Source organism: Agromyces zhanjiangensis (assembly GCF_040496055.1).
GTDB lineage: Bacteria > Actinomycetota > Actinomycetes > Actinomycetales > Microbacteriaceae > Agromyces > Agromyces zhanjiangensis.
This window is the reverse complement of record NZ_JBEPKB010000003.1, coordinates 1-226267: the sequence shown is the minus strand read 5'-3', so window position 1 is coordinate 226267 and position 226267 is coordinate 1. Positions and strand designations below refer to the sequence as shown.

Here is a 226267-nt window from a genome sequence, read left to right as displayed (position 1 = left end):
GGCAGTACCGCAACCTCGGCATCCCGATCCTGACCTCCACGAAGGTCGAGACGGTCACCGACCAGGGCACGCAGGTCACGGTGACCTACACGGGTGCCGACGGCCAGCCAGGCTCGCTCGTCGTCGACAGGGTGCTCATGGCGGTGGGCTTCGCACCGAACGTCGAGGGCTTCGGCCTCGACGCCACGGGCGTGCAGCTCACCGAGCACGGCGCCATCGCGATCGACGGGCGCATGCGCACCAACGTGCCGCACATCTACGCCATCGGCGACGCGACCGCGAAGCTCATGCTCGCGCACGTCGCCGAGGCGCAGGGCGTCGTCGCGGCCGAGACCATCGCCGACGCCGAGACGATGGAGCTCGGCGACTACCGGATGATGCCCCGCGCCACGTTCTGCTCGCCGCAGGTCGCCTCGTTCGGCCTCACCGAGCAGCAGGCGCGCGACGAGGGCTACGACGTGATCACCGCCAAGTTCCCGTTCACCGCGAACGGCAAGGCGAACGGCCTCGGCGACCCGGTCGGCTTCGTGAAGCTCGTGGCCGACAAGACCCACTACGAGCTGCTCGGCGGCCACCTCATCGGCCCCGACGCCTCGGAGCTGCTGCCCGAGCTCACGCTCGCGCAGAAGTGGGACCTCGGCGCGCTCGAGCTCGCCCGCAACGTGCACACCCACCCGACGCTCTCGGAGGCGCTCCAGGAGGCGTTCCACGGGCTCACGGGGCACATGATCAACATGTAGACGGAGGGCCGCGCGCCCTGCGGCAGCACGCTCGCGGCCGCGCGCTCGCACGTACGGGAGGAGTTTCCGGGCGACACGCCGCCCGAGCGGATGGCGCGGGCGGCGTGTCGCCCGGATCCTCCTCCCATACCGTGCTCGAGTGGGGATCGGGTGCCCCGCACCCCGTGGAAAGGACCGTCTGATGAACCTGCTCCTGATCGTCGTCGGCGCCGTGCTCGCCCTCGCGGGCACCGTCTGGACCCTCCAGGGCGTCGGGATCCTTCCCGGCTCGGTGATGTCCGGGGTCACGATGTGGGCCGTGATCGGCCCGATCATCGCGATCGGCGGGCTCGCGCTGCTCTGGGTCGGCTTCGCACGTCGTCGCCGCTCGCGCTGAGCGCCGCGGGCACCTGCTGCGCTCGCTCGGGAGGAACTTCCCGCCGACACGCCGACAACTCCGGGTGCAGAGCCCGCGTGGCACCGACCTCGGCGGCCGGCGGTCGGCGGCGGCCGGCGCCGGTGGCGTCGGCGCAGCGCAACGGGGGCGGATGCCGGGCGCTGGGCCCGAGGCATCCGCCCCCGTCGTGCCGGCGACGAGGTCGTGGGCAGGCGGTCCCACCCCGTCGCAGTCGTGTCCGGCGGCCGCCCGCACCCCATCCCGGAGCGGCCGCCGGAGTCTCTAGTGGCTCACCGCCTTCTCGGCGCCGAGCCCGGTGAGCGATCGGACCTCCATCTCGGCCTGCTTCTCCGCGCTCTCGACCGTCTTGTCGAACTTGCTCACGATCCATCCGAGGAGGAAGGCGAGCGGGATCGAGACGATGCCCGGGTTCGACAGCGGGAAGATCGCGAAGTCGATCGCCTCGGTCTTCAGCATCGACGTCTCGGAGCCCGAGACCACCGGCGAGAAGACGATGAGCACGATCGCCGAGATCAGGCCGCCGTACATGCTCCAGAGGGCGCCCTTGGTGGTGAACCCCTTCCAGAACAGCGAGTAGACGATCGTCGGCAGGTTCGCCGACGCGGCCACCGCGAACGCGAGCGCCACGAGGAACGCGACGTTCTGGCCGTTCGCCCCGATGCCGCCGATGATCGCGACGACGCCGATGATGACGACCGTGCGGCGCGCCACCTTCACCTCGGCGCCCGGCTCGGGCTTGCCCTTCTTCACGACCGACGCGTAGATGTCGTGCGCGAACGAGGCCGCCGCGGTGATCGTGAGGCCGGCGACGACCGCGAGGATCGTCGCGAACGCGATCGCGGAGATCAGGCCGAGGAGGACCGGACCGCCGAGCGCGAACGCGAGCAGCGGGGCCGCCGAGTTCGGGCCACCGGGAGCCGCCGCGATGACCGACGGGCCGACGAGGGCCGCCGCACCGTAGCCGAGGACGAGCGTGAACACGTAGAAGATGCCGATGAGCCAGATCGCCCAGACGACCGACTTGCGCGCCTCCTTCGCGGTCGGGACCGTGTAGAAGCGCATGAGCACGTGCGGGAGGGCCGCGGTGCCGAGCACCAGCGCGAGGCCGAGCGAGATGAAGTCGATCTTGCTGAGCTCCGAGACGCCGTACTTCAGGCCCGGGTCGAGGATCGCCGGGTTCTCCGCCACGGCCACCGCCTTGTCGAGGAGCGCCGAGAAGTCGAAGCCGTTGAGCGCGAGCACCCAGACCGTCATGACGCCGGCGCCCGCGATGAGCAGCACGGCCTTGATGATCTGGACCCAGGTGGTGCCCTTCATGCCGCCGACGAGCACGTAGAGGATCATGAGCGCGCCGACGACGGTGATGACGACGGCCTGGCCGACCTGGTCGCCCACGCCGAGCAGCAGCGACACGAGCCCGCCGGCGCCCGCCATCTGCGCGAGCAGGTAGAAGAAGCACACCACGAGGGTCGTCGTCGCCGCCGCGATTCGGACGGGCCGCTGCTTCAGGCGGAAGGAGAGCACGTCGGCCATCGTGAACTTGCCCGTGTTGCGGAGGAGCTCCGCGACGAGCAGGAGCGCGACGAGCCAGGCGACGAGGAAGCCGATCGAGTACAGGAATCCGTCGTACCCGTTCAGGGCGATCGCGCCGACGATGCCGAGGAACGATGCCGCCGAGAGGTAGTCGCCCGCGATGGCCGAGCCGTTCTGGCCGCCCGTGAACGAACGGCCTGCCGCGTAGTAGTCGGCCGCGGTCTTGTTGTTCCGGCTGGCGCGGAACACGATGACCATCGTCACCGCGACGAACGCACCGAAGATGCCGATGTTGAGCCAGGGGTTGCCGGGCGAGCTCGTCGCCGCTTCGAACGCGAACATCAGCGCACCGCCCCCTCGGTCTCGAAGTCACCGGACTCGATCTCGGTGCGGATCTTCTCGGACTGCGGGTCGAGCCGCTTGTTCGCGTAGTGGACGTACCACATCGTCACGGCGAAGGTGGTGACCACCTGCGCGAGGCCCAGGACCATCGCGACGTTCACGCTGCCGACGACGCGCGTCGACATGAAGTCGACCGCGTAGACGGCGAGGAGCACGTACGCGAAGTACCAGACGAGGCACGCCGAGAGGACGGGGAAGACGAAACTGCGGTGGGTCTTGCGGAGCTCCTGGAACTCCGCGGATTGCTGCACGGCGGGGTAGTCGACGTGACTCAGGTCGACATCCGCTCTCAGGGCCTCATTGCCCATGGCGTCTCTCCTTCGAGGGGGTGCGGCCGGGGCAGGCCCCGCGCCGCTGCGGTCGCAATGCGTCCATGCTGAACCTGCGGATACCGCGCCGGGGGGTCCGACCGCTCGTCGTCGGTGAACGGCGCCGACCGTGCGACGAACGGCGCGAGGCGGCGACGAACGACGGCTACAGTCACATGCATGCCCGAGTCGATGCTGCTCGCCACCGCTGCCGGCGTCGTCGCGGGCGCGCTCGCCGTGGGCGTCGTGGTGCTGCTGCGGCGCCTCGCGGTGCAGTCGAAGGACCTGGGCACCGACGCCGAGCGGGCCACCTACGAGACCCTCCACCTGGCGTCGCGGGCGGCGAAGCACCTGCGCGGCGACATGACCGAGACGGATGCCGCGCGCGCGGCGCGGCACCTCAAGGCGATGCTCGGCGCCGACACGCTCGCGCTCGTGATGACGGGCGGCCCCGTCGCGGTCGACGGCGACGAGACGCTCGTCTCCGCCGCGGAGCGGCTGGCCGAGGAGGCCGTCGGCACCGGGCGGCCGCAGGTCGATCGGCGGGTCCCGACCCCGTCGGGCGAGACGGATGCCGCGGCCGCGCCGATCCTCGCCGACGGCGTCCCCGTTGGCGCGGTCGTCGCCTTCGCGGGGCGGGTCCGCGCCGGGCTCGTGCGCGCGACGGGCGAGGTCGCCGAGTGGGTGGCCGCCCAGGTCGAGCTCGGCGAGCTCGACGCGTCGCGCGCGGCGCTCGCGGAGCTCGAGGTGCGCGCGCTGCGCGCGCAGATCAGCCCGCACTTCATCTACAACTCGCTGAACGCGATCGCGTCGTTCATCAACACCGACCCCGCGAAGGCCCGTGAGCTCGTGCTCGAGTTCGCCGACTTCACGCGCTACTCGTTCCGCCGCCACGGCGACTTCACGACCGTCGCCGAGGAACTGCGATCGATCGACTCCTACCTGAAGCTCGAGCGCGCGCGCTTCGGCGACCGCCTCCGGGTGACGCTGCAGGTCGCGCCCGAGGTGCTCTCGACCGTCATCCCGTTCCTGTCGATGCAGCCGCTCGTCGAGAACGCCGTGCGGCACGGCCTCGAGGCGAAGGAGGGCGGCGGGCGCATCACGATCACCGCGGAGGATCGCGGCGCGTTCGCCGAGATCACGGTGGAGGACGACGGCGTCGGCATCGACCCGGAGGTCGCCGCGCAGGTGCTCGCCGGGGGCACGCCGGGCGAGCACGTGGGCCTCCGCAACGTCGACGCGCGCCTGCGGCAGGTCTACGGCGACGAGCACGGCCTCGTCGTCGAGACGAACGTCGGCGCGGGCACGCTGGTGCGGATGCGCGTGCCGAAGTCGCAGCCCGGTCGCTCCGCGGCATCCGTCGACGCCCCGGCGGGCCGGCCCGCCGAGCCGGATGGGAGACTGGTGCCGTGATCTCGGTCCTCATCGCCGACGACGAGCAGCCCGCCGTGGACGAGCTCGCGTTCCTGCTCGGCCAGGACCCGCGGATCGGCACGATCCACCGCGCCACGTCCGGCGCGGAGGCGATCCGGATCCTCACGCGCGAGCCCGTCGACGCGGCGTTCCTCGATATCCACATGCCCGGCCTGTCGGGCTTCGACCTCGCGCGGGCCCTGCAGCGGTTCGAGCACAGGCCGGCGTTCGTCTTCGTCACCGCTGACGAGGAGGGCGCCCTCGAGGCCTTCGACCTGGCCGCCGTCGACTACCTGCTGAAGCCCGTCCGCACCGAGCGGCTGCACCGGTCGATCACCCGCGTCGTCGAGTCGATGGGGCAGGGGCAGGCGACGGATGCCGCGGCCGCACGCCACGAGATGATCGCCGTGACCCTCGGCGGCACGACCCGCATGATCCGTCGGGACGACGTGCGGTACGTGCAGGCGCAGGGCGACTACGCGCGACTGCACACCGACGAGGCGAGCTACCTCGTGCGCGTGCCCATGTCCGACCTCGAGCGGCAGTGGGCGGACGCGGGCTTCGTCCGCGTGCACCGGTCCTACCTCGTCGCGCTCCCCCACGTGACGCGGGTCCGGCTGGGCGGCGACCGTCCGACGATCGTGGTCGGGCAGGCCGAGCTGCCGGTGAGCCGGCGGCTGCTGCCGGGCCTCCGCGAACGACTCGAGGCGGCGACGCCGCGGGCGAGGCCGTGAGCGGGGGCGCGCCGGGCGGCGACGAGCACGGACCGACGGCACCGCCGCCCAGGGTTCGGGTGACCGCTCCGCGGAACGGCGGCCCCGCGGCATCCGACCGCCGACCCGCGGCGCGCGTGCGCAGGCCCGGGACAGACACGGGCCCCACCGACATCCACTCGGTCTACGTGCGCTCGCTGATCCGGTCGCAGCTCCGCCTCGCGCTGATCTGCGCCGGCGGGTTCGTGCTCGCCACCGTCGTGTTCGTCCTCGCCGTCGTCGCACCCGCGCTCGACGGCGTGTTCGTCGCGGGCGTGCCCGTCTCGTGGCTGCTCCTCGGCTTCGGCGTGTACCCGCTCGCGATCACCGTCGCGGCGCTGTACGTGCGGGTCGCGTCCCGCAACGAGGCCCGGTACCGCTCCCTCGCGGAGGAGGAGTGAGCCCCGCGGTGGGCTACACGGCGATCGCCGCCGTGGCCCTCGTGTCGGTGCTCATCGGCTTCTACGGGCTGCGGATCTCGCGCACGACGAGCGACTTCTACGTCGCGAGCCGCACCGTGCGGCCGTGGTGGAACGCGTCCGCGATCGGCGGCGAGTACCTGTCGGCGGCGTCGTTCCTCGGCATCGCGGGGCTGATACTGCTGACCGGCGCCGGCGGCATGTGGTTCCCGATCGGCTACACGGCCGGGTACCTGATGCTGCTGCTCTTCGTCGCCGCGCCGCTCCGGCGGTCGGGCGCGTACACGATCCCCGACTTCACGGAGGCCCGGCTCGAATCCGTCGCCGTGCGGCGGGTCACGAGCCTGCTCGTCGTCGTGATCGGGTGGCTCTACATCGTGCCGCAGCTCCAGGGCGCCGCGCTCACGGTGCGGATCACCACCGGCCTACCGAGCTGGGTCGGCTCGGTCGCGGTGGCGGCGCTCGTCGCGATCGTCGTCGCATCGGGCGGCATGCGGTCGATCACGTTCGTCCAGGCGTTCCAGTTCTGGCTGAAGCTCGCGGCGATCGCGGTGCCCGTCATCGCGCTGCTCATCGTCACGGGCGCCGTCGACCCCGAGCTCGCGCCGGCGGAGGCCTTCCCCGCCGCCGCCGGCCCGGGCGCCCTCGACGTCTACCGCACGGTGTCGCTCATGGTCGCGCTACTGCTCGGCACCCTCGGACTCCCCCACGTGCTCGTGCGGTTCTACACGAACCCCGACGGGCCCGCGGCACGCCGTACCACCGTCATCGTGCTCGTGCTGCTCTCGGTGTTCTACGCCTTCCCGACCCTCTTCGGGCTGCTCGGCCGGGCGTTCGCGCCCGACCTCGCGACGCCGGGCGAGGCCGACGCCCTCGTGCTCGTGCTGCCCGACCGCCTGCTGCCGGGCGTGTGGGGCGACCTGCTGACCGCGCTCGTCATCGGCGGCGCGTTCGCCGCATTCCTCTCGACGTCGTCGGGCCTCGTCGTCTCGGTCGCGGGTGTCATCTCGCAGGACCTCCTCGGCGGCAGCGTGCGGGGCTTCCGGATCGCCGCGTTCGCCTCCACGGCGGTGCCGCTCGTCGTCGCCTTCGCCACCGAACCCGCGGGGCTCGCGGGCAGCGTCGGGCTCGTGTTCGCCTTCACCGCGTCGACGCTCTGCCCGGTGCTGATCCTCGGCATCTGGTGGCGCGGGCTGACCGCGCGCGGGGCCATCGCGGGCATGGCGACCGGTGCGACGCTCTCGGGCGCGGCGATCCTCGGCGGCGCCGTCCTCGCGGCCGCGGCGCCCGCCATCCGCCCCCTCATCGAGCAGCCGGCCGCCTGGACCGTGCCGCTCGCGGTGCTCGTGACCGTGCTCGTCTCGCGGGGCGACCGGCGACGGATGCCGAGCGGCGCCGACGCGTTCCTCGCCCGGCTGCACCTCCCGGAGCGGGATCGAGGCTGAGCCGCCGACCACGCCGGACGTGCGGACGACCGGGCACGTTCCTGCCCGGTGGCATGCCTCGGCCCCGCACCACCACGGGCGCGGGGCCGGGCACCCCGTCTACTTGTGGACCGTGATGTTGCCCTTGAGCAGGTCGACCGCCGGGTCGAGGCCCCAGACGACCGCACCCGTGTCATCGGTGATGACGATCGAGACGGTGTCGGGCGCGCCCTTCTTGGCGGAGTTGCCGTTGCGGTTGTCGACGACCGTCACCTCGAACGAGTAGCCGTCCTCGCCGTTGAGGCGCCCGTCACCCGACCAGGTCGCCTCGTTGCCGCTCTGCGAGAACGCGAGTACGTCGTAGCCGTGGAACCGGTCGCCCGTGCGGTGGTCGTTGACCTGCAGGTTGCCGCGGAGCCCCTGCTCGTCGCGGATCACCGTGGTGCCGAACGTCACCGCGCCGTCGGCGAGGTCGACGCGACCGCCGCCCGTGACCTTGCCACTGCCGGCCGGTGGCGTGATCGAGAGCGAACCGGCCTCGATGAAGACCGCACTGTCGAGGTTCGGGTCGCTGGCGTCGGCGATCGCGAGCTTCATGTGGTTCGTGATGTTCGGGTCGACCGGGGCCATGCACGTGAGCGGGATCGTGAGCCCGTCGAGTTCGGTCGGCAACGGGTTCGGGCTCGCCGTGTTGTCCCGGTACAAGGCCGGGTTCGTCGGCGTCGGATCGCCGAAGGGATTGCCGTTGTTGACCGAGTTCACCGTCACCGGGAGGGTGCCTCCCGGGATCGCGGGATCCGGCACGACCGCGCAGTTCACGCCGTTCACGTAGAACGCGAACGTGTCGTTGAACCTGGTATTGACGTACTCGTTGTACTCCTCGGAGCCGAAGGCGTACTGGAAGTAGATCGTGGTCGCCCCTGCGGGAACGGTGAAGTCGAACTCCATCACGGCTGCGTCCAACGTCGGGAAGCCTGAGAGCGCCGTGAGGTCCGCGTCGCCGGCGGTGCCGACGGCGGTCGTCGTCGCCGGATCGTCGTTCGTCGGCCCGACGGTGTCGGCGATGTCGCCGCTGCCGAGCGTCACCCCGGCGTCGAACCCGACCGATGCCGCACCGCCGCTGAACGACCCCGCGCTGACCGGGTCGCCGACGTAGGTGACGTTCGAGATGCCCACGCCGGGCCCGACGAGCGTCTGCGCGAGCGCCGCCGGGTCGACGGGGTCGATGTACGTGGTCGCTCCGATCGCGACCGCGGGCGTCGCGCTCCCGACGAGCGCGGCGAGCGAGATGCCGGCGACCGCGATGGCCGCCGCTCGGGTCCGTTGCATGTTCGTGCCCTTTCGACGTCGAACGGGCGTGCGGATGCCGTCGGCATCCCCACCGCGGGCGTTCCCCCGAGCGCCCGCTCCCCGTGTCCGATGCCAGAGAGTCCCCCCTGACACGGTCTGTGTACTCCGGGCGCTGAGGGGCGGCAAGCCGGGAACGGAGCATTTCCCCCGTTCTGGGGGCGCATGCCGAATGGCAGCGTGCGACGGATGACGGCGCATGCCGCGTCGCCGGACGCCGTCAGTCGGCCAGCGTCACGGGCCGATCACCCCACGCCGCGAGTCGCGCCAGGAGCCCGTCTCGCACGGCGGGCCAGTCGTCGACGAGGATCGCGTAGACCGCCGTGTCGCGCCACGTGCCGTCGGGCCGGCGCATCGCGCGCCGATGGACGCCCTCGAAGCTCGCGCCGAGCTTCGCGATCGCGGCGCGGGAGCGCGCGTTGACGGCATCCGCCTGCAGCTTCACCCGGCCGAAGCCGTGATCGAACGCGAGGCCGAGCATGAGCAGCTTCACCTCGGGGTTCACGGCCGTACCCCACACGCGCGGGTCGAAGCCCGTCCAGCCGATGTGGGCGGACTCGTTCGGCAGGTCGAGGTCGCCGAGCTTCGTCGCCCCGACGAGCGCGCCGTCGTCGGGGCCGCCGCGGAGGCGCACGGCGAACGGGATCGCGTCGAGCGCGGGCGTGTACGAGGCGTGCGCGAATGCCGCGAACGCCGCGTCGTCCGACGGCAGCGCGGACGGCCCACCCGCGAAGCCGCCGGCGAACACCTCGGGTCGCCCGATCGCCTCCCGCAGCGCCGGGAAGTCGCCCTCGACGAGTGGCGTCAGCGCGACGCGACGACCTTCGAGCGTGTGGATGAGCGGACGACTGGCGGGCACTCGGCAAGTCTGGCACGCGCCGCGGCGCGGACCCTCACGTGCGTCGGGAGGGGGAACTCCCCGACGCGCCGCCGCGAACGGATGCCGCGCCGGCGTGTCGTGCGGAAGTTCCTCCCGTGCGGGCGGCCAGGCGAGCCGGTCGAGCCAGGCGAGCGCGTCGCGCTAGTCGAGCAGGTCGTTCAGCTGCACGATCTCGTCGCGGCCGGGGCCGACGCCGATCGCCGAGAAGCGGGCGCCCGACATCGCCTCGAGTTCGCGCACGTAGCTCTGCGCGTTCGCCGGCAGGTCGTCGAACGAGCGCGCACCCGAGATGTCCTCGGTCCAGCCGGGGAACTCCTCGTAGACGGGCTTCGCATGGTGGAAGTCGGACTGCGAGACCGGGACCTCCTCCATGATCACGCCGTCGACGTCGTACGCGACCGCGACCGGGATGCGGTCGATGCCGGTGAGCACGTCGAGCTTCGTGAGCACGAAGTCGGTCACGCCGTTCACCCGGGCGGTGTACCGCGCGATGGGCGCGTCGTACCATCCGGTGCGGCGACGACGACCCGTGGTGGTGCCGAACTCGTGGCCCTTCTCGGCGAGGAACTCGCCCCAGTCGTCGAAGAGCTCCGTCGGGAACGGGCCCGAGCCGACCCGGGTCGTGTACGCCTTCACGATGCCGATGACGCGATCGATGCGGTTGGGGGCGATGCCCGAGCCCGTGACCGCGCCGCCCGACGTCGCGTTCGACGACGTGACGAACGGGTACGTGCCGTGGTCGACGTCGAGCATGGTGGCCTGTCCGCCCTCGAAGAGCACCGTCTCGCCGGCCTCGAGCGCGCGGTGCAGCAGCAGCGACGTGTCGGTGACCATCGGGCGGAGCCGGTCGACGTAGCCGAGCAGGTCGTCGACGATCTCGTCGACCTCGATCGCGCGGCGGTTGTAGACCTTCAGCAGCAGGTGGTTCTTCTGGTCGAGCGCGCCCTCGACCTTCTGCCGCAGGATGTTCTCGTCGAAGAGGTCCTGCATCCGGATGCCGACCCGGTTGATCTTGTCCGCGTACGCCGGTCCGATGCCACGGCCGGTCGTGCCGATCTGGCGCTTGCCGAGGAATCGCTCGGTGACCTTGTCGAGCGTGCGGTGGTACTGCGTGATCACGTGCGCGTTCGCCGAGATCTTCAGCTGCGACGTGTCGACGCCGCGCGACTCGAGCCCCTCGATCTCCTCGAAGAGCACCTCGATGTCGACCACCACGCCGTTCGCGATCACGGGCGTGACGCCGGGCGTGAGGATGCCGGAGGGCAGCAGGTGCAGGGCGTACTTCTCGTCGCCGACGACGACCGTGTGCCCGGCGTTGTTGCCGCCGTTGAACTTCACGACGTAGTCCAGGCGCGAGGAGAGCAGGTCGGTCGCCTTGCCCTTGCCCTCGTCGCCCCACTGTGCTCCGATCAGCACGACCGCGGGCATGTCAGTCCTCTCGTGCCGCACCCGGCGCGGCGGATTCGTCGGACGGGTCGCCGTCCGTCGCCTCGGGCGACGGCAGGGGCGGCAGGGGATCCGTGATGACGCTGATGACCTGCGTGGGCGTGAACTCGGAGGCGATGCGCGCGGGCGCCTCGGCGTCGGCGGCCTCGAGGTCGGATGCGGCGCGCGCGGCGCGCTCGTCGAGCCCGAGCCGAGCGGCCGCCCGGCGCTCCGCGTCGAGCGCGCGAAGGTAGGCCCGGTTCGACTCCTCCGACCACGGCACCGGGGCACCGGGCTCCCAGCCCGATGCCTCGAGGGAGCGACGCGAGAGGTCGACGGCCACGACGGCGTACGCGAACGCGTCGATCGCGCGACCCTCGGAGTCGGCGAGGTCGGCGAGCCCGACCCAGGCGAGGGGCGACGACGGGTGGTCGGCGACGACTCCGGCGACCGACGACCGTCCGGCTTCGCGCAGCGCACGCCTGACCTCGGGTTCGTCGGCGAGCACCGCCTCGGCCTCCGGTGGGGTCTGTTCCTGAGTCACACTCAACCGTAACCTATGGGGTTCCGGCGGCTACGGAGGGCGCCGTCGGGTTCACGGCAGGTCGTGCCGCGATCCACCCGTCACGACCGGCCGGAGCCCCGCGAGCGCCGGACCGAGCCCCAGGTCGACGAGCACGATGCGACCGGCGAACTCGACCGCAGGGCCGAACAGGAGCCCGACCTTCACTGCGCCCATCGTCACGGTCACGTCGGCCGGCAGCACCGTCGGGTCGGGCACGCTCCCGTCGTCCGGCGAGATCCCGCTCGGCAGGTCCACGGCGACGACGAGCGGATGCCGCGTGCCGCGCCCCGCGCGAGCGACCCAGTCGGGCCCGAGCACCGCGCGCACGCGCGACACGACCTCGCGCGCCGTGCCCCGCAATGCGGGGCTCGCGGCCGCGCCGATGCCGAGGATCCCGTCGACCAGCACGTCGGCGGCCCGGATCGCGTCGTCGAACGCGCTCGAATCGACGCCGTGCCCGAGGTCGAGGTCGCGTGCCCCCGCGGCGCGCGCCGCGTCCGCACCGGCCTCGTGCAGGTGCGAGCCCACCGCGACGATCCGCACGTCGGCGCCGCGCGCAGCGAGGTGTGCGCCCGCGAAGAGCGCGTCGCCGCCGTTGTCGCCCGAGCCGGCGAGCACGAGGACGAGCGGTCGGCCCGCGGCATCCGTCGCCTCATCACCCGCGTGCGGGGCGCGCTCGGCGAGCAGCCGCGACACCTCGTCGGCGAGCGCCGACGCAGCCCGCTGCATGAGCGGTTCGCCCGCCGCGAGGAGCGGGCGCTCGGCCGCGCGGACCTGCTCGGCCGTGTAGCCGTCGCGTGGTGACGGCACGGCGGGCCGGGCGGTGGCGTGCATGTGCCGAGCCTACGCCGCGGCATCCGCGCCGGCACCGGCGCCCGGGACCGGTTCCGGAACGATCCGCGGGGACACGCGAGAGGGGCCGGGCCCGAAGGCCCGACCCCTCGGGATCGATCGTTCAGCGCGTCACTGGACGACGTTGAGCGCGTTGACGTTGCCGGCTCCGTAGAAGCCGTTGCGCTCGCCACCGGTGCACGTCGCGGGGTACCCCGGACGCGGCTCGTAGACGCCCTCCGGGCACTCCAGCGCGGTCGCCGTGCGCTCGAGGAACGACGCCAGCTGCCCCACCTTCATGTCGGGGTGCGCCGACAGCGCGAGCGCCGCGACGCCGGCCGCGTGCGGGCCCGCCATCGAGGTGCCCTGCGACCAGCCCCAGCCGCCCGGGACGGTCGAGAGCACGGCGTCGGTGATGGTCGACGACGCGCCGCCGGTGCGGAAGCGCGTGTCGCCGCCGGGAGCCGTGACGTCGACGACGCCCTGGCCGTAGGAGGAGTAGTAGCTCTTCTGCTCGGTCGGCCCGACGGCCGAGACCGTCACGACGCCCGGCGCCTCCGCGGGCAGGTCACGGCACGCGCCGTTGATCTCGCGCGTCTCGACCTCGCCGCTGCCGTCGTTCGGGCTCCCGTCGTCGATGAACTTGTGCTGCAGGTCGACGTTGCTGTTGCCGGCCGACGCGATGGTCAGCGTGCCCTTCGACTGCGAGTAGTTCAGCGCGCGCTGCACGGCCTGCCAGACCGGACGCTGGCGCGGGTCGTTCACGCAGTTGAACTCCCACGGGTCGATGTAGTAGCTGTTGTTCGTGATCGGCATGCCGTGGTCGGCGGCCCAGAGGTAGGCGCAGATCGCGGCCTCGGGGTAGATGAAGCCCTCGTCGCTCACGACCTTGACCGAAGCCACCTTCACCCCGGGCGCGACGCCCGCGATGCCCACGCCGTTGATCGCCGCGGCGATCGTGCCGGCGACGTGCGTGCCGTGCGAGGAGGTCGTGTTCTTCCACGCGGCCGGGTCGGTCTCGACGACGCCGCCGAGGCACGAGGCGCTCTGGTCGAACGCGACCTGCGACGCGAGGTCGGGGTGGGTGTAGTCGATGCCCGAGTCGAGCACGCCGACGACGACCGACGGATCGCCCGTCGTGATGGCGTGGGCCTCGGGAACGTCGATCTGCTCCATGTCCCACTGGTAGCTCCAGTAGGGCTCGGCCGTGGGGTCGCCGGTCGCCTCGAGGGCGGACTCGTCGAGCACCTCGATGGTCTCGTCGTCGATCAGCGTCGTGCCGAGACCGTCGGTCGTCGCGACGGACTGCACGCCGGCGCCGACGACCTTGCTCTCGAACGTGGTGCTCGTCGACGTCGCGACGAGCACGCCGATCTGGTCGTAGCTGGCGACGACCGTGCCGCCGGCGGCCGCGACGCGCTTGGTCGCGGCCTTCGTGCTCGCGCCCTGCGGCGCGAGCACGAGGTAGGTGCTCTCCGGGCCGACCGCGGCGGCGGGGACGGCGGCTGCCGTCCCGACCAGGCCCACGGCCAGGGCGACGGCGGATGCCGCGCCGATCACCTTGTGGTTCCTCATCCTGTCTCCGTTCGATGTGCGTGGAGTGGTGCACCGACGGCAGCATGGGCCGTCGGACCGGCGTGTCCAGTGGATGCGACGATCGGCGGCGTCGGTGTAGGGCCGCGCGGCCGGTCCGGCGAGCCTATCGGCGACCCCCGTCCGGGGGATAGCCCTTGCCCGATCGGCGCGTCGCCCGCGACGGCGGCGCCTCGCCGGGGCGTCGTCTCGCGCGCACGCGCGCAAGTAGGCTTGTCGGCATGTCGAAAGTCCTCTCGAGCCTTCCCGTCGGCGAGCGCGTCGGCATCGCCTTCTCCGGGGGTCTCGACACCTCCGTGGCGGTCGCCTGGATGCGCGAGAAGGGTGCCGTGCCGTGCACCTACACGGCCGACCTCGGCCAGCCCGACGAGCCCGACGTCGAGGCCGTGCCCGGCCGTGCCGTCGAGTACGGCGCCGAGATCAGCCGACTCGTCGACGTGAAGACGGCGCTCGTCGAGGAGGGCCTCGTCGCCCTCCAGTGCGGCGCGTTCCACATCCGCTCCGGCGGGAAGACGTACTTCAACACCACGCCGCTCGGCCGCGCGGTCACGGGCACGATGCTCGTGCGCGCGATGATGGAGGACGGCGTCGACATCTGGGGCGACGGCTCGACCTACAAGGGCAACGACATCGAGCGGTTCTACCGCTACGGCCTCATGGCCAACCCGCGCCTGCGCATCTACAAGCCGTGGCTCGACAGCGCGTTCGTCACCGAGCTCGGTGGTCGCAAGGAGATGAGCGAGTGGATGCAGGCGCGCGACCTGCCCTACCGCGCCAGCGTCGAGAAGGCGTACTCGACCGATGCGAACATCTGGGGCGCGACGCACGAGGCCAAGAAGCTCGAGGACCTCGACGCGGGCGTCACGATCGTCGAGCCGATCATGGGCGTCCGGTTCTGGGACGAGTCGGTGGCGATCGCCGCCGAGGACGTCTCGGTGCGCTACGACCGGGGCCGCCCCGTGGCCCTCAACGGCGTCGAGTTCGACGATCCGGTCGAGCTGGTGCTCGAGGCGAACCGCATCGGCGGACGGCACGGCCTCGGCATGAGCGACCAGATCGAGAACCGCATCATCGAGGCGAAGTCTCGCGGCATCTACGAGGCGCCGGGCATGGCGCTCCTGCACATCACGTACGAGCGGCTCCTCAACGCCGTCCACAACGAGGACACCGTCGCGAACTACCACAACGAGGGTCGCCGCCTCGGGCGCCTGATGTACGAGGGCCGCTGGCTCGACCCGCAGTCCCTCATGCTGCGCGAGTCCATCCAGCGCTGGGTCGGCTCGGCGGTGACCGGCGAGGTGACGCTGCGCCTCCGCCGCGGCGACGACTACACGATCCTGAACACCGAGGGCCCCGCGCTCAGCTACCACCCCGACAAGCTCTCGATGGAGCGCGTGGGCGACCAGGCGTTCGGTCCCGAGGACCGCATCGGGCAGCTCACGATGCGCAACCTCGACATCGCCGACTCGCGGGCGCGCCTCGAGCAGTACGCCTCCCTCGGCATCGTCGGCGGCGCGACCGCGCAGCTCGTGGGGGAGATCGCGTCGGGCCAGGCCGCGCAGATCGCGGCCGGAGAGGCCGAGACCGCGCTCGACGCCGCGACGGATGCCGCGAACGAGGCGGCCGCGTTCGACCTCGGCACCGACTGACCCGTCGCGCACGACGACTCCCGCACCGTTCCACGATGCGGGAGTCGCGTCGTTCCGGCCGCGCCCGACGCCGTCACGGCGTGCCCTCCGCCTCTCGCGCGCGTGACCGGGTCGGTGCCATACTCTGCGACATCCGCGCGCCGCGTGTCGCTGCGCGCCTCGCGACCGCTCGGGGAGGCTGCGATGGACGAACGATTCGACCGACGGGGTGGGCGGGCGTGAGCGGCGGGGAGTGGTCCGCGCTCATCGGCGGCATCGTGATCGCCGCCGACTGGGCGATCCGCATCGCCGCCCTCATCATCATCCCCAGGGAGCGGAAGCCGACGGCTGCGATGGCGTGGCTGCTCGCGATCTTCCTCATTCCGTTCGTGGGCATCCTGCTCTACCTGCTCATCGGCAACATCCGGCTGCCGAAGCGGCGGATGGCACGGCAGGATGAGGCCGACCGGATGATCGCGGAGCGGACCGCCGGGGTCGACCTGGTCGCCGACCATGACTCCTGGCCCGCGTGGTTCGACTCGGCCGTCGCGCAGAACACGCGGTTGACGGGCCTGCCCGCCACGAGCGGCAACCGCGCGACCCTCATCGACGACTACCGGGGGTCGATCGACGCGATGGCGGCGGACATCGCGACCGCTGAGCGCTTCGTGCACGTCGAGTTCTTCATCGTCGCGCTCGACGACACGACGCGGGGCTTCTTCGCGGCGATGGAGGACGCGGTCGGCCGAGGCGTGCACGTCCGGCTGCTGATGGACCACATCGCGTCGTCGAAGGTCCCGGTCCACAAGGCCACGGTCGAGGAGCTCGACCGGATCGGGGTCGAGTGGCACTACCTGCTCCCCGTGCGACCGCTGAAGGGCGAGTGGCAGCGACCCGACCTGCGCAACCACCGCAAGATCGTGGTCGTCGACGGCCTGGTCGGGCACATGGGGTCGCAGAACCTCATCGACCGCAGCTACGACTCGCCGAAGAACCTCAAGCGCGGCCTCAAGTGGCAGGAGCTGGTCGCGCGGGTCACCGGTCCGGCCGTGGTCGAGCTCAACGCGGTGTTCCGCTCCGACTGGTTCGCCGAGACGGGCGTGGCGCTCGGCGACGAGGCGACCACCCCGGTGGGCGAGGTGCCGATCGACACGTCGGCCGAGGCGCTCGACTGCCAGGTCGTGCCGAGCGGCCCGGCGTTCGAGAGCGAGAACAACCTCCGCCAGTTCCTCACGCTGGTCAACTCGGCCCAGGAGCGGGTCATCATCACGAGCCCGTACTTCGTCCCGGACGAGGCGATGGTCTACGCGATCACGTCGGCCAAGCTCCGCGGACTCGACGTGCAGCTCTTCGTCTCCGAGATCGGCGACCAGGGCGGCGTCTGGCACGCCCAGCGCTCGTACTATCGCGCGCTCCTGACGGCGGGCGTGCGGATCTGGCTCTACCCGGGCCCGTACATCCTGCACGCCAAGCACCTCTCGATCGACGACGACGTCGCGGTGATCGGCTCGAGCAACATGGACATCCGCTCCTTCGCGCTGAACTTCGAGGTCACGATGCTCGTGCGGGGCGCCTCCTTCGTGGCGGACATGCGCGCGGTCGAGGCGAAGTACCGGGAACTCGGGCGCGAGCTGACCCTGGAGGAGTGGAACCGGGAGCCGGCGTCGGCGACGTTCCTCGACGGCATCGCGCGGCTCACGTCGGCGCTGCAGTAGACGACGGATGCCGCGTGCGCGGGTCGCACGCGGCATCATCCAGCAGCCTCGGCAGCGGCTCGGCTGGGCGTTCGCTGCGCATCCGCACTAACTTGCACACCGGTGTGCAGTTTCGTCGTAGACTGGCCGCATGCCGTCCGACACCGACGCGGGCCGTCGCACTCCCCGTCGGGACGCGACGGAGAACCGCGAAGCCCTCCTGAACGCCGCCGTCGCGACCCTCGCGACCGACCCGGAGGCCTCGCTCGAGGCCATCGCGGCCGCCGCGGGCCTCAGCCGCCGCGCCCTCTACGGCCACTTCGCCGGCCGCGACGAGCTCATCGTGGCGCTCATCGAGCGCGGGTCCGAGCGCCTCGTCGCCGCCGCCTCGACCATCGACCACCCCGACGCGACCGTCGCGATCGCGCTGCTCGGCGCCCGCCTCTGGGACGCGGTCGAGCACGTGCGCCTGCTCGCGCAGGTCGCCCTGCGGCAGCCGTACGTCGAACGCTCCGCCTCGGCGCTCGCGCCCGTGCGCGAGCGCCTCGCCGCGCTCGTCGAGCGCGGGGTCGCCGACGGCACCGTGCGCACCGACATCCGCCCTGCCGTGCTCGCGCGCCTCGTCGAGGAGTCGGCGCTCGCCGTGCTCGCCGAGGCCGCGCGCGTCGGCCTCCCCCACTCCGAGGGCCGGCGGCTCGTCATGCTCTCCGCGCTGGGCACCGCCGGGCTCTCGTGGCGCGAGGCGGGCGCGCTCATCACCGACACTCCGGAACTGACCGAGGAACCATGAGGATCGACCTCCACGGCGTCGCCAAGGGACGCCAGGGCCGGGCGCTGCCCGCCACCACCATCGGCTACGAGTCGGGGCGCGCCACGCTCGCGCGCGCCGAGACCGAGCAGCGACCGACCGTCCTCGGACTGCTCGCGTCCGGTCGCATGCGACCCGACGCCGGCACCGTCACCATCGACGGCCGAGCGGATGCCGCGAGCATCCGCCGCCGGATCGCCCTGGTCGACGCCCCCGACGTCTCCGACCCCGCACCGAACGTGACCGTCGCCGGCGTCGCCGCCGAGGAGCTCATGTTCGCCGGCATCCCGTCGAACCCCGTCTCCGTCTCGCGGTGGCTCGCCGACCTCGGCCTCGACGGGCTCGCGCGCACCCCGATCGCGAACGTCGACCCGCTCGACCGCCTGCGGCTGCTCACCGAGCTCGCGCTGCTGCGCGACGGCGTCGAGGGCCTCGTGCTCGTCTCGCCCGACCGACACGGCGGCGACCCCGCCGAGTGGTGGTCGCTCGCGCGCCGCCTGGCCGACCGCGGCTACGCGGTGCTCGTGATCGCGGGCGACGCGGCCGCGGCCGCCATCGCCGCCGCCGACCTGCTCGGGCGCCTGCACGGTGCCGACGAGGGCGACGACGAGTTCGCCCTCGCCGAAGGGGGGCTCGCGTGAAGGTCCCCCAGATGATCGCCGCCGAGCTGCGGCGGCTGACCTCGACCCGCATGTCGGTGCTGGCGCTCCTCGCGCTCGTCGCCGTGCCCGTGCTCTACGGCGGGCTCTACCTGTGGGCGAACCAGGACCCGTACGCGAGGTTCCCCGACGTGCCGGTCGCGCTCGTCGTCGAGGACGAGGGCGCGCCCGCCACCGACGACGCGCCCGCGCGCAACGTGGGCGACGAGGTCGCCGACGAGCTCATCGCCGACGGCGCGTTCGACTGGCACCGCGTCCCGGCCGAGGAGGCCGCGACGGGACTCGACGACTCCACGTACGACTTCGCGATCACCCTGCCCGCCGACTTCTCCGACGCGCTCGCCTCGCTCGGCACCGACGAGCCCCGGCAGGCCGAGATCCGGCTCTCCACGAACGACGCCAACAGCTACCTGGCCGGGACCATCGGCGCGCAGGCGGTCGAGCGGATCCGCGCGGCCGTCGCCGAGCAGGTCGGGCAGGAGGCCGCGTCGCTGCTGCTCGACTCCATCGCCGACATCCGCACCGGCATCGTCGACGCCGCAGACGGGGCGGCGCAGCTGGCGGACGGCGCCGGCACCGCGGTGGACGGCGCGGAGCAGCTCGGCGCCGGGGCTTCGCAGCTGGCCGACGGCGCGGCCCGGGCCGCCGACGGCTCGGCGCAGCTCGCCGACGGCACCGCCCGGCTCGCCGACGGGTCGGCCGAGCTCGCGAGCGGTGCGGCGCAGGTCGCCGACGGCAACGCGCAGCTCGCGGCATCCGCCGACCGGGTCGGCAGCACCGTCGGCGAGGCCGCCTCGGCCGTCCCCGAGGCGCGACAGGCGATCGCCGACGAGCTCGCCGCACGCGGCGTGGACCAGGCCACCATCGATGCCGCGCTCGCGAAGCTCGACCCCGTGGGCGACCGCATCGCGACCGGCAACGAGCGCGTGCAGGGTGTCGTCGCCGACATCGACCGCCTCGCCGAGGGCAGCCGGCAGGTCGCCGATGGCAGCGCGCAGCTCGCCGCGGGCGCGAGCGACGCCGCCTCCGGCGCCGCGCAGCTCGCCGACGGCACGGCGCAGCTGGCGGACGGCTCCGCCCAGCTGTCGGACGGGCTCGGTGCGCTCGAGGACGGGCTCGGCGAGCTCGCCTCCGGCGCGGGGACGCTCCGCGACGGACTCGACGACGGCGCGGCCGAGATCCCCGACACCGACCAGGCCACGCGCGACGCGCAGGCCGAGACGATCGCCGACCCCATCGCGCTCGAGACCGACTCGGTCACGCACGCCGAGAACTACGGCGCCGGGCTCGCCCCGTTCTTCGCGGCGCTCGCGGGCTGGATCGGCATCTACGCGCTGTTCCTCATCGTCAAGCCGATCTCGCGTCGCGCCGTGACCGCCCTCCACTCGCCGGTGCGGATCACGCTCGCGGGCTGGCTGACGCCCGGGCTGCTCGGGGCGGTGCAGATGGCGGCGCTCTACCTCGTGCTCGCGTTCACGCTCGGCTTCCCGATGAGCAACCCGGTCGGCACGCTCGGCGTGATGGTGCTCGCGTCGGCGACCTACGCGGCGATCATCCTCGCGTTGAACGTCTGGCTCGGCTCCGTCGGGCAGTTCCTGGGCCTCGTGCTCATGGTGCTCCAGCTCGTGACGGCGGGCGGCACGTTCCCGTGGCAGACGCTCCCCGCACCGCTCGCGGCGCTGCACCAGGTGCTGCCGATGGGCTACGTCGTCGACGCCATGCGCCAGGCCATGTACGGAGGCGACCTCGCCCGGGCGGGCGCCGACGCGCTCGTGCTGGCGGCGTGGCTCGTCGGGGCGTTCGTGCTCGCCGCGATCGGCGTGACGCGGATGACGCACTTCCGCACGCTCCGCGACCTGCAGCCGAGCCTGATCGGCTGAGGCGCGGAGTCGGAGCCGCTAGGCCGGCGTCTGCTGGTGCGCGGCCACGTGCCACGCACCGTCGTCGTAGAGGTACGTGGTCGACATCCGCAGGTCGGCGACGTCGTCGCCGCGCCGCGCGACCGCGCGGTACGCGAGGATCCCGGCCCGGTCCCCGAGCCTGACGATGGCCGGCTCGTGGATCTCGTACGCGTCCCACGGCGGAGCGGAGCGGAAGGCCGCGATCACGTCGTCACGGCCGAGCACGGCCCCCTCGACGATCATGACCGCGTCGCGGGTCATCGCGCGGGCGTAGTGCTCGCCTCCGTGTCCGTCGAGGATGGCGCGCCATCCGGCGTGCTCCTCGTGCAGGAGCCGGGCGGGAAGATCGTCGGTGATCTCGGTCATGCGGACACGCTACGCCACCATCGGACGCGGTGCTCGGGAATCGCGGGCTCGCGGCGGCGACGGCACGATCGGCCGACGGGCTCGACGCCCGATCAGTGCGTGACGGCCCAGCGGCTGCGCTCGGGCGTGGCGCGCGAACGGACGAGCACGCCGGGCTCGAGCCCGAGCCGCGCCTCGGCCGTGCGGAACGCGATCCGGTCGGCCTCCGCCTCGTCGATGAGGCCGAGGGCATGGTGCTGCACGGCGACGCCGTCGATCAGCGCGGTGAGCGTGCGCGCGTCGGCCGCGGGGTCGGCGCTCGTGCCGTCGCCCGCGTCGACGATGCGGCGGATGATGCCGGCGAGGCGGGCGTCGGACTCGCGGTGGTGGCGCGTGAGCGAAGCGTGCAGCTCCGGGTTGCGCGGCGCCTCGCTCCACGCGTCGATCCAGACGAAGTAGTGATCGCGCGGCGTGGTCGAGAGCCAGTCGGCGAGCGCGGGAATGGGTTCCAGCCGCGTCGCGAGTTCCTCGTCCTCCTTCGCCTCAGCGAGCACGGCCGCGTCGAACGCGGCGGCGACGAGCTGCTCGCGGGTGGCGAAGTAGTGACGGATCAGGCCGTGGACGACGCCCACCTCGGCGGCGACGTCGCGCAGCGTGACGCGCGCGAAGCCGTCGCGGGCGACGAGGCGCAGCGTCGCGGCGATGATCTGCTCGCGTCGCTCGGCGGGGTCCAGTCGGGTGGCCATCCTCCGATGGTAGGCCGCTCTTGTCCGCGCGGCCAACCGGTTTCGCGTCAGGGCCGCCTCAGGTTCGGGCGTGCCGCCGCGCCCACTCGTGCATGACGATCGCCGCCGCCGCGCTGGCGTTGATCGAGCGGGTCGAGCCGTACTGCGTGATCTCGACCACCCGGTCGGCGGCTGCCAGCGCCTCGGCACTCAGGCCGGGCCCCTCCTGCCCGAACAGCAGCACGCACCGCTCGGGCAGCTCGACGAGGTCGACGGGCCGCGAGCCCTCGACGTTGTCGACGGCGACGACCGGGAGTTCCTGGCCCGCCGCCCAAGCGGTGAAGTCGGAGACGTCGGGATGGTGCATGAGGTGCTGGTAGCGGTCGGTGACCATCGCGCCACGGCGATTCCACCGGCGCCGGCCGATGATGTGCACCGTCTCGGCGGCGAAGGCGTTCGCGGTGCGCACGATGGAGCCGATGTTGAGGTCGTGCTGCCAGTTCTCGATCGCGACGTGGAACGGATGCCGCCGCGTGTCGAGGTCGGCGACGATCGCCTCGAGCGACCAGTAGCGGTAGCGGTCCACGACGTTCCGGCGATCTCCGTGCTCGAGCAGGTCGGGGTCGAACCGCGGATCGTCGGGCCACTCCGCCCGGCCGCCCGGCCATGGCCCGACGCCGTGGAGCGGGAGCTGGGGCTCGCCTCGCTCGTCGCCATCGGCGGTCGGCTCCTGCGCGGAGCCGCGGCCGGCATCCGTTCGATCGTCGCTCACCCGACCACGCTAGCCCCGGTCGCGCACGAGGGGCCCGGCGTCCGGCCGGGCCCCTCGTGGTCGTGTCGGATCGCTCACTCCTCGAACGAGGCGTTGCCGCGACAGGCGATGCCGGGGCTCGGGACGTGGGGATCGCCCTTCAGGCCGGCGCGGACGTACATGCCGTAGCTCTGCACGTGGCCCCCGGTGACGAAGTCGTCGTCGAACCCGGGCGGGTTGCCCTCGATCGAATCGGGCAGGTCCTGCCCGGAGAAGGCGCAGGCCGAGTGGGCCTTGTGCGCTCCCGGGATCTCCTCGCCCTTGCCGTTGGTCTCGCCCGCGAACGCCGCTCCCGCGCCGCCGCCGACCACGAGCCCGAGTGCGACGACGCACCCGATGATCGCTCGCTTCATGTGCCACCTCCGTGTGACGTGACGGCCGCGGTCGCTGGGTCGCGCGCTCGGGCGTGGGTGATCCGGTCGTCGGTTCCGACTGGGAACGTACTCCTCCGTCTCGCCGCGGCAACGCCCCCGAGCGGGGGTCGCTTTCGGCATGCCGAAAAGCGGCTACGATTTCGGTATGCCGAAACGTGTCGCCGTCGCCACGACCCTCACCGCAGCCGCCCTCGTGCTGAGCGGCTGCTCCGGCCTGCCGGCGAACGGCGAGGACGACGGGCGACCCGTCGTCCTCACCACGTTCACGGTGCTCGCCGACATCGCCGACGAAGTCGCTGGCGACCACCTCCGCGTCGAGTCCATCACCAAGGTCGGCGCCGAGATCCACGGCTACGAGCCGACGCCGGGCGACCTGCGACGCGCGTCCCAGGCAGACCTCATCCTCGACAACGGGCTGAACCTCGAGGCGTGGTTCGAACGGTTCGTCGCCGACCTCGACGTGCCGCACGTCGTCGTCAGCGACGGCGTCGAGGTCATGTCGATCGCCGACGGCGAGGCGGAGGGACTGCCGAACCCGCACGCGTGGATGTCGGCGCTCAACACGCAGGTCTACGTCGACAACATGGTCGACGCGTTCTCCGAGCTCGATCCCGCGCACGCCGACGACTACGCCGCCAACGGCGAGGCGTACCGGGCCGAGCTCCAGGCCGTCCACGACGAGCTCACCGCCGAACTGTCGGCGCTGCCGGCCAACGAGCGGGCGCTCGTGACCTGCGAGGGCGCCTTCTCCTACCTCGCGCGAGACGCGGGCCTCACCGAGCAGTACCTCTGGGCGGTGAACGCCGAGCAGCAGGCGACCCCGCAGCAGGTCGCCGGGACCATCGAGTTCGTCGACGCGCAGCAGGTCCCCGCCGTGTTCTGCGAGTCGACCGTCTCGGACGAGGCGATGCAGCAGGTCGTCGAGGCGACGGATGCCGCGTTCGGCGGCGTGCTGTACGTGGACTCGCTCTCGGAGCCCGACGGACCGGTGCCCACGTACCTCGACCTGCTGCGCCACGACGCCGACGTCATCACCGAGGCGCTCACCGGCGGCGCGCGATGAGCCGCGCCGCGAGCTCCGCTCGCCGGCCGACGACGGGCGGGACCGCCCTCGACGTGCACGGCATCACCGTGCACTACGGCGACGTGCTCGCACTCGACGACGTGAGCCTCACGCTCGGGCGCGGCACGATCTGCGGCCTCATCGGCATGAACGGGTCGGGCAAGTCGACGCTGTTCAAGGCGATCATGGGGAACGTGCGCCCCGATCGCGGGTCGGTCTCGATCGCCGGGATGTCGCCGCGACAGGCCCGGCGGGCGGGCCTCGTCGGCTACGTGCCCCAGAGCGAGGAGGTCGACTGGTCGTTCCCGCTCAGCGTGCACGACGTGGTGATGATGGGCCGGTACGGCTATCAGGGATTCACCCGCCGGCCGCGCCGCGCCGATCGCGAGGCCGTCGCCGAGGCGCTCGATCGCGTCGAGCTCGCAGACCTCGCGGACCGGCGTATCGGCGCGCTCTCCGGGGGGCAGCGCAAGCGCGCGTTCGTCGCCCGCGGCCTCGCGCAGGGCGCCGACCTCCTCCTGCTCGACGAGCCGTTCGCCGGCGTCGACAAGCGCAGCGAGGCGACGATCACCGACCTGCTGCGCGAGCTCTCCGCCGACGGCGCGACCGTGCTCGTGTCGTCCCACGACCTCGAGGCGCTGCCCCGGCTCGCCGACGAGGCCATCCTGCTCCTGCGTCGCGTCCTGCTGCACGGCACGCCGACCGAGGCACTGCAGCCCGAGCAGCTCGCCCGGGCCTTCGGGCTCGACCTCGCGACGCGACGATCGACCGACGGAGGCGACTGAGATGCCGGTGCTCGACCTGCTGCTCGAGCCGCTCGGCTACGACTTCATGCAGCGTGCCTTCCTCGTGACCGTGACCGCCGCGATCGTCTGCGGCGTGCTCAGCTGCTGGCTCGTGCTCATCGGCTGGTCGCTCATGGGCGACGCGGTCTCGCACGCCGTGCTGCCCGGCGTCGTGATCGCCTACCTGCTCGGCACGCCCTTCGCGGTCGGCGCGCTCGTGTTCGGGCTCGGCGCGGTCGCGCTGATCTTCCTCGTCAGGTCGACGAGCCGCGTGAAGGAGGACGCTGCCATCGGCGTGGTCTTCACGACCCTCTTCGCCCTCGGCCTGGTGCTCATCTCGGTCGTGCCCAGCCAGACCGACCTCGGGCACATCCTGTTCGGCAACCTGCTCGGCGTGAGCGCGGCCGACCTGGTGCAGGTGCTCGTGCTCGGGGCGTTCACGCTCGTCGTCCTCGTGCTCAAGCGCCGCGACCTCACGCTGTACGCGTTCGACCCGACGCACGCGCACGCGATCGGACTGAATCCGAAGGTCCTCGGCGCGTTGCTGCTCGGGCTCCTCGCGCTCACGGTCGTGGTGGCGCTGCAGGCCGTCGGCGTCGTGCTCGTCGTCGCCATGGTCATCATCCCCGGCGCGACGGCGTACCTGCTCACCGACCGGTTCGCGCGGATGCTCGTGATCTCCCCCGCGATCGCCGCGGGCTGCGCGATCGTCGGCATCTACGCGAGCTACTACCTCGACGCGGCGTCGGGCGGCATGGTCGTGCTGACGATGGGGGTCGTGTTCGCGCTCGTGTACCTGTTCGCGCCGCGGCACGGCGTCATCGGCCGGAGCCTGGCCGCCGCCCGCCGCCGCCGAGCAGGTGCGGCGCAGTCGGCCGAGGCCGAACGGCAGCCCGCCTGACGGGGAACCGCCTCGGGGGCGCGGCACGGATCGCGCCCCCGAGGCGGGGTCGTGGGCGGTGGCGGATGCCGCGGCGCGCGGCACGCGGCATCCGTCACCTCGGTTCGGGGTCAGCCGTCGAAGGCGACCGTCCACTCGGCGTCGGCGCCCTCGGCGATCGAGACCCAGGCCTTGGGCACGGCGACGACCGTGACCTCGCCGTCGGCCGCGACCTTGCCCTTGGCTGCGAGCTCGCCGTCGACGTGGTAGGCGAACGCCGGGTCGTGCGGGATCTGCACCTCGTCGTGGTCGGTGCCGGGGCGGTCCTTGAACGTCGGGCCGACCGGCGTCGACGAGGTCGTCAGCACGGGCACGTCCGCGAAGTCCATGTCGCTCGCCAGCCGGAACGACGTGTACGACGGCTGGTTGTAGGTCGTGTTCTGACGAGCGACCTCGGCGCGGTATTGCGGGTCGTGCATCAGGGTCGTGAGCTTGTGCCCGGTGACCTCGGTGCTCGTGAAGATGCGCAGCGCGTTCGAGTCGACGGTGCGGACGAGGAGCTCCTCGCGCCAGTCGCCGATCACGTCGGCGACGAGCGACGGGGTGCCCTTCGTGCCGTTGTTCGTGCGCGTGCCATCCGCGGTGAGCAGCGTGCCGCGCGTCCAGTCGTCGATCCTCGGCGTCGCGTCGCCGCTGCCGTTGACGATCTGCGTCGTGAGGTCGGCCGCCCATCGGATCGACATGTTGGTGCCGGGCGTCGCCGCCGACAGGATGTCGCCCTCGGTCGAGAGCAGGCCGCTCGCGTCGGTGCCGCCGGGCATGCTCGCCCACACCTCCGTGCCCGGGACATCCGCCCGGACGTCGCCGATCATGCCGCGGCCCGTGTCGCGACCCGAGTAGGCCCCGAACAGGATCTCGCCGGTGGCCGCGTCGCGCATGACCGAGCCGTACGGCGCCCAGGCGCCCCCCTCGTGCACCGTCCAGATCTCGAGGCCCGGGCGGTTCGGGTCGATGTCGGTCACGTGCATGGCATCTCCGTGGCCGAGGCGCGCGAGCTCGCCCGGCGCGGCGCTGCCCTCGGGCAGCACGTCGTACGAGCTGTAGAGCACGCTGCCGTCGTCGTCGATGGTGGCGGCGCCGTAGACGATCTCGTGCTTCCCGTCGCCGTCGACGTCGGCCGCGCTCAGCGAGTGGAAGCCCTGCGTCGTGATGCCGCCGTACTCGGGGTCGGTGCCGTCGACGCGCGCGGTAGTCATCGGCGCTCATGCGGTAGTCGTCGTCGTGCGAGTAACCGGCCACGACATCCGCCTGCGGCATCGTGACGAACGCCTCGGCGGCGACCGAGCCGTCGGCGTCGTAGGTGATCGACTTCGTCCCGGGCGCGGTCTTCAGCATCGTCTCCGCGCGGCCGTCGCCGTCGAAGTCGTAGGTCATGAACTGCGTGTAGTGCGCGCCGGCGCGGATGTTGACGCCGAGGTCGATCCGGTTCAGCAGCGTGCCGTCGAGCTCGTAGGTATCGAGGTAGACGGTGCCCGTGTAGCCCTTCTGGGAGACGTCCTTGGAGTTCGATGGGTCCCACTTGACCTGGAACTCGTAGGCGCCGTCGCCGTCGACGTCGGCGACCGTGGCGTCGTTGGCCGAGTAGGTGAACGCCTCGCCGACCGGCGTCACGCCGTCGGCGGGCTTCTGCAGCGGCAGGTCGTGGTAGCCGTCGGCCCACGCGGATGCCACGGCGCTCGCCTCGAGCTCGACGCCGTTCACGATCGGTGCGACGGCGTACTCGGCCGTGGCCGACCCGTCCTCGTCGAGGAGGTTCGTGCTGTCGGAGACGGTCGCGATCCGCTCGCCGTCGCGGTAGACGGCGAAGTCGGGGCCGGCCATGCCGGTGTCGGTGGATCCCGTGGCCTCGGAGCCGAGCAGGCGCCACGAGAGGAACACGCCCCCATCGGTCGAGACGGCCACGAGGCCGCGGTCGAGCGACTCGACCTGCGGGGTGCCCGCGGGCGGGCGGGCGTCGGGCGGTGCGGCGTTCGCGGCCTGCGCGACGCCGGCGATCAGGCACCCGGCGGCGGCGACCGCCAGGGCTGCGCGGAACGGATGGTGTCCGAGATTCATCGTCGAATCCTTTGCTGGGCGTAGGGCCCGTCGTGGGATTGAGCCATCCCGATCGGGATAGCGCTTTCCGTGCTCGAGCGACGCTACCCCCCGAACGGGGGAGCGGTCAACCCCGCGCCATCCGCCCCCACCCGCCCCCGCACGCGAGCCCGTCCATTCCGGCGGATATACGATCGGACGCGCCACCGAACGCCCGGGATCCACGGCGCGCCGGATCGTCTATCCGCCGGAATGGACGCCGGTAGTCTGGGGCCGATGCCGACGACCAGCAGCCCCGCCGTCGAGGACTACCTCAAGACGATCTACGGCCACACCGAGTGGCAGCCCGAGGCGATCACGCCGTCCGGGCTCGCGGCCGCGCTCGGCGTCGCGCCGTCGTCGGTCACCGAGATGGTGAAGAAGATGGCCGCGCAGGGGCTCGTGCAGCACGTGCCGTACGGCGCCATCCGCCTCACCGACGACGGCTGCGCCCGCGCCCTCTCCGTCGTGCGCCGCCACCGGCTGATCGAGACCTGGCTCGTCCGCGAGATGGGCTACGCGTGGGACGAGGTGCACGACGAGGCCGAGGTGCTCGAGCACGCGCTCTCCGACCGGCTGCTCGAGGCGATCGACGCGCGGCTCGGCCGCCCCGAGCGCGATCCGCACGGCGACGCGATCCCCCGCGCCGACGGCACGCTCGTGAGCGAGCCCGCCGTGCGCCTCGACGAGGCCCCGACGGGGCACGTGGGCCGCGTCATCCGGATCAGCGATCGCGACCCCGCGGTGCTGCGCGAACTCGAGACGGCCGGGGTCGGCCCGGGCCGCGAACTGCGGGTCACGGATGCCGCCGCGCCCGCCGCCGTCGGCGTCGCGCTCGACGGGTCCGACCATGCGATCCCGCGCTCCGCCGCCGCCGGGATCTGGATCACGGCCTGAGCAGTCGCTGAACCCCCTCCCGCAAGCGCGTTCCGTCCGCGAGGATGGGGGGATGGGCGGTGCCGTCGAGAAGACCATCCCGGAACTCACTGACGCGCAGTGGTCGCGACTCAGGCGCTACGGCGTGCCGCAGGACGTCGCCGCGGGCGACGTCGTGTTCAAGGCCGGCGACCGCTGGTACGACCTGATCCTCGTCGAGACCGGCGAGGTCGAGGTCGTGCGAGAGGCGCTGTGGTGGACCGAGGAGACGCAGCTGGCCAGGCTCGGGCCGCGCACATTCGTGGGCGAGCTGGGCCTGCTCAACGGGCAGCGCGCCTTCCTCACCGCACGGGTCACCGTGCCGGGGCGGGTGCTCCGGATCGACCACGACGCGCTCCAGAAGATGATGGCCGACGACGACGAGCTCTGCGACCTCATGCTGCGCACGCTCTGGGCGCGCCGCGAGCTGCTCCGCCACGGCCCGGCGGCATGGACCCTGAAGCTCGTCGGCTCGCAGAGCCCCGAGTCGCAGGCGCTGCGGCGCTACGCCGAACGGCTCGAGCTCGTGCACACCTGGATCGACGTCGACGACCCGGAACTCTCGCACGACATCTGGTCCCACGGCTACACGCGCGACGACCTCCCGGTGGCCATCGTGCAGGGTGAGATCGTCCGGAACGCGACGCCCGGCCAGATCGCCGAGATGCTCGGTCTCGCGTACGCAGCCGAGGACGACACCGAGTTCGACCTCGCGGTCGTCGGCGCGGGGCCCGCCGGACTCGCCGCGGCGATCTACGGCGCCTCGGAGGGACTCGGCACCGTGCTGCTCGACGCCGTCGCCCCCGGCGGGCAGTCGGCGACGACCTCGCGCATCGAGAACTACCTCGGCTTCCCGTTCGGCGTGAGCGGCGACGCCCTGACCTCCCAGGCCTCGCTGCAGGCATTCAAGTTCGGCGTGCGCATCGCTGCGCCGTGCCCGGTCGTGAGGCTCGACCCCGAGAGCGGCGTCCACCGCCTGCTCCTCGCCGACGGCGCGATCGTGCGCGCCCGCGCGGTCATCGTCACGACCGGCGTCGCCTATCGCGGGCTGCCGATCGCGCGCTGGGACGAGTTCGAGGGCGCCGGCATCCACCACGCCGCGACCGCACTCGAGGTCCGCCAGGCGTCCGGATCGGACGTGGTCGTCATCGGCGGCGCGAACTCGGCCGGGCAGGCCGCGCTGGCGCTGGCCCAGGGCGGATGCCGCGTGCGGCTCGTCGTGCGATCGGGCGACCTCGCCGACCGGATGTCGAGCTACCTCGTCGACCGGATCCGCGAGGACTCGCGCATCGACGTGCACACCGGCACGCAGGTCACAGCGCTGCACGGCGACGGCACGCTCGAGCGAGTGACACTCACCGGCGCCGTCGACGAGACCGTCGACTGCCGGGCGCTGTTCTGCTTCATCGGCGCGGTGCCCGCGACCGACTGGCTCGCCGACCTCGAGCGTGACGACGACGGGTTCGTCCACACCGGCGCCGACGTGCTCGCCCTCGGTGAGGCGTGGCGCGAGGCAGGGCGGATGCCGCTCCCCTTCGAGACCTCGGTGCCGCGCGTGTTCGCCGCGGGCGACGTGCGTCGCGGCTCGATGAAACGCGTCGCCGCCGCAGTCGGCGAGGGTTCGAGCGCGGTGGCCTCCGTCCATCGGGCGCTCGCAGCGGCGGAGGTGTACGCATGAGCCCGGCCGTGCCGGCCACGCCGGAGCCGGGCGCGACGCCGGGGGCCGACCCGTCGCCCGAGAACGACGAGCAGCCCGTGCTCGCGCCCGCGCCGTCGGGCACCGGCTGCACGGAGTGCCTCGACCTCGGCGGCTGGTGGTGGCACCTGCGCCGCTGCGCCGAGTGCGGGCACATCGGATGCTGCGACGCGTCGCCCGGCCAGCACGCCCGCCGGCACGCCGAGGAGACCGGCCACACGGTCGCGGCGTCGTTCGAACCCGGCGAGGAGTGGTTCTGGGACTACGCCGAGGAGCGCGGGGCGCGTCACATCCCGCTCGCACCTCCGCGGTGGCGCCCGGAGGAGCAGGCGTGCCCCGGACCGGCCGGCAGCGTCCCCGAGAACTGGCAGGAGCTGCTGCACCCGTGACACGTGGGCGCACGTCGCGGTCGCCCGGCATCGCGCCCGCCGCGCGTCGCGCGCGCGGCATCCGCCGTTCATCGCGCTGTGACGCGCGCGGCCTAGGCTGTGCGCATGGCGAAACGTGAAGAGGTCGAAGCCTGGCTCACCGACATGGACGGCGTGCTGGTGCATGAGAACCACGCCCTCCCCGGCGCATCCGAACTGCTGCAGCAGTGGGAGGACTCCGGCACGCCCTACCTCGTGCTCACCAACAACTCCATCTTCACCGCCCGCGACCTGTCGGCCCGGCTCCGCGCCTCAGGCCTCAACGTGCCCGAGGAGCGCATCTGGACCTCCGCGCTCGCGACCGCCGACTTCCTCAAGCAGCAGGTGCCCGGCGGATCGGCGTTCGTCATCGGCGAGGCCGGCATCCTCACCGCGCTGCACGAGGCCGGCTTCATCATGACCGAGACCGACCCCGACTTCGTGGTCGTCGGCGAGACCCGCAACTACTCGTTCGACGCGATCACGAAGGCGATCCGGCTGATCGGGGCGGGTGCGCGCTTCATCGTCACGAACCCGGATGCCACGGGGCCGAGCGCCGACGGGCCGCTGCCCGCGACGGGCGCGATCGCGGCGCTCATCACGAAGGCCACGGGCCGCGAACCCTACGTCGTCGGCAAGCCGAACCCGATGATGTTCCGGTCGGCGCTGAACAAGATCGGCGCGCACTCCGAGCACACCGCGATGATCGGCGACCGCATGGACACCGACATCGTGGCGGGCATCGAGGCCGGGCTGCACACCGTCCTCGTGCTCACGGGCATCAGCGACACGCGCGAGATCGAGAAGTACCCCTTTCGCCCCGACGAGATCCTCTCCGGCGTCTCCGAACTCGTCGCGAGCGAGCCCGTCGAGTCCGACCTCTAGCCGCTCAGGCCAGGTCGATCTCGCGGCCGCGGTCCCACGGCTCCGTCCAGGCGAGCGCGTCGAACATCACGTCGAGCACCATCGCGGTGAAGCCCCAGACCAGGCGGTCGGCGCCGCCCGACGTGACGAGGAATCCTGGCCCGCGCCACTCCTCGCCATCGCGCCGGAGGACGGTGGTCCGCCGGTTCCCCGGGTCGAGCAGGTCGGCGACGGGCGTCCGGAACACCGCCGACGACTCGGCCACGTCGACCGCGCGCACGGGGCTCGGCTGCGCCCACCAGCCGAGCACCGGCGTCACCAGGTGCCGCGAGTAGGCGAGCGGGATCGGATCGAGTTCGCCGAGCACCTCGACCCCGCTCGGGTCGAGTCCGGTCTCCTCGCGAGCCTCGCGGAGCGCCGCATCGACGACGCCGGCGTCACCCGGCTCGACGCGACCGCCCGGGAACGCGATCTGGCCCGCGTGGGAGCGCAACGTGTCGGCTCGCGCGAGCAGCAGGACATCGAGGTCGCGCGAGACCGCCGCCGCCTGCGCCTCGTGGTCGCTCGGCAGGCCGTCGAGCACGCCGAAGAGCACGAGCACTGCGGCGGCGCGCGACGCCTCGGGGTCGATCGGCGGACGGGCGGCCCGCCAGAGGCCGCGCAGCTCGTCGTCGCCGACGAGCGCGGTCAGCTGCGTGCGCGCCGATCGGATCGCGCCGTCGCGTGGGGTCACCCGACGAGCGTAGCCCGCATCGAATGCGTCGGTGGCCGGACTAGCGGCCCGGCTCGCCGGGCTCGCGGTCGTCGGCTCCGGTGCCGTCGTCCCGACGGGACTCGACGTCGGCGTCGGAGCCGCCGGACTCGGACCCGGCGTCACGGTCTGCGTCGGTCGGCCGCTCCTCCTCACGCGGCCGGCGCGACCACCGGCTCTCGTGGAGGAAGACCTGCGTCACGACCACGAGGCCCACGATGACGATGCCGGCCACCCAGAAGGTCCAGTCCATGCGCGCCCCCTCAGCCCAACCGTGCCACGGCGGCCTCGACGCCCGCCCAGAACCGCTCGACGTCGATGCCGACGGCGACGAAGGCGTTGGGTTCGCGCCCGAGCATGCCGTCGAGGTCGACGCTCGTCGCACCGACCGTCTCCGACCCGACCAGTTCGACGTCGAGCCGGGTGCGCACGACCTCGACCGAGCCGGGGTCGGCGAGCACGGCGACCGCGACCGGGTCGTGCAGCGGCCCGTCGGGCATCCCGAACACGTCGTCGTTCGTCCGGCAGAAGAACTCGAGCAGCTCGTCGCCGAAGCGGGACGTGCGATTGCCGATCGCGGCGAGACGAGCACGGACCTCGGTCGTGACGAGCGCCCGGTGCGTGACGTTCAGCCCGACCATCGTGAACCGGATCCCGCTCCGCAGCACGAGGTCGAGCGCCTCGGGGTCGACCCAGGCGTTGAACTCGGCGTAGGGCGTGGCGTTGCCGCGCTCGGTCGAACCGCCCATCCACACGACCTCGCGGATGCGCGACGCGAGGTCGGGCCGTTCGCGGAGCAGCACGGCCACGTTCGTGATCGGTCCGGTGGCGATGATCGCGACGGGCTCGGATGCCGCGGCGAGGGTGTCGGCGATGAGGTCGGTCGCACCGCGCGGGTCGAGCGGGACCGGCGACGGGCCTGCATCCGGGTCGGGCAGCTCCGGACCGCCGAGGCCGTTCTCGCCGTGGATCCACTCGGCCGTCGACAGCTCGCGCGCCAGGGGGCCGGGCGCGCCGGCCGCAACGGGGACGCCCGTCACGCCCGCGACCGACAGCGCGATGCGCGCGTTGCGGCTCGTGTGCTCGAGCGGCACGTTGCCGCCCACGGTGGTCACCGCGAGCAGGTCGAGCGAGGGGTGCCCCGCGGCGAGCCAGAGCGCGAGCACGTCGTCGTGGCCCGGGTCGCAATCGACGATCACGGGGAGGGTCATCCGATCTCCATCCGGTCCGCGAGCGCGAGCACGTCGGCTCGAGCGGCGTACGAGTCCACCGTGCCCCGCGCCTGCACGGCGATCGCCCCGGCGGCCACGGCGATGCGCACGGCCTCCGGCAGGGCACGCCCTTCGGCCAGCATCGCGGCCAGTGCGCCCGTGGCAGCATCCCCTGCCCCCGTCGTGTCGACGGCGTCGACCCTCGGCGCCGGCACGACCCACGCGCCGTCACGGTCCGCGGCGACCGCGCCCCGCGCACCGAGCGTCACGACGACCGAGCAGGCGAGGTCGCCGACGACGGATGCCGCGGCGTCGCGCCAGGCCCCGGCGGGCGCATCGTCGGCCAGGTCCGCGCCGATGCCGACCGCGCGCGCCTCGTGGACGTTGACGACGAGCGGGTCCGCCGTCGCGACGACGGCGGCGTCGATGTCCACGGGCGGGGCGAGGTTCAGCACGAACCGGGTGCCGGCCCCGTCGCAGGCGCGGGCCACCGCCTCGATGGCGGGAACGGGCAGCTCGCCCTGGGTGAGCACGAGGCCCGCGGCGGCGATGCGGTCGCGCTCGGCGGCGACGACGTCGGCACCGACCGCGGCGTTCGCCCCGGCGGTGACCACGATCGTGTTCTCGCCCGACGCGGCGACGGTGATCTGGGCGACGCCGGTCGGCGTGCCGGCGATGGTCGCCACGGACGCCGTCGAGAGCCCGAACCGGGCGAACGCCGCGCGCGCGACCTCGGCCGCGGCGTCGTCGCCGAGTCGGGCGACGAGCTCGACGTCGGCGGCGCAGAGGTGGGCCGCGATCGCCTGGTTCGCACCCTTGCCGCCGAGTGCGACCCGGTGGTCGCGCGAGTGGATCGTCTCGCCGGGCCTGGGGAAGGCGTCGACGTAGCTCGTCGCGTCGACGTTCACCGACCCGAGGACGACCAGCCGGCTCACTGCGCGGCGGGCCCGGCCCCGGCGAGGCTGACCGCCAGCGGCTCCCCGCTCACCTGCTCGACGAAGCAGTAGTAGCTGCGCTGGCCGGCGTCCCACTGCTCGGCGGTGACCGGGAACGCGGTCAGCATCTGCAGCTCGCCGACCTCGCCGGCCGCGGTCGGATCGATGACGCCCTCGGCGGCGCAGAGTTCCTGCGACTGCGTGGCCAGGGCCTCCTCGCCGGGGAACTCGGTCGCCTCGTCGCCCGCGAAGGTGCCGCGGTAGGCGAGCTGCGCCGTGTGCGGGCTCGCGCAGTCGACGACCGTGAACTCCTCGGCCCACGCCGACTCGAAGGGCTCGAGGCACTCCGTGCCGAACAGCGCCTGCCACGAGTGCACGCCGGCGGGCTGCGGCGCCGTCGGCGCCGCGACGGGCTCCTCGGTCGCCACGGGCGCAGCCGTGTCGGCGTCGCCCGGCGCGAGGAATCGCGTGCCGAACGCCACGACGGCGACGATGAGCACGACGAGCGCGAGCCCGCCGGCCGCCCAGGTCAGGATCTTCATCGGCGAACGGCCGTTCGCGTCGTCGTCGGCCCGCGTCGCGGACGCCGCCCGGTATCCGCCCCGATCGTCGTCGCCGGGGCGCGACTGGACCGGTCGCGCGCTCCGGTGGCCGTCGTCCCATCCGCCTCGCTCGTCGCGTCCGAACGGATCATCGGCGGCGGACCCGTGGCCGTAGCCCGTCTCACGCGCCTGCGGCCGATCGAGGTCGGACGCGTCGACCACCGACATCGGGCCGGTCGCCCCGAAGCCCGCACCGCCGAACAGCGCCGCGAGGCCGTCGTCGCCGCCACCGCTCGCCGCCGCTTCCGGTCGCCCGGGCCGTTCGGCCGTCCGGTCGTCCGCGGCCCACGGGTCGTCGAGGCCTCGACGTTCGTCGTACGCCGGCTGGTCGTCATACGCGCGCTGGTCGTCGAAGGCCCGGTCGACGTCGGCGGGTCGCTCCTCGCGCGCGCCGAAGTCGAAGGGGTCGTCGTCGGCGACAGCCGGCGCGGCCGCCCCGCGCCGGGGACCCGGCGTCGGGTCCTCGTCGCCCGCGTCCTCGACCGGCACCTTCGGATCGCGGCCGCCGGGGTCCGGGGTCAGGTTCCAGAGGTACCCCGACTGCGCGAACTCGCGCGCCCGGGGCGAATCGTCGGCGTTCCACGGGTCGTCCGCCGACCCCGCCTCCGGGGAGGGCCGGTCGGACCCGGGGGTGCGTCGCGGGTCGGCGAGGTCGTCGGCGTACCACCGCACGTCGTCGGCCGGGTCGGCGGCCGGCTGCCCGACGTCCTCGCGCCAGTCCGACGGCTCGTCGGACCACGCGCCCTGCGGCTGCGTGCCGGCGTCGCCGTGACGCCACAGCTCGCGCAGGTCGTATCCGTCCTCGTGCACGGCCGCCTCGTCGTGCGCGCCGAACGGTTCGTCGCCGTAGGCTCCGGTGTCGGCGTAGGCGTCGGGGCCGAACCCGTCGGGGTCGGCATCTCCGTCCGCCGGGGCGCCGAACCCGTCGGAGGCGAACGCCGCGCCGTCGAAGGCCCCGCGCGGGTCCTCGCCCTCGTCGTAGCCGTAGGCCCCGCCGCCCCGACCGTAGGTCGGGGCGTCGTCGGCCGGCCGGGCGTACCCCTGCCGGTCGTACCCGTCGCGGTCGTAGCCGTCCCGGTCGTACCCGTCGCGGTCGTAGCCCTGGTGGTCGAACCCGTCGCCGCGACCGGAGCCGCCGACACCGTCGTAGGAGCCCCCGCGCGCGGCGAAGTCCTGCGCGTATCCGGCCGCTCCGGCGTCGACCGCGCCGGCGCCCACGGGATCGCCCGGCCCGGCCGGGTCGGCGTAGCCGGTGTCATCCGCCCAGCCCTGCTCGTAGCCGCCCTGGTCGTAGGCCGGCCGATCGTAGGCTCCTGCGCGGTCGTACGCGGGTTGCTCGGCGTAGGCGCCCTGCTCGGCGTACGCGCCGCGCTCGGCGTAGTCCGGCTGCGCGCCCCAGGCGTCCGGCTCGCGCCGGTCGGCGTCCTGCCCGACCTCCGAGGGCTGCTCGTCCTCGTGCAGCGCGGACCAGAGCTCGTCGGCGAAGTCGTCGGGCGACCCGGGCGAGGTCGGCGCGACCGGGGTGAACGAGCGACGCGCGACCGGCGGCGCTGAGAATCCGGCGAACGGCGACTGCTCCCCGGCCTGCTCCGCCCCGGGGTCGACGTCCGGCTCGGGATGCCGGATGACCGGGGGCGTGCTCGACGGCTCGGCGAGCTGACGGAAGGCGGCACGCAGCCCCTCCTCGGTGTCGAGCGCCTGGCCCTCCGGCCGCTCTCCCCAGGTCAGTGCGAAGTTCGCGGGCGGGGTGACCGGCCCGGGCGGAGCCTGCGGGGGCTCGGGCTGCCGCGTGAACGCGGGCGGCACGATGCCGCCCACGGGAGGCTCCACCGACGTGAGCCGGTCGTCGACGGGCGGCTCGGCGATGCGCGGCGGCTCCGGCGGAGCGGTGCTCCACGCCGGTGCGTTCCACGACGGCTGGTTCCAGGCGGGCGGAGCTGGCGCGTCGGCGGGGGCCGGCGCGGTGCGCTCGATGGGCTCGCCCACGACGGGCAGCGCACGGGTCGGCGCGTCGTCGGCCGGTGCGGGTTCCGCGACGGAGAACCAGTCCAGCGACTCCTCGCTGCGACGACGGGGCCGCGACGGCGGTGCAGGCTCCGCGCGCGGCGGCTCGGGAGCGGGTGCGACGGGATGCTGCGGGCCGTTGCGGCCCTCGAGATCGGGTCGACGACCGCTGCCGAGCTGGCTCATCAGCCAGTCGGTGTCGTCGTCGAATCCGTTCGCGTCGTGGCGTCCGTCGCGTTCCGTCATGACAATCCCAGATCCTTCAAGCCGATGGCCGCGAGGTAGGGGACCCCCGCGGCTTCGATGACCTCGCGTGCGCCGGTGTCGCGGTCGACGACGACCGCGACGGCCGCGATCTCGGCACCGACGGCGCGGAGCGCCTCGATGGCCTTGAGCGGCGAACCGCCGGTGGTCGACGTGTCCTCGAGCACGATGACGCGCTTGCCCGCGACATCCGGCCCCTCGACCTGCTTTCCGCGACCGTGGTCCTTCGGCTCCTTGCGGACGACGAACGCGTCGTAGGCCAGTCCGCGCGCGGCGCCCTGGTGCAGCACGGCGGTCGCGATCGGGTCGGCGCCCATCGTCATGCCGCCGACGGCGACGACATCCGGAACCTCGGCGATGAGGTCGATCATCACCTGGCCGATGAGCGGAGCCACGCGGTGGTCGAGGCTCACCTTGCGGAGGTCGACGTAGTACGACGCCTTCTTGCCGCTGGTCAGCGTGAAGTCGCCGTGGAACACCGCCTCGTTCGAGATGTGCTCGATGAGCTGTCGGCGGGCCTCGGCGGACTGGGGATTCCGGGAAGTCACCCGAATACTCTAAGTCTCCACCGCCTGAGAGGAACGTGCGGATGTTCCGGGCGTCGCTCCGACGGCCTCGACCGGCCGCCCTCGCCGCCGACGCCCACCGCCCCAGAACGATCGCGGCGTGCCCGGCACGAGGCGCGCCCACAGCGGCGCATCCTCGTCCTGGAGCACCGCGGGCATGTCCACGTGGAACTGCGCGATCTCCTCGGCGCCGTGGTGCACCACGCGGTACAGCGCCGTGCCGATGAGGACGCCGAGCGCGATCGACATGACCGCGGTCAGCGCGGTCGCGAAGTCCTCGAACCCGGCCGCCGTGCCGACGGCCTCCGTCAGTCCCACCAGCCCGGCCGCACCGGGCACGAGGATCCAGAACGCGGGGAGGAAGGTGAGCTGCGACGGGGCGCCGCGCCGCAGGCTCGCGATCCAGAGGACCACGGGGGTCATCGCCAGCGCGCCGATGAAGCCGCTCACCGTGGCCCCCACGAGCACGGTGCCCGCGACCTGGCCCGCGTAGGCGACCGCGATCGCCAGCAGGACCCAGCCGAACGTCGACGGGGGCGAGGAGAAGTGCAGGTAGTTCCCGATCGCGAACAGCACGACGCCGAGCGGGGCGACCCACCACGACAGGCCCGACGACGGCTCGAGCGGCACGTACGTCGAGCTCGAGACGCCGACGACCGTGCCGGCAGCGAGGATCCCGAACGAGAGCAGCGCGAGCTGGACCACGCCGAAGACCAGGCGCGCGGCGCCGGCGATCATCTGCCCGGCGGCCAGCTCCATGGTCGCCGTGGTCAGGACGCCGCCGGGGAGGAAGGTGGCGAGCGGGGCGATGAGGAGCCGGATCGGATCGCCGATCTCGATGACCTCCGCCAGGAGGAAGACGCACAGCGCGCAGGCGAACGCCGCGAACACCGGGAACACGAGCTGGAGCGTCGGCGACCGGACGAGCTTGGCGAGCCCGACGAAGGCGCCCAGCGCGAACGCGACGATCGCGCCCTCGACCGTCGGCGCGAGGAGGAGGGCGAGCCCGGTGGTGAGGATCGCGTGCCCGAGCGTCCTGATGAGCCATCCGTGCCGGGGGCGCATCGCACCGATCTCGTTCAGGCGGCGGATGCCCTCAGCCGGGGCGACCGTCGCACGCCGAGCCGCTTCGATCAGCCGGTACAGCTCGGCGATCTGGTCGAACCGGAACGTCGCCCGCACCGAGCGGATCGCGACGCGACCCTCCTCGGCGCCGCCGACCTGGACGATGATGACCGTGGGCAGCACGACGAAATCGGTGTCGTCCTGCCCGTAGGCGCGCGCGACGGCGTCCACGGTGTCGCCGATCCGGTCGACCGCCTCTCCCGCCGCGTTCATCCCCTCGGCGAGGCCGAGCAGGAACCGGCGCAGGACGGCGCGCTCGTCGACGTCCGACATCCGTCCCCCTCGCGTCGCTGGCCCTGCGCACACCGTACGACGGGCCACGCGCCCCCGAGTGGTGCGACGCGCGATCGGCCGGCTCCGGCCGGATGACGGCGGGGGCGGACGACCTCAGGCGTCGGGTTCGGTGCGCTCCGGCTTCGGGTTCGCCTCGGGCTCGCGGTCGCGCTCCGCCCCCGGGCCGACGTCTCCGACGCCGGCCCGCAACGATCGGTCCACCGTTCCCAGCATCGCGGGCAGGTCCACGTGGAAGTCCGCGATCTCGGCCGCACTGCGCCGGAGGAAGCGGTAGAGCGCCGATCCGATGAAGACGCCGAGCGCGATCGACATGACGGCGACGAAGGCACTCGTGACGTCGTCGATGCCGGCCGACTGCTCGATCGCGCCCTCGGTGACCCCGACGAGGCTCGCGGCGCCCGGTACGAGGATCCAGAACGCCGGGGTGAACGTGAGCTGCGACGGGACCGCGCCCCGCCGGAGGTCCTCGATCCACAGCACGAGCGGCGTGGCGGCGAGCGCACCGACGAACCCGCTGGTCGGCGCGCTGAGGACCAGCGCGCCCAACTGCTGGGCGGCGTACGCGACGACGAGCGCGAGCAGCACCCACCCGAATGAGCGGCCGGGCGCCGCATAGTGCAGGTAGACGCCGACCCCGTAGAGCACGAGGCCGATCCCGGCGACCCACCAGGGCAGCGTCTGCTGGACCTCTCGGGGCACGTACTGGTCCTCGCCGATGCCGATGACGGTGCCCGCGGCGAGGATGCCGAGGGCGAGCAGCGCCAGTTGGACGACGCCCGCTCCGAGCCGCGAGGAGCCCGCCACCATCTGACCGGCGGCCAGTTCGCGGACGCCGGTCGTGAGCATGGCTCCGGGCAGGAAGGTCGCGAGCGGCGCGATGAGCAGCCGGAGCGGGTCGCCGATCGCGACGACCGGTGCGAGGAGGAAGACGATGAGCGCGCACACGAACGACGCGGCGACCGGGAGGATGAGCGCGAGCGTCTGCGACCGGGTCAGCTTGGCGATCCCGACGATCGCGCCGAGGCCGAAGCCGACGATCACCGCCTGCCAACTCGGGGCGAGCAGCAGCGCGAGGCCCGCGACGAGGAGCGCGTGCCCGAGGGTCCGCATGAACCAGTGCCGGGACGGCGGCATCGCGCCGATCTCGTTCAGGCGACGGATGCCCTCGGCCGGGTCGATCCCGGCGGACTTCGCCGAGCGGATCAGGCGGGACATCGCCGTGATCTGGTCGAAGCGGAACGACGCTCGGACCGAGGTGAGCGCGAGCCGGGCGGACTCGGCGCGACCGGTCTGGACGATGGCGATGGTCGGCAGCACCACGACGTCGACGTCGTGGAGGCCGTACGCGTGGGCGACCTCGACGACCTCGGCTCGGATCCGGTCCGTGGTCTCGTCGGAGGCGGTGAGGCCCTCCGCGATGCCCAGCAGGAACGCCCTGAGCAGTGCCGGGTCCTCCGACGTCGATGGGGCGGCCTCTGCTGAAGGCGGTGGCGTGGGGGTGGTGGGCATCCGCTCGTTCCTCCGGTCGTGCCGGGGCGTCATGCGGGCCGGCGTCCGGGCCCCGGTGGTGCGGTCACGGTAGTCCCGGCGGGGAGTGCATGTCGAGGGGGTCGAACCCGCACCCGGGTATGCGAAGGGCCGCCCAGCGGGGTGTCCCTCCCCCGCACGGCGGCCCTGCTCGGAGCCTGGCGGCCCCGCGACGCGCGACCTAGACGGTGCGCGCGAAGGTCTCGCGCGGCTGGCGACGGTATCCGTCGCGCGCGGTGACGACGATGGAGCTGACGATGCCGGCGATCGAGGCGGCGGCGAGCATGGCGAAGACGGTGAACACGGCGGTTCCTTTCGAGGAGTTCGTTGGAATGTCGGGCGACTGGGTGCGCCCTTGCACGTGTCCGACATGAACTATTGTGCACCTCGAAACCGTTCAGCACAATCTCACGGAACTACAGTGATGATGTAGCATCACTACATGGATGTTCGACGCCTCGACCTGCTCCGCGAACTCGCCGAGCGCGGTAGCGTGACCGCCGTCGCGGAGGCGACCGGCCGCACCCCGTCGGCGGTGTCGCAGCAGCTCAAGGTGCTCGAGCGCGAGGCCGGCATGCCGCTCACCGAGCGCAGCGGTCGCGGGGTCGTCCTGACGAGCGCCGGCCACGCGCTCGCGCGCAGCGCGACCGAGGTGGCGGTCGCGCTGGAACGCGCCTCCTCGCTGTGGGACCAGTTCCGCAACCACCCGAGCGGCGAGGTCACGCTGCTGACGTTCCCCACCGTCGGCGCCACGCTCCTGCCCCAGGTGCTCGCCGACCTCCGCTCGGTCGCGGGCCTCGTGGTGCGGGCGACCGACCTCGACCCCGAGCTCGCCGAGTTCCCAGACCTGACGAACGAGTACGACATCGTGCTCGCCCACACCATGCCGGGCGAACTCCCCTGGGGCGGTCGCGGCCTGCGCGCGTTCCCCCTCCTCACCGAACCCCTCGACATCGGCCTGCCGGCCGACCATCGGCTCGCGGGGCGTGCGCACGTCACGCCGGCCGACCTCGTCGAGGAGACCTGGCTCGGCGTGCCGCCCGGGTTCCCGTTCGAGCGCATCCTGCACGCGATCGAGCAGGCCGGCGGCCGACGCGTCGAGGTGGGCCAGCGCTTCAGCGACATGCGCATCGTCGAGGCGTTCATCGCGGCCGGCCTCGGCATCGCGTTCGTGCCGCGCTACACCTCGGGCGCGGTCCCCGAGGGGATCGTGTTGAAGCCCCTGCGGGGCGTCGCGTCGGTGAGACAGATCTTCGCGCTGGTGCGGCCGGACGTCGCGGAGCGGCTCGCCGTGCGGACGGTGCTCGAGGTCCTCGTTGACCGGGCCGCGCGACTCGAGCAGTCCTACGGTCACCCCTCGCGCGGCGCGATCGCCCCTGCGGAGGCATCCGACTGACCGTGTCACGGGCGGAGCCGTCGGCTGCACCGCCGTCACCCGTGGGCGGAACGCAGCCGGGGTAGCATCCGATCATGCCCGACGACGTGATCCTGTTCGACGTGCGCGACGGCCTCGCGCACGTGACGCTGAACCGCCCGGCCCGGTTGAACGCGGTCGACCCCGAGGCGATCGCGCGATGGCAGGAGCTGGCGCACGAGATCGCCGGCCGCGACGACATCGGCGCCGTGCTCTTCGACGCGGCGGGGCGTGCATTCTGCGCGGGGGGCGACGTGGTGGCGATGTCGGAACTCGCCGCGTCGAGCACCGAGGGCGACCGACCCGCCGAGGTGGTCCGTCGCCTCGCGGACCGCATCCACGACGGGCACCGGGTGCTGCGCGAGAGCACGAAGCCCATCGTCGCGGCGGTGCAGGGCCCCGTCGCGGGCGGCGGCCTCGGCTTCATGCTGGTCGCCGACGTGATCGTCGCGTCGGAGCGGGCGACGTTCGCGAGCCGCTACAGCGACGTCGGGCTCACGCCCGACTGCGGCGTGTCGACGCTCCTGCCCGAGGCGATCGGGGTGCGACGCGCGCTCGAGCTCACGCTCACCTCGCGCACGCTCTCGGCGGAGGAGGCGCTCGACTGGGGCCTGGTGGCCGAGGCCGTCGCGCCCGAGGCGCTCGACGCCCGTGCCCGCGAGATCGCCGACGGATGGCTCGCCGGCGCGACGCACGCGTTCGGCCAGGCGAAGCGCCTCGTGCACGCCGGGCAGGCCCGCTCGTTCCAGGCGTCGCTCGACGACGAGGCCGCGACGATCGGTGCGGCGATCGAGACCCCCGACGCCCGGCGCGCGATCGCCGCCTTCACCGCGCGCTGACCCGCCTGACGCCCTCCGGCTGCACGTCCGAGTGCGGTTTCTGCGGTGGAGTGCGGTACGAAACCGACCTTCGACGCAGAAACCGCACTTGGACGCGGGCGCGAATCGCGGGGAGCCGCCGCCCGGTCAGCCGGCGGCCGCCGCCGGGAGCTCCCCGAACCCGTCGGCGAGCAGGCGGCGCAGCGCGTCGACCGCCGTGGCGGCATCCGGTCCGCTGCCGTCGAACCGCACGGCGTGACCCTGCTTCGCCCCAAGCGACATCAGCCCGATCATGCTCCTCGCCGGCACCGGCCCGGTCCCCGTCGTGAGGTTCGTGACGTCGACGACGGCGTCGAACGCGCCCACGGCCTGGACGAGGAGCGCCGCGGGCCGGGCGTGCAGCCCCTCGGGATTGACGACCACCTCGTCCACCGACCGGGGATCGGCCGGCTCGACGGGCGCCACGTCCGCCGGGCCGACCGGCTCGACCGGCTCGCCCGCCGCCGCCGTCGCGCGAATCGGATCGACCTGCTCCCGCTTCGCGTCCAGCGCCGCGGCGGACTCGCGAGCGACCTCGTCGAGCGCCGCGCCCGTCGCCGCCAGCACGAGTCCGGCGGTGATGCCCTCCACGAACGGCCCCGCACCGACCACGACCTCCGTCGTGGACTCACGGAGCTCGAGCGCGAGTCCGGCGCTCAGCACCGCGGAGCCGAGGTCGGTGACGATGAGCACGCCCGGGACGCCCTCGTCGGCGAGCTCGTCGATCGCGGCGGCGACCGCCGTCGCATCCGTGCCGAACCGGCCGTCGGACCCCGCGGCGATGCGCACCGGCGGCGCATCGCCGTGCACCATCTGCATGCCGAGCTCCACCGCGGCCTCGGCGAGGCCGGGACTGTGCGAGACGACGACGAGCCCGATCATCCGACGCGCCCCGATCGTGCGTCGGCGAGGGCCTGCACGAGGATCGCTGCCGAGGTCGCCCCGGGATCGAGGTGGTCCGCGCTCCGCTCGCCCAGGTAGCTCGCCCGTCCCTTGCGGGCGACGAGCGGGATGGTCGCGTCCCGTCCGACGGCTGCGGCGGCGGCCGCCTCGCGGAGCGACTCGACGATCGGGCGGCCGCCGTCGGCCGCCGCGCTCAGCGCCTCGGCTGCCGGCTGGAGCGCGTCGACCATCGTCTTGTCGCCCGGCTCGGCCCGACCCCGGGCGACGACCCCGGCGACGCCGGCGCGGAACGCGTCGGCGAGCCCGGCGGTGTCGAGCTCCGGCGCCGGGCCGGCCGACTTGGCCATCTCGAGGAACAGCGTGCCGTACAGCGACCCGCTCGCACCCCCGACCGTCGACACGAGCGCCATCCCCGAGGACTTCAGCAGCGCCCCGGCGTCGTCCGGCGGCACGTCCGCGAGTCGCTTCCGCACCGCACCGGTGCCGCGCGCGATGTTGGTGCCGTGGTCGGCGTCCCCGATGGCCGAATCGAGCGCGGTCAGCCGCTCGGCCTCGGCGGCGATCTCCTCGTCGAAGCGCAGCATCCACGCCACGAGGTCGTCCACCGTCACCCGTCCGTCGTCGGATCCCGTCACGCCTACACCCCCCACCTGAGCGCCGCGGTGCTGACGGGCGCGTCCCAGAGGCGCAGCATCTCGTCGTCGGCACGCAGCAGGGTGAGCGAGCACCCGGCCATGTCGAGGCTCGTGATGTAGTCGCCGACGAGCACTCGTGCGACGGTGATGCCGCGCTGCTCCAGCAGGGAGGCGACGGCGCCGTACATCAGGTACAGCTCGATGAGCGGCGTGCCGCCGAGTCCGCTGAGCATCGCGATCACCGGCGCCCCGGTGAAGTCGTGGTCGGCCAGGATCGCCGACACCAGCGTCTCGGCGATCTCCGACGCGGGGACCAGCGGGGCGCGGGTGCGTCCCGGCTCGCCGTGGATGCCGACGCCCATCTCGATCTCGTCCTCGGGGAGGTCGAAGCTCGGCTTGCCCACCGACGGCAGCGTCGCGCTGGTGAGGGCCACGCCCATCGACCGGCCGTTCTCGGAGACGCGAGTCGCGACGGCGTGAACGGCGTCGAGGTCTGCGCCCTCCTCCGCCGCGGCCCCGGCGATCTTCTCGACGAGCACGGTCGTGCCGACCCCGCGACGCCCGGCGGTCCACGTCGAGTCCTCGACGGCGACGTCGTCGGCGACGAGCACGGTCTTCACCGCGATGCCCTCCGCCTCGGCGAGCTCGGCGGCCATCTCGAAGTTGAGCACGTCCCCCGTGTAGTTCTTCACGATGAAGAGCGCTCCGGCGCCGGTGCTCACGGCCTGCGCCGCAGCGAGCATCTGGTCCGGCGTCGGCGAGGTGAAGACCTCGCCGGCGCACGCGGCGTCGAGCATGCCGGGGCCGACGAAACCGCTGTGCAAGGGTTCGTGCCCCGACCCTCCGCCGGAGATCAGCGCGACCTTGCCGGGCTTCGGGGTCGCCCGGGAGACGACCCGGGCTGCGAAGTCGACGGCGAGCTCGGGGTGGGCCGCCGCGACGCCCTTCAGCGCGTCGGCGAGCACCTCCGACGGTGCATCGATGAGCTTCTTCATGCGCGTGCCTCCTCTTCGACGAGTGCTTCGGTCAGGGTGGTGCGGTCGGCCCGGGTGCGGGAGACCAGGCCGAACGCGAGGCCGGCGAGGACGCCGCCCGCGAGTTCGGCGATGACGTAGACCGGCCACTGCTCCCACTGCACGGTGCCCCCGAGGAGCTGCTGCACGAGCATCGGGCCGGTGGTGCGGGCCGGGTTGATGGATGCGCCGGTGGCGGGAGCCACCGGGATGATCGCGGCGAAGACCACGAGGCCGATGACGAGCCCGGCGAATCCGGGGGCCGCCTTGCGGTGGATCACGCCGAAGACGGTGAAGACCAGCAGGAACGTGCCGAGGAACTCGGCCGTGAACGCCTGCCAGACCGGGATGTCGCCGTAGGAGGCGACGCCGAGTCCGAGTTCGCTCGCCTGCGGGCCGAGGGCGCCGACGATCGCGAACGCGCCCACGGTCGCACCGAGGAGCTGTGCGACCACGTACCCGGGCACGTCGCGCCAGGCGAACTTGCCGGTCACCGCGAGGGCGAGCGTCACCGCGGGGTTGATGTGGTTGCCCGAGATGTAGCCGAACACGTACACCGTCGCGACGACGATCGTGCCGAAGGCGAGCGAGATGAAGCCGAGGTCGGCGGGGGCGAAGGGCGCGTCGCCCCTCACCAGTGCGAAGGCGGGCACGGAGCCGACGCCGACGAACACGAGGAAGGCGGTACCGAGGAACTCGGCGGCGAGCCGCTGCCAAGTCCGGTTGTCATCCATGATCTGCGTTCTCCCTTGAACGAGGTTGGCCAGTCGATTCGGTATTGTCGAATGGCTTTCGGTAATACTGAATGTTGGACCTCTCGTCCCTCGCTGTCAAGAACCAGACAGAATGGGATGCACGACGCGGGCGACGACGGAGGGGGAGCGGTGATCCAGTCGATCGACCGTGCGGCGAAGATCCTCGCGCTGCTGCAGGGCTCGCGCCGCATGGGCATCTCGGAGCTCGCCGCTGCGCTCGACCTGCCGCCGTCGACCGTGCACGGCATCGTGAAGTCGCTCCAGGCGCACGGGCTCGTGGCGCAGCAGCCGAGCGGGAACCGCTACGTGCTGGGACCGGCGCTGCTGAAGCTGTCGAGCGTCTACCTCGACACGCTCGACGTGCGGGCGCGCGCGATGCGCTGGATGCACGAACTCTCCAGCCGCACCGGCCTCGCGACCCGGCTGGGTGCCGAGCTCTTCGGCGAGGTCATCGTCATCCACCACGACCGGCGCCCCGACGGCACGGAGCAGATGCCGGAGACCGGCCTGACGATCCCGAGCCACGCGTCGGCGCTCGGCAAGGTGCTGCTCGCGTACGACGCCGCGCACGCGGCGGACGCGCTCTCGCGCCCGCTGGCAGCGCTGACCGCGGACACCGTCACCGACCCGGACCGTGTGCGCGAGCAGCTCGAGCAGGTCCGGAGGGACGCACTCGGCTTCGAGAACGAGGAGGCCGTCATCGGCGAGTCATCCGTCGCCGCGCCGATCTGCTCCGAGGACGGCGACGTGATCGCCGCCGTCGCGGTCGTCATGCCGGCGAGCGAATGGCCGCCCTCCGACTCCGTCCTGGCCGGCCTCCGCGACGCCGCGCGCAGCATCTCGCGCGACCTCGGCGCACCGGCGTGGCCGCCGCGCCCGCCCGCGACGGCGAGGTGACGCGGCGACCAGACCGCCGGGCGCGCGGGCGCCCCGCTAGTCGTGCTGCGGGAAGCCCAGGTTCAGCCCGCCGTGGTTCGGATCGAGCCAGCGCGACGTGATCGCCTTCTCCTGCGTGAAGAAGTCGAAGCCGCGCGGGCCGTACGCCTTGGCGTCGCCGAACAGCGAGTCCTTCCAGCCGCCGAACGAGTGATAGGCCACGGGCACGGGGATCGGCACGTTGATGCCGACCATGCCGACCGTCACCTCACGCTGGAAGCGCCGCGCGGCGCCACCGTCGTTCGTGAAGATCGCGGTGCCGTTGCCGTAGCGCGAGGAGTTGATCAGCTCGAGGCCGTCCTCGTAGCCGTCGACGCGCACGACCGAGAGCACCGGGCCGAAGATCTCGTCGCGGTAGACGGCCGACGACGTCGGCACCTTGTCGATGAGGGTCGGCCCCATCCAGAACCCATCGGGTTCGCCGTTCACCTCGGGGTCGCGGCCGTCCACGACGACGGATGCCCCGTCCGCGCCGGCCACGTCGAGGTAGCCGGCGACCTTGTCGCGGTGCTCGCGCGTGATGAGGGGACCCATGTCGCAGCCGCGGGTGCCGTCGCCGGTGACGAGCCGGCCCATCCGCTCGCTGATCTTCGCGACGAGCTCGTCGGCGATCGAGTCGACCGCGACGACCGCGGAGATCGCCATGCAGCGCTCGCCCGCCGACCCGAAGCCGGCGTTCACGGCGGCGTCGGCGGCGAGGTCGAGGTCGGCGTCGGGCAGCACGAGCATGTGGTTCTTCGCTCCGCCGAGCGCCTGCACGCGCTTGCCGTTCGCCGTCGCCGTCGCGTAGATGTACTGCGCGATCGGGGTCGAGCCGACGAACGAGATCGACCGCACGGTCGGGTGCTCGAGCAGTGCGTCGACCGCGACCTTGTCGCCGTGCACGACGTTGAAGACCCCGTCGGGCAGCCCGGCCTCCTGGAAGAGCCGCGCGAGCCAGACCGAGGCCGACGGGTCCTTCTCCGATGGCTTCAGGACGACCGTGTTGCCCGTCGCGATCGCGAGCGGGAAGAACCACAGCGGCACCATCGCCGGGAAGTTGAACGGGCTGATGATCCCGACCACGCCGAGCGGCTGGCGCAGCGAGTAGACGTCGATGCCGGTCGAGACGTTCTCGGAGTACTCGCCCTTCGTGTAGGCGGGCATCGCACAGGCCAGCTCGACGACCTCGAGGCCGCGCGCGATCTCGCCGAGCGCGTCGGCGGTCACCTTGCCGTGCTCGCTCGTGAGGATCGCCGCGAGCTCGTCGGTCCGCGACGCGAGCAGCTCGCGGAAGCGGAACATGACCTGCTGGCGCTTCGCGATCGAGGCGTCGCGCCAGGCGGGGAACGCGCGGGCCGCAGCCTCGACGGCGGCATCCACGTCCTCCGTCGACGCGAAGCGCACGCGCCGCTGCACGATGCCGTGCGCGGGGTTGTAGACGGGGCCGGTGCGCTCCGAGTCGCCCGACGCGGGCGCGCCGTCGATCCAGTGCTCCACCAGCTCGGCGGTCGCGGTGCCCTCGGCGCTGGGGGCGGTCTGGGTGTCGGTCATGGTCTCGTTCCTTCCGAATCGAGGTGTCCGGGTCGTTCCGTAGGGTGGTGGGTGCCGCGGCGCCCCGGACGGATGCCGCGGCAGCCGTCTCACACGGCGACGGTGCCGAGCACCTCGTCGTAGATCGCGGTGGCCTGCTCGACCTCCTCGGCCGTGACCACGCAGGGCGGCACGACGTGGATGCGGTTCTCGGCGACGAACGGGAGCAGCCCGCGCTCGACGAGCGCAGCCTTGATGCGGCCCACCTCGGCGGCGGGCAGCGGCTCGCGCGTCTCGGGGTCGGCGACGAGGTCGAGCGCCCAGAAGACGCCCTCGCCGCGCACCTCGCCGATGGCGGCGTGCTTCTCGGCGAGCTCGGTGAGGGCGGGGGCGATCGACTCCGCGCCGACGCGGCGGGCGTGGTCGACGATGCCCTCGGACTCCATCGCGTCGAGCGCGCCGACGATCGAGGCCATCGCGAGCGGATGCCCCGAATAGGTGAGCCCGCCGGGGAAGACCTTCTCGTCGAAGTCGGCGGCGATCTCGTCGGAGATGACGACGCCGCCCACGGGCACGTAGCCCGAGTTCACGCCCTTGGCGAAGCTGATGAGGTCGGGGCGCACGTCGTAGCCGTCGAACGCGAACCACCGGCCGGTCCGTCCGAAGCCGCACATGACCTCGTCGAGGATGAGCAGGATGCCGTGCCGGTCGCACAGCTCGCGCACGCCGGCGAGGTAGCCGGGAGGCGGCACGAGCACGCCGGCGGTGCCGGGCACGGTCTCGAGGAGGACCGCCGCGATCGTCGCCGGGCCCTCGGCCTCGATCACGCGACGCAGGTGCCGCAGGGCTCGCTCCGACTCCTCCTCGGGCGTCGTCGCCCAGAACTCGGAGCGGTAGAGGAACGGCCCGAAGAAGTGGACGTGCCCGCGTGCGAACTCGTTCGGGATGCGGCGCCAGTCGCCCGTCGACACGATCGCGGCGCCGGTGTTGCCGTGGTACGAGCGGTAGGTCGAGAGGACCTTGTCGCGACCGGTGTGCAGGCGCGCCATCCGGATCGCGTTCTCGTTCGCGTCGGCACCGCCGTTGGTGAAGAACACCTTCGACATGCCGTCGGGCGCGCGATCGGTGATGCGCTTCGCGGCCTCGCCGCGCGCGAGGTTCACGGTGGGCGGACCGATCGTGGCCAGGAGCTCGGCCTGCTCGCGGATCGCCGAGACGACCGCCGGGTGCTGGTGGCCGATGTTGACGTTGACGAGCTGGCTCGAGAAGTCGAGGTACTCGCGGCCCGAGTGGTCCCAGACCGTCGTGCCGCGGCCGCTCGCGATCACGAGCTGGGGCGGACTGCCCTGCGCCGACCAGGAGTGGAAGACGTGTGCGGCGTCGAGCTCGCGCGCGAGCGCGTCGAGGTCGGCGGTGAGGTTCTCGGTCATCAGCGTCGTCGCCTTTCGTGGGGTGGATGCCGCGGGGCCCGCCGTGCGGGGCCGGCCCCGCGGCATCCGTCTGCTAGTTGCCGCCCTCGTTGAGGGTGACCTCGATGGGTTCGTACGAGTCGCCGGTCAGGTCGACGCCGTCGGCCTCGAGGTTCGCGATGGCCTCGTCGACGTACTCGTTGGTGTAGGACCCCTCCGGCGGGTCGGTCGTGATGACCTGCGCGCCGTCCTGGTTCTTCGTGGCGAGGGCCATCTCGACGGTGGCGTCCCACTGGTCCTCGTTGATGTGCCCGATGCCGCTCGTCGACGGCCAGATCAGCTTGTTGATCTCGTTGGCCATCCAGAGCTGGTGGCTCGTGCCGAGCGTCGACCCGGCGGCGGTGACCGCGTCGGCTGCGGCCTGCGGGTCGTCGCGCTGGTCGATCCAGCCCAGGATCGCGCCCTGGATGAGCTTGACCGCGGTCTCGGCGTACTCCGGGTCGGACTCGAGCCGCTCGGTGTTGGCCCAGATCGCGTCCTGGAGCATGGCCGTGCCGACCTCGTTCCAGTCGATGACCGAGAAGTCCTCGGGCTGGTAGAGCTCGCCCGTCTCGGGGTTCGTCGCCTCGAGCAGCTGCGCGTACTCGTTGTAGGTCATCGCCTGCGCGGCGTCGATCTCCTTGTTGAGCAGCGCGTTCATGTCGAAGTTCTGCTGCACGATCGTGTAGTCCGACGCGTCGGCCTCGGTGAGGCCCGCGAAGAGCTCCCACTCGTTGCCGAAGCCCCAGCTGCCGATCTGCTTGCCCGAGAGGTCCTCCGGCCCCTCGATGCCGCTGTCGGCCCACGCGACCTGCAGGGTTGCCGAGCGCTCGAAGATCTGGGCGATGTCGGTGATGCCCGCGCCGGCCTCGATGGAGGCGAGCGCCTTCGGCACCCACGCGATCGCGAAGTCGACGTCGCCGGCGGCCAGCACGTCTTGGGGCACGATGTCGACCGCGCCCGGGATGATCTCGACGTCGAGGCCGAGCTCCTCCCAGTAGCCGTTCGCCTCGGCGAGGTAGTACCCGCCGAACTGGGCCTGCGTGAGCCACTGCAGCTGCAGGGTCACGGGCGTGAGCTCGCCGTCGGCGGTGTCGCCGCCGTCGCCCGAGTCGCTGCCCCCGCCGGAGCAGCCGGCGAGCACGAGCGCGGTCGCGGCTGCTGCCGCCGCGCCCGCGAGGATCCGGTTGCGCTTCATGTGCATTCCTCTCTTGGTGGTGGTGCTCGTGGTGCGGGATCCGACCGGCGGTGCCGGTGGCTGGGGCCGGACGGCGTCGGCCGGCGAGGCGTTGGCGGGTTCCCGGGTTCGGGCCGGGGCCGGGGTCATCGGTGGCGGGAGGCGATCCTCTCGATGAGGCTGGTGAGGACGAAGAAGACGAGGCCGAGGAGGATGGCCCCGATCACGAACGCCCACGCCCGGGCGTACGCGCTCGACGCGGCGGCGGTCGTGATCGCGGAGCCGAGGCCCTGCCGCGGGCCGCCGAAGTACTCGGCGACGAGTGCGGAGATGACGGCGAGCGACGAGGCGATGCGCAGGCCGGTGAAGAAGTGGGGCAGCGCCGACGGGATGGTGACGAGCCGAGTGAGCTGCGACGGGGTCGCGGCGTAGGAGCGCATGAGGTCGCGGTGCACGGGCCGCACCTGGCGGAGGCCGCGCAGCGTGTTGAGGAAGACGGGCACGAACGCGGCGATCGAGGCGATGAGGATGCGCGCGACCTCGGAGGTCGAGCCGAACATCGTGTAGAACACCGGCGCGAGGGCGACGATCGGCACCACCGCGACGGCGGCGACCACGGGTGCGAGCATGCCGTCGACGGGCCTGCCGACGGATGCCGCGATGGCGAGCAGCACGCCGATGACCGCGCCGATCACGAGGCCGATGAGCGCGTTCAGGCCGGTCGCGAGCGTCGCCGCGAGCACCTGCGGGGCGTACTGCACCAGCTGGTCGAGGATCGCGGAGGGGCTCGCGAGCACGAACGGCGGGATGCCGGCGGAGACCACGACGAGCTCGACGAGGAGCACGAGCACGATGAAGAGCGCGACGGGCGGCAGCACGAGCGCGGCGAAGCGCGCGAGACGGCCTCCAGCCCGAGGCCGCCGGCCACCGGGGGCACCGGATGCCGCGAGCCCTGGCATCGCGATCGCCGGGTCCGCCGTGGGCGGCGGCAGGCTCTCGACGCGCTCGGGCGCTGCGCTCGTCATCGCACGTCCACCCCCCTCGCGGCGCCGGCGGCAGGTGCGGTCTCGGGGCCGTGGAGGGCCTCGCGCACGGCGGTCACGCCGGCGAAGAACGCGGCGTCCTCGCGCAGGTCCTCGCCGCGATCGGCGGCGTCGCCGAGGCGCACGTCGATCTCGTCGGTGATCCGGCCGGGTCGGGGCGACATCACGACGACGCGATCGGAGAGGTACACGGCCTCGGGGATCGAGTGGGTCACGAACACGACCGCGGCGCCGGTCTCGGCGCGGATGCGGAGGAGCTCGGTCTGCATGCGCTCGCGGGTCATCTCGTCGAGCGCGCCGAACGGCTCGTCCATGAGCAGCAGCCGGGGCTGCTCGGCGAGCGACCGGGCGATCGCCACGCGCTGCTGCATGCCGCCCGAGAGCTGGTCGGGGTAGTGCTTCGCGAAGTCGGCGAGGCCCACCAGGTCGAGCAGCTCCGCCACGCGTGCGCGGCGGGTCGCGGCATCCGCCCCGTGCAGTTGGAGCGGGAGCTCGATGTTCGCGGCGACCGTCCGCCAGGGCAGGAGCCCGGCCTGTTGGAACGCGATGCCGTACGACTGGTCGATGCGGGCCTGCTTCGCAGTCTTGCCGAAGACCCGGATCTCGCCGGCCGTCGGCTCGTCGAGGTCGGCGATGAGGCGGAGCAGCGTCGACTTGCCGCACCCCGACGGCCCGATGAGCGAGACGAACTCGCCGGCGTGCACGGTGAGCTCGATGCCCGTGAGCGCGGTGACCTCGGCACCCTTGGCGCCCGCGAAGACGCGCTCGACCCCGCTGGCGACGACGGCTTCCGCCGGCGCGTCGGCGACGGCGGTCCTGGCGGGCGTCGGCTCGGTGGCGGGCGTGCTCGGGGTCGGGCTGCTCATGCGACGGTCTCCTGTCGGCGGAACGGGCTGAGGAAGGCGGCGAGGAGGGCGACGAAGCCGGCGGCGACGAGGCCGAGCAGCACTGCGCCGAGGATCGGCGCCCAGGGCTTCGCCGGGTCGCTCGATGCGGCGACCGCGGTCTCGAGGATCAGTCGGCCGATTCCGCCGGTGAAGCCGACGGAGATCTCGGCGACCACGGTGCCGACGACGGCGTTCGCCGCGGCGAGGCGCAGCGCCGGGATCAGGAACGGCACGCTCGCGGGCAGCCGCAGGCGGAACAGCGTGGTCCACCACCCCGCCGCATAGCTGCGCATGAGGTCGAGGTGCGCGGCATCCGGCGACTGCAGACCCCGCAGGGCGCCGACCGCGACCGGGAAGAACGCGAGGTAGCTCGCGATGATCACGACCGACATCCAGCTCTCCCACGAGAACGTGCCGAACTCCAGGCGCGAGCCCCAGTTCCGGATGAGCGGTGCGAGCGCGATGAGCGGCACCGTCTGGCTGAGGATCACGAACGGGAGCACGGCGCGTTCCGCGATCCGGAAGCCGAGCATGAGGAGCGCGAGCGCGAAGCCCACGACGACGCCCACGAGCCATCCGAGCGCCGCGACCCCGAGGCTCGTGAGCGCGGCGAGGAGGACCACGACACCGAGCGGCAGCGCGCCCTGCGCGCGCGTCACCGGTTCGATGACCCTCGCGACCATCTCCCACGTGTGCGGCATCGCCTGGTCGCTCGTGCGCGGGAGCAGGCGGATGCCGCTGCCCGTGACGCCCTCCTGCGCGCCGACCAGCCATCCGTCGGCGGGGCCGACGAGCTTGTACAGCTCCCACAGCGCGGCGAGCGCGAGGACGCCGACGACGCCCCAGACCACGGCGCGCCAGCGGTGCGCGCGCCTGGCCCGGGGCGTTGCCGCGGTCGTCGTCATGCCTTCGCCGTGAGGTGCTCGGTCATGGCGGGGATCACGGTCTCGCCGTACACCCGCATGGTCTCCTCCTTGTTGTCGTGCTGGAGGTAGCCGGCGAACTGGTCCACGCCGAGCTCGGCGAGCTGCTTCAGCTTCTCGATGTGCTCCTCGGCGGTGCCGAGCACGCAGAAGCGCTCGACGATCTCGTCGGGCACGAAGTCGACGTGGTCGTTGTCGGCCTTGCCGTGCGTGTTGTAGTCGTAGCCCTCGCGACCGCGGATGTACTCGGTGAGCGCGTCGGGCACGCTGCCGTGCTCGCCGTACTTGGCCACGATGTCGGCGACGTGGTTGCCGACCATGCCGCCGAACCAGCGGGACTGCTCGATCATGTGCGCGCGGTCCTCGCCGATGTAGAAGGGCGCGGCCACGCAGAACTTGATCGACATCGGGTCGCGGCCGACGGCCTCGGCGGCATCCCGCACGGTCTTGATCATCCACGCCGCGATGTCGACGTCGGCGAGCTGCAGGATGAAGCCGTCGCCGACCTCGCCCGTCAGCTTCAGGGCCATCGGGCCGTACGCCGCGACCCAGACCTCGAGCTCGGAGCCCGTGGACCAGGGGAAGCGCAGCGTCGAGCCCTTGTACTCGACGGCCCGCGAGTTCGCGAGCTCGCGGATGACGTGGATCGACTCGCGCAGCTCGCGCATCGTCACCGGCTTGCCGTTGGTGACGCGCACGGCCGAGTCGCCGCGGCCGATACCGCAGACGGTGCGGTTGCCGTACATCTCGTTGAGCGTCGCGAACGTCGAGGCGGTGACGGTCCAGTCGCGCGTGGCCGGATTGGTCACGAACGGGCCGACGGTCACGCGTCGCGTCTCGGCGAGGATCTGCGAGTGGATGACGTACGGCTCCTCCCAGAGCAGGTGCGAGTCGAAGGTCCAGACGTGGCTGAACCCGAACTGCTCCGCGAGCTTGGCGAGGTGGACCGCCCGCGAGGCGGGCGGGTTGGTCTGGAGGACGACTCCGAAGTCCATGGCGGGGTTCCTCTCCCGATCAGATGAGGTACTGGCTCAGGCCGCGCTTGAGGTAGCGCCCGTCGCCCTTGGCGCCGACGTAGGCGTCGCCATCGACGACGACCTTGCCCCGGCTCATGACGGTGTCGACCTTTCCGTCGATCTCGTAGCCCTCCCACGCCGAGTAGTCCATGTTCATGTGGTGGGTCTTGTCGAGCCCGATCGACGTGTGGCCGTTGGGGTCGTAGACGACGATGTCGGCGTCGGCGCCGGGCTGGATGACGCCCTTGGTGCCGTACAGCCCGAACATGCGCGCCGGCGTCGTGCTCGTGAGCTCGACCCAGCGCTCGAGCGTGATCTCCCCCGTCACGACGCCCTGGTACATGAGGTCCATCCGGTGCTCGATCGAGCCGATGCCGTTCGGGATCTTCCGGAAGTCGCCGAGGCCGAGCTCCTTCTGGTCCTTCATGCAGAACGGGCAGTGGTCGGTCGAGACCATCTGCAGGTCGTTCGTGCGGAGGGCCTGCCACATCGAGTCCTGGTGGCCCTCGGCGCGGCTGCGGAGCGGCGTGGAGCACACCCACTTCGCGCCCTCGAACGCGCCCCACTCGTCGCTCCGCGCGCCGAGCTGGTCTTCGAGCGAGAGGTAGAGGTACTGGGGGCAGGTCTCGCCGTAGACGTTCTGGCCCTTGTCGCGCGCCCAGGCGAGCTGCTCGACGGCCTGCTTGGCCGACACGTGCACGACGTAGAGCGGCGCGCCGGTGAGCTTCGCGAGCATGATCGCGCGGTGCGTCGCCTCCTCCTCCATCTCCCAGGCGCGGGCGATGCCGTGGTAGTACGGGTCGGTCTTGCCCTGGTCCACCAGCTGCTGGGCGAGCACGTCGATCGCCGGGCCGTTCTCGGCGTGCATCATCGTGAGCATCCCGGTGTCGCGCGAGACCTGCATGGCCTTCAGGATCTGCGCGTCGTCGGAGTAGAAGACGCCCGGGTAGGCCATGAAGAGCTTGAAGCTCGAGACGCCCTCGTCGGGCAGCCGCTTCATCGCCTCGATCGAGGCCTCGTTGACGTCGCCGACGATCTGGTGGAAGCCGTAGTCGATCGCGCAGTTGCCGCCGGCCTTCTCGTGCCAGGCGGCCAGCCCGTCCTCGATGCGCTGGCCGTAGGTCTGCACGGCGAAGTCGATGATCGAGGTCGTACCGCCGTGGGCGGCGGCGATGGTGCCCGACTCGAACGTGTCGGACGCCTCGGTGCCGCCGAACGGCAGCTGCATGTGGGTGTGGGCGTCGATGCCGCCGGGGATGACGTACTTGCCGGTGGCGTCGACGACGCGGTCGACGGATGCCGCGACATCCGTACCCAGCAGCTCGCTGCCGGGCTGCAGGACGGCGACGATCTTCTCGCCGTCGACGAGCACGTCGGCCGCGGCGCGGCCGGTGGCGCTGACGACGGTTCCGCCGGAGATGAGGGTGGTGGCCATGCGCTTGGCTCCTTCGCGTCTCGTCGGGTTACGGCTTCGGGATGGACGTGTACGACTCCGGCCGGCGGTCGCGGTAGAACTGCCAGGCGTTGCGGACCTGGCGGATCATGTCCATGTCGAGGTCGCGGACCACGACCTCCTCGTCGCTCTCCGAGCCGTAGTCGCCGACGATGTTGCCCTGCGGGTCGACGAACTGGCTCTTGCCGTAGAAGTTGACGGCGAGGTCGCCGTACTCGTTGTCCTCGAGGCCGACGCGGTTCGCGGCGCCGATGAAGTAGCCGTTCGCGGCCGCTGCCGCGGGCTGCTCGATCTCCCACAGGCGGTTGGAGAGGCCGGGCTTGGTCGCGTTGGGGTTGAAGACGATCTGCGCGCCGTTGAGGCCGAGCTCGCGCCACCCCTCGGGGAAGTGCCGGTCGTAGCAGATGTACACGCCGATCGGGCCGACGGCGGTCTGGAAGACGGGGTAGCCGAGGTTGCCGGGGCGGAAGTAGAACTTCTCCCAGAACTTGTCGAGGTTGGGGATGTGGTGCTTGCGGTACGAGCCGAGGATCGTGCCGTCGGCGTCGACGACGACCGCGGTGTTGTAGTAGACGCCGGGCTGCTCCTCCTCGTAGATGGGGAGCACCATGACCATCTCGAGCTCCTTCGCGAGCGCCGCGAAGCGCTGCACGATGGGCCCGTCGGCCGGCTCGGCGTAGTCGTAGTACTTCACGTCCTCCGTGATGCCGAAGTAGGGCCCGTAGAAGAGCTCCTGGAAGCAGATCACCTGGGCGCCCTGCTCCTTGGCCTGGCGTGCGAACTGCTCGTGCTTGTCGAGCATCGACTCCTTGTCACCCGTCCACGTGGTCTGGGTGATGGCCGCTCGAACGATCGTCATGGTGCCTCCTGAGTCGGTCGGCGTCGTTGCCGTCCGCTGGCGGGTACTGGGCGCGCGGTGCGTGGTGCGCTAGTGCCTGCCGTGCGTGCGGTGACGCCGAGCAGTGGTGCCGAGAATCGACGCCGGCTGGGGACCGGCGGCGGATGCCAGATCGGGGTTGCGACCCGTTCTGTTATTCTTCGGCGTGAACATTTCCCTTGTGTTTCACTCTGTGACGTGGTGGTTAAACATCCTGTCCCTTGCTTCGTGAGGAGGCAATGGTGCGATCAGGTATTCGAGTGGATGTCTCCGAGCTGACGTCGCTCGCGCCCTTCGCCGACACGACCCCCCGCGGCATCGCGGCCGACCTCGCGCGGCTCGTGAACAGCGGCGACCTCGAGGCCGGCGTGCGCCTGCCCACCGTGCGGGAACTGGCCGCCTCGCTCGGCGTGAGCCCCGCCACCATCAGCCAGGCGTGGCAGGCGCTCGCACGTGCCGGGCTCATCGAGTCCCGCGGCCGTGCCGGGAGCTTCGTGCGCCGGGATGCCGCGGCCGGCCCCGCCGTGCGGATGCGCGGGATGGCGGCGCCCGACGACCCGGTCCGACTCGACCTCTCGCGCGGGACGCCCGATCCGCTGCTGCTGCCGCCGCTCGGCCCCGCGCTCTCGCGCGTGTCCGCCCGCGCGGACGTCGGCAGCTACCAGGCGGAGCCCGTCATCCCGGCGCTCGCGACGGTGCTCAGGGACTCGTGGCCCAGCGAAGCCGAATCGATCGTCGTCGTCGACGGCGCACTCGACGCGATCTCACGCGCGCTCGAGCAGGTCGTCCGCTTCGGCGACCGGGTCGTCGTGGAGCATCCGGGTTTCCCGCCGTTCCTCGACCTCCTCGACCTGCTCGGCGCCGAGGCCGTGCCCGTCGCCATCGACGAGCACGGGATGTCGCCCGACGGGCTCGCCACCGCCCTGCGGCGCCGCCCGGCCGCCATCCTGCTGCAGCCCCGCGCCCAGAACCCGACGGGAGCGTCGATGACGCCCTCGCGCGCCGCGGCGCTGGCGGGAGTCATCCGCTCGGCCGTCGACGAGCACGGCGTCGACCTCGTCGTCGTCGAGGACGACCACTCGGGACTCATCTCGACCGAGGGCGACGTCACGCTCGGCACCCGCCTGCCCGACCGCGTCGTGCACGTGCGGAGCTTCTCGAAGTCGCACGGACCGGACCTGCGGATCGCCGCCGTCGGCGGGCCGCGCGACCTCGTCGACCGGATCATGGCGCGCCGCATGCTCGGACCAGGATGGACGTCGCGCATGCTGCAGTCGATCCTCCTCGACCTGCTGACGGACGGCGCGGCCATCGACGCCGTCGCCGAGGCGCGCCGCGCGTACTACACGCGGCAGCGCGCGCTCGGCGACGCGCTGCGTGCCCGGGGCGTGCCCGTGATGCGCGCCGACGGGATCAACCTCTGGATGCCGGTCGAGTCGGAGCGTTCGACGCTCGTGCAGCTCGCGGCGGCAGGGATCCGGGTCGCGGGCGGCACGCCGTTCCTGGCCGCGGCGAACGGGTCGCCGGTGGCGGGGGCCGCGGCGGTGCGCGGCGCGGTGGCCGCCCGGGGCTCCGCCCGAGAGCAGGAGTACGTGCGGGTCACCGTGGGCGCGGTGCGGGAGGGGGTGTCGTCGCTGGCGGATGCGCTCGCGGTGGCGGCGCAGCATCTCGCTGCGGGCGGGTACTGAGGGGCGCTGCGGTCGTCGGCTCGTCGGCTCGTCGGCTCGTCGGCTCGTCGGCTCGTCGGCTCGTCGGCTGCGCGATCATCCGCCATAGAACGCACCCTCGAGCACGCCACCGCCCCCGCGTGCATTCCACCGCCCCCACAACCCGCGCACTCCGACCGCACGCTCATCCCGCTCCAAGCCGCGTCGTGGCGACACCGACTCGTCCTCCACAGCCCGCGACAGACTCGATCCATCCACCGAAAAACACCCGGTCTGAGGCATAATCCATGCATCTTTGTATGTCGGAGGGTGCGTGCAGGATCGAAGCATGGACGAACCCCTGGCGACGCTCGAGCGCGAGCTCGGTGCGCTGCGCGACACGTGGGGTGAGGCGATGCCGGCGTTCGGGTCGATCCCGGGCGACGCGCAGGGCGAACTCGAGCAGATGAGCGACCCCGGGCTCGTCCGGGTGACCGACGGGCTGGCCTCGCTGCGTCGCGGGGTCGATGCGCTGCTCGCGCGCGCCGCCGCAGAGGTCGCGCGACGATCCGGGCCCGAACTCGGCGAACTCGGGCTCGCAAAGGCGCAGGGGTTCCACAATGGGGGTCGGCTCATCGCCGTCGGTTCAGCGACCGCCACGCGTGAATCCTTCGTCGGCGCGCGGATGCCGCCACGACGGCCGCACGTCGCCGGCGCCCTCGACCGGTCGGCGATCAGTCTCGAGGCCGCGTCCGCGATCACGACGATGCTCGACCGCGTGGCGCTGCGAGCCGATCCCGAACTGGTGGAGGTGGCCGAAGCGGCCCTCGCCGAGCTCGCCGAGCGTGCGCCGCTCGAGCTGCTCATGCGCGGCATCCGCGAGGCCGAGGCCCGACTCGACGCCGAAGGGGTGGAACCGCGCGAAGAGCAACTGCGCGAGCAGCGCTCGCTCACGATGCGCGAAGACCGCCACGGCGTCGTGCACCTGCACGCCAGGCTCCACCCCGAGGCGGCCGCTCCCGTGAAGGCGGCCGTCGAAGCGCTGGTCGGCGACGCGCTCCGGCGACGCGACCCACGACTCGGCGATCCGCGTCCCGTCGTCGACGGCCGCCGCTCGATTCCGCAGATGCAGGCCGACGCGCTCGCGGCGATCGCGCGCCACGCGCTCGGCTGCGAGACGACCCTGACGCCGCTCGCGAAGCCCACCGTCGTGGTGCGCGTCGACCTCGACGCGCTCGTCACCGGACTCGGCGACGCCCGCATCGACGGACTCGACCAGCCGATCTCCGCGGCCACCGCCCGGCGGCTCGCCGCCGACGCCGAACTGATCCCCGCGGTGCTCGGCGGTCCGAGCCTGCCACTCGATCTTGGCCGACGTGCCCGTCTCTTCACCCGCGCCCAGCGACTCGCCCTCGGCGAGCGCGACGGCGGCTGCGCGTGCTGCAGCCAGAACGTCGGCGACGTGGAGGCGCACCATGTCCGCTGGTGGGAGCGAGATGCGGGCCCGACGGACCTCTCGAACGGCGTGCTCCTCTGCAGTTTCTGCCACCACCTGATCCACCGTGAAGGGTGGGAGATCCGCGCCGAATCCGGTGCGATCTGGTTCATCCCTCCACCGCACGTCGATCCCGACCGCGTGCCCCGGCTCGGTGGGCGCGCGCGATTCGAACTGCAGATGACGGATGCCGCGTGAGCGGGTGCTCGCGCGAGCGTGCGCGGGAGCGTGTGCATGCGAATGCGCGAGCGACGGAACCAGGGCGAGCTCGAAGAGCGGTGGCCCCGCAGCCGCCAACGGGAGTCGCCGGGTGCGAGGATCCAGAGCGCGGGCCGGCGAGCTCGCGCTCAGGCGCGCGCCGTGCTCGGCGCCTTCGCGTAGTGGTCGGGCGTGATCGTGAGCTCGGCCTGGCCGGCGGTGATCGAGCGCAGGTCGAGGACGTACCGCGTGAGCTCCGACTCCGGCACGTGCGCCACCACCCGCGCCCGGCCGTCGCTCGCGGCCTCGGTCGCGCTCACGCGACCGCGCCGCCCCGACAGGTCGGTGAGCACCGCGCCCTGCAGGTCGTTCGGCACGGTCACGGTCACGCTCGACACGGGCTCGAGCAGCACCGTCCCGGCCTCGGCGAGCGCCGCCTTCACGCCGATCGACGCGGCCGTGCGGAAGGCCATGTCCGACGAGTCGACCGAGTGCGTCTTGCCGTCGGTGAGCTCGACGCGCACGTCGACCACGGGGTGCCCCTGCGGCCCGCCCGACGCGAGCGCGTCACGGGCCCCCTTCTCGACGGCGGTGATGTACTGGCGCGGCACCGCGCCGCCGGTGACCGAGTCCACGAACTCGAACCCGTCGCCCGGCTGCAGCGGCGAGACCGTGAGCTGCACGACCGCGAACTGGCCGTGCCCGCCCGACTGCTTCTTCAGCTTGCCCTCGACCGACGCCGTGCCCGCGATCGTCTCGCGGTACGCCACCGGTGCAGGGCCCGTCTCCACCTTGACGCCGAAGATGCGCGCGAGCCGCTCGACCGCGACCGCGACGTGCGTGTCGCCGAGCCCCCGCAGCACCGTGTGCTCCCCCGCGCGGTCGACCACGAGCGTCGGGTCCTCGGCGGTCAGTCGCGCGAGCGCCACGGGCATCTTCTCGTCGTCCGACTGCGACGCGGGCTCGAGCGAGACCGCGTACACAGGTGGTCGGGGCGGCGTCGCCGCCGGCCGAGCGGTGCCGGAGGGTCGCGACCACAGCAGTGAACCCGACGGAGACCCGGTGAGCTTCGCCACCGCGCCGACCTCGCCCGCGGCGAGCGTCCCGGCGGTGACGTGCTCGGACCCCCGCAACCGGAACAGCCCGTGGATCCGCTCGTCGGTGCCGGTCGTCGCGTTCCGCAGCTTGTCGCCCGTCCGCAGCGTGCCGGAGAGCACCTTGAGCATCGAGACCTGGCCGACGAACGGGTCGGCCACCGTGCGGAAGACGTGCACGAGCGTGTCCCCGTCCTCGTTCGGCGCGACCTTCAACTCCGTGCCGCCCGACCCCTCCCCGACGAGGATGCGCCCGTCGCGTTCGGTCGCGGCGGGCGTCAGTTCGCAGACGAGGTCCGCGACCCGGTCGACGCCCGTCCCGTTCACCCCCGAGCACACGAGCACGGGCACGGCCTCGCCATCGGCGACCTCGCGCGCGAACGTGCGCTCGAGCTCCGCGGCCGACGGCTCGTCCCCGTCGAGGTAGGCCTCGAGCTGCGCGTCGTCGTGCGACACGATGTCCTCGGTCACCTCGACGTGCATCGCGTGCTCCTCGGCCTCCGCCTCGGGCGGCAGCGGCTCGTCGTGGTGCGTCCCGTCGCCGTCGTAGACGTGCGCCTCCTCGCTCAGCACGTCCGCGATCGCCCGGAACGCGGCCTCCTCGCCGATCGGCAGCTCGAGGGCCCACAGGTGCTCGCCGAACTCCGACCGCAGCTCCGCCAGCACGCGACGGAAGTCCGCCCTCGCCTTGTCCTCCTGCGTGACCACGACCACGCGCGGCACCCCTGCGGCCTCGGCGGCGTCCCACGCCGCGCGCGTCCCGGCGACGACGCCGTCCACCGCGCTGACGGCGATGAGCGCGACATCCGCCACCGCGAGCGCCGCGTCGACGGCGCCCACGAAGTCCGGATGCCCCGGGGTGTCGGCGAGCGTCACCGTGTACGCCGTGCCGTCGGGTCCGCTCCAATCGAGGTGGGCGAGCGAGAGCCCGAGGCTCGTGTGCCGGGCGATCTCCTCGGGCTCGTGGTCGCAGACGGTGTTCCCCTGCTCGACGGATCCCGTCCGCGGGATCGCGCCGGCGCGATACAGGAGCGCCTCCGCGAGTGTGGTCTTCCCCGAGCCCGAAGCGCCCACGAGGGCGACAGTCCGGTGGGTCTGGGGCGATGCCGAGTTCATGGGGCCTCCCGCGCCGGTGCGGTTCCGTGCGTCCATCGTCGCGCGCCGAGGCCGCGAGGTCCAGAGGGCGGAGGTCCCGATCTGCGCGATCCCCGCCCCGGACGACGGCGGCCCGCCCGGGTTCAGCCGGTCGCGGCGCGGCGTTCGGCGACGAGCGCCCGCGTCTCCGGAGCGATGCGCGCCCCGAGTTCCGCGATCATCGCCGCGTCGTCGCCGGCGACGATGAACGTGTCGACGCCGTGCCGCGTGGCGAGGTCGGCGAGCGACTCCGGGTCGGAGTGCCGCGGCCCGACGTTCAGCAGGCGACGGATGCTCCGCGGCTCGCGCCCCGCGCCCCGCGCCGCCGCGTCGATGATCTCGTGCCCGGCGTCGAGCGAGTCGGCGCCGTGCTCGAGCCGCCCGAGCGACGGCAGCCACCCGTCCGCAGCGCTGCCGAGGAGCCGGAGCCCCTTGGGCCGCAGCACGCCGAGCCAGATGGGCATCGGCCGTTGCACGGGCGCGGGCCCGCGCTTGGCGCCGCGGATCGGGTAGTGCGCGTTGTGCAGGAACACGCCGCCCTCGGCATCCGTGTCCTGCAACTCGCGGATGACAGTGATCGCCTCGCCCAGGGCGCCGACCTGCTCGGCGGGCGTCCGGCTCGGGGCCCCCATCGCGACGGCGGCGGGGGCGAACCCGCCGGCGCCGAGGCCGAGCATCACGCGGCCGCCGGTCAGCAGGTCGAGGGATGCCGCCGAGCGCGCGAGCACGGCCGGCGGGCGGAGCAGCAGGTTGTGCACATTCGCCGAGATTCGGATGCGGCTCGTGCGCGCACCGACCCAGCTCATCAGCGTCCACGTGTCGAGGAACCGCGGCTGGTAGGGGTGGTCCTGGAAGGTGACGAACTCGAGCCCGGCACGCTCGCTGGCGAGCGCGAGCTCGACGGTGTGCTCGGGATCGAGCGCCGACGGCGTGATGAACGTTCCGAACTCGATCGGGCGGCCGTAGTCGGGCATGCGGCCACGCTACGCGCTCTCGCGCCGCATGGCGCAGAATCGAGGCGGCTCGCGTCGCGCATGGACGACTCTACGCCCGTGATGGAGTTCCTCATCGCGTCGTCGGCGCTCGCGTTCCGCGATGAGGGGCACGGTTCCTGTCGCTGTCAGGTGCCCCGCTCGCGCGCTCGATCCCGGGGGACCCCGACGAGTTCACGCCCGTCGATGCCATCCTCGATCGGCTCGGCGGCATGCTCGAGCCCGCCTACGGCTTCCGCTCGCTGCACCGCTTCAAGCAGAAGTTCCGGCCGCGCGCCGAACCCATGTACCTGCTCTACCGCGACGGCGGCGACCTCGCGAGGATCGGCCTGGCGCTCACGCGCGCATACCTGCCGGATGCCTCGGTGGCCGACCTCGTGCGGGCGGGGGCGTCACTCGGTCGGTGAGCCGGTCTCGGGCACGGTGCCGCTGCGAGGGGACCCGCTCGTCTCGGCCGGCGACGACGCGCGCGACCTCCTCGCCCGCGCGGCGTCGAGGAGCGCCACGACCTCCTCGTCGGTCGTCTGTCGGAAGTCCGCGTACGCCTGCCCGACCGCCATGAACCAGTCCGGCACGTCGACGGCGACGAGTGCGTCGGCCGAGGGCACGCGGGACGCGGCATCCTTCGGCGCCACCGGGACCGCGAGCACGACGCGTCGTGCGCCACGTGCCCGGGCCACCTCGCACGCGGCCTCGGCGGTCGCACCTGTGGCGAGCCCGTCGTCGACGACGAGCGCCGTGCGGCCCGCGAGGGGCTCGGGCGCGCGGTCGCCGCGCAGCTGCGCGACGCGACGATCGAGGGTCTGCTGTTCCTGCCGTTCGACGTCGGCGAAGCGACGATCCGAGACGTGCGCCCGCCGCACGATCGCCTCGTCGACGACGCGCACGCCGCCCTCGCCGATGGCGCCCATCGCGACTTCGGACTGCCCGGGGATGCCGAGCTTGCGGACGACGATGACGTCGAGCGGCGCGCCCAGGCCCTCGGCGACCGCGGCGGCGACCGGCACGCCGCCGCGCGGGAGCCCGAGGACCACGACGTCCTCGTCGCGGAACGCCTCGAGCCGCTCCAGCAGGGCGGCCGCCGCGTCGGCGCGGTCACGGAACATGACTTCAGCATGCGCCTCGCGCCGCCGGCGGGCGGGGCCGTTGGTCCCCGCGGACCGCACGGTGCCGCCGTCGCCCGCATCGGACGGCGTGACCTTCGTCCTGCGCGCGCCGCGGCGTCCGTCGCACGCTGGCAGGCGACGGGGAGGGGACCGAGATGGATGCCTGGACGACCCGCGGCGACGGGCGGCTGACCGCCTCGCCCCTGCCCGAACCCGACCCCGTCGACGACGAGCTCGTGGTCGAGGTCGCCGCGTGCGGGGTGTGCCGCACCGACCTGCACGTGATCGACGGCGAGCTCGCGCCGCACCGGAGTCCGGTCGTGCCGGGCCACCAGGTCGTGGGCCGGGTCGTCGCGACCGGCGCCGACGTGCGTCGGACCGCGGTCGGCGACCTCGTCGGCATCGCCTGGCTGCGCTCGACGTGCGGGGCGTGCCGGTGGTGCCGGTCGGGCCGGGAGAACCTCTGCCCCGATGCGCGCTTCACCGGCTGGGACGCCGACGGCGGCTACGCGCGCTTCGCCACCGTGCCCGAGTCGTTCGCGTACACACTCCCGCCGGACGCCGACCCGATCGCCGTCGCGCCCCTCCTCTGCGCGGGCATCATCGGCTACCGCGCGCTCCGACGCGCGAACCTCCCGCCCGGCGGCCGTCTCGGCCTCTACGGCTTCGGCTCGAGTGCGCACCTGACGGCACGGCTCGCGATGGCCGCGGGTGCGAGCGTCGTCGCGATGACGCGAGGCGAGGCGAACCGGCGACTCGCCCACGACCTCGGCCTCGACTTCGTCGGCGGCGAGCGGGATGCGCCGCCCGAGCCGTTCGACGCGGCGATCGTGTTCGCGCCGGCCGGCGGCCTCGTGCCGGTCGCCCTGGCGGCGACGACGCGCGGGGGCACGGTCGTGCTCGCCGGCATCCACATGACCGACGTCCCGTCGATGACCTACGCCGACCACCTCTTCCTCGAGCGCGACCTGCGGACCGTGACCGCGAACACGCGCGCCGACGGCGACGAGTTCCTGCGGCTCGCGCTGCGCCTCGGCATCGCGCCCACGGCGACGCCGTACGCCTTCGAACGAGCGGATGCCGCGGTCGACGACCTGCGATCCGGCCGCGCGTCGGGCTCGCTCGTCCTCGTGCGCGACGCCTGAGGCGACCGGCGCGCCGACGGGCGAGGACCGTCGCGGCGCTAGCGTGGAACGGTGGAGATCACGGTGCTCGCGGGCGGAGTCGGTGGCGCGCGGTTCGTGCGCGGCGTGCGCGAGGAGTGCACGAGGCGATGGCCGGCCGAGCCCGGCGCCGAGCCCGGCGCCGAACCCGCCGCCGACGGCACGGCGGCGACCTCGGCCGACGTCACCGTGGTGGTGAACACCGGCGACGACCTGTGGCTCTCCGGCGTACGACTGATGCCCGACTTCGATTCGCTGCTGTACGCCCTCGCGGGCGTGAACGACACCGAGCGCGGCTGGGGTCGCGCGGGCGAGACCGAGCGGGTCGCCGCGGAACTGCAGGAGTGGGGCGTCGGCTGGCCGTGGTTCACGCTCGGCGACCTCGACCTCGGCACGCACCTCGCGCGCACGTCGTGGCTGCGCGAGGGACTGGCGCCGTCGCAGGTCGCCGAGCGGCTGCAGCGGCGGTGGCCGCTCGGCGCGCGCCTGATCCCCGCGACCGACACCGAGGTCGACACGCACGTGCGCGTCGACCCGGCGCACCCCGACGCCGAGGGCCGCGACGAGCTGCACTTCCAGGAGTGGTGGACGCGCTTCCGCGCCTCGATCCCCGCCCTCGGCTTCGACCAACGCAACCTCGCCGACGCCCGCCCCGCACGGGGCGTCGAGGCCGCGATCGCCGAGGCCGACATCGTGCTCGTCGCCCCCTCGAACCCCGTCGTCTCGATCGGCACGATCCTCGCGATCCCCGGAATCCGCGAGGCGCTCGCCGCGACCGCGGCCCCCGTCGTCGGCGTCTCCCCGATCATCGGCGGCCGGGTCGTGCGCGGCATGGCCGACGCGTGCCTGTCGGCCATCGGCGTCGAGACGGATGCCGCGGCGGTCGCGCGCCACTACGGCACGCGAGCGACGGGCGGCGTGCTCGACGGCTGGCTCGTCGACGAGGCGGATGCCCCGGCGGTGCCCGGCCTCGTCGGCGACGGGTTCGCCGCGGCATCCGCCCCGCTCTGGATGCACGACCTCGACACGTCGGCCGCGCTCGCGGGCGCGGCGCTCGACCTCGCGGCAGACGCCGCAGCCGGCACCGCGCCCACGGGACGCGCCTGACTCAGCCGCCGTTGCGCGGCAGCGGGATCACCGGGCACTCGAAGGAGCGGAGCACCTCGCCGATCGCGAGGTCGCCCGCGCCGGCCGCGGCCCACAGCTCCTCGTCGGAGTCGAGCACGCCGTCGCCGTCGAGGTCGCCGGAGGCGAGCGCGGCATCGTAGCCGTTCGGCAGCAGCACCTCGGTGACGAGCCAGCGTCCGCCGCGGTAGTCGGCGTCGCCGGGGGCCGCCGTGGCGACGTTCGCCTGCGTGTCCTCCGGGAAGGCGTAGATCGGCTGGAACGACGACTCGGGCGCCCCGGTGCCCGAGAGGTCGGTCGGCGTGCCGACGGTGCGGTACTGCGCGCCGTCGACCCAGAACGCCGGCCCGCTGACGCCCGCGGCGTTCGCGGCCGGCGCCCCGGCCAGGACGCCGCCGACGGCGAGCGCGGCGGCCGCGACCGTGCCGAGCAGCGGGCGGATTCGGGTGGTGTGCATGAGGTTCCCCTTCCGTTCGACCGCCGGTTCCGACGGCCCTCCAGCAGTCAATGCCCGTGCCGTCCCTGCGGCGACGGGGCAGCGGTGACGGTGCGCTTACCGTCCGCTTACGCAGGGATTACGCCGGGCGCGGGTGTTCGCCGACAGGGAACGAACCGGCGGGCGCGACGTTCCGCCGACTGCGTAGACTGGCGAACGACCGCCGGTTCGAATTGACCGGTCGGGCCGGCCCGGGATTGGGCCGCGAGTCGCCGACGCTTTCGTCGGTCAACGAACGCGCATACCGTCCCGGAGGTTCCATGCCCACGTCCCCCTCGCGTCGCCCGTCCCGCGCCGCCCGGCGCCGAGACGGTCTCGGCGCCCGTCGCACCGCAGTGATCGTCGCGGCCGCGGCATCCGTCGCCCTGCTCGCCGGCTGCGCGTCGGCCGGCACCGACGACGGCGGGTACGTGCCGCTCGCCGAGGCGACGGATGCCGCCGGCTTCCCGGTCACGGTCGACAACTGCGGCACCGAGGTCACGTTCGACGCCGCCCCGGAGCGGGTGATCACGGTCAAGTCCTCGACCCTCGAGCTCCTGCTCGCGCTGGGCCTGGAGGACCGCATCGTCGGCGCCGCCTTCACCGACGGCCCCGTGCCCGACGAGTACGCCGACGCCGCAGCGGGCATCGAGATCCTGTCCGACAAGGTGCCGTCGCAGGAGGCGACGCTCGCCGCCGAACCCGACCTCGTCTTCGCCGGGTGGGAGTCGAACCTCACCGCCGAGGGCGCAGGCGACCGCGCCACGCTCGAGCAGCTCGGCGTGCACACCTACGTCGCCCCCGCCGCCTGCAAGGAGGAGGGCTACATGCCCGACCCGCTGACGTTCGACGGCGTGTTCGCCGACTTCGAGGAGGCGGGCGAGATCTTCGGTGCGACGGATGCCGCGGCCGCCCTCGTCGCGGAGCAGCGCGCGGCGCTCGACGCGATCGAGCCGAGCGACGACGGCCTCACCGCACTCTGGTACTCCTCGGGCGACGACCAGCCGTTCGTCGGTGCCGGCATCGGCGCCCCCCAGATGATCATGGAGGCCGCGGGCCTGGCGAACGTCGTCGCCGACGTGCACGACACGTGGACCTCGCTCTCGTGGGAGGCCGTCGTCGACGCGAATCCCGACGTGATCGTGCTCGTGGACGCCGCGTGGAACTCCGCCGAATCCAAGATCGAGAAGCTCGAGGCGAATCCCGCGACGGCCGCCATGCCCGCGGTGCAGCAGGGCCGGTACGTGATCGTCGACTTCCCCTCGACCGAGGCCGGCGTGCGCAACGTCGACGCGGTCGCCGCGATCGTGGAGCAGCTCGGGGCGCGCTGATGTCGATGCGGGCGGGCAGGTCGACGGATGCCGCGGTGCGGCCGTCCGTCGACCGCGCGCGCCTGCCGTCCGAGTCGGCAGGGCCGTCGGGCCGACCGTCGACGCCCCGCCGCGGCGGCACGGCGACCGCGGTCGGCGTCGGCGTGGCGCTCACCGTGCTGCTCGCGGCATCCATCGTGCTCGCCGTGACGATCGGGCCGGCCGGGCTCGCACCGGCCGACGTGATCGCCTCGATCGCCGCGCACCTCGGGCTCGGCGATCCGACGCTGACACCGCTCCGCGACGCGATCGTGTGGGAGCTGCGCATGCCGCGAGTCCTCTCCGCCGCCGCGGTCGGCGCCGGCCTCGCGATCTGCGGTGTCGTCATGCAGGCGCTCACGCGCAACCCGCTCGCCGACCCGTACCTGCTCGGCCTCTCGTCGGGCGCGTCGGTCGGCGCCGTGATCGTGCTCGTGCTCGGCATGGCCGTCGCACTGCCCGTCGCCGCGTTCGCGGGGGCCCTCGCCGCGCTCGCGGCGACCCTCGGCCTCGCGCGCGCCGCGGGCGGGCTGAGCCCGACGACCACGGTGCTCGCCGGACTCGCGGTGTCTGCGGTGTTCGGCGCCGTGACGAGCCTCGTCATCTTCTGGAGCGCCACCACGGACAGCTACCGCGAGATCCTCAACTGGCTGCTCGGCTCGCTCGCGGGGGCCGGCTGGCCGGCCGCGGCCCTCGCCGGCACCGCGATCGCGCTCGTCGGCCTGCCGCTGCTCGCGACCGGGCGCACGCTCGACGCCTTCGCCTTCGGCGACACCGCGGCGTCCGCCCTCGGGGTGCACGTGCCGCGTACCCGTGCACTGCTGCTCATCGCGACCGCGCTGCTCACGGGCGCGCTCGTCGCCGTGAGCGGCGCGATCGGGTTCGTCGGGCTGATCCTGCCGCACGCGGTGCGACTCGTCGTCGGCTCGCGCCACCGCGCGCTGCTGCCGTTGTCGGCGCTCGCGGGTGCGGTCTTCCTGGTCTGGGTCGACACGGGGGCGCGGACGCTGTTCGATCCGCGTGAACTGCCGGTCGGCATCCTCACCGCGCTCGTCGGAGGCCCGGTCTTCGCGGCGCTGCTCCTGCGCGCCCGGAGGACGTCGTGAGCGGCGTGCGGCCGGGCGACGGTCGCGGCACCGGCGCGGCCGGTGGGCTCGGCTCGGCGCGGCCCGGCACGGGCCTCGAGGGCTCGCGCGTCTCCTTCGCGCGCGGGTCGAGGCTCGTCGTCGACGGCGTGGACATCACGGTGCCGCGCGGCGCCGTCGGCGCGCTCCTCGGCCCGAACGGGGCCGGCAAGTCCACGCTGCTGCACCTGCTCGCCGGCGTCGAACGTGCCGAGGTCGCCTCGCTCACCCTCGACGGCGACGACCTCGTCTCCCTCCGGCGCCGCGAGCGCGCACGACGCATCGCGCTCGTCGAACAGGATGCGCCGGCGCCGAGCGGCCTCGGGGTGGAGCACGTCGTCGGCCTGGGACGCATCCCGCACCAGTCGGCGTGGGGCGGCGACTCGGCCCACGACCGGGAGATCGTGGCGCGGGCGCTCGACGCGGCGGATGCGACCGCGTTCGCCGGCCGGCGCTACGACGAACTGTCCGGCGGTGAGCGCCAGCGCGTGAACCTCGCACGTGCGCTCGCGCAGGAGCCCGAACTGCTGCTGCTCGACGAGCCGACGAACCACCTCGACATCCGCGCCCAGCTCGCGACGCTCGGGCTGCTCCGCCGCCTCGCCGACGACGGGCTCAGCGTGCTCGCCGCCCTCCACGACCTCTCGCTCGCCGCGGCGTACGCCGACCACGTGGTCGTACTCGCGAACGGCGTCGTCGTCGCGGCCGGCGACCCGGGCGACGTGCTCACGCCGCCGCTGATCCGCGCGGTCTGGGGCGTGGAGGCGAGCGTGCTGCGGCATCCGTCGACGGGGCGGCCGCTGCTCGCGTTCGCGCCCACCGATGCGGATGCGTCGGCGGAGACGGCCGCGCCGGCGCCCGAGCCGGCCTGACCGGATGCCGCGACGCGGGCATCGGCGTAGCGTGGCCGCCATGGCACAGGTGACCGAGGACCGCCGGCAGCTCGTCGAGTCCGTCGCGGAGGAGTTCCTGCACAACGCATGGCGCGGGCGACGCCTCGTGGCGGTCGAGGGCGCGTCAGAGGCGGCCGCCGCACGGTTCGCCGACGACCTCGCCGCGACCCTGGTCGAGCGGGGGCAGCGCGCCGTGCGCCGCTCGCTCGGCGACGTCGACGAGGCGACGCTCCGCGCGGAGACCGTCGACCCGTTCCGTGCGGGCTCGCTCGCCGGCGCGGAGGACGACGACACCGTCCTCGTCGTCGACGGCCGGCGCCTGCTCAACGACGCCGTGCGCGGCATCTGGCACTTCACGGCCTGGACGCTCGCGGGCGACGAGCTCCCCCACGCCTCGACCAACGTCATCATCGACCTCACCGACCAATCCGCGCCCACCCGGTATTTCTACGACCTGTGCAGGCTGCCGCCGAGCGTCGGCGAGCGCCGCGCCGCCGCGGGCTGACCGCGCCCGACCCGCACGGCACCGGGTGCAGGATGGGACGCATGAGCGAACGCGGCATCCCGGTGACCACGGCCGACGAGCTCGAGGAGATCCTCGGTCCGCCGACGAGGGCCGCGGCCGAGAAGACGCGCCATCGGTTGAGCGAGATCGATCGGGAATGGCTGGCCGCGGCATCCCTCGCCTTCGTCGCGACGGGCGACGAGCACGGCGACCTCGACGTCTCGCCCAAGGGCGACCCCGCGGGGTTCGTGCACGTCCTCGACGACACGACCATCGCGATCCCGGAGCGCCCGGGCAACCGCCGTGCGGACGGCTTCCACAACGTGCTGCGGAACCCGCACGTGGGCCTCATCCTCGTCGTGCCGGGGCGCGGCGACACGCTCCGCATCAACGGTCGCGCGACGATCGTGCGCGACGCGCCGTTCTTCGACGACCTGGTCGTGAAGGGCCACCGCCCCGCGCTCGCCCTGCTCGTCGACGTCGACGAGGTGTTCTTCCACTGCTCGAAGGCGTTCCTCAGGTCGCAGGCGTGGAAGCCCGAGACCTGGAGGCCCGACGTCGTGCGCCGGCGCGCGCTGATCGCGAAGGCGCTCGAACGGCCCGAGGCGGATGTCGCCGAGCTCGACGAGTACTACGGCCCGTCGTACGCCGAGCGCATCTACGGGTAGCACGCGGCATCGGTCGGGGGCGGCGGGGTCCCGCGACGCGCGGTCGCGTTCAGGACAGGATGTCGCGCGTCGCGAACCGCCAGGCTGCGAGGCCGCCGAACACCGCGATCCACGCCGCCTGGAGCAGCGCGTTGTCGCCGAACGACTCCCAGGACGGCGGCGAGCGCAACAGGTCGGCGAAGTCGAACCAGCGGTCGGTGAACAGGAACGGATGCACCCACTCGAGCTGCGGGATCGCGCCGACGATCTGCGCGACGACGGCGAGGATCGCCGTGGCGGCCATCGCGCCGACCGGCACCACCGTGAGCGTCGAGGCGAACAGCCCGATCGCCGAGAGGCCGAGCATCGAGACCGCGACGTACGCGCCGATCGCGAGGAGCCGTAGCAGGCCCTCGCCGACCGGGATCTGGCCTCCCGAGAGCAGCGTCACCGGTCCGACGGGGAAGAGGACCCAGCCGATGAGCGTGCCGACCGCGATCACGGTGAGCGCCGCCGCGAGGCAGAACACGGCCGCGACCGCGTACTTGACCGAGAGCAGCCGCAGGCGCCCCGCCGGAGCGATCAGCAGGTAGCGCAGCGTTCCGTGGCTCGCCTCGCCGGCGATGGCGTCACCGGCGACGACCGCGATCGTGAGCGGGAGGAACAGCGGGGTCGCCACGACCAGCGCGGTCATGCCCACGAACAGGCCGTTGCCGGCGACCTGGTCGAGGAACGCGGGGCCGCGTCCCGGCCCGGACGGACCGGCGACGCGGATCGCGATCGCGATGAGGATCGGGATGAGCGCCAGCGCGGCGAGCATCGCCCAGGTCCGCCACCGCCGGAACAGCGTCGCCGTCTCGGACGCGAGGAGCGACGCCGTGCCGCCGCGTCGGCGCGGGGCCGTCGGCGACGCGGTGCGAGCGGGCTGGGGCGCCGCGTCATCCTCGGCGGCACCGCGGCGGCCGACGGCGGCGGATGCCTCAGGCGACGACATCGAACCCCTCCCCCGTGAGCTCGACGAACCGCTGCTCGAGGCTCGTGCGCCGGATCGCGAAGCCGCGGACGCGGACGCCGTCGCGGACCAGGGCCGCGACGATCGCCTCGCCCGCGGGCACGTCGGCCGCCCCGTCATCAGGCAGGGCGGCGGTGACGAGCGCGTCCCCGGCCGCGCCGGATGCCGCATCGTCCGACCCGGTCGGGGCCGCGGCATCCGTCGCCAGTCCAAGCCGCGCCAGCACGGCGCGCGCCGCCTCGGCGTCGGGTGTCACCAGCTCGACGCGCGACTCCCCCGAACGACGGAACTCGTCGAGCGTGCCCTGGGCGACGAGCCGGCCCGCGCTCATCACGCCGACGTGCGTGCAGAGCTGCTCCACCTCGGCGAGCAGGTGGCTCGAGACGAACACCGTCGTGCCGTCGGCCGCGAACGAGCGGATGAGCGAGCGCACCTCGCGCGTGCCCTGCGGATCGAGTCCGTTCGTCGGCTCGTCGAGCACGAGCAGGTCGCGCGGCATGAGGAGCGCGTTCGCGAGCCCGAGGCGCTGCTTCATGCCGAGCGAGTAGGCGCCGGCCTTCTTCCGGGCGGCGTGCGCGAGGCCCACCCGGTCGAGCGCGTCGGCGACGCGACGCGCACGGGTCGACGGCGGGGCGTGGCGATCGGCGGCGTCGAACCGGGCGAGGTTCGCCGAACCCGACAGGAACGGCGCGAACGCGGGCCCCTCGACGAGCGCGCCGACGCGGGGCAGCACGTCGTCGAGACCCCGGGGCATGTCGGTGCCGAGCACGCGCGCGCTGCCGGACGTCGCCCCGACGAGTCCGAGCAGCATCCGGATGGTCGTGGTCTTGCCCGAGCCGTTCGGCCCGAGGAAGCCGAACACCGACCCGCGCGGAACGGCGAGGTCGATGCCGTCGACCGCGACCTGCGCGCGGAAGCGCTTGGTGAGCCCGGCGGTCTGGATCGCGAGGTCGCTCACCGGCGGCCCGTCAGCGGCCCGACTCGGCGTACCCGACGAGCGCGTCGACCGGCACCGACCCGGCGAGCACGCGACCGTCGTCGGTGAACAGGACCGACAGCAACGACGTCTGGAGCGCCCGGCCGCCGTCGACGGGCGTCGTGAGCGCGTCGAGCAGGTCGAGCGCCTCGCCCTCGGTGAACGGCGGCTCGGTCGCGGGCGCGACCGCGTCGGCGCCGACGGCGGACTCGGCGCGACGCTCGGCCATCAGCTCCGCGGCGGTCGCGGCGTCGAGTTCGACGACGGCAGCCCACCCCTCGCCGTGCACGACGGGATGCGGCAGCTCGGTCGACGCATCCGCCGCGGACTCCTCTCGGACCTCCGCCTCGTCGGCCCACTGCCGGAGCTCCTCGACGGTCGGGAGCGGCAGCGCCTCCTCCTCGACCGTGAACGCGTCGCTCGGTTCGAACCGGAACACCGACGCATCGGGTGCCCCGAACGAGACGTCGGTGAACCCGGTCTCGAACGCGGGGGCAGCAGCACCCCGGGCGGTGACGGATGCCGCAAGCGCCGCCCCGTTGTCGCCGTCGATCGCGACGCGGATCTCGCCGACCAGCGTCTCATCGGTACGCGGCTCGAGCACGAGCTCGTACGCGTCGCGACCGGCGACGCGCCCGTCGGTCCCGACGGAGACCGCCGTGGTCTCGTCGAGCCGATCGAGCGCGCGGTCGAGCAGCTGCTGGGGGGTCGGCAACTGCTCGACATCGGGAAGTTCCGCCTCGGCCTCCGCCTTGGCCTCGTCGGCGAGGCGGTCGAGTTCGGCCTTCAGCCCGTCGACGTCGGCGTCGTCCGCGACGCTCAACCGCGTCGCGGTCTGCGTCTCGGAGTCGACGAACCAGGCCTCGCCCGGGTTCAGGTAGACGTTCCGCTCGGCCATGCGGTCGAGCACCTGCAGCCGTGCGCGATCGCCGTCGAGGTACACGTTCGCGTCGAAGCTGCCGGTGGCGAGCGAGACGAGGTCGGCGAGGGTGTCGGATGCCGCGGCATCCGCGTCGTCGCCGCCGGCATCTCCGGAGCCGCCCATGAGTCCGCCGAGGTCGGGCAGGCCGAGCTCGGATCGCTGCCGGATCGCGCCCGACAGCGCGTCGACGTCGCTCGCCTTCGCGAACGCGACGAGCTCCTCGGGCGTCAGGTCGGGCAGGTCCACCGTGGCGTTCGCCTGCATCGGCACGAGGACCGCGACCGCGATCGCGACCGGCACCCCGACGGCGGGGATGACGGTGCGGGGCCGGAAGCGGGACGGCCCGGTGCGGCGTGGGCTCATGCCCTCAGGCTACGCCCGCGCGGTGGGGGCGCGGCCGGTCCGGGGGCGAATTCGCAGGCACGGGGAGGCGGCACCGGGCCGGTGCTCGAGCCGGCCGGCTGAGCCGGGCCGGGACCTTCGGGAGGAACTTCTGACCACCGCACCCGCGTGTCGGCGCCGTCGGCTACCCCAGTGCGCGGAGCCGCGGCGCGAGGTCGCGCTCGAACAGCCGGAGGAAGCGCCGCTGGTCGTGCCCCGGCGCGTGGAAGACGAGGTGGGTGAAGCCCCAGTCCACGTACTGCCCGATCTGCGCGACGACCGCGTCGGGGTCGGTGCCGACGATCCAGCGCTTCGCGATCTGCTCGATCGGCAGCGCATCCGCCGCCCGCTCCATCTCGACGGGGTCGGTGATGTCGTGCTTCTGCTCCTTGGAGAGCGACAGCGGCGACCAGAACCGCGTGTTGTCGAGCGCGGCCTCCTCGGTCTCCTCGTAGGAGAGCTTGATCTCGATCATGCGGTCGAGCGCGTCGTACGAGCGGTTCCCGGCCTCGGCGCCCTCCTTCACGGCGGGGATGAGCTGGTCGACGTAGAGCTCGGCACCCTTGCCCGACGTGCAGATGAAGCCGTCGCCCGCGCGGCCCGCGTACTTCGCGACCGTCGGGCCGCCGGCGGCGATGTACACGGGCACGGGGGAGTCGGGGCGGTCGTAGATCGACGCGTCGTGCGTGGAGTAGTACTCGCCCTCGAAGCCGACCTGGCCGTCCTGCGTCCACAGCGCCCGCATGAGCCGCACGGCCTCGCGCAGCCGGGCGAAGCGCTCGCGGAACTCGGGCCAGTCCTGCTCGCCCGCGCCGCGGAACCCGGTCGCGATCTCGTTCAGCGCCTCGCCCGTGCCGAAGCCGGCGATGATGCGGCCGGGGTGCATGATGCCGAGCGAGGCGAACGCCTGCGCGAGCACGGCCGGGTTGTAGCGGAACGTCGGCGTCATCACGCTCGTGCCGATCTTGACGTTCGACGTGCGCTCGCCGACCGCGGCCATCCAGGTGAGCGAGAACGGCGCGTGCCCGCCGGTGTGCCGCCACGGCTGGAAGTGGTCGCTCGTCCACACCGACTCCATGCCGTGCGCCTCCGCGGCGACGGCGATCTCGACGAGCTCGCGCGGGTCGAACTGCTCGGCGCTGGCCTTGTATCCGAGGGTCAGGGTCACGATGCTGCCTTCCTGTCTGCGCCGTGCGGCGCGCTTCCGGCGCCCGTGGGCGCGGTCGATGGGTCGAGCGGACGCCGCGCCGCGGCGCCGTCGGCGAACTCCGGCCGGTCGGCGAGGCCGTCGACCACCGCCGCGGTGCGGGTGCCGACGCCGAGCGCGACGGCCTCGTGCAGCTCACCCGCGGTGTCGACGTCGCGGCGGAGGCCCGGCGCGATCGACGGGGGATCGAGGCCGACGAGGTCGGCGAAGCCGGCCGCGCGGTGGCGAGCCGCCGAATCGGGCCCGAAGTGGGCCGCGAACGTCGCCCCGGGCAGCGCGGTCGCGAGCGTGGTGCCCGTCCCCTCGGCGTCGGCCACGAAGGCGAGGGGATGCCGCGCGGCGGCCGCGAGCGCCGCATCGAGGTCGTCGGGCCCCACCGCCGGGAGGTCCCCCAGCAGCACCGCGACCGCGGCATCCGCGCCGCCCGCCCCGGCCCCGGACTCCGCGCCCGCGCGGGCGACGGCGATGCCGTGGGCGATCGCAGCGGCGAGGCCGCGCGGGCCGGACTCGGGCACGACCTCGACGCCGGGCGCGCCGCGCAGCTCGCGCTCGACGACGGGTTCGTCGGACACGACGACGACCCGCCGCACGACCCGCGCCGCACGTGCGGCGCCGATCGTGTCGAGCGCGAACGCCCGCGCGAGCGCGGCCCGCTCCGCCGGCCCGAGCTCGGGTGCGAGGCGGGTCTTCGCGCCCGTGAGCGACTTCACGGGGACCACGATCGTCCAGCCCGCGGCATCGTCCGGCGCGGCCCCGCGCGTGGACGTCGTCATGCGCGGAGCCCCGGCAGCACGTCGCGGCCGAAGACCTCGAGGAATCGCGCCTGGTCGCGGCCGGCGTTGTGCAGGTAGATGCGGTCGAACCCGAGGTCGAGGTGCCGCTGGACGTTCGCGCGGTGCGCGTCGGGGTCGGCCGAGACGAGCATCCGCCCGGCGAAGTCCTCCGGGCGCACGCTGCGCGCGAGCTGCTCGACCTCGAACGGCGAGCGGATGTCGCCGCGCGGGAAGCGCAGCGCACCGATCGGCCACTCGGCGAGCGCGTCGGCCATCGCCTCCTCGTCGGTCGGCGCCCACGCGAGGTTCAGCTGGAGCACGCGCGGCATGCGCGTCGCGTCGCGCCCCGCCTCGCGCGCACCCGCCGCGAAGCGCGCCAGCAGCTCGGCGAGGCGATCGGCCGGGGCGTTCGTGGTGATGAGCCCGTCGACCGTGCGCCCGGCGCGACGCGCCGTGACGGGCCCCTGCGTCGCCACGAGGATGTCGGGCGCACGCTCGGGCATCGTCCAGAGCCGCGTGGACTCGAGCTTGAAGAACTCGCCCGCGTGCCGCACGTCGCGGCCGGCGGCCGAGGCGGCGAAGAGCTTGCGGATGACCTCGACCGCCTCGAACATGCGCGCGATGCGCTCGGCGGGCTCCGGCCAGTACGTGCCGGTCACGTGCTCGTTGATCGCCTCGCCCGATCCGATGCCGAGCCAGTGCCGGCCGGGGTGCATCGCGGCGAGGGTCGCCGACGCCTGCGCGACGACGGCCGGATGCATGCGGAACGACGGCGTCGTGACGCCCGGGCCGAAGTCGCCGGTCGTCGCCGCGCCGATCCCCGCGAGCACGCTCCACACGAACCCGGACTGGCCGTGCCCGGGCAGCCACGGCTGGAAGTGGTCGCTCGCCATGGTGCCGCGGAACCCGCTCTGCTCGGCGAGCGCCGCGAGCGCCACGGCCTCGGCGGGCGGGAACCGCTCGAGCATGACGGCGTAACCGATGTGGGGGCTCACCCCTCCATCCTGCCCCGCATCCGGGCGCGACGGTCCGCCGGACGCGAAGCCGTCACTCCGCGCGGAGCGGCCCCTCGGCCTGCGCCTCGTCGAACCCGGCACGGTACCCCTCGTCGTACGCCTCCTCGGCGCCCTGGCGGAACAGGTCGCGATCCGCCGGCCGGACGATCGAGCGTGCGCCCGGCAGGTCGAGGTCGCCGACGAGGTGGCCGAGGCCGCGGACGATCGCCACCGGCACGCCGGCGGACTTGCCCTTCACGAGCTCGGCCGCGCCGGCCAGTTCGTCGGCCACGCACGGCATGGTGACCGCGAGCGGCTTGCCCGAGGCATCCGCCTGCCCCCGCAGGTCGTCGAAGACGTGCACGCCGGCGGCGCCGATCGCGATGTCGGTCTGGCCCTCCCGCCACGGCCGGCCGAGCGTGTCGGAGAGCAGCACGCCGACGCGGGCGCCCGTGAGCGAGCGGATGCCGGTGGCCAGCGCCCGGGCGGACGCGTCCGGGTCGACGGGGAGGAGCAGCACGGTGCCCTCCGGCGCGTTGGACGCGTCGACGCCCGCCGCGGCGCCGATGATGCCGAGCCGGTTCTCGACGATGCGGGTCGTGAACTCGCCCGTCTGCCGCGTCGCGACGACGCGGACGGTCTCGTCGGTGATGGCCTGCTCGCGGTCGTCGGCGTGCACGATCCGCCCCTCGGCCTTGGACACGATCTTCGACGTCACGACGAGGATGTCGCCGTCGCCGAGCGGCTCGTCGATCGCGCCGACGATGAGCGCCGCCAGGTCGACGCCGACGCCGATCTCCGGCAGTCCCTCGACACCCTCGATGCTGTACCTCACGCCCCGCCCTTCCGCTCGGTCCCCATCACATCTTGGCAGCAGCCCCGGCCGCTGTCAGACTTCGGTCAAGGCGTGCGGGGGCGCGCCAGGGGGAGGGTCGGATGTCTCAGGTCGTCGCCGCACCCGCGAAGCGGCCGGTGATCGTGTGGGACCTGGTGCTCACCATCGTGCTGCTCGTCGTCATGGCCGGCCTCGCGTTCGTGCTGCTGTTCTTCTCATTCTTCCTCGCGTTCGCGGGCGACTCGTGCGGGGCCTCGTCGACCTGCGACTACGACCGCATGGGCACCGGCATGCTGCTCGCGATGATCCTGCCGATCATCGTGGCGGTGATCGCGCTCGTCGCCGCCGTCGTCGTGCTCGTCCTCAAGCGGATCGCCTTCTGGATCCCGCTCGTCGGGATGGCGTTGATGGTCGGCGCGTTCGCGCTCGGCGCGGCCGTGACCGCATCCGGCGTGATGCCGACGTAGCATCCGGCCATGGCAGCTGACGCGCGGGCGGGGTCGGAGGCGGAGCGATCGGTCTCGGCGGAGGAACGCCACGAGACCGAGGCCGAACGCCAGGACCGGAAGTTCAACGACATCCTCCAGGAGCTCCGCGTCGTCATGACGGGCACGCAGCTCATCACCGGGTTCCTGCTCGCCGTCGCGTTCCAGCCGAAGTTCGCCGAGCTCGAGGCGCAGGAGGTCGTGCTCTACCTGGCCCTCGTCATCCTCGCGACCACCGCGACGATGCTCGGGCTCGCCCCGGTGATCCTGCACCGGCAGCTCAGCGGCAAGAAGCAGAAGGACCGGGTCGTGCGGATCGCGAACACCCTGCTGCTCACCCTGCTCGTCGTCGTGTCGCTCGTCGCCGCCGGCGTCGCGATGCTCATCTTCGACGTCACCGTGAACCGCCAGGCCGGGTACCTCGCGGGCGGCGTGGCGCTGCTCCTGCTGCTGGCGTTCTGGACGGTCGTGCCGCGCATCGGCAGGCGCGAGCCGCGCCGACGCTGACGCCGACCGGGCGTCCCATCGCGACCCCGGGAGGCCGGGTCGGCGGACCGTCCGGGAGGGTCGGCGGGCGACCCTAGGCTGGAATCCATGCGCATCGCCACCTGGAACGTCAACTCGATCCGCACCCGATACGGCCGCGTGGTCGACTGGATGGTGCGCGAGGACGTCGACGTGCTCGCGATGCAGGAGATCAAGTGCAAGCCCGAGCAGTTCCCGCACGACGCGTTCGAGCAGGCCGGGTACGACCTCGCGCTCCACGGGCTGAACCAGTGGAACGGCGTCGCGATCGCGAGTCGCCTCCCGATCGCCGACGTCGAGACGGAGTTCCCCGGCATGCCGGGCTTCCTCAAGGGCCACGAGGGTCCCGACCTGCCGAAGGAGGCGCGGGCGATCGGTGCGACGATCGACGGCATCCGCCTCTGGAGCCTCTACGTGCCGAACGGCCGCTCCCTGGGCGACCCGCACTACACGTACAAGCTGGATTGGCTCGCCGCCCTGACCGAGCTCGCCCGCACGGAGACGACCGCGCACCCCGAGCGTCCGTTCGCGCTCATGGGCGACTTCAACATCGCCCCGCTCGACGAGGACAACGGCGACCCGACGGTCATCGAGGGCGTGACGACGCACGTGTCGCCGCCCGAGCGGGCGGCGTTCCGTGCGCTCGAGGACGCCGGCATGACCGACGTCGTCCGGCCGATCGTCCCCACCGGGTACACGTACTGGGACTACAAGCAGCTCCGCTTCCCGCGCAACGAGGGCCTGCGGATCGACTTCGTGCTGGGGTCCACGGCGTTCGCCGACCAGGTGACGGATGCCTCGATCCACCGCAACGAGCGCAAGGGCGACGCGCCGAGCGACCACGTGCCCGTGCTCGTGGAGCTCGCCGGCGAGGAGTCGGCCGACGACGACGACCTGCCGATGATCTTCGGTTGAGCCTCACGGCCGGACCGGACGACCGCCCGTCCGCAACCCCGATCGGACATCCAGCGCGAGGGGTTACCCTTCGTGGGATGGACTCCCCCACGGAACAGGTCGCGAACGCGGCGACCGACCCGGTCCTCGGCTCGACCCTCGCCGACCGGTACCGCGTCGACGGCCTCATCGGGCGCGGCGGCATGGCCGCCGTGTACCGCGCCGACGACCTCGCCCTCGGCCGCCGCGTGGCCGTCAAGGTCTTCACGGCCTCGACGGAGGGCCTCGACGACGCCGACCGCCGCCGCTCCGAGACGGCCCTCCTGGCCAGTCTCACCCACCCCGCCCTCGTCACGCTCTTCGACGCCGCGAAGGACCCGGCGACCCGCCGTGAGTTCCTCGTGATGGAGCTCGTGGAGGGCGAGGACCTTCGCAAGGTGCTCGAGCGAGGCCCGGTCTCCCGTCGCGACGCGGCCCGGATGCTCGCGGACCTCGCGGAGGGGCTGCACGTGATCCACTCGCGGGGCATCATCCACCGCGACGTCAAGCCGGCCAACGTGCTGCTCGCGCCCGCTCACCTGCCCACGCGACGCTGGAACGCCAAGCTGGCGGACTTCGGCATCGCGCGCCTGCTCGACGAGTCGCGGCTGACGGCGACGGGGCGGATCATCGGCACACCCGGCTACCTCAGCCCCGAGCAGGTGCGCGGCGAGCCGGTCGGCAGCAGTGCCGACGTGTACGCGCTCGGCCTGCTCGTGCTCGAGTCCCTCACCGGCGTCCAGCCGTTCCCCGGCCCAGCGCTGGAGTCGGCGAGCGCGCGTCTCGTACGGGACCCCGTCATCCCGGCGGAGCTCCCGGCCGACTGGCGCGAGCTCCTGGCCGCGATGACCGCGCGCGACGCCGGCGAGCGGCCCAGCGCGCTCGACGTGGCGCTCGCCACGGAGTCGCTCGCGATCGACGGCGACGACGCGTCGGACGCGGGCGACGATCCGACCGTGGCCATGACGCGTGCACCCGCCACGGAGGACGACACGCGCATCCTTCCCGCCACCGGCGTGATGCCATCGGGGCCCTCGGCCGCGAGCGCGCCGTCGTCGTCGTCGGCGTCCGCAGACGACGGCACCGCAGCGACCCGGATCCTGACCGGCGTCGCCCCGCACGCGCCGTCGCCGGCGGCCGGCTCCGACCGCCGCACAGAGGGCAGGCGGCTGCCCAGGCGCGTCGTCGTCGCGATCGCCGCGGCCCTCGTGCTCATCGGAGCGGTCGTGGTCGTCCCCGTCGCGGTCGGCGCCCTCGCGAGCGGGGGCACTGCGACCGAGCCCACGCAGGCCCCGATGCCGAGCGTGGAGGGCGACCTCGGCACGCACCTCGACCAGTTGGAGGAGGCGGTGTCACCGTGACCGTCCGTCTGCACCGCGCGGTGGCCGCGACATCCGCCGCCATCGCCCTCACCCTCGGCATCGCCGGCTGCGCGTCGGGGCAGGATCCCTCGAACGACGTGACGGGCCTGCGAGCGCAGGTGGTCTCGATCGCCGAGTCCTCGTCGGCGGGCGACTTCGCCGACGCGCTCGCCCGCCTCGACGCCCTGCAGGCCGAGGTCGACGCGGCCGAGGCCGACGGCGACCTCGACGCCGACCGCGCGGCGGGCATCACCGAGGCGATCTCGCTCGTGCGCGCCGACCTCGAGGCGGCGATCGCCGCGGCGTCGCCGAGCCCGTCGCCGACGCCGACCGAGACGGCCGACGAGGAGGACGACGACTCCGCCGACGACCCCGGGAACAGCGGCTCCGGCAACTCCGACGACAAGCCCGGCAAGGGCAAGGGCCGCGACAAGGGGAAGGGCGACGACTGACGGGTCGACTCAGCTGCGCCCGGTGAAGCGCTCCATCGAACGGTAGACGCCGAACCCGCCGCCGACCACGCGGTCGAACACGCGGGTGGGGAGCACGGCCCGCAGCGCCCGTGAGAGCCGCACGCTCGCCGGCAGCTCGACCAGCGGACTCCCGGCGAGCATCGCCCGCCATACCCGATCGACGACGAACTCCGGCTCGAGCACGGGCGCGAGGATCGGGCCGCGCGCGCCCGCGAACATGCCCGTCGCGATGTACGAGGGCGTGACGGTGGTCACGGTCACGTGCCGATGGCCCGCCTGCTCGAGTTCGAGCCGCAGCGAGTCGCTCCAGCCGTTCAGCGCGGCCTTCGACGCCGCGTAGACGGCCATGCGCGGATTCGCGAGCGTGCCGGCGGCGCTGCCGACGTTGACGATGCGCGCCGGTCGACCACGCGCGATCATCGCGGGCAGGAACTCGCGGGTGACGTACATCGGCGCAAGGGCGTTGACGAGCATCGTCGGCCGCACGTCCTCGCCGCTGTCGGTCTCCCAGAAGTAGGCGTTGCCCCGCACGATGCCGGCGTTGTTCACGAGCACGTCGGGCGTGCCGAGTTCGCGCCGGACCTTGTGCGCCGCCTTGGCGATGGCGCCCGACTCGGCGACGTCGACCACGTACGACCGCACGCGCGTGCGACCCCGGGCCTGTCGCCCGAGCTCGTCCGCGGTGCGCGCCAGCGGGGCGGCGGCGCGGTCCCAGAGCACGACGGATGCCGCGCCCTCCGCGACGGCCCGCTCGGCGTACATGCGCCCCATCCCGCCTGCCGCACCGGTGATCAGGATGCTCGCGCCACGAACGGTTCTCGCCATGGGGGACATTCTCGCAAGCGGCGCGCGTTCATCGCATCGCGCGATACCGCGCCCGCTGGGCGGGCTCGAGGTGCTCGGTCGCGGATGACGCGGCGCGCGCCGGGTCGGCGAGGGCGCGGAGCGCCGCACGCACCTCCGCGGCCGTCGGCTCGGTCCCCTCGGTCATGGCGACATGATCGCAGGCCCGACCGGCTCTGCGGCGCGGGGTTCCGCAGGTTGCGGCGAGCGGGCAGACTGCCGCCATGGACGAACCCGAGGTGCGCCTGCGACCGATGTCCGATGCCGAGGTCGCCGACTGGCTGCCGACCGCCATGGCGCAGTACGAGCAGGCACGCCTGGAGGCCGGCGACTCGGCCGAGCAGGCCGCGGCCGGTCGGCGTGCCTCGGAGCAGCGGTTCTTCCCCGACGGCCGACCGGTCGAGGGGCAGCTGCTGCACACGATCCGGCTCGGCGACGAGGAGGCCGGGTGGCTCTGGCTCGGCCCGTGGGACGAGCACGGCGAGCTGTGGTGGGTCTGGGACCTCGAGGTGCACCCGTCGTTCCGGCGTCGAGGCGTCGCCCGCCGGGCCATGCTCGCGGGTGAGGAGATCGCCCGGGAGCACGGGGCGTCGCGGCTCATGCTGAACGTGTTCGGCGGCAACGAGGGCGCGATCGCGCTGTACCGCGACCTCGGGTACCACGTCGCGTCGATGCACATGGCGAAGCCGCTCTGAGCCGCCGAGGCGGGCGGGCCGGCACGCCGACCGCACGCCCGCCCCCGACGCCGTGTGACGCCGCGCGTCGCGCGGTGTTACGCCGTGCTTCACGGGCCCGGCGGCGGAGAGCGCGTTCCGGTTAGCGTCGAGCATCCGCCGACCCGACCAGGAGCACGAGATGACCACCGCACCCACCGCACCCGCCGGACCCGCGTCCGCCGGAGACGCGACCGCCGCACCCGCGGCGCCCGTCGCGCTGCGCGGTGTCGGCCGCGCCTTCACCGCCCCGGACGGCGGCACGCGCGACGTGCTCCGCGGCATCGACCTCGACGTCGCCGCGGGCGAGATCGTCGCGATCCTCGGTCCGAGCGGATGCGGCAAGTCGACGCTCCTGCGGATCGTCGCGGGCCTCGACCACCCGACGTCGGGCGAGGTCGCGATCGACGAGGCGCCAGTCCGCCCGTTCGACGTGCGCTGCGCGGTCGGCTTCCAGGAACCGCGACTGCTGCCGTGGCGGAGCATCGAGAAGAACGTCGCGCTCGGGCTGCCCCGCGGCACGGCCCGTCGCGACGGGCGGGCGCAGGTCGCACGCCTGCTCGAGCTCGTCGGCCTCGCCGAGTTCGCAGGGCACCGCCCGCACGAGGTCTCGGGCGGCATGGCGCAGCGCGCATCGCTCGCCCGCGCGCTCGCGCGCAACCCCGAGGTGCTCCTGCTCGACGAGCCGTTCGGCGCGCTCGACGCGCTGACGCGCCTCAAGATGCAGGACCTCCTGCTCGACGTGCATGCGGCCGAGCCGACCACCGTGCTGCTCGTCACGCACGACGTCGACGAGGCGCTCCAGTTGGCCGACCGGATCGTGCTGCTCGGCACCGACGGCGACGAGCCGGGAGCCGACATCCGCCAGACCGTCGTCGTGCCGGGCCACCGCCCGCGCGACCGCGGTTCGGCCCAGCTCGCCGAACTCCGCGGGCGCCTGCTCGACGGCCTCGGCATCGACCGGCACGGTGCCGCACGCGGCATCCAGGCCACCACGACCATCCCGCACTACCCGTACTGACCGGCGACGACGGCCAGACCACAGCACCGCCGTCGACGCCCGACCCACCCCCACCGAGAAGGAGCCCCCGTGTCCCGCACCACCGTCTTCCGCACCGCGCTCGTCGCGGGCGCCGCCGCGACCGCCCTGCTGCTGTCCGGCTGCGTCGCCGGCGAGAACCAGTCCGCCGAGGCCGTCGCCGAGGGCGACTCGCTCGAGGGCCAGGCGCTGAACATCGACTTCGCGACCTACAACCCGCTGAGCCTCATCATCAAGGACCAGGGCTGGCTCGAGGCCGAGGGCCTCGAGGTCACCTGGGTCCAGTCGGCCGGCTCGAACAAGGCCAACGAGGCGCTCCGCGCCGGCGCGATCGACGTCGGCTCGACGGCCGGCTCGGCGGCGCTCCTCGCCCGCGCCAACGGCTCGCCCATCAAGACCATCGACATCTACTCGCAGCCCGAGTGGTCGGCGATCGTGGCCGGACCCGACAGCGAGATCGACGAGGTGTCCGACCTGAAGGGCAAGACGGTCGCCGCGACCAAGGGCACCGACCCGTACTTCTTCCTCCTGCAGACGCTCGAGGCCGAGGGCCTCTCGCCCGACGACATCACGGTCGAGAACCTGCAGCACGCCGACGGCTGGGCCGCGCTGCAGAACGGCGCCGTCGACGCGTGGGCCGGACTCGACCCGATCATGGCCGGTGCCGAGGTGGCAGGCGCGACGCTGATCTACCGCAACGTCGACTTCAACAGCTACGGGTTCCTCAACGCGACCGAATCGTTCCTCGAGGAGAAGCCCGCGCTCGCGCAGCTCGTCATCGACGCGTACGAGCAGGCGCGCGCCTGGGCGGCCGAGAACCCCGAGGAGACCGCGGCCATCCTCGCCGAGGTCGCGGGCCTCGACGAGTCCATCGCCTCGAAGGTGATCCTCGAGCGATCGAACCTCGACGTCGACCCGGTCCCCGGCGACGCGCAGGTCGCGCTGCTCGAGAAGATCGGCCCGGTGTTCGTCGAGCTCGGCGACGTGGCCGCGCAGGACCAGGTCGACGAGGCGCTCGCGACCCTCATCGACGACTCGTTCGTCACGCAGGCGGACCCCGAGCGGTTCGCGAAGTAGTCGAGGAGCAGACCATGACGACGGATGCCGCGAAGACGACGGACACGGAACGCTCGGGCCTGCCCGACGGCTCGGTCGGGTCGGCCTTCGCGGCACCCGTCGCGGTCGGCGGTCGTCCCGTGGCCGCGGCGGATGTCACCGGCCCGGCCGGTGTCGACGCACGACCCGCCCGCGGCGAGGAGCGGCGCGACGCCGCATCCGCTGACCGCCGCCCGGCGCGCCCGGCGCGCCCGGGTCGTCCGGGCCGGGGCGATGCCGGCGACCGGCGACCGCTCAGTTCGCGCCGCTGGCTCCGGGTGCTCGGCGGCGCGCTGATCCCGCTCGCGCTGCTCGCGACGTGGCAGGTCGTCTCGACCTCGGGCGCGGTCCCCGTGTCGCAGCTGCCGAGCCCGGAGATGGTGTGGCTCGCCGCGATCGACCTCGCCGAGCGCGGCCTGCTCGGCCTCTACGTCGCGATCTCGACCCAGCGCGTGTTCATCGGCTTCGCGTTCGGCGCGCTGTTCGGCCTGCTCGCGGGTGCCGTCGTGGGACTCTCGCGACTCGGCGACGTGCTGTTCTCCCCGACGCTCGGCGCGGTGCGCGCGGTGCCGTCCCTCGCCTGGGTGCCGCTGCTGATCCTGTGGTTCGGCATCGGCGAGGACTCGAAGGTCATCCTCATCTCGATCGGCGCGTTCTTCCCCGTCTACACGATCGTCGCGGCGTCCCTCCGGCACGTCGACAAGCGCCTCCTCGAGGCCGGGCGCGCCTTCGGCCTCCGTGGAGCGACCCTCTTCGCGACCGTGCAGCTTCCCGCAGTGGTGCCCTCGGTGATCGCGGCGCTGCGCCTCGCGCTCGCCCAGGCCTGGCTCTTCCTCGTCGCCGCGGAGCTCATCGCCTCGTCGATGGGGCTCGGCTTCCTCCTCAGCGACTCCGGCAACACGGGCCGCATCGACCGGATCTTCCTGGCGATCATCCTGCTCGCGGTGCTCGGCAAGCTGAGCGACGCACTCGTCGGTCTGCTCGAGCGCTGGGCGGTGCGCCGCTGGGCCTGAGCCGGGCACGCAGCGACCCCGCCCGGCGGCTCAGTCGGCCAGCGGAACCGCCTCGACACGGCCGCCGGGCCCGACGAGCACGAGCACCCGTGCGGCGGTGACGTCCTCGAGCGCGGCGACCACGGCCGCGGCGTCCGGCCCCGTGGGCACCGCGTCGGCCTCGGTCCCGGCCTCGGTTCCGGTCCCGGTCCCGGCCTCGGCCTCGGTCCCGGCCCCGGTTTCGGCCTCGGTCCCGGTCCCGGTCTCGGCTCCGAGGTCGATGCGCCCTGCGACACGACGCCACACGTCCACGCGGGCGCCCGTCGCCGCCGCGATCGCGCGCTCCGCGGCATCCGTGTCGCCCGAGGCGACCAGCACGACGCGCCCGATGCGGCGGGCGGGCGAGACTCCGGCCTGCGACATCATCGCGCGGTCCCGTCGCCAGACGGCGAAGTGGTAGGCGAACACGAGCGCGGTGGCCACGAGCAGCCCGAGTGGCGCCCGGATCCGGTCGACCAGGGCGAAGCCCGTGCCCGGGTCGAGCACGAACTCGAACACGCGGTAGCCGAGCACGAGCAGCGTGATGATCGCCACCACGGCGCTCGCCCCGAAGACGGCGACGAGGTAGACCCGCCTCCCGACCTCGACGGCCTCGGCCGGGTCGGGTCGGCGCGTCGGACGCCAGTTGATCCACCAGATCGGCCCGCCGACCACGATCGCGCTCAGGCCGCCGAGCAGCAGGGCCCGGTTGCCCGACGCGGCGAGCGGGCTGCTCAGCTCCGCGAGGAGTGCGTTGACGACGACGCCGATGCCCGACGCGGCGCCGATGAGCCCGATCCCCGACATCACGAGCACGGCGGCACGGCGCGTGCGGTCGGAGTGGGCGGCGGCGATGCGCGAGTGCAGGAGCCACACGAGCGCGCCCACCGACGCCGCAGCGATCGCCGCGCCCAGCGGGATGAGGATGGCGCTCGCGGGCTCGCTCGGGTCGAAGGCGAGCCGGAGGCCCACGAAGACGACCGTGCCGATGCCGCCGAGCATCGCCGCGCCGCCGCCCAGGACGCCGACGACCACGAGCGCGACCGCGGCGAACCCCGTCGGAACGCGCCGGACGCCGTCGCGGACCCAGTGCCACCACCACACGGCGAGGCCGACCGCCGCCCAGACGAGCGAGTCCATCGCCGCCTGCGCCCAGGAGTCCCGGCCGACGAGCACCGTCTCGGAGGCGCCGAGGATCGCGGCGTCGAACACCGCGGCGAGCGCCGCGAACGCTCCGCTCGCGCCGACCACCAGGCCGTAGGCCGCGCCGATCACGAGCGGCACCGTCGACAGGCGCGTCGGCCCCTTCCCCGGATGCCGCAGCATCCATCGATGCCACAGCCAGACCAGCGCCCACACCACGCCGGTCGCGAGGCCGGCCGGGTCCGGACGACCGTCGATGAGGCTCGTGATGCCACCGGCGATCGACGTCGTCGCCACGATCAGCGAGACCGTCGACATCGCGGCGAGGTAGAGCGGCCAGGCGATCGATCCGCGCTCGTCGGGCTCGCCGAGACGTCGCCAGGCGCCCCACCACAGGAGGGCCGCCAACGGGCCCGCGATGAGCGCGAACGCGAGCTGGAGTGCGAGTTCGTCGGCACCGCCGCCGGCGAGGGTGCGGTCGACGTCCAACGCCCGGTCGAGCAGGCCGCCGACGCCCACGGCGGCGATGATGACCAGCACGAAGAGCAGGACGAAGACGATGAGTCGACGCACCGCGCCCTGCGCCGAACCGGTCGACGTCGCGCTCATCCCCGCACCACCGTCGGATCGCAGATCGTGAGCGGCCATGGCGTCGATTCGATGCGCCACTCGCCGTCGACGCGCACGAGGTCGAACACCCCGCGTTCCTCGTACTCCGATGAGCCGAAGGGTCCGTCGCCGTAGGTCGCGACGACGAGCACGTCGACGTCGGCGGTGTCGTCCCGTTCGGTCGTGTCGACCAGCGTCACGCGGATGCCCGCCGGTTCGGCACTCGGCATCCTGACGCACTCGTCGGCGAGCTCCGGCACGAGGAACTCCATGGCGGCGGCCTCGTCGCCGTCGATGACGGCGGCCGAGTACTGCTGGACGACGCCCTCGGGGGTGGTCGCATCGAGCTGCTCGGGTTCTCCACGCGTGAACACGACGACGAGCGCGATCACGACGAGCGCCCCCAGCACCGCGAGGATGACGACGAGCGCGCGGTCCGGTCTCGGGCGTTGGGCCTCCATGCTCGTATCTTGGCGCGGCCCCTCGCCGACCACCGGACCGAAGGTCACCCGGCATCGGCGTGTCGTCGCGGACCCCGCCGAACGGGCGGTCGCGGGTCTCCCGCGACCGCCCGCCGTCGGCGGGCGCGGCCGAGGGCCGTGGTTCGAGCGGTCGACGCCCGTCCGTCTAGTCGGCCGCGGCCATCGCGTCGGCGAGGCTCGCGAGCCGCTGCCCCTGAATGTGGGCGGCGCTGGATGCTCCGCCGAGCGCCGCCGCGTAGGCGGCGAGGCGATCGCCCTGGGCGACCGCGGCGTCGCCGCCGGCCGCCGCTGCGCGCAACGCGGCCGAGTCGGCCCTCGCCCGGTCGTCCCCGACCGTCGCCTGCGAGGCGCAGGCCCCGAGTGCGCCGAGCACGCCCGCTGCGAGTGCGACGGCGACGATGTGCTTCCGGATCTCCATGATGGCCCCCCATTCATCGGACTCGAACAGGGCGAACGTACGATCGGCGTGCGCGCGCCGCATCGGGAGGCGACCCTCAGATCCGGGGGCCCGACCCCTCAAGTTCCCCGAGGCCGGCTCGGCCTCGTCGTGCACCGCCGGGACGCGTCAGCGCGGGCCGTGGCTCACGAGCGCGCCGGGCCCGGGCAGCGCGCCGTCGAACTGGTCCTCGACGCTGGCCGTCGCGAACCCCCTCGACCTCAGCCGCTCGACGATCGACGGCACGGCCTCGATCGTGTCCTCATGGGTGTCGTGCATGAGGACGATGCTGCCGGGCACGGCGCCGCCCGCGGCCCGGTCGACCACGACGTCGACGCCCGGGTCCTGCCAGTCGCGGGTGTCGATGTCCCAGACCACGAAGGGCAGCGGGACGAGCGCCCGGACGCGTCGGTCCGACGCGCCGTACGGCGGTCGGATGCTCGTCGCTCGGACGCCGGTGGCGTTCGAGATCGCGTCCTGCGCGCGTCGCACCTCGTCGCGCACCTGGGCGTCCGTCAGCTTCGTCAGGTCGGGATGCGCCCACGTGTGGTTCGCGATCTCGTGGCCGGCGGCCACCGTGCGCGCCGCGGTCCCGGGATCGCGTGCCACCGACGCGCCCTGGACGTAGAACGTGGCGGCGGCGCGTTGCCGATCGAGGATGTCGAGCAGGGCCGGGGTCAGCGAGCTCGGTCCGTCGTCGAACGTCAGGGAGACGCACGCCAGGAGCGTGCAGTCCACCGGGTCGTCGCCGCTCGGCGCCGACGGCGGCTCGTACGGGTCGCCGGAGACCGCGGCGGATCGGACGATCGCTCCGGCCTCCGAGAGGAAGGGATCGAGCAGGCGCCACGGCACGTGCACCGAGGTCGGGCTCGCGCGATCCACGCCCGGCACGTCGAGCGTGATGACGACACCGGTCGCTCCGGCCGCCGAGTCGACGAGCAGGGTCCGGGCATCCTCCCCCGCCGCCCCGGCGAACGGGTCCTCGCCGGGGCCGATCCGGGACGCCGACCGGAGCGCCTCGGACACCAGCGCGAGCACCCGGGCGGCGGAGCCGTCGGCGTACAGCCCGGCGCCGTCGTGGGGCGCTCCGCCTGGGCCGTCCGCGTACCACACCTCGCGGGCGACCTCGGTCGGGGCGTCGGCCTGCACCCTGACGATCACCAGTCGCTCGCCGACGACGGTGCCGGATGCCACGACGATCGAGCAGTCGACGGAGAGCCTCGTGCGGCTCACGGCGTACGCGCTGCCCCCGGCGCACGGAGCGCTCGCGCCCCCGGCGACGAGGTCCACGCCGGGCGACCAGGCGGCGCCGTGCGCGGCGGCGACGTCGCGGAGCGCGCCCGCGACCCGCGACGTCAGCGTGTCGCCCAGCCCGGTCGATCCCGGCGGCACCGCCCATCGCGCGTTCGCGGCGAAGGCGTCGGTGCGCATCGCGGCGAGGCGCGGGACGAGTGCGGCGATGCGGTCGCCGCCGAGCGCCATGGGACCGGCGACCACGAGGGGGCCCGGCTGCGCCTCCGGCGGCGCCGTCTCCGGAGGGGGTGGATCGGACGGCTCGGCGGTCGCCGTCGCCGGATCGCCCGGGAGCGGTGACGTCACCGCCGGATCGCACGCGCTGAGTCCGATGCCGAGCACGATCGCGACGGCGAACGCGGTCCGCGTCCGTCGGCGTCGCATCCTCGCCGCCCCCATGCGTTCAGGCTACGCGCGCGACGGCGCGCCGCGACGGTGCCCGGCCGACCGCGCCGCCGACGAGGACGGGCGCGGCGGTCGATCCGACCTGCCGCGCCCGTCAGTGGTGCGCGTGCGATCCGACCTCATCGGCCGCTCCCGAGCGGCGAGAGGTCGTCGTCGGTCCCGACTCCCCCGGAGCCGGATTCGCGCATCGCCTCGGCCTGGGCTGCGAGTCGCTGGCCCTGCATGTCCGCGCTGGTGGTCGAGGACGATCGCATGGCCTCCGCGTACTCCGAGAGCCGCGTGCCCTGCATCTCCGCGCTGGGGGTGGCCGTCGCCCGGGAGTGCAACTCGCGACGCGCATCGGCCGTGAACGGGGCGACCGCGCTCGGCGCGACGACCGAGTGCAACTCGCGACGCGCCTCGGCGCCGAACTCCTGCACCTGCCCGAGGCCCTCGAAGACCGAGGAGATCGATCCGCTCGCCGCCGGCGAGAGGTCGTCGCGGACGATGACGTGTCCACGGGCGAGGCCCACGGCCGACGGGACGCGGTCCTCGCGGACCGGACCGCCCCACGCGGCGGTCGCGGTCGCGCCGCCGATCAGCATCACGAGCGACCCGGTGAGGAACACCTTCGTCGCGGTCCGTGTGTTCATTGCTCCATTCCTTCCATCGGTCGGGATACGGCCGAAGCTACGACGCACCCGGATGGCCCGGATCCGTGCTCCCCCGCGGAACGGGCACCGGTTTTCCCGAGGTTTCCTCAGTGTTTGCGCACGGTCACCTCAGTGCCCGCACATCCCGCACCGGCTCCGTATGGAGTCGCGGACGATCGATCGACTCGCAGGAACCGCGCGCAGATCCCGCTATCGACGCAACATTCCCGCGCCGGGCCGCAATCAATCGCGGAGCCCGCGAACGTAGCCTTGGATTGCGCGCGGATCCGCCGCGCCGTCAGATGCCGCCTGCGTGCGGCCCGACCCATGAGGAACGGAGGTTTCCGATGTCACAGAGCACCATTGAGACGATCGTTGGCGAACCCGAGGTCCTCGAGGACGAGGCCCGCATCGAGATCACGGCCGAGCTCATCGCGCTGGCCGACGGCGTCGAGTCCGACCCCGCCTGGATCCGCCTCAAGGAGTCGGCGACGACGCTGCAGGGGCTGCAGGTGAAGGATGGCTCCGTCCCCGAGGAGTCCGCTCGGCCCGAGGCATCCGCGCTCGTCGACGCGATCGTCGAGTCCATCGCCGCGCTCGCGCCGCGCTTCCCGCACGAGGCCTCCTACCTCGAGGCGCTGCAGGGCGACTTCCGCCGGTGGCAGGCCGAGGGACTCGGCGTCCCCGACTTCCTCGACTCGCTCGTCGAGTTCCAGCCGCAGCTGCACCGCGTCGACGGCATCCGCCACCTCGTGGTGTTCCCGATGTACACCCAGAACGGCTCGTCCGACCGGCACGTCGAGGCGCTCGTCGTCGAGACGATCTGGCCCGAGTTCATCGCGCACCTCGAGGCCGGCGACTACGGCAACAAGCTCTTCGTGAGCCTGCGCCTGGTCGACTTCACTCCCGGGTACGACACGAACTCGGCCGTGCTGTTCCCCGAGACGGTCGCGATGCGCGAGATCCCGCCGTTCACGTGGGGCGCGATCTTCCAGGACCGCGAGGCCGCCCGGTACCGCCGGGTCGTGCGCGCGGCATCCGAGATCACCAAGCTCGAGCTGCCGGATGACGCGGCGAGCCTGCTCGACGACCAGGACCTCGCCGAGCGCACGTTCGTGATGTGGGACATCATCCACGACCGTACGCACATGCGCGGCGACCTGCCGTTCGACCCGTTCATGATCAAGCAGCGCATGCCGTTCTTCCTCTACTCGCTGGAGGAACTGCGCTGCGACCTGACCGCGTTCCGCGAGTCGGTCAAGATCGAGCGCGGGCTCCGGGCGCGGGTGGCGGAGGGCGAGGAGCTCGACGGGATCGATACGCAGCTGCTGGAGCATTCGAAGCTCGTGCAGTACGCGGTGATCTTCGACCGGATCTTCCGGTTCGCCATCACCGGCTCGCGCGTGCGCAACTACGACGGGCTCGGCGGCCAGCTGCTGTTCGCGTGGCTGCACCAGAAGCACGTGCTGGACTGGACCGACGTGAAGCTCACGTTCGACTGGGACGCCGTGCCCGACGCCGTCGTCGAGCTCGGCGACGCGATCGACGAGCTCTACTGGAAGTCGATCGACCGGCCGAAGACCGCGCACTGGCTCGCCGCGTACGAGCTCGTCCGCGGGGTCCTCACCCCGAACCCGGCATCGGCGTGGGCCGAGGGCCTCCCCCGCGAGGTGCTCGCGGGCCCGCCCAAGGGCTACACCGACCTGGTGATGGACGACGAGTTCCCGCTCTCGATGTTCTTCGAGGCGCTCGACAGGAAGATGAAGCCCGTCATCGAGTCGACGGTGGGCATCACCGCCGCCGACGCCTGACGCCGGACCGCCTCGCCCCGTGAGGCACCCACGAGTCACCCCGGACGACCACCCGAGGCAGCAGCCGAGTCGTCCGGGGTGACTCGCGCATGAGAGGATCCCGTACCGTGAACACCCTGCAGGACAAGGTCCTCGTCATCGCCGGCGCGACCAGCGCCTCCGGCCGCGCCGTCGCCCGCGCGCTCGTGGACCAGGGCGCGAAGGTCGTCGTGGTCGGCACGCACCAGGGGCGCCTCGACGAGCTCGAGGTCGAGATCCCGGGCGTCATCGGCGAGCGCGCCGACCTCACCGACGGCGACGACGTGCTCGAGCTCGCTATGCGCGTGCACGCGAAGCTCGGCGACGTCGACGGCGTCGTCCACCTCGTCGGCGGATGGCGCGGAGGGGGCGGCATCCCAGGCCAGACCGACGAGGACTACCGCCTCCTCGAGCGTTCGCTGACGGCGCTCCGGCACGTGAGCCGTGTCTTCTGGGAGGACCTCGTCGCCTCCGCGGCCGGCCGCGTCGCCATCGTCTCGTCGACGACGGTCGAGAAGCCGACCGCGGGCGGCGCGAACTACACGGCGATCAAGGCCGCCAGCGAGTCGTGGATGCGCTCGCTCGCCGACGGCTTCGCGAAGGCCGACTCGCCGGGTGCGGCCGTCACCTTCCGGGTGCAGGCCCTGGCCGGCCTGGAGCAGCGGCTCGCCGACGAGGTCGTCGCGCTCTGGGCGACGGATGCTGCGGACGCCGGGCTCAACGGGCGGGTGACGACGCTCCAGGGGTGACGTCCCGGTCGTCGGCGGCCGGCTCGACCGCGGGCACTGCGGTGGTCGGCGCAGTGGTCGGTTCGCCGACCTCGGCGAACAGCTCGACGCCGTCGTCGTCCAGGTCCTCCTCCGTGACGAGGGCCTCGTGGCCCACGAGGTCAGTGGGAACCGCGGGCGCCTCGGGGCGCGGCGCGAACGCGCGGATGCTGCCCGTGATCGCGATCGTCGCGAGCGACACGACCACGGCGAGGATGCCGGCGGTGAGGACCGCGGCGGCGACCACGACGCGCGACTGGCCGCCGTACACGTCCGCGGCCGTGCCTTCCGGGCTGTTCAGCGCCGCGACGAGCGCGTCGTTCTCGGCGATCGTCATCACGATGCCGAGCACGAGCACGGCGATCGACGCGACGAGCGCGACGGGCGGGATGACGAGCGCGGCGAGGGAGATGGAACGGCGGGACGCGGGCATGGAGACCTCGGTTTCATTCGGCGACGCGTGGCGTCGATTCGGACCCGTCCGACCCTAGGGAGGGCGGATATGCATCCGCTGTGGATCGGCGATGCATCCCCGGGCCGGGGTCGCCGTCCGGGATTGGAAGCCGACCCGCTCGCCTGAGCCGACGAGCGCCGGTAGTGTGCATCCACACGAACCGGAAGGGGCGGAGCGTGGTCGACTTCATCGCATCCGACGGAACCCGGCTGAACTACCTCGAGTACGGCGACCCGACCGGTCGCCCGGTCGTGCTCGTCGCGGGTTTCAAGGCCCCCGCAACGAGCTGGCGATACCAGGTGAAGCCCCTGGCGCGCGCCGGGTACCGCGTCATCGCGCTCGACCGACGCGGGCACGGGAAGTCCGAGCCCGGCGACGGCGAACCCACGATGGAGCGGCACGGCCGGGACGTCCACGACCTCCTCGACGCACTCGACCTCGCCGACGCCACGCTCGTCGGCCAGTCGATGGGCGGCGACGCGCTCTGGGCCCTCGTCGCCGAGCACGGCACCGATCGCATCCGCGACCTGGTGATCGTCGACCAGACGCCGTGCATGCTGAACTCCGACGACTGGCCGCACGGCTTCTACGACTACGACGAGGGCAATCGCGACACGTGCTTCGCGACCGGTATCCCCGACCCGGGGCGCTTCCCCGCGAAGTCGAAGGGGCTCGTCCGCATCGCGCGGCTGCTGACCTCGCTCGACGTGCCGCGCGGCGGTGCACCTGCCTTCACCGAGGCCGAACTCGCCCTCCTGGACGACCACGCGAAGCGCGACTGGCGGCCGGTGGTGGCCGCGTGCGATGTGCCGGTGCTCTTCATCGCGGGCGCCGAGAGCGAGTTCTGGCCCGCCGAGCACGCGGCCGCCGCGGCCGCGCTGAGCCCGCTCGCGGACTCGGTCGTGATCGCGCGCGACGGCCATGCGGCGAACATCGAGCAGCCGCTCATGTTCAATCGGATCCTGCTCGACCGGCTGAAGGGCGACCCGCGGGCCGACGTCTCGGGCTGATGCCGGACGCCGCCGGGCGACCCGAGCTCAGCCGGGGAACGCCTTGCCGGGGTTCAGCACCCCGTGCGGATCGAGGGCCCGCTTGATCGCACGATGGAGCTCCACCACCCGCGGGCTCAGCTCGTGCGCCGCGCCCGGCAGCTTCAGCAGCCCCACGCCGTGCTCCCCCGTGACCGTGCCGCCGAGCGCCCGGCAGTCGTCGACGATGCGGTCGAACGCGCGCTTCGCCCGGGCCTTCGCGGCGTCGTCGCCCTCCGGAGCGATGATCAGCGGATGCAGGTTCCCGTCGCCCGCGTGGGCGATGTTCGCGATGACCACGTCGTGGTCGCGGGCGCTCGCCTGGATGCGCGACAGCATCTCGGGCACCCGTCCGCGCGGCACGCAGATGTCCTCGGTGAGCACGGGCCCGAGCCGCTCGAGCGCCGGGTAGGCGAGTCGCCGCGCGAGGAAGAGCCGGTCGACCTCCTCGGTCGAGACGCCCCGCTCGACCGCCAGGGCGCCGGCCCGGGCCATCCGCTCGGCGACCGCAGCCGCCAAGGTCTCGCCGGCCGCGCCGACCTCGTCGACGCGGGCGAGCAGCATCGCCTCGGCGCCGTGCGGCAGGCCGAGGGACTGCCAGGCATCGACCGCCTCGATGCACGTACGGTCGATCAGCTCCAGGGCGGATGGCACGATGCCCGCCGACGAGACGGCGGCCACCGCCTCGCCCGCCGCCTCGAGCGAGTCGAACGAGCCGACGATCGCGCGCTCCTCGCGGCCGCCGAGGGGCCGCAGCCTCAGCGTGAGCTCCACGATGATGCCGAGCGTGCCCTCGGACCCGACCATGAGCGCGGTGAGGTCGTAGCCCGTGACCCCCTTCGCGGTGCGGCGGCCGAGCCGCACGACCTCGCCGTCGGCGAGCACGACGGTCATGCCGAGCACGTAGTCGCGTGTCACGCCGTACTTGACGCAGCAGATGCCGCCGGCGTTGGTGGCGGCGTTGCCGCCGATCGTCGAGATCCGATGGCTCGCCGGGTCGGGCGGGTACCAGAGGCCGTGCGCAGCGACCGCCCGGCGGAGGTCGTCGTTGATCACCCCCGCCTCGGCGACCACGAGCCGCTCGTCAGCGTCGACCTCGAGGATCCGGGTCATCCGCTCGAGGGAGACGACGATCGAGTCGGCCATGGCGTTCGCCCCGCCGGAGAGTCCGGTCCCGGCGCCCCTCGCGACGACGTGCAGGCCGGACGCCGCCGCAGCGCGCACCGCCGCGACGACGTCCTCGACGGACTCCGCGAGCACGACCGCGTGCGGCTCGACGTGGTCGGCCCACTCGGCGTCGTCGTGCGCGTACCGCGCGAGTTCCGTCGGCTCGGTCAGCACCCGGTCGGGCGAGACGTCGCTCCGGAGTCGGGCGACGGCCTCGTCGGGGGAGGCGTTCGGGGCTGGCATCGAGCGGGGCTCCTCGGGTGGCGGTCGGTCAGGTCGTCGTGGGCGGCATCGTGGCATCCGTCGCCGGGCCGTCGTCCGCCTCGCCGTCGCCGCCCGCCGGGCCGGTCTCCTCGCCCGCCCCGTCGGCGACCTGGCGCGCCGTGTCGGCCGGATCGTGCTCGGCGCGGCTGAGGAGCACGAACGGTGCCGCGAGCACCTGGACCACGCCGCTGCACAGGAGCGAGAAGCCGTACCCGCCGATGTCGGCCGCGCGGCCGAGGGCCGGCTGGATCACGGCGCCTCCCGCGCTGCCGAGGAGCGAGTCGAACGACAGCACCGTCGCCCGCTGCTTCGACGGGATCATGTCGTTGAGGTAGGCGCGGTGCACGGGGTCGTCGATCGACGACGAGACGCCCCAGAGCGCGATGAGCACGACCGCGAGCCAGAAGTTCGCGACGAGCCCGAGCGCGAGCAGCACGACGGTGCTGAGCACGGTCGCGAGCAGGATCACCGACGTCCGCTTGCGGAAGCGGCGGCGGACGACCGGGGCGAGGAGCCCGCCGACGATGCCGGCCCCGGAGAGCAGTGCGGCCGCGAGCCCGGCGATCGAGTAGGCGCCCTCATCGCCCCAGAGCTCGAGGAGGTAGGGCTGGAGCGCGTAGAACGCGTAGAAGCCGACACCGGTCGTGAACGGCGTCGTCAACATGAGCCAGCGCACCGGTCGGCGCCCCAGCCCGTACTTCACCGAGGCCCGGAAGACCTCGCCGGTCGCCTTCACCGGACCGACGCCTCGCTCGGGCGTGAAACCGAGGTCGCGCATGAGCATCGCGGCGACGGCGAACATCACGACGAGGATCCCGGCGCGGATGAGGAAGGGGACCCCGAGGTTCGTGAGCTGCGCGATGACGCCGCCGAGGACCGACCCGCCGAGCATCGCGACGTTGCCGACGACGATGGCCCGGCCGAACACGGACTCGAGGCTTCCCCGATACCCCGTCGCCTGCAGCGCGTCGACGAGCCAGGCGTCGATCGCACCGGAGAAGAACGTGAAGCCGAGGCCGAGCAGCACCGAGACGATCGCCCAGGCCCAGAACGGCGACTGCCAGACCCAGAGCATCCAGTACATCGCCGTCGTGGCCGCGAGCGTCAGGGTGCCGAGCAGGTAGGAGGCGCGGCGTCCGACGGTGTCGGCGACGACACCGGTCGGGATCTCGAAGACGAACATGCCGACGCTGAAGAAGGCGTTCGCCGCGAACGCCTCGAGGTTCGAGAGGCCGGCGTCGAGGAGGAAGAGCGTGTTGATGCCCCAGATGAACGAGGCGGCGAGCGTGTTGCCGAGGGTCAGCGTGTAGTAGGTGCCCTGGACCCGCCGCGCGGCAGCACCGCCGTCGTCGCCCGAGCCGGCGGCGGCCTCGGCCGTGCGCCTCGGACTCCCCACGCGGTCCATCATGCCCGCGCCGGACCTCGGCCGCCAGCGTCCGGCGTTCACTCGGCGGGCACCCCCCGTTCGCGGTCCTTTTGCCGTAGAACGTGAAAAGCCGCGCGTCAAGCGATTTCTTTTGCTTGACCGCAGACTGACAAATGCCGTAGTGTCCGAAAAAGTTCGTGGACGCCAACTCACGAGCAACGGTGCGAAGAGTGGCTGATGGTGACCCTTCGCGCCGGGCGCGGGTCCTGATCCCGTGTTTCGGGCGCTCCGCCCGACCCCCCCACAACGGTTCAGTGCAAGGGAGCATCATGGATGAACTGACGGAACAGGCCGAGCACGACGCCCGGCTCCTCGGGACCCGGCTGGGTCTCACGCGCCGGCAGCTGCTCGCGGCGACGACGGGCATGGCGGCCGCTGCGGCGGTCGGCCTGGCCGGCGGCCACACGCACGCCCACGCCGCGCCCGCGGCCGCGGGCGGCAACGGGGTGCTCGTCCCGCCCGGCAAGCGGGGCATCATCCTCTTCACGGTCCGCGACGCGATCGGCCGGAACCCGCTGACGAACCCGGGCCTGCCCTCGGGCTTCAAGCAGGTCCTCGAGGAGCTCGCGCGACAGGGCTACAAGCAGATCGAGTTCGCCGGCTACAACCAGAACTCCAACTCCGAGGGCGGCAACCTCAACAACGTCGCCGGCGCGCAGCTGCTGCGCACGTGGCTCGACGACAACGGGCTCGAGGCCGAGGGCAACCACGGTTCGATCCCGAGCGTCGTGACCGAGGCGACGCTCGCGCAGTTCGACGCCCAGTGCGAGATCGCCAACATCCTCGGATTCGGGCACATCGGCACGGGCAACGACCCGTCCCGGAGCTCCTACCTCGCCGACTGGGAGACGGCGGCCGAGGTCTGGAACACGTTCGGAGAGCGCGCCGCCTCGCACGGGCTGAAGCTGTACACGCACAACCACGACCAGGCGTACAGCTTCCTGCTCGACAGCGGCCCGCTCGACGCGTCGGGGAACCCCACCAGGTCGAGCGGCCTGCGCCGCCTCGAGTGGTTCCTGCAGAACACCGACCCGAACTACGTCTACCTGGAGATGGACATCTACTGGGCGCACGTCGCGCAGCACCGCTACCAGAGCTACACCGCTCCGGACGGCAGCGTGGTGGACGACTGGTTCGACCCCGCCGGGCTCGTCTCCGAGCAGTCCACGCGGTTCCCGCTCTTCCACGCGAAGGATGGCGCGAAGAACGACAGCGCCGCGGGCTACTCGATCGTGCCGTTCGGTGCGGGCGACATCGACTTCACCACGTTCTTCCAGCGGATCGGGGCGAAGGGATACCACAACTCGATGTACGAGCAGGACAACGCCTCGTCCGTTCCGATGTCCTCGCCGACCATGTCGCTCGAGAACGCCGCGTCGTCGTACCAGAACCTGGCCGCACTCCGCGGCTGACGCATCACCCCGGCCGCGTCCGCGGCCGGCGCACGACCCCGGGCCGCGCGGGTGACCCAACTCCCCGCGCGGCCCGGACACACATGGATCCCGCCGAACCTCCTTCCATTCGTTGACTGGAGCACATCCATGCATCTCACACGTTCACGCCTCGCGGCGCTCGTGGTCGGAGCCGCCGTCGCGGCATCCGTCCTCGTCGCGGGGCCCGCTGTCGCCCATGACGGCGAGGACCACGGCGACGAGGTCTCGGCCACGACCTGGGCCAACTACGAGCGCGTCCGGCTCGCGGGAACCCAGGGCGTCGGCGAACCGATCGACCTCGCCGTCCTCCCGGACCTCCGGGTCCTGCACACGACCCGCAACGGGCAGGTCCGCCTCACGGACCCGGCGCAGGGCACGACCACCGTCGTCAACCAGCTCGACGTCTACTCCAACTCGGAGGACGGGCTGCAGACGATCACCCTCGACCCGGACTTCGAGGAGAACGGCTGGGTCTACCTCTACTACGCGCCCCGCATCATGGAGGCGCCCTACCCCGAGACGACCCCGGTCGGCTCGGCGCCGCGCGAGCTCCCGGCAGGCGAAGACGCCTCGTACTGGGACATCTGGAAGGGCTACAACCAGCTCAGCCGATTCCAATGGGATGCCGAGTCGAACTCGCTCGACCTCGCGTCGGAGCAGGTCATCATCAAGGTCGAGGTCCAGCGCGGGCAGTGCTGCCACGTCGCCGGCGACGTCGCCTTCGACAACGACGGCAACGTGCTGCTCTCGACGGGCGACAACACGCCGGCGAGCACGCCCGGCGCCAACGGCTACGCCCCGAACAACGACCGTCCGGGATGGAACCCCGGGTTCGACGCGCGTCGCGGCGCCGGCAACACCAACGACCTCCGCGGTGCGATCCTCCGGATCTCGGTCCAGGAGGACGGCAGCTACACGATCCCCGAGGGCAACCTGTTCGCGCCGGGTACGGCCGACACGCGTCCCGAGATCTTCGTGATGGGCCTGCGCAACCCGTTCCGCATGGACTACGACACCGAGACCGGCGCCGTCACGTGGGGCGAGTACGGTCCCGACGCCGGAACGGCGAACGAGCTCCGCGGGCCGATGGGCTACGTCGAGTGGCAGTCGACCACCGTGCCGATGAACGGCGGTTGGCCGTACTGCCACGGCCCGAACGCGAACTACAACGACTGGGACTTCGAGACGGCGACCCAGGGCGAGTGGTTCGACTGCGAGGGCACGCTTCTCAACACGAGCACGTACAACACCGGGCTCGACCAGCTCCCGACGGCGACCGCACCGCAGATCTGGTACGGCGACCGCCCCGAGCACCAGCCGTGGCCGGAGTTCGGCTCGGGCGGCCAGGCGCCGATGGGCGGCCCGACCTACCGCTACGACGCGGAGAACCCGTCGGAGACGAAGTTCCCGGCGTACTGGGACGGCAAGGCGTTCATGGCCGAGTTCTCACGCGACCGTGTCTTCGCCTTCTCGCAGGACGACCCCGACGGGCCGGTCACGAAGATCGAGGACTTCCTGCCCAACGCGTCGCTGAACGCGGCCGGGATGCCGCCGTGGGACAACGTGATCGACTTCGAGTTCGGTCCCGACGGCTCGCTCTACGTGCTGGACTACGGCGACGGCTTCTTCCGCCCGAACCCCGACGCCGGCCTGTACCGCGTCGACTACGTCGAGGGCACCAAGGGCCCGCGCGTCATCCTCGACGCCTCGCCCACGTCCGGTGAGGGACCGCTCGAGGTCGACTTCGACGCATCCGAGTCGACCCACCCCGATGGGCTCGCACTGAGCTACGCGTGGGACTTCGAGGGCACCGGCACGTTCGAGGACGGTGAGGCGACCGCGTCGCACACCTTCACCGAGGACGGCCAGTACCAGGCCCGAGTGCGGGTCACCGATGAGGGCGGCCGCGTCAGCCTCGCGTCCGTCACGGTCACGGTCGGCAACACCGCGCCCGTCGTGGAGATCGTCACCCCGGCGAACGGCTCGTTCGCCGACTGGGGCGACGAGATCGAGTTCGAGGTCCGGGTGACCGACCCCGATGAGGAGATCGACTGCGAGCGCGTGCTGTGGAGCTACGGCCTCGGCCACGACAACACGCACACGCACCCGCTGTTCACGGGCAACGGCTGCACGGCGACCGTCGAGATGGCGCTCGAGGCCGGGCACGGCGAGACCGAGAACATCTACGCGCAGATCGGCGCCTCGTACACCGACCTGGGCACCGACACGGCGCCGGCGCTGACCGGTGACGACGTCACGCTGCTCAACCCGCGTGCACTGCAGGCCGAGCACAACGACGCCCGCAGCGGCGACGTGACCGTCGTCGACGACGAGTCGGCCGAGGGCCTCCGCCACCTGGCGGGCCTGGACGCCGACGAGTGGATCGCCTACACGCCGGTCGAGTTCGGCGGCATCACGGGTGCCACCGTCCGCGCCTCGGGTGAGGGCGAGGTGTCGCTGCACTGGGGTGACGCGGACGCCGACGCCTTCGCGACCTTCGCGGTCGACTCCGAGGGCTGGGCGGATGTCTCGGTGCCGCTCGTGACCGTGCCGGAGGGCACCGGCCGCGTGGTCGTGACGTCGACGGGCGGGGTCCTGCTCGACCAGTTCGTGTTCACGACCTCGGTCTCCGACATCCGGGCCCTGCTCGGAGCGCTCGAGGACGACGGCCGGATCACCCGCGGTGTCGAGGCCTCGTTCGGCGACGTCCTCGCCGAGGTCGACGCGGCCCTCGAGGCCGGCGACACGGCACTCGCGATCGAGCGACTGCAGTTCATCGCGGAGAAGGCGCCCCAGCGGGTGCGCACCGACGCGGACGCGGCGGCGCTCATGATCCGCGCGGTCGAGGCGGTGATCGCCGAGCTCGAGTAGCACCCCGGCGGCGGCGGGGCTCGTCCCCGCCGCCGCCCACCAGACCGGTGCGGTCGGAAAACGACCTTGGCGGGATCCGCCGGCCGCACCAAGAACGGATCGGGCCGCGTCCTCGGAGGGCGCGGCCCGTTCCCATGCCCGTCAGCGGTCGGACCCGGTGGACACGCCGCACGCCGTTCGGCTCTGGCCCGGACGGCGCCCGCGGCGCTAGCCTTCGCCCATGATCCGCTTCCTGATCAACATCGCGATCTCGCTCGTCACGGCGGCCGTCGGCCTCCTGGTCACGTCCTGGATCCTCCCGGACTTCCACCTCGACGCGGCCGGGTTCATCGTCGCCGTGCTCGTCTTCACGGTCGCGCAGGCGATCCTGGCGCCCTTCATCTTCAACATGGCCCGCCAGTACGCCTCGGCGATCCTCGGCGGCATCGGGCTCGTCTCGACCTTCGTCGCACTCCTCATCGCGTCGCTGTTCCCCGACGGCATCCGAGTCGACGGCATCGTCACCTGGATCCTCGCGACCCTCATCATGTGGATCATCACGGCGCTCGGCACGTGGCTGCTCGGGCTCTGGTGGTTGAAGGGCCGCGTCGAGGATCGTCGCGCGAAGTCCTGAGGTCAGGCCTCGGGGCGGTACGCGAGCACCGGGCCCGCGACCGACACGCGGACCTCGGTCCCGCGGGGCACGAACTCCGAGGCGGTGACGCGGGCCCGCAGCCGCACGCCGTCGGCGAGCGCGAGCGCGAGCATCGCGTCGTGACCCGTGTACTCGACGTCGGTCACGACGCCGTCGAGGCCCTCGGCGAGGTCGTCGGTCGCGCGGGCTCCGGTCGATCCGGCGACGGACGGCGCGTCCGCGCGCACGACGCGGAGCTCCTCCGGTCGCACGAGCGCGGTCACGTCGTCGCCGTCCTCGGGCGCGACCCCCGAGGCATCCGCCACCGGCACCGCACGCAGCCGACCGATCGTCGTCGCGACCTCGTCGCCGTGCAGCACGCCGGGCAGGAAGACCGCATCGCCGACGAACCCGGCGACCCACGGCGTCGCCGGCGCGCGATAGACCTCCTCGGGCGTGCCGAGCTGCAGCACCTCGCCGCCGCGCATGACCGCCACGCGGTCGGCGACCGACAGCGCCTCGGCCTGGTCGTGCGTGACCAGGATGCCGGTGACGCCCTCGGCGCGGAGCAGCTCGCGCACCGCGGCACGGAGGTCGGCGCGCAGCATCGGGTCGAGCGCGCCGAACGGCTCGTCGAGCAGCACCAGCTCGGGTCCGGCCGCGAGCGCCCGGGCGAGCGCGACGCGCTGCGCCTGCCCGCCGGAGAGCTGCCCAGGCGCACGGGCGGCGAGCGGGGCGAGGTCGACGAGGTCGAGCAGCCGCCGGACCTCGTCGGACGTCGCCGCGCGACGCGCGGCCCGGGCCGAACCGCGCCCTGCGAGCATGCCGAATGCGACGTTCTCGGCGACCGTGAGGTGGGGGAAGAGCGCCGCGTCCTGCGGCACCCAGCCGATGCGGCGCTTCTCGGGCGCGAGGTGGATGCCGTGGGTGGTCACCATCCGCTGCCCGATGCGGATCTCGCCCGACTGCGCACGCAGCAGGCCCGCGATCGTGCGCAGCAGCGTGGTCTTGCCGCATCCGCTCGGCCCGACGATCGCGAGCAGCTCCCCGTGGGGCACCTCGACGTCGACGGCGTGCAGCACGGGCCCGCCCTCGTAGCCGACCGTCAGGTCGCGCACCTCCAACCGGCTCACGCGATCGCCTCCCGGGTCGCCTCACGTCCGGCGCGCGCGTCGGAGAGCAGGAACGCGGGCACCGCGGCGACCAGCAGCAGTGCGACCGCGTAGGGCGCGGCGGCGCCGTAGGCGGAGATGTCGGTGCGCTGCCAGAGCTCGACGGCGAGCGTGTCGGTGCCCGTCGGGCGCAGCATGAGCGTCGCGGGCAGTTCCTTCATGGCCGACACGGCGGCGAGCAGCGCGGCCGCGAAGATGCCGGGCCGCGCCAGTCGAGCCGTGACCGACCACCAGGTGCGGGCGCGCGAGTTGCCGAGCGTGCGCGACACGTCCTCGAGCGAGGTCGGCACCTGGCCGGTGGCCGAGCGGATCGACCCGATCGCCTTCGGCATGAAGAGGATGCCGTAGCCGAACGCGAGCACGAGTGCCGTCTGGTACAGCGCGGGCACGACGCTCAGCGAGAAGAACACGAGCGAGAGGCCGACGACGATGCCGGGCAGGCCGAGGGCGAGGTACCCGGCGGACTCGATGCCGCGCACCATCCGCCCGCGGTGCCGCGCGGCGAGCACGCCGATCGGCAGGGCGAGCGCGACGGCCACCACCGCGCCGCCCGCGGAGAGCAGCACGGTGTTGCCGATCGCCTGCGCCAAGTTCGCCCCGTCGAACGCCTGCAGCGTCTCTGCGGTGAGCACCCGGCCGAGGAGCACGGCGACCGGGACGACGACCGCCACGGCGGGCACGAGCGCGAGCAGGGCGAGGCCCGGCGCGGTCCACGGCCCGAGACGGGTCATCCGTCGTCGCCCGGCCGCCGGGGCGGCCTGGATGCGCCGGGCCGCGCGCCCGCGCGCGACCTGCTCGCCGATCACGACGAGCAGGGCGAGCGCGACGAGGAGCACCGCGAGCACGGCCGCCTCGTCGCGGCTGAAGCTCGCCGAGTACGCCTGCTGGATGGCGGTCGTGAGCACCGGGAAGCGGAACAGCGCGACCCCGCCGAAGTCGCTCAGCGTGTAGAGGCAGACGAGCAGCGCGCCGGCGAGGACCGCTGGGCGGATCTGCGGCCACGTGCCGAGCATGAAGGAACCGAACGGCCCGCGCCCGAGCGTGCGGGCGACGTCGTCGAGGCCCGTGCTGCCGATCCGCAGCGCTGCGGCGACGGGGAGCGTCACGTACGGCACCGAGACGAAGCTGAGCACGAGCCACGCGGCCCAGAACCCCTTCATCGACGGCTGCCAGGCGAGCCATCCGTAGGCCGCGAGGTACGAGGGCATCGCGAGCGGGAGCGCCGCCAGCACCGCCCAGGCGCCGCGCCAGCGCAGTCGGGCGCGCGCGAGCAGGAACGCGCTCGGCACGCCGAGCGCGACGGCGGTCAGGGTGACGGATGCCGCGAGCAGCACGGAGTTGCCGACGAGCAGGGGGACCCGGGGCCGGTCGAACACCGCGGCGAGCGCGTCGGGGTCGGCCGAGAGCACGCGGACCACGAGGTGGATGACCGGGATCGCGGCGAGCGCGACCGCGACGAGGGATGCCGCGATGAGCCCCCACGGGCGGCGGGGGCTCGGTGTCGCGACTCGGTCGGTCATGTCGGTTCCAGCGTAGGCGTGCGGAGCTGCGTTCCGGCCGGGTCGTCGGCCCGCGACATCCGCTCGCCCCGCCCGATCAGATCAGGCCGTTGTCGGCGAGGAGCCGCTGCGACTCGCCGACCGAGTCGAGGTCGCTGAGGTCGAGGCCCGGGTTCACGAGGGTCTCGATCGCGGGCAGGCCCTCCGGGGCGTCGACGCCCGGCAGCAGCGGGTACTCGAAGGTCTCCTCGACGAAGTACTGCTGCGCCTGCTCGGAGACGAGGAACTCGATGAACGCACGGGCGGCCTCGTCGTCGGCCGCGCCGTCCAGGATGGCGGCGCCCGTGACGTTGACGATGCCGCCGGGGTCGCCCGGCAGGAACTTCAGCTGGGCCCGCATGTTCTCGGCGCCGACCTCGGCGGCCTGGCGGAACCAGTAGTAGTGGTTGATGAGTCCGAGCTGCGCCTGGCCGGTGTTCACCAGGTCGAGCGAGGCGAGGTTGTTCTCCGTGAGCTCGGGGTCGTTGGCGGCCATGCCCTCGACCCATGCCGCGGCGGCCTCCTCGCCCTCGAGCACGCGCAGGGCGGTGATGAACGACTGGAAGCTCGCGTTGCCCGGAGCGAACGCGACCTCGCCCGACCAGTCGTCGGCGGTGAGGTCGTCCACGGTGTCGGGCACCTGGTCGTCGGTGAGCCGCTCGCCGTCGTAGGCGATGACGCGGGCACGACCGGTGACGCCGATCCACGAGTCGTCCTGCGAGGTGAAGCCGTCGGGGATCAGGTCGGCGAGGTCGGACGGGATCCCGGCGACGAGGCCGGCGTCGGCGAGCGCGCCGAGCGCACCGGCGTCCTGTGAGAGGAACACCTCGGCCGGCGTGCGGTCGCCCTCCTCAAGGAGCAGCGCCGTGAGCTCGGGCGTCGCGGCGTAGCGCGCCTCCACCGTGATGCCGGTCTCCTCCTCGAACTGCTCGATGAGCGGGCCGACGAGGCCCTCATCGCGGCCGACGTAGACGGTGAGCGTCTCGGCGTCGTCGGCCGGCGCGGTGCAGCCGGTCAGGGCGAGGGTCGCGGCCGCGAGGCCGGCTCCGGCGAGGAGGATTCCGCGTCGTGCGCGCATGGGCGTAGTGGCTCCAACGATCGGCGAGAAGGTGAGGGCCCGTCGAATGCGGGCGAACTTAGCTTAGCCTCACCTGCGTTCATGCTCGACTCGGGGCGTCACCCGCATGCTTGACGCCTCGGGTCGGCCAGCGTAGATTAAGTACATTATTAATTAAGGAGTCGCTTACATGACGGATGCCGCGGACGAGCTCAGCCTCGTCTTCCGCGCCCTCGCCGACCCGACCAGGCGTGCGATGCTCTCACGCCTGCACCGCGGACCGGCGACCGTCGGCGAACTCGCCGAACCGTTCGCGATGAGCCGCCCCGCGATCTCGCAGCACCTCGCCGTGCTCGAGCGCGCCGGGCTCATCGAACGCACCGTCACCGCGCAGTGGCGCACGTGCACCCTGCGGACGGAACCGCTCGACGAGGCGTCCGACTGGGTGGAACGGCATCGCGGCGAATGGAACGGGCGGTTCGACCTGCTCGACGAGCAGCTCCGCAGGATGAGAGGGGGAACCCCATGACCGCGCAGACCGACGCGCAGTTCACCATCACCCGCATCTTCGATGCACCCCGCGAACTGGTCTGGCGCGCCTGGACCGAGTCCGCGGACGCGGCCGAGTGGTGGCACCCGCGCGGCATCGTCATCAAGGACGGCAGCGTCTCCGTCGACGCCCGGCCGGGTGGCCGATACGCCTACACGATGGTGAACCCGGCCGACGGGAGCGAGTACCCGACCGCCGGCGTCTACCGCGAGGTCGACCCGCCTCGGCGACTCGTCTTCACCTGGGCCTCGCCCGGCGACCCGGACGAGACCGCCCCCGTCATCACCGTCGACCTCAGGGAGCTCGAGGGCGGGCGCACCGAGATGCTGTTCCACCTGCGCGGGTTCCCGGGTGCACCCGGCGACGAGGACGTGTACGACGGCTGGGACTCGGCGTTCGACCTGCTCGGCGAGCAGCTGGCGGCGAGGATCCGCTGATGGGACGGCTCATCGTCGAGCAGATCGTGTCGGCCGACGGCTACGCAGCCGACGAGGAGGGCGGCATCGGCTTCTTCGAGGCGGTCCCCGGCCTCGAGGCGACCGACCACGACCAGCTCGCCTTCCTCGAGGGCGTCGACGCGATCCTCCTCGGCGCGAACACGTACCGGCGGCGCCCGTCTGGGAGAATCGTCCGGTGACCCACGAGTTCGTTCCCCTCCACGACCGCGAGTTCCGCGGCTTCGCCTCCGACAACTACTCGGGCGTGCACCCCGAGGTGCTCGCCGCGATCGCCGGCGCGAACGGCGGGCACCAGGTCGCCTACGGCGACGACGCGTACACCGCCGACCTGCACACGCTCTTCGCACGCCACTTCGGCGACCCGGTCGAGGTGTACCCCGTGTTCAACGGCACGGGCGCCAACGTCACGGCGCTGCAGTCGATGCTCCCCCGCTGGGGCGCGGTGATCGCGGCATCCACCGCCCACATCAACGTCGACGAAGGCGGCGCGCCCGAGCGCGTCGGCGGAATCAAGCTGCTCACGGTGCCGACGGACGACGGCAAGCTCACGCCGGAGCTCATCGACCGCGAGGCGTGGGGCTGGGGCGACGAGCACCGCGCACAGCCGCTCGTCGTGTCGATCACGCAGACCACCGAGCTCGGCACCGCGTACTCCGTCGAGGAGATCCGCGCCATCGCCGACCACGCGCACGAGCGCGGGATGACGCTGCACATGGACGGCGCGCGGATCTCGAACGCCGCGGCATCCCTCGGACTGCCCTTGCGCGCCTTCACTCGCGACGCGGGCGTCGACGTGCTGAGCTTCGGCGGCACCAAGAACGGCGCGCTGCTCGGCGAGGCCATCGTGGTGCTGAACCCCGCGGCATCCGAGGGCCTGAAGTACCTGCGGAAGCTCAACATGCAGCTCTCGTCGAAGATGCGATTCGTGTCGGCCCAGCTCATCGCGCTGCTCGACGGCGACCTGTACCTCCGCAACGCGTCGCACTCGAACGCCATGGCCCGTCGCCTGCGCGACGCGCTCGACGGGGGCATCGCCGCGGGCGAGCTCCCCGGCCTGTCGTTCACGCAGGCCACCCAGTCGAACGGCGTGTTCGCGGTGCTTCCCGCCGGTGTCGCCGACCGGCTGCGCGAGCGCGGCTTCAAGTTCTACGACTGGGATGCGGCGAAGAACGAGGTGCGCTGGATGTGCTCGTTCGACACGACCGAGGACGACATCGACGCGTTCGTCGCCGGCATCCGTGAGGAGCTCGCGCGCGCCGTGGCCTGAGCGCTCGCACGCGCGCGAGTGTCCGATCGATGCCGGGTTCGAGGCCCGCGCACCGCATCCCTCGGACACTCGCCCGCACGCGCGGCGCCGGGGTGCTCGGAATGTTCCGAGGATCCATGCGTTGTAATGCACTGGGACGACGGTGTCCCGGCAGATCCATCGGAACCACTCGGAAGGCACCGTCACCATGACCCTCGTCGACACCTCGCGCCACGTCCCCACCGACGCCCCGCTCATCGCCCCCCTCGTCGAGCGCTGGAGCCCGCGCGCGTACGACCCCACCGCCGAGCTCTCGGAGGAGAGCCTGCGCACCCTGCTCGAGGCCGCCCGCTGGGCGCCGTCGGCGAACAACGTCCAGCCGTGGCGCTTCATCGTCGCGCGGCGCGGCACCGCGGCCTTCGCCGCCATCCACGACGCCCTCATGGGCTTCAACCAGGCGTGGGCCGACTCGGCCGCCGCGCTCGTCGTGAACGTCGCCGAGACCGTCGACGAGTCGGGCACGCCGCGCCCGTGGGCGAAGTACGACCTCGGCCAAGCCGTCGCCTACATGTCGCTCCAGGCCCAGCACGACGGCCTGCACACGCACCAGATGGGCGGCTTCGACGCGGCCCGCCTCGCCGAGGTGTTCGGCCTGCGCGCCGGCCTCGACGTCGTCTCGGTCAGCGCGATCGGCAAGGTCGGCGACGCGTCGGCGCTCCCCGAGCCGCTCCGCGAGCGCGAGGTCGCCCCGCGCAGCCGCAAGTCGCTCGACGAGATCGTGATCGCCGCGGCCTGATCGGGCCGTGCTCCGAGGCGGGGCGGATGTCGCGAGCGCGCGGCATCCGCCCCGTCTCGCGTCACCTCGTCGCGACAGGAGGAACTTCCGCGCGACACGCCGCCGGGGAGTGGGCCGACACGCCGCACGACGCGGGAAGTTCCTCCCGTAGGGCGGCGCGCGGCGTACTGCGCGCGGCGCGCGCCGGCGACTACGGCCGCAGCAGCACCTTGACCGCCCGGCGCTCGTCCATCGCGGCGTACGCCTCGGCCGCCTCAGCGAGCGGCAGCTCGAGGTCGAAGACGAGGCCGGGGCGGATGGCGCCGGAGCGCACGTCGGGCAGCAGCTCCTCGATGTACCCGCGCACCGGCGCGACGCCGCCGTTCACGCCGACGTTCCGGTTGAACATGGGGCGCACCGGCAGCTCGGGCCCGCCGTTCGGCGCGCCGACGTAGCCGACCATGCCGCCCGGGCGGGTCGAGCGGAGCGCCTGGTCCATCGACTCCTTGGTGCCGACGCACTCGAGGACGCGGTCGGCGCCGATGCCGCCGGTGAGCTCCTTCACCCGCGCGACGCCCTCGTCGCCGCGTTCCTCGACGACGTGCGTCGCGCCGAACTCGCGCGCGAGCGCCTGCCGGTCGGCGTGCCGCGACATCGCGATGATCGTCGTGGCCCCGAGCCGCTTCGCGGCGATGACCGCGCACAGCCCGACCGCACCGTCGCCGACGACCGCGACCGAGTCGCCCGGGCCGACGCCCGCCGAGACCGCGGCGTGGTGTCCCGTGCCCATGACGTCGGAGAGCGTCAGCAGGCCGGGCACCTCGTCGTCGGCGATCGGGCCGGGCACGACGACGAGCGTGCCGTCGGCGAGGGGCACGCGCACGCGCTCGCCCTGGCCGCCGTCGGCGACGCCGCCGACCTTGTCCTCGCCGCCCCACCAGCTGCCGGCGAGGCACGACGTGCTGACGCCGTTGCGGCAGTTCGCGCAGGTGCCGTCGCACACGTAGAACGGGGCGATCACGAAGTCGCCCGTCGTCACCGTCGACACCTCGGGCCCGACGGCCTCGACGACGCCGACGAACTCGTGCCCGATCCGGTGCGGGGCGTGCGTCGGCGTGACGCCGCGGTACGGCCACAGGTCGGACCCGCACACGCACGCGGCGACGACGCGCACGACGGCGTCGCCGCCGGTCGAGAGCTCGGGGTCGGGAACGTCTTCGACGCGGATGTCCCGGGCGGCGTGGATCACGGTGGCGAGCATGCGTGCGAGCCTACGCGCAGATCCCCCGGGACTCGGGTCATCGACCGCGACCGGCGGGAGCCGGGGATGGCCACCGGGTGCGGGGACCGGGTCGAGCTGGGAGAATCGGCCCGTGCGAACCGCGCCGCATCGCCGGGCCGGGAGGGTGGCCCGCGTCGCGGTGGCCGCCGTCGCGGTGGCCGCCGCCGTCGGCGCCGTTCCGGCGGCGGTGACGGTCTGGGCGGAGACGGCCGACCTGCTGCTCACCGGCGCCGAGCTTCTCGTCGGTGTCGCGTACGCGTCGATCGCCCTGGTCGCCCCGGTCGACCTGGAGATCCGGGCCGCTGCAGCGACGACCGCGGCACTGTGGGTGGCGGGGACGTTCGTCACCGGAGCCGCGACGGCGCACCAGGCCGGCCTCGCGTGGCTGCTCATCGCGGCAGCGGGTGGGTGGCACGGGACGTGGGCGATCGCGGGGCTCGCGGCGGTCGGCGTCGCGCTCGCGTCGGGCGTGCTGCCGACCGCGATGACGGCCACGGTGTTCGCGGGGATCGCCGTGTGGTCCGCCGTTCCACGCGGTGCCGGGAGCCACCGCAGGATCGCCCTCGCCGCGACGGCGGCCTCGGCGATGGTTGCGCTCGCGCTGGCGGGGGCGTGGGCGGCGCAGTCCCGCATCGGCGGTCTCGACCCTCGGACGATCCTCGCGGCGTACGCGGGCGTGCTGATCGCGGCCGCACTCCTGATCTCCGGTGCGGCGATCTCGGAGCGGCGGCGCATCGCCCGACTTCGCGAGACCGCTGCGTCGGCCGGCGATGCGACCGGGCTCGGCGGGCTCGAGGCGGTGCTGCGCAACACGCTGCGCGACGATCGCCTGCGCCTCCTGGTGCTCCCTGCCGGGCACGATCCGCTCGCGGCCGGGACGCATCGCGATGCTGGGACGACCCGTCTGGCCACCACCGAGATCGCCGACGAGGCCGGCACGCCGATCGCGCTGATCGTGCATCGCCCGGGGTCCCTCGGCGAGCCGGCCCTGTCTCGAGCCGTCGCCGACGCGGTTCGGCTCGCCGACGACCACGACCGCCTCCAAGCGCAGTTGGAGACGCAGCGACGCGATATCGCTCGGACGCGCGCCGACCTCCTCGAGGCGGCTCAGGCGGGTCGACTGGCCGTGGCCTCGAGGGTCGACGAGGAGGTGCTCGAGCCGCTGCGTCGCGGGTTCCGCCTGCTCGACGAGTTGCAGCCGCCCGGCGCCCCGGCCCCCGATGCGGAAGCGACGGCCGACCCGCTCGCGATCGCCGTCGAGGAGGTGCGCCTCGCCGAGCGCGACCTCCTCGGCGTCGTCGACGCCGCACGGGCACGCGACCTCGGCGACGGCCGGCTTGCGACGGAGCTGCGCGCGCTCACGCGATCCGGGGTCCCGGAGATCGACGTCGATGCCGATCAGGACGCCACCGCCGATGCCGCGACGGAGACCGCGCTCTACTTCATCGCGTCCGAAGCGGTCTCCAACGCGATGAAGCACGCTCGGGCGTCGCGGATCGAGGTGAGTCTCGACCGCGCCGGGGATGCGATCCGCTTGGAGGTCGTCGACGACGGTCGAGGCGGGGTCCGGCCGACCGGAATCCCCGCCATCCGCCGCCGGGTCGAGGCCCTCGCCGGCCGGCTCGAGATCGAGAGTCCGGTCGGCGAGGGCACCCGGGTCACTGCGGAGGTTCCGCGTCGCCGATCCGCATCCACGGCTCGACGATCAGGAGCCCGTTGATCGGCCTCATCCCGTCCACGTCGCCGAACACGAGGTCCTCGCCGTCGAGGCGCCACGCGGCGGTCACGTCGACGGTCCTGTAGCAATCCCTGGGGCAGTCGACGTATCGGGAGTGCACTTCCTCGTCGTACACGAACGTCACGACGCCCTCGCCGTTCGGCACGAGCCGTCCAGCCTCCAGGACCTGCTCCGAGGGCAGGCCCCCGTTGCCGCAGTCGTCGTCGGGATCCGACAGGATCTGGCACCGGAACGCGTAGGTGCCCTCGAACACGTCGAGCGTCCAGATGCCGGGATAGCCCGGCTCCTGCGAGAGTCCCGTGTTCCGGACCTCCTCCTCGGTCACCTCCACGCGGTACCGTCCGTCCGGCGGCAGTGGAGCGTCGCGCTGCTCCGCCGTCGGCTCCAAGGCGCTCGGGTCATCGCATCCGTCGGGGATCTCCGGCACGTACACCTCGGGATGCTGCTCGGCGGCCGAGAGCACCGCGTCGAGCATCTCCGCCTCGTCGGGGTCGTTCGCGAGTTCGTCGAGCACCGGTGCGGCCTGCGCACGCAGCGCCTCGATCGACGCTTCGCCGCCGCGGACGAACCTGACGTTCTGCTCGCAGAGGTGTTCGAACGCGGCGGATTCGTCGTAGTCGCCGGCGAGCGAGGCTGCGACCGCGCTCCTCGCGGCACGCTCGATCCACCCGCGCTGCACCTCGGGCAGCGACTCGAGCCGCTCGCGATTCATCGAGAGGACGAGGACCTTCGGCCAGAGGACGACGTCGGCCGCGACCCACGGCGCCTCGGTGGTCAGCCCGATCTGCTCGTAGTGCGGCACGTCGAACTCCGCACCGTCCAGCCCGCCGGCGCGCAGCTGGTCCGACCAGTTCGCCCCTGCCATGACCGCGCGGCCGCCCAGCGCCTCGACCGTGTGCTCCTGCACCGGCGAGTTGAACACGCGGAATCGCACGCCCTGCCAGTCCGCCGGGTCGAGGAGGGCGGCCTCGGCGGCGAAGGGGCGGCGAAGCGGACCCATGAGGAGTCCCAGCGACACCAGTCCCTCCTCGTCGAGTCGCTCTGCGATGAGCTCTGGGGCCTCCCCCTCGATGAGCGCGCGCTGGGCGTCGTAGCTCATCAGCCGCATCGGCGCCTCGACCGCGCGCAGGCCGTCGATGCCCGCCGCGGCGAAGGCGCGCGTGGCGGGCCAGATCACGTCCACGTCACCGTCGGCGAGTGCCTGCACGAGCTCGGTCTCGGCCTCGGCATCTCCGTCGCCGTAGCCGGTCTCGAGGCTGACCTCGATGGCGCCGCCGCTCTCGGTCTCGAGCGCATCCAGGAATGCGGAGACCCCTACGAGCTGCCCCGTCGGATTCACCTCTCCGTCGATCGTCGCCACGCGCAGCGTGAGCGTCGAGGACCCGGTGCGGTCCGCGCTCGTCGCACACCCCGCGGTGATCCCGACCGCACACACCGCAGCCACTGCGACAGCTGTCCTGATCCGCATGATGACCCCTCCCCGATTGTGGTCCAGATCCGACGAGCATCGCCACCGTCACGGGCGGCGTGCACCGTGCGGCCTCGGCATGCGGCGGGGGGAAACACGGAACCCCGGGGTGGCGCAGGTCGCTACCATCGCACCATGACCGTACGGTCACGGGTGGGCGAGCCGGCGATCGGTCCTGGGACCGGTCCGTCCCGCGCCCGGCGGAGTCGGGCCGCCGCCGTGTCACCGGGCCTGGCCGCAGCGTCGACGGCGACCGCCATCGGCGGGCTCGCCTCGATCGGCGTCGTGCTCTACGCGATGCGGTCCGCGCGGATGCTCGCCAACGAGCCGTTCGTCGCCTGGGTGGAGTCCGTCGCGATCGTCCTGCTCGTCATCGGGGCGTGGCTGGCGGTTCGACGCCCGCCGCTCGCCACGGCATGCGCCGTCGCGGCCGCGGGGGCCGGCGTGCCCGTGCTGGCCGGAGCATCCGCCGCCCCGGCCCTCGCCACGACCCTGGGGATCGGCCTCGCCCCCTTGTCGGTCGCGGCGGCGGCCGCGGTGGCGATCGAGTACGCGGACCTCGCCGATCGCCGCGCCCGTGTCGTCCTCTGGGCCGTCGCCGGGACCGCGTCGGCGCTCGTCGCCCTGACCATCGACCCGATCGACGAGGCGGCCTGCCTGCGGCGGTGTCCGGATGTCCCGGCACCCTTGTCGGACATCGCCGATTCCGCCCTCACCGTCGCGTTCGGCGCAGGCGCCTCGGTCGCCTGCCTCGCGATCGCCGTCGTCATGATGCTCCGTCGGGCCGGACGGCCTTCGAGTGTGGTCGCACCGGCAGTGCTCGCCGCGCTCGCGGCCGGTGCGCTCGCCACGGTCGGGCAGGCGCTCCGAGCGGTGAACTGGGGACACATCGGCGGATGGCCATGGGCTGCGGCGATCTTCGCGACCGGCTCGGCACTGCTCGGCGCTACGGTGGTCGTGGAGCGCCTCGGCCGGATCCGCACGACCACCGAGATCCGACGGTTGGCCGAGCGGCTCAGCGTCGGAGGTGCCGGGCGAGCGGTGTTCCCCGCGCTCGACGACGGTGGCTGGCTCGATGTCGACGGCCTGCCCGTGACGGATGCCTCGGAGTTCCGGACCGAGATCGCCGACGAGCTCGGCGTGATCGCCAGGCTCGCGCTCGGTCGCCGGGAGCGGTCGCTGCCGGCCGCCGACCTCGACCCCGCCGACCTCCTCGCCATCCGGAACGCGCGGATGACGGCGTCCGCCCTCGCCCGCGTGCGCTGGCTCGAGGAGTCGCGACGGCTCGTGGTCGCGTCGACCGAGCGCGAGCGCGAACGCGTCGAACACGACCTGCACGACGGCGCGCAGCAACGGCTCGTGAGCGCGCTGCTGTTCCTCGCCGTCGCACGACGGGAGCTCGGCGACTCCGACGCGCTGACCGAGGCGGAGTCGCAGATCAGGATCGCCCTCGAACGCCTGCGCGAACTCTCGCACGGGCCCGACCCGCATGATGGAGAGGATGGTCGGCGCACATGACGCAGGACCAGGGAACGCTCGGCCTGAGGATCGTCCTCGCCGACGATGCGCCGCTCATCCGCCGCGGCATCGCACTGCTGCTCGAGGGTTCGGGTGCGGAGGTCGCGGGCGAGGCCGATGACGCCGCGGGGCTGCTCCGGTTGGTCGAGCGCACGCACCCCGACATCGCGGTCGTCGACATCCGCATGCCGCCGACGTTCACCGACGAGGGCGTCGTGGCGGCACGCACGATCCGGGAGCGCCATCCGTCGACCTCGGTCGTCCTGCTCAGCCAGCACATGGATGTCGCGACCGCCGCCGCGGTGCTGGCCGAGCCGTCGGGCGGCGTCGCCTACCTGCTGAAGGAGCGGGTGTCCGACATCGGCGTGCTGATCGATGCGATGCACCGCGTCCGCGGCGGCGAGGTCGTGCTCGACCCGACGCTCGTCGCCGCGCTCATGCGCCCGAGCAGCGACTCGCCGATCGAGCGACTCACTCCGCGGGAGCGCGAGGTGCTCGCCGCGATGGCGGAGGGCCGCTCCAACGCCGGCATCGCGCGCGAGCTCTACATCAGCGAGCGCACGGTCGAGTCCATCTCGGCGTCGGTGTTCCAGAAGCTCGGCCTCGAGCCGTCGGGAGAGCAGAACCGACGGGTCCAGGCGGTACTCGCCTACCTCGACCGTTGACCATCGCCCGCCGAGCGGGCTCCGCGAGAGGGGACTCGAACGGACAACTCGCTCACACGTGCGGCACGAACTCCTGCCACGCGCGTCGCTTCTTCCGCCGCGGATCGGCGACCACGCGATCGACCGCGTCGAACACGAGCGTGCGGCGGTGGCGCTCGTCGTAGCGCGGCCATTCGGGTCCCGGCGCACCGGATGCCGCGAGGCCGGCCCAGTGCGCCTGCATCCGTCGCCCGACTGCGCGGAACATCCGCCGCCCGCCGAGCAGCGTCAGCCCGGCGCCGACGGGGGTGTCGAACTTCTCGAACAGCGCGAAGAGCTCGAGGCCGTGGGTCGCGTCGAGGCCGAGCCATCGCGCCGCGCGCGGCGCGGCGTCGAACCGATAGCACCACGTCGGCGCATGGCGGGAATGCCGCTCTGCCACCTTCACGCTCGGGAACCAGAAGGTGAAGTCGCCCGCGAAGTCGGCGGCCGCGCGCCGATCGGGCAGACCGGGGTAGCGCGCCTTGATCGCCTTGCGCGATCGCTTCGCGGTGTTGGCGAAGATGGCGCGGATGCGCGGCTTGGTCGTCGGCAGGATGTCGATGCGCCCCTCGAACAGCGACCCCTCGCGATCGTTGGTGCCGATGATGAGCGGCACGCGGTGCGCGAGTCCGTCGCGGAACGCGTCGAGCGGGCGGTGCGGCAGGAAGTCGCCGTCGATCACGGGCGCGAGCGCGATCGTGCCGGGGTGCTCGTCCGGCGTCCTGACGGTGAGCTCGGTCGTCGCATCGGCCAGCCGCATCGGATCGGTCGTGCGCAGCATCGCCGCGGCATCCTCCGGCGCCTCGCTGTCGAGGTCGTCGTCGTCGACCATGCGGGCGAGGATCCGCACGAACTCCGCCGCCCAGCGCTGCGCGATCTCGGGCGCGTAGACGGCATTGGCAGGTGAGCTCTGCGCGATCGCCCGCGCGAAGAGCCCCTCGGCGGCGGGCACGGCGAGCAGGGTCGTGACCGAGTTGCCGCCCGACGACTCGCCGAAGAGCGTGACGCGATCGGGGTCCCCGCCGAAGGCGCGGATGTTCCGGCGCACCCACTCGAGCGCCGCGACCTGGTCGCGGAGGCCCAGGTTCACCTCGATCGGATGGTCGAGCCGCGAGTAGGCGCGCAGGTCGAGCCAGCCGAGTGCGCCCAGCCGGTAGTCGATCCCGACGTAGACGACGCCGTGCTCGCGCACCATCCGCTCGCCCTGACGGGGGTACTCGGCGGCGGATCCGACGCTGTAGGCGCCGCCGTGCACGAACACCATGACCGGCCGGAGCTCGCCGTCCTGGTCGTCGACAGCCGGCGCAGTGACGTTCAGGTGCAGGCAGTCCTCGCTGCGGAGGAGGTGCTCGGCCGCGCCGAGGAACTGCCCGCGCCGGTGCTGCGGCGCGACGGGCCCGAACGCCGCCGCGTCGCGGACGCCGTCCCAGGGCGCAGGGGGCGCGGGCGCACGGAACCGACGATCGCCCGCCGGGGCGGCGGCGTACGGGATGCCGCGCCACTGCCTCGTGCCGCGCCGACGCCGCCCGCGGACCGCGCCCGCGTCGAGGTCGACGACCAACGACACGTCCGTCCGCACCCCACGAGACACGCCCTCGACCGTACGTCGCCCGGGTGAACGTGCGGGTGAACGTGCGGCGACGGATGCCGCTGCGCCGTGCCGGCGGGATCGTTCGGACCGCACCGGCGACCGGGGACGGGGCTTCCCCGCCCCGACCCGCGCTGCCACGGTGCCGAGGCCGGGGTTCCACGGATGCGGCCGTTCTCTCGCCCGCCGTACGGTCGTCCCGGTCCGGACACACCGGACCCCGCGGTGCGGAGCCGCGCGCGTGATCGGAGGATCGCATGCAACTCAAGACCGCAATCGCCGGTGTCGCCGTCGTCATGGGGGTCGCCGTCGCCGCACCGGCGCCGGCGTTCGCCGCCGGCCCGCCGGAGGTGGACCACTTCACCGAGACCGACAGTCATATCGAGCAGGAGGCCCACGGCCCGGAGTGGTGCGGCGGGACGGTGCCGTTCGACGTGCTCTGGGACCGGCGGACCGAGGGGACCTTCGTCGGCCATTCGCGCGGTGACGGCCTCTCGTACGGCCTCGCGAGCTATCGGTCGGTCGAGGTCTACACGAATGTGGAGAACGGCAAGACCTACACGATGGAGTTCCGCGGCGGCGACCGCGAAGGCTCGGTCGTCGACAACGGAGACGGCACGCTCACGGTCACGGTGCTCGTGACCGGCAGCACGCAGTACACCGGCCCGGACGGCCGACGCGTGTTCCTGGATGCAGGCGCCTTCTCGGTCTCCTTCCTGGTCGACCACAACGGGACGCCCGGCGACCCGTCGGACGACCGCGACGTCGAGAACGGGTTCCTCGGAATCGAGGGTCCGCACGGACTGTTCGAGACCTGGGACCGCGACCTCTGCGCGGACATCGTCACGCTGCTGGGCTGAGGATTCCGCCCGACCTCGGGGCCGCGGGCGATCGCACCCGCGGCCCCGAGGCAGTGAAGGTCACTCCTCGACGATCTCCGCGTCGATCACGTCGTGCTCGCCGCCCTCGGGCCCGACGCCCGCCTCGGGCGCGCGCGTCACCGTGAGGTGCTCGCCGCCGTCGGCGAGGCCGACCACGACCGTGTCGCCGTCGCGGATCTCGCCGGCGAGCAGCGCCCGGGCGAGCCGATCGGCCACCTCGGTCTGGATGAGCCGGCGCAGCGGCCGCGCGCCGAACAGCGGGTCGTACCCGCGCTCGGAGAGCCACGTGCGGGCGTCGGGCGTCACGCCGAGCTCGAGCCGCCGCTCGTGGAGTCGCGCGGTGAGCCGGTCGATGGAGAGGTTCACGATCTCGCCGAGCTCCTCCTGCGTGAGCGCCGAGAAGACGACGAGGTCGTCGAGGCGGTTCACGAACTCGGGCTTGAACGCCTGGCGGACGGCCGCCATCACGGCGCCCTCCTTCTCCTCCCACGACAGCGTCGGGTCGATGAGGAACTGCGAACCGAGGTTGGAGGTAAGGACGAGGATCACGTTGCGGAAGTCGACCGTGCGGCCCTGGCCATCCGTGAGCCGCCCGTCGTCGAGCACCTGCAGCAGCACGTCGAACACCTCGGGGTGCGCCTTCTCGACCTCGTCGAAGAGGATCACCGAGTACGGGCGGCGACGAACGGCCTCGGTGAGCTGACCGCCCTGCTCGTAGCCGATGTACCCGGGAGGTGCGCCGACGAGCCGCGCGACCGAGTGCTTCTCGCCGTACTCCGACATGTCGATGCGCACCATGGCGTGCTCGTCGTCGAAGAGCACCGACGCGAGCGCCTTGGCGAGCTCGGTCTTGCCGACACCGGTCGGTCCGAGGAACAGGAACGAACCGGTCGGGCGGTCGGGGTCGGAGACGCCGGCCCGTGCGCGGCGGACCGCGTCGGCGACCGCCTCGACCGCACGGCGCTGGCCGATGACCCGACGGCCGAGCTCCTGCTCGAGGTGGAGCAGCTTCTCGGTCTCGCCCTGCATGAGCCGGCCGACGGGGATGCCGGTCCACTGCGCGATGACCGCGGCGATGTCCTCCTCGGTGACCTGCTCGTTCACCATGCGCGGCTCGTCGGGCGCCTGCTCGGCCTGCTCGGCTGCCTCGAGGTCGCGCTGGAGCTGCGCGATGGTCTCGTACTCGAGCTTCGATGCCTTCGCGTAGTCGGCCTCGCGCATCGCGCGGTCGCGCTCGGTCATCGCCTCGTCGAGGCGCTTCTTCAGCTCGCCGACGCGGTTCAGCGACATCCGCTCGCGCGACCAGCGCTCCTCGAGCGCGGCGAGCTCGCGCTCGTTCTCGAGGAGCGTCTCGTGCAGGCGCTCGAGCCGCTCCTTCGACGCGTCGTCCTTCTCCTTCTTCAGGGCGAGTTCCTCGAGCCGCATCCGGTCGACCTGGCGCTTGAGCTGGTCGATCTCGACGGGGCTCGAGTCGATCTCCATCTTCAGGCGCGACATCGCCTCGTCGATGAGGTCGATGGCCTTGTCGGGCAATTGCCGCGCGGAGATGTACCGGTTCGAGAGCGCGGCGGCGGCCACGAGGGCGGCGTCGGTGATGGTCACGCCGTGGTGGGCCTCGTACCGGCCCTTGAGCCCGCGCAGGATGGCGACGGTGTCCTCGACGCTCGGCTCGCCGACGAAGACCTGCTGGAAGCGGCGCTCGAGCGCGGCGTCCTTCTCGATGTACTCGCGGTACTCGTCGAGCGTGGTCGCGCCGATGAGACGCAGCTCGCCGCGGGCGAGCATCGGCTTCAGCATGTTGGAGGCCGCGACCGACCCTTCTCCGCCGCCGGCGCCCATGAGCAGGTGCAGCTCGTCGACGAAGGTGATGATGCGGCCCTCGGCGTCGTTGATCTCCTTGAGCACCGCCTTCAGGCGCTCCTCGAACTGGCCGCGGTACATGGCGCCCGCGACGAGCGCCGAGATGTCGAGTGCGACGAGCTGCTTGTCCTTCAGCGAGTCGGCGACGTCGCCGGCCACGATGCGCTGGGCGAGCCCCTCGACGACGGCCGTCTTGCCGACGCCGGGCTCGCCGATGAGCACGGGGTTGTTCTTGGTGCGGCGGGTGAGCACCTGGCTGACGCGCCGGATCTCGGCGTCGCGCCCGATCACGGGGTCGAGCTTGCCCTGCTTGGCGATCTCGGTGAGGTTGACGCCGTACTGTTCGAGCGCCGACTTCTGCTCCTCCTGCGAGCTCGGCGCGCCCTGCATGTTGGCCACGGGGCTCCTTTCGACAAAGTTGAGTGTACTACGCTCAACTTGCAGATCGGCAGCACTATTCCGGACGCCCGTCCCCGAAACGGGCATCCGCCGCGCGGGAATCACGAGCGCAGTGCGAGCGTTACCGTGGAGCACGGACCCGAACGAGGAGGAACGGATGCCGCTGAAGGGCGACTACGCGCCGAGCACATCGAAGTGGGCGCGCGACCAGGCCGAGACCTACGAGGCCACGGAGGGGCGCGAAGCGAACTCGCTGCGCGGCCGTCCCGTCATCGTGCTGACCACGGTCGGCGCGAAGAGCGGGAAGCTGCGCAAGACCGCGCTCATGCGCGTCGAGCACGAGGGCGAGTACGCGGTCGTCGCGTCGCAGGGCGGCGACCCCGAGCACCCGTCGTGGTACTTCAACCTGAAGCAGCAGCCGCACGTCGAGCTGCAGGACCGCGCGGTCAAGCGCGACTACCTCGCCCGCGAGGTCACGGGCGCCGAGAAGGACGCCTGGTGGTCGCGCGCCACCGAGGTCTGGCCCGACTACGACGGCTACCAGTCGAAGACCGACCGCGAGATCCCCATCTTCGTGCTCACGCCGTTCGAACCCGACGCGGGCTGACGAGCGCCCTGGGCGGCGTCGGCGATGCGGCGCGGACGCCGGGGTTCAGAGGTCGGATTCGGCGAGCGCGACGATGTGCTCGGCGCTCCGGCTCATCCGCGAGCGGATGAGGCCGACGTCGACCGAGTCGGGAACGCTCACCGAGATCGTGATGCGCGTCGCGTCCGGGCCGTCGGCCGCGAACTCGGCGCGCGCCGGCATCTCGAAGCCGCCCTCGCGGATCACCACGCCGAACGAGCGGAGCGGCTCGTACTCGACCACCTCCATGGTGCCCTCGACCGGCTCGCCGTAGCGCGTGTTCCGGCGCCGGAACACGGTGCCGACCCCGGTCGGTTCGTTTGACGTCCGCTCGAGCGAGACGTCCGCATCCCAACGCGGGTGGTTCTCGGCGTGGGCGCCCGCGTACCAGGCGAAGACCGCCCCCAGCGGCCGCGCGATGTGCAGTGAATTCTCGACCCACATGGCATCCTCCTGCCCGAGGGTGCGGAGCGAGCCGCCTCGCACCGTCGACGTGGTGTACGACGAGTCAAGCACCACCGACCGGGCGCGGCAACGCCCCGGGACCGGGCGTCACCGTCACAGCCACTGCATCGTGAACGCCCGACCGAGCACGCCGCGCAGTCCCGGCAGCCCGAGCACGCGCACGGCCGCATTGCGCGTCCGAAGCCGCACGCCGGTCGCCGGCGCGCCCATGCGCATGTTGAACGCGGCCTGCCGCGTCGCGCGCAGCGCGGCCGCCCGACGCGACCGGTCGTAGGCCGCGAACACGTCGATCGGCGCGGCCGCGGCGAGCGCGGCGGCGAGCTCCCGGTCCAGGTGCACGGCGTCGCTCCATCCGAGGTTCATGCCCTGCCCGCCGATCGGGCTGATCTCGTGCGCGGCGTCCCCGACGAGCGCGACGCGACCCGAGGACATCGGGTGGGCGACGTGCTGCGCCGCCACGAACGCGGACGGCCCGGTCGCGGCATCCGTGTCGAACGACGATCCGGTACGCGACTCGACGACGGTCGCGACCGCGGCGGCATCGAGCACCGTCGGCTCGCGCCGGACCCGCGCGACCCACCGGCGCCGCCCGCCCGGCATCGGGAACGACTCGACGACGCCGGCCGGCTCGAAGTGCAGCAGCGCGGTCTCGGGCGCCCCGGTGTCGTCGCGCGTGTCGCACATGACGTACGACGCACGACCGCGGCGCGGCTTCCAGTCGGCTCCGATGAGCGAGCGGATGCCGCTGCGCACGCCGTCGGCCCCGACGGCGTAGCGCGCCGGGACGTCGAGCGGCGACTCGCCGTCGATCGCGTGCACGACGAGGTGCGTCCCACGGTCGGTGACGCCGGTGACCTCGACGCCGCGTCGGAGCGAGACGGTGCGGGCGCCGTCGATCCGCTCCTCGAGAAGGGCCTCGACCTCGAGCTGCGGAAGCGAGTGCACCAGCCCGGAGCGGGGGAACCGCAGGCGTCCGAGCGTGCGCCCGTCGCACGTCACGCGGCCGTCGCGGATGACCACGGCCCGGCGCCGCACCTCGTCGCCGATGCCCGCGGCCGCCAGGGCGCGGAGCCCGGGCGGGTGGATGCCGATCGCACGCGAGGGCGTGGCGGCCGGGTCGGGTGCCCGCCGGCGTTCGAGGACCACCGCGTCGAGCCCGCGGCGCGCGAGGAGGCACGCGAGCAGGAGGCCGACGGCGCCGCCGCCGACCACGACCACGTCGTGAATCCGCCTCGCCGACGGCTCCGCCTCAGTCATTCGGGATCTCGCTGCCCCACACCAGTTCGAGCCGTGACGGGAAGCCGCGCTTGACACGCCAGCCGCGCGGGATGGCGCGGGCGAGCTCGGGCGCGGTGTGGCTGCGCCGGATCGAGGTGAGCCCGTCGGGGCGGATGAACGAGCCCGCGAAGACGTTCCAGGCGAACGGCAGCGTCGCGGCCCAGAACGCCAGGTAGGCGCCGCGGCCGCGCTCGATGTCGCCGTGCACGCCGATGCCTCCCGGCGCGACCAGGCGCTCGGTGTCGGCGAGCAGGGCGCCGAGCTCGGCGGCGCCGAGGTGGTGCAGCACGTGGTTCGACCAGACGACGTCGAACGTCTCGCCCTCGGCGACGAGGTCGGCGGTCGTCGCCACCCGGGCCTCGAACCCTCGCGTCGCGAAGCGCGAGGCCGCCGCCACGGCGCGCGCGTCAGGGTCGATCGCGACGACCTCGAGCCGCAGCCCGTCTCGCCTGGCCAACTGCAGGATGCGGGACGGCAGGTCGCCGCCGCCCACGCCGATGTCGAGCAGGCGCGCACCGTGCGTGGTCGCGAGCCGCGGCCGCACCCACTCCTCGTACACGGCCGCGGGCCGCGAGACGATGCGGTTCACCAGCCCGAACCGGCGGAACGTGCGTTCCAGCCGCGCGGGATCCGCGGCCGGGTCGTCCATCAGCTCCCGCGCGTCCACGTCCCGGTGGTCGAGCGTGGCGAGCGCGTGCAGCAGCCCGGGCTCGCCGCGGTCAGGTCGCGGCATCCGTCACCCCTTCACCGTCATCAGGGCGGACTCGACGGTGAGCCCCGGCCCGAACGCCATCGCCGCGACGCGGTCGCCGTCCGCCGACGACGCCCGGTCGAGGATGTTCCGGAGCACGAACAGCACGGTCGCGCTCGACATGTTGCCGAAGTCGCGCAACGTCTCGCGCGCCGGCTCGAGTTGCGGCTCGGTGAGCTTCAACCGAGACTCGACCTTGTCGAGGATGCTCCGCCCGCCCGGGTGGATCGCCCAGTGCGCGACCCGCTCGCCCGCGGCATCCGCCCCGAGGCTCTCGGCGAGTTCGTCGTCCGGGGCGAACAGGGGCTCGAGCGCCCCCGTGATGTGGTCGTCGATGATCGTCGGCACCGCGTTGGAGAGCACCATCTCGAAGCCGTGGTCGCCGATCTTCCACGCCATGTCGCCCTCGCCCACGGGCGTGATCCGCGTCTCGAACCGGTCGAGCGAGAGCGCGCGCTCACCGTCGTCCAGCGGCCGGGCCGTCACGATGCCGGCGCCCGCGCCGTCCGCGAAGAGCGACGAGGCGACGATCGTGTCGGGGTCGTTCGACGAGCGCAGGTGCAGCGTGCAGAGCTCGACGCTCACGACGAGCACGACGGCGTCGGGATCGGCGATGCAGAACTGCGCGGCGGTCCGCAGCGCGGGCATCGACGCGTAGCAGCCCATGAAGCCGAGGTGGTATCGCTGCACCGCGGGCCCGAGCCCGAGGTCGCGCACGAGCATGTAGTCCGGCCCGGGCGCGTAGAAGCCGGTGCACGACACCGTCACGACGTGCGTGACGTCGGATGCCTCGATGCCGGGTGTCGCGGCGATGGCGCGCCGCCCCGCCTCGAGGTACATCTTGGTCGCCTCGACCGCGTAGATCTCGTTTCGCGCCTTCGTGCCCGGCAGGAGCAGGTCGCCGGTCGTCCGATCGAAGAAGACGGGTTCGTCGTCGCGCTCGTCGAAGGTCAGCTCGTCGAGGACGCTGTACCGGCGTTCGATGCCCGACACGTCGAACGACGTCGTGATGATGCGCTGCGCGAGGCGGCTGAGGCCCGGCTGCGCGGCGAACACGTCGCGGACGGCGGGCTGGGGAAGCACGGTCGCCGGCACGGCGGTCGACAGCCCCCTCAGGTGCACCCCCGCGCTCATGCCGTCGTCCTCGGGTCGGTTCGTCGATGCGGCATGGGTGCCCCCTCTCCCGCTTGCAGACTAGCCGCGCCGCCCGTCGCCGATCCAGCATCGTGCGCGCATCCACGGCTCGCGTTCAGCCGGATCGCTTCGCGACCGCCGTGGCTCAGGCTCGCTCATCCGGCGTCGACTCCGGCACGGGCTCCGACGGGACATCCGCAGCGATCTCGTGCGGTGCCGCGCGCACGTCCGCTCCCGGCGACGCGTTGATGGCGGCGTTTCCCGAGAGCCAGCGCAGCCACCCGTCGTGGTCGCCGAGCAGCGCCTCGCGCGCGGCGAGCGTGAGCGGTATGGAGAGGATGGCGCCGAGCGGGCCGATCACGAACGTCCAGAACACGACCGAGAAGAAGCTCAGCGTGAGCGAGAGGTCGACCGCGTCGCTGACGAACTTCGGCTGCACGAGCACCTGCAGCACGACGTTCACGACCGAGTACACCGCGATCACGACGAGGAGCAGCGGCAGGCCGCCGACGACGAACGCGAGCACGGCGGGCGGAACGAGGCCGAGCACGAACCCGATGTTCGGGATGAAGTTCGTCACGAACGCGAGGATCGCCCACACCGCCGGGATGGGGATGCCGAGCGCCCACAGCGCGAGCCCGTCGATGACCGCGACGATCGCGCCGAACGACGCGTTCACGACGTAGTACCGGCGGACCGAGGAGTTGAGCGCCCGGATGCGCTGGAGCCGAGGCCGGATGCCCGCGCCGAACGCGCGCTCGGCGCGGCGGTACCGGGCCGCGTCGGCGGCCATGAAGATCACGTACGCGAGCACGAAGAACGCCGCGGTGAGGAACCCGAGGAGCCACCCGCCGAGGCCCTGCGCGAGGTCGAGCAGCGCCGACGGGTCGAGCGCCGACGCCGTGGCGTCGGCCAGCTGGTCGCCGAGCCCGACCGACGCGAGCCAGGCGGCGACGGATGCCACGGCCGCCTGCAGTTCGTCGACGACGTCGACCACGAGGTCGGCGAACTCGACGCCGGCGAACACGAGCAGTGCGGCGAGCACCGCGAGGATCAGGTACGCCACGGAGACGACCACCGTCGTGGCCGCCCAGCGGGGCCAGCCGCGACGCTCGAGCGGATGCCGGATCGGGTGCACGATCACGACGAGCACCACGGCGAGAGCCAGGGGCGCGACGAGCTCCCGTGCGAACCACAGTGCGGCGAGCACGAGCAGCGCGGCGATGACGGTCACGCCGGCGCGGACGGTCGGGCCGCCGGCGTGGGCGGAGGCCGGGGCGGGAGGCACCCGGTCGGGCACGGACTCCCCGACGGACGGCGCCTCCCCTCCCATGGTCACGGCAGGACGATGTCGAACGACGGGTCGCCCGGCTGCAGCACCGACATCAGCCGGTCGAGCACGTCCGTGTCGCCCCTGCGGTCGATGCCCGGGCTCTCGCGGTCGCCGGCGACCAGCGCGAGCATGCGCGGCTTCGCGAGTGCGACCGTCGCCTGCGCGGTCGATTCGTCGGCCGCCTTCTCGACGTACACGAGCACGCCGTTGCGGAGCGTGACGCGGAAGTTCCGTCCGACGTCGGTGAAGGTCAGGTCGAGCGCGAGGTCGAGGTCCCACGCGTTCGGCCCGTCGACGCTGATCGCGATCGCGTCGAGCAGCTGCTCCGGCGAGAGCTGGGCGAGGATCTCCGGTGCAGCCGTCGCCGTGGGCGTCCCGAAGTTCTCACCGCGCAGTTCCGTCGCCCCGGAGAGGAAGAAGTTGCGCCACGTGCCGTTCTCGGCGCCGTAGGCGAGCTGCTCGAGCGTGTCCGCGTAGAGCGTGCGCGCCGCCGAGTGGCTCGCATCGGCGAACACCGCGTGGTCGAGCAGCGTCGCCGCCCACCGGAAGTCGCCCTCGTCGTACGCCTGCCGCGCGACCTCGACGACGCGGTCGATGCCGCCGATCGCCGCGACGTAGCGTTCGGCGAGCGGCTTCGGCGGGTGCGGCCAGAGCCGCGCCGGGTTGCCGTCGAACCAGCCCATGTAGCGCTGGTAGACCGCCTTCACGTTGTGGCTGACCGAGCCGTAGTAGCCGCGCGCGTGCCACGCGCCCTCGAGCGCGGGCGGGAGTTGGATCTCCTCGGCGATCTCGGCACCGGTCATGCCGCGGTTGAGCATGCGCAGCGTCTGGTCGTGGAGGTACGCGTACAGGTCGCGCTGCAGTCCGAGGAACTCGCGGATCTCGTCGGCGCCCCAGGTCGGCCAGTGGTGCGAGGCGAACACGACGTCGGCACGGTCGCCGAAGCGCTCGATCGCCTCGGTGAGGTACTTCGACCAGACGTGCGGGTCGCGGACGAGCGCGCCGCGCAGCGTCAGCAGGTTGTGCAGCGTGTGCGTCGCGTTCTCGGCCATGCAGAGCGCGCGCCTGCCGGGGAAGAGGAAGTGCATCTCGGCGGGCGCCTCGGTGCCGGGCGCCATCTGGAACTCGATCTCGACCCCGTCGACGACGTGGGTCTCGCCGGTCGTCCGGATCTCGAGCGTCGGGACGAGGATGCCCGGGTGCCCCTTCGAAGTGGACTGCCCGAGCCCGGCGCCGACCGCGCCCCTCGGTCCGCGCTCGAGCGCGGCGCCGTACATGTAGCCGGCGCGGCGGGCCATCGCGGTGCCCGCGTACACGTTCTCGGCGACGGCCTCGCCGACGATGCCGATCGGGGCGATGACCTGCACGCCGCCCGGTCGCACGTCCTGGGCGTCGACGATCCCGAGCACGCCGCCGAAGTGGTCGATGTGGCTGTGGGTGAAGATGACCGCGGTCACCGGGCGGTCGCCGCGATGCGCGCGGTACAGGGCGAGCGCCGCCGCGGCGGTCTCCTCGGAGATGAGCGGGTCGATCACGATCACGCCGGCCTCGCCCTCGACGAAGCTCACGTTCGACAGGTCCAGCCCGCGAACCTGGTAGATGCCCTCGACCACCTCGAAGAGTCCCTGCTTCGATGCGAGCGTCGACTGCCGCCAGAGGCTCGGGTTCACGGTGTCGGGCGCATCCCCGGCGATGAACGCGAATTCGTTCGCATCCCATACCACGCCGCCCTCCGCGTCGCGGATCTCGCCGGGCTCGAGCGCCGCGACGAAGCCGCGGTCCGCGGCCTCGAAGTCGCGCCGGTCGTCGAACGGCAGCGACGACCCGAGCGCCGCCTGTTGCGCCCGGATCGCCTCGCTCGCGTCGTTGTGCTGCATCGTCTCCGTCTCCGTTCCCTCGAAGGTCCATCCGGCGCCGACCCACGACGCCGCAGTCAGAAGTTGCCGATCCCCTTGCCGATCAGCACCACGCCGATCACGAGCAGGAGCACGGCCATGACCGTCGCGTTGTTGTGCACGAGCCAGCCGCGCAGCCGCTCGAGCGGTGCCGCCATGCGGTCGGATGCCGCGAGGTACGCGATGACCGGGAGGGCGACGGATGCCGCGGCGATGACCGTGAAGACGAGGAGCACCACCGCGGTCGGGCCGACCCCCAGTCCGGCGGACCCGATCGCCAGGCCCGCGCCGGCCCCGAGCAGGAGGTTCTTCGGGTTCACCGCGGCGAGCAGGAACCCGAGCCCGAGCGCCCGACCGGCGTTCATCGAGTCGATCCCCGCCATCCACTTCGGCAGCGGCGCCTCGACGCCGGGGGCCGGGCGGCTGCGCCACTGCCGGAGGGCCAGGAAGACGAGGCCCGCCCCGAGCACGAGCTGCATGACCGCCGTGACCGGCTTCGGGTCGTCCGTGCCGCCCTGCGGCAGCACCGCGGAGAGCAGCGTGAACGCCGTCGCCGCCACCGCGATGCCGAGGACCCAGCCGCCGAGGAACCCGACGCTCGTCGCCCGCGCCCTCGGCGAGAGCAGCATCAGGATCGCCGCGATGATCGGGATCGGGCTGATCGCGATGCCCACCGCGAGCGGCAGGGTGTCACCGATCACTGAGCCCATGGTCGTCGCCCCTCGTGCTCGGACACGGTCAGATCTTGATCGGGAAGGTCGACAGGATGACGATGCCGACGGTGGCGACGACCACGGCGAGGCCCAGCAGCGTGCGCGCCACCCAGGGCGCGATCTCGCGCTGGGACATCGCGGTCAGGAAGAGCACGAGTGCGAACAGCACGGTGAGCAGGGAGTAGTTGTCGCCGCGCTGGTTGGCCTCCAGCGCCTCCGCGAACTTCGCGTCGGCCCGGGCGCTCAGCTCCTCGGCCTCGAACGTGCCCTCGGGAACGTACTCCTCGCGCGCGAAGGGTGCTCGCTCGACCCGGCCGTCACGCACCCACGCGTCGTACGCGACCTCGAACTCGGGCGTGAACCGTTGGCGGATGTACTCCGCGAGCTCCTCCTCGCCGCCGCCGACCGCCTCCACGTAGGCCGCGTAGATCGTGAGGTCGAAGGCCGTCGCCGAGCGCGCCTCGCCCTCGGCCGAGGCCGCCTGGATGCGCGCGCTCGACGCCTGGCTGAACGCGATCGACATCTCGCCGCCCCACTTGGACGCCTCGAAGCCGCACCACGCCGTGAGCACGGCGGTGACCGAGAGCAGGAAGACGCCGACGATCTCCGTGGCGCGCGTCCACCCGTCGCGCGTCTCGTCTCCGGTCATGCCGCCGCCGTCAGCCGAGCAGCTTCGCCTTCGCGGCGGCGAACTCGGCGTCGCTCAGGATGCCCTGCTCCTTCAGCGTCGCGAGCTTCTGCAGCTCGGCGACGACGTCGACCCCGCCCGCTACCGGAGCGGCCGGCGGCGGGGGCGGCGGTGCCTGCATGGCCGCCTGCTGCGCCGCAGCCTGCTGGGCCTGGTACTGCTCGGCCTCCCACTGCTGCTGCGCGGCCGCCTGCTCCTCGGCCTGCTGGTCGGCGTACCTCCCCTGCTGGCGGTGCGCGACGCGGCCGCTCACGGCCGTCGCCGTTCCCGCGACCACCGCGGTGCGCGCGGCCATCCCGATGAGGCCCGGTCGACCCATCCTCCGAATCGGCATGATCTCCCCCTACTCCTCGTCGCTCGCCTCGGCGAGCACCTCGTTGACGACCGTGGCCGGGATGCGCTCGACCTGCAGCACCTCGCCGCCGGACGCGGCGAACGCCGACGCGATCTTCTTCGCCCACAGCAGCTCGACCGCCATGATCGCGCCGGACGTGCCCGGCGGAATGGCGTCGGCGAGCTCGTCGATGTCCTCGTCGCCGATGACACCGGACGCCTCGAGCTCGACGACCGCGAAGCCGGCCTCGTCACGGAACTCCTCGTACTCGCGCACGGTCACCTCGCCGTCGCCGTCGCGCGAGACGATCAGCAGGTCGAGCAGCCGGATCTCGTCGCCGACCATCAGTTCACCGAGCGCAGCCGCCGTCCCCTCGTCGAGGCGATCGCCCTCGAAGCTCACGACGTAGACGTCGACCGGCCCGTATTCGAATGCAGCCATGGATTCCCCCCTCGGGAAGCAGACTATGCGGGCGCCCCGCGGCGCCGCCAGTGTCGATTCCAGTGCACGTCGCGGCGCGCCGACGTGCCCAAGGTCCTGTCGCTCCGGGCCCGCGCCGCACTAGTGTGACGCTCGGGGGGCGGCATCCGGCGTCCCCGTCGACGACTGGAAAGGTCACCCCCGTGGACTTCGCGAGCAACTTCTGGAACTTCATCTGGATCTTCTTCTGGAGCTTCGCCTTCATCGCCTACCTGTTCGCGCTGTTCGCGATCATCGGCGACCTGTTCCGCGACCACCAGCTCAACGGCTGGTGGAAGGCCGTCTGGATCCTCTTCCTGATCTTCCTGCCCTTCCTCACCGCCCTGATCTACCTCATCGCTCGCGGCGACGGGATGGCCAAGCGGTCCGCGGCCGCAGCCTCCGACGCGCAGGCCGCGACCGAGGCCTACATCCGCCAGACCGCGGGCGGCGCGAGCCCGTCGGACGAGATCGCGAAGGCCAAGGCGCTGCACGAGGCCGGCACCATCAACGACCAGGAGTACGAGGCCCTCAAGGCGAAGGCGCTCGCGGGCTCCTGAATCCACACGACGACGGGCCGGGCACCGTGGGTGCCCGGCCCGTCGTCGTGTCGAGGAGCGATCAGGCGGTCACGGCGACCACGCGCCGGGCACCGACCGAGCCGCTGTTGCGCAGGAACAGGATGATCCAGCTGAAGATGAGCAGGCCGGCCACGAGTTCGACCGCGGTGAGGTTGTAGTAGCCCGTCGCGAAGAAGACCCCGAGCACGACGATCACGCCGACGTACACCCAGCCAAGGATCACGAAGACGCGCGGCATCGACGGGAGGAACCTCGGCAGCCCGATCACGATGACGGCGTAGACCACCGCCATGCCGGTGGCGACCGTGTTGTGCACGACGAAGAACTCGTCGACGGGGAAGATGCCCACGCAGGCGAGCAGGATGCCGATGAGCACGAGCCCGTAGCGGACGTAGTCCCGACCACGGCGGTCCCTCTCCGTCGTGGTCGGCAACCCCGCGGTCGCGTATCTCGCCACGATCGTGACGATCGCGCCGGCGACGACGAGCGTGAGGTTGAAGGCCAGTGCCGAGATGTCGTCGGTCATGCCGAGCGCGCTGAGGTTCATCTGCCACCAGTGCGGGTCGGTGGAGCTCAGCATCGCGGTGAGGATGCCGAACACCAGGAACACGGCGAGCACGATCGACAGGAGCATCGGCGTCATCCGCACCGCGGAGAGGAAGCACACGTAGGCGGTCAGGGCGAGGGCCACCCCGAACAGCAGCGCGGCGGGGAACGGGAACACCGGCGCGTCGACGAAGCTCTCGTCGAGCACGTCGGCCAGCGCCACCCAGCCGAGCATCGCGATCAGGCCGTGGGCCACCGACAGCGCGATCACGTCGAACCAGTGCAGCCGAGGCGCCGCCGCGCCCCGCGGGCCGGTCGCGCTGCGCGCGGCCGCGGCGTCCTCGACGGCAGGGTCGTCCGGCGCCGGGCCGAAGCGCCGGCGGAGCAGCAGCCGACCCGCGACGAACGCGAGCACGGCGACGACGGCCGACCCGAGGGCGATGAACATGCCGAGCGAGTCGGGCCCGGAGATCGCCAGGTCGCGGCCCCAGAACATCAGGAGGCCGAGGGGCGCGGCGACGACGAACACGACCGCGCCGACGATGAGCGCCGACGACTCGGTCGACTCGGTCGTCCGCGTGGGTTCCCGCAGGATCCCGACGATCGAGGACGGCTGGGACATCGCTCCTCCGCTCAGCGGCACCCGTCGCGCCGTTCACCGGCGCAGGCGCCGGGCCCGCGGGACCAGACTGCCAGTCCCGCGGGGACGATGGCCAGCATCGACGGGGCGGCCGGCCGAGGCGAACGTGCGGCCCGTCAGCGCCTCGCGGCGAGCTCCTTGCCGTGCACGGTCAGTGCGTAGATCACGAACACGTCGACCGCGATGACGATCGCCGACCACCAGGGCTGCAGCGGCAGCACCATGAGGTTCGCCAGGACGCTGAAGGCCGCGAGGATGATCGCCACCACCCGCGCCCAGGCGGCGCCGGCGAGCAGGGCGATGCCGACGAGCACCAGGAAGAGGCCGAGGAACAGGTGCAGCCACCCCCATCCGGTGGCGTTCAGGATCAGCAGTTCCCCGTCGGAGGGCTTCAGGAAGTAGGTGTTGTTCGGCAGCAGGATGGCGATGAGCCCGTAGATGGCGCCGATCGCGCCGGAGATGATGATCATCACCCCGGCGAACCAGCCCCAGCCGACCCAACCCGTGACGTTCGTGTCGGACATCGTGCGCCTCCATCCGGCACGCCCCCCGATGGGCGCGCTTCCGCGCATCGTCCTACGATTCCGGACCGTGACCTCGGGACCTTCGGCCCGTCACCGACCGATCGGGTCGAGCACCTCGAGCATCGAACCCTGCACGATGCCGGCCCACTCGTAGGCGGCCCGCAGGTAGTCGTCGCGCTCGTCGTCGGCGGGTTCGGCCTCGTCGGGATCGGTCACGCCGACCCGCTCCGCGAGGATCAGCCGGAGGTCGGTGAGGAACGTCAGCCACCCCCACGCCTGCGCTTGGTCGAGCTCGATCTCGACGAGACCCGCATCGCGCTCCGTCGCCGTGGCGTCGCGGACGGACTGCGCAGCCTGCCGCTTGCCGTCGACGAGGCTGTCGCGCGTGTACCGGGTGAAGTCGTGCGCGGCCTCACGGTCCTCCGGGTAGGCGGAGGGGAAGAGGCGGCCGAGGGCGGGGTCGTCGTCGCCGCCGAGCAGCAGGACCGAGTCGACCTGGTCGGCGAGCTCGGAGAGGAGCATCGCCTCCTCGGTCTCCAGCACGATCCGCACGCCGTCGGCGCCGCCCTCGCGGCCGGCGACGATCACGGCTCGACCCTCGAGACGGTCGCCTGCAGGCCGTAGCCGTGCATGGCGTGCACGTGCCGTTCCATCGCCTCGCGATTGCCGGATGCCACGACCGCGCGCCCCTCGTGGTGCACCTGCAGCATGAGCCGCTCCGCCTCCTCCCGCGGGTAGCCGAAGTAGCTGCGGAACACGTACGTGACGTACGTCATGAGGTTCACGGGGTCGTCCCACACGATCGTCTGCCAGGGCAGGTCGGGCCGCACGGCCTCGTCGATGACGAGGTCGGCCTCGAGCTGCTCGATGGTGGACGTCACGATCCCAGACTGACACGCTCGCGGCTCGCTCGCACGTCCCCGTCGAGGGATCCCGCCACCGCCCCCGTCAGTCGCCGTCCGTCGGCACGGGCCGCCCGAGCGCGTACTCGACGGCCTGCGCCAGGTCCATGGCCATGCCGGCCCGGTAGAGCGGCTCGAGGTCCTCGCGGCTCGGGTCGATCTCCTCGATCGAGAGGCCGCGGATCCGGGTGATCTCGTGGTCGACGATCTTCGCGCCCGACGAGTTCCTGAGACCGCGCACGGCGCCCGCGAGCCGAGCGGCGCGCTCCTCGTCGTCGGCCGCCTGGGCGAGCGCCGCCGCCAGCGACAGGAAGAGCACCACGGCCGAGACGTCGCGGTGCGGTGCGAAGAGCTCGAGCCCTTCCTCGAGGTAGTCCCACGCCGTGGCGATGTCCCCGAGCCTCGCGGAGAAGATCGCGACCTCGAACATGCCCCACCCCATGCCGAACTCGTTGCCCGCGGCCCGGTAGTGGTCGATGCTGCGGTGGAAGAGCTCGAGCGACTGCTGGATGTCGTCGTCGAGGTCGGACACGGCGAGGCCCCTGCCCCACGTGATGTTCCCGAGCCCGTTCTCGTCGCCCAGGCTCCGGAAGATCGCCTCGCCCTCGTCGTAGAGCCCGTAGACCTCGGTGCGCACCTCGTCGGTGATGCCGGTCGTCACGGCGGCCACCGCCTGGCCGATCGCGGCGTTGTAGATCGCGTTCGCGATCGCGGCCCGGTCGCCGTGCTCGCGCTGGATCGCGAGGGCGTCCCGGTAGGGCTGGACGCAGCGTTCGATCTCGCCCTGCCACCAGTACACGCCGCCGAGCGCCTCGAGCGCGTTCGCGCGGTTGAGCGGTTCGCCGCCCGGCAGCGAGACCACGGTCTCCAGCCGGCTCCGGCCCTCGTGGAGATGGCCGCGCGACTGCCAGAACCGCCATGACGCGGCCGCGAGCCGGAGGGCGAGGTCGGTCTCACCGTGGACGGCCGCCCAGTCGAGCGCGGTCCGGACGTTGTCGTGGTCGGCGTCGAAGCGGTCCAGCCAGGCGGATCGATCCTCGCCCAGGACGTGCTCGGCGACCTCCTCCGCCCAGGCGACGTACGCCTCGAGGTGGCGCCGGTGCACGGCATCGCCCGTTCCGCTCGCCTCGAGCTTCAGGAGGGCGACCTCGCGGATCACGTGCAGCGTGCGGAAGCGCGCCCGGCCGCCGGGTGCGGCGACCTGTCGGAGGAGCCCCTGGTCGACGAGTTCGGCGAGGCCGCCCAGCAGGTCGACCGGGATGTCGTCGCACACGCGCTCGATCTGCTCGAGGTCGGCGCCGCCGGCGAACACGCCGAGGCGCGCGAAGAGGTCCTGCACGGGCGGTTCGAGGAGGTCGTGGCTCCACGCGATCGCGCCCTCGATCGTGCGCTGGCGCTCCGGGAGGTCGATCGTCCCGGTGCCCGGCCGGGCCGGGTCGAGCCGGGCGAGGATCTCGGGCACGGGCAGGAGCCGCACGCGCGACGCGACGAGCTCGATCGCGAGCGGGAGACCGTCGAGTCCGCGCACCAGCTCCGAGACCGCGGCGGCGTTCTCCGGTGTCACCGTGAAGTCGGGACGGACCGCCATGGCGCGGTCGACGAACAGTGCGACGGCGTCGGTGTCGGTCGCGCGGGTCACGTCGCGCCGGTCGGGGAGGTCCATGGGCTCGAGGGGCATCTCCTGCTCGGCGGCGATCCGGAGCGGCCCACGCGACGTCACGAGGAAGCGGGATCGCGGCGCGACCGACACGAGGTCGGCGACGATCGGCGCCGCGGGGATGAGCTGCTCGAAGTTGTCGAGGATGAGCAGCACCTCGAGGTCGCCCATCCGCTCGAGCAGGGCGTCCCGAGGCGGCCGGTTCCCGGGCGACGAGTCCTCGCCGAGGGCGCGGAGGATCTGCGACGGCACGACCTCCGGATCGTCGACCGGTGCGAGGTCGACGAAGAACACCCCGTCGCGGAACTGACCGCCGATCTCGGAACCCACCTGGAGGGCGAGCCGGGTCTTCCCCGTTCCGCCGGTACCGGTGACGGTCACGACGTGCGAGGACTCGAGCAGTTCGCGGACCCTGGCGCGTTCGCGTCGTCGCCCCACGAAGTGGGTGACCTGCGCGGGGAGGTTGTTCGGCACGGCCTCGAGCGAGCGCAGGGCCGGGAATCGGGCGTCGAGTCCGGCGACGTCGAGCTGGAAGATGCCCTCGGCCTGCGACAGGTCCCGCAGGTGGTGGCGGCCGAGGTCGTGGAGCACGACGTCGACGGGCAGCTCGTGCTCCACGAGCGCCGCGGTCGACGCGGAGAGGACGATCTGCCCCCCGTGCGCGGCGGCCATGATCCGGGCGGCGCGATGGACGTCGAGCCCGATGTAGTCGTCCCCGCCGAGCAGGCCCAGCCCGGTGTGCAGTCCCATGCGGACCTTCGGCGCGAGCCCCTCCGGCCAGTCGTGGCCGGAGATCCCACGTTGCGCCGCCACCGCGGCGGTCACGGCGTCGATCGCCGAGGCGAAGGCCGCGAAGAACCCGTCGCCCTCGGTCTTGACCACGGTGCCCCCGCAGCCGGTGATGGCCTCGCGGACGAGCGCGTCGTGTTCGGCGAGCAGCGCCGGCCACCGCTCACCGGCAGCCTCGACGAGGCGGGTCGATCCTTCGACATCCGTGAACAGGAAGGTGACCGTCCCCGTCGGGAGACGACGACGGCTCGTGGCAGCCGTGGTGGTCACACTCCGAGCCTGACAGGTTCGCGCCGCGACCGCACGCCCCACTTCGCGGCGTGTCCGCTCGGACGGCGCCCGATCACGCGCTCAGCGGCGCGTCGAAGCCGTGACCGTGAACTTCGGGTTGCGTGCGATCTCCCGGGTCGGACCGACGATGCGCTCCAGCAACGGTCGGTAGCGGAGGTGCGAGTTCCACACGCACCAGAGTTCGCCGCCCGGCGCGAGCACCCGGGCGGCGTCGGCGAACAGGTGCGTCGCGATGCCCGTGTGCACGGCGGCCTCGGAGTGGAACGGCGGGTTCAGCACGACGAGCCGCTCGCTCGCGTCGGGGAGGTGCTCGAGCCCGTCGGCGCGCGCGACCTCGACGCGGTCGGCGACGCCGTTCGCGGCCGCGGTCAGCGGGGCGGATGCCGCGGCCGCGGCGCTCCGGTCGGAAGCGCGCACCAGGAGCCCGGGGCGCTCGCGCGCGAGCCACGCGGCGACGACGCCCGAGCCGCAGGCGAGGTCCACGGCGGTCCCGGCGTCCGGCACCGCGCCGCCGAGCACGCCGAGCAGGAACCGGGTGCCGATGTCGACGGTCGTGCCGGCGAACACCCCGCCGTGCGCCACGACCGTGAGCCCGAGTTCCTCGTCGCGGGCCTCGCGCGGCCAGTGCTGCGGCGCCGCGATCGCATCGGCGCGCGGGCCGGTCGCGACCAGCACGCGCGACTTCTGCCTGGCGTGGGTCACGTCGACGCGCCCGAACCACCGGGCCAGCACGTCGTTCATCGCGAGCGACATGTGCTTGATCCGGCCGCCGGCGAACACCCGCACGTCGGGTGCGGCGTGCCGCGCGACGAGCTCCGCGACCTCGTCGAGGCGATCGAGCGCCCGGGGGAGTCGCATGAGCACGACGCGCGCGTCCGCGACGAGTCCGGGATCGAGGGGCAGGCTCATCGGACGGTCGTCGGCGGGCAGCCCGAGGCGCTCGGCGTTCTCGGCGAGCGCGCGCTCGCCGGTGATCGGATCCTGGTGCACGCGGACGCCGCCCGCGCCCGCCGCGACCGAACCGAGCGCGAGCGCACCGTACGCGTCATCGATCACGACGACCGAGCCGGCCCGCGCGGCGACCTCGGCGAGCGCGGGCGCCGACTCGTCGAGGACCAGCCGGTCCGCGGCGTCCGCTGCGGCCAGCCCCGGTGCCTCGAGGTCGGGGTGCCGGCGCAGCGCATCGAAGTCCACCCCCGCACCCTACCCGCGCCGTTCCCGCGGAATCTCCCCCGAACGGGGCGCACGGCCCCACCCGCCGCAGGACTATCGTCACGCCTGAGCCCGGGAGGGGGACCCATGGCCGTCGTCGTCGAGCCTGCACCGACGGGGACCGCCGGTGGCCTCTCGGCATGGGTCTCCGAACACCGCGCCCGGGCGTCCCACGTGCTCACCGCCGTGGTCGTCGTACTGGGCACGCTCATCGCCCTCTCCGAGATCGACCGCCTCATCGCGGGCGTCCTGACGGTCGACGGCCGCAGCTCGCCGCTCGGAAGCGTCATCGGCCCGCTCGCCCTGACCGGGCGGGACGCCTGGCCCGACTGGGCGTCGACGACCATCCCCGCCTCGATCGGCGGGTGGATCGCGGCGTCCGTGTTCATCGACGGGGTCTTCATCGCCGCGTACTTCTGGTTCGTCGCCCACGTCCTCCGCCGCATGGGCATGGCACGGCCCCGGCGACTGGCGGGCAACGCCCTACTGGTTCTCCTGGCCGCGGAGGGGATCGAGGGCGCGGTGCTCCTCGTCGGAGCGGCCGCGCTCAGCGGGTGGCTGATCGGCCCCGAGGCGTCGGCGGTCCTGCTGGCCGGCGGCGGGCTCCTCGGCTGGGCCGTCGCCGCCGCGGCCACCGTCAAGTGGGGCTCGGCCGTCCTGCTCGTGGTCTTCATCCTCCGCGACGCGTCGGCCCGACGCTCCATCCGGGTCTGGATCCGGCGCCTGGGCCAGGCGGTATGGCTGCACCGGCTCTCCGCCGTGCTCGTCATCGCGCTCTTCGTGCTCACCTGCATCCCGACGGACGGGGTCCTCGACCAGCTGCCCGACCTGCAGCGGCAGTGGGTCCCGATCGACGCCGACGCCGCGAGGCACATCGTCGTCGCGCTCCTCTCCGTCGCGATCGCGATCGCCTGCGCCTACGTCCTCGGTCGCGCGCGGACGCGCGCGCTCGCATCCGCCGTCATGGGCTTCGACGTCCGGACCGTCACATCGAAGCGGTCGCACGCGCTCTGGTGGTGCGCCCCGATCGCCGTCTGGCTCCTGCTGTGGGTCGCGACCGGCGCGGCGACGGGGACGTGGCTCCCCGGCTGGTCGGCCGTCGCCTTCCTCGTCGTCCCGGCGATCGTCGTCGCCGGCTACCTGATCCGGCCCGGCGCCGCGTGGCCCGTGCGGCGACGGCCCGATCTCCTCGACCGGGCGCGGTGGGCGTGGCTCACCGGCGACGCGATCGCCGTGTCGATCGCATCGATCGCGGGCCTCGGGCTCGTGCGATCGTTCACGGCACCGGTGTTCGCCGGGTGGGACCTGCCGCTGCTGGACCCGTGGGCGTACCCCCTGTCGGTGGTGCTCCTCGTGGCCGGAGCGGTCATGGCGGTACTCGCGCCCCTGCTGCTGCGCGGGAACCCGACGGTCGACCGCCTGCTCGATCCGCAGGAGCGGGTGGACGAGGAGGCGATGGACCAGGGCCTCCGGCTCCGGCACCGCAGGCTCGTCCTCGGGTTCTTCCTCGCCGGGCTCCTCGTCCTCGCCGTCACCGGGATCTGGCCCGTGCAGTTCGCGGCGTTCGCCGGGGCTCCCGCACTCTCGGTGCTCCTCCTCACGACGTGGGGTGCGGTGCTCGGCTCCTTCACCGTCGCCGTGCAGGAGCACCCGCCCGCCCCGATCTTCCGCTACCTGCGGCTCCGGGCCGACCCGGTGCTCACGCTGGCCGTCGTGATCCCGCTGATCTGGGCGGTCGTGGCGGCGGGGGCGCAGCTCGACGACCCGGAGCTCCACGCGACGCGAACCGGGTCACCCGCCGCCGCGGCGGAGGCCGATGACGACGCATTCGAGGAGCAGGTCGATGCGCGCCTCCGCGCGATCGCCGGCACCGGCTGCACCGCGACCGTCGGCGGGACGACCTTCACGCCCGCGCTCATCGTCGTCGCCGAGGGCGGCGGGATCCGTGCGGCCTACTGGACCGCCCGCGCGCTCGAGGAGATCGCCCTGGACGGGTGCCTCGGCCGCTCCGTGCTGGTGTCGAGCGGCGTGAGCGGCGGATCCGTCGGTCTCGCGGTCACCGCGATCGACCGGGAGGGCAGCGGGGAGCTCGTGCGCCTCGCCGGCCCGGACGCCGTCTCCACCGGGACCGCCGCCCTCGTGGTCGGCGACGTCGTGGCATCGACGACCGGGCTGCGGTTCCCCTCGCTGCTCGACGGGCAGGCGGAGTGGCGGGATCGTGCCGCGCTCATCGAGGACGTCTGGGTCGGCGACGTCGCCGGCCTGAAGAAGCAGGTCGTCCTCGGCGCGTCCCCGCGGATCGGCATCCCGGTGCTGAACTCGACGGACGTGCGGTCGAAGTGCAAGGTCCTCGTCTCGAACGGCGTCGCGACCGATCCGTCCGTCTCCGCCGGGGCGACCGCGGCCGGGTGCGACACCGCGGCCACGGCACCGGCGGCGAGCCTCCCCGTGCCGGCGGCATGCTTCGCCGGGATGGAGTGGGCGACGGCGGCGATGCTCTCCGCGCGGTTCCCGGTGATCACGCCGGCCGCGCGGATCGAGCCGGGCGGTGGGTGCGGCGGCCAGGGCATGCAGCTCGTCGACGGCGGGTACGCGGAGGGCTCGGGCCTCGGCACCGCTGCCGACCTCGCACCGGTGCTCGCCGACCGGATCTCGGTGTGGAACGCCGGCGACGGCGCGGACGACCCGCCCGTGGTGCCGATCCTCGTCTACCTGAAGAACTCCGGCGGCTACGACCTCCGACAGGACCTGGAGGGGGTCGCGGCGGAGCCGCTCGTGCCGCTGGTCGGGGCCGCCGCGCTCTCCAAGGCCGGCACCGAGCAGGTGCTCCGGCAGCGCATCTCCGCGTCGTTCCGCACGATCGGCGAGCCGGACGAGCCCGCCGGCGATGCGATCGCGGCCCTTCGCGCGGTCATTCCCGGGCTCGCCCTCACGGTCGCCCCGTCGACCGAGCCGGCGGTCGTGCCGCCGCTGGGCTGGGCGCTCAGCGGGTTCAGCATCGGGAGCCTCGAGCGCGGCATCGAGCGCCAGCTGCGCGAGCACGACGAGGATGCCGACGGCGGCGCCCCGGCCACGCTTCGCACGCTCCTCGACCTCGTCGGCTGAGGTCGTCGACCGCCGTGCACGCTCGCCGCTGCACGCGGGGCGGGCCTGCGTCAAGCCGATGGCGGCGGTCAGGCCGGTTTGCTAGCGTCGGCCCCCGAATGCGAGACATGGCGGGGCCACCGGGGGAGCGCCGCGCGGCGAGGGGATCGTCCACGCGGCGTCCGTCGTCTGCGCCGTCCGGGCGCCGCCGCGCCGAACCGTCGCGACGCGACGCCCCATCCGGTCGGGCCGAGGGATCCGCCCGCAGGGTGGTCCGCTCGCCTCGACGCCGACTCGGCGCCGCGCTCGCCTCCACGGTCGCCGTCGCCGGCCTGCTCGCGACGCTCGCGCTCGCACCGCTCCCCCGTGCCGGGCAGCCGATCGCCGAGGCGACGGTGACGACGGTCTCTCCGTTCTCCGGCGACGTGCAGGAGATCGAGGTCGACGGCGACGTCGCGCCCGCGAGCGTGTCGCGCGAGGGCTACTCGACGACGACCGGGCCCGAGACGCTCGTCGACTCCGGCACCAACTACGACTGGGCGAAGCTCGTCCTGGTGTTCGGCGACTGGCCGCTGACCGACGAGAACGTGCGGCTCATGGTCGAGTGGATGCGCGAGGAGAACGGCCCCGACGACTGGTGGAACCGGAACAATCCGCTGAACAACGGCTACGGTTCGGGTGGCGGCAGCGGCCTCGGCAGCTACGACACGCTCGTGACCGCGGCCGAGTACGCGGCGTCCAACCTGAAGAAGCGCTCGTTCTACGCCGGCATCGTCGCCGGGCTCGAGGCCGGCACGTCGGCGGATGCCACGGCCCGCGCGATCTGGGCCTCGCCGTGGGCGTCGAGCCACTACGGGAACGGCGCCTGGTGGTCGACGGCGCCGGTGCCGGTGGTCGCGGCGCCCGCATCGGCCTGGGGGCGCTGAGCCGGCGGCCGCTCAGCCCCGCGCGGTGTCGCGAGGCGGATCCTCGCCGACGCGGGTCCGCCCGGCGAGCCCGTGCTCGTAGGCGAACACGACCGCGTGCACCCGATCGCGCAGGTCGAGCTTCTGCAGGAGCCGGGCCAGGTGCGTCTTGACGGTGCTCTCCGCGATGAACAGCGTCGCGGCGATCTCGTGGTTCGACCGGCCGCGCGCGACGAGGCGGAGCACCTCGACCTCGCGTTCGCTCAGGTGCGCGGTGGCCCGGTCCGCTTCGGCGGGGTCCGGGGCGGCGACGTAGTGGGCGATGAGCCGGCGCGTGATGCTCGGGGACAGGATGCGGTCGCCGGCGACGGCGGCACGCACCGAGGCGACGAGTTCCTCTGGCGAGATGTCCTTCAGAAGGAACCCGGCGGCGCCGCCGCGGAGGGCGGCATAGACGTACTCGTCCGCCTCGAACGTCGTGAGCACCACGACCGTCGGCGGCGAGGGGCGGGCGACCACCTGTCGCGTCGCGGTGATGCCGTCCATCCCCGGCATCCGGATGTCCATCAGCACGAGGTCGGGCCCGAGTTCGGCGGCGAGGCGAACCGCCTCGGCTCCGTCCTCGGCCTCGCCGACGACCACGACGTCGTCCTCGTGCTCGAGGATCGACCGGAGCCCGGCGCGGACCAACTGCTGGTCGTCCGCGAGGAGGACGCGGGTCATGCGGTCGCCTCCCACGGGATCACCGCCTCGACCTCGAATCCGCCGTCGCAGCGCTCGGCACGCAGGCTGCCGTCGTAGAGCGCGAGACGCTCCCGCAGACCCGCGAGCCCGAATCCGCCGCCCTCATCCGAACCGGAGTCCGCACGGCCCGAATCGCGCACGTGGACTCGCAGCGCGTCCCCGCGGGTCACCCGGACCCGTGCCGACGTGCCGCTCGCGCCGGAGTGCCGGAGGCAGTTGGTGAGCGCCTCCTGGACGACGCGGTAGGCGACGAGCTCCCGCGACGGATCGGTGCGTCCGCCATCCTCCACCGCCAGGTCGACGTGCAGTCCGGCACGTCGCATCGTCTCCGCCAGCTCGGGCAGCTCGGCGAGGCCTGGCGCGGGCGCCACACCGTGGTTGGCGTCCGGGCCGCGCAGCAGGCCGACCGTCCGGCGGAGTTCGCGGAGCACGCGCCGGCCGGTCTCCTCGACCGCGATCAGCGACGCTGACGCGGGCGAGCCCTCTGGCAGCTCGATCCGGGCCGCCCCGGCCTGCACGACCATGACGCTCACGCCGTGCGCGAGCACGTCGTGCATCTCGCGGGCGATGTGGGCGCGCTGTGCGAGGAGGGCCGCCTCCCGGCGGACCGACTCGAGCGACGAGACCTCGGCGAGCGCCGCCTCGAGGGCGCGGCGCTGTTCGAGCAGGCGCCGGATGATCCATCCGATCGCCCACGGCGCGGTGAGCAGGAATGCCGTGTACAGGATGCTCGGGAGGGTCCGGGCCTCGGGCGTGAGCACGGGGAACGTCGCGGCCCACGCGAGGGGGCCGATCCATCCCCAGCGCACCAGGTCTGGCCGGGCCCCGCGCCCGAAGGTGTATCCGAGGACTGCCAGGGCGCCGAGACCGGCGAAGAAGGGCATGTGGTGGAGGATCAGGAGGTTGGCGGCCACCTGCAGCCCGTACACGGCGATCGGCACCGCGGTCGGCCATGCCCGGCGCACGGCGACGGGCAGCGTGGTGGCCGCGGCGAGTGCCAGGTCGACCGGCAGGGGTCCGATCGTCGCATCGGGATTCGCCGCCGGCGCGTCGACGATTCCATGCGCGGCGAGCACCTCGATGACGCCGATCGCGGTGAGCAGGCATGCCACGGCCCCGTCCGCGATCCACCTTCGCTGCATGGCGAGACTGTACCCCGACGGGTCGCGCGGTGTTGTGGTCCTGAGGCTGATCGGGATGGTCCCGAGGGTCGATGCTCCGACCGCGATCCGACGATGTGCGCCCGGCCGCGTCGCTCCTACCGTGACGCCATGACTGCACGCAACGGAACCTGGCTCGTCCTCGTCGGCATCCTCCTCTACCTCGCCGAGTTCGTCGGAATGGCGATCGCCGGCGGCTACCCGTACGTGGAACCCGGGAGTTCCCCGGGCGAGGCCGCCGCCGCGCTCGACGGGCTCGCGGAGGGTGCCGGATTCCTCGTCGGATGGATGGCGTTCGTCCTCACCGGCCGCATCCTGGTCGTGATCGGCCTGCGCGCGGCGTGCGGACCTTCGGCGCTCCTCGATTGGGCGGTCGCGGCGATGACGGTGTCGGTCGCGCTCGAGGTCGCATCGGTCGCGAGCCTCGCCGCGGCCTCGGCGAGCGCGACCGGCGACGGCGGCGCCGACGGCGTGCTGCCGCTCGTGGCGTCGGCCGGGTTCCTGGAGACCGCGTCGGTGCCGCCGGCCGGGCTGGCCGCGGTGCTCTGCGCGATCGTGATGTGGCGCAGCCGCGACTTCCCGCGATTCCTCGCCGTCCTCGGCGGGTTCGCCGGCGTCGTCATCGTCGTGAGCGGGCTCCTGCCGCCGTCGATGCGGGAGCTGGCGGACGCGCTGAGCGTCGCGGTGATGGCCTGGTGGGCCTGGGCGCTCTGGACCGGCATCCTGCTCGCGGTCCGCACTCGGCGGGTTGGAGCGCGCCGCGACGACGGCGCCGGCGGCGAGCCGCTCCACGACAGCGTCGGCTCGAGCGCCGACTGAGGTCCGCCGCGGACCGACCGTCGCGACTCGTCGCCGACGCCGGCACGACCGTCGGAGCTCAGGCGTCGGCGAGGAGCTGCGACATCCGGTCGAGGGCGCCGGGCACGAGCTTGTAGTAGGCCCAGGTGCCGCGCTTGCTGCGCTCGAGGAACCCGGCGGTCGCGAGGATCTTCAGGTGATGCGAGACGGTGGGCTGGCTGAGCCCGACGGGCTCGATGAGGTCGCAGACGCACGCCTCCTCGCCCTCCGACTTCGCGACGATCGACAGCAACCGGAGGCGGGTCGGGTCGGCGAGCGCCTTGAACGACGCCGCGAGCTGCTCGGCCCGCGAGGCGTCCATCGGGTCGGTCACGAGCGGACTGCAGCACGCACCGCCGCTCGCGGCCGGGCCGACCTCGGCACCGACGCCGGTGTCGACGGGCGTGAGGTCGAAGGTCGTCATGCGACCGATCCTACCTGAATATTGACAAACTTCGATGGATAGGTCGACACTGAATATCGACGAACTTCGATATGCCGGAAAGGCCCGCCATGACCCTGCTCGACCTCACCCGTCCCGCGTCGCGCGCCGAGCGCCTCGACACCCTGCCCGTCGCGGTCATCGGCGCCGGCCCGATCGGCCTGGCGGCCGCGGCGAACCTGCTCGAACGCGGCCTCGACGTCGTGGTCTACGAGTCCGGCGACCGGGTCGGTGCGAGCGTCCGCGACTGGGGCCACGTCCGCCTGTTCTCGCCGTGGCGCGTCCTCGTCGACCCCGCGTCGCGTCGCCTCCTCGAGGCGTCCGGATGGCAGCACCCCGACGAGAGCCGCCTGCCCACCGGCGCCGAACTCGTCGAGCAGTACCTCGAGCCGCTCGCGGCGCTCGAGCCGCTCGCCTCCCGCATCCGCCTGGGCGTCGACGTGACCGCGGTCACCCGCGAGGGGATGGACCGGACCCGCACGGCAGGGCGCGCCGCGGCGCCGTTCGTGCTGCGGCTGCGCGACGCATCCGGTGCGGTGCAGGATGTCGCGGCGCGCGCCGTCATCGACGCATCGGGCACCTGGCGCACCCCCAACCGGCTGGGCTCGAGCGGCCTCGACCCGCTCGGGCTCGACGAGGTGGCGGACGCCGTGACGCACGCCCTGCCCGACGTGCTCGGTGCCGACCGCGCCCGCTTCGCGGGCCGCCGCGTGACCGTCGTGGGCGCCGGGCACTCCGCCGCCAACACGCTGCTCGCCCTCGCCGCACTCGCGCGCGAGGAGCCCGGGACCCGCATCACGTGGGCCATCCGCACTGCCTCCGCCGTGCGGGTCACGACCTCGGACGACGACGGGCTCCCCGCACGCGCCTCGATCGGTCGCCGCGTCGACGACCTCGTGCACGCGGGACGCATCGAGGTGCTCGACCGGTTCGAGATCGTCCGGCTGGGCCGGGCCGCCGACGGCGGCGTTCGCATCGTCGGCTCGCGCGCCGGCGAACTCGTGGACCACGGGGCCGACGTGATCGTCAACGCGACGGGCTTCCGGCCCGACCTCGACCTGCTCCGCGAGATCCGCCTCGAGCTCGACGACGTCGTCGAGGCGCCGAAGCGCCTGGCGCCGCTCATCGACCCGAACGTGCACTCGTGCGGCACGGTCGAGCCGCACGGGTTCGCCGAACTCCGCCAGCCCGAGGACGGCTTCTTCCTCGCCGGCATGAAGAGCTACGGCCGCGCGCCGACGTTCCTGCTCGCGACCGGGTACGAGCAGGTGCGCTCGATCGCAGCATGGCTCGCGGGCGACACGGCGGGCGCCGCGAACGTGCAGCTCGAACTCCCCGCGACGGGCGTGTGCTCGACGAGCCTCGACGGCTCGAGCGGCTGCTGCTGAGCACGCCGCCCGGCCGCGGCATCCGTCCTCTTGCATAGACTGGCATCTATGCACACGGGTGGGGCGGATGTCGCGGCCGGGGGCCTTGCGCTCCTCGCGGACCCCACGCGGGCACGCATGCTCTCGCTCATCCTCGCGAGCGCCGACGGCCGATCGACCGTGACCGCGCTCGCCGACGAACTCGGCCTCCGGCAGCCGACCGTGTCGCACCACGCGAAGGCGCTGCTCGACGACGGCGTGCTCGTGCGCGAGCCCGAGGGCCGTCGCGCCTGGTACTCGATCGCACCCGACCAGCTCGACCGGGTCGCCGAACTGCTCCACGTGCCGGCGGCCCCCCGCGACGACGAGGCGGCGATCACCCGCGTGGTCGACGACCTGGCGACGCGGTTCGCGGGAACGTTCGGCCGCGTAACCGTCGAGCGCTACGTCCGCGAGAGCCGCGACCTCCTCGCCGAGCGGAGCGGCGTCACGAGCCGGTTCACGTCCCGCGCGGCGGGGTTCGCGGCCGACCGGCTCGCCGCGCTCGCGGTGGACGCGCGCGCGGCCGGCGCGACGACGCCCGAGGTGCTCTTCGTGTGCGTGCAGAACGCCGGGCGCTCGCAGATGGCCGCGGCGATCCTGCAGCACCTCGCCGGCGACCGCGTGCACGTGCGCACGGCCGGATCCGAGCCGGCCGACGCCGTCTCGCCCGCCGTGGTGGGCGTGCTCGACGAGATCGGGGTGCCGGTCGCCGGCGCCTACCCGAAGCCGCTCACGGACGAGGTCGTCCGGGCCGCGGACGTCGTGATCACGATGGGCTGCGGCGATGCGTGCCCCGTCTACCCCGACACGCGCTACGAGGACTGGGAGCTCGACGATCCGGTAGGGCGACCCCTCGTCGAGGTGCGACGCATCCGCGACGACATCGACCGGCGGGTGCGCGAGCTCATCGCGAGCCTGGCCTGACGGCGGATGCCGCGGCGGCGCGACCGCCGGCGGCGATGATCTCGCGCGGGGCGACGCGGGCGACGCGGGCCCGCGGCATCCGCTCGACAATGCATAGATCCCGATCTATGCTTTGATCGTTCCGAGCGAAACGAGGTCCCGATGTCCGACACGCCCACCGTCCTGTTCGTCTGCGTCCACAACGCCGGCCGCTCGCAGATGGCCGCGGGCTACCTGCGCGAACTCGGCGGCGACCGCGTCGAGGTGCTCTCGGCCGGATCCGCCCCGAAGGACCAGATCAACCCGGTCGCCGTGCAGGCGATGGCCGAGGAGGGCATCGACATCGCCGGCAACACGCCGAAGGTGCTCACGACCGAGGCCGTCCGCGAATCCGACGTCGTCATCACGATGGGCTGCGGCGACGCGTGCCCGATCTTCCCCGGCAAGCGCTACGAGGACTGGGAGCTCGACGACCCGGCCGGCCAGGGCATCGAGGCCGTCCGCCCCATCCGCGACGAGATCCGCCGTCGCGTCGAGGAACTCCTCGGCGAGATCCTCCCCGACGCGGCGCGCGCATGAGCACGGGCGAGGGCCAGCTCGCCCTCGACGACCCGCAGTCGGTCCTGCACCGCCGGCCGCGTGCGCGACGAGACCCGCGCCCGGGTGGAGCGGCTGCTCGGGGAGATCGCCCCCGTACCCGCCGGTCCCGAAGCGCGCGCCTGATCCTCAGGCCGTCGGCGGCCGCTCGGGATCCGACGCCGCCCCGGCCACGGGCTGCGCGGCCGACGGCACCGGCGTCGGCACGATCCGGAATTCGGGCGCCCGCGACACCAGCAGCCACGCGGGCAGGATGATCACGCAGAGCCACGGCAGGAGGGCCAGGTCGCCCGCGACGGCCGCGGCGACGAACAGGGCGAGCCATCCGTCCTTGGCCATCACCAGCAGGATCCCGATGAGCGCGCTGGCCACGCAGAGCGCGATCGGCAGCGACGGGATGAGCGCGTGCGCGAGCATCCCGAGCGCCGCGCCGATGAACGCGGCGGGGAAGATGCGACCGCCGCGGAACGCGGCGCTCGCCGCCACGAGCAGCGCGACGAGCTTCACCGCGACGATGACGACGAGCTGGCCAGCATCGTAGGCGTCCGGGTCCTCGAAGAGCTCCCCCATCTGGTCGAGGCCCTTGAACAGCGTGATCGGGCCGCCGACGAGCCCGAGCAGCCCGAGGACGAGACCGCCCGCGGTCGCGATGAGGAGCGGCTGCCGCAGCGCATGGAACGCCCGGTGGACGAACGGGAACGCGAACGCGCCGACGAGCCCGATCGCGACGCCCGCGATGGCGATGACGATGCCGGCCAGCAGGAGCAGCGGTGTCGTCGGCTCCGTCGGCAGCGTGAACTGCAGCGGCGGCGCCCCGAGCACGTGCATGGTGCCTGCGGCGGCCGCCGCGGAGGCGAGCGGGAGGAACAGCTTGTCCCACAGCGCGCCGCCGCCGCGGACCGCCGCGAGCGTGCCCGTGAAGAGCAGTGCGGCGGCGACCGGCGAGCCGAACAGGGCGCCGATCGTCCCGGCCGCGGCCATGAGCATGCCGAGCTTCGCGCCGACGCGGGGCATGAGTCGGCCGAGCAGCGCGACCGTCAGCGCGACGTTGATCGCGATGATCGGGTTCTCGGGGCCGAGGCTCACGCCGCCTGCGAGCGCGAGCCCCGTGACGATGACGAGACCCGGCAGGGTGCGGAGCTTCAACGGCTCCGAGACGAGCTCGGTCGTCGCCGAGTCGAGTCCGCCGTGGCCGGGCAGGAACTGGAGGCCGAGTCCCACCGCGAAGCCGGTCGCCGTGAGGACGACGACGATCCACCAGCCGTCGGGGTCGACGCCGAGCGACTCGGGCAGCGCCGTCCACAGCACCTGCTGCAGTCCGCCGGCCGCGACCTCGAGCGCGCGGAGGACCAGCGCGCAGAGCACGCCGATGACGATCGCGGGAACGAGCAGCAGGAGGAGCTGCGCCGGGGTGGGTGCCGGCATCTGCACGTCGCCCGTGTCATCCGTCATCGTCGCCCCCCGGTCGCCGTCGCGCACCGGCCCGCCGGAGCGCTAGGCACAGCCTCGCACACGCGCCGTGCCGCGGGCGAGAGCGGGTGCGGATGCCTCGTGGCCTCAGCCGCGCTCGAGCGGTCGCCACACGACGACCGCGTTCTCGCGGCGAACCCGCGTTCCCGTGCGCAGCGTGACGACCTCGCCCTCGGAACCGGCCGCGAACACGCGGCGCCCGGGGCGGTTCAGCATCTCGTCGGCCAGGGCTCGCTCGAGCTCGCGCACGCGACCGCGGAGCTCATTGACCTCGTTCTCGAGGCCGAGCACGCGGCGGATGCCCTCGAGGCTCACGCCCTCGCTCGAGAGCTGCTGGATCTCGCGCAGTTGCGCGACGTCGCGCATCGAGTAGCGGCGCGACTTGCCGGCGGTCCGCTTCGGCGAGACCAACCCCATGCGGTCGTACTGGCGGAGCGTCTGGGGGTGCATGCCCGCCAGCTCGGCCGCGACCGAGATGACGAACAGCGGGCTCTCGCCGTCGACCTGCATCAGGCGCTCCGGGCCTTGGCGAGGAGGTCCTCGCGGGGGTCCTCGTGAGGCAGCTGCTCCGCGAACTCGCGCAGCTTCTCCTCCGCATCCTTCGACAGGTGCGCCGGCACCGCGACCTGGACGATCGCGAGCAGGTCGCCCGTGCCCTTCCTCGTCTCGACGCCGCGGCCCTTGACCCGCAGCACGCGCCCGCTCGGAGTGCCGGGCGCGACTCGCAGCTTGACCGGGTCGCCGCCGAGGGTCGGGACCTGGATGGTCGCGCCGAGCGCGGCCTCGGCGAAGGTCACCGGCACCGTCACGCGGAGGTTCAGCCCGTCGCGCTCGAACACCGGGTGCTTGCGCACCTTCACGGTGAGCACGATGTCGCCGGCCTCGCCGCCGTCGGGCGACGGATGGCCCTTGCCGCGCAGCCGGATCTTCTGGCCGTCGGCGACGCCCGCCGGCACGTTGACGCTGATCTCGCGACCCTCGGCGGTCTGCAGGGTGATGCGGTCGCCCTTGGTCGCGGTGATGAAGTCGAGCGTGGTCGACGCCGTCACGTCGCGGCCCTTCGTCGGGCCGCCGTAGCCGCGGTAGCCGCCGGTCGGCTGGCCGAACCGGCCGCCGCCGAAGAGCCCGCCGAGCAGGTCGTCGTAGTCGCCGCCTCCGCCGCCCTGGCGGAAGGTGTAGCGCTGGCCGCCGCCCTGCTGGCCGAACATGCCGCCGAAGACGTCCTCGAAGCCGCCCGCGCCGGCGCCGCCCGGGGCCGTGAATCGCGCGCCGCCGCCCATGGCGCGGACCGCGTCGTACTCCTTGCGCTCCTCGGGATCCGAGAGCACCGAGTTCGCCTCGCTGATCTCCTTGAACTTCGCCTCGGCCGCGGCATCCCCCGGGTTCTGGTCGGGGTGGTACTTGCGCGCGAGCTTGCGGTACGCCTTCTTGATGTCGGCGTCGCTCGCGTCCTTCGAGACGCCGAGGGTGGCGTAGAAGTCCTTGTCGAACCAATCCTGGCTGGCCATCGGCGCCTCCTTCCTGCTGAATCTAGTGGGAACCGTGGAGGGCCGGCCCGCGGCATCCGCCGGTTGGAACGGATGCCGCGAACCGGCCCGGATGCCGCTATGCGGGCGTCTTGACGACGACCTTCGCGGCACGCAGCAGCGTGCCGCCGAGCAGGTACCCGGTCTCGACGACGTCGGCCACCGTGTCGACCTCGACCTCGTCGGAGTGCTGCTGGAAGATCGCCTCGTGGCGCTGCGGGTCGAACGGCTCGCCGACCTCGCCGAACTTCGCGAGGCCCAGCTTCTCGACCGACGACCGCAGCTTCGCCGCGATCGTCGCGAACGGGGTGTCGCCCTCGAGGTCGCCGTGCTTCTCGGCCCGATCGAGGTCGTCGAGCACTGGCAGCAGCACAGCCACCGTGGCGCCGACCGCGCGCTCGCGCTCGACCTCGCGGTTCGCCTCGGTGCGCTTGCGGTAGTTGGCGTACTCCGCGGTGACGCGCTTCAGGTCGGCGAGGTGCTCGGCCGACGGGTCCTCGACCTCGGCCTGCGCCGCGTTGAGGATGTCGTCGACGGTCAGGGTCTCCTCCTCGTCCGCAGCGGATGCCTCGGCACCCGTCTCGGCGCCCTCCGGGGCGGGCACGCCGCCCACCCCTTCGGCATCCTCGGGACGGCGAACCTCTCCCGTCTCCGTGTCGATCCGCCGCTTGTCGCGGATGACCGGCTCGTCCTGGTTCTGGTTCTCGTCCGTCATGGTTACTTCTTCTCGTCCTCGTCGTCGATGACCTCGGCGTCGACGACGTCCTCGTCGGAGGACTCGGCGCCCTCGGCGCCCGACGCCGTCGCGTCCTCGCCGGGGTTCGCGCCGGCCGCGGCATCCGCCTGCTGGCCCTGCGCGTAGATCGCCTCGCCGAGCTTGCCCTGCGACTGCGAGAGCTTCTCGAACGCCGACTTCACCGCGTCGTCGTCGTCACCCGCGAGGGCCGACTTCAGCGCGTCGACGTCGCCCTGGACCTCCGACTTGACGTCGGCGGGGAGCTTGTCGTCGTTCTCCTTGATGAGCTTCTCGACCGAGTACGCGAGCTGCTCGGCCTGGTTGCGCGTCTCGGCGGACTCGCGGCGCTTCTTGTCCTCGGCCGCGTGCTCCTCGGCGTCGCGCACCATGCGCTCGACGTCCTCCTTGGGCAGCGCCGAGCCGCCCGAGATCGTCATCGACTGCTCCTTGCCAGTGCCCTTGTCCTTCGCGGACACGTGCACGATGCCGTTCGCGTCGATGTCGAAGGTGACCTCGATCTGCGGGATGCCGCGGGGGGCCGGCGCGATGCCGGTCAGCTCGAACGTGCCGAGCGGCTTGTTGTCGCGGGTGAACTCGCGCTCGCCCTGGAACACTTGGATCGCGACCGACGGCTGGTTGTCGTCGGCGGTCGTGAAGGTCTCGCTGCGCTTGGTCGGGATGGCCGTGTTGCGCTCGATGAGCTTGGTCATGATGCCACCCTTGGTCTCGATGCCGAGGCTCAGGGGGGTGACGTCGATGAGCAGCACGTCCTTGCGCTCGCCCTTGAGGACGCCGGCCTGAAGGGCGGCGCCCACGGCGACGACCTCGTCGGGGTTCACGCCCTTGTTGGGCTCCTTGCCGGTCTCCTTCTTGACGAGCTCGGAGACCGCGGGCATGCGGGTCGAACCGCCGACGAGCACGACGTGCGCGATGTCGGAGAGCTTGATGCCGGCCTCGCGGATGACGTCCTCGAACGGCTTCTTGGTGCGGTCGAGCAGGTCGCTCGTCATGTTCTCGAACTGGGCGCGCGTGAGCGTCTCGTCGAGGTTGGCCGGGCCGGACTCGGTGAGCGAGAGGTAGGGCAGCTGGATGCTCGTGCTCATGCTCGAGCTGAGCTCCTTCTTGGCCTGCTCCGCCGCCTCCTTCAGGCGCTGGAGGGCGATCTTGTCCTTCGAGACGTCGACGCCCGTGGTGTCCTTGAAGCGCTTGATGAGGTGCTCGACGATGCGCTGGTCCCAGTCGTCGCCGCCGAGGCGGTTGTCGCCTGCGGTCGCGCGGACCTGGATGGTCGAGAAGTCGTCGTCCTTGCCCACCTCGAGGAGCGAGACGTCGAACGTGCCGCCGCCGAGGTCGAAGACGAGGATGAGCTCGTCCTCCTTGCCCTTGTCGAGGCCGTAGGCGAGCGCGGCGGCCGTGGGCTCGTTGATGATGCGCAGCACGTTGAGGCCCGCGATCTCGCCGGCCTCCTTCGTCGCCTGGCGCTCGGCGTCGTTGAAGTACGCCGGGACGGTGATGACCGCGTCGGTGACGGTGTCGCCGAGGTACTGCTCGGCGTCGCGCTTGAGCTTCTGGAGGATGCGCGCCGAGATCTCCTGCGGCGTGTACTCCTTGCCGTCGATCGCGGCCGACTTCCAGTCGGTGCCCATGTGGCGCTTGACCGACGAGATGGTGCGGTCGACGTTGGTCACGGCCTGGCGCTTCGCCGTCTCGCCGACGAGCACCTCGCCGTCCTTCGTGAATGCGACCACCGAGGGGGTGGTGCGGAAGCCCTCGGCGTTCGCGATGACGACGGGCTCGCCGCCCTCGAGGACGCTGACGACCGAGTTCGTGGTGCCGAGGTCGATTCCGACTGCACGTGACATGTGTGTATCTCCTTCTGCCGGGGGTCTCGCGGAAGTCGCCCCCGGCGATCGGCCCGGCGTTCCTCGCCCGCGGCCGAAGTCAGTGATCGGCGAGACTTGAGCCTCGCCGACTCAAGTGTCGGACCCGCCCGAATCGATGTCAAGTCGAGACCGGTGAACTTGAGCGTACTTGACTCAACTCTCGGCGAGATCGCAGTATTCCGGTGGTGCTCGGGCTCCGGACGGGGGCTACCGGAGACCTGCCTCCACCCATAGAGTGCGGTCACACACGAGCGGACCGGGAGCACAGGGATGAGATCGAGGACGAGACTGGTCGGCGGTATCGCCGTCGCAACGCTGGCACTGGGTGCGATCGGTGCCGCCGGCGCGGCGGCCGCGCCCGGCAAGCCCAGCGGCCCACGGTACACGGCCGGCGCCGAGGGCGTCGGCGACGCGTACTTCCCGTACGCGGGCAACGGCGGGTACGACGTGCTGCACTACGACCTCGATTTCACCTACACGCCGCCGGCACCGGATCCGGCGCCCGTCGAAGGCGAGTTCGAGGGCGTTGCCACGATCGACCTGGTCGCGACGCAGGACCTCGACCGCTTCAACCTCGATCTGCGCGGGATGGACGTGCACGCCCTGAGCATCGACGGCAAGCCTGCGGCATCCGTCGCCCCGCCCCTCGCCGGCACCGAGGTCGAGGGCGCCGCGTTCTGGCACGTGCAGGACGACGCGGCACGTGTCTGGGAGCTCACCGTGCAGCCCCGTCCGAAGCTCAAGGCCGGCCAGCAGGTGCAGGTCGTCGTCGAGTACGGCGGCACGACGACCCGGCCCCGCGACATCGAGGGCGCGCTCTACGGCTGGGTGACCACGCGCGACGGGGCCATGGTCGTCAGCGAGCCCGAGGGTTCGATGACCTGGTACCCGGTGAGCGACCACCAGACCGACAAGGCGACCTACTCGTTCGAGATCACGGTGCCCGAGGGGAAGGTCGCGGTCGCGAACGGCATCCAGCCGAAGCCCGAGGAGACCGCCGACGGCTGGACGACCTGGTACTGGGATGCCCCGGACCAGCAGGCCAGCTACCTGACCACCGCGTCGGTCGGCGACTTCGACCTGCGCGACGCGTACACCTCCGGCAGCGGCGTGCCGATCATCGATGCGGTCGACACCAAGCTGAGCACCACCCGCCTCGCGACCACGAACGCGAGCCTCGGCCGGCAGGCCGAGATGATCGACTTCTTCGAGTCGAAGTTCGGCCCCTACCCCTTCGTCGCCTACGGCTCGATCGTCGACAACGACTCCGTCAGCTACGCCCTCGAGACGCAGACCCGGCCGGTCTACTCGTCGTCGGCGAGCGAGGGCACTGTGGCACATGAGGCCGCGCACCAGTGGTTCGGCAACGCGGTGAGCCCCGAGCGCTGGCAGGACATCTGGCTCAACGAGGGCTGGGCGACCTACGCGACCTGGATGTGGAACGAGGAGCAGGGCAGGAACACGGCGCAGACCACCTACGACAACTGGTACGCGCCGGCGCGCACGCAGGCGTACTGGGACCTCCAGATCGGCGACCCGGGGCCCCTCGGACTCTTCGCCGGCCAGGTCTACAACCGCGGGGCTGCGGCGTTGCACGCGCTGCGCGTCGAGGTCGGCGACGACGCGTTCTTCGAGGGCGCGCAGCTCTGGCTGCAGCGTTACGACGACTCGGCGGGCACGTCGGAGGACTTCCAGGAGGTGTACGAGGAGGTCTCGGGCGAGGATCTCGACGAGTTCTTCCAGATCTGGCTGTACGACCAGCAGAAGCCGCCGGCCACCTGGACGACGCCGTAACGACGGGTCCCGGGCGGGCCGCTGTGCAGAACGACCCGCCCGGGTCGTCCGGTCGCCCTACGCTGACCGGATGACCCGACTCATCCACCCGCGCATCGTCGCGCCGGTCGTCGTCGCCCTCGTCACGCTGGGGCTCGCCGGCTGCACCGGCGCCGACCCGGCGCCGTCGACCTCACCCGAACCGACCACGTCCTCCGACGCGACCGACGGCTCGGAGAGCTCGGAGCCGTCGCCCGACTCGTCGGCCATCCCCGCGACGTGCGAGACCGTGCTCACGCCCGACGCCTACGCGAAGCTCGACGCCGACGGACTCCAGGCGCGAGCTGCGACCCTCTTCGATCCGATCGCGACCGAGATCTCGGACGAGGGCGGACTCGTCTGCTCATGGGGCGCGCCGGACACCGACAACGTCGTCGACGTCGCGCAGATCGAGATCGGCGATGACGAGGCCGAGTGGATCGCCGACCTCGGCGACGCCGGCTACGAGCCGAACGACGACCCCGTGCCCGGCGGCTACCGCGGGCAGCCCGACGCGGCGAACGGCATCAGCCCCGTGGTCGTCATCGAGGCCGGCACGCTGACGTACGTGAGCACGCCGGTGTACGCGGGGTTCCTGCCCCCCGCGAGCTGACGCGCGAACCGACGCGCGCAGGGCCGACCGCGCCGCGCCGCGCCGAACCCGACCGCTCGTCCATGCTCATGCTCGCACCGACACCCGTGCATCCAGCCCGTGCACGGGCGTCGGCGCGTACCCTTGGACCATGCCGACCGACGCCCCCGAGACCCCCGCCGGCTCCGCGGGCATCCGCCAGGTCCGCCCGAAGACCGAGGGCTGGAAGCAGGCGAAGGGCCCCGACGGCCGCCCGCTGCTGCAGTTCGCCTCGCCCAAGCGCGGCAAGCCGCCGGCGCATCTCGCCGACCTCGCGCCCGAGGAGTGGAAGGCCAAGGCCGAAGAGCTCGGTATCCCGCCGTTCCGCCTGAAGCAGGTCGCGCGCCATTACTTCACGCGCTGGACGAGCGACCCGGCCGAGATGACCGACCTCCCGGTCGACGGCCGCGAGGAGCTCGTCGCCGGACTCCTGCCCCCGCTCCTGACCGAGGTCCGACGCCTCGAGACCGACCGCGGCGACACGATCAAGTTCCTGTGGAAGCTGCACGACGGCGCGCTCGTCGAGTCGGTCCTCATGCGCTACCCCGGCCGCATCACGCTGTGCGTGTCGAGCCAGGCCGGGTGCGGCATGAACTGCCCGTTCTGCGCCACCGGACAGGCGGGCCTCACCCGCAACATGTCGGCCGCCGAGATCCTCGCGCAGGTCGTCGAGGCGAACCGCGTCATCGCATCGGGGGCCCTGCACGGCAAGCGGGCCGACGACGGCTCGCCCGAGCGCGTCTCGAACATCGTCTTCATGGGCATGGGTGAACCGCTGGCGAACTACGCGCGTCTCATGCGCGCCGTTCGCACCATGGCGGCGCCCGCGCCGAACGGCCTCGGCATGTCGGCACGCAACATCACGGTCTCGACGGTCGGGCTCGTCCCCGCCATCCGCAAGCTCGCCGACGAGCACGTGCCGGTGACGTTCGCGCTCAGCCTCCACGCGCCCGACGACGGCCTGCGCGACGAGCTCATCCCCGTGAACTCGCGGTGGAAGGTCGACGAGGCGCTCGACGCCGCGCGCGAGTACTTCGAGAAGACGGGCCGCCGCGTCTCGATCGAGTACGCGCTCATCAAGGACATGAACGACCACGGATGGCGCGCCGACCTGCTCGCCGAGAAGCTCAACGCGCGCGGCCGCGGGTGGGTGCACGTCAACCCGATCCCGCTGAACCCGACGCCGGGCTCGATCTGGACGGCCTCCGAGGTCGAGGTCCAGCACGAGTTCGTGCGTCGCCTCTCCGACGCGGGGATCCCGACCACCATCCGCGACACGCGCGGCAAGGAGATCGACGGCGCCTGCGGGCAGCTCGTCGCGACCGAGGACGACGAGGCGGCCGCGGCGCGCGCCTGAGCGACGGCGGACCGCGGAGGAAGGGGAACCACCATGGCCGAACCCATCGAGGTCGCGATCGTCCCGTACACGCTCTCGGCCGACGTCTACGAACGCGTCGGCGCCGACTTCGACACGGAGGCCGTGGACGACGCCATCCTCGCGCGGCTCAACCAGCTGGTGCCGTCGGGCGTCGTGGTGCACCGGAACGGCAAGGCGTTCGCAGACCCCGACGTCGCCGACGTGGCGCGCGAGCTCGACTGGCAGCACCTGCTCTCGCAGATCGACATCGACCAGATCCTGGCCGACCACAGCCGCTGACGCGAACCACAGCCGCTCGCGCGATCGACGACGAACCTTTACGGATGCCGCGGTGCGGCGTAGGCTCATGCGGGCCGCGCCACGCGGCATCCGTCGCCCGATCGAGGCGACCACGACGCCCGGAGCGGGCCGAGACGGAAGGAGTGAAGCGATGAACACCGTCCTTGTCGCGCGTATCGCAGACACCCTTCCCTGCGAGGCCGCCCGCTAGCATCAGCGAACGGTGGCCTCCACGATCTCGGAGAACCACCGTGAACATGCTGTCGTCTCTCGACGATTCCGCCGCGCGACCGCGCGCGACGACCGCTGCGCCGTTCGGCGCGGCATCCGCCTCACTCGCCTTCTCGGACGTCGAGCCGGGCGAGGACCAACGCTGGTCGACCTGGCCGGCGACCCAGCCCGGCGAGCGCGGGCCGCAGCCGCGGCCCGACTGGCTCGTCACCTCCGCCGCGGCGATCGACACCGAGCTCGGCATCGTGAAGACCGGCAAGGAGGCCGACCTCTGGCTCATCGAGCGCGCCGTGCCCGGCGCGCCCGCCGACGTGCCGGGCAACCGCGCGCTGCTCGCCGCGAAGCGGTACCGCGGCGCAGAGAACCGGCTGTTCCACCGATCGGCGATCTACACCGAAGGGCGCGGCACGCGCCGCTCCCGCGACGTGCGCGCCGTGCAGCGATCGTCCTCCTACGGCCGCGAGGTCGCGCGCGTCGAATGGGCGTACGCCGAGTTCTCCGCGCTGTCCCGGCTCACCGAACTCGGCGCGGCCGTGCCGTACCCGGTGCAGGTGGGCGAGACCGAGGTGCTCATGGAGTTCATCGGCGACGGGCGCGTGGCCGCCCCTCGGCTCGCACAGGTGCGCGCGTCGACGGGAGACCTGCGCGAACTCTTCCAGCAGGTCGCCGCGTTCATGCGGACGCTCGCGCACGCCGGACTCGCGCACGGCGACCTCTCGCCGTACAACCTGCTCGTCGACCGCGGCCGGGTCGTCGCCATCGACCTGCCGCAGGTCGTCGACGTCGTCGCCAACCCGAACGGGTTCGACCTGCTCCACCGCGACTGCGTGAACGTGTGCGAGTGGTTCACCCGGCAGCGGCTCGAGTGCGACGCCGAGGAGCTCTTCGCCGAGCTCGTCGGCGACGTGACGCGCTGAGGGCGCCCGGTGCCGACGCCGCGCCGATCGGGCCCCGAGACGGTGGTCGATCGGCGCGGCGACCCGCTGGTGGCAACCGATCAGCCACGGGATGAGAGACTGTGGGAGTTTTGGTGAACGACCCTGGGGAGATCATGACCGACACCGGACCCGACCTGAGCGGCGACTGGGACCTCGACCCCGGCCACTCGCGCATCGGCTTCTCGGCCAAGCACGCGATGGTGGCCACCGTCCGCGGCGCCTTCAACGAGCTGACCGGCACCCTCCACGTGGACTTCGACGACCCCGACTCGTCCAAGGCCGAGATCGTGCTGAAGGTCGCGAGCGTCGACACGCGCAACGCGCAGCGCGACGAGCACCTGCGCAGCGCCGACTTCTTCGACGCGGAGACGTACCCCGACATCACGTTCCGCAGCACGCGGATCGAGGAGGTCGCCGACAACGCGCTCGTCGTGTCGGGCGACCTCACGATCCGCGACGTCACGAAGCCGATCACGATCCCGATCGAGTTCACGGGCGCCGAGACCGACGCGTTCGGCGCCCTCCGCGCCGGCTTCGAGGGCACCCGCCGCATCGACCGCCGCGAGTTCGGCCTCGAGTGGAACATGGCGCTCGATTCGGGCGGATGGCTCGTCTCCGAGAAGATCACGCTCGAGTTCGAGCTGTCGGCGATCAAGCGCGAGAGCGCGGCCGAGTCGGCCGCCTGAGGCGCGGGGCCCGGGGAACCGGCGGCGCGACGGCGAACGGCTATCGCGCGCGGCGCCGGAGGCGTTAGCCTGCACGGGATCGACGCGGATCGGCACCGACCGGGCGCGCCGTCACCGCCCGTTCACCCCACGTCGGAAGACTCCCCCACATGACCGACCAGCCCCAGTCGCCCGAGCCGCCGCGCCCCACCCGTCCCGGCACCGTCACGCCCCCGCTCTCGACCGCCGAACTGCGCGCCGTCACCGGCCTCGAGCTGCAGGGCGAGCGCGCCGTCCCGGGGCGACAGGTGTGGTCGTGGGCGCTCTGGGACTGGGCGACGCAGCCGTTCAACTCGGTCATCCTCACGTTCGTCTTCACGGCGCTGTACCTCACGAGCGACTGGTTCCTCGACCCCGCGGTGGCGGCGCTCGGCGAGGGCGACCCCGCCTACGAACGCGGTCTCGCCGAACTCGCGAGCGGCCTCGGCTGGGCGATCACGGTCGCCGGGATCCTGATCGCCGTGCTGGCTCCCGTGCTGGGTCAGCGAGCGGATGTCGCGGGCCGACGCAAGCTCTGGCTCGGCGGCGCGACCGCTGCCCTCGTGGCGTGCATGCTCGGCCTCTTCTTCGTGCAGGGGATGCCGTCGTACTTCGTGCTCGGCGTCTCGCTCATCGCCGCAGGCACGGTCTTCAGCGAGATCGCGGGCGTGAACTACAACGCGATGCTCGTGCAGGTGTCCACGCCGAAGACGGTCGGCAAGGTGTCCGGACTGGGGTGGGGGCTCGGATACCTCGGCGGCATCGTCGCGCTCGTGCTCGTCGTCGTGGCGACCACGTTCGACTGGTGGGGCATGCCGACCGACGACGGCCTCGTCTACCGGGTCATCGCAGTCGGATGCGCCGTCTGGACGCTGGTGTTCGCCTGGCCCGTGCTCGTCTACGTGCCGGAGGCGCCGCCCGCGCCGGGCCGCGAGCGGGTCGGGTTCCTCCGCAGCTACGGCGTGCTGGTGCAGGACATCGTCCGCCTCTGGCGCGAGTCGCGGCACACGTTCTGGTTCCTCCTCGCGAGCGCGGTGTTCCGCGACGGGCTGGCGGGCGTCTTCGCGTTCGGCGCGGTGATCGCCGCGGTCGCGTTCCACTTCACCTCGAACGAGGTCATGATCTTCGGCATCGCCGCGAACCTCCTGGCGGGCGTCTCGACGATCGTCGCGGGCCGGTTCGACGACCGGTTCGGCCCACGTGCCGTCATCCTCACGTCGCTCGGCGGGCTGGTCGGCGCGGGGCTCGTGGTGTTCTTCCTCCACGACGCAGGCAAGCTGCCGTTCTGGATCTTCGGCCTCGTCCTCACTCTCTTCGTCGGTCCGGCCCAGGCCGCCTCGCGGTCGTTCCTCGCCCGGGTGACCCCGGCCGGCCGCGAGAGCGAGATCTTCGGCCTGTACGCGACGACCGGCCGCGCGGCGAGCTTCCTGTCGCCGCTGCTCTGGTCGATGTTCATCGCGATCTTCGGCGCGACCTACTGGGGCGTCCTCGGCATCGTGCTCGTCCTGGCCGCCGGGCTCGTGCTCATGCTGTTCGTCCGCGTGCCGCAGCGCGCGATGGATGCCGCGACCCCTCCGACCACGCGGTAGCCGCGCATCGCCGCGGGTAGTAGCGGTAGCCGCCGTCGCCGCGGAACGCAGTGCAGGCACGACGACGGCGCGCCGCCCCGGGGAGGGGAGCGACGCGCCGTCGGGCTGGGGGCGGGGCTACGGCCCGACCGTGACCGTCACCTCCTGGGTGGTGGTGTTGCCGCTCGGGTCGGTCGCCTCGAACACGAACGTGTAGACGGCGCCGTAGCGGGCGAGCACGCGCGCCTCGGTGTCGGACACGATCTCGACGTCGGCCTTGTGCCCCTCGGCCGTGGCCTCGACGAGCTCGACCTCGACCTCGCCGGAGTCGTCCGACGCGTCGACGTCGAACGTGACGGTCTGCCACTTGGCGTTCGGCGGGAAGACGGTCTCGGGGTCGACCGTGACCGAGAGCTCCGGCGGCACGAAGTCGAAGCCGACCAGGACGGGGTCGTGGTCGCTCGAGCGGAACGCGTCGGGCGCGAAGATCGCGTCCTGCGCGTCCTTCTTGAACGTCATGTCGTAGTCGAGCAGGCTCGGCTCGTCGGCGTTGATCGCCCACGCCGCCGCACCCGTGACCTTCGAGAGGAGTCCGGGCCCGGCGAGCGCGTAGTCGAGGTACCCGAGCTGGCCGTCGAACACGTACGAGTAGGCGTTCTCACCCTGCTCGGCGAGGAGCAGGTCGGTGTAGCCGGCCTCGGTCAGGACGTCGATCGGGTCCTCCTTGTCGTAGGAGTTCAGGTCGCCGATGATCAGGTCGCGACCGGGCTCGGCGCCGGTCGGGCCCGTGGCGAGCCAGTCGACCATCGCCTCGGCCGCCGCCTCACGGGTCAGGTTGCAGTTGCCCTGGCCGTCGCCGGTGTCCGGGTCGCCCGAGCACGCGGAGCCCTTCGACTTGAGGTGGTTCACGACGACCGTGACCTCCTCGCCGGTCTCGACGTCGGCGAACGTCTGTGCGAGCGCCGGCCGGTTGCGATCGGTGTCGAAGCGCGGGTCGACGCTCTCGTCGAGGATCGCGAAGTCGCCCGCGAGCTCGACCTCGGACGGCTTGTAGATGAACGCCGTCGTGATCACGTCGGTTCCGATGATCCCCGTGTCGAGTGCCGCGTACACGTCGCCGCCGAGCTGCTCGTTGAGCGCGTCGACCAGGGTGAACACCGCCTCGTCATTGTTCTCGATCTCGATGAGGCCGAACACGTCGGCGTCGATCTCGGCCAGGGCGGCCACGATCTTCGCCTCCTGCCGGTCGAACTCCTCCTGCGTGTTCGCGCCTCGGAAGTCGCCGCCCGAGCCGATCGACGTGAAGTAGTTCAGCACGTTGAAGCTCGAGACGGTGAAGTTCCCGCCGACCTCCGGCACGTCGGGCCGCAGGTTCACCGCCTCGTAGTCGGCGCCCTGCGTCGGCTGGACGCGCCAGAGGTTGAACCGGTAGTCGAGCACGCCCGTGGCGTCGGTGACGAGGTCGCCGCCGCGGAAGGTGTTGTCGAGGGCGAACTCCTCGCCGTTGGGGTGGATCGCCGGGTCGGGGTTCTCGGTGCTGCGCCCGTCGTCGAGCGTGATGCGGTTCGCCGCGTTCTCCTCGGCGAGCGCGATCGCCTCGGGCGATCCCGGCTCGTAGACCGCGGTCGGCTGCATCTGCCGCTCGGTGCCGAGCGCGATCTCGTTGTACCGGCCGAAGTTGAAGTACTCGAGGATCGAGAGCGACTGCGGCAGGGTGACGCGCATGCCCTCGAGGGCCTCCTTCGCCTCCGGGGTGGCCGGCAGGGTCAGCTCGGCTGCCGGCGGAAGCGCGGCGCCGGTCTCGCACACCGAGTTCGCGGTCGCGGTGATCTCGGTCATGCCGAAGAACTCGCTCACGACCCCGGCGATGTGGACGACGTCGCCCTCGGCGACCTCCATGCCGTTCTGGGCGTAGACGAAGATGCCGTCCGAGGTCGCGGGGTCGCCGTCGCCGGCGTCCTGCACGTAGTAGCCGTCGAATCCGCCGTCCTGGAAGTCGCCCACGACGACGCCCTCGATCTGCACTGAGGATCCGGCCATGGGCGAGGCGGAACCCGCGCCCTGCACGGAGCCGATCGACACGGTCGCGGCGTTGCAGTCGGCCGGGGGCAGCGGCACGACGACCGCCGTCAGCGAGTTCGGCGCGCCCGGGGTGTTTGCCGCCTCGCCGGTGACGAGGCTACCCGTGTAGCCGGGGATGCCGGCGAGGTCGAAGTCGTTGCGCACCCAGTCGGCGGTCGAATCGGTGTCGACGCCGTCCGGGATGCGGGAGGCGCCGCCGGGGGCGAACGACAGGCCGTCGTAGCCGACGGTGAGGACGGTGTCGCCGTAGGCGAGGTCGCCGGCGCCGCCGTCGTTCACGGCGACCGAGTCGAGGAGCTCGAATCCGGCTGCGTCGAGGGTTCCGTCATCGTCGGCGTCGAGGTCGTCGCCGAGCGCGCCGGTGAAGCCGCTGACGAGCAGCAGTGAGACCGTGCCGTTCTCGAGCGCGTTGGCGGGCAGCCATGCGAGCGAGCGGCCGCTGCCGTCGGCCGGATCGAACGAGACGATCTCATCGACGACGCCCATGGTCGAGTTGGAGTCGCCCTCGATCTCGAGCACGCGGAACCCGCTGACGTCGGTGCCCGGCTCGACGAGGATCTCGACGTATTCGACGTCGGTGCCGGCGGTCGACGCCGAGAACTCGTTGATCACGGGCTCCTGCGGACCCGCTTCTCCGCAGTCGGCCGTGTGCGAGCCGAGGCCGTCGAAGGTGTTCGTCGCGTATCCGGTCCATTCGACGGACGGATCGAAGACGTCGTCGACGATCGTGTCGCCGACGCAGACGTCCGCGTTGCGACGGATGGTGTTGTCCTGCGTCGACGTGAGGCCGGTGCCCCACTCGCTGCCGGGGTCCGACCCGACCTGGCCGAGCGAGTCGACGACGTTGTCGCCCCGCTTCAGGACGATCGCGTCGTTGCCGTTCCAGAGGCTGGCCCCCGTGGCCTGCTGGGCATAGGAGGAGAGGAGGTTGCTGGCGAACACGAACGTCCCGCCGACAGGCACCGAACCGGCGAGCGCGAACGCCGTGGACGACGTGCTGCCGTTGAAGTAGACGTTCAACGAGTAGCCCGAGAGCGAGATGTCGGCATCGGTCGGGTTGTAGAGCTCGACGGCCTTGTTGGTCGACGTGCCCTCGACGTACTCGCTGATGATGAGGTCGGTCGGCCCTTCGGCCGCGACGGCGGCACCCGCCGGCACCGCGATTCCCACCCCCATCAGGGCTGCCGCGGTCAGCCCCACGGTCAGGCGTTGGACGGGTCGTTGCATCTCGGCACCTCCGGCACGCGACAGAGGGCCACCCTGACCCCCGGACGGCGTCAGCCTATGGAGGTCAGGGTCGATCGGGAAGACCTGTCACGAGACGTTCATGCGGCGCCAGCATATGTGCAGTCGCAGGCCACCGAAGTGCTCAGATGAGCACGCTCAGTGATGCGGGGGGTGCGCTCGGCGCAGCCCGTCCGCGAACCGGGCGAGGAGGTCCGCGAAACGATCGCGATCGTCGTCGCTGAATCCGTCGAGCGCCGCCTCGATCGCTCGGCGGCGGTTCGAGCTCGCGGCGTGCACGGCCGCCCTGCCCTCGTCGGTGATGCGGAGGCGCGTGCGCCGGGCGTCGTCGGGGTCGGCCTCACGGACGACGAGTCCCTCGTCGACCGAGGCCTGGACGAGGCGGCTCGCCCTCGGCTGGTCCACGCCGATCGCTCCGGCCAGCTCGGTCACCGACATCGGCCGATCCGCCGCGACGAGCATCGCGAGCAGCCTGGCGCGGGCGACCGGGCCCATGCGGAACTCCCACGGGCCGCGCCCCCCTCCCGGGCCGCCCCGGCCCCCGGGCCGACCGACGGGCGCGCCGAACGGCCCTCCGTGGCGTTGCGGCTCGTCGTGACCGTGCGGCTCTTCGTGGGCGTGGGCGCCCCCGCGGCCGTGCGGGCCGGACCACTGGGCCCGCCCTCCACGCCGGAGCGATGCGAGCGCCTGCTCGATGCGGTCGACCGCATCGCCGTCACCGGTGCCGCCGTGCTGCTCGCCCATCCCTCCAGATTACATGTCAGTTGACATGCGAACCATATCCATGTCATAGTGCATATACATGTCATGAGACATGGACCATCGCCTCGACCGATGTCGCAGGCCCACGTCGGGCGCTCCCGCTCCGACGCCGCATTCGCAGCACCCCATCACGCCCGACGACCGCTCGGGCGACGCACCGGCGCGCACGCGCGTCACGAGAGGATTCCCATGAGCACCCACGATGAATACGAAGACCACGACCACGACCGGCCCGGCGATGCCGACGGCGCGAACGACGCGCCCGAGACGCCGGCCCCCGGCATCCGCCCCCTCGGCTTCTGGCTGAAGGTCGTCGAGCGGCGCATCGCCGTCGAGGTCGACGCCGCCCTCGCCGACCAGGGCGTCACCCGACGCGACTGGCGTCGGCTCAACCTCGTCGCGGGCGAGGTCCGCGACGAGCGACTCGCCGCACGTCTCGCCGCCCGGCCGCACAAGCTCGACGACCTCGTCGAGCGCGGCTGGATCGCCGGCGAGCCCGGCGCCTGGACGCCGACCGACGCGGGTCGTAAGGCGCTCGACGCGCTCACCGAGCGCGTGCAGGCCGTGCGCGACCGCGTGCGCTCGGCCGTCTCCGATGAGGAGTACGCCACCACGGTCGCCTCGCTCGAGGCCATCGCGCGCGAACTCGGCTGGGACGAGTCGATGCCCGAGCCCCGTCGCGGGCACGGTCGGCGTCGTCCGGGGTTCGCCGCCGGATTCGGCCCCGGGCCCTGGATGCGCCGCGGCGGGCCGCGTTGGGGCATGCCCCCGTGGGCCGTCGGCGCCGCGCACGGCGGGCCGATGCGGCATCCGTGGGCGTTCGACGACCGCCACGGTCACGACGTCGACCCGTGCGAGCACGAGCGCGGCGGTCGCCGGCACGGTCGAGGCCGCGGGCACGGCCGCCGTCACGACGACGTCCACGTGCACGTCCACCTGCATGACGGCGAGCGCCGCCACGGCGCGGCGCGCGGCGGACACCCCGAGCGCTGATGGTGCCCTGGGCGGCCGGTTCGGACGGGGTCCGGGCCGGCCGCCGGTGTCATCCGCTCCGGACCGCGTACCCCAGGTACGAGACGCGGACGTCCTGGACCTCGCCGAAGTCGAGCCGGCGACTCAGTTCGCCGAAGCTCATCCGCCCCCGTCGCGTGCGCAGCAGGTCGCGCACCATGTTCGGCAGGCTCGCCCTCGGAGCGAGCCCGACCGTCTCGGCGGCGGCCAGGCCGTGGTCGTCGAGGACCGCCGAGAGCTCGGCCGGGGTGATGAACATCGCCCAGTCGTGGATCTCGGCGTCCGTGATCCTCGTCCACCGCCATTCCTGCATCGCGCGGATGACGAGCAGCCGGCTGCGCCGGGTTCGATTGATCGTGTCGTACAGGAACACGCCGCCGGGCCGGAGCACCCGCGCCACCTCCGCGATCACCCGGCCCAGGTCGGCCACGTGCTCGAGGACGTCGCAGCTGGTCGCCACGTCGACGCTCGCATCAGCGAACGGCAGCTGCTCGCCCCGCCCGAGGCGGTAGTCGATGGCGAGCCCCCCGGCCTCGGCGTGAGCGCGTGCGGCCGCGATCGCCACCGGCGACGGATCGATCGCCGAGACCGTGAAGCCGGACCGTGCGAACTCCTCGGAGAGGAACCCCGCGCCGCAGCCCACGTCGAGGAGGCGGCCGCGTGAGATGCCGACCCGCGAGAGGACCCGCCGGAAGTACCGCATGCGCGCGGGAGTGAAGCTGCCGTGCAGCACGTTGAGGGGATTGTCCTCGTCCCACCACGTCGCGCCGAGACGGTCGTAGACGTCGTTGTCGATCCCCATCGCCCCCCGCGCCGGGCCTACCGCTCCGTCGCGCCGCGCGCGTTGTAGACGACCGCGTCCGACGCGCCGAACGCCCGGAACACCTCGATCGCCTCGTCTCGGCGCACCCCGGAGTGCACTCGGATGCCGCGACGCTCGAACTCGCCCATCCAATCCGCGGGCATCGGCCCCTCGTCGAACCCGGTGAGCCGCTCGCACTCCTCGCCGTCGCCCGCGATGACCAGCCTCCGGACCCCCGACCACATCGTCGCGCCGTAGCACATGACGCACGTCGCCCAGTTGACGACGAGTTCGAGCTCGGTTCCCTCGGCGCCGAGGTCCCACCGGCCGAGCCGCCGTTGCGCGAGCGAGAGCGCGGTGACCTCGGCGTGCAGCGAGCTCACCCCGCTCGAGAGCACGAGGTTGACGCCCGCCGAGACGAGCTCGCCCGTCGCGGGGTCGACGACGAGGGCAGCGAACGGTCCGCCGCTGCCCTCCCGCCAGTTCCGGTCCGCGAGCTCGATCGCGAGCGCCATGCGCGCATCGTCGTCGGGAAGCGGTTGGGCCGCGATCCGCGGCAGCTCCTCGACGAGCCACCCGGGCAGCGATGCGGCGAAGGACGACGACGGTGTGGCATCCATGCGCCCATTCTCCACCCCGGCGCGGCCGATCGAGGTGCTACCTGCGGCGGCGTCCGTCACCGGAGACCGACCGTGGGTGGCAACTCGACACCCCCGGGAGGCAGGCGAGCCGCGGAGGCAGGCGAGGCGGCACGCAGCGAGAGCGCGGGGGCGAGGGCGGAGCGTGGGGGTCGCGCCTCCGCCCTCGCGGTCAACGCCGCTGCTGGTCGTCGCCGGAGAGCCGCTGCGCCAGCCAGATCGGGATGATCGACACGAGCACCAGTACGACCGCGATGACCGACACGATCGGCGCCTGGTTCGGCCGGAACATGTTGTTCAGGATGAAGATCGGCAACGTCGTCACGCCCGACCCGGCGGTGAACGTCGTCACGATGATCTCGTCGAACGACAACGCGAACGCGAGGAGGCCGCCCGCGAGCAGCGCCGAGCGCAGCTGGGGGAAGGTCACGAGCCGGAACGTCGTGAACACGCCCGCGCCGAGGTCGGCCGACGCCTCCTCGAGCTTGGTGCCGGTGCGCCGCAGGCGCGCGATGACGTTGTTGAACACCGTCACGATGCAGAACGTGGCGTGCGCGATGATCACCGTCCAGATCGACAGCGGCACGCCCATGATCGTGCGGAAGAAGTTGTTCAGGGCGATACCGGTGATGATGCCGGGCAGCGCGATCGGCAGGATCACGAGCAGGTTCACGGTGTGGCGGCCGAAGAAGTCGAACCGCTGCAGCGCGAACGAGATGAGCGTGCCGAGCACCAGCGCGATCGCGGTCGAGATGACCGCGACGAACACGCTCGTGCCGACGGCTTCCATCGCGCCCGCGGACTGGAACGCCCGCTGCCACCACTCGAGCGTGAAGCCGGGCGGCGGCCAGCTGAGCGACGTCGAGGTCGAGAAGGAGTTCACGAGCACGACGCCGAGCGGCACGTACACGATCACGAGGATGAGGCCGGCCACGACGGCGAGCGTCGTGCGCGAGAGTCGGGAGAGTCGCATCCGTCGCCCCTTAGAGGTTGTCGAGGGCACCCGTGCGACGCACGAGCGCGAGGTAGCCGAAGATGATCGCGATCGGGATGAGCGCGATCGCCGACGCGAGCGGCAGGTTGTTCGCCGCGCCCACGTTCGTGTAGACGAGGTTTCCGAGCATCTGGTTCGCGCCGCCGACGATGTTCACCGTGATGTAGTCGCCGAGCGAGAGCGAGAAGCTGAAGATGGTTCCGGCGATGATCGCGGGCAGCGCCATCGGGAAGACCACGTGGCGGATGGTCGGCCAGGTCTTGCCGCCCAGGTCGGCGGATGCCTCGAGCAGCGAGTCGGGCACGCGCTCGAGCCCCGCGAAGATCGGCAGGATCACGTAGGGCAGCCACAGGTACGACAGCGTGATGACCGTGGCGGGCAGTCCGTAGCCGGGCGTGTGCAGCCCGAACGGCGCGAGCACCCACTCGAGGATGCCGTCCTGCGAGAGCACCGAACGCCAGGCGTAGGCCTTCACGAGGTAGCTCGCCCAGAGCGGCATGAGCACGGCGATGACGAGGATCCGGCGGGCGCGGGGCGAGGCGACCTTCGCCATGTAGAACGCGATGGGCAGCGCCAGCGCGACGTCGATGATCGTGACGAGCAGCGCCACGCCGATCGTGCGGAAGGTCACCGTCTGGTACAGCGATCCGGTGAGCACCGTGATGACGTTGTCGAGCGTCCACTCGGTCGTGATCTCGCCGGTGAAGCTGTTCACCGACCAGAACGCCGTGACGAGCAGGGCGGCCAGCGCGACGACGTAGACGAGCCCGAGCCAGGAGAGCGGTGCCGCGAGGAGGAACCCGAGCCGCACGCGCGGGTGCGAGCTGAGGAAGACCGACGCTCGGCGCGCCGGCGTCGCCTTCGGCCTCGGGATGCCGCGGCGGGGCGCTCCACCGGGTGCCGTGGCGGCCTGGTCGGGCTCGGGCGGGTCGGATGCCGCGCCGCGAGCGGATGCCGGTGCCGTCGCGTTCATCGTCATGCTGCTTCCTGTCGGGTGGTGCTCGGGGGAAACGGGGGTGTGCGGGCCGGGGAGCGTGCTCCCCGGCCCGCGCGGGCTACTGGCTCAGCCCTTGATCTCCTGCCACGCAGCGGTCCACTGCGCGTAGTCGACGCACTCGACGTCGGTACGGCCGTCGACGCACTCGGCGATCGGGGTCGTCCAGTACCAGATCTGCGAGGCGTACTCCTCGTCACCGGCGTGGTAGGCCTCGCAGTCCTCGCGGTACTCGCAGGCCTCCTGGCTCGACGGCGCCTCGCCGAAGTAGGAGGTCGCGGTCGCGTTGGCCTCGGGGCTGGCGATGTAGTCGAGCCACATGTACGCGCAGTTCACGTTGGCGGCGTCGGAGGCGACCATCCAGGTGTCCGACCAGCCGGTCGCACCCTCTTCGGGGAGGACGACGTCGGTCGACGCGCCCGAGCCGGCGAGCACGTTCTGGATGACCTGCCACGTCGTGCCGACGACCGAGTCGCCGGTCTCGAAGGCCTGGATCTCCTTGAGGTAGTCCGACCAGTACTCGCCGACGGACTCGCGCTGGACCTTCAGCAGGTCGACCGCTGCCTGGAACTGCTCCTCGTCGAGGGCGTAGGGGTTCTCGATGCCGAGCTCGGGCTCGTGGGCCATGAGGTAGACGGCGGCGTCGGCGATGTAGATCGGCGAGTCGTAGGCGGTCACCTTGCCGGCGTTCTCGCTGGCCTTGTCGAACACGACGTCCCACGAGGTCGGGGCCTCGGCGAAGGTCTCCGTGTTGTACATGAGGAGGTTGGCACCGTAGCCGTGCGGCACGCCGTAGCTCTGCCCGTCGACCGAGTTCCACTCCTTCTCCTTGAGGAAGTCGAAGACGCCCTCGTAGTTCGGGATGAGGTCGGTGTTGACGGGTGCCACGTCGCCGCCCGCGATGAGCCGGAGCGTCGCGTCGCCCGAGGCGGCGACGACGTCGTACTCACCGGTCTTCATGAGGTTCACGGCCTCGTCGGAGGTGCCGTACGTCTTCGAGGTGACCTCGCAGCCGGTCTCCTCCACGAAGGGGGTGACCCAGTCGACGGTCGGGTCGTTCGTGCCGTCCTCGACGTAGCCGGGCCACGCGAGGATCGAGACCTGGCCCTCGGCCTCGCCGAGTTCGGTGAGCGTCTCGTCGGACGACGCCGAGCCGCCGCCCGACGTGGTGCCGCAGGCGGTGAGGGTGAGCAGGGCGATCGAGCCGATCGCCAGGCCGACGGTCGCGCCGCGGCGCGCCGTGCGCGGGGTGCGCATCATGGTTCTCTCCTGGTTCTCTGTGTGTGGTGGTGTGGTGCAGGATTCAGGCGGCCGGTGCGGAGGCGGCATCCGCCCCGCCGAGCGCGACGACGTCGTCGTCGTGCCAGCTGACGACGACGCGATCGCCGCGCTCGTCGTCGTGGACCCGGTTGCGGTCGTTCTGCTCGAGCACGCTCACCCGCACGCCGACGTCGAGGTCGACGACGAGGCGGATGCCGCTGCCGAGGTAGATCGTCTCGACGACGGTGCCGGGGGCGTTGCGGACGTCGGCCGCGTTCTCGCCCGAGCCGACGGCCATCTTCTCGGGGCGCACGGAGTGCACGCCGCCGCGACCGAGGAGCTGGCGCGAGACGGCGTCGTCGAAGAGGTTCGACGTGCCGACGAAGTCGGCGACGAATCGCGAGCTCGGGCGCTCGTAGAGCTCGGCGGGGGTGCCGAGCTGCTCGATGCGGCCGTTGTTGAAGACGGCGACGCGGTCGGAGAGCGTGAGCGCCTCCTCCTGGTCGTGCGTGACGAAGATGAAGGTGATGCCGAGGTCGCGCTGGATCTCCTTCAGCTCGACCTGCATCTGCTCGCGGAGCTTGAGGTCGAGCGCACCGAGCGGCTCGTCGAGGAGCAGCACCTTCGGCTGGACGACGGTGGCGCGGGCGAGTGCGACGCGCTGCCGCTGGCCGCCCGAGAGTTGCGACGGCTTGCGGTCGCCCATCTGCTCGAGTCGCACCGATGCGAGCGCCCGGCGGGCGCGCTCGATGCGCTCCTTCCGGCCGATGCCCCGGACTCGGAGGCCGTAGGCGACGTTCTCCAGCACGCTCATGTGCGGGAACAGCGCGTAGTCCTGGAAGACCGTGTTCACGTCGCGGTCGAACGGCGCGCGCTTGGTCACGTCGTCGCCGAAGAGCTCGATCGCGCCGCCCGTGGGCTGCTCGAAGCCGGCGATGAGCCGGAGCACGGTGGTCTTGCCGGAACCGGAGGGGCCCAGCATGGAGAAGAACTCCCCCGCGGCGATCTCGAGATCGACGTGGTCGACGGCGGTGACGGCTCCGAACTCCTTGGTGAGTCCGGTGAGCCGGATGGCCGGCTGCGGGTCGGTCATGGGCCTCTCCTTCGATGGCGTGGTTCCTAATCCTATGAATCCATATGTCATAGTCCAGAGGTTCGTGTTACGGTCGCATCACGGATTCGCCGGGACCGCCCCCAGTCCGGGGGGTGGGCGGGCCCGGAGGTGCTCGATCGAGGAGGACGGATGCCGCACGCCACCGCGCGCGCCGACGCCGCCCGCGCCGTCGTCTTCTCGCCGCTCGAAGGCGCCGGCCGTGCCGAACTCGTCGAGCAGCGTCTCACCGACGCCATCGCCTCCGGAGTGCTCCGCGACGGCGAGCGCCTCCCGAGCGAGGCCGACCTCGCGAAGTTCCTCGGCGTCGCGCCGGTCACCGCACGCGAGGCGCTCGTGGCGCTCCGCCACAAGGGACTCGTGCGCACCCGCCGCGGCCGCGACGGCGGCAGCTTCGTCACCTACGACGACGACGTCTCGCTCCGCCTCACCGAGGAACGCGTCCGGGCCCTCAGCCGCATCGAGCTGCGCGACCTCTCGCTGCACTACGCAGCTATCGCCGGCATGGCCGCCGAGGTCGCCGCCGACCGCGCGAGCGACGACGACCTGCAGAGCCTCGTCGAGATCGACGCGCGCGCCGACCTCACCTCCCCGGGTGGCGCACGGCGCGCGGTCGGCCGGTTCCAGCTCGAGGTCGCCGCCATCAGCCAGTCGCCCCGGCTCGTGCACGAGGAGCTCCGCCTGCAGGCCGAGACCGGCGCGCTGCTCTGGATGTGCCTGCGCGAACAGGAGTACCGTGACCGCACGAGGGAACACCGCCTCGAGGTGATCGCGGCGATCCGGGCCGCGGATGCCGCCGCCGCACGCCGATCGACCACGACGCACATCGGCTCGGCGGTCGAATGGCTCATCGACGAGAAGGTGCGGCTCGAAGCCGCATCCGCACCGCCCATCGCGCACGAGGAAGGGAGCGCGCCATGACGCAGGCACTCGCCACCGGCGCGGCCGAGATCGCCCGGCGCATCGCCGACGTGATCGACCCGGTGTTCGCGCTCATCGACGGCTGGCAGCACGGGCTCGAGGCGCGCCTCGCATCCGAACCCGAGCCCCGTGCCGCCGACCTCGACCCCGCGGTCGCGGCGACCGTCGCCGCCGAACTCGATCGCCCCGGCACGCTCATCACGGGCGCCGGCTTCGTCGCCGCGCCGGGCTACCTCGCCGACGCCCCCTGGCACCTCGCATGGTGGCTGAGCGACGGCAACCCGTTCCGCGGCGTGCCCGCACGCGGCATCCGCCGCCTCGACGCCGTGAGCGACCCCGACGCCGAGTCGTTCCGCGACTACACGACGCTCGAGTGGTGGCGCGTCCCCGAGCGGACCGGCAGCCGCCACCTGACCGGACCGTACGTCGACTACCTCTGCACCGACGACTACACGGTCACCGTGACGACCCCGGTGACGATCGACGGCGACATGGTCGGCCTCGTGGGCGCCGACATGTACGTGGCCCGGCTCGAGCAGGTGCTCGCGCCCGTGCTGCGCGACGCCGGCCGCACCCTCACGGTCGTGAACGCCTCCGGTCGCATCGTCACCTCGACCGACCCGCACCGGGCGACCGGGGCGCTGCTGCGCCTCGACGGGCTCCCGGATGCGCTCGCGCCGCTCCGCGAGGCCGAGGCCGAGGGGCGCGTGACCGACGCCGTGCGGCTGCCGGGCGGCGCCGACGTCGTGCCGTGCGGCGACACGTCGCTCGCGCTCGTCGCCGAGTAGCGGCGACCGATCGACGGCGGCCCCGCGCCGACGGCGCGAACGGAGCGCGCCTGAAACACGCGCCCGCTAGGGTGAGGCCAGCGGAACCGCATGCGCGTCCGTGTGAGCGGATGCACCGATGAGAGACCGGTGGTCAGCTCGTGACGACTCCCATCAGGTGGAAGCAGGCCCGGAGGCGACGACGACGGCTCGTCGCCTACCTCGGCGTCGCGGCCGCGTGGGCGCTCACGATCTGGCTCAGCGCCCTGCTGCATCCGTCTGAGTGGCTGCACGCGACCGCGCTGTTCGTGCACCTCGCCTCCCTCGTCGTCGGGCTCGGCGCGGTGCTCATGATCGAGTGGCATGCGCTGCTGTGGGCCACCGGCTGGAGCACGGTGCGCGAACTCCGCCAAGCGGATCGGACGATGATCCTGCCGGTCTGGGTGGGCCTGGGCGGCCTGCTCGTCAGCGGCACGCTGCTCGAGCCCGACCTCTCGAATCCGCTCACGCTCGCCAAGCTCGGAGCCGTGCTCGTCCTGAGCCTGAACGGCGTGGCCCTGACGCGATGGACCTCGGATCTCGCGCGGCTGCCGTCGAAGGCGCACTTCAGGAACCTGCCGAGGTCCACCAAGGTCGGCTTCGTCGCGAGCGCCGTCGTGTCCCAGCTCGCGTGGTGGACCGCCGTGCTCATCGGGCTCCTGAATGCGAGCGGATGACGCGCGGGAGGCCGCGTGGCGTGCCCCATCCGGGGGGACTGAGATAGGCTCACGACCGGACCCAGTCGCGACTGGAGGACGAGCGATGCGCGATCGACCAGCACCGAGCACGCCCGTGGTGCATGCTCGCCCATCGACCGGCCCTCGTGGGGAGGGAGACGACGGTTGAGCACTGACGTACCGGCGCGACGCGATCGACGGCGACTCCGCGAGGAGAGCCGGCGACGGCGCAGGCGGGTGCTCTGGGGTTCGATCGCCGCGGCCGCCGCGCTGCTCCTCGTCGTCGGCGGCGCCGTGACGGCGGTCATGCTCGGAACCGGCGGTGCGCCGGGAGCGGTGGGGACCCCGGCACCGGATCCGATCGACTTCCCGGCGGACCAGCCGGCCGAGGCAGCGGGAGCCGAGCCGTGCACGACCGTCCGCGTGCTCTCGTCGTTCGAGAACGCGGAGATGGTCGAAGGCCTCGCGGAGGGCTACAACGCCCAGCCCCGCGACGTCGGCGGATCGTGCGTCACGGTCGTCGCCGCCAAGGACAAGTCGGGGATCGCGGCCGAGGACGCCGCGGCCGGCTTCGCGGAGCTGCCGGAGGACGAGCGACCGGTCGCCTGGATCCCCGACGCGAGTTCGTGGCTCGGCGTGGCTCGCGAGGCCGGCGGCGACGGCGACGTGCCGGCGGAGGGCACCAGCATCGCCTCGTCCGACATCGTGCTCGCGATGCCCCAGCCGCTCGCCGCCGCGATCGGGTGGGACGAGGCGCCTCCCACGTGGTCCGACGTGTTCGAGAGCGCCGGCGACGAGTCCGTCTGGTCGGATCTCGGCCATCCGGAGTGGGGCGCGTTCAAGCTCGGGAAGACGAGTCCGCTCATCGCCAGCTCCGGCGAGGCCGCGATGCTCGCCTCGTACGGCTCGGCGTCGGGGTCCCTCACCGATCTCGACGCGGACGACATCGCGAACGAGGACGTCATCGCCGACGTGAAGCAGAACGAGCTCGCGACGAGCCATTACATGGCCACGCCCGAGCACTTCCTCTGGCACGCCCGGCAGTCCGAGGACGCGGGGTCGGCGGCGGACTTCCTCTCCGCGGTCATCGTCGACGAGAAGTCGGTGTGGGACTACAACCGCGGCATCACGAGCCGCGACGGCGTGACGCGCATCGAGAGCGATCTCCCGGAGACGCAGCTCGTGCCGATCTACCCGACCGACGGCTTCTACGTCGCGGACAACCCAGCGGTCGTGCTGACCGGATCGTGGGTCGACGACGCCGAGCGGGCCGCTGCCGAGGACTTCCTGAGGTTCGCCGCCACCTCGGAGGGACAGTCGATCGTGCGCGAGGCGGGATATCGCGACATGAACCGCGACCTCGCTCCCGAGGTCGCCGAGGTGGGTGCCCTCGAGGAATCGCCCGACGGCGTCCTCGCCTTCCCCGATCCCCAGGTCGTGGTCGCCGTGAACGAGGCGTTCCCGGAAGTGCGGAAGCGGGCGTCGGTGCTCTTCCTGGTCGACGTGTCGGGCTCGATGGCCGACCCGATCGAGACGGGAGAGTCGAAGCTCGCCGCCGCGAAGTCGGCCATCGAGCAGGCGCTCGACTACTTCACGGCCGGCGACGACGTCGGGCTCGCCGCGTTCTCCGCGATCGCTCGCGGACCGGTCGTGCCGGGGCAGGTCGCACCCGTCAGCGACATCGCGACGGGCCGGGACGGCTACCTCGCGGCGCTGGACGAGTTGGCTCCGATCTCAGAGACGCCCCTGTACGAGGCGGTCGACATGTTCGCGAAGGAGCGCGGCGCGGCGTGGGACCCCGATCGCATCAACGCGATCGTCCTGCTGAGCGACGGCCAGGACAGCACGCCGTCGCAGCGCACGACCGAGGAGCAGATGCTCGCCACCCTCGAGGAGCTGCACCACACGACCCCCGTGCTCGTCTTCACGCTCGCCTACGGGGCCGACGCCGACGTCGAGACGCTGCAGGCGATCTCGGGAGCGACGGGCGCCCACTACTACGACGCGACCGACCCGACCGAGGTCGACGAGGTGCTCGGCGACCTCGTGACGAGCTTCTGACGACGACGTCGCGTCACGCGGCGTGACGAACGGGCGGCGCCCTGCGCGGGATGCGAGCATGGGCCGATGACGTCACGCCGCCCGCCCGCGCTCGTCGCCGCGTCGCACGGCACCTCGTCGCCCGAGGGTCGCGCCGCGGTGCGCCGCCTGTACGACGCCGTCGTCGCGGCGGTCGTCGAGCGGTGGCCGGATGCCGCGCCCCAGACGCGACTCTGCCACGTCGACGTCGAGCAGCCCGACGTGCCGGCCGCGCTCGCCACGCTCCCCGAGGGCGAACCGGCGGTGATCGTGCCGCTGTTGCTGTCGGCGGGATACCACGTGCACGTCGATCTCGCCGAGGCGGCGGCGAACGCCCGCGAGGCCGGTCGCGAGGTGGTCGTCGCCGACGCGCTCGGGCCCGACGAGCGGCTCATCCCGGTCCTGCGGCGACGGCTCGCCGAGGCCGGGGCCGACGATCGCGATCCGGTCGTGCTCGTCGTGGCGGGCTCCAGCGACGTGCGCGCGGTCGCGGCCTGCGAGCGCGTGCGCGACACGCTGGCCGAGGCATCCGTCGCCGACGTCTCGATCGGGTTCCTCTCGGCCGCCGAGCCGCGGCTGCCCGACGCGATCGCCGCTGCCCGCTCGGCCCACGCCGGGCACGGGCCGGGCATGCGGATCGCCGCCGCGAGCTACCTGCTCGCGCCGGGGTACTTCCAGGACCTCGCGTCGAGCGCCGCGCCCGACTTGCTCGCCGAGCCGCTCCTGCGCCCCGACGACGCACCGGCCGAACTCGTGCAGATCGTCCTCGACCGCTACGCGGAGGCGCTCACTCGCTCGAAGTGAGACTTCCGCGCCCGAGCGACGTTCGAGACCGCACTCGACCGCAGAAACCTCACTTCGGCGGGGTCGTCGTGCGTCCGCGTCGCACGTCATATTTCGCCGTGCGACGCCTCGTGACACGGGGTGACCGTGCGTGACGGGGCCGGGTTCCGGCTTGCGCCGGACCCCCGTACCTTCGTCGGCACGTGCCCCGAACGGGGCGCGGACGAGGAGGGGAAACGTGACGATCGAGACGACGGATGCCGCGACGCGCGCGCCGCGCGCCGACCGCGCCGAGCGCCCCGCGCGCGCGGATCGGCCGGCCCGCGACATCCGCACGCCCCGCCCCTCGGCCCGCCCCAACGGGCAGTGGAAGGTCGACGGCACGGCCCCGCTCAACGCGAACGAGGAGTGGAAGCAGGTCGACGGCGGCCTCGCGGTGCGCGAGCGCATCGAGACGATCTACGCCGACGGCGGGTTCGCGTCGATCGAGCCGACCGACCTGCACGGCCGGTTCCGGTGGTGGGGGCTGTACACGCAGCGCAAGCCCGGCATCGACGGCGGCCGCACCGCCACGCTCGAGCCCCACGAGCTCGAGGACGAGTACTTCATGCTCCGCGTCCGCATCGACGGCGGGCAGCTCACGACCGAGCAGCTGCGCGTCATCGGCGGCATCTCGACCGAGTTCGGCCGTGACACCGCCGACCTCACCGACCGCCAGAACATCCAGCTGCACTGGATCCGCGTCGAGGACGTGCCCGAGATCTGGCGGCGGCTGGAGTCGGTCGGCCTCGGCACGACCGAGGCGTGCGGCGACGTGCCCCGCGTCGTCCTCGGCTCGCCGGTCGCCGGCATCGCTGCCGACGAGCTCATCGACCCGACGCCGCAGATCGACGAGATCACCTCGCGGTTCATCGGCGACGAGTCGCTCGCGAACCTGCCCCGCAAGTTCAAGTCGGCGATCACGGGACACCCCAGCCAGGACGTCGTGCACGAGATCAACGACGTCGCCTTCGTCGCGGTCGAGCACCCGTCGCTGGGCGTCGGCTACGACCTCTGGGTCGGCGGCGGACTGTCGACGGCACCGCGGCTGGCCGAGCGCCTCGGCGTCTTCGTGGCGCCCGACCGGGTGGCGGATGCCTGGCACGGCGTCGCGCAGATCTTCCGCGACTACGGCTACCGGCGGCTGCGCAACAAGGCGCGCCTGAAGTTCCTCCTCGCCGACTGGGGCGTCGAGAAGTTCCGCGAAGTGCTCGAGGGCGAGTACCTCGGGCACGCGCTGCCCGACGGCCCGGCCGCGCCGACGCCGGCGACGACCGGCGACCACGTGGGCGTGCACCGCCAGAAGGACGGCCGCTTCTACGTCGGCGCCACGCCGATCGTCGGTCGCGTCTCCGGCCCCACGCTGACGAAGCTCGCCGACCTCGTCGAGGCCCACGGCTCGACGAGGCTGCGTACGACGCCGCACCAGAAGGTCGTCATCCTCGACATCCCGGAAGACCGCGTGGAGTCGCTCGTGGCGGGTCTCGACGAGCTCGGGCTCCAGGCCCGGCCGAGCCTCATCCGCCGCGGCACGATCGCGTGCACCGGCATCGAGTTCTGCAAGCTCGCGATCGTCGAGACGAAGGCGTTCGCGACCGCGGCGGTGCTCGAGCTCGAGGAGCGGCTGGACGCCTTCGACCTGCCCCATCCGATCAGCCTGCACGTGAACGGATGCCCCAACTCGTGCGCGCGCATCCAGACCGCCGACATCGGGCTGAAGGGCCAGCTCGTCACGTTCGACGGCGAGCAGGTACCCGGCTACCAGGTGCACCTGGGGGGCGGGCTCGCCTCGCAGGACCGCGACGAGGCCGGCCTCGGCCGCACGGTGCGCGGGCTCAAGGTCACGGCCGACGGCATCGCCGACTACGTCGCGCGCGTCGTCACGCGCTTCCTCGAGGAGCGCGACGCCGCTGCCGACGAGACGTTCGCGGAGTGGGCGCACCGCGCCGACGAGGAGTCGCTGCGATGAGCGCGCGCAACGTCGGGGTCGTGGCACCCACGACCGATTCCTCGGCCCGCACGCGCCGTTCGCCCGACGAGCTCCGCGCCCTCGCCGAGGCGGGCAACGCCGCGCTCGGCAGCCTCACCGACCACGAGGCGTCCCCTTCCGAGGTCGTCGCCTGGGTCGCGGCGAACTTCGCGACGGATGCCGCGGCCGTCGCCTGCTCCATGGCCGACGCCGCGCTCCCCCACCTCGTCGCCGAGCACCTGCCCGGCGTCGACGTGCTCTTCCTCGACACCGGCTACCACTTCGCCGAGACGACCGTCACGCGCGACGAGGTCGCGCGTCAGCTCGACGTGCGGATCGTCGACGTGCTCCCCGAGCAGACCGTGGCCGAGCAGGACGCGGAGTTCGGCGCCGAGCTGTTCGCCCGCGACCCCGGCCTCTGCTGCGCGCGCCGCAAGGTCGAGCCGCTGCAGCGCTCGCTCGGCGGGTACGAGGTGTGGTTCACGGGTGTCCGTCGCGACGAGGCGCCGACCCGCACGCTCACCCCGCTCGTCACGTACGACGAGCGGAACGGACTCGTGAAGGCCAACCCCGTCGCGGCATGGACCTTCGACGACCTCCTCGACTACGCGGGCGCACATCAGGTGCCCGTCAACCTCCTGATGTCGCACGGCTACCCCTCGATCGGCTGCGAGCCGTGCACGAAGCCCGTCGCCCCGGGCGAGGACCCGAGGTCCGGCCGCTGGGCCGGCCTCGCCAAGACGGAATGCGGGTTGCACCTATGACCGAGAACCTGACGACGCCGGATGCCGCGGCATCCGCTGCCCGCACCGCCGATGCGGCCCACGCGACCGACGCGCTCGACGCCCTCGACGCGCTCGAGGCCGAGGCGATCCACGTGATCCGCGAGGTCGTCGCCGAGTTCGAGCGGCCCGTGCTGCTCTTCTCCGGCGGCAAGGACTCGGTCGTCGTGCTGCACCTGGCGACCAAGGCGTTCTGGCCCGCGAGGGTTCCCTTCCCGGTGCTCCACGTCGACACCGGGCACAACTTCCCCGAGGTGCTGCGATTCCGCGACGAGACGGTCGCGCGTCTCGGCATCCGCCTCGAGGTCGCCTCGGTGCAGGACTACCTCGACGACGGCCGGCTTCAGGAGCGCGCCGACGGCACGCGGAACCCGCTGCAGACCCAGCCGCTGCTCGACGCCATCGCGGCCGGGCGGCACGACGCGGTCTTCGGCGGCGCCCGCCGCGACGAGGACAAGGCGCGTGCCAAGGAGCGCATCATCTCGCTGCGCGACGAGTTCGGGCAATGGGACCCGCGCAACCAGCGACCCGAGCTCTGGACGCTCTACAACGGCCGGCACACGGTCGGGCAGCACGTGCGCGCCTTCCCGATCTCGAACTGGACCGAGCTCGATGTCTGGCGCTACATCGAGCGCGAGGGCATCGCGCTGCCGCCCCTGTACTTCGCGCACGAGCGCGACGTGTATGCGCGGGACGGCATGTGGCTCGCGGTGAGCGACGTCTCCGCGCCGCGCGCGGGCGAGACGGTCGAGCGCCGGACGGTCCGCTACCGCACGGTCGGCGACCTCAGCTGCACTGGGGCGGTCGTCTCGGAGGCCGCGACGGTCTCGGACATCGTGCGCGAGGTCGCGGCATCCACCCTCACCGAACGCGGCGCGACGCGCGCCGACGATCGCCTCTCGGAGGCGGCCATGGAGGACCGCAAGAAGGACGGGTACTTCTGATGACGACGACCGCGCCCGCCACCGGCACGCTCTTCCGCTTCGCGACCGCCGGCTCCGTCGACGACGGCAAGTCGACGCTCGTCGGCCGCCTGCTGCACGACTCGAAGGCGATCCTCGCCGACCAGCTCGAGTCGGTCGCGCGCACCTCCGCCGAGCGCGGCTTCGGCGGCGAGCCCGGTGCGATCGACTTCGCGCTGCTCACCGACGGCCTGCGCGCCGAGCGTGAGCAGGGCATCACGATCGACGTCGCCTATCGCTACTTCACCACCGGGCGCCGGTCGTTCATCCTCGCCGACTGCCCCGGGCACGTGCAGTACACGCGCAACATGGTCACCGGGTCGGCCACCGCCGACGCCGTCGTCGTGCTCGTCGACGTGCGCAACGGGGTCCTCGAGCAGACCCGCCGGCACCTCGCGGTCGTGCAGCTGCTGCGCGTACCGCACGTCATCGTCGCCGTGAACAAGATCGACCTCGTCGACTACGACCGTGCCGCATTCGACGCCGTCGCGGCGGATGTCGCGGCGCTCGCGAACGACCTCGGCCTGCCCGACGCGCACGTCATCCCCGTCTCGGCGCTCGCGGGCGACAACGTCGTCGAGCGCTCGGCGAACACGCCCTGGTACGACGGTCCGTCGCTGCTCGAGCTGCTCGAGGAGCTCTCGACGATCGACGAGCTCGAGACCGACCTCGAGGCGCTGCGGCTTCCCGTGCAGCTCGTGATCCGCCCGCAGGGCGGGCTCTCGCCCGATCTGACGGATGCCGCGGCCGACGCCTTCCGCGACCACCGCGCGTTCGCCGGGCGCATCGAGTCGGGTACGGTGAAGGTCGGCGACCCGGTCGAGGTGTTCCCCGCCGGGGTGCGGACGACGGTCACGGGCATCCGCCGCGGTCCCGAGGCGCTCGCCGAGGCATCCGCCCCGCTCTCGGTGTCGATCGAGCTCGCCGACCCGGTCGACGCCGCCCGCGGCGCGGTCATCGCCGCCGCGGGCTCGCTGCCCGCGCCGCGGCGCGAGCTCGACGCCGACGTGTTCCAGCTCGACGGCCGCCCGCTCACGACGGGCGCGCGCGTGCTCGTGAAGCACGGCACCACGACCGTCCAGGCGATCGTCACCGACATCCGCGGACGCCTCGACCTCGACACCCTCGGGACGACCCCCGCCTCGGTGCTCGCGACCAACGACATCGGACTCGTGCGCCTGAAGCTCTCGGCCGACCTCGCTGCCGAGTCGTACGCCGCGCACCGACGTGCGGGCGCGTTCCTCGTCATCCACCCGCAGGACGGCGCGACCCTCGCCGCCGGCATCGTCGTGGAGTCGACGGCGTGACCCGCCGCGGGCTCGGTGCGCAGTTCGGCGAACTCGTCGCCGGCGTCGCGGTCGCCGCGGCGATCGTCATCGTGCCCGTGGTGATCGGCTCGGTCGGACGCGCTGCGGCCGAGGGCCCGGGCGCCGCCGGGGAGACGGATGCCTCGGCCCTCCGCCTCGGCTACTTCGCCAACGTCACGCACCTGCCCGCACTCGTCGGCCTCGAGACCGGCGCCTTCGCCGACGAGTTGGGGACCACCGCGCTCGAGCCGCAGCCGTTCAACGCCGGGCCGGCCGCCGTCGAGGCGCTGAGCGCCGGGGCGATCGACGCCGCCTACCTCGGCCCGAGCCCGGCCATCAACAGCTTCGTGCAGTCCGGCGGCAGCTCGCTCCGCATCGTCGCCGGTGCCGTCGGCGGTGGTGCCGCGCTCGTGGTGCGCGACGGCATCGACGACGCCGACGACCTCCGTGGGGCGACGCTCGCGACGCCGCAGCTCGGCAACACGCAGGACGTCGCCCTCCGCACGTGGCTCGCCGCCCACGGCCTCGCGACCTCGCCGACGGGCGGCGGCGACGTCGACATCGTGCCGACCGACAACGCGCGCACGCTCCAGCTCTTCACGACCGGCGCGCTCGACGGCGCGTGGCTGCCCGAACCGTGGGCCTCGCGGCTCGTCATCGAGGCGGGTGCGACGGTACTCGTCGACGAGGCGGAGCTCTGGCCCGGCGGCGCGTTCCCGACGACGCTGCTCGTCGTGCGCACCGAGTACCTCGAGGCGCACCCCGACGCGGTCGCGGCGCTGGTGGCCGGCCACGCGGCATCCGTCGACTGGATCTCGGACCACCCCGACGACGTGCCCGCCCTCGTGAACGCGCGCCTGTCGGCCGATGCGGGCGCGCCGCTGCCCGATGGCGTACTCGCGCGGGCGCTCGAGCACGTCGCGCCGACGGTCGACCCGTTCGCCGCCACGCTGCCCGTGCTGCAGCGGAACGCCGTCGCAGTCGGCACGGCGAACGGCGGCGACCTCGACGGCATCCTCGACCTCGGCCCGCTCGACGCCGTCCGCGAGGCCGCCGGACTCCCGCCGATCGACGGCGCCGGACTGGACGGGGGCTCGCGATGAGCGCGGCACCCGCCATCCGCCTCACCGGCGTCGGCAAGCAGTACGCGGCCGACGGCCCGGTCGTGCTCGACGGCATCGACCTCGAGGTCGCGCCGGGCGAGTTCGCGTGCCTGCTCGGCGCGTCGGGCTGCGGCAAGTCGACGCTGCTCGGCCTCATCGCCGGCCTCGAGCAGCCGAGCATCGGCACGATCGAGGTCGACGGCCGCGCCGCGGTGATGTTCCAGGAGGCGTCGCTGCTGCCGTGGCTCAGCGCCCGCCGCAACGTCGAGCTCGCGCTTCGATTCGGCGACGCCGGCCTCCCTCGGCCCGCGCGCCGCGCCCGCGCGCTCGAGCTGCTCGACCTCGTGCACCTCGCGGACGCCGCCGAGAAGCGCCCGCACGAGCTCTCGGGCGGCATGCGCCAGCGGGTCGCGCTCGCGCGCGCCCTCGCGCAGGACCGCTCGGTGCTGCTCATGGACGAACCGTTCGCCGCGCTCGACGCGATCACGCGCGACCTGCTGCACGAGGAGCTTGAACGCGTCTGGCGCGAGACGGGACGCACGATCGTGTTCGTCACCCACAACGTGCGCGAGGCCGCGCGGCTCGGGCAGCGCGTGCTGCTCATGTCGAGCCGCCCTGGCCGCATCGTGAACGAGTGGCGCATCGCCGACGACGGCCCCCGCCGCATCGAGTCGCCGACCGTGTCCGAGCTCTCGGTCGAGATCACCGAGCACCTGCGAAGGGAGATCCGCCGCAATGCCGCATGACACCCTCGCACCCCCCGTCGACGCGAACGTCGTCGCCGACACCGGCGACGCCCCCGGCCACGACGACCTGCGCACGCTCGAGGCCGGCCTCGATCGGCTCCAGACGACCGCCGAGCGACGCACCCCGTGGTGGCGCCGCGCGATCGACGGCGTGCTGCCGCCCGTGCTGCTGCTCGTCGTGCTCGTCGCGGCCTGGCAGGCGTACACCGTCATCGCGCAGCCGCGTCCCGACCTCGCGCCCGGTCCGCTCGACGTCGCCGCCGCGCTCGGAGGGGCCTGGGAGGACGGACGCCTCCAGCTCGCCGTCACGACGAGCCTCGAGCGCGGCGTCCTCGGCTTCCTCATCGCGGTCGCGGTGGGCACGCCGCTCGGCCTGCTGCTCGCGGAGTGGGCGCCGCTGCGACGCGCGCTCGGCCCGCTCATCTCGGGCCTGCAGGTCCTGCCCTCGGTCGCGTGGGTGCCCGCCGCGATCCTCTGGTTCGGGCTGTCGGATGCCACGGTGTACTTCGTCGTGCTCATGGGCGCGATCCCGTCGATCGTGAACGGGCTCGTCGCCGGCGTCGCCCAGGTGCCGCCGCAGCTCCGGCGGGTCGGAACGGTGCTCGGTGCGTCGCGGCTCGAGCTCGCGGTATCCGTCGTGCTGCCGGCCGCCCTGCCCGGCTACCTCGCCGGCCTCAAGCAGGGGTGGGCGTTCTCGTGGCGCTCGCTCATGGCGGCCGAGATCATCGCGTTCGGCGGGTCGATCGGCTTCGGCGTCGGCTCGCTGCTGCAGCAGGGCCGCGACCTCGCCGACCTCGCGAGCGTGCTCGGCACGATCCTCGTGATCCTCGCCATCGGCGTGGTGATCGAGCTGCTCGTCTTCGCCCCGGTCGAGCGCGGGATGCTGCGCCGCCGCGGACTCACGGGAGGAACCCCATGACCGAGAACACGTTCGAGAGCCGGCCGACGGATGCCGCAGGGCGCGACGCCCACGCGGGCGGCGCCGACCGCGGCCACGTCGCGCTCGTCGGCGCGGGACCCGGCGACCCCGGGCTCCTCACCCTGCGCGGGCTCCGCGCGCTCGAGGCCGCCGACGTGATCGTCGCCGACCGGCTCGGCGCCCGCGCCGTCCTCGACGGGCTCGCCGCCGACGGCCTGGAGCTGACCGCCGAGGTCGTCGACGTCGGCAAGCTGCCCGGGCACCACGCCGTGCCGCAGGACGCGATCAACGAGCTGCTCGTGACACTCGCGCAGGGCGGCAAGCGGGTCGTGCGACTGAAGGGCGGCGACCCGTACGTGTTCGGCCGCGGCGGCGAGGAGCTCGCCTACTGCCGGGAGCGCGGCGTCGACGTCGAGGTCGTGCCGGGCATCACGAGCGCCGTGTCGGTGCCCGCGATCGCCGGCATCCCGCTCACGCACCGCGGCCTCGCGACGACGTTCACGGTCGTCACCGGCCACGACCAGATCCGGGCGCTCGGCGGCGGCCGCGACCACACCGTGGTGCTGCTCATGGGCGTCGGAACGCTCGCGAACTCGGCGATCACGCTCGCCCGCGGCGAGCGCGGGGGCGAGTGCCCCGTCGCGATCGTGGAGGATGGGTACGGCCCTCGCCAACGAGTGACGATCGGCACGCTCGACACGATCGCCCACCAGGCGGCGGTGCGGGGCGTGCGTTCGCCCGCGGTCGTGGTGGTCGGCGACGTCGTGCGGCTCAGTCCGTACGCGCCCGCCGAGCTCGCGACATCCGCCCTCACGGCGCCGCCGCCCATCGACTGACCCGCCGTCCACCCCGTCCCGTCCAGACCTTCCCCTGCACTCCTCCGAAAGGCCATGCCCCCATGACCCTCTCCCTCCGTGTCGCGATCGTCGGCGCCGGCCCCGCCGGCATCTACGCGGGCAACATCCTCCGCCGCCAGGTCGACGAGGCCGGCGGCGAGGTCGCGATCGACCTGTTCGAGTCGCTGCCCGCGCCGTACGGCCTGATCCGCTACGGCGTCGCGCCCGACCACCCGCGCATCAAGGGCATCGTGAACTCGCTGCACGAGATGCTCGACGAGGGCACCATCCGCCTCATCGGCAACGTCGAGGTCGGTCGCGACGTCACGGTCGAGGAGCTGCGCGAGCGGTACGACGCCGTGATCTTCGCGACGGGCGCCCTGAAGGACGCCCCGCTCGACATCCCCGGCATCGACCTGCCCGGCTCCTTCGGCGCGGCCGACCTCGTGGCCTGGTACGACGGGCACCCCGACGTGCCGCGCGACTGGCCGCTCGAGGCCGAGTCGATCGCGGTCATCGGCAACGGCAACGTGGCGCTCGACGTGGCGCGCGTGCTCGCGAAGCACCCGGCCGACCTGCTCTCGACCGACATCCCCGCGAACGTCCACGCAGGCCTCCTGGCGTCGCCGGTGACCGACGTGCACGTGTTCGGTCGGCGCGGCCCGTCGCAGGTGAAGTTCACGCCGATCGAGCTTCGCGAGCTCGGCGAGGTGCCCGACGTCGACCTCGTCGTGTACGACGACGACTTCGCACGGGCCGAGGGCGACGAGCACGCCGCGCACCTGCTCGCGACGAACAACCAGGTCAAGGTGATGACGCGCACCCTGAACGGATGGCGCCGCGCCGACGACCGTCCGTACACCGCGTCTCGTCGCCTGCACCTGCACTTCTTCCACTCGCCCGTCGAGGTGCTCGGCACCGACGCCGTCGAGGGCGTGCGCTTCGAGCGGACTCGCCCGGTCGGCGACGGCTCGGTCGCGGGAACCGGCGAGTTCGTCGACGTGCCCGTACAGGCCGTGTACCGCGCCGTCGGCTACGCGAGCTCGCCGATCGACGGGGTGCCGTTCGACGAGTCGGCGCGCGTGATCCCGAACGACGGCGGGCGGGTGACGGATGCCTCCGGCGCCCCCGTCGCCGGCGTCTACGCGACGGGCTGGATCAAGCGGGGCCCCGTCGGGCTCATCGGGCACACCAAGGGCGACGCCCTCGAGACGATCACGAACCTCGTCGCCGACGCGCAGGCCGGAGTGCTCGCCGCGCCCGGCGTCGCGCCGGTCGTCGAGGCGGTCGGCGGCGACGAGGTGCTCGAGCTGCTCGAGGCCCGCGGCATCCGCTTCACGACCTGGAACGGATGGCTCGCGCTCGACGCGCACGAGCGCGGCCTCGGCGAGGCGTTCGAGGGCCCGGTCGCGCGCGAGCGCGTGAAGGTCGTGCCGCGCGACGAGCAGGTCGAGATCTCGCGCGACGGCGCGCTCGTCGCCGGCTGACGCCGGCCCGCCCCCGTTCGCGGTTCGCGCTTCGCGCTTCGCAGGAGGACCCCCGATTCACAGGACCGATCCGGCACGGACGTCCTGTCGTTCCGGGGTTCTCCTGTGAATCGAGGCGCTGCCGACCTGGCCGTCAGGCGTCGGACACGCCGGCGAAGACGTCGATCGTGGCCGGGTCGGCGCCGGCGGCGCGGAGGCGTGCGGCGATGCCGCGACGGGCCCGCGCGTAGGAGGCGTTCGTGCCGCGCATGACCGAGTCGCGGTTGGCGAGGTCGAGCAGCGCGGTGAACTCGAATGCGAGCTGGTCGGGGTCCTCGAGCGCGGGTAGCTCGCCGAGCGAGCGCGCGTGGCCGAGGGATGCCGCGAGGTAGCCGCTCCACTCGGCGAGCGCGAGGTCGATGGCGTCGCGCACCGGCCCGGGCTTGGCGTCGAAGTCGGCGGCCGCCTCGGCGAAGAAGCATCCACCCGGGAACACCCGCCCGCGCGAGTAGGCGATCCAGCGGTCGACGAGCGCGACCACCCGGCCGAGACCGCGCGGCAATTCCCGCGCGGGCGTGACGACCGTCTCGACGAAGCGCAGTCTCGCCGCCTCGACGGTGGCGAGCTGGAGCCGCTCCTTGCTGCCGAAGAGCGTGGCGACCCCGCTCTTCGACACCGACGCGGCATCGGCGATCCGGGCGATCGAGAGCTGGTCGAGGCCCTCGACCGAGGCGAGGTCGACGGCGGCGGCGAGCACCTGGCGACGCGATGCGTCGCCCCTGACCCGACGCCCGTCGACGACGCCGATCGAGGAATTCGTGTTCACCCTCTCGATTTTACGCACGAACGTTCGTATACTCAACACACGACCGTTCGTATTCTTTGATCGGAGTCATCGTGACCACCATCGCCGAGACCGCGACCACCGCGGCACTCCTGACCCGCGTCGCCGCCGTCCGCGCCGCCGAATCCGTCTCCCCCGAGGCATCCGCTGCCGTCGCCCTGCCGCTCTTCATGCGCGTCGGCGGGCGCCTGCCGGTCCGGCCCGCCGACCGTGCGGTGCACGAGTCGGCGAAGCGCTCGACCATCCGCGTGCGGGGTCGCGACCTCGCGACCTACGAGTGGGGCAGCGGGCCCGACACGATCCTGCTGGTGCACGGATGGCGCGGCCGCGCCTCGCAGTTCGCGCCGATCGTGCGCGAGCTCCGCGCCGAGGGGTTCCGCCTGCTCGCGTTCGAGGCCCCCGCCAACGGCGAGTCGCCGGGACGGCGGACCGACATCCGCGACTGGCTCGCCGCGATCGACGCGCTCCAGGCCCGCGAGGGTCGGTTCCACACGATCATCGGGCACTCCTTCGGGGCGATGGCGGCCCGAGCGGCCATCGCCGACGGCACCTCCGCCGGCGGACTCGTGGCCGTCGCCGGTCCGTCGCGCGCCCGGTTCCTGGTCGACGCCTTCGCGCAGCGCATCGGCGCCCGCCCGAGTACCGCCGACGCCCTCGCCGCGCGCTTCGCGCGCCGCATCCTGCCCCACATCGCCGACCCGTGGTCCCGGTTCGACGGCGCCGCCAACCCGCTGCCCGAGCGGATGCCGCTGCTCGTCGTGCACGACCGCGGCGACCGCGAGGTGCCCGCGAGCGAGGGCGTCCGCCTGCACGACGCGCACGGCGCCCGCTCGCGCCTCCTGCTCACCGACGGCGCCGGCCACAATCGCGTGCTCGGCGCGGATGCGACGCTCGACGCGGTGACGGCGTTCGTGACGGGCGGGCCCGACGGTGTCGACCGGGCCGGACTCGACCAAGCCGACGCGCTCGCGCACGGCGCCCGCGCGGCGGCCGGCGCTGACGCCGCGTAGGTCTCGCCACCGCCGACCGGGCAGTCAGAGCTCGAGCACGCCGAACCGTATGGAGCCGGCGAGCCGACCGGCACGGCGCGCCGCCTGGCCGACCCAGTCCCGCCGCCGATCGACGGACCAGATCGAGAACGGCGCCATCGCGACCAGTCCGAGCACGCGGACGGCGCCGCCGAGCGAGGAGGAACGCGGGGCGCCGTGCTCGCGGAAGAGCACGTAGAGCTGGACCGAGCCGATGCCCCACCGGTACTGCTGCCGCCAGAGTTCGCGGAGCGAGGTCCGCATCCGATACGTGACGTGCGCGCCGTCGACGCGGACGAGCGGGTGGCCCAGCAGTTGCACGTCCCAGCAGAATGCCGTGTCCATGCTCGCGAGCATCGACTCGCGGAATCCGCCCACTTCGCGCCAGACCTCGGCGCTGACCCCGAGGTTGTTGGTGGCGGCCGCGTCGAGGAACCCCTTCGATGGCAGGATCGCCGACCACTTGGTGGTCCGGCCCATGCCGGCCCACGGATCGGACGCGGAGTCGTGCGAGGCGGTGGACACGCCGGCGATGAACGAGTGCTCGGCGGCGGCGGCGGCCATCGCCTCCAGCCACCCCGGCTCGGCGATGTCGTCGGCATCCAGGAACAGCAGGTAGTCGCCCGATGCGATCTCAGCAGCCACGTTCCTGGCATGGCTGGCGCCCGCGACCGACGAGGCGTCGACGACGCGCAGTCCGGGGAGACGGTCGCGCCAGGTCTCGGCCCGGGCGACGGTGTCGTCGCGGGAGCCGTTGTCGGCGACGATCACCTCCCAGCGGCCCTGCCATCCCTGTGCGGCCAGGGCCTCGAGCTGGGTGCCGATGGTCGCCCCCGCGTCACGCGCGGGGATGATCACGGAGAGGTGGCGGGACTCGGGCACGCGCTCATCGTAGGCGTCGACGTCGGCACCGCTCCGGAGGCACCCGCGAGAACGGACTAGGTCGCCGACGCGGCGAGCACTCGCTCGTAGACCTCGAGGTGGGCGCGCGCGACCGCGAGGTCGTCGAGCAGGCCCGGGGTCGCCGCGGCCGCGGCGGAGAGCCGGGCCCGGAGCGCGGGGTCCTGGTCGAGCTGCGCGAGCGCGGCGGCGAGCGCGCCGATGTCGCGCGGTGGCACGAGCAGCCCGTTCACGCCGTCGGCGACCCACTCGGTCGGACCGCCCTCACCGGCCGCGACCGTCACGCGACCTGCGGCGAGATACTGCAGCACGTTCTGGCCGAGCGGCTCGGCACGCGTCGAGTACTGCACCGCGACGTCCCATCCGTCGAGCAGCCTCGGCACGTCGTCCACGTGCCCGAGCACATCGACCTGCGCGCCGACGCCGAGTTCGTCCGCCCGGCGGCGCAGCGCCGCGAGGTACGCCTCGTGCCCGAAGGGTGCGCCGCCGGCGAACTGCAGGCGGATGTCGCGTCCCGCGAACGCGCGGGCGAACGCCTCGAGGAGCTCGGCCTGGCCCTTCCACGGGTCGATCCGGGCGAGCATGCCGATCGTGCGGAGCGGCGCGTCGGCCCGGACGACGAGCGCGGTCCCGACCGAGAGGCCCGACGCGCTCGGCACGACCTCCGCGACGGCGTGCGGCCGCAGGAACGGCGCTGCCGAGTCCAGCGTCGCGTGCGAGTTCGCGATGACGCCGTCGGCGCGCGGCAGCACGAGGCGGGTCATGAGCGCGTGCCCGGCGCCGCCGAGCGCGTCGGGTTCGACCAGGTCGCGGAGATGGACGACGAACGGCTTCCGGGAGGATCGCGCGGCGAGGGCGCCGTAGGCGGCCGCACGCGCGGTGTTCGCATCCACGAGATCAGCCGTGCGGAACGCCGCCGACGTGCGGACCGCGATCGCCTGCACTGCGAGGCGCAGACCGAACCCGACCGTGGCGAGCACGCCGCCCGAGCTCGCGCCCGCGGGCTGACGGAGGCCGACGACGCGCCGCGCCACTCGGGGCGGCATCGCGTCCCAGACGCTCGGGCCGGCATCGAGCGGTGGCGTCTGCAGGACGGCCGTCCAGTCGGGTCGGGCTTGGAGCATCCGCACGAGCGCGAGTTCGGCGCCGCCCGCTGCGGCGGTGTGGTCGAGGTGCAGCACGCGCAGCCGCCGCTCGCGCATGCTCACGTTCGGCGCCTGCCGAACCATCCGCGCCGACGCTCGGTCGACGGCGCCCCTGAGGCTCCGCCGCCGGATGTCTCACGCCGCTCGAGACCTTCGAACGAGAACGCCTCCGGGTCCGCGACGGTGGTGAGCACCGCGTCGATCTCGGCCTCCGGCATGCCGAACAGCGATGCGGCGATGGCGGTCAGCGGCGGTACCTCCTCACGCGCCATGGCGCGGTACGCGTCGTCGTCGCGCCCCTGGGGGTCGGTGATGTCGCCGTCGTCGGCCGCACCCAGCTCGCGGCGGCGACTGTAGGCGGCGATCCGGTCGCGGAGTTCGCCGGCCGATGCCGGTGCCGGTGCCGGGCCCAGTCGTGCGGCGATTCCACCCGCTTCGCGAATGGTGAACGTCGACCGCAGCATCGACGGCACGATACCGAGCACGCCGTCGCGGTGGGCGACATCCGCCGTGAGCACCAGGTCGGCACGCCGGATCGCGCCCTCGTCGATCTGCGCCGCGCGATGGGCCCGCCCGTCGGAGCCGAGCCGCTCGACGATCGCACGCGTGCGGCTTCGCATCGGTCGGCCCGCGGGCGCTGCGAGGCCGGCGCTCGTGACGACGACGCGGGCCGCGGCATCCGTCGGCAGATACCAATCGGCCCAGGTCCGCAGGAGCGCCGCAGCGAGCGCCGAGCGATTGATGTTCCCGGTGCAGACCACGAGCACGCGGAACTCGTCGGAATCCAAGCGCGATCACCCCCGGCTCGCCACGACCGGGGAGCGGGGCCCCGGATAAGGTTTCTGCAAGGAGTCTAGAGGGGGTGCGGTGCGCGTACTCAGGGTCTCGCACAGTGCCGTCGTCGATGAGTGGCGCGGCCGCGAGCGGGCGCTCACCGCGCTCGGCGTCGACGTCGAGCTGTGCTGCGCCCGGTGGTGGCACGCCGGCGGTGCTCCGGTGACGCTGGAGGCGCGCGCCGACGAGCGCGTGCGCGGCGTGCGCACGCTCGGGCGGCATCCGGCGCTCTTCGTCTACGACCCGGTTCCGCTGTGGCGTGCACTCGGCGACGAGGTCGACGTGATCGACGTGCACGAGGAGCCGTTCGCGCTCTCGACGGCCGAGATCCTGCTGCTTCGCGCCCTGCGCCCGCGCGCGCGGCGGACTCCCGTGGTGCTCTACACCGCCCAGAACCTGCGCAAGCGCTACCCGATCCCGTTCCGCTGGCTCGAGCGGTGGGCGCTCCGCTCCGCGTCGGGGATCTCGGCCTGCAACAGCGAGGCCGCCCGCATCGCGGAGGACAAGGGCTTCGTCGGGCGGGCACGCGTGATCCCGCTGGGCGTCGACCTCGAGCAGTTCAGGCCGGCGGATGCCCCGGGGTGGGCGGATGCGGCGCAGGCGACGGACGCCGCGGCCCCGGCTGCCGACCCCGCCGCCCCGATCACCGTGGGCTTCATCGGCCGCCTCGTGCCCGAGAAGGGCCCGCTCCTGCTGCTCGACGCGCTCGCGCGCGAGCCCCGGCTGCGGCTGCGCGTGGTCGGCACCGGCCCGCTCGGGGCAGAACTGCCCGCGCGTGCGGCATCCGTCGGCGTCGCCGACCGCGTCGAGCTCGTCGGCGCCGTCGACCCGGCCGACATCCCCGAGGTCCTGCGCACGTTCGACGTGCTCGCCGTGCCGTCGCTGCCGACCGCCTCGTGGACCGAGCAGTTCGGCCGCGTCGCGGTCGAGGCGATGGCGTGCGGGGTCCCGGTCGTGTCGAGCGATGCGGGCGCGCTGCCCGACGTCGTGGGCGATGCGGGACTCGTCGTGCCGGTGGGCGACGCGGCGGCCCTCGCCGACGCGCTCGTCGAGGCGTCCGGCCCACGAGCCGCCGAGCTGCGCGCCGCCGGCTTCGTCCGCGCCGAGGAATGCAGCTGGGGTGCGGTCGGCCGCGACTACCTCGACCTGTACCGCTCGATCGTGCACGAGGCATCCGGCGCCCCCGAGCCGTCGCCGTCACTCGAGGTCGTCGTCGTCGCCTACGGGTCGCCCGAGTTGCTGCGCCGCGCACTCGAGCCCGTCGGGGGCCTCCCGGTCACGGTCGTCGACAACTCGTCGCTGCCGGCGATCCGCGAACTCTGCGACGAGCTGGGCGTGCGCTACCTCGATCCCGGTCGCAACGGCGGCTTCGCCGCGGGCGTCAACCACGGCCTCGCGAACCTGGTCGCGCCCGGCTCCGACGTGCTGCTGCTGAACCCCGACGCCGAGATCTCGGCCGACGACGTCGCCCGGCTGCACCGCGCGCTGCGCGCGCACCCCGACCTCGCGAGCGTCGGCCCTGCCCAGGTCGACGAGCAAGGACACGAGGCGCGCGTCGAGTGGTGGCTTCCGTCGCCGTCGGGAACCTGGTTCGAGGCCCTCGGGCTCGCGCGGCTCCGCCGCGACCCGTCGTACGTCATCGGGTCGGTCATGCTGCTGCGCGCCGAGGCGCTCGAGCAGGTCGGGTGGTTCGACGAGCGATTCTTCCTGTACGCCGAGGAGGCCGACTGGGCCTACCGCGCGCACCGGCTCGGCTGGCGGCATGCGGTGGTGCCCGAGGCGCGCGCAGTGCACGTCGGCGCCGGGACGGGCGGCGATCCGCGCCGACGCGAGGCGCACTTCCACGCCTCGCAGGAGCGGTTCCTCCGCAAGCACTTCGGCGCGGCAGGCTGGCAGTGGGCGCGCGCCGGGCAGTGGCTCGGCGCGATGGCGCGTTCCGTGCTCCTCCCCGGCGACCGCGGCCGCGCGGCACGGCGGCGGGCCGCGATCACCCGGCTGGGTCCGACGCGGGTCGAGGCGCGATTCCGGCGGACCGATGCCGTCGGCACGAGTTCAGCGGCGGCCGGCACCCGGCCCGCCGCATCCGTCACGACCACCGACACCCCCGCGGAGGCCCCGGCATGACCAGGATCGTGCAGATCGTCCCGTTCATCGGGCCCGGGACCGGCGTCGCCGGCGTGGCGTGGCACCTCCAGCAGGAGCTGCAGGCGCTCGGCGCGGACGTCGAGGTGTTCACGTTCCAGTCCGCACGCCGCGGGCGACCGACGCCGCGGTCGGCGCGCAACACGATCCTGGCCCGGATCCGCGGCGGCTGGCGGATGATCTGGTTCAGCACGGTCGGCACCCGCCGGGCGAAGCAGTTCCTCGCCGAGCGCCCGGACGCGATCTCGATCTGCCACAACAACGTCGTCGCCGGCGACGTCTACGTCAACCACGGCCTGCTGCTGGCGTCGATGCGTGCCCGAGGACGTTCGTTCTGGGGCATCTACCGGAATCCGGTGCACGACTTCATCTACCTTCGCGACCGGATCCGCTACCGCGGCCATGCGCACCGCGTCGCCGTCTGCCTGTCGGAGCGCGAGGCCGCCGACCTGCGTGCGACGTACGGCCCGATCGGCCCTCGCATCGAGGTGATTCCGAACGGCGTCGACCTCGACCGGTTCCGGCCGCCCACCGCGGAGGAGCGGGCGGCGGCCCGTTCGGAGCTCGGACTCGGCGACGATCAGCGCGTCGGCGTCTTCGTCGGGCACGAGTTCTCGCGCAAGGGCCTCTCGGTGGCGATCCGCGGGCTCGCCTTCGGCCCGAGCGCGCTGCTGATGGTGATCGGCGGGAACGACGAGATCATCGCCGAAGCGCACGCCGAGGCGGTCGAGCACGGCGTCGGAGACCGCGTGCTGTTCCTCGGGGTGCGCAAGGACCTGCCGAGCCACCTCGCAGCCTGCGACTTCTTCGTGTTCCCGAGCGCGTACGAGGCGAACGCGCTCGTCCTGCTCGAAGCGCTCGCCAGCGGGCTGCCCGTGATCGCGACACCGGTCGGCTTCGCGCCCGAGATCGTGCGCGACGGCGAGAACGGCTACCTCGTGGAGCGTGACCCCGAGGCGGTCGGGGCGCGGATGGAGGAGCTCGCGACGCTCGACGATGAGGCGTACGCCGTCCTGCGTCGCGGCGCACGGGAGTCGGCGGAACGGTACGGCTGGCGCGAAGTCGCCCGGCGCTACCTGACCCTCGCGGAGGGGCTGCGGGCCGAGCGGGCCGGCGAACGCGTCGCCGGTGCCGACCGTGCCGCACGCGACGGGACGGCCGGATGACCCGCATCGTCCAGATCGCGCCGGCGATCGAGCCCGGCAGCGGCGTCGCTGGCGTGGCGTTCGCACTCGAACGTGAGTTCCGCGCGGCGGGCGTCCCGGTCGAGCGGTTCACGGCCGCCGAAGCCGGTCGCACGCTCGATCGGCCGCATCGCACGTCGCTCGGCCTGCACCTCGCCCGCGCGGGGAACGTGGTCTGGTTCAGCACGGTCGGCACGCGACGCGCCAGGCGCTTCCTCGCCGAGCGCCCTGACGCGGTCTCGTTCACGCACAACGACGTCATGACGGGCGACGTCTACGTCAATCACGGACTGCTCCAGGCGGCCATGCGTGCGCGCGGGAACTACGCATGGCGGATGGTGCGCAACCCGGTCCACCTGTTCACGGCGCTCCGCGACCGCATCCGCTATCGCGGCCGCACGCATCGGGCGGTGGTCGCCCTGACGGCGCAGGAGGCGCAGCTGCTCGGCGACGTCTACGGACGCGTGCGCCCTCCGGTCACGGTCATCCCCAACGGCGTCGACACCGAGCGTTTCCGCCCACGGGATGCCGCGGGGCGTGCCGCCGTTCGCGCCGAGCTCGGCATCGCGGACGACGCGACGGTCGCGATCTTCATCGGCCACGAGTTCGAGCGAAAGGGACTGCATCTCGCGATCGAGGCGCTCCGGACGGCGGCGGGCGTCGTGCTGCTCGTCGTCGGAGGTTCCGCCGACATGATCCGGCGGGCCCGCGCGCAGGCCCGCCGCGCGGGCGTCGTGGATCGCGTGGTGTTCGCCGGCGAGCGGCCGGACCCGGTTCCGCTGCTCGGCGCGGCGGACGTGCTGGTCCTGCCGAGCGCCTACGAGGCGAACGCCCTCGTCGTGCTCGAGGCGCTCGCCTGCGGTGTGCCGGTCGTCTCGACGCGGGTCGGATTCGCGCCAGACATCGTGGTCGACGGCGAGAACGGCTTCCTCGTGGCGCGGGAGGTCGCTCCGATCGCGGCCCGCCTGGCCGAGTTCGACGGGCTCGACCCGACGATTCGCGACGCCTGGCGGGCCCGGGCGCGGCGGACGGCGGAGCAGCACTCGTGGCGGGAGGTCGCAGCACGGTACCTCGAGCTGGCCCGCTCGATCGAGGCGCAGAAAGCGACGGGTCGGCCCGCCGACCACACGGCGGAACCGCCGTGACCGGTCCGCTGCGCATCCTGCACGCCATCCGCTCCGACGGCTTCTCGGGCGTCGAGCAGTTCGTGCTGCGCCTCGCACGCAGGCAGGCGGCCGACGGCCACGCCGTGCACGTCGTCGGCGGGGACCCGCCGCGCATGCGTCCGGGCCTCGACGAGGCGGGCGTCGGCCACACGCCTGCTGCGCGCACCATCGAGGTGCTCCGCGCGGTGCGCCGCCTGAGCGGCGAGGTCGACGTGGTGAACACGCACATGACCGCAGCGGATGTCGCGGCCGTCGCCGCGCTCGCGGGCCGTCGCCGCACCCGCCGACCCGCGGTCGTCGCGACGTGCCACTTCGCAAGGCCGAGGGGTCGGGTCGGCCCGCTGCCGATCGAGGCGCTCGTGGGCCGCGGGATCGATGCGCAGATCGCGATCTCGTCGGCGGTGGCCGCCGCCGTCGACGGCCCGTGCACGGTCGTGCACACGGGCATCGACCCGCGGCCGGCCGGCGATCCGGAGGCCCGTGAGCGCACGGTCCTCATGGCCCAGCGCCTGCAGCCGGAGAAGCGCACCGATGTCGGGGTGCGCGCGTTCGCGGCATCCGGCCTCGCCGACGCGGGCTGGGTGCTCGATGTCGCCGGAATCGGCCCGGAGCTGGAGCCGCTCGAGCGGCTCGTCGACGAACTCGGCATCGCGGCATCCGTGCGCTTCAGCGGGTACCGCACCGACCTCCCGGAGCTGCTGACGCGCGCCGGACTGCTGCTCGCGCCGTGCCCCGTCGAGGGGCTCGGCCTCACCCTCCTCGAGGCCATGGCGTCCGGTCTGCCCCCGGTGGCCGCCGACGCGGCCGGTCATGTCGAGCTGCTCGCCGACCTCGACGAACGGGCCCGCTTCCCGGCGGGCGATGCGGATCGGGCGGGCGCGCAGCTGCGCTCGCTCGCCGCCGACCCGTCCGCGCGGGCCGCCCTCGGTGCCGCCGCACGCGACCGCCAGCAGTCGCAGTTCTCGCTGCGCGCGCAGGCCGACGGGACCGACGCCGTCTACCGGGAGGCCATCGGATGACCGATCTCGTCGTGCTCTCGCTCGAACGCTGGGACCAGGTCTGGCGGCGCAACCAGCACCTCGTCGCGGGGCTGCTGCGCACCGACCCGGAGCTGCGCGTGCTCTTCGTCGAACCGGCCGCCGATCCCGTGCACGATCTCGCGTCGCGCCGGCGGCCCGGCACCGGGCAGGGCGTGACCGAGGTCGGCGCCCCGGCTCCCGGGCGGCTCTGGACCTGCCGTCCGACGAAGTGGCTGCCGCGCCGGTTCGACTCGCGTGCCGATGAGCGGCTCGCGGCGAGCGTCGTGCGCGCCGCGCGGTCGTTGGGCATGGGCCATCCGCTGCTCTGGATCAACGACCCGGGTGCCGTGGAGCTCGCCGAGCGCACGGGATGGCCGACCCTCTACGACGTCACCGACGACTGGCTCGCCGCCGACCGTTCCGAGGGCGAGCGAGCCCGCGCTTCCGCGACCGAGGCTCGGCTGCTCGAGGTCGCCCGCGAGGTCGTCGTCTGCTCGCCCGAGCTCGCGCGCCGCAAGGGCGCCGCCCGCCCCGTGACGCTGATCCCGAATGGGGTGGACGCGGCCGCCTACCGGCGGCCCGCCCCGCGTCCCGCCGACCTGCCTGAGGGGCGCGTCGCGCTCTACCTCGGCACGGCGCATCCGGACCGCATCGACGTCGACCTCTGCGAGGCGACCGCGCGAGCGCTCACCGCGGTCGGCGCCACGCTGGTGCTCGTCGGCCCGAACCTGCTGGGCGACGCGGCGACCGCTCGGCTCGAATCGGCCGGTGCGGCACTGCTCGGCCCTCGCCCGAGTGCCGACGTCGTGGGCCACCTGCAGCACGCCGACGCGCTGGTGGTTCCGCACGTCGTGACGCCGTTCACCGACAGCCTCGACCCGATCAAGCTCTACGAGTACCAGGCCGTCGGCCGGCCGGTTGTCTCGACGCCGGTGGCGGGGTTCCGGGATGTCGCGGACCCTCGCGTCGCGATCGCCGCGCGCGACGCGTTCCCTGCAGCCGTCGCGTCGGCCGTGGAGCTCGCGGTGCCGTTCCCGCACGGTGTGGACGGCCCGGCCAGCGACTGGAGCGAGCGGGTCTCTGCGATGCGGGGGGTGCTCGAGCGTCTCGGGGAGCCCGACACGGCCTAGCCGGTGCGGCGCGGTCAGAGGCCGTCGAGCACGTGTCGGAGGTTCCACCACGCCCAGTCCCAGTCGTGCGCCTCGGCGTACGCGCGGGATGCGGCGCCACGTCGAGCACGCTCGGCATGGTCGTCGATGAGCCGACGGAGCGCGCCGGCCAAAGCCACCGGATCGTTCGGGGGGACGAGGATCCCGGCGTCGCCGACCACGTCGGGCAGACCGCCGACGCGGGACGCGACCACCGGGAGGCCGCTCGCCATGCCCTCGCCAGCGGTGAGGCCGCTCGGCTCGGCCCACGTCGACGGCACGACGAGCACCTTCGCCGAGCGCAGCAATGCGGGAAGTCGCTCCCGATCGACGAACGCCTCGAATCGGACCGTCGCCCCGGACTCGTCGGCGAGGCGTCGGAGCTTCTCCTCGTAGGGTGAGAGCGGCGCATCGCGCGCGAATCCCCGGCTTCCCACGATCACCACCTCGACGGCGCCCGGCGGGAGCAGGCCCGCAGCGCGGACGAGCACGTCAGGCCCCTTCTCGGGAATCACCCGACCGACGAACATCGCGCGGAAGGGCTCGACGGGATTTCCCTCGCGCCCACGCGACGTCACGCCAGGCTGGAACCGATCGGTGTCGATGCCGTTCCTGACGACGTGCACGCGCGCCGAGAGGTGCGGCGGAAGCGCGGCCTGGGTCGTCTCCGCGAGCTCGTCTCCGACGCACACGATCGCGGCGGCCGGTCCGAGCATCCGGCTCGCTTCGGCGCGGGAGTACGTGCGGAGCAGGTCGTTGTGCGCGTACAGCACGACCCGGTGCTCGCTGTCCCGCAGCATCCACGGGATCACGGGCGCATTGTGCGCCAATACGAACGATTGGGGCCGCTCGCGAACCGCATCCACGAGCGGGGCGTAGAACCGCTCGACGCCTCGCCGCGCCAGTCCGACGCGCCCCCGGGCGAGGTCCAGCACCCGATCGCGCCCCGTCAACCACGTCGTGCGGTCGTATTCGATGAGCTCGGCGCTGTCGTACCGCGGGTGCATCGTCGAACGGTCGACAAGCACCGCGTGCCGCGCCGCTCCCGCGTCGCGGACCGCCGCGCTTGCGAGCGCGTGCACGACCGTGGGAATCGCGGATCCGGTGCGAGGGGAGAAGTGGTCGCCGGGCGTGATGGCGTGGACGATGCCGATCACAGCATCACGTCGCGAATAGACGCGTCGTGATGCTCACAGGCGCACGAAAGCCCGGCAGGACCTGAGGCCTGCCGGGCTTCACGTGATGAGCTCAGTTGACGATGATCAGCGCGAGGAGGCAGGCCTTCTGCGCAGTCGTGAACCCGGAGCAGCTCGCTCCCTGGGTGGGCGGCACCGCGGGCACCGCCTCGCTCACAGACTCCGACCCACCGGGGCCGCCCGAGATCTCGTAAGTGAGGACCAGCGTGCCGTTCGAACTGCTCGCCGCGTTCTGGGTGACGATCGCGATGTTCGGGAAGGTGGAGTTCGCCGGTACGTTGAACGATGTCGTGGTCGCCTGGCAGGTGTCGAGGTTGACCACGGCGACCCCACCGAGGTCTTCTCCGTTCAGCGAGGCGGACGTGATGCTCACCGTGATCGGAACGTTGAACGTGTTCTGGATGCTTGCCACGAACGCGTAGCCCTTATACGTGGACGCGGAGTTGCCAGGCAGCTTGCATCCCTCGCCGGTCAGCGTGATGATGCCGGGCGATGCGGCGTACGCCGGCGTCGCGACGGCGAGCGCCACGACCGGGACGGACCACGCCGCTGCCTTGGCGACGGTGCGTCGGCTGACGCCGGGACGCTGTTCTTCGAGGTCGCTCATGACAGACCCTCCTATGCTGTGTGGGTGAAGCTCGTGCTGTGTGTGAAGATCTCGGATTTCGGGTTTCCCAGCACACTCTAAGGGTTTCGGGCCCCCGCCGTCGAGTCCCATAACACCCGCGTTCGGGGGGGGGTTCGTAACAATCCCTCAGCTCCGAACGAGCAGGCTCGCATCCTCCAGGCTCCGAAGTGCTTGGGAGATCACCTGGTCGACGTCCACGTCGGCGGGTGGTGCCGGGAGGTCCATCCGCGCGGCCGCGTTCAGTTCGTCTTCGGTGAGGCCGTCGGCCGCGAGCCAGAGGGCGGGCCCCACCCCGGCGAGCACCGTGAGCCGCCCCGCCGCGAGCACGACGAGCGAGTCGTCGACGATCCTCGCGTCGGCGAAGGTCCCCCGCCAGTACGCCCCGGCGCGCGCGTCGGCGTTGGGAGTCGGGGCCGCCTCGAGCACCTTCCCGTCGCAGTCGCAGCCGCGCTGCGACCGGTCTGCGACATCCATCACCACCGGAGCGTTCTCCTCGACGGACGCCAGCAGGTCGTCGATCATGCCCGGGATCGTCGACGCCTCGGAATACACGATCCGTCGCACACCGCCGGTCGAGCGGATCGTGTCGATCAGCGTTTCGAGCGGCCGATCGAGTGCGGAGAGGAAGCTCGACTGGGCGACGAGCTCCGGAAGCGCGTCGATCATCGGCACCGACTCGACGAACGGCTGCGCGACCTCGGGTCGCCGGTCGAGCAGGACGAGGGCGGCGAGTTCGAGCTCGGCGTCCGGCAGCCCCTTCAGATCGAAGCCGGATGCGGGCTCGGTCGCCTTCACTCCCGACTTCGTCCCGATGGACAACGGCTTGCGGTACGGGATCACCGAGCCGTCCGCGCGCACTGCGAGCGTCTCATCGGTGACATAGCCGAAGGCGCGGCCGAGTTCCCGGGCCGCCGTGGTCTTCCCCCGCCCGGAGGGTCCGACGAACCCGATCACGCGGCCGTCGTCGAGTGCCACCGCGGCCGCGTGCAGCATGAGCGCCTCGCCCCGCAGCCCTCCGATCGCCTCCAGCGTGACCTGCGAGGTGATCCGCTGCGCGAGCGCCTCCGGCGAGTTGGCACTGACCGTCAGGGTGCGGTCGACCGGGTCCGAATCGGCACGGACACCGGCGCGGAGCACGCGATCCGGCTCGCCGGTTCCGTCGTGGGCGAGGTCGGCCCAGTGCGTTGTGATGGCCGCCCGCTCGGCGCTGCTCAACGAATCGTCCAGCTCGATGCGGACGTGGCTCGACAGGGCGCGCACGTCGATGGCGGTTGACATGGTCGGAAGCCTACCCGCCCTTCCCGCGTCCACGGCGCGACGTCGCATCGTGCGACGGCGGGATCACACATCGCCCGAGACGAGCAGGCCGAGGGTCACGAGTTCCGCGACGAAGCGCTCGACGTCCTCACGGATCTCGTCGGGCTCGGCACCCGTCGAGGCCGCGACCCGGTCGACGATCGTCGCCGCCGGCCCGTCGCACGCCTCCGCCCAGATGACCCTTGCCACGCCGTCGAACACGACGATCGGGCCGGAGGGGAGCAGGGCCGCATAGCGGACGTCGTCCTGGACGAGCTGCGCCGTCGCCGGGGACGGCCGGAAGGCCGGCGTCATCGAGCCGTCCCCTGACGTCGCAGGCGCGCACGCCCGGCGCGCACGGCCTCTCGCGCCGCCACGATCGGTCGGCGCACGAACTCGACGACGATCTCCCGTCTCGACGGGCGCCGTCCGAGACGGTGCGCGAGGTGATCGACGTTCACGAGGGGCGCCCGGGCCACGAGCCGCAGTCGGTTCCGTAGGTCGGGCGCCGCTCGGATCCGAGCCCACCACTCGAGGGACCGCGGACCGCCCTGCGAGACGACCTTCCAGAGCAGGTACTCGCGACGTCCGCGATAGCGCTCCAGGTCGCCCGTCGCCGCCGCGAACGCGACCTCGGCGCGCAGCCGGGAGACCAGTTCCTCCATCGCGGCGCGCTGCGCGGCATCCGCCTCGTCCCACACGACCGGCAGGTCGCGCCGACCACCGCTCGGCGAGCGAGCCGCGTTCAGCACCAGCAGCACGCGCTGCCCGGTGACGCTCGGCACCGAGCAGGAGACGCCCGCGATCTCGAGGCGGCCCCGATCGCCCCAGAGCACGTCGAAGGCCGCTGTCGACTCCACTCCGATCCCGGGGAAGTACCGGTGGACGTCGACGTACCCCCAGTCGGGATGGAGGTAGGTCTGCGCGTGTCCGAACGGCGAACCGTTCACGAACGTGCTGTAGAGGGACCAGCCGGCCCGTCGCAGCGCGCCGTCGATCGCCGGAACCTGGTCGGGGCGCACCATGACGTCGACGTCGGTGCCGAAGTGGCCCGCCCGCAACGTCGGGTCCACGGCGGCACCCTTGATGTGCAGGAGGTCGGCGCCGACCGAGTCGGCCACGTGCTGGACGGCCGCATGCCCGAACTGGAGGCGCACCTGCATGGGCACGCTGACTCGCGACTCGTCCACGCTCCTCCGTCCTCCTCGATCAGCGTAGCGAGGGCGGAGACGCGGACGGCTCGTCTGCGCCGCAGGTCGACCCTGCGCCCCCAGTCCGTCCACTCGCCATCAGGACCTCTAGATTGTTCACATCGCCCGCCGCACCGGCGGCGAGGACGCTCCAGTCGGAGGGACCCGCCCGAAATGACGCCCGCCGCCCCGCGACTCACGATCGCGACGATCGCCACGGGAGCCCCCATGGGGGCCCAGGCGTACCAGGAACAGGTCGCGGGCCGCGCGGCATCCGCCCTCGGAGTCGTCGACGATCGGGAGTGGCGGTATCGGAGGCTGGTGTTCCGGTCGATGCGGTCCGAGCTCGGTGGCAATCGGCGGCTCCCGCTCGGCCATGTCGCACGAGCGTCGGTCGGACAACGTCGTGCGCTCGGCCGTGGGATGTACGCGGGCGACGCCGTCTCGCACCGCATGAACCTCGAGCTGCCGCCGTCGCCGCACGGCGACGTGATCACGATCCACGACGTTGTCGCATGGCGGTTCCCTGACGAGTCCGCGCCGGTGCGCGCGGCGATCGAGGAGGCGCGACGGGCCGCCGCCGTGATCTGCGTCTCGGAGTTCAGCGCACGCGAGGCCGTCGAACTGCTCGGCGTGCGCGATCCGCACGTCGTGCACAACGGCGTCGATCCGAGGTTCTTCGACACGGCCCCGCTCGATGCCGCAGCCCGCCGGGCCCACGGGCTGCCCGAGCGCTACGTGCTGCATGCGGGCGGAGCGACGCGCCGCAAGAACCTCGAGGCCCTCGCCGAGGCGTGGCCGCTCGTGCATCGCGAGCGGCCGGAGCTCGAGCTCGTCCTGGCCGGTCCGCCGCATCCGAAGCGGACGGCGCTCTTCGACGGCATGCCGGGCACCCGACTGGTCGGTCGCCTGCCCGATGCGATCATGCCGGGACTCGTCGCGAGCGCCGAGGCCGTCGTCGTGCCCTCGCTCTACGAGGGCTTCGGCCTTCCCGCGCTCGAGGCGATGGCCGCAAACGTGCCCGTCGTCGCCGCGGCGACGAGCTCCCTTCCCGAGGTCGTCGGCGACGCCGGACTCCTCGTCGAGCCCACCGGCGCCGCGATCGCTGCCGGGCTGCTGGAGGTCACCGGCGCAGTCGACCTCACCACGCTCGTGGCCGCGGCGCGCGCCCGCGCGAGCGAGTTCACCTGGGAGCGATGCGCCGAGGCGCACGCACGGGTGTGGTCGTCGCTGGTCTGAGCGGGCGCCGCTACTCGCGCCCGGCGAGCACGCCGAACGCACCACCGGGGAACCGCGGGAGGTCGGGCAGCACGTCCGTCAGCCGACCGATCGCGCGCTCGAGGTCGTCGCAGGCGCGCTCGACCTCGGACCGCGGTGCCGTCGACGCACCTTCGAGCATGCCCGCAAGCCCACGCTCCGCATCGAACGCGGTGAATCGAGTCGCACCGGGGGTCATGACCGATTCGTAGTCGTCGAACTTGAAGCGACCGCCGCCGAGCGGAGGCTCGAGCATCGTCCAGGTCGCCGGAATGCCGTACGCGTCGGCCGTCACGAGACCGTGCAACGACGTGGTGATCACGGCCTCGGCCGCCGCGATCTCGCGTACGACGCGCGTGGCCGGCTGGTGCACGTTCACGACGTGGACGCGGAGGCCCGCGGTATCCGCCATCGACATGAACGGTTCGTGCGACCGGTGATGCCCGTGCGGCACGAGCGCGACATCCCACCGCGCCTTCGGCCGCCGCGCCCGGCGCGACACCAGGATCCCGGGATCGCCGAGGGCGACATCCGCGGGCGCTCCGATCAAGTCGCGGGTGAGGTGGCCGCGCACCGCGAGCACCGCCGCGTTCGGCAGCGGGTGCGGCTTCCCGTACATGAGGCCGCTACCCCAGATCGCACCGTCGAAGCTCTCCGGGAGGAACTCGAGGATGCTGCCGACGCCCGAGAGGCGCGCCTTCGCGGCCACCCGGTGCACCGGCGCGACACCGTACTCCGGAAGCAGCCACGGCGTCAGGTCGTCGCCGAAGTTCGGGTGACCGTCCCACCAGGTGGCGGGGACGACGACGCCGTCGCGCCACATCGCCGGGCGCGTGGAGGCGGCGACCAGCCGGCGCACCTGTCGCACGCGGCGTCGCCGCGGAGTCGAGTAGGTCATGCGGTCTCCGCCGCTTGCCGATCGCGGGCGTCATCACCGTCGAGGATGCGGTCGTAGTCCGCGAGGTACGCCTCGGCGACACGCCGCCATGTGAACTCGGTGACGCGGCGCCGCCCCGCGTCCACCAGGCGAGCCCGGAGCTCGGGGTCGTCGACGACGCGGCGGATCGTCGATCGCAGCGCGTCGATGTCGAGCGGATCGACGAGCAGCCCGTCGACGCCGTCCGCGACGAAACCGGGCGCACCACCGCGATTCGTCATCACCAGCGCGGCTCCGGACCGCCACGCCTCGAGCGCGACGATGCCGAACGCCTCCGTCCGACTCGGCACGACGATCGCCAACGCTCCGGCCATCGCGTCGGCGACGGCCAACGGGCCCAGTCGGCCGGCGAGCACGACGCGGCCTTCCAGCCCGAGTTCGCGGACGAGCGTCTCGAGGCCGGCCTGTTCCGGCCCGTCGCCGACGATGACGAGACGGATGTCCCTGCCGACCGCGGAATCGCTCCTGACGTCAGCGGCAGCGCTGTCGTCGCGCCGGAGCCCCGACATCGCCTCGACGAGCAGGTCGAACCCCTTGGTCCGGCCGAGCCGGCCGACCGCGAGGACGTACTCGCCCTTGAACGGGCTCCGGCGAGCGTCGCCGACCAGGTCGAGATCGACGCCGTTCGGCACGACCTCACCACCGACGAGTCCGAAACGGGCGCGGAGGTCGTCGAGGACGAATCCGGACGGCGCCGTGACCGCCGGGGCCGCGGCGAGCGCTCGTCGAAGCGCGGCTCGAAGCAGTGCCGAGCGATCGTAGACCGCGCTGTCGTCGGCGATCGTCTCGCCGTGCGAGGTGACCATCAGCGGAAGACGGTACCGGTGGTGGAGGGCGAGCGCATAGACGCCGTTCGGTCCGAAGCAGTGGACGTGCAGCAGATCCGGTCGGAATGCCGCGCGCGCGTCGGCCCAGCGCCGCCAGGCACCGGGGGAAGCGCGCGCGAACCACGCGACGCCGCCCGGGGACCCCGAGGGCAGTGGCGTCGGGAGGTAGCGCACGGTCACGCCATCGAGCTCGCGCGTCACCGGACCGGTTCCGCGGTCGACGCTCCACACCTCGACCGCGCAGCCCTGATCGATCAACTCACGAGCGACCTGGCGCACGTGCTCCTCGACTCCGCCGAGGTGCGGGGCGTACGAGGAAGTGGCGAGCGCGACGCGCCGCCTCGACGCCGGCCGGGCGCGGCGGGGCGATCCCGATCCGCCCACGCGTCAGCCGCGCTGGTCGGTCGGCGGTTCGGTGACGAAGTCGTCCGACGCGTCAGCCGTCTGCGTCGAAGGCGTGCGCGAGGACTTCGACACGGGAGCCTTGCGAGAGGCCTTCGAGGCGGCGGCCTTGTGCGAGGACTTCGGGGCCTCCGACTGGTCGTCGGCGGATGACGCCTCACCGGGCTTGGACGTGTAGTCGTGCCGGTACTCGTACGAATAGGTCGCGGCATCCGCACCCCGGAGCGGCGCCTTGTTCAGCACGATGCCGAGAGGACGTCCACGCGCCTTCCGCAGCGTGTCCAGCGCCTTGTCGAGGAGGTCGTACGTCGTCTTGCCGAGGGTCGTGACGATGAGCGCACCGTCGGCCTGGTGAGTCAGGACCGCGCCATCCGTCACGGGCAGGAGTGGCGGCGCGTCGATGATCACCGTCGCGTGCTTGGTGAGGTCGGCGAGCAGCGTGTGCATCCGCTCGGAGCCGAGCACCTCGCTCGGGTTCGGCGGAACACTGCCCGCCGTGAGCACGAGGAGGTTGTTCGACTTCTCCGTGCGCTGGAGCACCTCGGAGAGGGCCGCACGACCGGCGAGGACGTCGCTCAACCCCGCGCCGCCGGGAAGTCCCATGGTCTTCGCGACCATCGATCGGCGCAGGTCGCCGTCGACGAGGACGACCGTGGTGCCCGCCGCGGCCAGGGTGAGCGCCAGGTTGCAGGCGATGGTCGACTTGCCGTCACCCGGCAGTGGGCTCGTGACGACGATCGTCTTCGGCGGATGGTCGACGTCCATGAACTGCAGGTTGGTGCGCAGCGCACGAAGCGCCTCGGAGACCGCGAAGGTGCCGTTCCTGCCCGTGCTGTTCGCGGCCGACGCGTCGACGAGCCGGTTCTTCTCGTCCATGCTCGGGACGAAGGGGATCGTGCCGACGACCGCCACGCCGGTCTTCTGCTCGGTGTCCTCCGCATTGCGGATGCGGCGGTCCGCTGCCGTTCGGAGCATGGCGAAGGCGATGCCGAAGCCGAAGCCGAGCACGCCGCCGACGATCAGCGCGGTCTGCACGTCGGGGAAGGCCGGCTGCGATGGGACCGAAGCCGTTTCGCGCGAGATGATCTCGACCGGAGCCTCACCGCTCTCGCTACTCTCGGCTTCGACACCCTCGACCACCGTGGCCAACGATCGGAGCCACGCCTCCGCGAGCTCCTTGGCTTCGGTCGGGGTGGAGGCCTCGGCGGCCGCGTTGAGGATCACCGTGCTACTGGGATTCGTCACCTCGACCCGCTGGACCAGCTGCTCTGGTGTCGTGTCGAGGCCGAGTTCGTCGATCACGCCGTCGGCGACGTCCGTCCAGCCGGCCATCACCAGGTACGACGGCACGCGCGACCGTGCGACGTTGTCACCGAGGGACATGCTGCCGACGTCGGTGCCCTGCCCGGTGGACTGCACCAGCCCGCTCGCAGATGCGACGTAGACCGGCGTCTGCAGCAGCGTCCAGCCGTACCCGGCCCCCAGGCCGACCGCCGTCATCAAGAAGATCGCGAGCCAGTGTCGACGCAGTCCCCGGAGGTAGTCGCGCAGTTCCAAGTGGACACCTCCCTGTGATGCCGCTGACGGTTCGCAACGCCGAGACCGGGAGCGAATTTGGCTCAATGGTATGTCAGCCGGCCTCGACCTGCTCGATCGCGCCGAACGTCCGGCCCGGCAGGTGCCCCCCGCAGCACGGGGTTGCCGTCCGTCAGCTCGGGCCACGGGTGTCGCGCCTCCGGTGGTGCGAGCCCGGATGTCGCGCGTTCAGCGCGCGCCATCGCGCCCAGGCAGATTCCGGCCACCACGAAGGGAACCGAGACCTGCACGGCGACCCAGAAGAGGTCGAACTGCGCCTGGACGATTCGGCTGAGCAGCACCGCGATGGCGAGGGTTCCGTAACGGGGGTCGACCCGCCAGAGCACGATGAACGCACCGATCCACATCACGATGAAGGCGATGAGGCCGACGACCCCCGCCGAGGCGATGACCTCGAGTTCGGCCTGCGGCGGTTGGTACGGGAGGTTGCCGTCGACGTACCAGTACCGGAGTCCATGACCGAAGAAAGGTGCTTCGCGCCAGAAGTGATACACCTCGCGGAACCACTCGAGCCGCTGGAAGACCGAGTTGTGCTGATTCTGGGAATCGATCTGGTCGATCACCATCGAGACCACGAGCCAACCCGCCGGGACGAGAAGCAGCAGGACGAGCCGCGAGCGCTTCGACGCGCTGCGGCGGAGCACCACGAACACGACCGCAGCAATCAGGCCGATGAGCGCCTGGCGGGACTGAGACGCCGCGGCCGCCACGCCGAAGACGAGCAACGCCACACGCGACCAGCCGCGAGTCCACCCGACCCAATCGGGATTCACGTACACCACGATCGCGGCGAACGCCGATACCGTTCCCACGAAGTTCTTGTGCATCGGCCACGGCCACGCGGGCGTAGCCGGGCCGAAGTTGCCGACCGCGAACTGCGCGACGGCCATGACGATCGTCGAGACCGCCATGACGCACGCCGTCCAGACGAGGAGCGACAGTGCGAGCCTCGCATACCCGGCTGCCCCCAGTGCCCACCCGACGATCAGCGCGCCCGAGACCAGCATCCAGGCGTGGAACCACTCGATCGTGTTGAGGGGATACGGGTTCACGATCACGGTGAACAACGTCGCGAACTGGTAGCACAGATTCAGCACGAGGAGCCATCGCAGCGGAGCACTGTACGGACGCTCGCCCAAGAGAAGTGCGGTTCCGAAGGCCGCCGCGAGGGCGGCGTCCGAAACGGAGAGGTCCCCGCCACCGAGGCCGACGCGCTGCGCGATCAGCAGGCCCGGCGTGGCGAAGAGCACGATCGCGAGCGGCTTCGACTTCGTGAGCGCCGCGGCCACCACGAATGCCGCGAGCACGATGGCGTTCGCCGCGCCGTTCTGGATGCCACGCTCGAGCAGCACGTACGTGACGACCACAGCGCCTGCCGCCAACGCCAGCCACCGCCAGGCGTTCGCCCAGGCGTCTGCGATGCGATTGCGCCAGATCGCAGCGCGCGCAGTCGAACTCATGGCCGATCCTTCAGTCCTGGTCGGACCAGTATCGCACCGGAGCTCAGCTCCACCCGGTACGGCGGAACGCCGCCGCCGCTCGGTGAAGGATCCTGTCGGGCACGACGCGCCTCGCCGTTCGGCCGAGCACAGTCCACGGGTGTGCCTCCTGGCCGACGCGGTAGACATATCCGTCATGCGCCTTCGACAGCTGATCCGAAAGCAGGTCCAGCAGCACCGTGGGATCGGAGAGCCCGGGCAACCGGGCGGACACCAGAGGTGCTCGCACGTCGTCCTGTCCTGAGAACGTGAGGCAGCGCTCGATCAGGTCGCGCCGAAGCTTCAGGTGCTTCTCCGGGTTCGCCACGGCATCATCGGGTGAGAACCAGGCCAGCGCATCGCCGAAGTCCTCGGCGACGACGGAGTGAACCAGCTCTTCGAGGCCTCGGAAACGGTGGTGCTGATACGTCCCGCCGTTGGTCACGAGCAGTGCCGGCGTACCCAGCGCCAGCGATGGAAGGACCGAGTGGAGGCGGGATGTGACGACGGAACTGGCGGACTGGTAGAAGTACAGGAAGAGCTCCGCCAGGGCGAATCTCCGGTCGACGGTCATGTCAGGATCGTGCGCAACCGAGAGCTCGAGGACCGGGCGCGTCGTCTGCCGCCTCAGTTCACGCAACTGGTCGGGTCCAAGGTCGACCGCGAGTACGAAGTCGTGGCGGGGCACCGACGGATCACGCTGAAGCGTCAGGGTCATGCATCCCGAGAAGTAGGAGTCCACACCGATCGACTGCAGATACTCATGCGTCGAGACGTCGCGGGCGCCGACCGGACCGAAGGTCGCGAAGAACTCGCGGCTCTCGGCTGACTCGACGCGCTCCCGCACGGCAACATCCGACACTTCGAAGTACATCGAGACAAGCAGGGGGGTGAGATTCGGCGGAGGCGGCCAGGCGGTACCCCACATCCACCAGCCGTTCAGGATCGCGTCGACGGCCCCGGGCACCTTCGCCAGTTCCTCAGGCAACGCGTCGCGATCGAGGTAGTGGTCGACTCGCGGGAGGAACTGGCGAGCCGCCACGCTCTGGATCTCGTCGCCGATGTTCGCCGTGCGATACGACAGCAGGCCGAACGCCCGTTCCGCTGTGGCCTGCGCCATGAAGCTGCCTCCCTCGGGGCACGCAGGGCAGAACCTTCGTGACCGCGACCGAATTTACCAGCGGGTCACCGGGATACGGCGCTCCGGTTCGGGTCCGAGAGCGCCCGGCGCAGCTGATCGGCGGCCCGGCCGGAACGACGCGCGGGAGTCGGATTCCATCGCGCCTGGCGAAGCGCCGCCCCGGCTCCGAACGCCAACCCGACGGCCACGACCGCGAGGCGTTCCACACGTCGCCGGAGACCGGTCACGTGTCCGATGCCGGCGAACTCCGCGCCGACCCAGCGGCGGAGACGGCGGCCGCGCCACCCCTCGAACCGCGCCAGGAGGACGAAGTGGTTGCGTCTGCCGTAGAGCTTGTATCGGGTGTCGAAGCGGGCGCCCTTGACGTGAGGGGCAGGGCGGTGGTCCACGATCGCGTCGGGCAGGAAGACCGACCGACCGCCGATCTGCTTCACGCGGAGGAAGATGTCCGTGTCTTCTCGAAGGGCGGTCCCCGGGTAGTCGTCGCGGAATCCGCCCAACTCGCAGAGCACCTCCCGCGTGAAGGCCATGTTCGCCCCGATGCCGTGGTCGACCTCGCAGGCTTCGCTGCGCAGGGCGGCGAAGCCGGCCGTCAGTGATCCATCGGGGAGTATCCGGCCGATCTCCCGGGGATATTCCTCTTCTCCGGGAAGACCGTTGCAGGTCCTTCCCACCGCGGCATCCGCTCGGCTGGCCGCGAAGCCGCGGAGCAGCGCGGGTCCCCACCCGGCTCGTACCGTGACGTCGTCATCGAGGAACGCGATGACCTCACCACGGACGGACAGCAGCCCCCTGTTCCTCGAGCGGGTCATGTGACCTGCCAATTCGGGCGCATGCACGTAGTGCAGCGGGACTCCCGTCGACACCGGCGAGGCGGCGACGCGGGATGCATCCACCACCACGATCTCTCCGACCGACTCCGGCGCGGCCGCAAGTGAATCCAGGCACCGCTGCAGGAACGCCGCCCGCTCGTAGGTCACGATGCACACCGAGAGGGTGCGTGATGTCATCGTCTCTCCTCATGACGGCGATCAGTGCGTCAAGTATCCCCGACCGGGCGCGCACCGCGGCACCGATGACGGGTGCGTCCCACGCTCACCCGGGGCGATCGGCGAATCTGGTCGAGGGCGTCGGCTGGTTCGGCATCATGCCCAGATGCCCTGCAGGTGCCGGATCATCTCGAACGAGACATCCGCGAGGCCGAGCAGGATGCACAGCGTCCATGCGATCTCGAGCCAGATTCGGGCCCGGGGGTGCCGGTCGGCGAAGTCCTCGACCGCGATGCGCACGGCGACCACCATCATGGCCCACGAGAGGACGTGGAAGCGTGTGCGCACGTTGACCAGGCCCAGGACGATCCAGTGCGCCCAGGCCGGTACGAGCATGAGCATCGTCCGCCGCAGGACCGAGCCACGACGCACGAACACGTAGATGAGCGCGGGGATCAGGAAGAGCTGCACCACGAGCGACGTCCGCCCTCCCCACGGCTCGGCGGAGCCGATGATGCCGCCCACGAACGGCAGCAGCGGCGCGATCAGCTGCTGCATCGCATCGGGCAGGCGTGCCGCGGCCTCCGGGTCGCGTTCGCCGACGTATCGCGGATCGATCAGGTCGCCGGTGATCACGAACTGGCGGATGCTCCAGAACGCCAGCGCGAGCAGGCCGGGTGCCACGAGTACGCCGAGCTGAGCGGCCAATCTCCCCAGCGGCGGCCGCGGCTCTCCGGCGGGGGTCGAGCCGGGCGCGCGCACCGGGTCCACCGAACTCCCGGCGGTGTCCGCGGCGCCCACGTGCGTCGGGGACGACACACGGGTCGTCGCGCCGAACGCGAATCGCATCAGGATGATGAGCCCGACCACACCGACCGACACGATACCGGTCGGCTTGATGCTCGTGGCGACGGCGATGAGCAGCCCGGCGACGAGTACGGCGCTGAGCGAGCGGCGCGGCGCGGCGAGCACGACCGCGACCGCGAGCATGGCGAAGGTCGCGACCGGCGTGTCGTTGTACGCCGCGTAGGCCGAGTCCCACACGACGGGCATCGCGAGAGCCGCCGCGGCGGTCACCCCAGTGCCGCGCACGCCCATGCTGGCGGCGACCCCGGCGACCGCGAAGCCCAGGGTCAGAAACGCGCCGAAGTGCAACAGGTGAGCTGCCACGTACGAGCCCTGGGTGGCGGCCGAGGTGTAGACGATCTCCATGAACGGGAAGCCATCGACGTGACGGTACGGACTGTCCGTCCAGACGCCCTGCGCCGCCCAGTCCAGTGGCGCCGGCCAGTGGTACTCGATCTCGTCGCGCCGCGATGGCGGCGCGAAGCACGTCACGAATGCGATCACGAGGCAGAGGGCGACCGCGGCCAGCGGGATCGGATAGCGCCGGAACTGCCGGAGGATGGCGCGCCACGCGCTCGCCATCGTGGCGACCAGCTCGACTCGCGCCGCCAGGCCCACGACGACGCCGATGACGGCGAGGCCGTACGGCAGCCATGGCCCGAGCAGCCCTACGTGCCCGACGACGAGCGTGACCAGGCCGACGACGGCGAGCCCTCCGGCCCCGATCATCGCGACCCGTGTCGCCGTCGGCAGCGCGAGCCGGCGTGCGACCACCGCGCCGATCCCGGCACCCGATCCGACGACGGCGACGCCGAGAAGCACCGCGGTCCACGACTGTGCGATCACTGGCGCCCTCCGGTGCACGACCCGACAGATGTCGCGCCAGCGTACCGCGTCGGATCGACCGGTTCGGCACGTTCGGGAGGCCCGCACGTGGGGGACGTCGGGCGCATCCTCTCCGGTACGTTGGCACCGTGCTGGCATTCATCACCTCGCTGCGGCATCCCCGCAACAGCGCCGACTACGGCGAGGTGGAGACGCTGCTCGCGGATTCGCTGCGCTCGGTGCGCCGCCAGGAGAGCCCCGACTTCAGCGTCTGGGTCGTCGGCAACCGCCGGCCGGCGAACCTGCCTGACGGGGTGAACTGGGTGGAGGTGGACTTCGCCCCGCCGAGCGAGCGACGCGGCCCGCAGACGGGTCGGGAGGCGGTCCTGCTCGACAAGGGCACGAAGCTCGCCGTCGGCCTCATCGCGGCGTCGGTCGAGGGCCCCGACCACGTCATGCTGTTCGACGCCGACGACGCCGTGTCGAAGCGCCTCGCCGGGCTCTCGGCCGGCGAGCCCGAGGCCGACGGGTGGCGCGTCGTCGAGGGCTGGCGCTGGTCGAGCGAGCGGCGCGCGATCCGCAGGCAGCCGGACTTCCACCGCCACTGCGGCACCGCCTTCGTCGTCCGGCGCGACCTGTACGGGGTTCCGGACGGACTCAGCGTGGACGCGAGCCAGGACGAACTCCGCCAGGCGTTCGGCGAGCGCCTCTTCCGCCGGATCGGATCGCACCGACACCTGAGCGACGATCTCGCGGCTGAGGGCCATCCGCTCAGCCCGGTCGGGTTCCCGGCCGCGCTCTACCGCGTCGGCACGGGTGAGAACCACTCGGGCGTCTCGCTCGGCGGGTTCGGGCGCCCGATCGGCCGCGCCGTGGCCTCCGAGTTCGGGGTGCCCGCCACGCGACTCACGCCGGCCGGGCTGCTCCGTTCGGTCCTGCCGGGCCGTCGCGCGCTCGAGCGGATGCCGCGCCTCAACTCGATCGTCACCGGCGCGCGGCGCGGCGGCGCCTCGCGTCGCGCCTGATCAGTCGAGCTCGCCGAGTTCGACGAGGCGTGCGAAGTCCTTATTGGTCGCGCGCACCTCGTCGAAGGTGCCCTCGGCGTCGACGTGCCCGCCCTTGAGGAACACCAGCGTGTCGGCGTGCCGCACGGTCGAGAGCCGGTGGGCCACGATCAGGATCGTCAACGAACCCTGCAACGCGCCGAGCGTCCTGGCGATCTCGTGCTCGGTGACGTTGTCGAGTGCCGAGGTCGCCTCGTCGAGCACCAGGACGCGCGGGCGACGGTAGAGGGCTCGTGCGAGTCCGATGCGCTGGCGTTGGCCGCCCGACAGGCGGACGCCTCGCTCACCCACGACCGTGTCGAGCCCGTCGGGCAGATCGGCGACGAGGCCGTCGAGCTGCGCCATCCGGATCATCTCGCGCACCCGTTCGAGGTCGATGTCGTCGGCGGGGACCCCGAACGCGATGTTCGTGGTCAGTGTCGCGTTCAGGAGGAACACGTCCTGCGGGACGACGCCGAGCTCGGCGTACCAGCTCGCGGGGTCGGCCGCGATCGAGCGCCCGCCGACGAGCACCTCTCCTTCGGTGGGCTGGAGGAGCCCGAGCACGACGTCGAGGAGCGTGCTCTTGCCGGCGCCGCTCGATCCGACGAACGCCGTCGTGCGGTTCTCGCGGATGTTCAGCGAGATGCCCTGCAGCACGTACTCGTCGGAGTCGGGGTAGTGGAAGCCGAGGTCGCGCAGGACGATGTCGCCGGCGAACCGGTCGGTGCTGCGCGGGCGCTCGTCGTGCAGCCCGCCTGCGGCGAGTTCGTCGACCGCCGTCGAGATGATATCGAGACCTGCACGGCCGGTCCGGATGGTCGCGAGGCCGGCGCCGATGCGGTTGAGACCGGGGAGCGCACGAAGGGAGGCCGCGGCGAACACGCCGAGGACCGTCAGCGCTTCGGCAGGCGTGCCCGTGGTGAATGAGATGACCGAGATGCCGAGGATCGCGACCACGAATCCGATCTCCAGGAGGTAACGGGGCGCGTCGGCGAGGATCCCCATGATCCGAGCCGCCCTCGCGCGCCGCATCCGCGCCGCTCGGAAGCCGTCGATGAACGTATTCGCGCTCGAAGTGAGGCGTGCCTCACGGAAACCGTCGAGCCCCGGAAGCAGGAACTGCCACGCCTCGAGGCCGGCGGCGGCGACCTCCTCGCCGAGGCGGTATTGGCGCCGCCTGAGGAGCATCTGGACGCCGAAGACCAGCACCCCGAACAGCGCGACGGCGAAGAGGGTGACCGTGACCGACGTCAGCAGCAGAACGACCACGATGCCGGCCAGCACCACGATATCGGCGACGAGGCTGACGACGTTGAGCAGCACGGCCGACGCCTGGGCCGTCGCGTCGTTGATGTTGCGGTAGATCTCGCTGGTCCGGCGCGACCGGTGATCCGCGTAGGGAGCCAGCGCGTAGCGTCGTGCGAGCTCGGCCGCTGAGAGGGCGGAGATCTTCGTCGTGCGGCCGAGCAGCCACCAGCGGAAGGCGATGGCGCCGATGCTCTTGACGATGAAGACGAGCGTGATGATCCCCGCGATGACCGGGATCAGCGCGGAGATCTCGGTGGTTCCGATCGCGTCGGCGACCGTCTGGGTGAACCAGTTGTCCGTCTCGCCCGAGAAGAGCTGGGTGAGCGGGACCATCGCGGCGACGCCGAGCGTGTCGAGCGCGGCGAGCACGAGCGACGCCCCGACCGTACCGAACACCCACCGCTTCGGGTCGGCTCCGGCCATGTCGAGCATCAGGCGCAGCTGCGCCGTCAGGCTCCGCTCACGCGCGATTCGTGCCATGGTCTCCTCCGCACCTCGCCCCCGATCTCGGGCGGGCGGGCCCTCCGAATCCTATCTGCGACCCCTGCGCGGCCGAGAACCGGACGGACCGGGTACTCGGTCACGACGGAGTCGGTCACGTGCGCTCGAGCGTGGCGTCGATCAGGGCCGAGAGGCGCGCCACGTGCGCGTCGCGGCGGAACGCGCGCCCCCATTCCCGAACGGCGGCGGGGTCCATCCCGCGCGCCGTCCGGATCGCCTCGGCGAGGTCGGGGGCCGTGGCGGATGCCGCGTGCGCGCCGCTCACGCCGGGCTCGACCGTCTCGAGGTAGCCGCCGGCCGCGATCGTGGCGGCGGGCGTCCCCTCGAGGGCGGCTTCGAGCACGGTGAGGCCGAAGTCCTCGCGACCCGCGCCGAGGACGACCGTCGCGTGGCGATAGACCCAGCACAGCTCGTCGTCGCTGATGCGCCCGAGCCCGTGCACACCCGATTCGGGCGCGTGGAGCGTCTCGGATCCGGCGCCCACGGCGACGAGGGCGAGCCCGGCCTCCCGGGCGGCATCGACAGCGAGGCGCACGTTCTTGTACCCGCGGTCACGCGCCACGACCACGGCGAACTCGGCGGGCAGGTCGCGGTTCGGTGCGGCCGCATCCGCCGAGACGGGCTCGACCGGCGGATGCACGACCGTCGACTCCATCCCGTACGCGGCTCGGATGCGCTCGCGGGTCACCTCCGAGTTCGCGACGATCGCGGTCGCGCGCGCCATCGCCTCGGCATCGCCGCGGCGGAGGATCGGAGTGCTGATCGCGAGCCCCGCGCGCCGGAATGCGCTGAGGCGCAGGCGGTAGTCGTCGGCCGCGTAGAGCCAGCGCGCCGGGCTGTGCACGTAGACGATGTGCGGCATCTCGTACCGGAACCGGTGGGCCCAGCCGCTCGACGAGGCGAGCGCGACGTCGCCCCCGGAGACCGTCGTCCGGGCGGCGATGGCCGGCAGCGCCGGAAGCATCCGCTCGACCTGACCCGACATCGCCGCGGGGATGGACGCCTGCACGTCGATCTCGGCGAACGCGTCGAACGTCGACCTGGCGCGATACGCGAGCGTGACCACGCGACGCGCGTCGAATCCCGCCGCCCACTCGGCGACGACGCGCTCGGCGCCGCCCACCTGAACGAGGTAGTCGTGCGCGAGGACGAGGTCGATCATGCGCCGCGACCCCGAGCCCGGACCGCGCGGGCGGCGCGCCCACCGGCACGCCGGAGCGCCGACGTCGCCGAGCCGACGGCGACGCGGGTGCGGGCCGCCGCGCGCCACGACCGCGGGATGCCGACCCGCTCGTCGTACAGCCCGACGACGCTGCGCGTGCTCGGCAGGTCCTGCCGCTCGAGCGCCAGGCGGATGTAGTCGGCTCGCCAGCCGGGGTCGGACGGAACGTCGAAGACGCCGCGGTAGCGATCGAGCGCGCCAAACAGGTCGAGCGTGAGCATCGTGCGCCGGCACTTCCAACACCTCGAGCAGTTCGTGCCGTCGACCGACTCGATGCAGACGTCGAGACGGTCGTAGGAATGCGGCACGTGCGAGACGAGCTCGGTCTTCTGCGAGCGGTCCAGGTCGGTGACCGACGGCTGCAGGGTGAGCGACCGGTGCGAGAGGAACGGGAGCAGGATCGGGTCGGCGAACGAGATGTCGAACGTCGGCGTGCTCGCGACATCCGTATAGGGCACCGACGAGGCGTACAGGAAATGGCGGACCCCACCCGAGAGCAGGTGGGCGACGGCGGCGTTGCGCATCGAGTGCGTCTGCTGGAAGCCGAGCCCCGGAGCGGAGTAGAGCTCGTCGACGTTCGAGTCGATGTCGAGCAGCGGCAGTCCCATGGATGCGGCGCCCGCTCGGATCGGCTCGAGCCGACGGCGCCCGAGCTCCCTGCCGCCCTCCCCGCGCCCGTGGGATCCGACGTTGTTGAACAGCAGGTGCGTCACGCGCACCGACGGCGGCACCTCGGGCGCGAAGTGGTATCGCGCCAGCGTCGCATACGAATCCACGCCCCCCGAGTACCCCGTCGCGACCGCCTCGCCGGGCGGCAGCGGCGGGACCGCGTCGCGCACGTCGACATCGATCCTCGAGAGCTCCGGCCGGACGCCGCGCAGCACGACCGGGACGTCGTGCGCGAGGTTCCACGCGAGCTCGTCGGTGACCGGTCCCTCGACCACGAGGTCCCGTCCGAGCCGCATCGCCGGCATGAGCACCGCCAGCACCGCGGCATCCGCCCTGGGGTTCACGAACCCGGCGGCCGACTCGGGCATCGAGAACCAGAGTCGCTCCACGCCGTCCACGCCGCCGAGTTCGACCTCGTAGGTGACGCGGCCCGCGGCGGTCTCGACGACCGGCGTCCCGATGACGATGGGCATCCGGCCTAGCTCCCGGCGGAACCGGCGTCGGTCACGCCGACATCCGCCCGACTGAAGTTCTGGAACGAGCGCGACGCCGTCGGGCCGCGCTGGCCTTGGTATCGCGAAGAGTACGCGGCCGAGCCGTACGGGCGCTCGCTCGGCGAGGAGAGGCGGAAGAAGCAGAGCTGGCCGATCTTCATGCCCGGCCACAGCTTGATCGGGAGCGTCGCGACGTTGCTGAGCTCGAGCGTGACGTGCCCCGTGAAACCGGGGTCGATGAATCCCGCCGTCGAGTGCGTCAGGAGGCCGAGGCGGCCGAGCGAGCTCTTGCCCTCGAGGCGCGCGGCGACGTCGTCGGGCAGGGTCACCGCCTCGAACGTCGACGCCAGCACGAACTCGCCGGGGTGCAGCACGAAGGCCTCGTCGGGGCGCACGTCGATCAGGTGGGTCAGCTCGGGCTGGTCTTCCGCCGGGTCGATGAAGGGGTACTTGTGGTTGTCGAACAGCCGGAAGTACCGGTCGAGGCGCACGTCGATCGACGACGGCTGGATCATGGCCGGGTCGTACGGGTCGAGCCGGATGCGCTCACGGTCGAGTTCGGCCCTGATGTCGCGATCCGAGAGCAGCATGCCCTCAGCGTACCGACGCGTCAGAGGTTCGCGGAGAGGTAGGCCGTCGCGCGGGCGCGCTCAGCATCGAGCACCCGGTTGACCCGCTCCCAGTCGGGAGCGAAGACCCGTTCGTCGATGCCGTCGGCGGATGCTCCTGCGCGATGGTGCTCCAGACCGAAGACGCCGAGCAGCGAGTCGAACCTCGTCGCTCCCCGCCGCGCGTTGGCGTGCACCAGGAACGGCCGGTTGAACAGGATCGAGAAGACGCAGCCGTGGTACGAGTCGGTCACGACGAAGTCGGCGGAGGCGATGCTCGCCAGCCAGGCCTCGACCGACGGCCGGTCGAATCGGGCACGATCGGCCGCGTACTCGCCGTACGAACGCGGCGACGCCGTCGGCAGGAGCTCCATCGTCGGCGCGCCGACCCGCTCGGCGATGGAGCGCTCGGCGCGGAGCATGTCGTCGGTCGCATCGAGCCGGTAGACGAGGGTCCGCCCCACGGCGGGAGCGGCCGCGGTGCCGGAACGGGCGACGAGCCCGCGATAGTGCGCCGGCGTGAGCAGCATCGTCGGATCGAGGTGCCGTTCGGCCTCGACGCCGAACTCCTCGGCGCAGATGCGGATGCCCGACTCCTCGCGCACCGAGACCGCGTCGAACCGACGGATCAGCTCGGTCGCCCGCGCACGTTCGCGCTCGCTGTACTCGTCGATGTCGTCGCGGCCGAAGGACGCCGCGTACGAGATGCGGCGCGGCCGCTCGCCGCGGAACTCCTCGATCACCTCGAGGAACTCCTCGGGGATCTCGGCGTACGCCGCGCGCCAGACCTGGTCGCTGCCGACGACGAACGTGTCGAACCGGCGGGCGAGGCGGGCGCGACCCCGGGGCGTGTCAGCTCGCTTGACTGCGGATGGCGTCGAGAGGTGCCTGCGGACGAAGCGCTGCTGCGGCGCCAGCACCTCGCGCCCTGCGCGCCAGTTCCAGTCGAGGCGCGCGGGAAGGAGCATCCGCACCGCCCGTCGCACCGCCCACATCCGGTGCAGCGCCCGCCGCCGAAGCGGAACGGGATCAGCGGTGTCGACGAACGCCCGATGGCCGAGGTCGCGGATGGCGCGCTGCAGTGCGTACGCCTGCACGATGCCGCCGTAATTGGTGTGGAGGGGCAGCGTCTTGATCAGTACCCTGCGAGACACGGGACGACGGTAGCAGCGCCGCCGGCCGAGGCGGGGGGCCGCATGACGCACGGCATCGAACAGGTGGTCGAACGAGGCATGTGCATCGGGTGCGGCGCCTGCTCGGTTCGGACGTCCGGTGCGATCCCGGTCACCATCGGACGCCGCGGCGTCTACGAGGCCCGCCTCGACGGAGTCGACCAGGCCGCAGTGCGCACCGCCAGCCGGGTGTGCCCGTTCTCCGACGACGCGAAGAACGAGGACGTCCTCGCCAGCGAGCGATTCCCCGACCTGCCGAAGGACGACCGTCTCGGCGCCCACCTCGAGATCGTCGCCGGACGCCGGACCTCGGAGCAGGAGATCGTGGGCAGCAGTTCGGGCGGCCTGACCTCGCTGCTGCTCGAGGAGCTGCTGCACGCCGGGCTCGTCGACGGCGTGCTGCACGTCGGGCGTTCGCCCGGCGACTCGCGGTTCTCGTACACCGTCTCGACCTCGCCGGGGGAGATCGAGCAGAACCGGAAGTCCATGTACTCGGCGACCACGCTCGCCGACGTCGTCGCCGGCATCCGGGGCGACGGCCGGACCTACGCGGTGGTCGGCGTGCCCTGCTTCATCAAGGCCCTCCGCCTGCTGGCGGACGAGCTCCCCGACCTCGGCGCGCAGTTCGGGGTCTACGTCGGCCTCGTCTGCGGCCACCTGAAGTCGACGTTCTTCGCCGAATCGCTCGCGTGGCAGGCGGGCGTGCCGCCGACCGCGCTCGATCGGATCGACTTCCGGGTCAAGAACTCGGATCGCTATGCCTGGGACTACGACTACGACGCGGTGAGCACCGACGGCGAGCACCACGTGCGGCGCTCTGCCGACACGATCGACGGCGGCTGGGGCTTCGGCGCGTTCCAGCCCGAGGCCTGCAACTTCTGCGACGACGTCTTCGCCGAGGGCGCGGATGTCGCCTTCGCCGACGCCTGGCTGCACAAGTACGCCGCCGACTGGCGGGGCACCAACGCGGTGGTCATCCGCGACGAGCGCGTGCGGCGACTGCTGCGGTCCGCCGCGGAGCGCGGCCGCGTGGAGCTCGAACCGCTGTCCACGGAGGATGCCGCGCGGTCGCAGGCCGGCGGCTTCCGTCACCGGCGGGCCGGACTGTCGCTCCGGCTTGCCGACGACCTGGCCGCCGGGCTCAGCGTGCCCGTGAAGCGCGTCGAACCCGACCGCACGGCGGTCTCGCGGCGGCGGGCCGCCGTGCTGCGGCAGCGGCGCCGCATCTCGCGGCTCTCGCTCATCGCGTTCGCGGACGCCCGCAAGGCGGGAGACTACGAGCGCTACGCGGAGCCGATGCGGCGCGCCATCCGTCGCTATCGTCTGCTCGACGCGTGGTCGCAGGGGGCGAAGGCGCTGGCTCGCCACGTCGCGAGGCCGGTCGTGCATCGAGCACGACGGATGCTTCGGCGATAGCCCCAGCCCCGTGCCTCGACGGGTGCGGATGGGGGTGGTCGCGCTTGCTATGCTGACTGCGTCGCACCCGGTGCCATCGTCGCCGCGGATGCAGCATGCCGATGTAGTTCAATGGTAGAACTTCTGCTTCCCAAGCAGACAGCGCGGGTTCGATTCCCGTCATCGGCTCCAAGAGAAAATCACCTGATCAGGTCCTGTTTCTGGCACTAGATCGACGTTGATCGATTCGATTTCTTTTCGTCGCGTCACGGTTTACTCACGGTTAATGATTCAACTTGTTCTTGTTAGCGGACCCGGCTCAACTCTGCGGCAGCGCCTCTTCCGCTGAGAAATGAAGCCGCAGCAGCTTGCTCGGCCGAGCCCAGAGATGTGTGATCGTGGGGTCCAGCATCGGTGGAGTCGAGGGCACCCCGAACCGTTCGGCGTTATAGACGCAAACTTGAAGCGCGCGTGGTCCGAGTCTCCGTACGCGACCCGAATCAGTTGCCCCTGTCGACTTCGAGCAGCTCCGGAAAGTAGGTACCGAGTACGTCGGCGGCATAAGTCCCATCATCGAGAAACCTGGCGTCCCAGCTGCCAAACAACTCGCGAAGGTCCTGATGCGGAATCCCCTCCTGCCACACGATTGTTTCCGAACGTGGCGCGGCCTTCGCGCCCCACCAGGTCAGTCCATCTCCCGACAGTCCGAGCACAAAGTGTTGACCCGCATGGTCACCGGACGCGAACGCGCCCAGCACGACACCGCTCCGCCCGAGACGACTCTTGGTCGGGAACGCCGCTAGACCTCTGCGCAGCGTTTCGTCGAGACTCGGACGTCGAGTCGCCGGCCGTTTGCGGAGCTCGACAAGCGTCGCGATGCCAGCGAGTGCGAGAGTCACCACGAAGGCAAACAATTTCGCATCCCAGCCGCCGGGCATGAGCAACAGCAGCCCGACTCCTATCGCGAGTCCAAGGCCGAAATCTCGGGTGAGCACAGTCACGATCGGTCGCGTTTCGTCTTTCATCGCAGGTGTCGCCGCCACTCTGTGTGACGCTGATAGTAGCCATGCATGGAAGTCATCGTGGCGACTGTGCCGTACAGGCGTGTCACGCCCTGCCAGGGTCGCACGACCTCTCTCTGATACGTCCTCGCCGCCTGCGCGGCATGTTGTCGCATCCGCTTGGAGATCGACGCCGTCCCATCGCGCGCTCCCTTCGGGATCTGAGCGATCGCCGTGCGCTGAACCTTCAGTGATCGCGAAAGCAGCTTTCCGACACCAAGGGTCGCCGCGGAGGCGACGTCAATCGCTCCAGAAACGTCCCCCTGACTCATCTTGTACAGCCCTACACCGACCGAGATTCCAGCCGAAACAATTCCGCAGGCTACGCAGCCGAACATCGGGGTCTGTCCGCGTTTTTGTGTAAGTGGTCATCGGCTCGGTTGTTTAGTTGAGTCCTAGGCGGTCGCCGTAGGTCATGGCCAGCACGTTCAGGATGCCCTTCCAGCCGGCGGTTTCGCCAGTCGGGTTCGCACGGTTGTGCTGTCGTTGTCGGGCGGCGAGGTAGAGCACTTTGAGCGCGGCCTGCTCGTTCGGGAAGTGCCCGCGCCGGCGCACGGCTTGCCGGAACCTGGCGTTGAGTGACTCGATCGCGTTGGTCGTGTACACGATCCGGCGCAGCTCGAGCGGGAACTCCAGGAACGGGGTGAACTCGCCCCAGGACCGCCGCCACATCTCGACCATCGCCGGGTACTGCCCGGTCCACTCCTCGGCGAACTCGTCGAACCGGGCCGCGGCCGCCGCGATCGAGGGGGCGTGGTAGATCTCCTTGATCTCGGCCGCGAGCCGCTTCCAGTGCTTCTTCGACGCGAACCGCAGACTGTTGCGGACCAGGTGCACCACGCAGGTCTGCACCGCCGCCTGCGGCCAAGTCGCCCGGATCGATTCCGGCAGTCCTTTCAGGCCGTCGCAGCAGACGATAATCACGTCCTGGATGCCGCGGTTGCGCAGCTCGGTGAGCATGTTCATC

Annotated in this window: 211 protein-coding genes, 1 tRNA gene and 3 pseudogenes (1 of these 215 cut by a window edge); 96 read left to right on the top strand and 119 right to left on the bottom strand. The window is 72.5% G+C overall.

The genetic code is table 11. The annotated features are described in order from the left end of the window. Together lpdA and ABME02_RS07315 are read left to right on the top strand one after the other, a co-directional pair. Positions 1–740, top strand: partial view of a dihydrolipoyl dehydrogenase gene (lpdA, locus tag ABME02_RS07320; RefSeq protein WP_353814616.1) — the 3' portion only. 661 nt of this gene lie to the left of the window's left edge; only the last 740 of its 1401 coding nucleotides appear in the window; its start codon lies off the left edge, out of view; the stop codon is at positions 738–740. A gap of 181 nt (positions 741–921) precedes the next feature. Beyond that, positions 922–1116: a hypothetical protein gene (locus ABME02_RS07315; protein WP_353814615.1), complete on the top strand. Its 195-nt coding sequence runs from the start codon at positions 922–924 to the stop codon at positions 1114–1116. 282 nt (positions 1117–1398) lie between these two features. On the opposite strand, the gene ABME02_RS07310 is transcribed toward ABME02_RS07315, so the two are convergent. Together ABME02_RS07310 and ABME02_RS07305 are read right to left on the bottom strand one after the other, a co-directional pair. Continuing rightward, entirely contained in the window at positions 1399–3012 is a 1614-nt protein-coding gene (locus tag ABME02_RS07310; protein WP_353814614.1) for a monocarboxylic acid transporter, read from the bottom strand. Next, on the bottom strand, positions 3012–3380 hold the full coding sequence (locus ABME02_RS07305; RefSeq protein WP_353814613.1) for a DUF485 domain-containing protein: 369 nt from the start codon (positions 3378–3380) through the stop codon (positions 3012–3014). The genes ABME02_RS07310 and ABME02_RS07305 overlap by 1 nt, the downstream gene beginning before the upstream one ends. A gap of 180 nt (positions 3381–3560) precedes the next feature. Between ABME02_RS07305 and ABME02_RS07300 the strand changes: the two genes are divergently transcribed. The 4 genes from ABME02_RS07300 to ABME02_RS07285 are packed head-to-tail and all read left to right on the top strand — an operon-like array spanning position 3561 to position 7409. Further along, entirely contained in the window at positions 3561–4793 is a 1233-nt protein-coding gene (locus ABME02_RS07300) for a sensor histidine kinase (protein ID WP_353814612.1), read from the top strand. Continuing rightward, a complete protein-coding gene (locus ABME02_RS07295; protein ID WP_353814611.1) occupies positions 4790–5527 on the top strand; it encodes a LytR/AlgR family response regulator transcription factor in 738 nt (245 codons plus the stop codon). The genes ABME02_RS07300 and ABME02_RS07295 overlap by 4 nt, the downstream gene beginning before the upstream one ends. 59 nt (positions 5528–5586) lie before the next feature. Then, positions 5587–5946 (top strand): DUF485 domain-containing protein, encoded by a 360-nt coding sequence (locus ABME02_RS07290; protein ID WP_353814610.1) that lies wholly within the window; start codon positions 5587–5589, stop codon positions 5944–5946. After that, entirely contained in the window at positions 5943–7409 is a 1467-nt protein-coding gene (locus ABME02_RS07285; RefSeq protein WP_353814609.1) for a sodium/solute symporter, read from the top strand. Before ABME02_RS07290 ends, ABME02_RS07285 begins: the two co-directional genes overlap by 4 nt. Positions 7410–7508: 99 nt before the next feature. Here ABME02_RS07285 and ABME02_RS07280 read toward each other — a convergent pair whose 3' ends face one another. The 6 genes from ABME02_RS07280 to ABME02_RS07255 all read right to left on the bottom strand — a co-directional run bounded on the left by ABME02_RS07280 (position 7509) and on the right by ABME02_RS07255 (position 14011). After that, entirely contained in the window at positions 7509–8717 is a 1209-nt protein-coding gene (locus ABME02_RS07280; protein WP_353814608.1) for a choice-of-anchor L domain-containing protein, read from the bottom strand. A gap of 238 nt (positions 8718–8955) precedes the next feature. Further along, on the bottom strand, positions 8956–9594 hold the full coding sequence (locus ABME02_RS07275) for a GNAT family N-acetyltransferase (RefSeq protein ID WP_353814607.1): 639 nt from the start codon (positions 9592–9594) through the stop codon (positions 8956–8958). A 162-nt stretch (positions 9595–9756) separates the two neighbouring features. Next, positions 9757–11043: an adenylosuccinate synthase gene (locus ABME02_RS07270; RefSeq protein ID WP_353814606.1), complete on the bottom strand. Its 1287-nt coding sequence runs from the start codon at positions 11041–11043 to the stop codon at positions 9757–9759. Between the two features lies 1 nt (position 11044). After that, positions 11045–11584: a DUF3151 family protein gene (locus tag ABME02_RS07265; protein WP_353814605.1), complete on the bottom strand. Its 540-nt coding sequence runs from the start codon at positions 11582–11584 to the stop codon at positions 11045–11047. Positions 11585–11635: 51 nt separating this feature from the next. Beyond that, positions 11636–12439, bottom strand: coding sequence for an NAD(P)H-hydrate epimerase (locus tag ABME02_RS07260; RefSeq protein ID WP_353814604.1), 804 nt, complete (start codon positions 12437–12439; stop codon positions 11636–11638). Between the two features lie 129 nt (positions 12440–12568). Beyond that, the gene (locus ABME02_RS07255; RefSeq protein WP_353814603.1) at positions 12569–14011 is read right to left on the bottom strand and encodes a S8 family peptidase; all 1443 of its coding nucleotides are present in this window, start codon (positions 14009–14011) and stop codon (positions 12569–12571) included. 239 nt (positions 14012–14250) lie between these two features. Here ABME02_RS07255 and argG point away from each other — a divergent pair, with 239 nt between their 5' ends. The 5 genes from argG to ABME02_RS07230 all read left to right on the top strand — a co-directional run bounded on the left by argG (position 14251) and on the right by ABME02_RS07230 (position 20698). Next, complete coding sequence (gene argG / locus ABME02_RS07250; protein WP_353814602.1) at positions 14251–15678, top strand: argininosuccinate synthase; 1428 nt, start codon at positions 14251–14253, stop codon at positions 15676–15678. A 218-nt stretch (positions 15679–15896) separates the two neighbouring features. Then, complete coding sequence (gene cls, locus ABME02_RS07245; protein WP_353814601.1) at positions 15897–17372, top strand: cardiolipin synthase; 1476 nt, start codon at positions 15897–15899, stop codon at positions 17370–17372. A gap of 130 nt (positions 17373–17502) precedes the next feature. Next, positions 17503–18141, top strand: a complete 639-nt coding sequence (locus tag ABME02_RS07240; RefSeq protein WP_353814600.1) for a TetR/AcrR family transcriptional regulator — start codon at positions 17503–17505, stop codon at positions 18139–18141. Then, positions 18138–18800: a P-loop NTPase family protein gene (locus ABME02_RS07235; RefSeq protein ID WP_353814599.1), complete on the top strand. Its 663-nt coding sequence runs from the start codon at positions 18138–18140 to the stop codon at positions 18798–18800. The genes ABME02_RS07240 and ABME02_RS07235 overlap by 4 nt, the downstream gene beginning before the upstream one ends. Beyond that, complete coding sequence (locus ABME02_RS07230; protein ID WP_353814598.1) at positions 18797–20698, top strand: YhgE/Pip family protein; 1902 nt, start codon at positions 18797–18799, stop codon at positions 20696–20698. Before ABME02_RS07235 ends, ABME02_RS07230 begins: the two co-directional genes overlap by 4 nt. 18 nt (positions 20699–20716) lie before the next feature. Here ABME02_RS07230 and ABME02_RS07225 read toward each other — a convergent pair whose 3' ends face one another. The 4 genes from ABME02_RS07225 to ABME02_RS07210 form a co-directional block, all read right to left on the bottom strand. After that, positions 20717–21085, bottom strand: coding sequence for a nuclear transport factor 2 family protein (locus ABME02_RS07225; protein ID WP_353814597.1), 369 nt, complete (start codon positions 21083–21085; stop codon positions 20717–20719). A gap of 92 nt (positions 21086–21177) precedes the next feature. Next, entirely contained in the window at positions 21178–21810 is a 633-nt protein-coding gene (locus ABME02_RS07220; RefSeq protein WP_353814596.1) for a TetR/AcrR family transcriptional regulator, read from the bottom strand. A 58-nt stretch (positions 21811–21868) separates the two neighbouring features. Beyond that, positions 21869–22561 (bottom strand): TrmH family RNA methyltransferase, encoded by a 693-nt coding sequence (locus tag ABME02_RS07215; protein WP_353814595.1) that lies wholly within the window; start codon positions 22559–22561, stop codon positions 21869–21871. A 74-nt stretch (positions 22562–22635) separates the two neighbouring features. Beyond that, positions 22636–22953, bottom strand: a complete 318-nt coding sequence (locus ABME02_RS07210; protein ID WP_353814594.1) for a hypothetical protein — start codon at positions 22951–22953, stop codon at positions 22636–22638. Between the two features lie 166 nt (positions 22954–23119). Here ABME02_RS07210 and ABME02_RS07205 point away from each other — a divergent pair, with 166 nt between their 5' ends. From ABME02_RS07205 to ABME02_RS07195, 3 genes are read left to right on the top strand one after another with little or no spacing between them, the layout of a single operon-like run. Next, positions 23120–24037 (top strand): metal ABC transporter substrate-binding protein, encoded by a 918-nt coding sequence (locus ABME02_RS07205; RefSeq protein WP_353814593.1) that lies wholly within the window; start codon positions 23120–23122, stop codon positions 24035–24037. Next, positions 24034–24822 carry a metal ABC transporter ATP-binding protein gene (locus tag ABME02_RS07200; protein ID WP_353814592.1) on the top strand — a complete coding sequence of 263 codons (789 nt, stop codon included), beginning with the start codon at positions 24034–24036 and terminating at the stop codon, positions 24820–24822. Before ABME02_RS07205 ends, ABME02_RS07200 begins: the two co-directional genes overlap by 4 nt. Position 24823: 1 nt before the next feature. Then, positions 24824–25723 carry a metal ABC transporter permease gene (locus ABME02_RS07195; protein ID WP_353814591.1) on the top strand — a complete coding sequence of 300 codons (900 nt, stop codon included), beginning with the start codon at positions 24824–24826 and terminating at the stop codon, positions 25721–25723. A gap of 110 nt (positions 25724–25833) precedes the next feature. On the opposite strand, the pseudogene ABME02_RS07190 reads toward ABME02_RS07195, so the two are convergent. Both ABME02_RS07190 and ABME02_RS18455 read right to left on the bottom strand, forming a co-directional pair. After that, positions 25834–27436, bottom strand: a pseudogene (locus ABME02_RS07190) (rhamnogalacturonan lyase family protein); the annotation flags it as partial. Between the two features lie 42 nt (positions 27437–27478). Then, positions 27479–27817: pseudogene (locus tag ABME02_RS18455) on the bottom strand (rhamnogalacturonan endolyase family protein); the annotation flags it as partial. A gap of 255 nt (positions 27818–28072) precedes the next feature. On the opposite strand from ABME02_RS18455, the gene ABME02_RS07185 reads away from it, so the two are divergent. From ABME02_RS07185 to ABME02_RS07170, 4 genes are all read left to right on the top strand, one after another. Continuing rightward, entirely contained in the window at positions 28073–28732 is a 660-nt protein-coding gene (locus ABME02_RS07185; RefSeq protein ID WP_353814590.1) for a metal-dependent transcriptional regulator, read from the top strand. 52 nt (positions 28733–28784) lie between these two features. After that, entirely contained in the window at positions 28785–30428 is a 1644-nt protein-coding gene (locus tag ABME02_RS07180) for an FAD-dependent oxidoreductase (RefSeq protein ID WP_353814589.1), read from the top strand. Beyond that, the gene (locus ABME02_RS07175; RefSeq protein WP_353814588.1) at positions 30425–30835 is read left to right on the top strand and encodes a UBP-type zinc finger domain-containing protein; all 411 of its coding nucleotides are present in this window, start codon (positions 30425–30427) and stop codon (positions 30833–30835) included. Before ABME02_RS07180 ends, ABME02_RS07175 begins: the two co-directional genes overlap by 4 nt. 105 nt (positions 30836–30940) lie before the next feature. After that, the gene (locus tag ABME02_RS07170; protein ID WP_353814587.1) at positions 30941–31738 is read left to right on the top strand and encodes an HAD-IIA family hydrolase; all 798 of its coding nucleotides are present in this window, start codon (positions 30941–30943) and stop codon (positions 31736–31738) included. A gap of 4 nt (positions 31739–31742) precedes the next feature. On the opposite strand, the gene ABME02_RS07165 is transcribed toward ABME02_RS07170, so the two are convergent. The 9 genes from ABME02_RS07165 to ABME02_RS07125 form a co-directional block, all read right to left on the bottom strand. Then, complete coding sequence (locus ABME02_RS07165) at positions 31743–32450, bottom strand: NUDIX hydrolase (protein ID WP_436408243.1); 708 nt, start codon at positions 32448–32450, stop codon at positions 31743–31745. 40 nt (positions 32451–32490) lie between these two features. Continuing rightward, on the bottom strand, positions 32491–32721 hold the full coding sequence (locus ABME02_RS07160; RefSeq protein ID WP_353814586.1) for a hypothetical protein: 231 nt from the start codon (positions 32719–32721) through the stop codon (positions 32491–32493). Positions 32722–32731: 10 nt separating this feature from the next. After that, positions 32732–33679, bottom strand: a complete 948-nt coding sequence (locus ABME02_RS07155) for a nucleoside hydrolase (protein WP_353814585.1) — start codon at positions 33677–33679, stop codon at positions 32732–32734. Continuing rightward, positions 33676–34614, bottom strand: coding sequence for a ribokinase (locus tag ABME02_RS07150; protein WP_353814584.1), 939 nt, complete (start codon positions 34612–34614; stop codon positions 33676–33678). The genes ABME02_RS07155 and ABME02_RS07150 overlap by 4 nt, the downstream gene beginning before the upstream one ends. Next, the gene (locus tag ABME02_RS07145; protein ID WP_353814583.1) at positions 34611–37466 is read right to left on the bottom strand and encodes a septum formation family protein; all 2856 of its coding nucleotides are present in this window, start codon (positions 37464–37466) and stop codon (positions 34611–34613) included. Before ABME02_RS07145 ends, ABME02_RS07150 begins: the two co-directional genes overlap by 4 nt. Beyond that, positions 37463–38032: an orotate phosphoribosyltransferase gene (pyrE, locus tag ABME02_RS07140; RefSeq protein ID WP_324613262.1), complete on the bottom strand. Its 570-nt coding sequence runs from the start codon at positions 38030–38032 to the stop codon at positions 37463–37465. The genes ABME02_RS07145 and pyrE overlap by 4 nt, the downstream gene beginning before the upstream one ends. 9 nt (positions 38033–38041) lie before the next feature. Beyond that, positions 38042–39448: a threonine/serine exporter family protein gene (locus tag ABME02_RS07135; RefSeq protein WP_353814582.1), complete on the bottom strand. Its 1407-nt coding sequence runs from the start codon at positions 39446–39448 to the stop codon at positions 38042–38044. A 114-nt stretch (positions 39449–39562) separates the two neighbouring features. Beyond that, on the bottom strand, positions 39563–40978 hold the full coding sequence (locus tag ABME02_RS07130) for a threonine/serine exporter family protein (RefSeq protein WP_353814581.1): 1416 nt from the start codon (positions 40976–40978) through the stop codon (positions 39563–39565). Between the two features lie 199 nt (positions 40979–41177). After that, a complete protein-coding gene (locus tag ABME02_RS07125; RefSeq protein WP_267873409.1) occupies positions 41178–41300 on the bottom strand; it encodes a hypothetical protein in 123 nt (40 codons plus the stop codon). Between the two features lie 138 nt (positions 41301–41438). Here ABME02_RS07125 and ABME02_RS07120 point away from each other — a divergent pair, with 138 nt between their 5' ends. Beyond that, on the top strand, positions 41439–42392 hold the full coding sequence (locus ABME02_RS07120) for a LysR family transcriptional regulator (protein ID WP_353814579.1): 954 nt from the start codon (positions 41439–41441) through the stop codon (positions 42390–42392). 74 nt (positions 42393–42466) lie between these two features. Next, positions 42467–43249 (top strand): enoyl-CoA hydratase/isomerase family protein, encoded by a 783-nt coding sequence (locus ABME02_RS07115; RefSeq protein WP_353814578.1) that lies wholly within the window; start codon positions 42467–42469, stop codon positions 43247–43249. 126 nt (positions 43250–43375) lie between these two features. On the opposite strand, the gene ABME02_RS07110 is transcribed toward ABME02_RS07115, so the two are convergent. From ABME02_RS07110 to ABME02_RS07095, 4 genes are read right to left on the bottom strand one after another with little or no spacing between them, the layout of a single operon-like run. Continuing rightward, positions 43376–44149 (bottom strand): HPr family phosphocarrier protein, encoded by a 774-nt coding sequence (locus tag ABME02_RS07110; RefSeq protein ID WP_353814577.1) that lies wholly within the window; start codon positions 44147–44149, stop codon positions 43376–43378. Further along, positions 44146–44805 (bottom strand): dihydroxyacetone kinase subunit DhaL, encoded by a 660-nt coding sequence (gene dhaL / locus ABME02_RS07105; RefSeq protein ID WP_353814576.1) that lies wholly within the window; start codon positions 44803–44805, stop codon positions 44146–44148. Before dhaL ends, ABME02_RS07110 begins: the two co-directional genes overlap by 4 nt. A 2-nt stretch (positions 44806–44807) precedes the next feature. After that, positions 44808–45800, bottom strand: coding sequence for a dihydroxyacetone kinase subunit DhaK (gene dhaK, locus ABME02_RS07100; RefSeq protein WP_353814575.1), 993 nt, complete (start codon positions 45798–45800; stop codon positions 44808–44810). Continuing rightward, positions 45797–46552, bottom strand: coding sequence for an MIP/aquaporin family protein (locus ABME02_RS07095; protein WP_353814574.1), 756 nt, complete (start codon positions 46550–46552; stop codon positions 45797–45799). Before ABME02_RS07095 ends, dhaK begins: the two co-directional genes overlap by 4 nt. A gap of 150 nt (positions 46553–46702) precedes the next feature. On the opposite strand from ABME02_RS07095, the gene ABME02_RS07090 reads away from it, so the two are divergent. Continuing rightward, a complete protein-coding gene (locus ABME02_RS07090) occupies positions 46703–47470 on the top strand; it encodes an IclR family transcriptional regulator (RefSeq protein ID WP_353814573.1) in 768 nt (255 codons plus the stop codon). Between the two features lie 36 nt (positions 47471–47506). Here the strand turns inward: ABME02_RS07090 and ABME02_RS07085 are convergent, their stop codons facing one another. The 9 genes from ABME02_RS07085 to ABME02_RS07045 all read right to left on the bottom strand — a co-directional run bounded on the left by ABME02_RS07085 (position 47507) and on the right by ABME02_RS07045 (position 57827). Then, positions 47507–49042: a CoA-acylating methylmalonate-semialdehyde dehydrogenase gene (locus tag ABME02_RS07085; protein ID WP_353814572.1), complete on the bottom strand. Its 1536-nt coding sequence runs from the start codon at positions 49040–49042 to the stop codon at positions 47507–47509. An 89-nt stretch (positions 49043–49131) separates the two neighbouring features. Continuing rightward, positions 49132–50451 (bottom strand): aspartate aminotransferase family protein, encoded by a 1320-nt coding sequence (locus tag ABME02_RS07080; RefSeq protein WP_353814571.1) that lies wholly within the window; start codon positions 50449–50451, stop codon positions 49132–49134. Between the two features lie 73 nt (positions 50452–50524). Further along, positions 50525–51667: an ABC transporter substrate-binding protein gene (locus ABME02_RS07075; protein WP_353814570.1), complete on the bottom strand. Its 1143-nt coding sequence runs from the start codon at positions 51665–51667 to the stop codon at positions 50525–50527. A gap of 125 nt (positions 51668–51792) precedes the next feature. Beyond that, complete coding sequence (locus ABME02_RS07070; RefSeq protein ID WP_353814569.1) at positions 51793–52671, bottom strand: ABC transporter permease; 879 nt, start codon at positions 52669–52671, stop codon at positions 51793–51795. Beyond that, positions 52668–53555 carry an ABC transporter ATP-binding protein gene (locus ABME02_RS07065; protein ID WP_353814568.1) on the bottom strand — a complete coding sequence of 296 codons (888 nt, stop codon included), beginning with the start codon at positions 53553–53555 and terminating at the stop codon, positions 52668–52670. The genes ABME02_RS07070 and ABME02_RS07065 overlap by 4 nt, the downstream gene beginning before the upstream one ends. Beyond that, positions 53552–54481 carry an ABC transporter permease gene (locus ABME02_RS07060; protein ID WP_353814567.1) on the bottom strand — a complete coding sequence of 310 codons (930 nt, stop codon included), beginning with the start codon at positions 54479–54481 and terminating at the stop codon, positions 53552–53554. The genes ABME02_RS07065 and ABME02_RS07060 overlap by 4 nt, the downstream gene beginning before the upstream one ends. Beyond that, positions 54478–55494 carry a TIGR03842 family LLM class F420-dependent oxidoreductase gene (locus ABME02_RS07055; RefSeq protein WP_353814566.1) on the bottom strand — a complete coding sequence of 339 codons (1017 nt, stop codon included), beginning with the start codon at positions 55492–55494 and terminating at the stop codon, positions 54478–54480. Before ABME02_RS07055 ends, ABME02_RS07060 begins: the two co-directional genes overlap by 4 nt. Positions 55495–55513: 19 nt before the next feature. Continuing rightward, positions 55514–56950: a dihydropyrimidinase gene (gene hydA / locus ABME02_RS07050; protein ID WP_353814565.1), complete on the bottom strand. Its 1437-nt coding sequence runs from the start codon at positions 56948–56950 to the stop codon at positions 55514–55516. Between the two features lie 28 nt (positions 56951–56978). Beyond that, the gene (locus ABME02_RS07045) at positions 56979–57827 is read right to left on the bottom strand and encodes a nitrilase-related carbon-nitrogen hydrolase (RefSeq protein WP_353814564.1); all 849 of its coding nucleotides are present in this window, start codon (positions 57825–57827) and stop codon (positions 56979–56981) included. Positions 57828–58105: 278 nt separating this feature from the next. Here ABME02_RS07045 and ABME02_RS07040 point away from each other — a divergent pair, with 278 nt between their 5' ends. Then, on the top strand, positions 58106–59533 hold the full coding sequence (locus ABME02_RS07040) for an aminotransferase-like domain-containing protein (RefSeq protein ID WP_353814563.1): 1428 nt from the start codon (positions 58106–58108) through the stop codon (positions 59531–59533). Positions 59534–59840: 307 nt separating this feature from the next. Continuing rightward, the gene (locus ABME02_RS07035) at positions 59841–61184 is read left to right on the top strand and encodes an HNH endonuclease signature motif containing protein (protein WP_353814562.1); all 1344 of its coding nucleotides are present in this window, start codon (positions 59841–59843) and stop codon (positions 61182–61184) included. Between the two features lie 149 nt (positions 61185–61333). Here ABME02_RS07035 and ABME02_RS07030 read toward each other — a convergent pair whose 3' ends face one another. Next, a complete protein-coding gene (locus ABME02_RS07030; protein WP_353814561.1) occupies positions 61334–63394 on the bottom strand; it encodes an elongation factor G in 2061 nt (686 codons plus the stop codon). A 122-nt stretch (positions 63395–63516) separates the two neighbouring features. Continuing rightward, positions 63517–64386, bottom strand: a complete 870-nt coding sequence (locus tag ABME02_RS07025) for an LLM class flavin-dependent oxidoreductase (protein WP_353814560.1) — start codon at positions 64384–64386, stop codon at positions 63517–63519. Positions 64387–64523: 137 nt separating this feature from the next. Between ABME02_RS07025 and ABME02_RS07020 the strand changes: the two genes are divergently transcribed. Continuing rightward, positions 64524–64811: a phosphatidylglycerol lysyltransferase domain-containing protein gene (locus ABME02_RS07020; RefSeq protein ID WP_436408249.1), complete on the top strand. Its 288-nt coding sequence runs from the start codon at positions 64524–64526 to the stop codon at positions 64809–64811. On the opposite strand, the gene ABME02_RS07015 is transcribed toward ABME02_RS07020, so the two are convergent. Next, entirely contained in the window at positions 64797–65510 is a 714-nt protein-coding gene (locus ABME02_RS07015) for a phosphoribosyltransferase (RefSeq protein WP_353814559.1), read from the bottom strand. The two genes, ABME02_RS07020 and ABME02_RS07015, sit on opposite strands and share 15 nt — an antisense overlap. 155 nt (positions 65511–65665) lie before the next feature. Here ABME02_RS07015 and ABME02_RS07010 point away from each other — a divergent pair, with 155 nt between their 5' ends. Further along, complete coding sequence (locus ABME02_RS07010) at positions 65666–66655, top strand: zinc-dependent alcohol dehydrogenase family protein (protein ID WP_353814558.1); 990 nt, start codon at positions 65666–65668, stop codon at positions 66653–66655. Positions 66656–66706: 51 nt separating this feature from the next. Further along, the gene (gene cofD, locus ABME02_RS07005) at positions 66707–67780 is read left to right on the top strand and encodes a 2-phospho-L-lactate transferase (protein ID WP_353814557.1); all 1074 of its coding nucleotides are present in this window, start codon (positions 66707–66709) and stop codon (positions 67778–67780) included. A 1-nt stretch (position 67781) separates the two neighbouring features. On the opposite strand, the gene ABME02_RS07000 is transcribed toward cofD, so the two are convergent. Then, positions 67782–68255 carry a hypothetical protein gene (locus ABME02_RS07000; protein WP_353814556.1) on the bottom strand — a complete coding sequence of 158 codons (474 nt, stop codon included), beginning with the start codon at positions 68253–68255 and terminating at the stop codon, positions 67782–67784. Between the two features lie 299 nt (positions 68256–68554). On the opposite strand from ABME02_RS07000, the gene ABME02_RS06995 reads away from it, so the two are divergent. Genes ABME02_RS06995 through ABME02_RS06975 form a run of 5 tightly spaced genes read left to right on the top strand, consistent with a single transcriptional unit; the run spans position 68555 to position 72812 of the window. Then, on the top strand, positions 68555–69604 hold the full coding sequence (locus ABME02_RS06995) for a putative F420-0 ABC transporter substrate-binding protein (RefSeq protein ID WP_353814555.1): 1050 nt from the start codon (positions 68555–68557) through the stop codon (positions 69602–69604). A gap of 5 nt (positions 69605–69609) precedes the next feature. Then, positions 69610–70728: a putative F420-0 ABC transporter permease subunit gene (locus tag ABME02_RS06990; RefSeq protein ID WP_436408248.1), complete on the top strand. Its 1119-nt coding sequence runs from the start codon at positions 69610–69612 to the stop codon at positions 70726–70728. Continuing rightward, complete coding sequence (locus ABME02_RS06985) at positions 70725–71618, top strand: ABC transporter ATP-binding protein (protein WP_353814553.1); 894 nt, start codon at positions 70725–70727, stop codon at positions 71616–71618. The genes ABME02_RS06990 and ABME02_RS06985 overlap by 4 nt, the downstream gene beginning before the upstream one ends. Before the next feature lie 40 nt (positions 71619–71658). Continuing rightward, a complete protein-coding gene (locus ABME02_RS06980; RefSeq protein ID WP_353814552.1) occupies positions 71659–72144 on the top strand; it encodes a hypothetical protein in 486 nt (161 codons plus the stop codon). A 41-nt stretch (positions 72145–72185) separates the two neighbouring features. After that, complete coding sequence (locus ABME02_RS06975) at positions 72186–72812, top strand: MSMEG_1061 family FMN-dependent PPOX-type flavoprotein (RefSeq protein ID WP_353814551.1); 627 nt, start codon at positions 72186–72188, stop codon at positions 72810–72812. 49 nt (positions 72813–72861) lie between these two features. Here ABME02_RS06975 and ABME02_RS06970 read toward each other — a convergent pair whose 3' ends face one another. The 7 genes from ABME02_RS06970 to cofE form a co-directional block, all read right to left on the bottom strand. Then, positions 72862–73785 (bottom strand): ABC transporter permease, encoded by a 924-nt coding sequence (locus ABME02_RS06970; protein WP_353814550.1) that lies wholly within the window; start codon positions 73783–73785, stop codon positions 72862–72864. Beyond that, positions 73772–74761 carry an ABC transporter ATP-binding protein gene (locus tag ABME02_RS06965; RefSeq protein WP_353814549.1) on the bottom strand — a complete coding sequence of 330 codons (990 nt, stop codon included), beginning with the start codon at positions 74759–74761 and terminating at the stop codon, positions 73772–73774. Before ABME02_RS06965 ends, ABME02_RS06970 begins: the two co-directional genes overlap by 14 nt. Positions 74762–74771: 10 nt before the next feature. Further along, complete coding sequence (locus tag ABME02_RS06960) at positions 74772–76064, bottom strand: LolA family protein (protein WP_353814548.1); 1293 nt, start codon at positions 76062–76064, stop codon at positions 74772–74774. 163 nt (positions 76065–76227) lie between these two features. Continuing rightward, positions 76228–77250, bottom strand: coding sequence for a glucose-6-phosphate dehydrogenase (coenzyme-F420) (gene fgd, locus ABME02_RS06955; RefSeq protein WP_353814547.1), 1023 nt, complete (start codon positions 77248–77250; stop codon positions 76228–76230). Further along, a complete protein-coding gene (gene cofC, locus ABME02_RS06950) occupies positions 77247–78062 on the bottom strand; it encodes a 2-phospho-L-lactate guanylyltransferase (RefSeq protein WP_353814546.1) in 816 nt (271 codons plus the stop codon). Before cofC ends, fgd begins: the two co-directional genes overlap by 4 nt. Beyond that, positions 78059–79057 carry a TIGR03557 family F420-dependent LLM class oxidoreductase gene (locus ABME02_RS06945; protein WP_353814545.1) on the bottom strand — a complete coding sequence of 333 codons (999 nt, stop codon included), beginning with the start codon at positions 79055–79057 and terminating at the stop codon, positions 78059–78061. Before ABME02_RS06945 ends, cofC begins: the two co-directional genes overlap by 4 nt. Positions 79058–79109: 52 nt before the next feature. Next, complete coding sequence (gene cofE, locus ABME02_RS06940) at positions 79110–79892, bottom strand: coenzyme F420-0:L-glutamate ligase (RefSeq protein WP_353814544.1); 783 nt, start codon at positions 79890–79892, stop codon at positions 79110–79112. Between cofE and ABME02_RS06935 the strand changes: the two are divergent. The 5 genes and pseudogenes from ABME02_RS06935 to ABME02_RS06915 form a co-directional block, all read left to right on the top strand. Continuing rightward, positions 79886–80359: pseudogene (locus ABME02_RS06935) on the top strand (hypothetical protein); the annotation flags it as partial. The gene cofE and the pseudogene ABME02_RS06935 sit on opposite strands and share 7 nt — an antisense overlap. Positions 80360–80368: 9 nt before the next feature. Beyond that, positions 80369–80884 carry a DUF6328 family protein gene (locus tag ABME02_RS06930; RefSeq protein ID WP_353814543.1) on the top strand — a complete coding sequence of 172 codons (516 nt, stop codon included), beginning with the start codon at positions 80369–80371 and terminating at the stop codon, positions 80882–80884. 87 nt (positions 80885–80971) lie between these two features. Then, a complete protein-coding gene (locus tag ABME02_RS06925; RefSeq protein ID WP_353814542.1) occupies positions 80972–81817 on the top strand; it encodes an exodeoxyribonuclease III in 846 nt (281 codons plus the stop codon). Positions 81818–81894: 77 nt separating this feature from the next. Beyond that, on the top strand, positions 81895–83196 hold the full coding sequence (locus ABME02_RS06920; protein ID WP_353814541.1) for a serine/threonine-protein kinase: 1302 nt from the start codon (positions 81895–81897) through the stop codon (positions 83194–83196). After that, the gene (locus ABME02_RS06915; RefSeq protein WP_353814540.1) at positions 83193–83648 is read left to right on the top strand and encodes a hypothetical protein; all 456 of its coding nucleotides are present in this window, start codon (positions 83193–83195) and stop codon (positions 83646–83648) included. The genes ABME02_RS06920 and ABME02_RS06915 overlap by 4 nt, the downstream gene beginning before the upstream one ends. A gap of 9 nt (positions 83649–83657) precedes the next feature. Here the strand turns inward: ABME02_RS06915 and ABME02_RS06910 are convergent, their stop codons facing one another. Both ABME02_RS06910 and ABME02_RS06905 read right to left on the bottom strand, forming a co-directional pair. Further along, positions 83658–84494, bottom strand: a complete 837-nt coding sequence (locus ABME02_RS06910) for an SDR family NAD(P)-dependent oxidoreductase (protein WP_353814539.1) — start codon at positions 84492–84494, stop codon at positions 83658–83660. Positions 84495–84522: 28 nt separating this feature from the next. Further along, positions 84523–84660, bottom strand: a complete 138-nt coding sequence (locus tag ABME02_RS06905; protein ID WP_353814538.1) for a hypothetical protein — start codon at positions 84658–84660, stop codon at positions 84523–84525. A 76-nt stretch (positions 84661–84736) separates the two neighbouring features. Between ABME02_RS06905 and ABME02_RS06900 the strand changes: the two genes are divergently transcribed. The 4 genes from ABME02_RS06900 to ABME02_RS06885 all read left to right on the top strand — a co-directional run bounded on the left by ABME02_RS06900 (position 84737) and on the right by ABME02_RS06885 (position 88372). Beyond that, the gene (locus ABME02_RS06900; protein WP_353814537.1) at positions 84737–85207 is read left to right on the top strand and encodes a GNAT family N-acetyltransferase; all 471 of its coding nucleotides are present in this window, start codon (positions 84737–84739) and stop codon (positions 85205–85207) included. Between the two features lie 160 nt (positions 85208–85367). Continuing rightward, entirely contained in the window at positions 85368–86246 is an 879-nt protein-coding gene (locus ABME02_RS06895; RefSeq protein ID WP_353814535.1) for an ABC transporter ATP-binding protein, read from the top strand. Positions 86247–86315: 69 nt separating this feature from the next. Next, a complete protein-coding gene (locus ABME02_RS06890; RefSeq protein WP_353814534.1) occupies positions 86316–87341 on the top strand; it encodes an aliphatic sulfonate ABC transporter substrate-binding protein in 1026 nt (341 codons plus the stop codon). A 14-nt stretch (positions 87342–87355) separates the two neighbouring features. After that, complete coding sequence (locus ABME02_RS06885) at positions 87356–88372, top strand: ABC transporter permease (RefSeq protein WP_353814533.1); 1017 nt, start codon at positions 87356–87358, stop codon at positions 88370–88372. A 30-nt stretch (positions 88373–88402) separates the two neighbouring features. Here ABME02_RS06885 and ABME02_RS06880 read toward each other — a convergent pair whose 3' ends face one another. The 5 genes from ABME02_RS06880 to ABME02_RS06860 form a co-directional block, all read right to left on the bottom strand. Further along, positions 88403–90181: a DUF5671 domain-containing protein gene (locus ABME02_RS06880; protein WP_353814532.1), complete on the bottom strand. Its 1779-nt coding sequence runs from the start codon at positions 90179–90181 to the stop codon at positions 88403–88405. Then, a complete protein-coding gene (locus tag ABME02_RS06875) occupies positions 90139–90603 on the bottom strand; it encodes an LpqB family beta-propeller domain-containing protein (RefSeq protein ID WP_353814531.1) in 465 nt (154 codons plus the stop codon). The genes ABME02_RS06880 and ABME02_RS06875 overlap by 43 nt, the downstream gene beginning before the upstream one ends. Positions 90604–90769: 166 nt before the next feature. Beyond that, positions 90770–91042: a hypothetical protein gene (locus ABME02_RS06870; RefSeq protein WP_353814530.1), complete on the bottom strand. Its 273-nt coding sequence runs from the start codon at positions 91040–91042 to the stop codon at positions 90770–90772. 147 nt (positions 91043–91189) lie between these two features. Beyond that, positions 91190–92752, bottom strand: coding sequence for a polysaccharide deacetylase family protein (locus ABME02_RS06865; protein ID WP_353814529.1), 1563 nt, complete (start codon positions 92750–92752; stop codon positions 91190–91192). Between the two features lie 125 nt (positions 92753–92877). Beyond that, complete coding sequence (locus ABME02_RS06860) at positions 92878–93390, bottom strand: hypothetical protein (protein WP_353814528.1); 513 nt, start codon at positions 93388–93390, stop codon at positions 92878–92880. 347 nt (positions 93391–93737) lie between these two features. Here ABME02_RS06860 and ABME02_RS06855 point away from each other — a divergent pair, with 347 nt between their 5' ends. Both ABME02_RS06855 and ABME02_RS06850 read left to right on the top strand, forming a co-directional pair. Next, positions 93738–95201: a DUF6421 family protein gene (locus ABME02_RS06855; protein ID WP_353814527.1), complete on the top strand. Its 1464-nt coding sequence runs from the start codon at positions 93738–93740 to the stop codon at positions 95199–95201. A gap of 107 nt (positions 95202–95308) precedes the next feature. After that, on the top strand, positions 95309–95968 hold the full coding sequence (locus ABME02_RS06850; protein ID WP_353814526.1) for an SDR family NAD(P)-dependent oxidoreductase: 660 nt from the start codon (positions 95309–95311) through the stop codon (positions 95966–95968). Here ABME02_RS06850 and ABME02_RS06845 read toward each other — a convergent pair. Further along, positions 95937–96419, bottom strand: coding sequence for a hypothetical protein (locus ABME02_RS06845; RefSeq protein ID WP_353814525.1), 483 nt, complete (start codon positions 96417–96419; stop codon positions 95937–95939). The genes ABME02_RS06850 and ABME02_RS06845 overlap by 32 nt on opposite strands. Before the next feature lie 197 nt (positions 96420–96616). Here ABME02_RS06845 and ABME02_RS06840 point away from each other — a divergent pair, with 197 nt between their 5' ends. Continuing rightward, positions 96617–97450, top strand: a complete 834-nt coding sequence (locus ABME02_RS06840) for an alpha/beta fold hydrolase (protein ID WP_353814524.1) — start codon at positions 96617–96619, stop codon at positions 97448–97450. 27 nt (positions 97451–97477) lie between these two features. On the opposite strand, the gene ABME02_RS06835 is transcribed toward ABME02_RS06840, so the two are convergent. Together ABME02_RS06835 and ABME02_RS06830 are read right to left on the bottom strand one after the other, a co-directional pair. Then, positions 97478–98878: an FAD-binding oxidoreductase gene (locus ABME02_RS06835; protein ID WP_353814523.1), complete on the bottom strand. Its 1401-nt coding sequence runs from the start codon at positions 98876–98878 to the stop codon at positions 97478–97480. 28 nt (positions 98879–98906) lie between these two features. Continuing rightward, positions 98907–100295, bottom strand: a complete 1389-nt coding sequence (locus ABME02_RS06830) for an MFS transporter (protein WP_353814522.1) — start codon at positions 100293–100295, stop codon at positions 98907–98909. A gap of 299 nt (positions 100296–100594) precedes the next feature. On the opposite strand from ABME02_RS06830, the gene ABME02_RS06825 reads away from it, so the two are divergent. From ABME02_RS06825 to ABME02_RS06815, 3 genes are all read left to right on the top strand, one after another. Continuing rightward, positions 100595–101737: a sugar phosphate isomerase/epimerase family protein gene (locus ABME02_RS06825; RefSeq protein ID WP_353814521.1), complete on the top strand. Its 1143-nt coding sequence runs from the start codon at positions 100595–100597 to the stop codon at positions 101735–101737. Between the two features lie 129 nt (positions 101738–101866). Then, positions 101867–104629 (top strand): PQQ-dependent sugar dehydrogenase, encoded by a 2763-nt coding sequence (locus tag ABME02_RS06820; protein ID WP_353814520.1) that lies wholly within the window; start codon positions 101867–101869, stop codon positions 104627–104629. A gap of 220 nt (positions 104630–104849) precedes the next feature. Beyond that, entirely contained in the window at positions 104850–105242 is a 393-nt protein-coding gene (locus ABME02_RS06815; RefSeq protein ID WP_353814519.1) for a phage holin family protein, read from the top strand. Positions 105243–105244: 2 nt separating this feature from the next. Here ABME02_RS06815 and ABME02_RS06810 read toward each other — a convergent pair whose 3' ends face one another. From ABME02_RS06810 to ABME02_RS06800, 3 genes are all read right to left on the bottom strand, one after another. After that, positions 105245–106375 (bottom strand): ABC transporter ATP-binding protein, encoded by a 1131-nt coding sequence (locus ABME02_RS06810; RefSeq protein ID WP_353814518.1) that lies wholly within the window; start codon positions 106373–106375, stop codon positions 105245–105247. After that, complete coding sequence (locus ABME02_RS06805; RefSeq protein WP_353814517.1) at positions 106372–107934, bottom strand: ABC transporter permease; 1563 nt, start codon at positions 107932–107934, stop codon at positions 106372–106374. The genes ABME02_RS06810 and ABME02_RS06805 overlap by 4 nt, the downstream gene beginning before the upstream one ends. Positions 107935–108010: 76 nt before the next feature. Then, positions 108011–109030 carry an extracellular solute-binding protein gene (locus ABME02_RS06800; protein WP_353814516.1) on the bottom strand — a complete coding sequence of 340 codons (1020 nt, stop codon included), beginning with the start codon at positions 109028–109030 and terminating at the stop codon, positions 108011–108013. Positions 109031–109199: 169 nt separating this feature from the next. On the opposite strand from ABME02_RS06800, the gene ABME02_RS06795 reads away from it, so the two are divergent. The 5 genes from ABME02_RS06795 to ABME02_RS06775 all read left to right on the top strand — a co-directional run bounded on the left by ABME02_RS06795 (position 109200) and on the right by ABME02_RS06775 (position 112059). After that, positions 109200–109538, top strand: coding sequence for an ArsR/SmtB family transcription factor (locus ABME02_RS06795; RefSeq protein ID WP_353814515.1), 339 nt, complete (start codon positions 109200–109202; stop codon positions 109536–109538). Further along, positions 109535–109996: an SRPBCC family protein gene (locus ABME02_RS06790; RefSeq protein WP_353814514.1), complete on the top strand. Its 462-nt coding sequence runs from the start codon at positions 109535–109537 to the stop codon at positions 109994–109996. Before ABME02_RS06795 ends, ABME02_RS06790 begins: the two co-directional genes overlap by 4 nt. After that, on the top strand, positions 109996–110196 hold the full coding sequence (locus tag ABME02_RS06785) for a dihydrofolate reductase family protein (protein ID WP_353814513.1): 201 nt from the start codon (positions 109996–109998) through the stop codon (positions 110194–110196). The genes ABME02_RS06790 and ABME02_RS06785 overlap by 1 nt, the downstream gene beginning before the upstream one ends. Further along, positions 110193–111284 (top strand): threonine aldolase family protein, encoded by a 1092-nt coding sequence (locus ABME02_RS06780; protein ID WP_353814512.1) that lies wholly within the window; start codon positions 110193–110195, stop codon positions 111282–111284. Before ABME02_RS06785 ends, ABME02_RS06780 begins: the two co-directional genes overlap by 4 nt. 187 nt (positions 111285–111471) lie before the next feature. Continuing rightward, on the top strand, positions 111472–112059 hold the full coding sequence (locus tag ABME02_RS06775; RefSeq protein WP_353814511.1) for a nitroreductase family protein: 588 nt from the start codon (positions 111472–111474) through the stop codon (positions 112057–112059). A gap of 190 nt (positions 112060–112249) precedes the next feature. Here ABME02_RS06775 and ABME02_RS06770 read toward each other — a convergent pair whose 3' ends face one another. Continuing rightward, complete coding sequence (locus tag ABME02_RS06770) at positions 112250–113299, bottom strand: zinc-dependent alcohol dehydrogenase family protein (protein WP_353814510.1); 1050 nt, start codon at positions 113297–113299, stop codon at positions 112250–112252. A gap of 112 nt (positions 113300–113411) precedes the next feature. On the opposite strand from ABME02_RS06770, the gene ABME02_RS06765 reads away from it, so the two are divergent. Next, positions 113412–115040, top strand: coding sequence for a sensor histidine kinase (locus ABME02_RS06765; protein WP_353814509.1), 1629 nt, complete (start codon positions 113412–113414; stop codon positions 115038–115040). On the opposite strand, the gene ABME02_RS06760 is transcribed toward ABME02_RS06765, so the two are convergent. Further along, the gene (locus ABME02_RS06760; protein WP_353814508.1) at positions 114979–116502 is read right to left on the bottom strand and encodes a TRAP transporter substrate-binding protein; all 1524 of its coding nucleotides are present in this window, start codon (positions 116500–116502) and stop codon (positions 114979–114981) included. The genes ABME02_RS06765 and ABME02_RS06760 overlap by 62 nt on opposite strands. Positions 116503–116661: 159 nt before the next feature. Between ABME02_RS06760 and ABME02_RS06755 the strand changes: the two genes are divergently transcribed. Both ABME02_RS06755 and ABME02_RS06750 read left to right on the top strand, forming a co-directional pair. Then, a complete protein-coding gene (locus ABME02_RS06755; protein ID WP_353814507.1) occupies positions 116662–118044 on the top strand; it encodes a histidine kinase in 1383 nt (460 codons plus the stop codon). Then, on the top strand, positions 118041–118709 hold the full coding sequence (locus tag ABME02_RS06750) for a response regulator (protein WP_353814506.1): 669 nt from the start codon (positions 118041–118043) through the stop codon (positions 118707–118709). The genes ABME02_RS06755 and ABME02_RS06750 overlap by 4 nt, the downstream gene beginning before the upstream one ends. Before the next feature lie 52 nt (positions 118710–118761). On the opposite strand, the gene ABME02_RS06745 is transcribed toward ABME02_RS06750, so the two are convergent. Continuing rightward, positions 118762–120321, bottom strand: a complete 1560-nt coding sequence (locus ABME02_RS06745; RefSeq protein WP_353814505.1) for a carboxylesterase/lipase family protein — start codon at positions 120319–120321, stop codon at positions 118762–118764. 254 nt (positions 120322–120575) lie between these two features. Between ABME02_RS06745 and ABME02_RS06740 the strand changes: the two genes are divergently transcribed. After that, entirely contained in the window at positions 120576–121178 is a 603-nt protein-coding gene (locus tag ABME02_RS06740) for a hypothetical protein (protein WP_353814504.1), read from the top strand. 60 nt (positions 121179–121238) lie between these two features. On the opposite strand, the gene ABME02_RS06735 is transcribed toward ABME02_RS06740, so the two are convergent. Continuing rightward, positions 121239–123449 (bottom strand): ATP-dependent Clp protease ATP-binding subunit, encoded by a 2211-nt coding sequence (locus ABME02_RS06735; protein WP_353814967.1) that lies wholly within the window; start codon positions 123447–123449, stop codon positions 121239–121241. A 166-nt stretch (positions 123450–123615) separates the two neighbouring features. Here ABME02_RS06735 and ABME02_RS06730 point away from each other — a divergent pair, with 166 nt between their 5' ends. Next, positions 123616–124065 carry a nitroreductase family deazaflavin-dependent oxidoreductase gene (locus ABME02_RS06730; RefSeq protein WP_353814503.1) on the top strand — a complete coding sequence of 150 codons (450 nt, stop codon included), beginning with the start codon at positions 123616–123618 and terminating at the stop codon, positions 124063–124065. 45 nt (positions 124066–124110) lie between these two features. Here the strand turns inward: ABME02_RS06730 and ABME02_RS06725 are convergent, their stop codons facing one another. From ABME02_RS06725 to ABME02_RS06680, 10 genes are all read right to left on the bottom strand, one after another. Further along, a complete protein-coding gene (locus tag ABME02_RS06725) occupies positions 124111–124527 on the bottom strand; it encodes an SRPBCC family protein (protein ID WP_353814502.1) in 417 nt (138 codons plus the stop codon). 114 nt (positions 124528–124641) lie between these two features. Further along, positions 124642–125805 (bottom strand): FAD-dependent oxidoreductase, encoded by a 1164-nt coding sequence (locus tag ABME02_RS06720; RefSeq protein ID WP_353814501.1) that lies wholly within the window; start codon positions 125803–125805, stop codon positions 124642–124644. Beyond that, a complete protein-coding gene (locus tag ABME02_RS06715; RefSeq protein ID WP_353814500.1) occupies positions 125798–126559 on the bottom strand; it encodes a methyltransferase in 762 nt (253 codons plus the stop codon). The genes ABME02_RS06720 and ABME02_RS06715 overlap by 8 nt, the downstream gene beginning before the upstream one ends. Before the next feature lie 3 nt (positions 126560–126562). Further along, positions 126563–127711, bottom strand: a complete 1149-nt coding sequence (locus tag ABME02_RS06710; protein WP_353814499.1) for a type III polyketide synthase — start codon at positions 127709–127711, stop codon at positions 126563–126565. 145 nt (positions 127712–127856) lie between these two features. Then, entirely contained in the window at positions 127857–129044 is a 1188-nt protein-coding gene (locus ABME02_RS06705) for an AI-2E family transporter (protein WP_353814966.1), read from the bottom strand. Positions 129045–129046: 2 nt separating this feature from the next. Continuing rightward, the gene (locus ABME02_RS06700; RefSeq protein ID WP_353814498.1) at positions 129047–130921 is read right to left on the bottom strand and encodes an alkyl/aryl-sulfatase; all 1875 of its coding nucleotides are present in this window, start codon (positions 130919–130921) and stop codon (positions 129047–129049) included. A gap of 56 nt (positions 130922–130977) precedes the next feature. Beyond that, complete coding sequence (locus tag ABME02_RS06695) at positions 130978–131649, bottom strand: GAP family protein (protein ID WP_353814497.1); 672 nt, start codon at positions 131647–131649, stop codon at positions 130978–130980. 28 nt (positions 131650–131677) lie between these two features. Next, entirely contained in the window at positions 131678–132301 is a 624-nt protein-coding gene (locus tag ABME02_RS06690; RefSeq protein WP_353814496.1) for a hypothetical protein, read from the bottom strand. A 10-nt stretch (positions 132302–132311) separates the two neighbouring features. Next, on the bottom strand, positions 132312–132674 hold the full coding sequence (locus tag ABME02_RS06685; RefSeq protein ID WP_353814495.1) for an SHOCT domain-containing protein: 363 nt from the start codon (positions 132672–132674) through the stop codon (positions 132312–132314). 9 nt (positions 132675–132683) lie between these two features. Next, positions 132684–133115: a DUF6325 family protein gene (locus tag ABME02_RS06680; RefSeq protein WP_353814494.1), complete on the bottom strand. Its 432-nt coding sequence runs from the start codon at positions 133113–133115 to the stop codon at positions 132684–132686. 182 nt (positions 133116–133297) lie between these two features. Between ABME02_RS06680 and ABME02_RS06675 the strand changes: the two genes are divergently transcribed. Next, positions 133298–133693 carry an SHOCT domain-containing protein gene (locus ABME02_RS06675; RefSeq protein ID WP_353814493.1) on the top strand — a complete coding sequence of 132 codons (396 nt, stop codon included), beginning with the start codon at positions 133298–133300 and terminating at the stop codon, positions 133691–133693. Positions 133694–133754: 61 nt separating this feature from the next. Here ABME02_RS06675 and ABME02_RS06670 read toward each other — a convergent pair whose 3' ends face one another. From ABME02_RS06670 to ABME02_RS06645, 6 genes are all read right to left on the bottom strand, one after another. Further along, positions 133755–134882: a hypothetical protein gene (locus ABME02_RS06670; protein ID WP_353814492.1), complete on the bottom strand. Its 1128-nt coding sequence runs from the start codon at positions 134880–134882 to the stop codon at positions 133755–133757. A gap of 134 nt (positions 134883–135016) precedes the next feature. Beyond that, positions 135017–135424, bottom strand: coding sequence for a DUF7144 family membrane protein (locus ABME02_RS06665; protein ID WP_353814491.1), 408 nt, complete (start codon positions 135422–135424; stop codon positions 135017–135019). Between the two features lie 90 nt (positions 135425–135514). Next, a complete protein-coding gene (locus ABME02_RS06660; protein WP_353814490.1) occupies positions 135515–136012 on the bottom strand; it encodes a DUF2017 family protein in 498 nt (165 codons plus the stop codon). Continuing rightward, entirely contained in the window at positions 136009–136305 is a 297-nt protein-coding gene (clpS, locus tag ABME02_RS06655; protein ID WP_436408242.1) for an ATP-dependent Clp protease adapter ClpS, read from the bottom strand. The genes ABME02_RS06660 and clpS overlap by 4 nt, the downstream gene beginning before the upstream one ends. Before the next feature lie 67 nt (positions 136306–136372). Further along, a complete protein-coding gene (locus tag ABME02_RS06650) occupies positions 136373–139042 on the bottom strand; it encodes an adenylate/guanylate cyclase domain-containing protein (protein WP_353814489.1) in 2670 nt (889 codons plus the stop codon). An 81-nt stretch (positions 139043–139123) separates the two neighbouring features. Next, entirely contained in the window at positions 139124–140257 is a 1134-nt protein-coding gene (locus ABME02_RS06645; RefSeq protein ID WP_353814488.1) for a class I SAM-dependent methyltransferase, read from the bottom strand. Positions 140258–140362: 105 nt separating this feature from the next. Between ABME02_RS06645 and ABME02_RS06640 the strand changes: the two genes are divergently transcribed. Together ABME02_RS06640 and ABME02_RS06635 are read left to right on the top strand one after the other, a co-directional pair. Further along, on the top strand, positions 140363–143380 hold the full coding sequence (locus tag ABME02_RS06640; protein WP_353814487.1) for a hypothetical protein: 3018 nt from the start codon (positions 140363–140365) through the stop codon (positions 143378–143380). A 248-nt stretch (positions 143381–143628) separates the two neighbouring features. Next, positions 143629–144285: a hypothetical protein gene (locus ABME02_RS06635; RefSeq protein WP_353814486.1), complete on the top strand. Its 657-nt coding sequence runs from the start codon at positions 143629–143631 to the stop codon at positions 144283–144285. 12 nt (positions 144286–144297) lie between these two features. Here the strand turns inward: ABME02_RS06635 and ABME02_RS06630 are convergent, their stop codons facing one another. Both ABME02_RS06630 and ABME02_RS06625 read right to left on the bottom strand, forming a co-directional pair. After that, positions 144298–144987, bottom strand: coding sequence for a response regulator (locus ABME02_RS06630; RefSeq protein ID WP_353814485.1), 690 nt, complete (start codon positions 144985–144987; stop codon positions 144298–144300). Beyond that, a complete protein-coding gene (locus tag ABME02_RS06625; protein ID WP_353814484.1) occupies positions 144984–146150 on the bottom strand; it encodes a sensor histidine kinase in 1167 nt (388 codons plus the stop codon). Before ABME02_RS06625 ends, ABME02_RS06630 begins: the two co-directional genes overlap by 4 nt. A 129-nt stretch (positions 146151–146279) precedes the next feature. On the opposite strand from ABME02_RS06625, the gene ABME02_RS06620 reads away from it, so the two are divergent. Beyond that, entirely contained in the window at positions 146280–146987 is a 708-nt protein-coding gene (locus tag ABME02_RS06620; RefSeq protein WP_353814483.1) for a DUF4386 family protein, read from the top strand. A gap of 58 nt (positions 146988–147045) precedes the next feature. On the opposite strand, the gene ABME02_RS06615 is transcribed toward ABME02_RS06620, so the two are convergent. Then, a complete protein-coding gene (locus tag ABME02_RS06615) occupies positions 147046–147429 on the bottom strand; it encodes an ArsR/SmtB family transcription factor (protein WP_353814482.1) in 384 nt (127 codons plus the stop codon). A gap of 89 nt (positions 147430–147518) precedes the next feature. Here ABME02_RS06615 and ABME02_RS06610 point away from each other — a divergent pair, with 89 nt between their 5' ends. The 3 genes from ABME02_RS06610 to ABME02_RS06600 all read left to right on the top strand — a co-directional run bounded on the left by ABME02_RS06610 (position 147519) and on the right by ABME02_RS06600 (position 150338). Then, positions 147519–148835, top strand: a complete 1317-nt coding sequence (locus tag ABME02_RS06610; protein WP_353814481.1) for an FAD-dependent oxidoreductase — start codon at positions 147519–147521, stop codon at positions 148833–148835. 48 nt (positions 148836–148883) lie between these two features. Next, the gene (locus tag ABME02_RS06605) at positions 148884–149780 is read left to right on the top strand and encodes a metalloregulator ArsR/SmtB family transcription factor (protein ID WP_353814480.1); all 897 of its coding nucleotides are present in this window, start codon (positions 148884–148886) and stop codon (positions 149778–149780) included. 141 nt (positions 149781–149921) lie between these two features. Beyond that, positions 149922–150338, top strand: coding sequence for an arsenate reductase ArsC (locus ABME02_RS06600; protein WP_353814479.1), 417 nt, complete (start codon positions 149922–149924; stop codon positions 150336–150338). 147 nt (positions 150339–150485) lie between these two features. Here ABME02_RS06600 and ABME02_RS06595 read toward each other — a convergent pair whose 3' ends face one another. The 5 genes from ABME02_RS06595 to dnaK form a co-directional block, all read right to left on the bottom strand. Next, complete coding sequence (locus ABME02_RS06595; RefSeq protein ID WP_353814478.1) at positions 150486–151808, bottom strand: ion channel protein; 1323 nt, start codon at positions 151806–151808, stop codon at positions 150486–150488. Between the two features lie 105 nt (positions 151809–151913). After that, positions 151914–152336, bottom strand: a complete 423-nt coding sequence (locus tag ABME02_RS06590; protein WP_353814477.1) for a heat shock protein transcriptional repressor HspR — start codon at positions 152334–152336, stop codon at positions 151914–151916. Continuing rightward, positions 152336–153334, bottom strand: coding sequence for a DnaJ C-terminal domain-containing protein (locus tag ABME02_RS06585; RefSeq protein WP_353814476.1), 999 nt, complete (start codon positions 153332–153334; stop codon positions 152336–152338). The genes ABME02_RS06590 and ABME02_RS06585 overlap by 1 nt, the downstream gene beginning before the upstream one ends. A 97-nt stretch (positions 153335–153431) precedes the next feature. Then, positions 153432–154067 (bottom strand): nucleotide exchange factor GrpE, encoded by a 636-nt coding sequence (locus tag ABME02_RS06580; protein WP_353814475.1) that lies wholly within the window; start codon positions 154065–154067, stop codon positions 153432–153434. 2 nt (positions 154068–154069) lie between these two features. Beyond that, positions 154070–155950 (bottom strand): molecular chaperone DnaK, encoded by a 1881-nt coding sequence (gene dnaK, locus ABME02_RS06575; protein ID WP_353814474.1) that lies wholly within the window; start codon positions 155948–155950, stop codon positions 154070–154072. A 291-nt stretch (positions 155951–156241) separates the two neighbouring features. On the opposite strand from dnaK, the gene ABME02_RS06570 reads away from it, so the two are divergent. From ABME02_RS06570 to ABME02_RS06540, 7 genes are all read left to right on the top strand, one after another. After that, positions 156242–157765, top strand: a complete 1524-nt coding sequence (locus ABME02_RS06570) for a M1 family metallopeptidase (protein WP_353814473.1) — start codon at positions 156242–156244, stop codon at positions 157763–157765. Positions 157766–157835: 70 nt separating this feature from the next. Then, on the top strand, positions 157836–158396 hold the full coding sequence (locus tag ABME02_RS06565) for a hypothetical protein (protein ID WP_353814472.1): 561 nt from the start codon (positions 157836–157838) through the stop codon (positions 158394–158396). Between the two features lie 130 nt (positions 158397–158526). After that, positions 158527–159771 carry a dual-specificity RNA methyltransferase RlmN gene (gene rlmN, locus ABME02_RS06560; protein ID WP_353814471.1) on the top strand — a complete coding sequence of 415 codons (1245 nt, stop codon included), beginning with the start codon at positions 158527–158529 and terminating at the stop codon, positions 159769–159771. A 33-nt stretch (positions 159772–159804) separates the two neighbouring features. Beyond that, positions 159805–160071, top strand: coding sequence for a hypothetical protein (locus ABME02_RS06555; protein ID WP_353814470.1), 267 nt, complete (start codon positions 159805–159807; stop codon positions 160069–160071). A 257-nt stretch (positions 160072–160328) separates the two neighbouring features. After that, positions 160329–161219, top strand: coding sequence for a serine protein kinase RIO (locus ABME02_RS06550; RefSeq protein WP_353814964.1), 891 nt, complete (start codon positions 160329–160331; stop codon positions 161217–161219). Between the two features lie 134 nt (positions 161220–161353). Continuing rightward, complete coding sequence (locus tag ABME02_RS06545) at positions 161354–161926, top strand: YceI family protein (RefSeq protein ID WP_353814469.1); 573 nt, start codon at positions 161354–161356, stop codon at positions 161924–161926. 149 nt (positions 161927–162075) lie between these two features. Further along, a complete protein-coding gene (locus ABME02_RS06540; protein ID WP_353814468.1) occupies positions 162076–163533 on the top strand; it encodes an MFS transporter in 1458 nt (485 codons plus the stop codon). 117 nt (positions 163534–163650) lie between these two features. Here the strand turns inward: ABME02_RS06540 and ABME02_RS06535 are convergent, their stop codons facing one another. After that, positions 163651–166821: an ExeM/NucH family extracellular endonuclease gene (locus tag ABME02_RS06535; protein ID WP_353814467.1), complete on the bottom strand. Its 3171-nt coding sequence runs from the start codon at positions 166819–166821 to the stop codon at positions 163651–163653. A gap of 156 nt (positions 166822–166977) precedes the next feature. Continuing rightward, entirely contained in the window at positions 166978–167334 is a 357-nt protein-coding gene (locus ABME02_RS06530; RefSeq protein ID WP_353814466.1) for a MarR family winged helix-turn-helix transcriptional regulator, read from the bottom strand. A gap of 81 nt (positions 167335–167415) precedes the next feature. Between ABME02_RS06530 and ABME02_RS06525 the strand changes: the two genes are divergently transcribed. Further along, positions 167416–167607: a hypothetical protein gene (locus ABME02_RS06525; protein ID WP_353814465.1), complete on the top strand. Its 192-nt coding sequence runs from the start codon at positions 167416–167418 to the stop codon at positions 167605–167607. Positions 167608–167790: 183 nt separating this feature from the next. After that, a complete protein-coding gene (locus tag ABME02_RS06520; RefSeq protein WP_353814464.1) occupies positions 167791–168594 on the top strand; it encodes a MarR family winged helix-turn-helix transcriptional regulator in 804 nt (267 codons plus the stop codon). Between the two features lie 49 nt (positions 168595–168643). Here ABME02_RS06520 and ubiG read toward each other — a convergent pair whose 3' ends face one another. The 6 genes from ubiG to ABME02_RS06490 all read right to left on the bottom strand — a co-directional run bounded on the left by ubiG (position 168644) and on the right by ABME02_RS06490 (position 174393). Continuing rightward, complete coding sequence (gene ubiG / locus ABME02_RS06515; protein WP_353814463.1) at positions 168644–169414, bottom strand: bifunctional 2-polyprenyl-6-hydroxyphenol methylase/3-demethylubiquinol 3-O-methyltransferase UbiG; 771 nt, start codon at positions 169412–169414, stop codon at positions 168644–168646. A gap of 17 nt (positions 169415–169431) precedes the next feature. Beyond that, complete coding sequence (locus ABME02_RS06510; RefSeq protein ID WP_353814462.1) at positions 169432–170034, bottom strand: nucleoside deaminase; 603 nt, start codon at positions 170032–170034, stop codon at positions 169432–169434. A gap of 190 nt (positions 170035–170224) precedes the next feature. Beyond that, a complete protein-coding gene (locus tag ABME02_RS06505) occupies positions 170225–171025 on the bottom strand; it encodes an ABC transporter permease (protein WP_353814461.1) in 801 nt (266 codons plus the stop codon). A 10-nt stretch (positions 171026–171035) separates the two neighbouring features. Beyond that, a complete protein-coding gene (locus tag ABME02_RS06500; protein ID WP_353814460.1) occupies positions 171036–172025 on the bottom strand; it encodes an ABC transporter permease in 990 nt (329 codons plus the stop codon). 84 nt (positions 172026–172109) lie between these two features. Further along, positions 172110–173300, bottom strand: a complete 1191-nt coding sequence (locus ABME02_RS06495; protein ID WP_353814459.1) for an extracellular solute-binding protein — start codon at positions 173298–173300, stop codon at positions 172110–172112. Between the two features lie 43 nt (positions 173301–173343). After that, complete coding sequence (locus ABME02_RS06490) at positions 173344–174393, bottom strand: ABC transporter ATP-binding protein (RefSeq protein WP_353814458.1); 1050 nt, start codon at positions 174391–174393, stop codon at positions 173344–173346. A 150-nt stretch (positions 174394–174543) separates the two neighbouring features. Here ABME02_RS06490 and ABME02_RS06485 point away from each other — a divergent pair, with 150 nt between their 5' ends. The 14 genes from ABME02_RS06485 (at position 174544) to ABME02_RS06420 (ending at position 189827) form a co-directional block, all read left to right on the top strand. After that, a complete protein-coding gene (locus ABME02_RS06485; RefSeq protein ID WP_353814457.1) occupies positions 174544–175332 on the top strand; it encodes a FadR/GntR family transcriptional regulator in 789 nt (262 codons plus the stop codon). Then, positions 175329–176120: a PDC sensor domain-containing protein gene (locus ABME02_RS06480; RefSeq protein WP_353814456.1), complete on the top strand. Its 792-nt coding sequence runs from the start codon at positions 175329–175331 to the stop codon at positions 176118–176120. Before ABME02_RS06485 ends, ABME02_RS06480 begins: the two co-directional genes overlap by 4 nt. Before the next feature lie 140 nt (positions 176121–176260). Then, entirely contained in the window at positions 176261–176815 is a 555-nt protein-coding gene (locus ABME02_RS06475; RefSeq protein ID WP_353814455.1) for a hypothetical protein, read from the top strand. A 165-nt stretch (positions 176816–176980) separates the two neighbouring features. Beyond that, positions 176981–178876, top strand: coding sequence for a substrate-binding domain-containing protein (locus tag ABME02_RS06470; RefSeq protein WP_353814454.1), 1896 nt, complete (start codon positions 176981–176983; stop codon positions 178874–178876). A 66-nt stretch (positions 178877–178942) separates the two neighbouring features. After that, entirely contained in the window at positions 178943–179698 is a 756-nt protein-coding gene (locus ABME02_RS06465; protein WP_353814453.1) for a sirohydrochlorin chelatase, read from the top strand. A 307-nt stretch (positions 179699–180005) separates the two neighbouring features. Beyond that, complete coding sequence (locus ABME02_RS06460) at positions 180006–181685, top strand: nitrite/sulfite reductase (RefSeq protein ID WP_353814963.1); 1680 nt, start codon at positions 180006–180008, stop codon at positions 181683–181685. Further along, on the top strand, positions 181682–182449 hold the full coding sequence (locus ABME02_RS06455; RefSeq protein ID WP_353814452.1) for a phosphoadenylyl-sulfate reductase: 768 nt from the start codon (positions 181682–181684) through the stop codon (positions 182447–182449). Before ABME02_RS06460 ends, ABME02_RS06455 begins: the two co-directional genes overlap by 4 nt. Next, complete coding sequence (gene cysD / locus ABME02_RS06450) at positions 182446–183411, top strand: sulfate adenylyltransferase subunit CysD (RefSeq protein WP_353814451.1); 966 nt, start codon at positions 182446–182448, stop codon at positions 183409–183411. Before ABME02_RS06455 ends, cysD begins: the two co-directional genes overlap by 4 nt. After that, positions 183411–184736 (top strand): sulfate adenylyltransferase subunit 1, encoded by a 1326-nt coding sequence (locus ABME02_RS06445; RefSeq protein WP_353814450.1) that lies wholly within the window; start codon positions 183411–183413, stop codon positions 184734–184736. The genes cysD and ABME02_RS06445 overlap by 1 nt, the downstream gene beginning before the upstream one ends. Continuing rightward, on the top strand, positions 184733–185839 hold the full coding sequence (locus ABME02_RS06440; RefSeq protein ID WP_353814449.1) for an ABC transporter substrate-binding protein: 1107 nt from the start codon (positions 184733–184735) through the stop codon (positions 185837–185839). Before ABME02_RS06445 ends, ABME02_RS06440 begins: the two co-directional genes overlap by 4 nt. After that, entirely contained in the window at positions 185836–186585 is a 750-nt protein-coding gene (locus tag ABME02_RS06435; protein WP_353814448.1) for an ABC transporter ATP-binding protein, read from the top strand. The genes ABME02_RS06440 and ABME02_RS06435 overlap by 4 nt, the downstream gene beginning before the upstream one ends. Beyond that, on the top strand, positions 186575–187504 hold the full coding sequence (locus ABME02_RS06430) for an ABC transporter permease (protein ID WP_353814447.1): 930 nt from the start codon (positions 186575–186577) through the stop codon (positions 187502–187504). The genes ABME02_RS06435 and ABME02_RS06430 overlap by 11 nt, the downstream gene beginning before the upstream one ends. Continuing rightward, positions 187501–188340: a uroporphyrinogen-III C-methyltransferase gene (gene cobA, locus ABME02_RS06425; protein ID WP_353814446.1), complete on the top strand. Its 840-nt coding sequence runs from the start codon at positions 187501–187503 to the stop codon at positions 188338–188340. The genes ABME02_RS06430 and cobA overlap by 4 nt, the downstream gene beginning before the upstream one ends. A 62-nt stretch (positions 188341–188402) precedes the next feature. Then, positions 188403–189827, top strand: coding sequence for an FAD-dependent oxidoreductase (locus ABME02_RS06420; protein WP_353814445.1), 1425 nt, complete (start codon positions 188403–188405; stop codon positions 189825–189827). A 133-nt stretch (positions 189828–189960) separates the two neighbouring features. Here ABME02_RS06420 and ABME02_RS06415 read toward each other — a convergent pair whose 3' ends face one another. After that, the gene (locus tag ABME02_RS06415) at positions 189961–190632 is read right to left on the bottom strand and encodes a TetR/AcrR family transcriptional regulator (protein WP_353814444.1); all 672 of its coding nucleotides are present in this window, start codon (positions 190630–190632) and stop codon (positions 189961–189963) included. A gap of 71 nt (positions 190633–190703) precedes the next feature. On the opposite strand from ABME02_RS06415, the gene ABME02_RS06410 reads away from it, so the two are divergent. Continuing rightward, positions 190704–191660 carry an alpha/beta fold hydrolase gene (locus ABME02_RS06410; protein ID WP_353814443.1) on the top strand — a complete coding sequence of 319 codons (957 nt, stop codon included), beginning with the start codon at positions 190704–190706 and terminating at the stop codon, positions 191658–191660. A gap of 24 nt (positions 191661–191684) precedes the next feature. Here ABME02_RS06410 and ABME02_RS06405 read toward each other — a convergent pair whose 3' ends face one another. The 3 genes from ABME02_RS06405 to ABME02_RS06395 are packed head-to-tail and all read right to left on the bottom strand — an operon-like array spanning position 191685 to position 194511. Next, positions 191685–192560: a glycosyltransferase family 2 protein gene (locus ABME02_RS06405; RefSeq protein ID WP_353814442.1), complete on the bottom strand. Its 876-nt coding sequence runs from the start codon at positions 192558–192560 to the stop codon at positions 191685–191687. A gap of 56 nt (positions 192561–192616) precedes the next feature. Next, the gene (locus tag ABME02_RS06400) at positions 192617–193780 is read right to left on the bottom strand and encodes a glycosyltransferase (protein ID WP_353814962.1); all 1164 of its coding nucleotides are present in this window, start codon (positions 193778–193780) and stop codon (positions 192617–192619) included. 2 nt (positions 193781–193782) lie between these two features. Further along, positions 193783–194511 carry an arsenate reductase/protein-tyrosine-phosphatase family protein gene (locus tag ABME02_RS06395; protein WP_353814441.1) on the bottom strand — a complete coding sequence of 243 codons (729 nt, stop codon included), beginning with the start codon at positions 194509–194511 and terminating at the stop codon, positions 193783–193785. Between the two features lie 79 nt (positions 194512–194590). Between ABME02_RS06395 and ABME02_RS06390 the strand changes: the two genes are divergently transcribed. The 5 genes from ABME02_RS06390 to ABME02_RS06370 are packed head-to-tail and all read left to right on the top strand — an operon-like array spanning position 194591 to position 201198. Next, positions 194591–196681 carry a glycosyltransferase gene (locus tag ABME02_RS06390; protein ID WP_353814440.1) on the top strand — a complete coding sequence of 697 codons (2091 nt, stop codon included), beginning with the start codon at positions 194591–194593 and terminating at the stop codon, positions 196679–196681. Further along, entirely contained in the window at positions 196678–197865 is a 1188-nt protein-coding gene (locus tag ABME02_RS06385; protein WP_353814439.1) for a glycosyltransferase family 4 protein, read from the top strand. The genes ABME02_RS06390 and ABME02_RS06385 overlap by 4 nt, the downstream gene beginning before the upstream one ends. Beyond that, positions 197862–199028, top strand: a complete 1167-nt coding sequence (locus tag ABME02_RS06380) for a glycosyltransferase family 4 protein (protein WP_353814438.1) — start codon at positions 197862–197864, stop codon at positions 199026–199028. The genes ABME02_RS06385 and ABME02_RS06380 overlap by 4 nt, the downstream gene beginning before the upstream one ends. Then, positions 199025–200068 (top strand): glycosyltransferase family 4 protein, encoded by a 1044-nt coding sequence (locus ABME02_RS06375; RefSeq protein ID WP_353814437.1) that lies wholly within the window; start codon positions 199025–199027, stop codon positions 200066–200068. The genes ABME02_RS06380 and ABME02_RS06375 overlap by 4 nt, the downstream gene beginning before the upstream one ends. Further along, complete coding sequence (locus ABME02_RS06370; RefSeq protein ID WP_353814436.1) at positions 200065–201198, top strand: glycosyltransferase; 1134 nt, start codon at positions 200065–200067, stop codon at positions 201196–201198. The genes ABME02_RS06375 and ABME02_RS06370 overlap by 4 nt, the downstream gene beginning before the upstream one ends. Positions 201199–201212: 14 nt before the next feature. Here the strand turns inward: ABME02_RS06370 and ABME02_RS06365 are convergent, their stop codons facing one another. The 5 genes from ABME02_RS06365 to ABME02_RS06345 all read right to left on the bottom strand — a co-directional run bounded on the left by ABME02_RS06365 (position 201213) and on the right by ABME02_RS06345 (position 205526). Further along, positions 201213–202373, bottom strand: a complete 1161-nt coding sequence (locus tag ABME02_RS06365; protein WP_353814435.1) for a glycosyltransferase family 4 protein — start codon at positions 202371–202373, stop codon at positions 201213–201215. Positions 202374–202464: 91 nt separating this feature from the next. Then, complete coding sequence (locus tag ABME02_RS06360) at positions 202465–203019, bottom strand: hypothetical protein (protein ID WP_353814434.1); 555 nt, start codon at positions 203017–203019, stop codon at positions 202465–202467. 147 nt (positions 203020–203166) lie between these two features. Then, positions 203167–204318, bottom strand: coding sequence for a P-loop NTPase family protein (locus ABME02_RS06355; protein WP_353814433.1), 1152 nt, complete (start codon positions 204316–204318; stop codon positions 203167–203169). Positions 204319–204381: 63 nt separating this feature from the next. Continuing rightward, complete coding sequence (locus ABME02_RS06350; protein WP_353814432.1) at positions 204382–204651, bottom strand: PqqD family protein; 270 nt, start codon at positions 204649–204651, stop codon at positions 204382–204384. After that, complete coding sequence (locus ABME02_RS06345; protein WP_353814431.1) at positions 204648–205526, bottom strand: hypothetical protein; 879 nt, start codon at positions 205524–205526, stop codon at positions 204648–204650. The genes ABME02_RS06350 and ABME02_RS06345 overlap by 4 nt, the downstream gene beginning before the upstream one ends. Before the next feature lie 174 nt (positions 205527–205700). On the opposite strand from ABME02_RS06345, the gene ABME02_RS06340 reads away from it, so the two are divergent. Beyond that, on the top strand, positions 205701–206765 hold the full coding sequence (locus ABME02_RS06340; protein ID WP_353814430.1) for a glycosyltransferase family 4 protein: 1065 nt from the start codon (positions 205701–205703) through the stop codon (positions 206763–206765). Positions 206766–206775: 10 nt separating this feature from the next. Here the strand turns inward: ABME02_RS06340 and ABME02_RS06335 are convergent, their stop codons facing one another. From ABME02_RS06335 to ABME02_RS06305, 7 genes are all read right to left on the bottom strand, one after another. Beyond that, complete coding sequence (locus tag ABME02_RS06335) at positions 206776–207681, bottom strand: polysaccharide pyruvyl transferase family protein (RefSeq protein ID WP_353814429.1); 906 nt, start codon at positions 207679–207681, stop codon at positions 206776–206778. Continuing rightward, positions 207678–208931, bottom strand: a complete 1254-nt coding sequence (locus ABME02_RS06330; protein ID WP_353814428.1) for a glycosyltransferase family 4 protein — start codon at positions 208929–208931, stop codon at positions 207678–207680. The genes ABME02_RS06335 and ABME02_RS06330 overlap by 4 nt, the downstream gene beginning before the upstream one ends. Positions 208932–208934: 3 nt before the next feature. After that, complete coding sequence (locus ABME02_RS06325) at positions 208935–210506, bottom strand: tyrosine-protein kinase domain-containing protein (RefSeq protein WP_353814427.1); 1572 nt, start codon at positions 210504–210506, stop codon at positions 208935–208937. A gap of 62 nt (positions 210507–210568) precedes the next feature. Continuing rightward, entirely contained in the window at positions 210569–212005 is a 1437-nt protein-coding gene (locus ABME02_RS06320) for an O-antigen ligase family protein (RefSeq protein ID WP_353814426.1), read from the bottom strand. A gap of 43 nt (positions 212006–212048) precedes the next feature. Continuing rightward, complete coding sequence (locus ABME02_RS06315) at positions 212049–213143, bottom strand: polysaccharide pyruvyl transferase family protein (protein WP_353814425.1); 1095 nt, start codon at positions 213141–213143, stop codon at positions 212049–212051. A 65-nt stretch (positions 213144–213208) separates the two neighbouring features. After that, complete coding sequence (locus ABME02_RS06310; RefSeq protein ID WP_353814424.1) at positions 213209–214174, bottom strand: glycosyltransferase family 2 protein; 966 nt, start codon at positions 214172–214174, stop codon at positions 213209–213211. Between the two features lie 135 nt (positions 214175–214309). Then, positions 214310–215845 (bottom strand): hypothetical protein, encoded by a 1536-nt coding sequence (locus ABME02_RS06305; protein ID WP_353814423.1) that lies wholly within the window; start codon positions 215843–215845, stop codon positions 214310–214312. A gap of 128 nt (positions 215846–215973) precedes the next feature. Here ABME02_RS06305 and ABME02_RS06300 point away from each other — a divergent pair, with 128 nt between their 5' ends. Then, positions 215974–216849, top strand: a complete 876-nt coding sequence (locus tag ABME02_RS06300) for a hypothetical protein (RefSeq protein ID WP_353814422.1) — start codon at positions 215974–215976, stop codon at positions 216847–216849. On the opposite strand, the gene ABME02_RS06295 is transcribed toward ABME02_RS06300, so the two are convergent. The 5 genes from ABME02_RS06295 to ABME02_RS06275 form a co-directional block, all read right to left on the bottom strand. Then, the gene (locus ABME02_RS06295; RefSeq protein ID WP_353814421.1) at positions 216850–218658 is read right to left on the bottom strand and encodes an ABC transporter ATP-binding protein; all 1809 of its coding nucleotides are present in this window, start codon (positions 218656–218658) and stop codon (positions 216850–216852) included. Positions 218659–218773: 115 nt separating this feature from the next. Continuing rightward, entirely contained in the window at positions 218774–219841 is a 1068-nt protein-coding gene (locus tag ABME02_RS06290; protein WP_353814420.1) for a glycosyltransferase, read from the bottom strand. Further along, positions 219838–221043: a hypothetical protein gene (locus ABME02_RS06285; protein ID WP_353814419.1), complete on the bottom strand. Its 1206-nt coding sequence runs from the start codon at positions 221041–221043 to the stop codon at positions 219838–219840. The genes ABME02_RS06290 and ABME02_RS06285 overlap by 4 nt, the downstream gene beginning before the upstream one ends. 5 nt (positions 221044–221048) lie before the next feature. Further along, entirely contained in the window at positions 221049–221654 is a 606-nt protein-coding gene (gene dcd / locus ABME02_RS06280; RefSeq protein WP_353814417.1) for a dCTP deaminase, read from the bottom strand. 20 nt (positions 221655–221674) lie between these two features. Further along, a complete protein-coding gene (locus tag ABME02_RS06275; protein ID WP_353814416.1) occupies positions 221675–222826 on the bottom strand; it encodes a polysaccharide pyruvyl transferase family protein in 1152 nt (383 codons plus the stop codon). Between the two features lie 42 nt (positions 222827–222868). On the opposite strand from ABME02_RS06275, the gene ABME02_RS06270 reads away from it, so the two are divergent. Further along, the gene (locus tag ABME02_RS06270; RefSeq protein ID WP_353814415.1) at positions 222869–224260 is read left to right on the top strand and encodes a Coenzyme F420 hydrogenase/dehydrogenase, beta subunit C-terminal domain; all 1392 of its coding nucleotides are present in this window, start codon (positions 222869–222871) and stop codon (positions 224258–224260) included. A 97-nt stretch (positions 224261–224357) separates the two neighbouring features. Further along, positions 224358–224431: transfer RNA gene (locus ABME02_RS06265), tRNA-Gly, on the top strand. Positions 224432–224739: 308 nt separating this feature from the next. On the opposite strand, the gene ABME02_RS06260 is transcribed toward ABME02_RS06265, so the two are convergent. After that, a complete protein-coding gene (locus tag ABME02_RS06260) occupies positions 224740–225240 on the bottom strand; it encodes a hypothetical protein (protein WP_353814414.1) in 501 nt (166 codons plus the stop codon). A gap of 444 nt (positions 225241–225684) precedes the next feature. After that, positions 225685–226267, bottom strand: a 583-nt coding sequence (locus ABME02_RS06255) for an IS256 family transposase (RefSeq protein WP_353814413.1), incomplete at its 5' end; no start/stop codon positions are given.

Excerpts from the sequence above, each read along its gene's own strand:
- ABME02_RS07315 (WP_353814615.1), top strand. The coding sequence starts at position 922 with ATGAACCTGCTCCTGATCGTCGTCGGCGCCGTGCTCGCCCTCGCGGGC.
- ABME02_RS07310 (WP_353814614.1), bottom strand. The coding sequence starts at position 3,012 with ATGTTCGCGTTCGAAGCGGCGACGAGCTCGCCCGGCAACCCCTGGCTC.
- ABME02_RS07305 (WP_353814613.1), bottom strand. The coding sequence starts at position 3,380 with ATGGGCAATGAGGCCCTGAGAGCGGATGTCGACCTGAGTCACGTCGAC.
- ABME02_RS07300 (WP_353814612.1), top strand. The coding sequence starts at position 3,561 with ATGCCCGAGTCGATGCTGCTCGCCACCGCTGCCGGCGTCGTCGCGGGC.
- ABME02_RS07280 (WP_353814608.1), bottom strand. The coding sequence starts at position 8,717 with ATGCAACGGACCCGAGCGGCGGCCATCGCGGTCGCCGGCATCTCGCTC.
- ABME02_RS07270 (WP_353814606.1), bottom strand. The coding sequence starts at position 11,043 with ATGCCCGCGGTCGTGCTGATCGGAGCACAGTGGGGCGACGAGGGCAAG.
- ABME02_RS07260 (WP_353814604.1), bottom strand. The coding sequence starts at position 12,439 with ATGCACGCCACCGCCCGGCCCGCCGTGCCGTCACCACGCGACGGCTAC.
- ABME02_RS07255 (WP_353814603.1), bottom strand. The coding sequence starts at position 14,011 with ATGAGGAACCACAAGGTGATCGGCGCGGCATCCGCCGTCGCCCTGGCC.
- argG (WP_353814602.1), top strand. The coding sequence starts at position 14,251 with ATGTCGAAAGTCCTCTCGAGCCTTCCCGTCGGCGAGCGCGTCGGCATC.
- ABME02_RS07240 (WP_353814600.1), top strand. The coding sequence starts at position 17,503 with ATGCCGTCCGACACCGACGCGGGCCGTCGCACTCCCCGTCGGGACGCG.
- ABME02_RS07235 (WP_353814599.1), top strand. The coding sequence starts at position 18,138 with ATGAGGATCGACCTCCACGGCGTCGCCAAGGGACGCCAGGGCCGGGCG.
- ABME02_RS07225 (WP_353814597.1), bottom strand. The coding sequence starts at position 21,085 with ATGACCGAGATCACCGACGATCTTCCCGCCCGGCTCCTGCACGAGGAG.
- ABME02_RS07220 (WP_353814596.1), bottom strand. The coding sequence starts at position 21,810 with ATGGCCACCCGACTGGACCCCGCCGAGCGACGCGAGCAGATCATCGCC.
- ABME02_RS07210 (WP_353814594.1), bottom strand. The coding sequence starts at position 22,953 with ATGAAGCGAGCGATCATCGGGTGCGTCGTCGCACTCGGGCTCGTGGTC.
- ABME02_RS07205 (WP_353814593.1), top strand. The coding sequence starts at position 23,120 with ATGCCGAAACGTGTCGCCGTCGCCACGACCCTCACCGCAGCCGCCCTC.
- ABME02_RS07200 (WP_353814592.1), top strand. The coding sequence starts at position 24,034 with ATGAGCCGCGCCGCGAGCTCCGCTCGCCGGCCGACGACGGGCGGGACC.
- ABME02_RS07195 (WP_353814591.1), top strand. The coding sequence starts at position 24,824 with ATGCCGGTGCTCGACCTGCTGCTCGAGCCGCTCGGCTACGACTTCATG.
- ABME02_RS07185 (WP_353814590.1), top strand. The coding sequence starts at position 28,073 with ATGCCGACGACCAGCAGCCCCGCCGTCGAGGACTACCTCAAGACGATC.
- ABME02_RS07180 (WP_353814589.1), top strand. The coding sequence starts at position 28,785 with ATGGGCGGTGCCGTCGAGAAGACCATCCCGGAACTCACTGACGCGCAG.
- ABME02_RS07175 (WP_353814588.1), top strand. The coding sequence starts at position 30,425 with ATGAGCCCGGCCGTGCCGGCCACGCCGGAGCCGGGCGCGACGCCGGGG.
- ABME02_RS07170 (WP_353814587.1), top strand. The coding sequence starts at position 30,941 with ATGGCGAAACGTGAAGAGGTCGAAGCCTGGCTCACCGACATGGACGGC.
- ABME02_RS07160 (WP_353814586.1), bottom strand. The coding sequence starts at position 32,721 with ATGGACTGGACCTTCTGGGTGGCCGGCATCGTCATCGTGGGCCTCGTG.
- ABME02_RS07155 (WP_353814585.1), bottom strand. The coding sequence starts at position 33,679 with ATGACCCTCCCCGTGATCGTCGATTGCGACCCGGGCCACGACGACGTG.
- ABME02_RS07145 (WP_353814583.1), bottom strand. The coding sequence starts at position 37,466 with ATGACGGAACGCGACGGACGCCACGACGCGAACGGATTCGACGACGAC.
- ABME02_RS07135 (WP_353814582.1), bottom strand. The coding sequence starts at position 39,448 with ATGTCGGACGTCGACGAGCGCGCCGTCCTGCGCCGGTTCCTGCTCGGC.
- ABME02_RS07130 (WP_353814581.1), bottom strand. The coding sequence starts at position 40,978 with ATGCCCACCACCCCCACGCCACCGCCTTCAGCAGAGGCCGCCCCATCG.
- ABME02_RS07120 (WP_353814579.1), top strand. The coding sequence starts at position 41,439 with ATGGATGTTCGACGCCTCGACCTGCTCCGCGAACTCGCCGAGCGCGGT.
- ABME02_RS07115 (WP_353814578.1), top strand. The coding sequence starts at position 42,467 with ATGCCCGACGACGTGATCCTGTTCGACGTGCGCGACGGCCTCGCGCAC.
- ABME02_RS07110 (WP_353814577.1), bottom strand. The coding sequence starts at position 44,149 with ATGATCGGGCTCGTCGTCGTCTCGCACAGTCCCGGCCTCGCCGAGGCC.
- dhaK (WP_353814575.1), bottom strand. The coding sequence starts at position 45,800 with ATGAAGAAGCTCATCGATGCACCGTCGGAGGTGCTCGCCGACGCGCTG.
- ABME02_RS07095 (WP_353814574.1), bottom strand. The coding sequence starts at position 46,552 with ATGGATGACAACCGGACTTGGCAGCGGCTCGCCGCCGAGTTCCTCGGT.
- ABME02_RS07085 (WP_353814572.1), bottom strand. The coding sequence starts at position 49,042 with ATGACCGACACCCAGACCGCCCCCAGCGCCGAGGGCACCGCGACCGCC.
- ABME02_RS07080 (WP_353814571.1), bottom strand. The coding sequence starts at position 50,451 with ATGACCGAGAACCTCACCGCCGACCTCGACGCGCTCGCGCGCGAGCTC.
- ABME02_RS07075 (WP_353814570.1), bottom strand. The coding sequence starts at position 51,667 with ATGAAGCGCAACCGGATCCTCGCGGGCGCGGCGGCAGCAGCCGCGACC.
- ABME02_RS07070 (WP_353814569.1), bottom strand. The coding sequence starts at position 52,671 with ATGACGAGCGCAGCGCCCGAGCGCGTCGAGAGCCTGCCGCCGCCCACG.
- ABME02_RS07065 (WP_353814568.1), bottom strand. The coding sequence starts at position 53,555 with ATGAGCAGCCCGACCCCGAGCACGCCCGCCACCGAGCCGACGCCCGCC.
- ABME02_RS07060 (WP_353814567.1), bottom strand. The coding sequence starts at position 54,481 with ATGACGACGACCGCGGCAACGCCCCGGGCCAGGCGCGCGCACCGCTGG.
- ABME02_RS07055 (WP_353814566.1), bottom strand. The coding sequence starts at position 55,494 with ATGGACTTCGGAGTCGTCCTCCAGACCAACCCGCCCGCCTCGCGGGCG.
- hydA (WP_353814565.1), bottom strand. The coding sequence starts at position 56,950 with ATGGCCACCACCCTCATCTCCGGCGGAACCGTCGTCAGCGCCACCGGC.
- ABME02_RS07045 (WP_353814564.1), bottom strand. The coding sequence starts at position 57,827 with ATGACGATCGTTCGAGCGGCCATCACCCAGACCACGTGGACGGGTGAC.
- ABME02_RS07035 (WP_353814562.1), top strand. The coding sequence starts at position 59,841 with ATGGACGAACCCCTGGCGACGCTCGAGCGCGAGCTCGGTGCGCTGCGC.
- ABME02_RS07030 (WP_353814561.1), bottom strand. The coding sequence starts at position 63,394 with ATGAACTCGGCATCGCCCCAGACCCACCGGACTGTCGCCCTCGTGGGC.
- ABME02_RS07025 (WP_353814560.1), bottom strand. The coding sequence starts at position 64,386 with ATGCCCGACTACGGCCGCCCGATCGAGTTCGGAACGTTCATCACGCCG.
- ABME02_RS07015 (WP_353814559.1), bottom strand. The coding sequence starts at position 65,510 with ATGTTCCGTGACCGCGCCGACGCGGCGGCCGCCCTGCTGGAGCGGCTC.
- ABME02_RS07010 (WP_353814558.1), top strand. The coding sequence starts at position 65,666 with ATGGATGCCTGGACGACCCGCGGCGACGGGCGGCTGACCGCCTCGCCC.
- ABME02_RS07000 (WP_353814556.1), bottom strand. The coding sequence starts at position 68,255 with ATGCACACCACCCGAATCCGCCCGCTGCTCGGCACGGTCGCGGCCGCC.
- ABME02_RS06995 (WP_353814555.1), top strand. The coding sequence starts at position 68,555 with ATGCCCACGTCCCCCTCGCGTCGCCCGTCCCGCGCCGCCCGGCGCCGA.
- ABME02_RS06990 (WP_436408248.1), top strand. The coding sequence starts at position 69,610 with ATGCGGGCGGGCAGGTCGACGGATGCCGCGGTGCGGCCGTCCGTCGAC.
- ABME02_RS06980 (WP_353814552.1), top strand. The coding sequence starts at position 71,659 with ATGGCACAGGTGACCGAGGACCGCCGGCAGCTCGTCGAGTCCGTCGCG.
- ABME02_RS06975 (WP_353814551.1), top strand. The coding sequence starts at position 72,186 with ATGAGCGAACGCGGCATCCCGGTGACCACGGCCGACGAGCTCGAGGAG.
- ABME02_RS06970 (WP_353814550.1), bottom strand. The coding sequence starts at position 73,785 with ATGTCGTCGCCTGAGGCATCCGCCGCCGTCGGCCGCCGCGGTGCCGCC.
- ABME02_RS06960 (WP_353814548.1), bottom strand. The coding sequence starts at position 76,064 with ATGAGCCCACGCCGCACCGGGCCGTCCCGCTTCCGGCCCCGCACCGTC.
- cofC (WP_353814546.1), bottom strand. The coding sequence starts at position 78,062 with ATGACGACGTCCACGCGCGGGGCCGCGCCGGACGATGCCGCGGGCTGG.
- ABME02_RS06930 (WP_353814543.1), top strand. The coding sequence starts at position 80,369 with ATGGCAGCTGACGCGCGGGCGGGGTCGGAGGCGGAGCGATCGGTCTCG.
- ABME02_RS06925 (WP_353814542.1), top strand. The coding sequence starts at position 80,972 with ATGCGCATCGCCACCTGGAACGTCAACTCGATCCGCACCCGATACGGC.
- ABME02_RS06920 (WP_353814541.1), top strand. The coding sequence starts at position 81,895 with ATGGACTCCCCCACGGAACAGGTCGCGAACGCGGCGACCGACCCGGTC.
- ABME02_RS06910 (WP_353814539.1), bottom strand. The coding sequence starts at position 84,494 with ATGGCGAGAACCGTTCGTGGCGCGAGCATCCTGATCACCGGTGCGGCA.
- ABME02_RS06905 (WP_353814538.1), bottom strand. The coding sequence starts at position 84,660 with ATGACCGAGGGGACCGAGCCGACGGCCGCGGAGGTGCGTGCGGCGCTC.
- ABME02_RS06900 (WP_353814537.1), top strand. The coding sequence starts at position 84,737 with ATGGACGAACCCGAGGTGCGCCTGCGACCGATGTCCGATGCCGAGGTC.
- ABME02_RS06895 (WP_353814535.1), top strand. The coding sequence starts at position 85,368 with ATGACCACCGCACCCACCGCACCCGCCGGACCCGCGTCCGCCGGAGAC.
- ABME02_RS06885 (WP_353814533.1), top strand. The coding sequence starts at position 87,356 with ATGACGACGGATGCCGCGAAGACGACGGACACGGAACGCTCGGGCCTG.
- ABME02_RS06880 (WP_353814532.1), bottom strand. The coding sequence starts at position 90,181 with ATGGCCGCTCACGATCTGCGATCCGACGGTGGTGCGGGGATGAGCGCG.
- ABME02_RS06875 (WP_353814531.1), bottom strand. The coding sequence starts at position 90,603 with ATGGAGGCCCAACGCCCGAGACCGGACCGCGCGCTCGTCGTCATCCTC.
- ABME02_RS06870 (WP_353814530.1), bottom strand. The coding sequence starts at position 91,042 with ATGGAGATCCGGAAGCACATCGTCGCCGTCGCACTCGCAGCGGGCGTG.
- ABME02_RS06865 (WP_353814529.1), bottom strand. The coding sequence starts at position 92,752 with ATGGGGGCGGCGAGGATGCGACGCCGACGGACGCGGACCGCGTTCGCC.
- ABME02_RS06860 (WP_353814528.1), bottom strand. The coding sequence starts at position 93,390 with ATGAACACACGGACCGCGACGAAGGTGTTCCTCACCGGGTCGCTCGTG.
- ABME02_RS06855 (WP_353814527.1), top strand. The coding sequence starts at position 93,738 with ATGTCACAGAGCACCATTGAGACGATCGTTGGCGAACCCGAGGTCCTC.
- ABME02_RS06845 (WP_353814525.1), bottom strand. The coding sequence starts at position 96,419 with ATGCCCGCGTCCCGCCGTTCCATCTCCCTCGCCGCGCTCGTCATCCCG.
- ABME02_RS06835 (WP_353814523.1), bottom strand. The coding sequence starts at position 98,878 with ATGCCAGCCCCGAACGCCTCCCCCGACGAGGCCGTCGCCCGACTCCGG.
- ABME02_RS06825 (WP_353814521.1), top strand. The coding sequence starts at position 100,595 with ATGGATGAACTGACGGAACAGGCCGAGCACGACGCCCGGCTCCTCGGG.
- ABME02_RS06820 (WP_353814520.1), top strand. The coding sequence starts at position 101,867 with ATGCATCTCACACGTTCACGCCTCGCGGCGCTCGTGGTCGGAGCCGCC.
- ABME02_RS06815 (WP_353814519.1), top strand. The coding sequence starts at position 104,850 with ATGATCCGCTTCCTGATCAACATCGCGATCTCGCTCGTCACGGCGGCC.
- ABME02_RS06805 (WP_353814517.1), bottom strand. The coding sequence starts at position 107,934 with ATGACCGACCGAGTCGCGACACCGAGCCCCCGCCGCCCGTGGGGGCTC.
- ABME02_RS06800 (WP_353814516.1), bottom strand. The coding sequence starts at position 109,030 with ATGCGCGCACGACGCGGAATCCTCCTCGCCGGAGCCGGCCTCGCGGCC.
- ABME02_RS06795 (WP_353814515.1), top strand. The coding sequence starts at position 109,200 with ATGACGGATGCCGCGGACGAGCTCAGCCTCGTCTTCCGCGCCCTCGCC.
- ABME02_RS06790 (WP_353814514.1), top strand. The coding sequence starts at position 109,535 with ATGACCGCGCAGACCGACGCGCAGTTCACCATCACCCGCATCTTCGAT.
- ABME02_RS06785 (WP_353814513.1), top strand. The coding sequence starts at position 109,996 with ATGGGACGGCTCATCGTCGAGCAGATCGTGTCGGCCGACGGCTACGCA.
- ABME02_RS06775 (WP_353814511.1), top strand. The coding sequence starts at position 111,472 with ATGACCCTCGTCGACACCTCGCGCCACGTCCCCACCGACGCCCCGCTC.
- ABME02_RS06770 (WP_353814510.1), bottom strand. The coding sequence starts at position 113,299 with ATGCTCGCCACCGTGATCCACGCCGCCCGGGACATCCGCGTCGAAGAC.
- ABME02_RS06755 (WP_353814507.1), top strand. The coding sequence starts at position 116,662 with ATGACCGTACGGTCACGGGTGGGCGAGCCGGCGATCGGTCCTGGGACC.
- ABME02_RS06750 (WP_353814506.1), top strand. The coding sequence starts at position 118,041 with ATGACGCAGGACCAGGGAACGCTCGGCCTGAGGATCGTCCTCGCCGAC.
- ABME02_RS06740 (WP_353814504.1), top strand. The coding sequence starts at position 120,576 with ATGCAACTCAAGACCGCAATCGCCGGTGTCGCCGTCGTCATGGGGGTC.
- ABME02_RS06735 (WP_353814967.1), bottom strand. The coding sequence starts at position 123,449 with ATGCAGGGCGCGCCGAGCTCGCAGGAGGAGCAGAAGTCGGCGCTCGAA.
- ABME02_RS06730 (WP_353814503.1), top strand. The coding sequence starts at position 123,616 with ATGCCGCTGAAGGGCGACTACGCGCCGAGCACATCGAAGTGGGCGCGC.
- ABME02_RS06725 (WP_353814502.1), bottom strand. The coding sequence starts at position 124,527 with ATGTGGGTCGAGAATTCACTGCACATCGCGCGGCCGCTGGGGGCGGTC.
- ABME02_RS06720 (WP_353814501.1), bottom strand. The coding sequence starts at position 125,805 with ATGACTGAGGCGGAGCCGTCGGCGAGGCGGATTCACGACGTGGTCGTG.
- ABME02_RS06715 (WP_353814500.1), bottom strand. The coding sequence starts at position 126,559 with ATGCCGCGACCTGACCGCGGCGAGCCCGGGCTGCTGCACGCGCTCGCC.
- ABME02_RS06710 (WP_353814499.1), bottom strand. The coding sequence starts at position 127,711 with ATGAGCGCGGGGGTGCACCTGAGGGGGCTGTCGACCGCCGTGCCGGCG.
- ABME02_RS06705 (WP_353814966.1), bottom strand. The coding sequence starts at position 129,044 with ATGGGAGGGGAGGCGCCGTCCGTCGGGGAGTCCGTGCCCGACCGGGTG.
- ABME02_RS06700 (WP_353814498.1), bottom strand. The coding sequence starts at position 130,921 with ATGCAGCACAACGACGCGAGCGAGGCGATCCGGGCGCAACAGGCGGCG.
- ABME02_RS06695 (WP_353814497.1), bottom strand. The coding sequence starts at position 131,649 with ATGGGCTCAGTGATCGGTGACACCCTGCCGCTCGCGGTGGGCATCGCG.
- ABME02_RS06690 (WP_353814496.1), bottom strand. The coding sequence starts at position 132,301 with ATGACCGGAGACGAGACGCGCGACGGGTGGACGCGCGCCACGGAGATC.
- ABME02_RS06685 (WP_353814495.1), bottom strand. The coding sequence starts at position 132,674 with ATGCCGATTCGGAGGATGGGTCGACCGGGCCTCATCGGGATGGCCGCG.
- ABME02_RS06680 (WP_353814494.1), bottom strand. The coding sequence starts at position 133,115 with ATGGCTGCATTCGAATACGGGCCGGTCGACGTCTACGTCGTGAGCTTC.
- ABME02_RS06670 (WP_353814492.1), bottom strand. The coding sequence starts at position 134,882 with ATGTCCCAGCCGTCCTCGATCGTCGGGATCCTGCGGGAACCCACGCGG.
- ABME02_RS06665 (WP_353814491.1), bottom strand. The coding sequence starts at position 135,424 with ATGTCCGACACGAACGTCACGGGTTGGGTCGGCTGGGGCTGGTTCGCC.
- ABME02_RS06640 (WP_353814487.1), top strand. The coding sequence starts at position 140,363 with ATGGCCGTCGTCGTCGAGCCTGCACCGACGGGGACCGCCGGTGGCCTC.
- ABME02_RS06630 (WP_353814485.1), bottom strand. The coding sequence starts at position 144,987 with ATGACCCGCGTCCTCCTCGCGGACGACCAGCAGTTGGTCCGCGCCGGG.
- ABME02_RS06625 (WP_353814484.1), bottom strand. The coding sequence starts at position 146,150 with ATGCAGCGAAGGTGGATCGCGGACGGGGCCGTGGCATGCCTGCTCACC.
- ABME02_RS06620 (WP_353814483.1), top strand. The coding sequence starts at position 146,280 with ATGACTGCACGCAACGGAACCTGGCTCGTCCTCGTCGGCATCCTCCTC.
- ABME02_RS06615 (WP_353814482.1), bottom strand. The coding sequence starts at position 147,429 with ATGACGACCTTCGACCTCACGCCCGTCGACACCGGCGTCGGTGCCGAG.
- ABME02_RS06610 (WP_353814481.1), top strand. The coding sequence starts at position 147,519 with ATGACCCTGCTCGACCTCACCCGTCCCGCGTCGCGCGCCGAGCGCCTC.
- ABME02_RS06605 (WP_353814480.1), top strand. The coding sequence starts at position 148,884 with ATGCACACGGGTGGGGCGGATGTCGCGGCCGGGGGCCTTGCGCTCCTC.
- ABME02_RS06600 (WP_353814479.1), top strand. The coding sequence starts at position 149,922 with ATGTCCGACACGCCCACCGTCCTGTTCGTCTGCGTCCACAACGCCGGC.
- ABME02_RS06595 (WP_353814478.1), bottom strand. The coding sequence starts at position 151,808 with ATGACGGATGACACGGGCGACGTGCAGATGCCGGCACCCACCCCGGCG.
- ABME02_RS06590 (WP_353814477.1), bottom strand. The coding sequence starts at position 152,336 with ATGCAGGTCGACGGCGAGAGCCCGCTGTTCGTCATCTCGGTCGCGGCC.
- ABME02_RS06585 (WP_353814476.1), bottom strand. The coding sequence starts at position 153,334 with ATGGCCAGCCAGGATTGGTTCGACAAGGACTTCTACGCCACCCTCGGC.
- ABME02_RS06580 (WP_353814475.1), bottom strand. The coding sequence starts at position 154,067 with ATGACGGACGAGAACCAGAACCAGGACGAGCCGGTCATCCGCGACAAG.
- dnaK (WP_353814474.1), bottom strand. The coding sequence starts at position 155,950 with ATGTCACGTGCAGTCGGAATCGACCTCGGCACCACGAACTCGGTCGTC.
- ABME02_RS06570 (WP_353814473.1), top strand. The coding sequence starts at position 156,242 with ATGAGATCGAGGACGAGACTGGTCGGCGGTATCGCCGTCGCAACGCTG.
- ABME02_RS06565 (WP_353814472.1), top strand. The coding sequence starts at position 157,836 with ATGACCCGACTCATCCACCCGCGCATCGTCGCGCCGGTCGTCGTCGCC.
- rlmN (WP_353814471.1), top strand. The coding sequence starts at position 158,527 with ATGCCGACCGACGCCCCCGAGACCCCCGCCGGCTCCGCGGGCATCCGC.
- ABME02_RS06555 (WP_353814470.1), top strand. The coding sequence starts at position 159,805 with ATGGCCGAACCCATCGAGGTCGCGATCGTCCCGTACACGCTCTCGGCC.
- ABME02_RS06550 (WP_353814964.1), top strand. The coding sequence starts at position 160,329 with ATGCTGTCGTCTCTCGACGATTCCGCCGCGCGACCGCGCGCGACGACC.
- ABME02_RS06545 (WP_353814469.1), top strand. The coding sequence starts at position 161,354 with ATGACCGACACCGGACCCGACCTGAGCGGCGACTGGGACCTCGACCCC.
- ABME02_RS06540 (WP_353814468.1), top strand. The coding sequence starts at position 162,076 with ATGACCGACCAGCCCCAGTCGCCCGAGCCGCCGCGCCCCACCCGTCCC.
- ABME02_RS06535 (WP_353814467.1), bottom strand. The coding sequence starts at position 166,821 with ATGCAACGACCCGTCCAACGCCTGACCGTGGGGCTGACCGCGGCAGCC.
- ABME02_RS06530 (WP_353814466.1), bottom strand. The coding sequence starts at position 167,334 with ATGGGCCCGGTCGCCCGCGCCAGGCTGCTCGCGATGCTCGTCGCGGCG.
- ABME02_RS06520 (WP_353814464.1), top strand. The coding sequence starts at position 167,791 with ATGAGCACCCACGATGAATACGAAGACCACGACCACGACCGGCCCGGC.
- ubiG (WP_353814463.1), bottom strand. The coding sequence starts at position 169,414 with ATGGGGATCGACAACGACGTCTACGACCGTCTCGGCGCGACGTGGTGG.
- ABME02_RS06510 (WP_353814462.1), bottom strand. The coding sequence starts at position 170,034 with ATGGATGCCACACCGTCGTCGTCCTTCGCCGCATCGCTGCCCGGGTGG.
- ABME02_RS06505 (WP_353814461.1), bottom strand. The coding sequence starts at position 171,025 with ATGCGACTCTCCCGACTCTCGCGCACGACGCTCGCCGTCGTGGCCGGC.
- ABME02_RS06500 (WP_353814460.1), bottom strand. The coding sequence starts at position 172,025 with ATGACGATGAACGCGACGGCACCGGCATCCGCTCGCGGCGCGGCATCC.
- ABME02_RS06495 (WP_353814459.1), bottom strand. The coding sequence starts at position 173,300 with ATGATGCGCACCCCGCGCACGGCGCGCCGCGGCGCGACCGTCGGCCTG.
- ABME02_RS06490 (WP_353814458.1), bottom strand. The coding sequence starts at position 174,393 with ATGACCGACCCGCAGCCGGCCATCCGGCTCACCGGACTCACCAAGGAG.
- ABME02_RS06485 (WP_353814457.1), top strand. The coding sequence starts at position 174,544 with ATGCCGCACGCCACCGCGCGCGCCGACGCCGCCCGCGCCGTCGTCTTC.
- ABME02_RS06480 (WP_353814456.1), top strand. The coding sequence starts at position 175,329 with ATGACGCAGGCACTCGCCACCGGCGCGGCCGAGATCGCCCGGCGCATC.
- ABME02_RS06465 (WP_353814453.1), top strand. The coding sequence starts at position 178,943 with ATGACGTCACGCCGCCCGCCCGCGCTCGTCGCCGCGTCGCACGGCACC.
- ABME02_RS06455 (WP_353814452.1), top strand. The coding sequence starts at position 181,682 with ATGAGCGCGCGCAACGTCGGGGTCGTGGCACCCACGACCGATTCCTCG.
- cysD (WP_353814451.1), top strand. The coding sequence starts at position 182,446 with ATGACCGAGAACCTGACGACGCCGGATGCCGCGGCATCCGCTGCCCGC.
- ABME02_RS06445 (WP_353814450.1), top strand. The coding sequence starts at position 183,411 with ATGACGACGACCGCGCCCGCCACCGGCACGCTCTTCCGCTTCGCGACC.
- ABME02_RS06435 (WP_353814448.1), top strand. The coding sequence starts at position 185,836 with ATGAGCGCGGCACCCGCCATCCGCCTCACCGGCGTCGGCAAGCAGTAC.
- ABME02_RS06430 (WP_353814447.1), top strand. The coding sequence starts at position 186,575 with ATGCCGCATGACACCCTCGCACCCCCCGTCGACGCGAACGTCGTCGCC.
- cobA (WP_353814446.1), top strand. The coding sequence starts at position 187,501 with ATGACCGAGAACACGTTCGAGAGCCGGCCGACGGATGCCGCAGGGCGC.
- ABME02_RS06420 (WP_353814445.1), top strand. The coding sequence starts at position 188,403 with ATGACCCTCTCCCTCCGTGTCGCGATCGTCGGCGCCGGCCCCGCCGGC.
- ABME02_RS06400 (WP_353814962.1), bottom strand. The coding sequence starts at position 193,780 with ATGCGCGAGCGGCGGCTGCGCGTGCTGCACCTCGACCACACCGCCGCA.
- ABME02_RS06385 (WP_353814439.1), top strand. The coding sequence starts at position 196,678 with ATGACCAGGATCGTGCAGATCGTCCCGTTCATCGGGCCCGGGACCGGC.
- ABME02_RS06380 (WP_353814438.1), top strand. The coding sequence starts at position 197,862 with ATGACCCGCATCGTCCAGATCGCGCCGGCGATCGAGCCCGGCAGCGGC.
- ABME02_RS06370 (WP_353814436.1), top strand. The coding sequence starts at position 200,065 with ATGACCGATCTCGTCGTGCTCTCGCTCGAACGCTGGGACCAGGTCTGG.
- ABME02_RS06360 (WP_353814434.1), bottom strand. The coding sequence starts at position 203,019 with ATGAGCGACCTCGAAGAACAGCGTCCCGGCGTCAGCCGACGCACCGTC.
- ABME02_RS06355 (WP_353814433.1), bottom strand. The coding sequence starts at position 204,318 with ATGTCAACCGCCATCGACGTGCGCGCCCTGTCGAGCCACGTCCGCATC.
- ABME02_RS06350 (WP_353814432.1), bottom strand. The coding sequence starts at position 204,651 with ATGACGCCGGCCTTCCGGCCGTCCCCGGCGACGGCGCAGCTCGTCCAG.
- ABME02_RS06340 (WP_353814430.1), top strand. The coding sequence starts at position 205,701 with ATGACGCCCGCCGCCCCGCGACTCACGATCGCGACGATCGCCACGGGA.
- ABME02_RS06335 (WP_353814429.1), bottom strand. The coding sequence starts at position 207,681 with ATGACCTACTCGACTCCGCGGCGACGCCGCGTGCGACAGGTGCGCCGG.
- ABME02_RS06320 (WP_353814426.1), bottom strand. The coding sequence starts at position 212,005 with ATGAGTTCGACTGCGCGCGCTGCGATCTGGCGCAATCGCATCGCAGAC.
- ABME02_RS06315 (WP_353814425.1), bottom strand. The coding sequence starts at position 213,143 with ATGGCGCAGGCCACAGCGGAACGGGCGTTCGGCCTGCTGTCGTATCGC.
- ABME02_RS06310 (WP_353814424.1), bottom strand. The coding sequence starts at position 214,174 with ATGACATCACGCACCCTCTCGGTGTGCATCGTGACCTACGAGCGGGCG.
- ABME02_RS06295 (WP_353814421.1), bottom strand. The coding sequence starts at position 218,658 with ATGGCACGAATCGCGCGTGAGCGGAGCCTGACGGCGCAGCTGCGCCTG.
- ABME02_RS06290 (WP_353814420.1), bottom strand. The coding sequence starts at position 219,841 with ATGATCGACCTCGTCCTCGCGCACGACTACCTCGTTCAGGTGGGCGGC.
- ABME02_RS06285 (WP_353814419.1), bottom strand. The coding sequence starts at position 221,043 with ATGCCCATCGTCATCGGGACGCCGGTCGTCGAGACCGCCGCGGGCCGC.
- dcd (WP_353814417.1), bottom strand. The coding sequence starts at position 221,654 with ATGCTGCTCTCGGATCGCGACATCAGGGCCGAACTCGACCGTGAGCGC.
- ABME02_RS06270 (WP_353814415.1), top strand. The coding sequence starts at position 222,869 with ATGACGCACGGCATCGAACAGGTGGTCGAACGAGGCATGTGCATCGGG.